This window comes from Ideonella oryzae (assembly GCF_024055665.1).
Taxonomy (GTDB): Bacteria; Pseudomonadota; Gammaproteobacteria; order Burkholderiales; family Burkholderiaceae_C; genus Ideonella; species Ideonella oryzae.
The window spans coordinates 168126-382922 of the sequence record NZ_JAMXMC010000005.1 but is presented as its reverse complement, the minus strand read 5'-3'; the positions used below and the strand labels follow the sequence as shown (position 1 = coordinate 382922).

227 protein-coding genes, 1 tRNA gene, 1 pseudogene and 2 riboswitches (1 of these 231 cut by a window edge) are annotated in these 214797 nt (G+C 69.0%); of the genes and pseudogenes, 131 read left to right on the top strand and 98 right to left on the bottom strand.

The window, feature by feature from the left end; translation table 11 throughout:
- The 36 genes from M0L44_RS10755 to M0L44_RS10580 all read left to right on the top strand — a co-directional run.
- On the top strand, positions 1-355 hold a 355-nt coding region (locus M0L44_RS10755), incomplete at its 5' end, for an EF-Tu C-terminal domain-related protein (RefSeq protein WP_494337296.1).
- Between the two features lie 65 nt (positions 356-420).
- Positions 421-732, top strand: a complete 312-nt coding sequence (rpsJ, locus tag M0L44_RS10750; RefSeq protein WP_019561663.1) for a 30S ribosomal protein S10 — start codon at positions 421-423, stop codon at positions 730-732.
- Positions 733-962: 230 nt separating this feature from the next.
- The gene (gene rplC, locus M0L44_RS10745) at positions 963-1634 is read left to right on the top strand and encodes a 50S ribosomal protein L3 (protein WP_252769700.1); all 672 of its coding nucleotides are present in this window, start codon (positions 963-965) and stop codon (positions 1632-1634) included.
- On the top strand, positions 1634-2254 hold the full coding sequence (gene rplD / locus M0L44_RS10740; protein ID WP_022982231.1) for a 50S ribosomal protein L4: 621 nt from the start codon (positions 1634-1636) through the stop codon (positions 2252-2254). Before rplC ends, rplD begins: the two co-directional genes overlap by 1 nt.
- Entirely contained in the window at positions 2251-2562 is a 312-nt protein-coding gene (gene rplW, locus M0L44_RS10735; RefSeq protein ID WP_022982230.1) for a 50S ribosomal protein L23, read from the top strand. The genes rplD and rplW overlap by 4 nt, the downstream gene beginning before the upstream one ends.
- A 3-nt stretch (positions 2563-2565) precedes the next feature.
- A complete protein-coding gene (gene rplB, locus M0L44_RS10730) occupies positions 2566-3390 on the top strand; it encodes a 50S ribosomal protein L2 (RefSeq protein ID WP_252769699.1) in 825 nt (274 codons plus the stop codon).
- A 10-nt stretch (positions 3391-3400) separates the two neighbouring features.
- A complete protein-coding gene (gene rpsS / locus M0L44_RS10725) occupies positions 3401-3676 on the top strand; it encodes a 30S ribosomal protein S19 (protein ID WP_022982228.1) in 276 nt (91 codons plus the stop codon).
- 11 nt (positions 3677-3687) lie between these two features.
- Positions 3688-4017, top strand: coding sequence for a 50S ribosomal protein L22 (rplV, locus tag M0L44_RS10720; RefSeq protein ID WP_026096979.1), 330 nt, complete (start codon positions 3688-3690; stop codon positions 4015-4017).
- Between the two features lie 15 nt (positions 4018-4032).
- Complete coding sequence (gene rpsC, locus M0L44_RS10715; RefSeq protein ID WP_252769698.1) at positions 4033-4866, top strand: 30S ribosomal protein S3; 834 nt, start codon at positions 4033-4035, stop codon at positions 4864-4866.
- Between the two features lie 2 nt (positions 4867-4868).
- Positions 4869-5285 carry a 50S ribosomal protein L16 gene (rplP, locus tag M0L44_RS10710; RefSeq protein WP_022982225.1) on the top strand — a complete coding sequence of 139 codons (417 nt, stop codon included), beginning with the start codon at positions 4869-4871 and terminating at the stop codon, positions 5283-5285.
- 11 nt (positions 5286-5296) lie between these two features.
- Positions 5297-5494, top strand: coding sequence for a 50S ribosomal protein L29 (gene rpmC, locus M0L44_RS10705; protein WP_022982224.1), 198 nt, complete (start codon positions 5297-5299; stop codon positions 5492-5494).
- Complete coding sequence (gene rpsQ / locus M0L44_RS10700; RefSeq protein ID WP_022982223.1) at positions 5491-5763, top strand: 30S ribosomal protein S17; 273 nt, start codon at positions 5491-5493, stop codon at positions 5761-5763. The genes rpmC and rpsQ overlap by 4 nt, the downstream gene beginning before the upstream one ends.
- A gap of 324 nt (positions 5764-6087) precedes the next feature.
- On the top strand, positions 6088-6456 hold the full coding sequence (gene rplN, locus M0L44_RS10695) for a 50S ribosomal protein L14 (RefSeq protein ID WP_022982222.1): 369 nt from the start codon (positions 6088-6090) through the stop codon (positions 6454-6456).
- Positions 6457-6484: 28 nt separating this feature from the next.
- A complete protein-coding gene (gene rplX, locus M0L44_RS10690) occupies positions 6485-6802 on the top strand; it encodes a 50S ribosomal protein L24 (protein ID WP_252769697.1) in 318 nt (105 codons plus the stop codon).
- A gap of 42 nt (positions 6803-6844) precedes the next feature.
- On the top strand, positions 6845-7384 hold the full coding sequence (gene rplE, locus M0L44_RS10685) for a 50S ribosomal protein L5 (protein ID WP_252769718.1): 540 nt from the start codon (positions 6845-6847) through the stop codon (positions 7382-7384).
- 8 nt (positions 7385-7392) lie between these two features.
- Positions 7393-7698 carry a 30S ribosomal protein S14 gene (gene rpsN, locus M0L44_RS10680; RefSeq protein WP_022982219.1) on the top strand — a complete coding sequence of 102 codons (306 nt, stop codon included), beginning with the start codon at positions 7393-7395 and terminating at the stop codon, positions 7696-7698.
- A 24-nt stretch (positions 7699-7722) separates the two neighbouring features.
- Complete coding sequence (rpsH, locus tag M0L44_RS10675; protein WP_252769696.1) at positions 7723-8118, top strand: 30S ribosomal protein S8; 396 nt, start codon at positions 7723-7725, stop codon at positions 8116-8118.
- 17 nt (positions 8119-8135) lie between these two features.
- Positions 8136-8669, top strand: coding sequence for a 50S ribosomal protein L6 (gene rplF, locus M0L44_RS10670; protein WP_252769695.1), 534 nt, complete (start codon positions 8136-8138; stop codon positions 8667-8669).
- Positions 8670-8680: 11 nt separating this feature from the next.
- Entirely contained in the window at positions 8681-9040 is a 360-nt protein-coding gene (gene rplR / locus M0L44_RS10665) for a 50S ribosomal protein L18 (RefSeq protein ID WP_022982216.1), read from the top strand.
- Between the two features lie 18 nt (positions 9041-9058).
- Entirely contained in the window at positions 9059-9577 is a 519-nt protein-coding gene (gene rpsE, locus M0L44_RS10660; protein ID WP_252769694.1) for a 30S ribosomal protein S5, read from the top strand.
- Between the two features lie 19 nt (positions 9578-9596).
- A complete protein-coding gene (gene rpmD, locus M0L44_RS10655; RefSeq protein WP_022982214.1) occupies positions 9597-9782 on the top strand; it encodes a 50S ribosomal protein L30 in 186 nt (61 codons plus the stop codon).
- 28 nt (positions 9783-9810) lie between these two features.
- Entirely contained in the window at positions 9811-10242 is a 432-nt protein-coding gene (gene rplO / locus M0L44_RS10650; protein WP_252769693.1) for a 50S ribosomal protein L15, read from the top strand.
- Positions 10243-10269: 27 nt separating this feature from the next.
- On the top strand, positions 10270-11580 hold the full coding sequence (secY, locus tag M0L44_RS10645) for a preprotein translocase subunit SecY (protein ID WP_252769692.1): 1311 nt from the start codon (positions 10270-10272) through the stop codon (positions 11578-11580).
- A 28-nt stretch (positions 11581-11608) separates the two neighbouring features.
- Complete coding sequence (gene infA, locus M0L44_RS10640; RefSeq protein ID WP_252769691.1) at positions 11609-11827, top strand: translation initiation factor IF-1; 219 nt, start codon at positions 11609-11611, stop codon at positions 11825-11827.
- 27 nt (positions 11828-11854) lie between these two features.
- Positions 11855-11968 (top strand): 50S ribosomal protein L36, encoded by a 114-nt coding sequence (gene rpmJ, locus M0L44_RS10635; RefSeq protein WP_026096976.1) that lies wholly within the window; start codon positions 11855-11857, stop codon positions 11966-11968.
- A 26-nt stretch (positions 11969-11994) separates the two neighbouring features.
- Positions 11995-12360, top strand: a complete 366-nt coding sequence (gene rpsM / locus M0L44_RS10630; protein ID WP_252769690.1) for a 30S ribosomal protein S13 — start codon at positions 11995-11997, stop codon at positions 12358-12360.
- A gap of 36 nt (positions 12361-12396) precedes the next feature.
- A complete protein-coding gene (gene rpsK / locus M0L44_RS10625; protein WP_022982209.1) occupies positions 12397-12801 on the top strand; it encodes a 30S ribosomal protein S11 in 405 nt (134 codons plus the stop codon).
- Positions 12802-13044: 243 nt separating this feature from the next.
- Entirely contained in the window at positions 13045-13668 is a 624-nt protein-coding gene (rpsD, locus tag M0L44_RS10620) for a 30S ribosomal protein S4 (RefSeq protein WP_252769689.1), read from the top strand.
- 146 nt (positions 13669-13814) lie between these two features.
- Positions 13815-14807 carry a DNA-directed RNA polymerase subunit alpha gene (locus M0L44_RS10615; RefSeq protein ID WP_252769688.1) on the top strand — a complete coding sequence of 331 codons (993 nt, stop codon included), beginning with the start codon at positions 13815-13817 and terminating at the stop codon, positions 14805-14807.
- A gap of 112 nt (positions 14808-14919) precedes the next feature.
- A complete protein-coding gene (gene rplQ, locus M0L44_RS10610; protein WP_022982206.1) occupies positions 14920-15312 on the top strand; it encodes a 50S ribosomal protein L17 in 393 nt (130 codons plus the stop codon).
- A 194-nt stretch (positions 15313-15506) separates the two neighbouring features.
- Positions 15507-17327, top strand: a complete 1821-nt coding sequence (dsbD, locus tag M0L44_RS10605) for a protein-disulfide reductase DsbD (RefSeq protein WP_354004122.1) — start codon at positions 15507-15509, stop codon at positions 17325-17327.
- A 32-nt stretch (positions 17328-17359) separates the two neighbouring features.
- Positions 17360-17436 (top strand) — tRNA-Met (locus M0L44_RS10600).
- 175 nt (positions 17437-17611) lie between these two features.
- Positions 17612-17935: a preprotein translocase subunit YajC gene (gene yajC, locus M0L44_RS10595; protein WP_252769686.1), complete on the top strand. Its 324-nt coding sequence runs from the start codon at positions 17612-17614 to the stop codon at positions 17933-17935.
- Between the two features lie 90 nt (positions 17936-18025).
- A complete protein-coding gene (secD, locus tag M0L44_RS10590) occupies positions 18026-19918 on the top strand; it encodes a protein translocase subunit SecD (protein ID WP_252769685.1) in 1893 nt (630 codons plus the stop codon).
- Positions 19919-19966: 48 nt separating this feature from the next.
- Positions 19967-21007 (top strand): protein translocase subunit SecF, encoded by a 1041-nt coding sequence (gene secF / locus M0L44_RS10585; RefSeq protein WP_252769684.1) that lies wholly within the window; start codon positions 19967-19969, stop codon positions 21005-21007.
- 34 nt (positions 21008-21041) lie between these two features.
- Positions 21042-23675, top strand: a complete 2634-nt coding sequence (locus M0L44_RS10580; RefSeq protein WP_252769683.1) for a DUF1631 family protein — start codon at positions 21042-21044, stop codon at positions 23673-23675.
- Between the two features lie 74 nt (positions 23676-23749).
- On the opposite strand, the gene M0L44_RS10575 is transcribed toward M0L44_RS10580, so the two are convergent.
- From M0L44_RS10575 to M0L44_RS10565, 3 genes are all read right to left on the bottom strand, one after another.
- Positions 23750-24205, bottom strand: a complete 456-nt coding sequence (locus M0L44_RS10575; protein ID WP_252769682.1) for a Smg family protein — start codon at positions 24203-24205, stop codon at positions 23750-23752.
- A gap of 72 nt (positions 24206-24277) precedes the next feature.
- On the bottom strand, positions 24278-25426 hold the full coding sequence (gene dprA, locus M0L44_RS10570; protein WP_252769681.1) for a DNA-processing protein DprA: 1149 nt from the start codon (positions 25424-25426) through the stop codon (positions 24278-24280).
- A gap of 48 nt (positions 25427-25474) precedes the next feature.
- Positions 25475-26632, bottom strand: coding sequence for a LysM peptidoglycan-binding domain-containing protein (locus tag M0L44_RS10565; protein ID WP_252769680.1), 1158 nt, complete (start codon positions 26630-26632; stop codon positions 25475-25477).
- A gap of 271 nt (positions 26633-26903) precedes the next feature.
- Here M0L44_RS10565 and def point away from each other — a divergent pair, with 271 nt between their 5' ends.
- The 4 genes from def to M0L44_RS10545 all read left to right on the top strand — a co-directional run bounded on the left by def (position 26904) and on the right by M0L44_RS10545 (position 29907).
- Positions 26904-27419 carry a peptide deformylase gene (def, locus tag M0L44_RS10560; RefSeq protein ID WP_252769679.1) on the top strand — a complete coding sequence of 172 codons (516 nt, stop codon included), beginning with the start codon at positions 26904-26906 and terminating at the stop codon, positions 27417-27419.
- Between the two features lie 36 nt (positions 27420-27455).
- Positions 27456-28436: a methionyl-tRNA formyltransferase gene (fmt, locus tag M0L44_RS10555; protein WP_252769717.1), complete on the top strand. Its 981-nt coding sequence runs from the start codon at positions 27456-27458 to the stop codon at positions 28434-28436.
- 106 nt (positions 28437-28542) lie between these two features.
- Positions 28543-29403 (top strand): zinc metalloprotease HtpX, encoded by an 861-nt coding sequence (gene htpX, locus M0L44_RS10550; protein ID WP_252769678.1) that lies wholly within the window; start codon positions 28543-28545, stop codon positions 29401-29403.
- A 108-nt stretch (positions 29404-29511) separates the two neighbouring features.
- The gene (locus M0L44_RS10545) at positions 29512-29907 is read left to right on the top strand and encodes a hypothetical protein (RefSeq protein ID WP_252769677.1); all 396 of its coding nucleotides are present in this window, start codon (positions 29512-29514) and stop codon (positions 29905-29907) included.
- 57 nt (positions 29908-29964) lie between these two features.
- Here M0L44_RS10545 and M0L44_RS10540 read toward each other — a convergent pair whose 3' ends face one another.
- From M0L44_RS10540 to pedF, 3 genes are read right to left on the bottom strand one after another with little or no spacing between them, the layout of a single operon-like run.
- Entirely contained in the window at positions 29965-30354 is a 390-nt protein-coding gene (locus tag M0L44_RS10540; protein ID WP_252769676.1) for a c-type cytochrome, read from the bottom strand.
- A 35-nt stretch (positions 30355-30389) separates the two neighbouring features.
- Entirely contained in the window at positions 30390-31232 is an 843-nt protein-coding gene (locus M0L44_RS10535; RefSeq protein ID WP_252769675.1) for a transporter substrate-binding domain-containing protein, read from the bottom strand.
- A gap of 19 nt (positions 31233-31251) precedes the next feature.
- Entirely contained in the window at positions 31252-31704 is a 453-nt protein-coding gene (gene pedF, locus M0L44_RS10530; RefSeq protein ID WP_252769716.1) for a cytochrome c-550 PedF, read from the bottom strand.
- 371 nt (positions 31705-32075) lie between these two features.
- Between pedF and M0L44_RS10525 the strand changes: the two genes are divergently transcribed.
- The 14 genes from M0L44_RS10525 (at position 32076) to M0L44_RS10460 (ending at position 46268) form a co-directional block, all read left to right on the top strand.
- Positions 32076-34259 carry a sigma-54-dependent Fis family transcriptional regulator gene (locus M0L44_RS10525; protein WP_252769674.1) on the top strand — a complete coding sequence of 728 codons (2184 nt, stop codon included), beginning with the start codon at positions 32076-32078 and terminating at the stop codon, positions 34257-34259.
- Positions 34260-34556: 297 nt separating this feature from the next.
- Positions 34557-34631 (top strand): pyrroloquinoline quinone precursor peptide PqqA, encoded by a 75-nt coding sequence (pqqA, locus tag M0L44_RS22045; RefSeq protein WP_151123661.1) that lies wholly within the window; start codon positions 34557-34559, stop codon positions 34629-34631.
- A gap of 87 nt (positions 34632-34718) precedes the next feature.
- A complete protein-coding gene (gene pqqB / locus M0L44_RS10515; RefSeq protein ID WP_252769672.1) occupies positions 34719-35651 on the top strand; it encodes a pyrroloquinoline quinone biosynthesis protein PqqB in 933 nt (310 codons plus the stop codon).
- A gap of 5 nt (positions 35652-35656) precedes the next feature.
- Entirely contained in the window at positions 35657-36415 is a 759-nt protein-coding gene (gene pqqC / locus M0L44_RS10510; RefSeq protein WP_151123660.1) for a pyrroloquinoline-quinone synthase PqqC, read from the top strand.
- On the top strand, positions 36412-36684 hold the full coding sequence (pqqD, locus tag M0L44_RS10505; RefSeq protein ID WP_252769671.1) for a pyrroloquinoline quinone biosynthesis peptide chaperone PqqD: 273 nt from the start codon (positions 36412-36414) through the stop codon (positions 36682-36684). The genes pqqC and pqqD overlap by 4 nt, the downstream gene beginning before the upstream one ends.
- Before the next feature lie 25 nt (positions 36685-36709).
- A complete protein-coding gene (pqqE, locus tag M0L44_RS10500) occupies positions 36710-37924 on the top strand; it encodes a pyrroloquinoline quinone biosynthesis protein PqqE (protein WP_252769670.1) in 1215 nt (404 codons plus the stop codon).
- Entirely contained in the window at positions 37918-38634 is a 717-nt protein-coding gene (locus M0L44_RS10495) for an ATP-binding cassette domain-containing protein (protein ID WP_252769669.1), read from the top strand. Before pqqE ends, M0L44_RS10495 begins: the two co-directional genes overlap by 7 nt.
- A 47-nt stretch (positions 38635-38681) precedes the next feature.
- Positions 38682-39554: an ABC transporter permease gene (locus M0L44_RS10490; RefSeq protein ID WP_252769668.1), complete on the top strand. Its 873-nt coding sequence runs from the start codon at positions 38682-38684 to the stop codon at positions 39552-39554.
- A 17-nt stretch (positions 39555-39571) separates the two neighbouring features.
- A complete protein-coding gene (locus M0L44_RS10485) occupies positions 39572-41716 on the top strand; it encodes a 4Fe-4S binding protein (protein WP_252769667.1) in 2145 nt (714 codons plus the stop codon).
- A 20-nt stretch (positions 41717-41736) separates the two neighbouring features.
- Positions 41737-42735 (top strand): FAD:protein FMN transferase, encoded by a 999-nt coding sequence (locus tag M0L44_RS10480; RefSeq protein WP_252769666.1) that lies wholly within the window; start codon positions 41737-41739, stop codon positions 42733-42735.
- A 226-nt stretch (positions 42736-42961) separates the two neighbouring features.
- The gene (locus M0L44_RS10475; protein ID WP_252769665.1) at positions 42962-44710 is read left to right on the top strand and encodes a PQQ-dependent methanol/ethanol family dehydrogenase; all 1749 of its coding nucleotides are present in this window, start codon (positions 42962-42964) and stop codon (positions 44708-44710) included.
- Between the two features lie 95 nt (positions 44711-44805).
- On the top strand, positions 44806-45138 hold the full coding sequence (locus M0L44_RS10470) for a high-potential iron-sulfur protein (protein ID WP_252769664.1): 333 nt from the start codon (positions 44806-44808) through the stop codon (positions 45136-45138).
- Between the two features lie 48 nt (positions 45139-45186).
- Positions 45187-45933, top strand: a complete 747-nt coding sequence (locus M0L44_RS10465; RefSeq protein ID WP_252769663.1) for an AzlC family ABC transporter permease — start codon at positions 45187-45189, stop codon at positions 45931-45933.
- A complete protein-coding gene (locus M0L44_RS10460; protein ID WP_252769662.1) occupies positions 45933-46268 on the top strand; it encodes an AzlD domain-containing protein in 336 nt (111 codons plus the stop codon). The genes M0L44_RS10465 and M0L44_RS10460 overlap by 1 nt, the downstream gene beginning before the upstream one ends.
- Here M0L44_RS10460 and M0L44_RS10455 read toward each other — a convergent pair whose 3' ends face one another.
- The gene (locus M0L44_RS10455) at positions 46269-47228 is read right to left on the bottom strand and encodes a PfkB family carbohydrate kinase (protein WP_252769661.1); all 960 of its coding nucleotides are present in this window, start codon (positions 47226-47228) and stop codon (positions 46269-46271) included.
- Positions 47229-47343: 115 nt separating this feature from the next.
- Between M0L44_RS10455 and M0L44_RS10450 the strand changes: the two genes are divergently transcribed.
- The 7 genes from M0L44_RS10450 (at position 47344) to M0L44_RS10420 (ending at position 57113) form a co-directional block, all read left to right on the top strand.
- Complete coding sequence (locus M0L44_RS10450) at positions 47344-48537, top strand: phosphoglycerate kinase (RefSeq protein WP_252769660.1); 1194 nt, start codon at positions 47344-47346, stop codon at positions 48535-48537.
- Positions 48538-48623: 86 nt separating this feature from the next.
- Positions 48624-49757: a cellulase family glycosylhydrolase gene (locus tag M0L44_RS10445; protein WP_252769659.1), complete on the top strand. Its 1134-nt coding sequence runs from the start codon at positions 48624-48626 to the stop codon at positions 49755-49757.
- 190 nt (positions 49758-49947) lie between these two features.
- A complete protein-coding gene (locus M0L44_RS10440; RefSeq protein WP_252769658.1) occupies positions 49948-52266 on the top strand; it encodes an NADP-dependent malic enzyme in 2319 nt (772 codons plus the stop codon).
- A gap of 91 nt (positions 52267-52357) precedes the next feature.
- Positions 52358-53788: a pyruvate kinase gene (gene pyk / locus M0L44_RS10435; protein WP_252769657.1), complete on the top strand. Its 1431-nt coding sequence runs from the start codon at positions 52358-52360 to the stop codon at positions 53786-53788.
- Between the two features lie 143 nt (positions 53789-53931).
- A complete protein-coding gene (gene fba, locus M0L44_RS10430) occupies positions 53932-54996 on the top strand; it encodes a class II fructose-bisphosphate aldolase (RefSeq protein WP_252769656.1) in 1065 nt (354 codons plus the stop codon).
- A 105-nt stretch (positions 54997-55101) separates the two neighbouring features.
- On the top strand, positions 55102-55998 hold the full coding sequence (locus M0L44_RS10425; protein ID WP_252769655.1) for a phosphoribosylaminoimidazolesuccinocarboxamide synthase: 897 nt from the start codon (positions 55102-55104) through the stop codon (positions 55996-55998).
- An 11-nt stretch (positions 55999-56009) separates the two neighbouring features.
- Positions 56010-57113, top strand: a complete 1104-nt coding sequence (locus tag M0L44_RS10420) for a tetratricopeptide repeat protein (RefSeq protein ID WP_252769654.1) — start codon at positions 56010-56012, stop codon at positions 57111-57113.
- Between the two features lie 24 nt (positions 57114-57137).
- On the opposite strand, the gene M0L44_RS10415 is transcribed toward M0L44_RS10420, so the two are convergent.
- Positions 57138-58100, bottom strand: a complete 963-nt coding sequence (locus tag M0L44_RS10415; protein ID WP_252769653.1) for a tetratricopeptide repeat protein — start codon at positions 58098-58100, stop codon at positions 57138-57140.
- A gap of 155 nt (positions 58101-58255) precedes the next feature.
- Here M0L44_RS10415 and purE point away from each other — a divergent pair, with 155 nt between their 5' ends.
- From purE to M0L44_RS10395, 4 genes are read left to right on the top strand one after another with little or no spacing between them, the layout of a single operon-like run.
- Positions 58256-58720 carry a 5-(carboxyamino)imidazole ribonucleotide mutase gene (gene purE / locus M0L44_RS10410; RefSeq protein WP_151123659.1) on the top strand — a complete coding sequence of 155 codons (465 nt, stop codon included), beginning with the start codon at positions 58256-58258 and terminating at the stop codon, positions 58718-58720.
- Between the two features lie 4 nt (positions 58721-58724).
- Entirely contained in the window at positions 58725-59903 is a 1179-nt protein-coding gene (locus tag M0L44_RS10405; protein WP_252769652.1) for a 5-(carboxyamino)imidazole ribonucleotide synthase, read from the top strand.
- 3 nt (positions 59904-59906) lie between these two features.
- A complete protein-coding gene (locus tag M0L44_RS10400) occupies positions 59907-60899 on the top strand; it encodes an L-threonylcarbamoyladenylate synthase (RefSeq protein ID WP_252769651.1) in 993 nt (330 codons plus the stop codon).
- Positions 60900-60933: 34 nt separating this feature from the next.
- Positions 60934-61968 (top strand): SGNH/GDSL hydrolase family protein, encoded by a 1035-nt coding sequence (locus tag M0L44_RS10395; protein ID WP_252769650.1) that lies wholly within the window; start codon positions 60934-60936, stop codon positions 61966-61968.
- A gap of 27 nt (positions 61969-61995) precedes the next feature.
- On the opposite strand, the gene dacB is transcribed toward M0L44_RS10395, so the two are convergent.
- The gene (gene dacB, locus M0L44_RS10390; RefSeq protein ID WP_252769649.1) at positions 61996-63447 is read right to left on the bottom strand and encodes a D-alanyl-D-alanine carboxypeptidase/D-alanyl-D-alanine endopeptidase; all 1452 of its coding nucleotides are present in this window, start codon (positions 63445-63447) and stop codon (positions 61996-61998) included.
- A gap of 93 nt (positions 63448-63540) precedes the next feature.
- Between dacB and tsaB the strand changes: the two genes are divergently transcribed.
- The 4 genes from tsaB to M0L44_RS10370 all read left to right on the top strand — a co-directional run bounded on the left by tsaB (position 63541) and on the right by M0L44_RS10370 (position 66547).
- A complete protein-coding gene (tsaB, locus tag M0L44_RS10385) occupies positions 63541-64260 on the top strand; it encodes a tRNA (adenosine(37)-N6)-threonylcarbamoyltransferase complex dimerization subunit type 1 TsaB (RefSeq protein WP_252769648.1) in 720 nt (239 codons plus the stop codon).
- Between the two features lie 35 nt (positions 64261-64295).
- On the top strand, positions 64296-64763 hold the full coding sequence (rimI, locus tag M0L44_RS10380) for a ribosomal protein S18-alanine N-acetyltransferase (protein ID WP_252769647.1): 468 nt from the start codon (positions 64296-64298) through the stop codon (positions 64761-64763).
- On the top strand, positions 64750-65613 hold the full coding sequence (locus M0L44_RS10375) for a uracil-DNA glycosylase (protein ID WP_252769646.1): 864 nt from the start codon (positions 64750-64752) through the stop codon (positions 65611-65613). Before rimI ends, M0L44_RS10375 begins: the two co-directional genes overlap by 14 nt.
- 253 nt (positions 65614-65866) lie before the next feature.
- Entirely contained in the window at positions 65867-66547 is a 681-nt protein-coding gene (locus tag M0L44_RS10370) for a DUF2087 domain-containing protein (RefSeq protein WP_252769645.1), read from the top strand.
- Here M0L44_RS10370 and glmU read toward each other — a convergent pair.
- The 5 genes from glmU to M0L44_RS10345 all read right to left on the bottom strand — a co-directional run bounded on the left by glmU (position 66501) and on the right by M0L44_RS10345 (position 70848).
- Positions 66501-67895, bottom strand: a complete 1395-nt coding sequence (gene glmU, locus M0L44_RS10365) for a bifunctional UDP-N-acetylglucosamine diphosphorylase/glucosamine-1-phosphate N-acetyltransferase GlmU (protein ID WP_252769644.1) — start codon at positions 67893-67895, stop codon at positions 66501-66503. The two genes, M0L44_RS10370 and glmU, sit on opposite strands and share 47 nt — an antisense overlap.
- Before the next feature lie 93 nt (positions 67896-67988).
- Entirely contained in the window at positions 67989-68603 is a 615-nt protein-coding gene (locus M0L44_RS10360) for a DUF4136 domain-containing protein (RefSeq protein WP_252769643.1), read from the bottom strand.
- A 45-nt stretch (positions 68604-68648) separates the two neighbouring features.
- On the bottom strand, positions 68649-69599 hold the full coding sequence (gene ttcA / locus M0L44_RS10355; RefSeq protein ID WP_435526409.1) for a tRNA 2-thiocytidine(32) synthetase TtcA: 951 nt from the start codon (positions 69597-69599) through the stop codon (positions 68649-68651).
- 8 nt (positions 69600-69607) lie between these two features.
- Complete coding sequence (locus tag M0L44_RS10350; protein WP_252769641.1) at positions 69608-70006, bottom strand: dihydroneopterin aldolase; 399 nt, start codon at positions 70004-70006, stop codon at positions 69608-69610.
- Positions 70007-70008: 2 nt separating this feature from the next.
- A complete protein-coding gene (locus tag M0L44_RS10345) occupies positions 70009-70848 on the bottom strand; it encodes an SDR family oxidoreductase (RefSeq protein ID WP_252769640.1) in 840 nt (279 codons plus the stop codon).
- A 20-nt stretch (positions 70849-70868) separates the two neighbouring features.
- Here M0L44_RS10345 and M0L44_RS10340 point away from each other — a divergent pair, with 20 nt between their 5' ends.
- Both M0L44_RS10340 and M0L44_RS10335 read left to right on the top strand, forming a co-directional pair.
- Positions 70869-71984, top strand: a complete 1116-nt coding sequence (locus M0L44_RS10340) for a class I SAM-dependent methyltransferase (RefSeq protein WP_252769639.1) — start codon at positions 70869-70871, stop codon at positions 71982-71984.
- A gap of 12 nt (positions 71985-71996) precedes the next feature.
- Positions 71997-72188: a DUF2905 domain-containing protein gene (locus tag M0L44_RS10335; RefSeq protein WP_022982149.1), complete on the top strand. Its 192-nt coding sequence runs from the start codon at positions 71997-71999 to the stop codon at positions 72186-72188.
- Between the two features lie 53 nt (positions 72189-72241).
- Here the strand turns inward: M0L44_RS10335 and M0L44_RS10330 are convergent, their stop codons facing one another.
- The 6 genes from M0L44_RS10330 to M0L44_RS10305 form a co-directional block, all read right to left on the bottom strand.
- Positions 72242-74338, bottom strand: a complete 2097-nt coding sequence (locus M0L44_RS10330; RefSeq protein WP_252769638.1) for a S46 family peptidase — start codon at positions 74336-74338, stop codon at positions 72242-72244.
- A 161-nt stretch (positions 74339-74499) separates the two neighbouring features.
- Positions 74500-75720 carry a multifunctional CCA addition/repair protein gene (locus tag M0L44_RS10325; RefSeq protein ID WP_252769637.1) on the bottom strand — a complete coding sequence of 407 codons (1221 nt, stop codon included), beginning with the start codon at positions 75718-75720 and terminating at the stop codon, positions 74500-74502.
- 23 nt (positions 75721-75743) lie between these two features.
- Positions 75744-76691: a complex I NDUFA9 subunit family protein gene (locus M0L44_RS10320; RefSeq protein WP_252769715.1), complete on the bottom strand. Its 948-nt coding sequence runs from the start codon at positions 76689-76691 to the stop codon at positions 75744-75746.
- A 38-nt stretch (positions 76692-76729) separates the two neighbouring features.
- Entirely contained in the window at positions 76730-78757 is a 2028-nt protein-coding gene (locus M0L44_RS10315; RefSeq protein ID WP_252769636.1) for a lytic transglycosylase domain-containing protein, read from the bottom strand.
- Positions 78758-78848: 91 nt separating this feature from the next.
- The gene (locus tag M0L44_RS10310) at positions 78849-79535 is read right to left on the bottom strand and encodes a glutathione S-transferase family protein (RefSeq protein WP_252769635.1); all 687 of its coding nucleotides are present in this window, start codon (positions 79533-79535) and stop codon (positions 78849-78851) included.
- Positions 79536-79634: 99 nt separating this feature from the next.
- Positions 79635-80624, bottom strand: coding sequence for a LysR family transcriptional regulator (locus M0L44_RS10305; protein WP_252769634.1), 990 nt, complete (start codon positions 80622-80624; stop codon positions 79635-79637).
- 113 nt (positions 80625-80737) lie between these two features.
- On the opposite strand from M0L44_RS10305, the gene M0L44_RS10300 reads away from it, so the two are divergent.
- Entirely contained in the window at positions 80738-81079 is a 342-nt protein-coding gene (locus tag M0L44_RS10300) for a DUF2917 domain-containing protein (RefSeq protein WP_252769633.1), read from the top strand.
- Positions 81080-81174: 95 nt separating this feature from the next.
- Positions 81175-81783 carry a 5-formyltetrahydrofolate cyclo-ligase gene (locus tag M0L44_RS10295; protein WP_022980784.1) on the top strand — a complete coding sequence of 203 codons (609 nt, stop codon included), beginning with the start codon at positions 81175-81177 and terminating at the stop codon, positions 81781-81783.
- 125 nt (positions 81784-81908) lie between these two features.
- Here M0L44_RS10295 and M0L44_RS10290 read toward each other — a convergent pair whose 3' ends face one another.
- The 5 genes from M0L44_RS10290 to ppk2 all read right to left on the bottom strand — a co-directional run bounded on the left by M0L44_RS10290 (position 81909) and on the right by ppk2 (position 87297).
- Complete coding sequence (locus M0L44_RS10290; protein WP_252769632.1) at positions 81909-82523, bottom strand: OmpW/AlkL family protein; 615 nt, start codon at positions 82521-82523, stop codon at positions 81909-81911.
- Between the two features lie 214 nt (positions 82524-82737).
- The gene (gene metF / locus M0L44_RS10285; RefSeq protein ID WP_252769631.1) at positions 82738-83568 is read right to left on the bottom strand and encodes a methylenetetrahydrofolate reductase [NAD(P)H]; all 831 of its coding nucleotides are present in this window, start codon (positions 83566-83568) and stop codon (positions 82738-82740) included.
- A 17-nt stretch (positions 83569-83585) separates the two neighbouring features.
- Positions 83586-84344 (bottom strand): TlyA family RNA methyltransferase, encoded by a 759-nt coding sequence (locus M0L44_RS10280; protein WP_252769630.1) that lies wholly within the window; start codon positions 84342-84344, stop codon positions 83586-83588.
- Between the two features lie 41 nt (positions 84345-84385).
- The gene (gene ahcY / locus M0L44_RS10275) at positions 84386-85828 is read right to left on the bottom strand and encodes an adenosylhomocysteinase (RefSeq protein WP_252769629.1); all 1443 of its coding nucleotides are present in this window, start codon (positions 85826-85828) and stop codon (positions 84386-84388) included.
- Positions 85829-85930: 102 nt separating this feature from the next.
- A riboswitch (S-adenosyl-L-homocysteine riboswitch) is annotated at positions 85931-86012 on the bottom strand.
- Positions 86013-86124: 112 nt separating this feature from the next.
- Positions 86125-87297 (bottom strand): polyphosphate kinase 2, encoded by a 1173-nt coding sequence (ppk2, locus tag M0L44_RS10270; protein ID WP_252769628.1) that lies wholly within the window; start codon positions 87295-87297, stop codon positions 86125-86127.
- 140 nt (positions 87298-87437) lie between these two features.
- Between ppk2 and purT the strand changes: the two genes are divergently transcribed.
- Positions 87438-88661, top strand: a complete 1224-nt coding sequence (gene purT / locus M0L44_RS10265; RefSeq protein ID WP_252769627.1) for a formate-dependent phosphoribosylglycinamide formyltransferase — start codon at positions 87438-87440, stop codon at positions 88659-88661.
- Here purT and M0L44_RS10260 read toward each other — a convergent pair.
- Complete coding sequence (locus tag M0L44_RS10260) at positions 88642-89025, bottom strand: hypothetical protein (protein ID WP_252769626.1); 384 nt, start codon at positions 89023-89025, stop codon at positions 88642-88644. The two genes, purT and M0L44_RS10260, sit on opposite strands and share 20 nt — an antisense overlap.
- Positions 89026-89186: 161 nt before the next feature.
- Positions 89187-90374: a methionine adenosyltransferase gene (metK, locus tag M0L44_RS10255; RefSeq protein ID WP_252769625.1), complete on the bottom strand. Its 1188-nt coding sequence runs from the start codon at positions 90372-90374 to the stop codon at positions 89187-89189.
- 191 nt (positions 90375-90565) lie between these two features.
- Here metK and M0L44_RS10250 point away from each other — a divergent pair, with 191 nt between their 5' ends.
- Both M0L44_RS10250 and M0L44_RS10245 read left to right on the top strand, forming a co-directional pair.
- Positions 90566-91435, top strand: coding sequence for a lysophospholipid acyltransferase family protein (locus M0L44_RS10250; RefSeq protein WP_252769624.1), 870 nt, complete (start codon positions 90566-90568; stop codon positions 91433-91435).
- Positions 91432-92322, top strand: coding sequence for a lysophospholipid acyltransferase family protein (locus M0L44_RS10245; protein WP_151123978.1), 891 nt, complete (start codon positions 91432-91434; stop codon positions 92320-92322). Before M0L44_RS10250 ends, M0L44_RS10245 begins: the two co-directional genes overlap by 4 nt.
- Positions 92323-92351: 29 nt before the next feature.
- Here the strand turns inward: M0L44_RS10245 and M0L44_RS10240 are convergent, their stop codons facing one another.
- The 12 genes from M0L44_RS10240 to flgB form a co-directional block, all read right to left on the bottom strand.
- The gene (locus M0L44_RS10240) at positions 92352-93389 is read right to left on the bottom strand and encodes a hypothetical protein (protein ID WP_252769623.1); all 1038 of its coding nucleotides are present in this window, start codon (positions 93387-93389) and stop codon (positions 92352-92354) included.
- A gap of 27 nt (positions 93390-93416) precedes the next feature.
- Complete coding sequence (flgL, locus tag M0L44_RS10235; protein WP_252769622.1) at positions 93417-94328, bottom strand: flagellar hook-associated protein FlgL; 912 nt, start codon at positions 94326-94328, stop codon at positions 93417-93419.
- A 14-nt stretch (positions 94329-94342) separates the two neighbouring features.
- Positions 94343-95722 (bottom strand): flagellar hook-associated protein FlgK, encoded by a 1380-nt coding sequence (flgK, locus tag M0L44_RS10230; protein WP_252769621.1) that lies wholly within the window; start codon positions 95720-95722, stop codon positions 94343-94345.
- Between the two features lie 66 nt (positions 95723-95788).
- On the bottom strand, positions 95789-96160 hold the full coding sequence (locus M0L44_RS10225; RefSeq protein ID WP_252769620.1) for a flagellar biosynthesis protein FlgJ: 372 nt from the start codon (positions 96158-96160) through the stop codon (positions 95789-95791).
- A gap of 2 nt (positions 96161-96162) precedes the next feature.
- Positions 96163-97314, bottom strand: a complete 1152-nt coding sequence (locus tag M0L44_RS10220) for a flagellar basal body P-ring protein FlgI (RefSeq protein ID WP_252769619.1) — start codon at positions 97312-97314, stop codon at positions 96163-96165.
- A gap of 36 nt (positions 97315-97350) precedes the next feature.
- Positions 97351-98046: a flagellar basal body L-ring protein FlgH gene (flgH, locus tag M0L44_RS10215; RefSeq protein ID WP_435526408.1), complete on the bottom strand. Its 696-nt coding sequence runs from the start codon at positions 98044-98046 to the stop codon at positions 97351-97353.
- Positions 98046-98834, bottom strand: coding sequence for a flagellar basal-body rod protein FlgG (gene flgG / locus M0L44_RS10210; RefSeq protein ID WP_252769617.1), 789 nt, complete (start codon positions 98832-98834; stop codon positions 98046-98048). The genes flgH and flgG overlap by 1 nt, the downstream gene beginning before the upstream one ends.
- 33 nt (positions 98835-98867) lie before the next feature.
- Positions 98868-99596 carry a flagellar basal body rod protein FlgF gene (locus M0L44_RS10205; RefSeq protein ID WP_252769616.1) on the bottom strand — a complete coding sequence of 243 codons (729 nt, stop codon included), beginning with the start codon at positions 99594-99596 and terminating at the stop codon, positions 98868-98870.
- Between the two features lie 10 nt (positions 99597-99606).
- Entirely contained in the window at positions 99607-100794 is a 1188-nt protein-coding gene (locus M0L44_RS10200; protein ID WP_252769615.1) for a flagellar hook protein FlgE, read from the bottom strand.
- A 13-nt stretch (positions 100795-100807) separates the two neighbouring features.
- Positions 100808-101467: a flagellar hook capping FlgD N-terminal domain-containing protein gene (locus M0L44_RS10195; RefSeq protein WP_252769614.1), complete on the bottom strand. Its 660-nt coding sequence runs from the start codon at positions 101465-101467 to the stop codon at positions 100808-100810.
- Between the two features lie 2 nt (positions 101468-101469).
- Positions 101470-101880 carry a flagellar basal body rod protein FlgC gene (gene flgC / locus M0L44_RS10190; protein ID WP_252769613.1) on the bottom strand — a complete coding sequence of 137 codons (411 nt, stop codon included), beginning with the start codon at positions 101878-101880 and terminating at the stop codon, positions 101470-101472.
- A 3-nt stretch (positions 101881-101883) separates the two neighbouring features.
- Entirely contained in the window at positions 101884-102246 is a 363-nt protein-coding gene (gene flgB, locus M0L44_RS10185) for a flagellar basal body rod protein FlgB (RefSeq protein WP_252769612.1), read from the bottom strand.
- 31 nt (positions 102247-102277) lie between these two features.
- Here flgB and flgA point away from each other — a divergent pair, with 31 nt between their 5' ends.
- Positions 102278-102964 (top strand): flagellar basal body P-ring formation chaperone FlgA, encoded by a 687-nt coding sequence (gene flgA / locus M0L44_RS10180; protein WP_252769611.1) that lies wholly within the window; start codon positions 102278-102280, stop codon positions 102962-102964.
- Here flgA and M0L44_RS10175 read toward each other — a convergent pair.
- The 17 genes from M0L44_RS10175 to fliE all read right to left on the bottom strand — a co-directional run bounded on the left by M0L44_RS10175 (position 102961) and on the right by fliE (position 116360).
- On the bottom strand, positions 102961-103707 hold the full coding sequence (locus M0L44_RS10175) for a glucosaminidase domain-containing protein (protein ID WP_252769610.1): 747 nt from the start codon (positions 103705-103707) through the stop codon (positions 102961-102963). The two genes, flgA and M0L44_RS10175, sit on opposite strands and share 4 nt — an antisense overlap.
- Positions 103694-104113: a flagellar export chaperone FlgN gene (gene flgN / locus M0L44_RS10170; protein ID WP_252769609.1), complete on the bottom strand. Its 420-nt coding sequence runs from the start codon at positions 104111-104113 to the stop codon at positions 103694-103696. The genes M0L44_RS10175 and flgN overlap by 14 nt, the downstream gene beginning before the upstream one ends.
- Complete coding sequence (gene flgM, locus M0L44_RS10165) at positions 104110-104391, bottom strand: flagellar biosynthesis anti-sigma factor FlgM (protein ID WP_252769608.1); 282 nt, start codon at positions 104389-104391, stop codon at positions 104110-104112. The genes flgN and flgM overlap by 4 nt, the downstream gene beginning before the upstream one ends.
- A gap of 31 nt (positions 104392-104422) precedes the next feature.
- Positions 104423-105370, bottom strand: coding sequence for a flagellar motor protein MotB (locus M0L44_RS10160; protein WP_252769607.1), 948 nt, complete (start codon positions 105368-105370; stop codon positions 104423-104425).
- Positions 105363-106256, bottom strand: a complete 894-nt coding sequence (gene motA / locus M0L44_RS10155) for a flagellar motor stator protein MotA (protein ID WP_252769606.1) — start codon at positions 106254-106256, stop codon at positions 105363-105365. The genes M0L44_RS10160 and motA overlap by 8 nt, the downstream gene beginning before the upstream one ends.
- Positions 106257-106280: 24 nt before the next feature.
- The gene (locus tag M0L44_RS10150; protein WP_435526405.1) at positions 106281-107018 is read right to left on the bottom strand and encodes a FliA/WhiG family RNA polymerase sigma factor; all 738 of its coding nucleotides are present in this window, start codon (positions 107016-107018) and stop codon (positions 106281-106283) included.
- A 2-nt stretch (positions 107019-107020) separates the two neighbouring features.
- Entirely contained in the window at positions 107021-107485 is a 465-nt protein-coding gene (locus tag M0L44_RS10145) for a flagellar basal body-associated FliL family protein (RefSeq protein WP_252769605.1), read from the bottom strand.
- A gap of 33 nt (positions 107486-107518) precedes the next feature.
- Entirely contained in the window at positions 107519-108691 is a 1173-nt protein-coding gene (locus M0L44_RS10140; RefSeq protein WP_252769604.1) for a flagellar hook-length control protein FliK, read from the bottom strand.
- Entirely contained in the window at positions 108688-108999 is a 312-nt protein-coding gene (locus M0L44_RS10135; RefSeq protein ID WP_252769603.1) for a hypothetical protein, read from the bottom strand. Before M0L44_RS10135 ends, M0L44_RS10140 begins: the two co-directional genes overlap by 4 nt.
- 10 nt (positions 109000-109009) lie before the next feature.
- A complete protein-coding gene (gene fliS, locus M0L44_RS10130) occupies positions 109010-109396 on the bottom strand; it encodes a flagellar export chaperone FliS (RefSeq protein WP_252769602.1) in 387 nt (128 codons plus the stop codon).
- Between the two features lie 34 nt (positions 109397-109430).
- A complete protein-coding gene (gene fliD / locus M0L44_RS10125; protein WP_252769601.1) occupies positions 109431-110807 on the bottom strand; it encodes a flagellar filament capping protein FliD in 1377 nt (458 codons plus the stop codon).
- 88 nt (positions 110808-110895) lie between these two features.
- Positions 110896-111351 carry a flagellar FliJ family protein gene (locus M0L44_RS10120; RefSeq protein WP_252769600.1) on the bottom strand — a complete coding sequence of 152 codons (456 nt, stop codon included), beginning with the start codon at positions 111349-111351 and terminating at the stop codon, positions 110896-110898.
- Positions 111348-112658 carry a flagellar protein export ATPase FliI gene (gene fliI / locus M0L44_RS10115; RefSeq protein WP_252769599.1) on the bottom strand — a complete coding sequence of 437 codons (1311 nt, stop codon included), beginning with the start codon at positions 112656-112658 and terminating at the stop codon, positions 111348-111350. The genes M0L44_RS10120 and fliI overlap by 4 nt, the downstream gene beginning before the upstream one ends.
- Positions 112655-113356: a flagellar assembly protein FliH gene (gene fliH / locus M0L44_RS10110; protein WP_252769598.1), complete on the bottom strand. Its 702-nt coding sequence runs from the start codon at positions 113354-113356 to the stop codon at positions 112655-112657. The genes fliI and fliH overlap by 4 nt, the downstream gene beginning before the upstream one ends.
- Complete coding sequence (locus tag M0L44_RS10105) at positions 113356-114396, bottom strand: flagellar motor switch protein FliG (protein WP_435526404.1); 1041 nt, start codon at positions 114394-114396, stop codon at positions 113356-113358. The genes fliH and M0L44_RS10105 overlap by 1 nt, the downstream gene beginning before the upstream one ends.
- Positions 114380-116077, bottom strand: coding sequence for a flagellar basal-body MS-ring/collar protein FliF (gene fliF, locus M0L44_RS10100; protein ID WP_252769597.1), 1698 nt, complete (start codon positions 116075-116077; stop codon positions 114380-114382). Before fliF ends, M0L44_RS10105 begins: the two co-directional genes overlap by 17 nt.
- Positions 116078-116090: 13 nt before the next feature.
- Positions 116091-116360 (bottom strand): flagellar hook-basal body complex protein FliE, encoded by a 270-nt coding sequence (fliE, locus tag M0L44_RS10095; protein ID WP_252769596.1) that lies wholly within the window; start codon positions 116358-116360, stop codon positions 116091-116093.
- Positions 116361-116967: 607 nt separating this feature from the next.
- A riboswitch (cyclic di-GMP riboswitch) is annotated at positions 116968-117059 on the bottom strand.
- Positions 117060-117369: 310 nt separating this feature from the next.
- On the opposite strand from fliE, the gene M0L44_RS10090 reads away from it, so the two are divergent.
- The 7 genes from M0L44_RS10090 to M0L44_RS10060 are packed head-to-tail and all read left to right on the top strand — an operon-like array spanning position 117370 to position 123698.
- Positions 117370-118236, top strand: a complete 867-nt coding sequence (locus M0L44_RS10090; RefSeq protein WP_252769595.1) for a FliM/FliN family flagellar motor switch protein — start codon at positions 117370-117372, stop codon at positions 118234-118236.
- Positions 118237-118244: 8 nt separating this feature from the next.
- Positions 118245-118616, top strand: coding sequence for a FliM/FliN family flagellar motor switch protein (locus M0L44_RS10085; protein WP_252769594.1), 372 nt, complete (start codon positions 118245-118247; stop codon positions 118614-118616).
- Positions 118613-119383, top strand: coding sequence for a flagellar type III secretion system pore protein FliP (gene fliP / locus M0L44_RS10080; protein WP_252769593.1), 771 nt, complete (start codon positions 118613-118615; stop codon positions 119381-119383). Before M0L44_RS10085 ends, fliP begins: the two co-directional genes overlap by 4 nt.
- Positions 119384-119405: 22 nt before the next feature.
- Positions 119406-119678, top strand: a complete 273-nt coding sequence (fliQ, locus tag M0L44_RS10075) for a flagellar biosynthesis protein FliQ (protein ID WP_290429048.1) — start codon at positions 119406-119408, stop codon at positions 119676-119678.
- A 12-nt stretch (positions 119679-119690) separates the two neighbouring features.
- Entirely contained in the window at positions 119691-120488 is a 798-nt protein-coding gene (fliR, locus tag M0L44_RS10070; RefSeq protein ID WP_252769592.1) for a flagellar biosynthetic protein FliR, read from the top strand.
- Positions 120478-121611: a flagellar type III secretion system protein FlhB gene (flhB, locus tag M0L44_RS10065; RefSeq protein WP_252769591.1), complete on the top strand. Its 1134-nt coding sequence runs from the start codon at positions 120478-120480 to the stop codon at positions 121609-121611. The genes fliR and flhB overlap by 11 nt, the downstream gene beginning before the upstream one ends.
- Positions 121608-123698 carry a flagellar biosynthesis protein FlhA gene (locus tag M0L44_RS10060; protein ID WP_252769590.1) on the top strand — a complete coding sequence of 697 codons (2091 nt, stop codon included), beginning with the start codon at positions 121608-121610 and terminating at the stop codon, positions 123696-123698. The genes flhB and M0L44_RS10060 overlap by 4 nt, the downstream gene beginning before the upstream one ends.
- Here the strand turns inward: M0L44_RS10060 and M0L44_RS10055 are convergent.
- The 4 genes from M0L44_RS10055 to M0L44_RS10040 all read right to left on the bottom strand — a co-directional run bounded on the left by M0L44_RS10055 (position 123687) and on the right by M0L44_RS10040 (position 127713).
- A complete protein-coding gene (locus M0L44_RS10055) occupies positions 123687-124751 on the bottom strand; it encodes a flagellar hook-length control protein FliK (protein WP_252769589.1) in 1065 nt (354 codons plus the stop codon). The two genes, M0L44_RS10060 and M0L44_RS10055, sit on opposite strands and share 12 nt — an antisense overlap.
- Positions 124752-124779: 28 nt before the next feature.
- On the bottom strand, positions 124780-125655 hold the full coding sequence (locus tag M0L44_RS10050; RefSeq protein WP_252769588.1) for a flagellin N-terminal helical domain-containing protein: 876 nt from the start codon (positions 125653-125655) through the stop codon (positions 124780-124782).
- A 153-nt stretch (positions 125656-125808) separates the two neighbouring features.
- Positions 125809-126666 (bottom strand): flagellin N-terminal helical domain-containing protein, encoded by an 858-nt coding sequence (locus tag M0L44_RS10045; RefSeq protein ID WP_252769587.1) that lies wholly within the window; start codon positions 126664-126666, stop codon positions 125809-125811.
- Positions 126667-126807: 141 nt separating this feature from the next.
- Positions 126808-127713, bottom strand: coding sequence for a flagellin N-terminal helical domain-containing protein (locus M0L44_RS10040; protein WP_252769586.1), 906 nt, complete (start codon positions 127711-127713; stop codon positions 126808-126810).
- Positions 127714-127827: 114 nt separating this feature from the next.
- Here M0L44_RS10040 and dapF point away from each other — a divergent pair, with 114 nt between their 5' ends.
- The 4 genes and pseudogenes from dapF to M0L44_RS10020 form a co-directional block, all read left to right on the top strand.
- On the top strand, positions 127828-128697 hold the full coding sequence (dapF, locus tag M0L44_RS10035; protein WP_252769585.1) for a diaminopimelate epimerase: 870 nt from the start codon (positions 127828-127830) through the stop codon (positions 128695-128697).
- Complete coding sequence (locus M0L44_RS10030) at positions 128694-129389, top strand: DUF484 family protein (RefSeq protein ID WP_252769584.1); 696 nt, start codon at positions 128694-128696, stop codon at positions 129387-129389. The genes dapF and M0L44_RS10030 overlap by 4 nt, the downstream gene beginning before the upstream one ends.
- Positions 129390-129396: 7 nt before the next feature.
- Positions 129397-130419 carry a tyrosine recombinase XerC gene (locus M0L44_RS10025; protein ID WP_252769711.1) on the top strand — a complete coding sequence of 341 codons (1023 nt, stop codon included), beginning with the start codon at positions 129397-129399 and terminating at the stop codon, positions 130417-130419.
- A gap of 105 nt (positions 130420-130524) precedes the next feature.
- Positions 130525-131220 (top strand): annotated as a pseudogene (locus M0L44_RS10020) (aliphatic sulfonate ABC transporter substrate-binding protein); the annotation flags it as partial.
- A 16-nt stretch (positions 131221-131236) separates the two neighbouring features.
- On the opposite strand, the gene M0L44_RS10015 reads toward M0L44_RS10020, so the two are convergent.
- On the bottom strand, positions 131237-132532 hold the full coding sequence (locus M0L44_RS10015; RefSeq protein ID WP_252769583.1) for an acetyl-CoA hydrolase/transferase family protein: 1296 nt from the start codon (positions 132530-132532) through the stop codon (positions 131237-131239).
- A gap of 56 nt (positions 132533-132588) precedes the next feature.
- Positions 132589-133158: a hypothetical protein gene (locus M0L44_RS10010; protein ID WP_252769582.1), complete on the bottom strand. Its 570-nt coding sequence runs from the start codon at positions 133156-133158 to the stop codon at positions 132589-132591.
- A gap of 204 nt (positions 133159-133362) precedes the next feature.
- Here M0L44_RS10010 and M0L44_RS10005 point away from each other — a divergent pair, with 204 nt between their 5' ends.
- The 5 genes from M0L44_RS10005 to cfa all read left to right on the top strand — a co-directional run bounded on the left by M0L44_RS10005 (position 133363) and on the right by cfa (position 138094).
- Entirely contained in the window at positions 133363-133707 is a 345-nt protein-coding gene (locus tag M0L44_RS10005; RefSeq protein ID WP_252769581.1) for a GntR family transcriptional regulator, read from the top strand.
- A complete protein-coding gene (locus tag M0L44_RS10000) occupies positions 133707-134588 on the top strand; it encodes an ABC transporter ATP-binding protein (RefSeq protein ID WP_252769580.1) in 882 nt (293 codons plus the stop codon). The genes M0L44_RS10005 and M0L44_RS10000 overlap by 1 nt, the downstream gene beginning before the upstream one ends.
- A 15-nt stretch (positions 134589-134603) precedes the next feature.
- The gene (locus M0L44_RS09995) at positions 134604-135482 is read left to right on the top strand and encodes a hypothetical protein (RefSeq protein WP_252769579.1); all 879 of its coding nucleotides are present in this window, start codon (positions 134604-134606) and stop codon (positions 135480-135482) included.
- A 40-nt stretch (positions 135483-135522) separates the two neighbouring features.
- Positions 135523-136716 carry a class I SAM-dependent rRNA methyltransferase gene (locus M0L44_RS09990; RefSeq protein WP_252769578.1) on the top strand — a complete coding sequence of 398 codons (1194 nt, stop codon included), beginning with the start codon at positions 135523-135525 and terminating at the stop codon, positions 136714-136716.
- Between the two features lie 196 nt (positions 136717-136912).
- Positions 136913-138094: a cyclopropane fatty acyl phospholipid synthase gene (gene cfa, locus M0L44_RS09985; RefSeq protein WP_252769577.1), complete on the top strand. Its 1182-nt coding sequence runs from the start codon at positions 136913-136915 to the stop codon at positions 138092-138094.
- Here cfa and M0L44_RS09980 read toward each other — a convergent pair.
- Entirely contained in the window at positions 138076-138588 is a 513-nt protein-coding gene (locus M0L44_RS09980) for an Lrp/AsnC family transcriptional regulator (protein ID WP_252769576.1), read from the bottom strand. The two genes, cfa and M0L44_RS09980, sit on opposite strands and share 19 nt — an antisense overlap.
- Before the next feature lie 149 nt (positions 138589-138737).
- On the opposite strand from M0L44_RS09980, the gene glmS reads away from it, so the two are divergent.
- On the top strand, positions 138738-140579 hold the full coding sequence (gene glmS / locus M0L44_RS09975) for a glutamine--fructose-6-phosphate transaminase (isomerizing) (protein WP_252769575.1): 1842 nt from the start codon (positions 138738-138740) through the stop codon (positions 140577-140579).
- 3 nt (positions 140580-140582) lie between these two features.
- Here the strand turns inward: glmS and M0L44_RS09970 are convergent, their stop codons facing one another.
- From M0L44_RS09970 to M0L44_RS09950, 5 genes are all read right to left on the bottom strand, one after another.
- Complete coding sequence (locus M0L44_RS09970) at positions 140583-141299, bottom strand: M48 family metallopeptidase (protein WP_252769574.1); 717 nt, start codon at positions 141297-141299, stop codon at positions 140583-140585.
- Positions 141299-144427: a type I restriction endonuclease subunit R gene (locus M0L44_RS09965; RefSeq protein WP_252769573.1), complete on the bottom strand. Its 3129-nt coding sequence runs from the start codon at positions 144425-144427 to the stop codon at positions 141299-141301. The genes M0L44_RS09970 and M0L44_RS09965 overlap by 1 nt, the downstream gene beginning before the upstream one ends.
- Positions 144428-144487: 60 nt before the next feature.
- Positions 144488-145651, bottom strand: coding sequence for a Fic family protein (locus M0L44_RS09960; protein WP_252769572.1), 1164 nt, complete (start codon positions 145649-145651; stop codon positions 144488-144490).
- 187 nt (positions 145652-145838) lie between these two features.
- The gene (locus tag M0L44_RS09955) at positions 145839-146813 is read right to left on the bottom strand and encodes a restriction endonuclease subunit S (protein WP_252769571.1); all 975 of its coding nucleotides are present in this window, start codon (positions 146811-146813) and stop codon (positions 145839-145841) included.
- A 275-nt stretch (positions 146814-147088) separates the two neighbouring features.
- A complete protein-coding gene (locus tag M0L44_RS09950) occupies positions 147089-149512 on the bottom strand; it encodes a type I restriction-modification system subunit M (protein WP_252769570.1) in 2424 nt (807 codons plus the stop codon).
- A 142-nt stretch (positions 149513-149654) separates the two neighbouring features.
- On the opposite strand from M0L44_RS09950, the gene M0L44_RS09945 reads away from it, so the two are divergent.
- A complete protein-coding gene (locus M0L44_RS09945; RefSeq protein ID WP_252769569.1) occupies positions 149655-150350 on the top strand; it encodes a hypothetical protein in 696 nt (231 codons plus the stop codon).
- 29 nt (positions 150351-150379) lie between these two features.
- Here M0L44_RS09945 and M0L44_RS09940 read toward each other — a convergent pair whose 3' ends face one another.
- The gene (locus M0L44_RS09940; RefSeq protein ID WP_252769568.1) at positions 150380-151171 is read right to left on the bottom strand and encodes an SLATT domain-containing protein; all 792 of its coding nucleotides are present in this window, start codon (positions 151169-151171) and stop codon (positions 150380-150382) included.
- A 154-nt stretch (positions 151172-151325) separates the two neighbouring features.
- On the opposite strand from M0L44_RS09940, the gene M0L44_RS09935 reads away from it, so the two are divergent.
- On the top strand, positions 151326-152834 hold the full coding sequence (locus tag M0L44_RS09935) for an aldehyde dehydrogenase family protein (RefSeq protein ID WP_252769567.1): 1509 nt from the start codon (positions 151326-151328) through the stop codon (positions 152832-152834).
- A gap of 55 nt (positions 152835-152889) precedes the next feature.
- On the opposite strand, the gene M0L44_RS09930 is transcribed toward M0L44_RS09935, so the two are convergent.
- Positions 152890-154044 carry a helix-turn-helix domain-containing protein gene (locus M0L44_RS09930; protein ID WP_252769566.1) on the bottom strand — a complete coding sequence of 385 codons (1155 nt, stop codon included), beginning with the start codon at positions 154042-154044 and terminating at the stop codon, positions 152890-152892.
- 295 nt (positions 154045-154339) lie between these two features.
- On the opposite strand from M0L44_RS09930, the gene M0L44_RS09925 reads away from it, so the two are divergent.
- The 4 genes from M0L44_RS09925 to M0L44_RS09910 all read left to right on the top strand — a co-directional run bounded on the left by M0L44_RS09925 (position 154340) and on the right by M0L44_RS09910 (position 158263).
- The gene (locus M0L44_RS09925) at positions 154340-155191 is read left to right on the top strand and encodes a transporter (protein ID WP_252769710.1); all 852 of its coding nucleotides are present in this window, start codon (positions 154340-154342) and stop codon (positions 155189-155191) included.
- Positions 155192-155278: 87 nt separating this feature from the next.
- Complete coding sequence (locus M0L44_RS09920; RefSeq protein ID WP_252769565.1) at positions 155279-156952, top strand: PQQ-dependent dehydrogenase, methanol/ethanol family; 1674 nt, start codon at positions 155279-155281, stop codon at positions 156950-156952.
- 2 nt (positions 156953-156954) lie between these two features.
- Positions 156955-157329: a c-type cytochrome gene (locus tag M0L44_RS09915; protein ID WP_252769564.1), complete on the top strand. Its 375-nt coding sequence runs from the start codon at positions 156955-156957 to the stop codon at positions 157327-157329.
- Positions 157313-158263 carry a substrate-binding periplasmic protein gene (locus M0L44_RS09910; protein ID WP_252769563.1) on the top strand — a complete coding sequence of 317 codons (951 nt, stop codon included), beginning with the start codon at positions 157313-157315 and terminating at the stop codon, positions 158261-158263. The genes M0L44_RS09915 and M0L44_RS09910 overlap by 17 nt, the downstream gene beginning before the upstream one ends.
- A 148-nt stretch (positions 158264-158411) precedes the next feature.
- Here M0L44_RS09910 and M0L44_RS09905 read toward each other — a convergent pair whose 3' ends face one another.
- The 5 genes from M0L44_RS09905 to M0L44_RS09885 form a co-directional block, all read right to left on the bottom strand.
- Positions 158412-159374 carry an IS5 family transposase gene (locus tag M0L44_RS09905; RefSeq protein WP_252769562.1) on the bottom strand — a complete coding sequence of 321 codons (963 nt, stop codon included), beginning with the start codon at positions 159372-159374 and terminating at the stop codon, positions 158412-158414.
- Between the two features lie 297 nt (positions 159375-159671).
- Positions 159672-161741: an aminotransferase class V-fold PLP-dependent enzyme gene (locus tag M0L44_RS09900; protein WP_252769561.1), complete on the bottom strand. Its 2070-nt coding sequence runs from the start codon at positions 161739-161741 to the stop codon at positions 159672-159674.
- Positions 161742-161894: 153 nt separating this feature from the next.
- On the bottom strand, positions 161895-162185 hold the full coding sequence (gene merP / locus M0L44_RS09895) for a mercury resistance system periplasmic binding protein MerP (protein WP_252769560.1): 291 nt from the start codon (positions 162183-162185) through the stop codon (positions 161895-161897).
- A gap of 9 nt (positions 162186-162194) precedes the next feature.
- A complete protein-coding gene (locus tag M0L44_RS09890) occupies positions 162195-162572 on the bottom strand; it encodes a mercuric transporter MerT family protein (RefSeq protein WP_252769559.1) in 378 nt (125 codons plus the stop codon).
- Between the two features lie 17 nt (positions 162573-162589).
- Positions 162590-163702 carry a transglutaminase-like domain-containing protein gene (locus M0L44_RS09885; RefSeq protein WP_252769558.1) on the bottom strand — a complete coding sequence of 371 codons (1113 nt, stop codon included), beginning with the start codon at positions 163700-163702 and terminating at the stop codon, positions 162590-162592.
- Positions 163703-163749: 47 nt separating this feature from the next.
- Here M0L44_RS09885 and M0L44_RS09880 point away from each other — a divergent pair, with 47 nt between their 5' ends.
- The 4 genes from M0L44_RS09880 to M0L44_RS09865 all read left to right on the top strand — a co-directional run bounded on the left by M0L44_RS09880 (position 163750) and on the right by M0L44_RS09865 (position 167001).
- Complete coding sequence (locus tag M0L44_RS09880) at positions 163750-164352, top strand: TlpA family protein disulfide reductase (RefSeq protein ID WP_252769557.1); 603 nt, start codon at positions 163750-163752, stop codon at positions 164350-164352.
- Between the two features lie 59 nt (positions 164353-164411).
- Positions 164412-164966 (top strand): cyclin-dependent kinase inhibitor 3 family protein, encoded by a 555-nt coding sequence (locus tag M0L44_RS09875; RefSeq protein WP_252769556.1) that lies wholly within the window; start codon positions 164412-164414, stop codon positions 164964-164966.
- Between the two features lie 8 nt (positions 164967-164974).
- Positions 164975-165670, top strand: coding sequence for a hypothetical protein (locus M0L44_RS09870; RefSeq protein WP_252769555.1), 696 nt, complete (start codon positions 164975-164977; stop codon positions 165668-165670).
- A 149-nt stretch (positions 165671-165819) separates the two neighbouring features.
- Positions 165820-167001: a M48 family metallopeptidase gene (locus M0L44_RS09865; protein WP_252769554.1), complete on the top strand. Its 1182-nt coding sequence runs from the start codon at positions 165820-165822 to the stop codon at positions 166999-167001.
- 4 nt (positions 167002-167005) lie between these two features.
- Here the strand turns inward: M0L44_RS09865 and M0L44_RS09860 are convergent, their stop codons facing one another.
- Entirely contained in the window at positions 167006-168169 is a 1164-nt protein-coding gene (locus tag M0L44_RS09860) for a YbdK family carboxylate-amine ligase (protein ID WP_252769553.1), read from the bottom strand.
- Between the two features lie 34 nt (positions 168170-168203).
- Positions 168204-169016, bottom strand: coding sequence for a gamma-glutamyl-gamma-aminobutyrate hydrolase family protein (locus M0L44_RS09855; protein WP_252769552.1), 813 nt, complete (start codon positions 169014-169016; stop codon positions 168204-168206).
- A gap of 169 nt (positions 169017-169185) precedes the next feature.
- Here M0L44_RS09855 and M0L44_RS09850 point away from each other — a divergent pair, with 169 nt between their 5' ends.
- A complete protein-coding gene (locus M0L44_RS09850) occupies positions 169186-169824 on the top strand; it encodes a glutathione S-transferase family protein (protein ID WP_252769551.1) in 639 nt (212 codons plus the stop codon).
- Between the two features lie 4 nt (positions 169825-169828).
- Here M0L44_RS09850 and M0L44_RS09845 read toward each other — a convergent pair whose 3' ends face one another.
- Entirely contained in the window at positions 169829-170212 is a 384-nt protein-coding gene (locus M0L44_RS09845; protein ID WP_252769550.1) for a thioredoxin family protein, read from the bottom strand.
- A gap of 14 nt (positions 170213-170226) precedes the next feature.
- Positions 170227-170670 (bottom strand): hypothetical protein, encoded by a 444-nt coding sequence (locus M0L44_RS09840; RefSeq protein WP_252769549.1) that lies wholly within the window; start codon positions 170668-170670, stop codon positions 170227-170229.
- Positions 170671-170909: 239 nt separating this feature from the next.
- Between M0L44_RS09840 and M0L44_RS09835 the strand changes: the two genes are divergently transcribed.
- Complete coding sequence (locus M0L44_RS09835; RefSeq protein ID WP_252769548.1) at positions 170910-171473, top strand: flavodoxin; 564 nt, start codon at positions 170910-170912, stop codon at positions 171471-171473.
- A 390-nt stretch (positions 171474-171863) separates the two neighbouring features.
- Here M0L44_RS09835 and M0L44_RS09830 read toward each other — a convergent pair whose 3' ends face one another.
- Together M0L44_RS09830 and M0L44_RS09825 are read right to left on the bottom strand one after the other, a co-directional pair.
- The gene (locus M0L44_RS09830) at positions 171864-173060 is read right to left on the bottom strand and encodes a pyridoxal phosphate-dependent aminotransferase (RefSeq protein ID WP_252769547.1); all 1197 of its coding nucleotides are present in this window, start codon (positions 173058-173060) and stop codon (positions 171864-171866) included.
- Positions 173061-173137: 77 nt separating this feature from the next.
- Positions 173138-174010 (bottom strand): LysR family transcriptional regulator, encoded by an 873-nt coding sequence (locus tag M0L44_RS09825; RefSeq protein ID WP_252769546.1) that lies wholly within the window; start codon positions 174008-174010, stop codon positions 173138-173140.
- Positions 174011-174153: 143 nt separating this feature from the next.
- Between M0L44_RS09825 and M0L44_RS09820 the strand changes: the two genes are divergently transcribed.
- The 7 genes from M0L44_RS09820 (at position 174154) to M0L44_RS09790 (ending at position 181715) form a co-directional block, all read left to right on the top strand.
- A complete protein-coding gene (locus M0L44_RS09820) occupies positions 174154-174717 on the top strand; it encodes a PCC domain-containing protein (protein WP_252769545.1) in 564 nt (187 codons plus the stop codon).
- Positions 174710-175135, top strand: coding sequence for a PPC domain-containing DNA-binding protein (locus M0L44_RS09815; RefSeq protein WP_252769544.1), 426 nt, complete (start codon positions 174710-174712; stop codon positions 175133-175135). The genes M0L44_RS09820 and M0L44_RS09815 overlap by 8 nt, the downstream gene beginning before the upstream one ends.
- 12 nt (positions 175136-175147) lie before the next feature.
- The gene (locus M0L44_RS09810; RefSeq protein ID WP_252769543.1) at positions 175148-175948 is read left to right on the top strand and encodes an SDR family NAD(P)-dependent oxidoreductase; all 801 of its coding nucleotides are present in this window, start codon (positions 175148-175150) and stop codon (positions 175946-175948) included.
- A 20-nt stretch (positions 175949-175968) separates the two neighbouring features.
- The gene (locus tag M0L44_RS09805) at positions 175969-177138 is read left to right on the top strand and encodes an acetyl-CoA acetyltransferase (RefSeq protein ID WP_252769542.1); all 1170 of its coding nucleotides are present in this window, start codon (positions 175969-175971) and stop codon (positions 177136-177138) included.
- Positions 177135-178724: an acyl-CoA synthetase gene (locus M0L44_RS09800; RefSeq protein WP_252769541.1), complete on the top strand. Its 1590-nt coding sequence runs from the start codon at positions 177135-177137 to the stop codon at positions 178722-178724. The genes M0L44_RS09805 and M0L44_RS09800 overlap by 4 nt, the downstream gene beginning before the upstream one ends.
- Positions 178725-178794: 70 nt before the next feature.
- The gene (locus M0L44_RS09795; RefSeq protein ID WP_252769540.1) at positions 178795-179820 is read left to right on the top strand and encodes a TRAP transporter substrate-binding protein; all 1026 of its coding nucleotides are present in this window, start codon (positions 178795-178797) and stop codon (positions 179818-179820) included.
- Positions 179817-181715 carry a TRAP transporter large permease gene (locus M0L44_RS09790; RefSeq protein ID WP_252769539.1) on the top strand — a complete coding sequence of 633 codons (1899 nt, stop codon included), beginning with the start codon at positions 179817-179819 and terminating at the stop codon, positions 181713-181715. The genes M0L44_RS09795 and M0L44_RS09790 overlap by 4 nt, the downstream gene beginning before the upstream one ends.
- Before the next feature lie 19 nt (positions 181716-181734).
- On the opposite strand, the gene M0L44_RS09785 is transcribed toward M0L44_RS09790, so the two are convergent.
- From M0L44_RS09785 to M0L44_RS09750, 8 genes are read right to left on the bottom strand one after another with little or no spacing between them, the layout of a single operon-like run.
- The gene (locus M0L44_RS09785; protein ID WP_252769538.1) at positions 181735-182181 is read right to left on the bottom strand and encodes a nuclear transport factor 2 family protein; all 447 of its coding nucleotides are present in this window, start codon (positions 182179-182181) and stop codon (positions 181735-181737) included.
- A 4-nt stretch (positions 182182-182185) separates the two neighbouring features.
- Entirely contained in the window at positions 182186-182977 is a 792-nt protein-coding gene (locus M0L44_RS09780) for an SDR family NAD(P)-dependent oxidoreductase (RefSeq protein ID WP_252769537.1), read from the bottom strand.
- Between the two features lie 4 nt (positions 182978-182981).
- On the bottom strand, positions 182982-183584 hold the full coding sequence (locus M0L44_RS09775; protein ID WP_252769536.1) for a DUF3833 domain-containing protein: 603 nt from the start codon (positions 183582-183584) through the stop codon (positions 182982-182984).
- A complete protein-coding gene (locus M0L44_RS09770) occupies positions 183581-184912 on the bottom strand; it encodes an MFS transporter (RefSeq protein ID WP_252769535.1) in 1332 nt (443 codons plus the stop codon). The genes M0L44_RS09775 and M0L44_RS09770 overlap by 4 nt, the downstream gene beginning before the upstream one ends.
- A gap of 25 nt (positions 184913-184937) precedes the next feature.
- Positions 184938-185567, bottom strand: coding sequence for a chalcone isomerase family protein (locus tag M0L44_RS09765; RefSeq protein ID WP_435526403.1), 630 nt, complete (start codon positions 185565-185567; stop codon positions 184938-184940).
- Positions 185564-186823 (bottom strand): SAM-dependent methyltransferase, encoded by a 1260-nt coding sequence (locus M0L44_RS09760; RefSeq protein ID WP_252769533.1) that lies wholly within the window; start codon positions 186821-186823, stop codon positions 185564-185566. The genes M0L44_RS09765 and M0L44_RS09760 overlap by 4 nt, the downstream gene beginning before the upstream one ends.
- Positions 186820-187602 (bottom strand): DUF1365 domain-containing protein, encoded by a 783-nt coding sequence (locus M0L44_RS09755; RefSeq protein ID WP_252769532.1) that lies wholly within the window; start codon positions 187600-187602, stop codon positions 186820-186822. Before M0L44_RS09755 ends, M0L44_RS09760 begins: the two co-directional genes overlap by 4 nt.
- On the bottom strand, positions 187599-188933 hold the full coding sequence (locus M0L44_RS09750) for an NAD(P)/FAD-dependent oxidoreductase (protein WP_252769531.1): 1335 nt from the start codon (positions 188931-188933) through the stop codon (positions 187599-187601). The genes M0L44_RS09755 and M0L44_RS09750 overlap by 4 nt, the downstream gene beginning before the upstream one ends.
- 128 nt (positions 188934-189061) lie before the next feature.
- Here M0L44_RS09750 and M0L44_RS09745 point away from each other — a divergent pair, with 128 nt between their 5' ends.
- Together M0L44_RS09745 and M0L44_RS09740 are read left to right on the top strand one after the other, a co-directional pair.
- Complete coding sequence (locus tag M0L44_RS09745) at positions 189062-189697, top strand: TetR/AcrR family transcriptional regulator (RefSeq protein WP_252769530.1); 636 nt, start codon at positions 189062-189064, stop codon at positions 189695-189697.
- Positions 189698-189719: 22 nt separating this feature from the next.
- Positions 189720-190613, top strand: a complete 894-nt coding sequence (locus M0L44_RS09740; RefSeq protein WP_252769529.1) for a pirin family protein — start codon at positions 189720-189722, stop codon at positions 190611-190613.
- Positions 190614-190633: 20 nt separating this feature from the next.
- Here M0L44_RS09740 and M0L44_RS09735 read toward each other — a convergent pair whose 3' ends face one another.
- Both M0L44_RS09735 and M0L44_RS09730 read right to left on the bottom strand, forming a co-directional pair.
- Positions 190634-192004 (bottom strand): 3-oxoacyl-ACP reductase, encoded by a 1371-nt coding sequence (locus M0L44_RS09735; protein ID WP_252769528.1) that lies wholly within the window; start codon positions 192002-192004, stop codon positions 190634-190636.
- Complete coding sequence (locus M0L44_RS09730; RefSeq protein WP_252769527.1) at positions 191980-192942, bottom strand: DMT family transporter; 963 nt, start codon at positions 192940-192942, stop codon at positions 191980-191982. The genes M0L44_RS09735 and M0L44_RS09730 overlap by 25 nt, the downstream gene beginning before the upstream one ends.
- Positions 192943-193078: 136 nt before the next feature.
- Here M0L44_RS09730 and M0L44_RS09725 point away from each other — a divergent pair, with 136 nt between their 5' ends.
- The 6 genes from M0L44_RS09725 to cyoE all read left to right on the top strand — a co-directional run bounded on the left by M0L44_RS09725 (position 193079) and on the right by cyoE (position 199362).
- Positions 193079-193972: a LysR family transcriptional regulator gene (locus tag M0L44_RS09725; RefSeq protein WP_252769526.1), complete on the top strand. Its 894-nt coding sequence runs from the start codon at positions 193079-193081 to the stop codon at positions 193970-193972.
- Between the two features lie 530 nt (positions 193973-194502).
- Entirely contained in the window at positions 194503-195441 is a 939-nt protein-coding gene (gene cyoA, locus M0L44_RS09720; protein ID WP_252769525.1) for a ubiquinol oxidase subunit II, read from the top strand.
- 4 nt (positions 195442-195445) lie between these two features.
- Positions 195446-197500 carry a cytochrome o ubiquinol oxidase subunit I gene (cyoB, locus tag M0L44_RS09715; RefSeq protein ID WP_252769524.1) on the top strand — a complete coding sequence of 685 codons (2055 nt, stop codon included), beginning with the start codon at positions 195446-195448 and terminating at the stop codon, positions 197498-197500.
- Positions 197501-197516: 16 nt separating this feature from the next.
- On the top strand, positions 197517-198131 hold the full coding sequence (gene cyoC / locus M0L44_RS09710; RefSeq protein WP_022980212.1) for a cytochrome o ubiquinol oxidase subunit III: 615 nt from the start codon (positions 197517-197519) through the stop codon (positions 198129-198131).
- Positions 198131-198463 (top strand): cytochrome o ubiquinol oxidase subunit IV, encoded by a 333-nt coding sequence (gene cyoD / locus M0L44_RS09705; RefSeq protein ID WP_252769523.1) that lies wholly within the window; start codon positions 198131-198133, stop codon positions 198461-198463. Before cyoC ends, cyoD begins: the two co-directional genes overlap by 1 nt.
- An 11-nt stretch (positions 198464-198474) precedes the next feature.
- Complete coding sequence (gene cyoE / locus M0L44_RS09700) at positions 198475-199362, top strand: heme o synthase (protein ID WP_252769522.1); 888 nt, start codon at positions 198475-198477, stop codon at positions 199360-199362.
- An 84-nt stretch (positions 199363-199446) separates the two neighbouring features.
- Here the strand turns inward: cyoE and M0L44_RS09695 are convergent, their stop codons facing one another.
- The gene (locus tag M0L44_RS09695) at positions 199447-200391 is read right to left on the bottom strand and encodes a YVTN family beta-propeller repeat protein (protein WP_252769521.1); all 945 of its coding nucleotides are present in this window, start codon (positions 200389-200391) and stop codon (positions 199447-199449) included.
- A gap of 162 nt (positions 200392-200553) precedes the next feature.
- On the opposite strand from M0L44_RS09695, the gene M0L44_RS09690 reads away from it, so the two are divergent.
- Positions 200554-201288, top strand: coding sequence for a glutathione S-transferase N-terminal domain-containing protein (locus M0L44_RS09690; RefSeq protein ID WP_252769520.1), 735 nt, complete (start codon positions 200554-200556; stop codon positions 201286-201288).
- Positions 201289-201308: 20 nt separating this feature from the next.
- Here M0L44_RS09690 and M0L44_RS09685 read toward each other — a convergent pair whose 3' ends face one another.
- A complete protein-coding gene (locus M0L44_RS09685; RefSeq protein ID WP_252769519.1) occupies positions 201309-201533 on the bottom strand; it encodes a hypothetical protein in 225 nt (74 codons plus the stop codon).
- Between the two features lie 117 nt (positions 201534-201650).
- On the opposite strand from M0L44_RS09685, the gene M0L44_RS09680 reads away from it, so the two are divergent.
- Complete coding sequence (locus M0L44_RS09680) at positions 201651-202517, top strand: creatininase family protein (protein WP_252769518.1); 867 nt, start codon at positions 201651-201653, stop codon at positions 202515-202517.
- Positions 202518-202551: 34 nt separating this feature from the next.
- Complete coding sequence (locus M0L44_RS09675; RefSeq protein WP_435526402.1) at positions 202552-203829, top strand: hypothetical protein; 1278 nt, start codon at positions 202552-202554, stop codon at positions 203827-203829.
- Between the two features lie 80 nt (positions 203830-203909).
- On the opposite strand, the gene M0L44_RS09670 is transcribed toward M0L44_RS09675, so the two are convergent.
- Complete coding sequence (locus tag M0L44_RS09670) at positions 203910-205268, bottom strand: MFS transporter (protein ID WP_252769517.1); 1359 nt, start codon at positions 205266-205268, stop codon at positions 203910-203912.
- Positions 205269-205439: 171 nt separating this feature from the next.
- Between M0L44_RS09670 and M0L44_RS09665 the strand changes: the two genes are divergently transcribed.
- The 5 genes from M0L44_RS09665 (at position 205440) to M0L44_RS09645 (ending at position 210268) form a co-directional block, all read left to right on the top strand.
- Positions 205440-207599, top strand: a complete 2160-nt coding sequence (locus tag M0L44_RS09665; RefSeq protein ID WP_252769516.1) for a sensor histidine kinase — start codon at positions 205440-205442, stop codon at positions 207597-207599.
- Between the two features lie 16 nt (positions 207600-207615).
- Positions 207616-208227: a response regulator transcription factor gene (locus M0L44_RS09660; RefSeq protein ID WP_252769515.1), complete on the top strand. Its 612-nt coding sequence runs from the start codon at positions 207616-207618 to the stop codon at positions 208225-208227.
- A gap of 88 nt (positions 208228-208315) precedes the next feature.
- On the top strand, positions 208316-209287 hold the full coding sequence (locus M0L44_RS09655) for a DnaJ C-terminal domain-containing protein (RefSeq protein WP_252769514.1): 972 nt from the start codon (positions 208316-208318) through the stop codon (positions 209285-209287).
- Entirely contained in the window at positions 209284-209598 is a 315-nt protein-coding gene (locus M0L44_RS09650) for a MerR family transcriptional regulator (protein WP_252769513.1), read from the top strand. Before M0L44_RS09655 ends, M0L44_RS09650 begins: the two co-directional genes overlap by 4 nt.
- A 64-nt stretch (positions 209599-209662) precedes the next feature.
- On the top strand, positions 209663-210268 hold the full coding sequence (locus M0L44_RS09645; RefSeq protein WP_252769512.1) for an ATP-dependent Clp protease proteolytic subunit: 606 nt from the start codon (positions 209663-209665) through the stop codon (positions 210266-210268).
- 12 nt (positions 210269-210280) lie between these two features.
- Here M0L44_RS09645 and M0L44_RS09640 read toward each other — a convergent pair whose 3' ends face one another.
- Positions 210281-211174 carry a LysR substrate-binding domain-containing protein gene (locus tag M0L44_RS09640; protein WP_252769511.1) on the bottom strand — a complete coding sequence of 298 codons (894 nt, stop codon included), beginning with the start codon at positions 211172-211174 and terminating at the stop codon, positions 210281-210283.
- A 73-nt stretch (positions 211175-211247) separates the two neighbouring features.
- Here M0L44_RS09640 and M0L44_RS09635 point away from each other — a divergent pair, with 73 nt between their 5' ends.
- Positions 211248-212153, top strand: a complete 906-nt coding sequence (locus tag M0L44_RS09635; RefSeq protein WP_252769510.1) for a DMT family transporter — start codon at positions 211248-211250, stop codon at positions 212151-212153.
- Between the two features lie 19 nt (positions 212154-212172).
- Here the strand turns inward: M0L44_RS09635 and M0L44_RS09630 are convergent, their stop codons facing one another.
- Positions 212173-212901 carry a class I SAM-dependent methyltransferase gene (locus M0L44_RS09630; RefSeq protein WP_252769509.1) on the bottom strand — a complete coding sequence of 243 codons (729 nt, stop codon included), beginning with the start codon at positions 212899-212901 and terminating at the stop codon, positions 212173-212175.
- Between the two features lie 152 nt (positions 212902-213053).
- On the opposite strand from M0L44_RS09630, the gene M0L44_RS09625 reads away from it, so the two are divergent.
- Positions 213054-213608, top strand: a complete 555-nt coding sequence (locus M0L44_RS09625) for a flavodoxin family protein (RefSeq protein ID WP_252769508.1) — start codon at positions 213054-213056, stop codon at positions 213606-213608.
- Positions 213609-213633: 25 nt separating this feature from the next.
- On the opposite strand, the gene M0L44_RS09620 is transcribed toward M0L44_RS09625, so the two are convergent.
- Both M0L44_RS09620 and M0L44_RS09615 read right to left on the bottom strand, forming a co-directional pair.
- Positions 213634-214071 carry a hypothetical protein gene (locus M0L44_RS09620; RefSeq protein ID WP_252769507.1) on the bottom strand — a complete coding sequence of 146 codons (438 nt, stop codon included), beginning with the start codon at positions 214069-214071 and terminating at the stop codon, positions 213634-213636.
- 136 nt (positions 214072-214207) lie between these two features.
- A protein-coding gene (locus tag M0L44_RS09615) for a hypothetical protein (RefSeq protein WP_252769506.1) crosses the window boundary here: on the bottom strand, positions 214208-214797 show its final stretch. The gene runs 616 nt beyond the window's last position; the window shows 590 of its 1206 coding nt (coding positions 617-1206); its start codon lies off the right edge, out of view; its stop codon occupies positions 214208-214210.

Genomic DNA, 214797 nt, shown 5'->3' with positions numbered 1-214797 from the left:
CCTGCTGCGCGGCACCAAGCGTGAAGACGTCGAGCGCGGCCAAGTGCTGGCCAAGCCCGGCTCGATCACCCCGCACACGCACTTCACCGCCGAGGTGTACGTGCTGAGCAAGGACGAAGGCGGCCGCCACACCCCGTTCTTCAACAACTACCGTCCGCAGTTCTACTTCCGTACCACGGACGTGACCGGCGCGGTGGAGCTGCCGAAGGACAAGGAAATGGTGATGCCGGGCGACAACGTGTCGATCACCGTCAAGCTGATCGCCCCGATCGCCATGGAAGAAGGCCTGCGCTTCGCCATCCGTGAAGGTGGCCGTACCGTCGGCGCCGGCGTCGTCGCCAAGATCATCGAGTAATTGCATGACCGGCCGGTCCTGGTGCTCCACCAGGCCGGCTTCATCGCTCTTTACAAGGAACCGTCATGCAAAAGCAAAAGATCCGCATCCGTCTGAAGGCCTTCGATTACAAGCTGATCGACCAATCGGCCCTGGAAATCGTTGACACCGCCAAGCGCACTGGCGCCATCGTCAAGGGCCCGGTGCCCCTGCCGACCCGCATGCAGCGTTTCGACATCCTGCGTTCGCCGCACGTCAACAAGACCAGCCGCGACCAGTTCGAGATCCGCACGCACCAGCGCCTGATGGACATCGTCGATCCGACCGACAAGACCGTCGATGCCCTGATGAAGCTGGACCTGCCGGCTGGCGTGGACGTCGAGATCAAGCTGCAGTAATCCGCTGTCGCACGGGTAGGGTAGTTGCGGCATTCGCCACAACTGCTATACTCGCAAGCTTTTGGACGATTGGCCGCCTTCGGGCGGCCTTTCGTCCACTGTCCGTTTCGGGTGGTGGCATTTCGGTGCAGCTGCCTGAGGCGGAGTACGTCGACCCGGCCAATCGCTGTCGGGTCTGTGAAAAACCCAGCCCTTCGAGCCATTGAGGTCAGAAGGGGCGGAGAAAAACCATGAGTCTGAGCAACCGTCTCGGTTTGCTGGGCCGCAAGGTGGGCATGATGCGCGTGTTCACGGACGATGGCGACGCCATCCCCGTGACCGTGCTCGACGTGTCCAACAACCGCGTCACCCAGGTCAAAACCGTTGAGACCGACGGCTACAGCGCCCTCCAAGTGGCGTTCGGCGCGCGCAAGGCATCGCGCGTGACCAAGCCGGAAGCCGGCCACCTTGCCAAGGCAGGTGTGGAAGCCGGTGAAATCCTGAAGGAATTCCGCGTCGAAGCCACCGTGGCCGCCGAATACAAGGCCGGCACCACCGTGCCCGTGACGCTGTTCGCTGCCGGCGAGAAGGTCGACGTGCAGGGCACTTCGATCGGTAAGGGCTATGCCGGCACCATCAAGCGCCACAACTTCGGCTCGCAGCGCGCGTCGCACGGTAACAGCCGTTCGCACAACGTGCCGGGCTCGATCTCGATGGCGCAGGATCCGGGTCGCGTGTTCCCGGGCAAGAAGATGACCGGTCACATGGGCGACGAGACCGTGACGACCCAAAACCTGGACATCGTCCGTGTGGACGAAGCCCGCCAGCTGCTGCTGGTCCGTGGCGCGGTGCCGGGCGCCAAGAACGGTTTCGTGACCGTGCGTCCGGCCGTCAAGGCCAAGGTCAAGAAGGGAGCCAACTGATGCAACTCGAGCTCCTGAACGAACAAGGTCAGGCCACCTCGAAGGTGGACGCTCCTGACACCGTGTTTGCCCGCGACTACAACGAAGCGCTGGTGCACCAGATCGTGGTGGCCTATCAGGCCAACGCCCGCTCCGGCACCCGCAAGCAGCTGACCCGTCGCGAGGTCCACCACTCGACCAAGAAGCCTTTCCGTCAGAAGGGCACCGGCAACGCGCGTGCTGGTATGACCTCGTCGCCGCTGTGGCGCGGGGGCGGTCGCATCTTCCCGAACACCCCTGACGAGAACTTCTCGCAGAAGGTCAACAAGAAGATGTACCGCGCTGGCATCGCCACCATCCTGTCCCAGCTGGCCCGCGATGGCCGTCTGGCCGTGGTGGATTCGCTGACCGTGGAAGCGCCCAAGACCAAGCTGCTGGCCTCGAAGTTCAAGGCCATGGGTCTGGATTCCGTGATGGTCATCACCGATCAGCTGGACGACAACCTGGCGCTGGCTTCGCGCAACCTGCACAACGTGCTGGTGGTCGAGCCCCGCTACGCCGATCCGCTGTCGCTGGTCTTCTACAAGAAGGTGCTGGTGACCAAGGCTGCGGTGGAACAGCTCAAGGAGATGTTCGAATGAGCGCCAAGTTCAATGAGGGCCGTCTGGCCCAGGTGCTGGTCGCCCCGGTGATCTCCGAGAAGGCCACCCAGGTTGCCGAAAAGCACAACCAGGTCCTGTTCAAGGTCCTGCGCGATGCCACCAAGCCCGAGATCAAGGCCGCCGTCGAGCTGCTGTTCAAGGTCGAGGTCGAGTCGGTGTCCGTCGTCAACGTGAAGGGCAAGGTCAAGCGCTTCGGCAAGAACATGGGCCGTCGGGACCATGTGAAGAAGGCGTATGTCGCGCTGAAGGCCGGCCAGGAGCTCAACTTCTCCGGGGAGGCCGCGTAAATCATGGCAGTCGTCAAAGTCAAGCCGACCTCGCCCGGCCGCCGTGCGGTCGTCAAGGTCGTTCACAAGCACCTGCACAAGGGCGCTCCGGAAGCTTCGCTGCTGGAACCGCAGAAGCAGAATGCTGGCCGCAACAACAACGGCCACATCACGATGCGCCACAAGGGCGGTGGTCACAAGCACCACTACCGCGTGGTGGACTTCAAGCGCCACAAGGACGGTATTCCCGCCAAGGTGGAGCGCATTGAGTACGACCCGAACCGCACGGCCCACATCGCTCTGGTGTGCTATGCCGACGGCGAGCGTCGCTACATCATCGCTCCGCGTGGTCTGGAGGTCGGTGCCACCATCCTGAGCGGCTCGGAAGCGCCGATCAAGGCTGGCAACACCCTGCCGATCCGCAACATCCCCGTGGGTTCGACCATCCACTGCGTGGAGCTGCTGCCGGGCAAGGGTGCTCAGATTGCCCGCTCGGCCGGTACCTCCGTGACGCTGATGGCCCGCGAAGGTGCGTACGCTCAGGTGCGTCTGCGCTCGGGTGAAGTGCGCAAGATCCACATCGATTGCCGCGCCACCATCGGTGAAGTGAGCAACGAAGAGCACAACCTGCGTCAGTACGGCAAGGCCGGTGCGATCCGCTGGAAGGGCATCCGCCCGACCGTCCGCGGTACCGCCATGAACCCGGTGGACCACCCGCACGGTGGCGGCGAAGGCCGTACGGGCGAAGGCCAGGCTCCGGTGTCGCCGTGGAACACGCTGACCAAGGGTTACCGCACTCGCAACAACAAGCGCACGCAGACTTTCATCGTCTCGCGTCGCAAGAAGTAAGGGCTGGACCATGGCACGTTCACTCAAGAAGGGTCCGTTCGTGGACCATCACCTTCAAGCCAAGGCCGAGAAGGCCGTGGCCACGAAGGACAAGAAGCCGATCAAGACTTGGTCTCGTCGTTCGACGATCCTGCCCGACTTCATCGGCCTGACCATTGCCGTGCACAACGGCAAGCAGCACGTCCCCGTGTATGTGACTGACCAGATGGTCGGCCACAAGCTGGGCGAGTTCGCGCTGACCCGCACGTTCAAGGGTCACCCCGCGGACAAGAAGGCCAAGAAGTAAGGAGCACTGACATGGAAACGAAAGCAATCGTCCGTGGTGTGCGCCTGTCGGTGGACAAGGGTCGCCTGGTGGCGGACCTGATCCGTGGCAAGAAGGTGGACCAGGCCCTGAACATCCTGGCCTACACCCAAAAGAAGGCTGCGGGCATCGTCAAGAAGGCGCTGGAAAGCGCCATCGCCAACGCCGAGCACAACGACGGCGCGGACATCGACGAACTGAAGGTCACCTCGATCTACGTGGAGCAGGGCACGACCCTGAAGCGGTTCACCGCGCGCGCCAAGGGCCGCGGCAACCGCATCAGCAAGCCGACCTGCCACATCTACGTGACCGTGGGCAACTGAGGCTAAAGGAAGACCATGGGACAGAAAATCCATCCGACCGGCTTCCGCCTGCCCGTCACGCGTGCGTGGGCGTCTCGCTGGTACGCGAACAACCGCAACTTCGCCGGCATGCTGGCCGAAGACCTGGAGGTGCGCGAGTACCTCAAGGCTCGGCTGAAGAACGCCGCCGTGTCGCGCATCCTGATCGAGCGTCCTGCCAAGAACGCCCGAATCACGATCTACTCCGCCCGTCCGGGTGTGGTGATCGGCAAGAAGGGTGAGGACATCGAAAACCTGAAGGCCGAACTGACCAAGCGTCTGGGCGTGCCGGTGGCCGTGAACATCGAGGAAGTGCGCAAGCCCGAAATCGATGCGCAGCTGATCGCCGACTCGATCACCCAGCAGCTGGAAAAGCGCATCATGTTCCGCCGCGCTATGAAGCGCGCGATGCAGAACGCGATGCGTCTGGGCGCCCAGGGCATCAAGATCATGTCCGGCGGCCGTCTGAACGGCATCGAAATCGCCCGTACCGAGTGGTACCGCGAAGGTCGCGTGCCCCTGCACACCCTGAAGGCTGACATCGACTATGGCTTCTCCGAAGCCAAGACGACCTACGGCGTGATCGGCGTGAAGGTGTGGGTGTACCGCGGTGACCGCCTGGCCAACGGCGAGGCTCCCGTGATCAAGAGCGAAGGCCCCGAAGAGGATCGCCGTCCGCGTCGCAACGCCCGTCCGGGCGCTCCGACCGGTCGTGGTCGTCCGGGTGACCGTGCCCCGCGTGCTGACAAGCCCGCCGAGGCCGGTGCCGCGCCCGCCGCCGTCAAGCGTGTCCGCAAGGCCGCTCCGGCTGCCGAGGGCAAAGGAGAATAAGCATGCTGCAACCATCCCGTCGCAAGTTCCGCAAGGAACAGAAGGGCCGCAACACGGGTGTCGCCACCCGTGGTGCGCTGGTGTCCTTCGGTGAGTACGGCCTGAAGGCAACCGAGCGTGGTCGTCTGACCGCGCGTCAGATCGAAGCGGCTCGTCGTGCGATCTCCCGCCACATCAAGCGTGGTGGCCGCATCTTCATCCGCATCTTCCCGGACAAGCCGATCTCCCAGAAGCCTGCCGAAGTCCGTATGGGTAACGGTAAGGGCAATCCGGAGTACTACGTGGCTGAGATCCAGCCCGGCAAGGTGCTCTACGAGATCAACGGTGTGCCGGAAGAGCTGGCCCGTGAAGCGTTCACGCTGGCCGCTGCGAAGCTGCCGCTGCGTTGCACCTTCGTGGCCCGCCAGATCGGCGCCTGAGAGGAGCATTCATGAAAGCATCTGAACTGCGCGCCAAGGATGTCGCTGCACTCGAGAAGGAAGTCTCCGACCTCCTGAAGGCGCACTTCAACCTGCGCATGCAAAAGGGCACTCAGCAGCTGGGTAACACCTCGCTGCTGGGCAAGACCCGTCGCGACATTGCGCGTGCCAAGACCATCCTGGCCGAGAAGAAGGGAGCCGCTAAGTGAGCGAGACCCAAGCCACCAAGAACACGCGCACCCTGATCGGCCGCGTGGTGAGCGACAAGCGCTCCAAGTCGGTGACCGTGCTGGTCGAGAGCCGCGTCAAGCACCCGCTGTACGGCAAGATCGTCGGCCAATCCCGCAAGTACCACGCCCACGATGAGAAGGGCGAGTACCACATGGGTGACACCGTCGAAATCGCCGAGTCGCGTCCCATCTCGAAGACCAAGAACTGGGTGGTGACCCGCCTGGTCGAGAAGGCCCGTCTGGTCTGATCGAACGTCCAGGGCGTCCGCGCCCTGGGCCCGCAACCGGAAGGTGTGTGCAAGCGCCTTCCGGTTTTTTCGTTTCTCGGCGGTCGACGTGTTGACAACGTCAGACTGGCTGTGGATAATCGTCAGCTTCGCCGGAATAGGTGTGGCTGTAAGTCGGGTTGCTTGTTGAGAGCGATCAGGCAGACCCAGTCAAGGCCGTTTCGGTTTCAGCCCAAGCGGCAGCTGTTGCGCAATCTGTGCGGTGGCTGCAAGACGGGCCCAATACTGACCGCTCGCGCATCGCCAAGGGGGTGAGGCGGGGCGGGAGCAAGTTGGGGAATACACATGATTCAAATGCAATCGCGGCTTGACGTCGCGGACAACACTGGCGCCAAGTCCGTCATGTGCATCAAGGTGCTGGGCGGCTCCAAGCGTCGCTACGCCGGCATTGGAGACATCATCAAGGTCAGCATCAAGGATGCTGCCCCGCGCGGTCGCGTGAAGAAGGGTGAGGTCTACAGCGCCGTGGTCGTGCGTACCGCCAAGGGCGTGCGTCGCCAGGACGGCTCGCTGATCAAGTTCGACGGCAACGCCGCCGTGCTGCTGAACGCCAAGCTCGAACCGATCGGAACCCGCATCTTTGGCCCGGTGACCCGTGAACTGCGCTCTGAGCGCTTCATGAAGATCGTGTCGCTGGCGCCGGAAGTTCTTTGATCGGCCTGGTGCAGAAAGAGGAAACGCGATGAACAAGATTCGCAAGGGCGACCATGTGGTCGTGCTGACCGGCCGTGACAAGGGCAAGCGTGGCACCGTGCTGGAGCGTGTGGATGCCGACCATGTGATGGTCGAAGGTATCAACGTTGCCAAGAAGCACGTCAAGCCGAACCCGATGAAGGGCACGACCGGCGGTGTGGTGGACAAGACCATGCCGATTCACCAGTCGAACGTTGCCATCTGGAATGCGGCTGCCGGCAAGGCGGACCGTGTGGGCATCAAGACCGCTGCCGATGGCAAGCGCGTCCGGGTGTTCAAGTCCACCGGTGATGAGATCAAGGCTTAAGGCGGGGTACCCAGCATGAGTCAACAGCAACAAGCTGCAGTCATCGCCCGACTGCAAGCCTTCTACAAAGAGAAGGTGGTCCCCGACATGATGGCCAAGTTCGGCTACAAGTCGGTGATGGAAGTGCCGCGCCTGACCAAGATCACCCTGAACATGGGCGTGAGCGAGGCCGTGGCTGACAAGAAGGTCATGGACCACGCCGTGGGCGACCTGACCAAGATCGCCGGCCAGAAGCCTGTCGTCACCAAGTCCCGCAAGGCCATCGCCGGCTTCAAGATCCGCGACGGTGTGCCCATCGGCTGCATGGTGACCCTGCGCGGCGCCCGCATGTACGAATTCCTGGACCGTTTCGTGTCGATCGCGCTGCCCCGCGTGCGCGACTTCCGCGGTATCTCGGGTCGTGCCTTCGATGGTCGTGGCAACTACAACATCGGCGTCAAGGAACAGATCATCTTCCCGGAAATCGAGTACGACAAGATCGACGCGATCCGCGGCATGAACATCTCGTTCACGACCAGCGCCAAGTCCGACGAAGAGTGCAAGGCCCTGCTGGCTGCCTTCCGCTTCCCGTTCAAGAACTGAGGTGACACGTGGCTAAACTTTCCCTCAAGCAACGCGAAGAAAAGCGCGAGAAGCTGGTGGCCAAGTACGCGAAGAAGTACGCCGAGCTGAAGGCCATCATCGACAACGCGAACAAGTCGGATGAAGAGCGCTATGTGGCCCGTCTCGAGCTGCAGAAGCTGCCGCGCAACGCCAACCCGACCCGTCTGCGCAACCGTTGCGCCCTGACCGGTCGTCCCCGCGGCACTTTCCGCACCTTCGGCCTGGCCCGTAACAAGATCCGCGAACTCGCCTTCAAGGGCGACATTCCTGGCGTGATCAAGGCCAGCTGGTAATCGAGGCGAATTGGAGAATACGCTATGAGCATGAGTGATCCCATCGCCGACATGCTGACCCGCATCCGCAACGCGCAGGCCGTCGACAAGGTCTCCGTGGTGATGCCGGCGTCGAAGCTGAAGGTGGCCATCGCCCAGGTGCTGAAGGACGAAGGCTACATCGACGGTTTCGCCCTGAAGGGCGAGGCTGGCAAGAACGAGCTGGAAATCGGTCTGAAGTACTACGCGGGTCGTCCCGTCATCGAACGCATTGAGCGCGTGAGCCGTCCTGGCCTGCGCATCTACCGCGGCCGTGACGCCATTCCCCAGGTCATGAACGGCCTGGGTGTGGCCATCGTCACCACCCCCAAGGGTGTGATGACCGATCGCAAAGCGCGCGCTGCCGGTGTCGGTGGCGAAGTGCTGTGCTACGTGGCCTAACGGAAGGAGTCGAGCAAATGTCCCGCGTTGGAAAGATGCCGATCGCCGTCCCGCAAGGCGTGGATGTGAAGATCGCCGCTGACCAGATCACCGTCAAGGGCGCCAACGGCACCCTGGTGCGCCAGGCGCACCCGCTGGTCTCGGTCAAGCAAGAAGGCGCCGCACTGCAAGTGGTTCCGGTCAACGAAACGACCGAAGCCAACGCCATGAGCGGTACCGTCCGTGCGCTGCTGGCCAACATGGTCAGCGGTGTGAGCAAGGGCTTCGAGAAGAAGCTGACCCTGGTGGGCGTGGGTTTCCGTGCCCAGGCCCAGGGCCAGAAGCTGAATCTGCAGATCGGCTTCTCTCACCCGGTCGTCAAGGAAATGCCGACTGGCATCTCCGTGGCCACGCCGACCCCGACTGAAATCATCATCAAGGGCGCAGACAGCCAGGTGGTGGGGCAGCTGGCGGCCGAAGTTCGCGCGTTCCGGCCGCCGGAGCCCTACAAGGGCAAGGGCATCCGCTACGTCGACGAGCGCGTGGTCATCAAAGAGACCAAGAAGAAGTAAGGAGCGACACCATGCTGAACAAGAAAGAACAGCGTCTGCGTCGTGCGCGCCAAACCCGCGCACGCATTGCCAAGCAGGGCGTCGCTCGCCTGACGGTTTACCGTTCGAACACCCACATCTACGCGTCGGTCATCTCCGAGGACGGCGCCAAGGTCGTGGCTTCGGCGTCGACCGTGGAAAAGGAACTGCGCGAGCAGCTGTCGGGCAACGGTGGCAACGCTGCCGCCGCCGCCCTGGTCGGCAAGCGCATCGCCGAGAAGGCCAAGGCCGCTGGCGTCGAGAAGGTGGCCTTCGACCGTGCGGGCTTTGCCTACCACGGCCGCATCAAGGCACTGGCCGACGCGGCGCGCGAAGCCGGTCTGCAGTTCTGATCGCGAAGGAATACAGAAATGGCAAAGTTCACTCCCCGCGCTCAGGCCGAAGGCAATGACGACGGCCTGAAGGAAAAGATGATCGCGGTCAACCGCGTGACGAAGGTGGTCAAGGGTGGTCGTACCCTCAGCTTCGCTGCGCTGACCGTGGTGGGCGACGGCGACGGCCGCGTCGGCATGGGCAAGGGCAAGGCCAAGGAAGTGCCGGTTTCGGTGCAGAAGGCCATGGAGTCGGCCCGCCGCAACATGGTCAAGGTCAGCCTGAAGAACGGCACCATCCACCACCGTGTGGAAGGTGAACATGGCGCCGCCCGCGTGCTGATGATGCCCGCGCCTGCCGGTACCGGCATCATCGCCGGCGGCCCGATGCGCGCTGTCTTTGAAGTGCTGGGCATCACCGACATCGTGGCCAAGAGCCACGGCACGTCGAATGCCTACAACATGGTGCGTGCCACGCTGGATGCGCTGAAGAACCTCACCACCCCGGCTGAAGTCGCTTCCAAGCGCGGCAAGTCGGTGGAAGAGATCTTCAACTGATCGGCCCAGGAGAATCGCAATGACGGAAGCCAAGAAGACCCTCAAGGTCAAGCTGGTCAAGAGCCCGATCGGCTGCAAGCAGTCTCACCGCGAGACCGTGCGTGGCCTGGGCCTGCGTCGCATGAACAGCGAGCGCGTCCTGGAGGACACGCCCGCCGTGCGTGGCATGATCAACAAGATTGCCTACCTGGTCCAGGTGCTGTAAGGCGCCCACCGGTACAAGGAAAAGCAACATGGAACTCAATACCATCAAGCCGGCCGACGGCTCCAAGCACGCCAAGCGTCGCGTGGGTCGCGGCATTGGTTCTGGCCTGGGCAAGACCGCCGGTCGTGGCCACAAGGGTCAGAAGTCCCGCGCTGGCGGCTACCACAAGGTCGGCTTTGAGGGCGGTCAGATGCCCATGCATCGTCGTCTGCCCAAGCGCGGCTTCAAGTCTGCTCTGCTGAAGTACAACGCCGAGATCACTCTGAGTGAGTTGCAGGCGCTGGATCTGGCGGAAGTGGACGTGCTGGCCCTGAAGCAAGTTGGCCTGGTGGCCCAGATCGTGAAGAACGTGAAGGTCATCAAGTCTGGCGAGCTGTCCAAGAAGGTGGTCCTGAAGGGTGTCGGCGCCACTGCCGGTGCCAAGGCCGTCATCGAGGCTGCTGGCGGCCAGGTCGCCTGAGTCTGATCGTCAGAGGATCCCACGCCTGTGGCAACCGCACCCAATCAGCTGGCCAAGACTGGTAAGTTCGGCGACCTGCGTCGCCGGCTGATCTTCTTGCTGCTGGCTCTGGTCGTCTACCGGATCGGGGCGCACATTCCTGTGCCCGGCATCAATCCGCAGCAGCTGCAGTCCCTGTTCCAGGGGCAGCAGGGCGGCATCCTGAACCTGTTCAACATGTTCTCGGGTGGCGCGCTGTCGCGGTTCACGGTGTTCGCGCTGGGCATCATGCCCTACATCTCGGCCTCGATCATCATGCAGCTCATGAGCTACGTGGTGCCGAGTCTGGAGGCGCTGAAGAAGGAAGGCGAGTCCGGTCGTCGCAAGATCACGCAGTACACCCGCTACGGCACCTTGGTGTTGGGTCTCTTCCAGTCGCTGGGCATCGCCCTGGCTCTGGAGGGGTCGCAAGGTCTGGTGCTGGATCCGGGCTTCGGCTTCCGTGTGACCACGGTGGTCAGCCTGGTGGCCGGCACGATGTTCCTGATGTGGTTGGGTGAGCAGATCACCGAGCGCGGTCTGGGCAACGGCATCTCGATTCTGATCTTCGGCGGCATTGCGGCAGGTTTGCCCAACGCCATCGGCGGTCTGTTCGAGCTGGTTCGTACCGGTGCGATGAGTGTCATCGCCTGCCTGTTCATCATCGCGATCGTCATCTTGGTGACCTTTGCCGTGGTGTTCGTCGAGCGGGGGCAGCGCAAGATCCTGGTGAACTACGCCAAGCGTCAGGTGGGCAACAAGGTGTACGGCGGTCAATCGTCGCACTTGCCGCTCAAGCTGAACATGTCGGGCGTGATCCCGCCGATCTTTGCGTCGTCGATCATCCTGCTGCCGGCAACGGTGGTGGGCTGGTTTGCCACCGGTGACAACATGCGCTGGTTGAAGGACATCTCGGGGGCGTTGTCTCCGGGGCAGCCGATCTATGTGCTGTTGTATGCGGCCATGATCGTGTTCTTCAGCTTCTTCTACACGGCGTTGGTGTTCAACAGCCGCGAGACGGCGGACAACCTGAAGAAGAGCGGTGCGTTCATCCCCGGGATCCGTCCTGGTGATCAGACGGCCAAGCACATCGACAGGATCCTCTCGCGTCTCACTTTCGCTGGTGCGATCTACATCACGCTGGTATGCCTGCTGCCTGAGTTCCTGGTCCTGAAGTACAACGTGCCGTTCTACTTTGGTGGCACGTCCCTGTTGATCATCGTGGTGGTGACGATGGATTTCTGGGCCCAGGTGCAGTCTTATGTGATGAGTCAGCAGTACGAGTCGCTGTTGAAGAAGGCGAATTTCAAGGCAAGCTGAACAGGCTACGGTTCAGCGTGGGTTGAACATGGCGAAAGACGACGTCATCCAGATGCGGGGTGAAGTTCTGGAGAACCTGCCCAACGCCACCTTCCGGGTCAAACTGGAAAACGGGCATGTGGTTCTGGGACACATCTCCGGCAAGATGCGCATGCACTACATCCGCATCCTGCCTGGTGACAAGGTGACGGTCGAGTTGACGCCCTACGATTTGAGTCGCGCTCGCATCGTCTTCCGGGCGAAGTGAGTGTTAGAGAAGGTCAAGGAGAAGATCATGAAAGTCGCAGCATCTGTGAAGAAGATGTGCCGCAATTGCAAGATCATCCGCCGCCACGGCGTGGTGCGCGTGATCTGCACCGACCCCCGCCACAAGCAGCGGCAAGGTTGAGCTGAGAGCGAATCCAAGGAAGCACCATGGCACGTATTGCTGGTATCAACATTCCGCCGCAAAAGCACGCGGAAATCGGTCTGACCTACATCTACGGCATCGGCCGTACGACGGCGCAGAAGATCTGCGAAGCGGTTGGCATTCCCTTTTCGAAGAAGGTCAAGGACCTGACCGACAGCGACCTGGAAAAGATCCGGGATGAAGTCGGCAGGCTGACCATCGAAGGCGACCTGCGTCGCGAACAGTCCATGAACATCAAGCGTTTGATGGATCTGGGCTGCTATCGCGGCTTTCGTCATCGCCGTGGTCTGCCGATGCGCGGCCAGCGTACCCGCACCAATGCCCGCACCCGCAAGGGTCCGCGCAAGGGTGCCGCCGCGCTGAAGAAGTGAGCCCGGCTCGAACCGAACATCTGAAGAGATAAAGACATGGCCAAGTCCCCTGCCAACAGCGCCGCGCGGCGTGTGAGCAAGAAGGTCCGCAAGAACGTGGCGGACGGCATTGCCCACGTGCACGCGTCGTTCAACAACACCATCATCACCATCACCGATCGTCAGGGCGGCGCGCTGTCCTGGGCGTCCTCGGGTGGTCAAGGTTTCAAGGGTTCCCGCAAGTCGACCCCTTTCGCGGCCCAGGTGGCTGCCGAAATGGCCGGCCGCGCTGCGCAAGAGCAGGGCATCAAGAACCTGGACGTCCGCATCAAGGGCCCGGGCCCTGGCCGTGAGTCGTCGGTGCGTGCCCTGGCCTCGCTGGGCATCCGGATCAATTCGATTTCGGACATCACCCCGATCCCGCACAACGGCTGCCGCCCTCAAAAGCGCCGTCGCATCTAACTTGCAGTGAGGGCGTTGCCCTCGCTATAATTTAGAGTTACCTGAAACGCCGGCTGCGGAGCGATCCGCCGTCGGCTGTTTCAACTCTCCAGCCCGATGTTGCATGTGCACCAGCTGCCCGTGCCCGTCGGGCGCCACCGTCTGAGCGCATCCAACAATACCCGCCAGACTTGCGTGGTCCGCCGTGCAACTGCCAGTGCAGTTCCCGGTCGGGTCGCGTCAGATTAGACAAAGGACACTGCAGTGGCACGTTATCTTGGCCCCAAGGCGAAACTGTCTCGCCGCGAAGGCACCGACCTGTTCCTGAAGAGCGCTCGCCGCGCCATCAGCGACAAGGCAAAGTTCGAATCGAAGCCTGGCCAGCACGGTCGCACTTCGGGTTCGCGCACCTCCGACTTCGGTCTGCAGCTGCGTGAGAAGCAGAAGGTCAAGCGCATGTACGGGGTGCTGGAGCGCCAGTTCCGCCGTTATTTCGCTGAAGCCGATCGCCGTCGGGGCAACACCGGCGCCAACCTGCTGGCCCTGCTGGAAAGCCGCCTGGACAACGTTGTCTACCGCATGGGTTTCGGTTCGACCCGTGCCGAGGCGCGCCAGCTGGTCTCGCACAAGGCCCTGACCGTGAATGGCGTGGTGGTGAACATCGCTTCGTACCAGGTGAAGGTCGGCGACGTGATCGCCATCCGCGAAAAGGCCAAGAAGCAGCTGCGCGTGGCTGACGCTCTGAAGCTGGCCGATTCCATCGGCCTGCCGGCCTGGGTGCAGGTCGACCTCTCCAAGATGGAGGGTGTGTTCAAGAAGGTGCCGGACCGCGATGAGTTCGGTGCCGAAATCAACGAATCGCTGATCGTCGAGTTGTACTCGCGTTGATGACGATTCGGGCCTGCGCTCGCTCGTGCGCCAGGTCGAACCCCGCTGCGGCATGCCGGTTCCGCGGCGGGCTTTTGTGCTTCCGGCGTGGTCCGTCAGCCTTATCGGTGTAACGAGCCGAGGGTATTGAGAGGAACAGGACTTACATGCAAACCAATCTGCTGAAACCCAAAGCCATCGTTGCGGAGCCCCTGGGTGGCAACCGCGCCAAGGTCACGCTGGAGCCCTTCGAGCGGGGCTATGGCCATACGCTGGGCAACGCGCTGCGTCGCGTGCTGCTGTCGTCGATGGTGGGTTACGCACCGACCGAGGTCACCATTGCCGGCGTGCTGCACGAGTACTCCACCGTCGACGGCGTGGCCGAGGACGTGGTGCACATCATGCTGAACCTCAAGGGCGTGGTGTTCCGTCTGCACAACCGTGACGAGGTCACGCTGGTGCTGCGCAAGGAAGGCGAAGGCCCCGTCAAGGCTGCCGACATCCAGACTCCGCACGACGTCGAGATCGTCAACCCCGACCATGTGATCGCCCACCTGGCCCATGGCGGCAAGCTGGACATGCAGATCAAGGTCGAGAAGGGCCGTGGCTACGTGCCGGGCAACCTGCGCCGCTACGCCGATGAGCCGACCAAGTCGATTGGCCGGATCGTGCTGGACGCATCCTTCTCGCCGGTCAAGCGCGTGAGCTACGCGGTCGAGAACGCCCGTGTGGAGCAGCGCACCGACCTGGACAAGCTGGTCATGGAGATCGAAACCAACGGCGCCATCTCGCCCGAGGAAGCGATCCGTGCTTCGGCCAAGATTCTCGTGGAGCAACTGGCGGTGTTCGCGCAGCTGGACGGCGATGTGCTGACCGGTCTGGGCGAGGCTGGCAGCGCCAAGAGCTCGGCTGTGTTCGACCCGATCCTGCTGCGTCCGGTGGACGAGCTGGAGCTGACGGTGCGTTCGGCCAACTGCCTGAAGGCCGAGAACATCTACTACATTGGCGACCTGATCCAGCGCACCGAGACCGAGTTGCTGAAGACCCCGAACCTGGGTCGCAAGTCGCTCAATGAGATCAAGGAAGTGCTGGCCTCCCGTGGCCTGACCCTGGGCGCCCGTCTTGAGAACTGGCCGCCCCAAGGTCTGGACAAGCGCTGATTGATTGCTTTGGGGACCGGCGGATGCCGGCCCCGTTTGCCGCCCACCCGGGCACTGTGCACACCCCGGTACCTGATCCGGCCGGGGTTCCATAAAGAGAAAGGAAAGCACCATGCGTCACCGTAACGGTCTCCGCAAGCTCAACCGCACGAGCGAACATCGCGCCGCCATGCTGCGCAACATGTCCGTGTCGCTGCTGCAGCACGAAGCCATCAAGACCACCCTGCCCAAGGCCAAGGAACTGCGTCGCGTCGTCGAGCCGCTGATCACCCTGGCCAAGGTCGACACCGTCGCCAACCGCCGCCTGGCCTTCGCCCGCCTGCGTGACCGCGACATCGTCACCAAGCTGTTCAATGACCTGGGCAAGCGCTTCAGCACCCGTCCGGGCGGCTACACCCGCATCCTGAAGATGGGCTTCCGCGTCGGTGACAATGCGCCGATGGCTTTCGTCGAACTGGTGGATCGCCCCGAGGAGGCTGCGGCCGCCGGGGAAGCCGCCGAATAAGGTTGGTCTCGCCGCCCACCGTGGCGCGTCACCTCCCGACAGAAGAAGGGTCAGCCAAGCGCTGACCCTTTTTTCTTGGGGGGTGCGATCCCTGTCAGGAACCCAGGTGCCTCGGCGCCGTCTCAGTGCCCATCATGCTGCAGTCTTTCCTTGCTTGTTTCCGTTCTGGCCCGCTGTGCTGGGGCCTGGCTCTGTTGGCGATCCTGGGTGTTCAGGGGGGCGCCCATGCGGCCGGGGATGACTTCCTCGACCCGGAGCAGGCCTTTGTGCTGGCGGCACCGACCGCACAGGACAAGGCGGTCGGCCTGAGCTTCCAGATCACGTCGGGCTATTACCTTTACCGCGAACATTTCAAGTTCGAAGCAGACGGTGCCACGCTGGGCGAGGCCGCGCTTCCCGCCGGTCAGGTCAAGTTCGACACGACGTTTCAGAAGAACGTCGAAACCTACCATGGGCCGCTGGCATTCCGGCTTCCGGTGCAGCAGGCCCCGGGGCCCTTCACGCTGCGCGTGACCTACCAGGGCTGTGCGGAGGCCGGCCTGTGCTACCCGCCGATCACCAAGGTCTTCCGTGTCTCGCTCAAGGGTTTCGGCGGCGACGACACCGTGCAGGAGTCGGTCGACGGGGCGCTTGCAGCATCGCCTGCGGTCTCTCCCGCCGAAGCCGTCACGCCCTCGCCGATGGCCTCGGCGGTGGAGGCGGGGACGGCGGCGACGCAGGGGGGCGCCAATCGCATCGAGGCCCTGCTCAAGGGCGGGCACTGGTGGGCGATCATTGGCGGATTCTGGGTGATGGGCCTGCTGCTCGCCTTCACGCCGTGCGTGCTGCCCATGCTGCCCATCCTGTCCTCGATCATCGCGGGCAGCGGCGAGGCGACCAGCCGGCGTCGTGGCTTTCTCCTGGCGCTCGCCTATTCCTTGGGCATGGCCTTGCTCTACACGGCCATGGGCGTGGCGGCTGGCTTGGCCGGCGAGGGGTTGGCGGCTGCCTTGCAGACGCCTTGGGTGCTGCTCAGTTTCGCCGGTCTGCTGCTGGTCCTGGCCCTGGCCATGTTCGATGTCTATGAACTGCGCTTGCCGCATGCCCTGAGCAACCATCTCGATGGCATGTCCCGTCGGTTGCCCGGCGGACAGTTCCTGGGCGTGTTCGTGATGGGGGGACTCTCCGCCCTGATCGTCAGCCCCTGCGTCACCGCCCCGCTGGCCGGGACCTTGGTTTTCCTGAGTCAGAGCCGCGATGTGGTGCTGGCGGGTACTGCGCTGTTCGCCATGGCCATGGGGATGAGCATGCCGCTGCTGCTGCTGGGCGCCTCGGCAGGTCATTGGTTGCCACGTTCCGGCGCCTGGATGCACGCCGTCAAGCGCTTCTTCGGCCTGGTGCTGGTGGGGGTGGCCCTGTGGGTCGCGCAGCCCGCGTTGCCATCATCCCTGGCCCTGGCGCTGTGGGCGGGCCTCTTGCTGGTGGTGGGTTTCATGCTGCGCCCCTTCGATGCCCACCCCCACAGCGGCACGCCCCGGGTGTGGCTGCAGCGGGCGGGCGGCGTTGCCGCGCTGGCCTATGGGGTGATGCAACTCGCTGGGGCGGCCTCCGGGGGCTCCGACGCCCTGCAGCCGCTGCGCCATTGGAGCGGTGCGGTGGCCTCGCCCGTGGTGGCCGCACCTGCTCTGGACTTCCGCCGTGTGGCCTCGGTGGAAGAGTTGGACCAGATCCTGCGGACGACAACCCGTCCGGTGATGCTGGACTTCTACGCGGACTGGTGCGTGGCTTGCAAAGAGATGGAGCGCTTTACCTTCAGTGATGGCGGGGTGCAGGCGCGACTGGGCAAGGCCCTGCTGCTCAAGGCGGATGTCACGGCCAATTCCACCCAGGACAAGGCCTTGTTGCAGCGCTTTCAGCTCTTCGGTCCGCCCGGGACGATCTTCTTCGATGCGCAGGGCAAGGAGAGCGGTGTGCGGGCCGTCGGCTTTGAGCCGGCCGAGGAATTTATAAAAACTTTGGAAAAGGCTGGACTCTGATTTGAAAGTCGTGCCATAATTGCAGCTTCAGTCGCGGGGTGGAGCAGTCTGGTAGCTCGTTGGGCTCATAACCCAAAGGTCGCAGGTTCAAATCCTGCCCCCGCAACCAAGCTTCTGAAAAAAGCCCTCGGTGCGCAAGCCCCGAGGGCTTTTTGCTTGGGGCGCCGTCCACGGTGCTCTGGCGGGCGCCCTACAATGCTCCGTTCACGTGTCCGGCCTGGACACCCTATTTGCGCGGTGGGTCGAACAAGCCCGGCCGCGCCTCATGCAGAAGGAATCGAGACGTGTTCATCTCCAACGCCTACGCCGCCGATGTGGCCGCTCCCGCCGGGGGCCTGGCCGGGTTGGCCCAGTACCTGCCGCTGGTGATCATGCTGGTGGCGCTGTACTTCATCATGATCCGCCCGCAGATCAAGCAGCAGAAAGAGCACAAGGCCATGGTCGACAACCTGACCAAGGGTGACGAAGTGGTGGTGGCCAATGGCCTCATGGGCCGCATTTCCAAGGTGGGCGAGAGCGTGGTCCATGTGGAGCTGGCCCAAGGGGTGGAAGTCCAGGTGCAGCGCCAGTCGGTGAGCCGCGTGCTGCCCAAGGGCACGCTGAAGTAAGAAGTAGGACAAGGTCCCCAAGGGGGCCTTCCGGGACGGGGCGGTGGCGCCCCGTTGTCACATGGCGCGGGCCGGTCCCGCGAACTGCCCATGAATCGTTATCCCTGGTGGAAGTACGCCGTGCTGGCCCTGGCGCTGGTCGTCGGCTTGATCTACACCCTGCCCAACTTCTTTGGCGAGGCGCCTGCAGTGCAGGTGTCCAGTGCCAAGGCCACCATCAAGGTGGACTCCGCGCTCGAGTCCCGTGTGGCGCAGGTGCTGGGCGACGCCCAGCTCTCGGCCGACTACATCCAGCTCGAAGGCAACTCGGTCAAGGCCCGGTTCGGGACCACCGATGCCCAGCTCAAGGCCAAGGACGCGCTGAGCAAGGCGCTCAACACCGATCCGGCCGATCCCACCTTCATCGTCGCGCTCAACCTGGTGTCGCGTTCGCCGCAGTGGCTCACGTCCCTGCACGCGCTGCCCATGTACCTGGGCCTGGACCTGCGCGGTGGCGTGCACTTCCTGATGCAGGTCGACATGAAGGCCGCACTGGAGAAGAAGGCCGAGTCGATGACCGGCGACGTGCGCACCGCGCTGCGCGACAAGAACATCCGCCACAGCGGCATCAGCCGCAGCGGCAATGCCATCGTCGTCAACTTTCGCGACGAGCCCACGCGCCAGCAGGCGCTGGCCTTGCTGAACGACACCCAGCCGGACATGCAGTGGACGCCCTCCGCGGGTGCCAATGGCGACCTGGTGCTGACCGGTGAGCTCAAGCCCCAGTCAGCCATCAAGATCCAGCAGGCGGCGCTCAAGCAGAACATCACCACGCTGCACAACCGGGTCAATGAGCTGGGTGTGGCCGAGCCGGTGATCCAGCAGCAGGGGCTGGACCGCGTGGTGGTGCAGTTGCCTGGCGTGCAGGACACGGCCAAGGCCAAGGACATCATCGGCCGCACCGCCACGCTGGAACTGCGCATGGTGGACGACGGCGCCGAGGCCGCCGCGGCCGCCACTGGCAGCGGCCCGGTGCCCTTCGGTGACGAACTCTATGTGGAGCGGGGCGGTGGCCCCCTGGTGGTCAAGCGCCAGGTGGTGCTGACCGGCGAGAACCTGGCCGACGCCCAGCCGGGCTTCGACGACCACCAGCAGCCGGCGGTGCACCTGACGGTGGACGCCAAGGGCGCGCGCATCATGCGCGACATCTCGCGCGACAACATCGGCAAGCGCATGGCCATCCTGCTCTTCGAGAAGGGCAAGGGCGAGGTCGTGACGGCGCCGGTGATCCGCGGCGAGCTGGGTACGCGCTTCCAGATCTCCGGCCGCATGAGCACGCAGGAGGCCAATGACACGGCCCTGCTGCTGCGTGCCGGTTCGCTGGCCGCGCCGATGGAGATCATCGAAGAGCGCACCATCGGCCCGAGCCTGGGGGCGGACAACATCGCCAAGGGTTTTCACAGCCTGGCCTGGGGTTTCGCCGCCATCGCGGTGTTCATGTGCATCTACTACGCCATGTTTGGCGTGTTCTCCACGCTGGCCCTGGCCTTCAACCTGCTGATGCTGGTGGCGGTGCTGTCGATGCTGCAGGCCACGCTGACGCTGCCGGGCATTGCCGCCATCGCCCTGGCGCTGGGCATGGCCATTGACGCCAACGTGCTGATCAACGAGCGGGTGCGCGAGGAGTTGCGTGGCGGGGCATCGCCGCAGGCAGCCATCCACGCCGGCTACGAGCGGGCCTGGGCCACCATCCTGGACTCGAACATCACCACCCTGATCGCGGGCTTGGCGTTGCTGGCCTTCGGCTCCGGGCCGGTGCGGGGCTTTGCCGTGGTGCACTGCCTGGGCATCCTGACCTCGATGTTCTCGGCCGTGATGTTCTCGCGTGGCCTGGTGAACCTCTGGTACGGCCGGCAGAAGAAGCTCAAGGCGGTGTCCATTGGTCAGGTCTGGCGGCCCGACGGTGGGGCTGCGGCCCAGCCGCCGTCCAACGACGTCCGCTGATTTCGCGCCCCGTCTTCCGAGACGCCAAAGACTCTCAAGAGGCTTTCCATGGAATTCTTCCGTATCCGGCGCGACATCCCGTTCATGCGGTATGCGCTGGTGTTCAACCTCATCTCGGCGCTGACCTTCGCGGCCGCGGTGTTCTTCCTGGTCACCCGCGGCTTGCACCTGTCCAACGAGTTCACCGGTGGCACGGTGCTCGAGGTGTCCTACGCCCAATCGGCCGACCTGGCGCGGGTGCGCGCCGTGGTCGAGAAGATGGGCTTCGGCGACGTGCAGGTGCAGAACTTCGGCACCTCGCGCGATGTGATGATCCGCCTGCCCGTCAGCAAGGACGCGAAGCCCCAGGAGCTGGCCGCGCGGGTCTTCACCCAGCTGTGCTCTGCAGAGAACGGTTCGGTGACCGAGCAGCAATACACGACGCCGCAGGGAGAGCAGGGCAGTCGGCGGGCTTGCCAGGCCGCTGCGGCCGAGCCGCTGACGCTGTCGCGCACCGAGTTCGTCGGCCCCTCGGTGGGTGAGGAGCTGGTGTGGGACGGCGGCAAGGCCCTGATCTTCGTGGTGCTGGGCATCATGGGCTATCTGGCGATCCGCTTCGAGAAGAAGTTCGCCGTCGCGGCCATCATCGCCAACCTGCACGACGTGGTCATCATCCTGGGCTTCTTCGCCTTCTTCCAGTGGGAGTTCTCGCTCTCCGTGCTGGCGGCGGTGCTGGCGGTGCTGGGCTACTCGGTCAACGAGTCGGTCGTGATCTTCGACCGGATCCGGGAGGCCTTCCGCAAATTCCGCAAGATGAACACCCATGAGGTGATCGACCACGCCATCACCAGCACCATCAGCCGGACCATCATCACCCACGGCTCGACGCAGATGATGGTGTTGTCCATGCTGCTGTTCGGCGGCCCGACCCTGCACTACTTTGCGGTGGCGCTGACCATCGGCATCCTGTTCGGCATCTACTCGTCGGTTTTCGTGGCGGCGGCCATCGCCATGTGGCTGGGCGTGAGCCGCGATGATCTGGTCAAGGGCGGCGGAACCGGGACGAAGGATTCCGACCCGGGTGACCCCAACGCTGGGGCTGTGGTGTAGAGTCAACGGATCACTGCCCACCTCGCACGCATCGATGCCTGCCGCTGCCGCTGGTCTGCCCACGCTGGACGAAGCCCGCCGCCACTACGTTGACCTGGTCCTGAAAGACCTGCAGCCTCTGCTCGACGCCGCCGTCCGGCTCGCACAGAAGCTCAACGAAGAGCTGGCTGAGCGCGCCATCGCGCAGCAGCGGGCCGACATGCTGCAGTCGCTGGTTCGCCATGGGCGGCAGTGGCTGCCGGAGGTCGCCAAGCAGGTCCGTGAGCAGCTGGCGGCACCGGGGACCGGGCACGCCCTGACGACGCTCAGCGCAGGCCTGAGCACCGGGGGCGGCTTGTCCCTCGTGGACGACGAAACGGTCACACGCAACATCCTGGTGTCGCGCCTGACCCTGGCGTTGCTGGACAAGACCACCTGGGAGTTCGCCGACCTGCGGGCCCGCCTGGGGCAGCTCAGTGGCCAGCCGGATCTGGAAGACGACGATCTTTTCCGTCCCCAGATCATTGCCCGCTGCATGGTGCGGGCCTGGCTCAATGCCGGGATGGATCTGGAGAGCTGGCGTGCGCTGGAGCCGGCCCTGCACAAGGCTGGAGCGGAGCTGCTGGAGGGCGTGTTCCATGAGACCAACGCCTGGTTGGTCGAACAGGGCGTGTTGCCCCAGGTGGATCTGCGCCCCTTCATCCGGCGGACGGAGGGGACCACCACCAGTTCCGTGCCGCTGGACGGGGCCGAGAACCACCGGGCCGGGGTGAGCACAGCGTCACCAGCGGGGCAGTGGGCGGCCTCCGCGCCGTCGTCTTCAGCTGGCGGTGGGCACGGGGCCATGCCTGCGCCGCTCGGGGCCAACATCGCTCGTGTCATGCCCGAGAGCCTTCGGGGCCACGGTGCGGCCGGTGCCGGTCAGGTGCCGGCCCGCGGCCGGGGGCCGGGTCTGACCCTGCGGCCTGGCGTCGACTTTCGCACCGATGCGCCGGCGGGCGACGCGGGCGCCACCGCCGGCGGGCCGGTGGCTGGCCATGCCCCGGGGGGCGGGACGGGTGGCGTAGCACCCGCTTATGACGCCGGCCGCGGTGCACCTCCCGCCACGGGCACGGGCGGGCCGGTGACCGCTCAAGGCGCGGACACGGGCGTCAGCGGCCGGGGCAACCTGGGTGAAGAGACCCGTCTGATGACCCGACAGTCCGATGGCGCGTTGCCGCGTGCGGATGTCGTTCTGCAGCGTTTTGGGGACATCCTGGATCAGCATGTGCCCGGGTTCCGCCAGCAGGGGGGGGCACGCGTGCCTTCTCAGCAGCTGTCCCAGGCCATGGGGCAGGTGCAGCAACGGGTGGCCGCCGAGGTGGCGGCCCAGGCCGCAGGCACCGAAGAGGTCGTCTCGCCTGCGCGCTTGATTGCGGAACTGCGGGAGCGTCAGCAGACCCTCAAGCAGGCGGCCGCCACGCCGGAAGAGCGGGCCACGGTCGAGCTGGTGGCCTTGCTGTTCCAGGCCATCCTGACCGATGAGCGCGTGCCGGCCGCACTGCGGGTCTACTTTGCCCGCCTGCAGATGCCGGTGCTGCGGGTGGCCCTGGCCGAGCCCGACTTCTTCTCCGGGGCTGATCACCCCGCACGCCGGCTGATCGACCGCATGGGCGCCTGCGTGATGGGTTTCGAGGGCAATGCCGACCTGATCGGCACGCCACTGGAAGCCGAGATCCGACGCGTGGTGCAGGTGGTCGAGGCCTTTCCGGACACCGGGCGACGGGTGTTCCAGGCGGTGCTCAACGAGTTCGAGAAGTTCCTGGAGAAGTACTTCCGGGAGCACAACGAAGCGACCAAGGCGGGCGTGTCCCTGGCCCAGCAGATCGAGCAGCGCGAGACGCTGGCGATCCAGTACACCATCGAACTGCGCAAGATGCTGGCCGATGTGCCGGTGCAGGAGGGGGTGCGTGACTTCCTCTTCCACATTTGGGCTGACGTGCTGGCCACCACGGCCGTGCGTCACGGCGCCAAGAGTGGCGAGGTCAAGGCCGTGCGCGAGGCTGCGACCGACCTCATGTGGATGGCCACGGCCAAGACCACCCGCGAAGAGCGCGCCGACGTGATCCGCAAACTGCCCCGTCTGCTGGGCGTGGTGCGTCAGGGCATGGGTGCCGCTGGGCTGGATGCCAAGCGTCAGGAAGATGCCATCAAGGCGCTCAATGCGGCCCTGACAGCTGCCTTCAGTGCGCGCAGCATCAGCATGTCCAACGAGCAGCTTGAGCAGCTCAAGCAGCGTCTGGCGACCATCGAGGAGATGATGCCCGACGATGACTTCGAACTGGACGACAGCTGGGTGCTCGACGAGGCCAACCATCAGCACGAGGGCTTGGAGATCGTGGCCGAGGGGGGCTCGATGCCAGGGCCTTCCATGCTGGCCGCGGCGATGGAGCTCCAGGTCGGCTCGGCCTTCACCCTGGACTTCCGGGGGCGGCATGAGACGGTGCGCCTGGCCTGGCAGGGCATGCACAAGCAGCTCTCCCTCTTCGTGAACCCGCAGGGCCGATGCGTGCTGTTCCAGAAGGCGCGTCTGGCGGCCTTCCTGCAGGCCGGGTTGCTGGTGTCGGTGGAGGACGAACCCCTGACCATGGCCGCCACCCGGGACGCCCTGCGCAAGATCAGTGCGGACCCCGGTCGTCTGGTCCACTGAGTCTGTGGATCGACCTTCCAAGCAAAACGGCTGCCGAGGCAGCCGTTTCGCATTTCTGCAGATGCAGATGCCGATCAGTGGATCAACCGCTCTTCCGGCGCGACGAAGAGTTCGTCGAGGATCAGCGCGTCGGGTTCTTCACCCAGGCTCCAGAACACCATCAGCACGATGATCTTCAGATCGTCCAGATCCAATGGGCCGGTGCCGATGGCCGTGGCCCGGTCGATCACCATTTCACGCAGCGGCGGCGTCAGAACACCTGCCGACTCGAGAAAGCTGATGAACCCGACGGAATCCTCGCCCAGCAGCGACAACTCGCGCGGCTGGTAGATCCGCATGCTGTCCTGCGCAGGCAACCGGATCTGGGCCATTTCCGTGGTGGCGGTCAACCCATCCAGCCAGCTCAGGGCTTCCTGGATCTCATCGGTTTCAAACCCCACTGCCGACAGCTTGCGCGTCAACTGCTCGTGATCCGGGCAGGCGTCGGGCCGCCAGTAGTTCTCGTACAGGTAGACCAGCACATCAAACATGGGCTGACTATAACCGAGCACCGGATGGCCGCCAGCGCGAGATGGGCTCTTCCGGCGCTGGTGTTTGGGGGGTCAACCGCGGCCGCGGCGTTGCAGCAGGCCGCCCGGCATGCGCGCCACCCGCCCCTCCAGTTCCAGGGTCAGCAGGCGGGCCAGCAGCTGGTCCACCGGCCATCCCGAGCGGGCAGCCAGGGTGTCCAGGGTGATGGGGTCGTGTCCCATGGCTTGCAGCAGGGGGTCTTCCTGCGCGTCTGAAGGTGGCGCCTGTGTGTCATCGTGGACGGCCGTTGGCACCACGGGGGCGGGCGAGGCGGGAGGTGGCAGAGCCGTGCCGCCATGAAGCGCCCGGAGGGCATCGATCACTTCCTGCGGCTCCTCGACCAGGGCGGCGCCCTCTCGGATCAGCTGATGGCAGCCCCGCGACTGGGGCGAGAGCACCGAGCCCGGGATGGCCCACACCTCCCGTCCGCATTCGCCCGCCAGACGCGCGGTGATCAGCGAGCCGGATTTCGGGGCGGCCTCGACGACCAGGGTGCCCAAGCTCATGCCTGCGATGATGCGGTTGCGGCTGGGGAAGTGCTCCGGTCGGGGCGGCGCGCCCAGCGGGAATTCACTCAGCAACAGGCCCTGGTCCTGGATGCGATGGGCCAGCGAGCGGTGGCGCGCCGGATAGACCCGGTCCAGCCCGGTGCCCACCACTGCCACGGTGCCGCCACCGCCGTCGAGGGCACCCTCGTGGGCTGCGCCGTCGATGCCCAGCGCCAGTCCGGACACCACCGTGACGCCGGTCTGCGCCAGGGCCCGAGCGAAATCATGGGCCAGGTCGAGTCCCTGGGGCGAGGCGTGGCGGCTGCCCACGATGGCGGCGCAGGGGGTGCGCAGCCAATGCAGCTGACCCTGGCCGTACAACAGCACCGGTGGATCGGCGGCGTTGAGCAGCAGGTCGGGGTAATCGGGATGTCCCAAGGGCAGGAGGTGCCGCAGGGCGGGGGCTTCCTCCAGCCAGCGCAGTGTGCGCTCGGCCAGTGCCAGGCGGTCTTCCGGAGGCGCGCCCAGGGCCTGGGCAGCGGCAGGACCGGCCACCTCCGTCCAGCGCCGCGCATCGGCGCGCAGCACCGCGGCAGGCGAGCCGAAGGCGGCCAGCAACCGGCGCTGGGCTTCGCGCCCCAGGCCCGGGGTCTGGGTCAGGAGCAGCCAATCCAGGCGTTCATCCGCGGCCATCGGGGCTGAAGGGCTGCGCGCCTGCCGAAGCACGGACAGCCGGTTCCGTCAGGGCTGGCTGAAGCGATCCCCGAGCTTGACGGGATCCTGCACGTTGAGGATCAGGGCGTAGGACACCCGCTCGAAGACGCGGAACACGAACAGCAACCCATTGCGCTCATCGGGCAGCTGCAGCATGGCGTGGTCCGGATCGGTGCTGTCCTGGTGCAGGCTGCCTGCCGACCACAGGGCCAGCACGTGGCCCCGCTCGACGCCGTCGCGCAGGCCGCGGTTGAGCGCGACGATCTGGTTTTGACCGGCGCTCAGGTGGTCGCCGTAGAGCGAGATGATCCGACCGGCCAGCGGGCTGGTGGGCGCGTGCGGGGCGAACGGGCTGTAATCCTTGGGGGGCAGGGGGGCGATGCGGTCGCCCACACCGGCCTCTTCCCGCAGCTGGGTGACCAGGAAAGTGGAGGGGACGATGGCGCCCCCTTCCGGTGTCTGGCTCTCGTCGGCGGCACGGACCAGTTCGGCTGCGCCCACATGGCGCGCTTCGAAGCCCAGGATCTCGCCCGTGTCCGGATCGGTCAGCGGCTTGGGTTCACGGAAGATCTGCCAGAGACGGGCGCCGGAGACGTCGCCGCGCACATAGGCCCGGTCACCGCGGCCCAGCATCACCCGGCCCTCCTGGGTGGCGACGATGCGCGGGGCCGTTTCGAGCTCATTGGTCTCGAAGACCACCGCATCGGTCAGGAAGGGGCCGATCAGGCTCATCGGCACAGAGGAGATGGCGTCGCTGGCCAGCGCCTCGGCCCGCACCTGGGGCGACAGCTTGCCGTCCTCGGCCGAAGACACCGGCCGGGCCAGGGTCAGCCGGGCGCGGCCATTGGATTTGTCCAGGTAGAGCACCTGACCGGGATAGATCAGGTGAGGGTTGCGGATCTCCTGCATGTTCATGCCCCACAGCTCGGGCCAGCGCCAAGGCTTGCGCAGGTAGAGCTTGGAGATATCCCACAGGGTGTCGCCCTTCTTGACGGTGTAGGTGTCGGGGGCGCTGGGTGCCAGCTCGGACAGCGGAACACCGGCCTGAGCCACTTCCTGGGCGGTGGCGCGCTGCCCCGGCGTGATGGGGTAGTTGGCACCCCAGGCCGGGACGGCCGTCAGGCTGCCAAGGCCCAGGGCCAGCAGGGAAGCGGAAACGGCGGTGCGAGCAAGCGTGCGGCTCATGTATGGACACTCCCGGGCGATGAGCCGGAAATCGGTGACGGTGCAACAATCCTGTTGTCGAGCCTGCGTGCCTCAAATGCACGGCAAGACCAGACACAGCTCGGGGCAATCATGAGAAAGTCTGGCAAATTCTGCCCCTAAACCCTTGATGTCGCAATGAAATCGGTACGACGAAACTCACGCCCCTTGGCTGGGTTTGAAACCGGACGTTGCACAGATTCCACAGTGCCGGGTCGCTTCGGCCCCTCCATTTCCGTCTTTCCCTGCTTCCATGGCTCAGCTTTCCATCCTTCGCTATCCCGATCCCCGACTGCACACCGTGGCCGCTCCGGTGAAGGAGGTGGACGACCGTCTGCGTCAGCTGGTCGATGACATGCTGGAGACGATGTACGAGGCCGAAGGCGTCGGCCTGGCTGCGACCCAGGTGGATGTGCACCAGCGGGTCATCGTGATGGACACCTCCGAAGAGCGCGACGAGCCCCGGGTGCTGATCAACCCCGAGCTGGTCACCGTCAGCGAGGAGATGATGGTGGGCGACGAGGGGTGCCTGTCCGTGCCGACGATCTATGACGCTGTCCAGCGCCACGCCAAGGTGACGGTGCGGGCTCTGGATCGCAATGGCCAGACCTATGAGATGGCGGTCGAGGGTCTGGCAGCCGTCTGCGTGCAGCACGAGATGGACCATCTGATGGGCAAGGTCTTCGTCGAATACCTCAGCCCGCTCAAGCGGGAGCGCATCAAGGCCAAGATGCTCAAGCGCAGCCGCGAAGAACAGAAGCATCGCTGAGGGGCCGCCATGCTTGAACCCTCTCCGGGCACCGCACTGCGCGTGGCCTTTGCCGGCACGCCGGAATTTGCCGCGGTGGCCCTGCAGGCCCTGCACGACGCCGGGTACGTGGTGCCTCTGGTGCTGACCCAGCCGGACCGGCCGGCCGGGCGCGGCATGAAGCTCTCGCCCTCGCCCGTCAAGCAACTGGGCCTGAACATGGGTGCCCAGATCGCCCAGCCCCGCAGCCTGAGGCTCGACGGCCGCTATCCGGAAGATGCCCAGGCGGCTCGCCTGGCGCTGGAGGCTGCCGCCATCGACGTGATGGTGGTGGCGGCCTACGGCCTGATCCTGCCTGCCTGGGTGCTGCAGTGGCCGCGCCTGGGCTGCCTGAACATCCATGCCTCGCTGCTGCCCCGCTGGCGTGGGGCAGCGCCGATCCACCGGGCCATCGAGGCAGGGGACGCCACCACCGGCATCACCGTGATGCAGATGGACGAGGGCCTGGACACCGGCGACATGCTGCTGGCGATGGAAGAGATCATCCGCCCCGAGGACACCACGGCCACGCTGCACGACCGCTTGGCCGCATTGGGCGGGCGCCTGATCGTCCAGGCCCTTCACCTGGCCCAGGCCCAGCAGTTGGTGGCCGTGCCGCAGCCAACCGAGGGCGTCTGCTACGCCCACAAGATCGACAAGGCCGAGAGCGCCATCGACTGGCAGCTGCCGGCGGCGGTGATCGAGCGCCGCGTGCGGGCCTTCGACCCCTTCCCGGGGGCCAGCTTCGTCTGCGAAGGCGAGGTGGTGAAGCTCTGGCAGGCGCGCTGCCGGCCCGAGGTGCAGGGTGTGCCGGGCACCGTGGTGTCGGTCACGCCGGAGCGCTTCACCGTGGCCTGTGGGCAGGGCGGGCTGGAGATCAGCCAGATCCAGCGGCCCGGCGGCAAGCGGCTGCCGGCGTCGGCCTTGTTGCAGGCCCGTCCGCAACTGCTGGGGGCTTCGCTGGTCGAGCCGGCGCCGCCGGTCTCGCAGCGCCACTGAGTCCGCTGCACTGCGGGCCGGACGGGGCGGGCGGGTTGAACTTCGACCTTCCGTCCGCATCTCAGCAGAACATTCACTGCCGTTCGCCTGAAAAGGACCCACCACAATGTTCAACCTGATGAAGACGGCCGTCCTGATGGCCGCCATCACCGCGCTGTTCATGGTCATCGGCCGCCTGCTGGGTGGCCAGCAGGGCATGGTGCTGGCCCTGCTGCTGGCGCTGGGCATGAACTTCTTCAGCTACTGGTTCTCGGACAAGATGGTCCTGCGCATGTACAACGCGCAGGAGGTCGATGCCCAGACCGCGCCCCAGTTCTACCGTCTGGTGCAGGAGTTGGCGGCCAACGCCGGCCTGCCGATGCCGCGGGTCTACCTGATCAACGAAGACGCGCCCAATGCCTTTGCCACCGGCCGCAACCCGCAGCACGCGGCGGTGGCGGCCACCACCGGCATCCTGCGGGTGCTGACCGAGCGCGAGCTGCGCGGCGTGATGGCCCACGAGCTGGCGCACGTACAGCACCGCGACATCCTCATCTCCACCATCAGCGCGACGATGGCCGGTGCCATCGGCATGCTGGCCAACTTCGCGATGATCTTCGGGGGGCGGGACGAGGAGGGACGGCCCGTCAACCCCATCGTTTCGATCCTGGTCATGATCCTGGCGCCGATCGCGGCCAGCCTGATCCAGATGGCCATCAGCCGGGCCCGCGAGTTCGAGGCTGACCGCGGCGGCGCCGAGATCTCGGGCGACCCGATGGCGCTGGCCAGCGCGCTGCAGAAGATCCATCGCTACGCGCAGGGCATCCCGCTGCAGACCGCGGAAGCCCATCCCGAGACGGCCCAGATGATGATCATGAACCCGCTGTCCGGGCGGGGCCTGAGCGGCCTGTTCTCGACCCACCCCTCCACCGAGGAGCGGGTGGAGCGCCTGATGGCGCTGGCCCAGGCGCAGGGCCGGCGGGCCTGAGGGCGGCGGGGCGTTCTGCGGCCCCGGCGGGGCTCAAGTTCACGGCCGGGCGGGCCGATAAGAGCAGGGAACGGGCGACCGTTCCCTGTTGGCTTTCAAGGTCCCGCAATGCGTTCCGTCCTCTCTGCCCTTGCCGTGCTCGTCCTGCTGTCCGGTTGTGACCAGCTGGGCATCGACACGCCCAAGGTGCAGTCCGAGAAGCGCGAGGCCGAGGGCAAGGCCATTGGCGGCGCCTGCCGCAATGGCGGGCGTGCCATCGAGGATTGCTACCTGCTCAACCGCAAGGCCGACAAGGCCGCCGTCTACGCCGGCTGGCGCGAGATGGACGAGTACATGCGGGAGAACAAGCTCGACGCCGTCACACCGCAGCTCAAGCCGGAAGACCTCGCGAAGCCCAAGCCCAAACCCGATTCGGGCGGCGAGGGCGGTGACGGGAGCCAAAGCACTGCGGATGGCGGCGACGCCACCACCCCGGACAAGGCGGGCGCCCGCGCCTCGCACTGAGGGCCCGGGCGGACCGGCAGGGCCTGGGTCCCGCGGGCGGGCGGCCCTGCCCGATGTTCACTGCTTGGGTGGCATCGACAGAATCCACTGCACCAGTCGACGCGCGTCGGCTTCGGTCACGGCCACCGCATTGGGCGGCATGGCCAGACCGCTCACGCGGCCCTTCCAGTGGCTGGCGTAGGGGTTGGAACCCGTCATCACCGTGTGGGTCAGCGCATCCAGCGCGTCCGGGTTGCCGCGGTACTTGTCGGCCACGTCCTGCCAGTCCGGTCCCACCGGGGCCATGCCGTTGGGGCCTTTGGAGCCCGGCTCGATGTGGTGGCAGGTGAAGCAGCCGCTCTTGCTGGCCAGGGCCTTCATCACGGCGTCGTTGTCATTGGCGGCCAGGGCCGGCTGGGCCAGGGCCACCGGCAGGGCGGCTGCCAGCAGAAGCAGGGATCGGGTCATCGTGTGTCTCCTCGGGGTTGGGGTTCGGTGCGGGCTCAGGCGGCCTGCCACGTCACATGTTGCTTCGCAAAGATCTGGCGCAGGCGGCCATCCTGGGTCATCTGGGCCAGCGCGGCGCTCAGGGCACCGGCCAGGTCCTCGGCATCGCGCTTGACGGCCAGGCCCACGGCCCAGCCATCGCGCGGGGCCTGGGGCATGGGCAGGGGGGTGATCGCAAAACGTGGGTCGTCCTGCAGCACGCTCTGCAGCTCGGAGGCCAGGCCGGCCGCGGCCACCACTTCGCCCTGGCTCAGGGCCCGGGCCGCCTCGGTGCCATCCTTCCATTGGGTGCGCAGGGTGTCTCGCAGCATGCCGTCGTTGGCGCCGATCAACAACCAGCCCGCCAGGGTCTGACCCGGCACGGCCACCGGCTGGCCGACCAGCGGGGTGAGGGTGTCGAGCCGGGGCAGTTCGGACAGCCGCCGCGCAATGGCAACTTTCTCGCGGCAATAGGGGCCGAAGATCAGCGTCTGCGGGTTGGCATCCATCAGCGGCGCGTCCACCGGCACATGCAGCAGCACATCCGCCGGGCCGTAGCCCAGGTAATGCCCCTTCCAAACCATGTTGCGCAGGTCGTCGTTCATGTTTTCATCGGCGGTGAACGGCAGCAGCGCCAGTTTCACCCCGAGCGCGTCGGCCAGGGCTTGACCCACGTCGACGTCGATGCCCTTGCCGTTCTGGTGGAACGGTGGCATGTCGTTGTAGATGCCGACCTTCAGGGTGCCGCGTTCGCGCACCTGGGCCAGCGTGGTGGCCGCGGCAGGCCACATTGGCGCCGTCAGGGCGACGGCGGCCAGGCCGCGCAGCAGGGCGCGGCGGCCAGGGTTCGTGGTGTGCATGACTGGACCTCCGGCCCGCTCAGGGCATGGGCTTTTCGCGGCGGGTTTCGAGGTAGGACTTGATGGTCCACAGGGCCTCTTGACTCAGCACGCCTTCGAACGGCGGCATGTAGACCGCGCCGTTGCGGGTGCGCCCATGGCGGACGGTGGTGATGAAGTACTCGTCCATCTCGGTCTTGCAGGCCTTGCGCTGGTCGGCGTCGGGCATGCCCACGCAGTCGTTGTCCAGGCGGCGCAGGTCGGGGGCGATGCCGCCGGAGATGGCCTCCAGGCCGTGGCAGCGGGCGCAGTTCTGGTTGAAGCCCGAGGTGCCGATCTTGATGGCCAGCTCGTTGCCGCTGAACGGATTCTCGGTGCGCCAGCCCTCGCCCAGGTTGGGCAGGCCAGTGGTGTCGATGGGTTGGGGCGTCACGTCGCCATGGGCCCAGGCGGCCAGGCCGGCAGCGCCCAGGCTGCACAGCAGCGCGCCCATGCGTGCCCAGCGTGCCAAGGGATGGAGTCGGTTGCGGGAAACGGTCGAGGTCATGTGGCTTGTCTCCTGTTGTCGATGTCGGGGTACCGTGCCCTGAGCGAAGGCAAACCATGTGCCATGGCCAAATGCTTCACGCAGGAACAGTTGTTGCACCGATTCCCACCGACCCAGGCATCTGCTTCAATACCTCTGCCACTGAGCGTGGCGCAGGCATGGGCGGTGCGGTCAAGCACCTGTCGGACAGGTCTCTGAAAGCCATCAGAACCTGTTGCAGGAATGAACAGTTCCGCGCTCCTGGAGGACAGATCCTCTCAGGGTTGACCCGGGACAAGACGGAGACAAGCCCGCGTGCGGGCGGCAGGAGAACACACATGACCATGTCGACGGGCAATGCCCCGGCCGGAGACCGGACGGGCGCTTTCGCGGGGGGCTGGACGGCCCCGGTGGCCATGCCGCAGGACCTGGCCCAGGCCCACCTGGAGCGCATCGAGCAGTCCCATCTGCGCTGTGCGGCCCTGGGGCTGTCCCGGGTGGAGCGGCCCGACTACGAGCCCATGCTGCGCGGTGACCTGAACCTGGCCCAGGAGCGCAACCTGCGCCTGTTCAGCCGTGCCGCCCCGGTGATGGAACTGCTGCTCGAGCAGATCGTCAACACCGACAGCATGATCGTGCTGACCGATGCGCAAGGCACCATCCTGCACACGGTGGGCGACGACAGCTTCATGGCCCGGGCCAACAAGGTGGCCCTGTCTCCGGGCGTGAACTGGGCCGAGCAGTCCAAGGGCACGAACGCGGTGGGCACGGCGCTGGTGGAGGAGCGGCCCACGCTGGTCCATGCCGCCGAGCACTTCATGCACATCAACAGCTTCCTGACCTGCTCGGCCGCACCCATCTTCGACCCGCGGGGCAACATCCTGGGCGTGCTGGACGTCAGCGGGGATCAGCGCACCTACCACCAGCACACCATGGGTCTGGTGCGCATGTCGGCCCGCATGATCGAGAACCACTGGCTGACCGATGACAGCGGAGACCGGGTGCGGCTGCATTTCCACATCCGGCCCGAGTTCATCGGCACCCTGCTCGAGGGCATTCTGGTGGTGGGGGCCGATGGCCGCATCCAGGGGGCCAACCGGGCCGCGCTGGATCTGCTGGACATGAGCAGCGCCTCGGTGCGCCTGCACACCCTGGACAGCCTCTTCAACATCAACCTGGGCGTGCTGGTGGACCACCTGCGGGCCCCGCTGGCGCAGCCCATGCGCCTGCAGCTGCCCAACGGCCGCCTGCTGCATGCCAGCCCCCGCGTCACCGGCGCGCTGCAGCGCCTGACGGGCCTGGCCGAGCCCTTGCCCATGGCGGTCCCGCCCCAGGCGATGGAGTCGTCGGTCGAGCGCCAGGCCGTTGCCGCCGGGCTCGACGAACGGGCCCGAATGGAGGCCGGCGCCAACGAGGCCCGGCTCTCCGGCCTGCACTACCTGGCCACCGGCGACGCGCAGATCGAATCGGTGGTGCGCAAGGTGCAGCGCATCCTCAACCGGGACATCCCGCTGATGATCCTGGGCGAGACCGGCACCGGCAAGGAGTTGCTGGCGCGCGCCGTCCACCAGGACTCGCACCGTGCCAAGCAGCCCTTCGTGGCGGTCAACTGCGCCTCCATTCCCGAGACACTGATCGAGGCTGAGCTGTTCGGCTACGAAGAGGGGGCCTTCACCGGCGCGCGCCGCAAGGGGGCCACGGGCCGCATCCTGCAGGCCAACGGCGGCACCCTGTTCCTCGATGAAATCGGTGACATGCCGCTGGGCCTGCAGGCCCACCTGCTGCGCGTGCTGCAGGAGCGCTGCGTCACGCCGCTGGGCAGCCAGAAGTCCATCCCGGTGGACATCTCGGTGGTCAGCGCCACCCACCGCGACCTGCGCGGCATGATCGAGCAGGGCAAGTTCCGCGAGGATCTCTACTACCGCCTCAACGGCCTGGTGGTCCGCCTGCCGGCCCTGCGTGACCGCAGCGACCTTGCGGTGGTGGCCCGGCGCATTCTGAGCACGCTGGGCGTGGGCGGCGACCTGCAGATCAGCCCGGCGGTGATGGCGCTCTTCCTGCGCTACCAATGGCCCGGCAATGTGCGCCAGCTGGCCACGGTGCTGCGCACGGCCGCGGTGATGGCGGCCGGCGAGCCGCAGATCACCGAACAGCACCTGTCGGACGATTTCCTCGACGACGTGCGGCGGCAGACGCCGCCGGCCAGTTCGGCGCAGGAGCCATCCTGGCTGGTGCCGGCGCCGCCGCCCGCGTCGGCCTATGCCGGCTCCGGCATCTCGGAGCCGGTCCCGGCCTGGGGGGCTGCTGCGGCGCCTGCGGCGCGCATGCCGCAGCCCGCTGCGGCACAGACGGCGGCCGAGGCGCCGACCCCTGCGGGGCCGCGCACCCTGGGTGAGGCCGAGATCGACCTGATCCGCGCCGCGGTCGAGGCTGCGCAGGGCAACATCTCCCTGGCCTCCAAGCAGCTGGGCATCAGCCGCAACACCATCTACCGCAAGCTGCGCTGGGCCCAGAAGCCCTGAGCAATCTGCCGGCACGGGACAACCCTGTGCCAGCAACGCCGGCCTGTCACCCGGCTGTCCCACCCTGGTACAGCCTGGACAGATACCCCGCCGGGAGGCGGGGGCCGGCATCTTGTCCGGCATGCAGGCAAACCCGGGGCGTCCAGACGTCCTGGTGGACGAAGCGGGCTGTGGGCTCGGGATGAACCCCTAAGCCCGCCGCAATCTCGGCAAGGGGGCATGGGCTTTGCAAAAGGGAAGGTGTCCGGCGCGGGATGGGCCCGCACCGGAACAAGACCGACCCTGATGGAGACAACCATGACCTGGACCACCCCCGCCTATCAAGACCTGCGTTTCGGCTTCGAGATCACGATGTACATCGCCGCGCGCTGAGCGCAGGCCTGTTCCCGGGGGCGGCTGCCAGGGTCTGCTGACGGCCACTGCAGCCCCCCACCTTCCGAATCTCTCCGGTGTCTTCCCATGAAAATCCTTGTGCTCGGCTCCGGCGCGGGTGGCGGCTTCCCGCAGTGGAACTGCAACTGCGCCCTGTGTGCCGGCCAGCGGCAGGGCCAGATCAGCGCCCAGGCCCGCACCCAGAGCTCCATCGCCGTCTCGCCTGACGGCGAGCGCTGGGTGTTGCTCAACGCTTCCCCGGACATCGGCACCCAGATCCGCCAGCATCCTCAGCTGCACCCGCGCCACGGGCTGCGCCACACCCCCATCGAGGCGGTGGTGCTGATGGATGCGCAGATCGACCACGTCACCGGCCTGCTGGGCCTGCGCGAAGGCCCGCGCATCAACCTCTACGCCACGCCCTGCGTGTTCGAGGACCTGACCACCGGCCTGCCCCTGCTCAATGTGCTGGAGCATTACTGCGGCACCCGCTGGCACATGGTGCCCGTGGGCGCCGAGCAGCAGAGCGCCGAATTCGAGATCCCCGGCTTCGAGGACCTGTCCTTCACCGCCGTGGCCATTCCCGGCAAGGCACCGCCGTATTCGCCGCACCGCCGCGAGCAGGTGGTGGGCGACAACATCGCCCTGCTGATCGAGGATCGGCGCGATGGCCAGACCCTGTTCTATTCCCCCGGCCTGGCCGAGGTGGGCGAGCTGGAGCTGGGCTGGATGCGCCGGGCCGATTGCCTGATGGTGGACGGCACCTTCTGGCGCGAGGACGAGATGCAGGCCGCCGGCCTGAGCAGCAAGCCCGCCGCCGAAATGGGGCACCTGCCGCAGACCGGCCGACCCGGGTGCCCCGGCATGCTGGAAGTGCTGCAGACCACCCTGGCGCGCCGCAAGGTGCTCATCCACATCAACAACAGCAACCCCATCCTGGACGAAGGCAGCGCGCAGCGCGCCCTGCTGACCGCCAGCGGTGTCGAGGTGGCCTACGACGGCATGGAGATCACGCTGTGAACGCCCTGGTTTTTGACAGCGCCCCCCCCGCATTCGACGAACGCGCCCCCTGGGCCTGGACCGAGTTCGAAGCCCGGCTGCGCGCGCGTGAATCGCGCTACCACATCCACCACCCCTTCAACGGCCGGCTCAACCGCGGCGAGCTGGCGCCCTTCCAGGTGCGCGGCTGGGTGGCCAACCGCTTCTACTACCAGGTCCGCATCCCGCAGAAGGACGCGGCCGTGCTGGCCCACTGCCCGGACCGCGAGGAACGTCGCCGCTGGCTCGAGCGCATCCTGGACCACGACGGCCGGGGCGACTACGAGGGCAGCAACGCCGGCGGCATCGAGGCCTGGAGCCGCCTGGGCGAGGCCACCGGCCTGGCCCGCGAGGACCTCTGGAGCCACCGGCATGTGCAGCCCGGCGTGCGCTTCGCGGTCGATGCCTATGTCAACTTCGCCGCCCAGTCGCCCTGGGAAGAGGCGGCCATCTCCTCGCTGACCGAGATGTTCGCGCCCCGCATCCACGCCGACCGCCTGGCCGGCTGGCCCTCGCTGTATCCCTGGATCCAGCCCGAAGGCCTGGGCTACTTCCGCAGCCGAATCCCGCTGGCCACGCGCGACGTGGAGCACGGCCTGGAAGTGGCGCGCCGCTGGTGCAGCACCCGCGCGCGCCAGGAGCGGGCCCTGGAGATTCTGGACTTCAAGCTCGATGTGCTGTGGTGCATGCTCGACGCGATCGAGCGCGCCTACCCCGACGACCTGCCCGAGGAGCGCCGCCCATGAACCCCGCCCTGCCGCTGTCGGTCTCGCCCCGCATCGCACCGCTGTTCCGTCTGCAGTACGAGGCGGCCCAGGAAGCCTGGGTGCTGCTCTACCCCGAGGGCATGGTGCGGCTCAACACGCCGGCGGCCGAGATCCTGCGCCGCTGCGACGGCCAGCGCGACGTGGCGGCCATCATCGCCGACCTGGAGCAGTGCTTCCAGCAGAGCGGGCTGTCGGACGACGTGCAGGCCTTTCTGGGCCAGGCCGGCGAGCGCGGCTGGCTGGTCTGAACGCAGCCTGCTGCAGGACACCGAGATGGCACCCTTCCCACCCGCTGCCCAGGCCTCGGTCAAGCCGCCGTTCTGGCTGCTGGCCGAGCTGACCTACCGCTGCCCGCTGCACTGCGCCTTTTGCTCCAATCCGGTGGACTACGCCCGCCACGACCAGGAGCTCGACACCGCCACCTGGAAGCGCGTGCTGGCCGAGGCCCGTGCCATGGGCGCGGTGCAGCTGGGCTTCTCCGGCGGCGAGCCCCTGCTGCGCGAGGACCTGGAAGAGCTGGTGGCCCACGCCCACGGCCTGGGCTTCTACACCAACCTCATCACCTCCGGCATCGGCCTGACCGAGGCCCGTGCCCGCGCCCTGAAGGAGGCGGGGCTGGACCACATCCAGCTGTCCTTCCAGGACTCCACCCGCGAGCTCAACGACTTCATCAGCTCCACCCGCACTTTCGAGCTCAAGAACAAGGTGGCCGGCATCATCAAGTCGCTGGGCTACCCCATGGTGCTCAACTGCGTGATGCACCGCTTCAACCTGCCGCATGTGGGCCGCATCATCGAGATGGCCGAGCGCATGGGTGCGGACTACCTGGAGCTGGCCAACACCCAGTACTACGGCTGGGCCTGGCTCAACCGCGAGGCCCTGATGCCCACGCGAGACGAACTGCGCGACGCCGAAGCCATGGTCATGGCCTACCGCGAACGCGGGGTCTCGCGCATGAAGGTGCTGTGGGTGTCGCCCGACTACGCCGATGCCAAGCCCAAGCCCTGCATGGCCGGCTGGGGGGCGGTCTTCCTGGTGGTGGCGCCCGATGGCGTGGCGCTGCCCTGCCACAGCGCGCGCATGCTGCCGGGCCTGGACTTTCCCAACCTGCGTGACACCCCGGTGCGCGAGGCCTGGGTCGAGAGTGCGGCCTTCAACGCCTACCGCGGCCAGGGCTGGATGGACCCCACCTGTGCCGGCTGTGACGATCGCCACACCGACCTGGGCGGCTGCCGCTGCCAGGCCTTCCTGGTGACGGGCAACGCCGCGGCCACCGACCCGGTTTGCCCCAAGAGCCCGGCGCGTGGCCTGATCGACGCGGTGCTGGACGGGGCCCGCCACCGTGCCGAGCCGGCCAGTGCACCGCTGCGCTTCGTGCCCGGCGCGGCCAAGGCGGGCGGGCTGGTCTTCCGGGGCGATGCGGCGTCGCTGGCGCTCAGTGCCGACGGCCTGTCGGACCTGGCCTCCGCGCCGGCGGCCGCATGCTGAGCGTGCGCGGCCTGACCCAGCGCTATGGCGCGCTGGTGGCGCTGGATGACCTGAACCTGGACATCGCGCCGGGCAGCTTCACCGCGCTGCTGGGCCCCAACGGCGCTGGCAAGAGCACGCTGTTCCAGGTGCTCAGCGGCCTGTACGCGGCCGACGAGGGCGAGGTGACGGTGGCCGGCTGCTCCCTGGCCCGCCAGCCCTGTGCGGCCCTGGCCCGGCTGGGCGTGGTGTTCCAGCAGCCGTCCTTGGACCTGGACCTGACCGTGCGACGCAACCTGCGTTTTCACGCACGCCTGCAGGGGCTGCTGGCGGCCGACGCCGAGGCGGGTATTGCCGCGCTGGCCCAGCGCTTTCGCCTGACCGAGCAGCTGGATCTGCCGGCGCGAACCCTTTCTGGCGGCCAGCGCCGCAAGGTGGAGCTGGCGCGCGCCCTGCTGCACGGGCCCGCCCTGCTGCTGATGGACGAGGCCACCGTGGGCCTGGACCCACGCTCGCGCCAGGAGCTGCTGGCCGATCTGCAGGCCGGCGTGCGCGAGCAGGGCCTGACCGTGCTGTGGGCCACCCACCTGGTGGACGAGGCGGCCCAGGCCGACCGCGTGCTGGTGCTGCACCACGGCCACCTGCTGGCCGATGGCCCACCCGAGGTGGTCACCCAGCGGCTGGGCGGCCAGACCCTGGAAGCGGCCTTCCTCCGGGCCACTCAGCACTGAGTCGGCGCCGAACCTTCCCGTTGTTGCCCCCGTCCGCGGTTCCCCCCATGCGCTCACCCCATCCCGCCACCGTGCTCACGCCACCGCTGCGCCGCCGCGCGCCGCTGGCCCATGCCGCCGGCGCCATCGGGGCCATCGTCGGCCGGGAGTTGCAGCGCTTCGTGCAGCAGCGTGGCCGCCTGGTCTCGGCCCTGGTGCGGCCGCTGCTGTGGCTGGCGGTGTTTGCCGCGGGCTTCCGCCACGACCTGGGCGCCCAGCCCACCGCGCCCTATGGCGACGCCGTGCCCTACGACACCTATGTGCTGCCGGGCCTGATGGGCATGGTGATGCTCTTCAACGGCATGCAGTCCTCGCTGGCGCTGGTCTACGACCGCGAGATGGGCCTGATGCGCCTGCTGCTGACCGCGCCGCTGCCGCGCCCGCTGCTGCTGGGCGCGCGGCTGCTGGCCGCCGCGGTGCTGAGCCTGGTGCAGGTGGCGGCCTTTCTGGCGGTGGCGGCCGCCATGGGCACCACGCTGCCCTGGCATCCGCTGGCGGCCCTGGGCGGCCTGGTGGCGCTGCTGGTCAGTGCGCTGATGCTGGCCGCGCTGGGCCTGCTGTTGTCGGTCACGGTGCGCCAGCTGGAGAACTTCGCTGGCGCGATGAACTTCGTGATCTTCCCGCTGTACTTCCTGTCCACCGCGCTGTATCCGCTGTGGAAGCTGCAGTCCTCCGGCGCGCAGTGGGTGAGCCGGGTGGCCGAGCTCAACCCCTTCACCCACGCGGTCGAATGGATGCGCTTTGCCTTCCACGGCCAGTCGGCCGGGGCGTCGCCGTGGATCGTGCTGGGCACGCTGGTCGTCTGTTTCGCGCTGGCCTGCTGGGCCTACGACCCGCAGCGCGGTTTGGGGCGGGCCGGTGGCCGGGGGCTGGCGGGATGAGGGGAGAGCGGGTGATCGTGAGCCTGCTGCGCCGCCTGGGCGCCATCGCCCGCCACTGGGTGGCGGCCTGGGTGTCGGTGTGGCTGCTGCTGGCCAGCCTGCCGGGCTGGGCTGGCCAACTGGACGCCGCCGCGCTGCAGGCCCGTCTGCCGGCCCCGCTGGTGCTGGGCGAGCGCGATGCGCAGCTGCCGGTCTGGCCGGTGTTCCGGCCGGAGACCACCTCCCGCTCCCTGGCCGGCTATGTCTTCGAGTCGGTAGATTTCGCGGCGCTGCCGGGCTTCTCCGGCACGCCGGTGGACCTGCTGATCGTGCTGGACCCGCAGGGCCGCCTGGTCGATGTGCAGGTGGTGTCGCAGCATGAGCCGGTCTTCGTCGATGGCCTGGGGCCGGCACCGCTGCTGCACTTTGTCGAACAGTACAAGGGCCTGTCGTTGCGCCAGTCGGTGCGCATCGGTGGGCCGGGGCCGCGCGGCGTGCAGGCCACCAGCGCCAACGTCACCTTCGATGGCGTGGCCAAGGCCACCGCCTCGGTGCGCATCGTCAACCAGAGCGTGCTGTCGGCCGCCTTGCAGGTGGCCCGGGCCAAGATGGGCTGGGCCGGCGGGGCCGATCCGGCCAGCCTGGCCCGGGTGCGCGAGGACCGTTGGCAGCCGATGGATGCCGTCGCCCTGCAGCGCGCGGGCCTGCTCCGCGTGCTGACGGTGGGGGCGGCCGAGGGCGAGAAGGCCTTTGCCGGCAGCGGCGTGGAGCAATCGGTGCCGCCGGGCGCGCCGCCGCTGGCGGAAGTGGCGGTGGCCTGGCTGAGCGCGCCGCTGGTGGGCCGCAACCTGCTCAGCGAGGCCGGCTGGGACCACCTGAAGGGCCGGCTCGACCCGGGCGACCATGCCTTGCTGGTGGTGCCGCTGTCGGGCTACAGCTTCGTGGGCGACGACTTCACCCGCGGCGCCGTGCCCGACCGCCTGAATCTGCACCAGGGCGAGCTCTCGATCGAGCTGCGCGACCTGGACCTGGACGAGCCGCTGAAGCTGCCGCCCGGCTGGAACACGCGCGATGCCAAGGTGATGCGTGTCATCGGCGCGGCCGGCCTGGACCCGGGCCAGCCGCTGGACTTCGGTCTGCGGGTGGTGCGCGTCAAGGGTTCGGGCTTTGTCGAGAAGATCGCCCGCGACTTCACGCTGCGCTACAGCCTGCCCGAGGACCAGCTGATCCGCCCCGAGCCGCCGCAGGCGCCGTGGGTGGCGGCCTGGAAGAGCCGCTGGGTGGACCTGGCTGTGCTGGCGGTGGCGCTGGCCCTGCTCGGCGGCGCGCTGCTGCGGCCCTCGGTGTGGGTGAGCCGGCCACACTGGCTGCCGCGCGCGCGGGTGGGCTTCCTGCTCTTCACGCTGGGCTTCATCGGCTGGTGGGCGCAGGGGCAGCTCTCCATCGTCAACCTCACCGCCTTCATCCAGGCCCTGCGCGAAGGGCGCGGCCTGGGCTTCTTCCTGCTCGACCCGATGACGGTGGCGCTGTGGGCCGTGGTGGCGGTGAGCCTGGTGCTGTGGGGCCGTGGCACCTTCTGCGGCTGGCTGTGCCCCTTCGGCGCCTTCCAGGAGCTGGTGGCGATGCTGGGGCAACGCCTGGGCCTGAAGCCCCGGCGCCTGCGCATGGCCTGGGACCGGCGCCTCAAGCGCCTGAAGTACATCGTGCTGGCGGGGATCGTCGGCGTGGCCGCCGTGGCGCCGGTGCATGGGGCCTGGGTGGACCGGGTGGTGGAGTTCGAGCCCTTCAAGACGGCCATCACCCTGGGCTTCCAGCGCGCCTGGCCGGCGGTGGCCTGGGCGGTGGCGCTGCTGGCCCTGTCGCTCTTTCTCTACAAGGGCTTCTGCCGCTACCTGTGCCCGCTGGGCGCGGGCCTGGCCCTGCTGGGCCAGCTGCGCCGCTGGGACTGGATCGCCCGGCGCATGGAGTGCGGCACACCTTGCCAGACCTGCCGTCACCGCTGCCACTACCAGGCCATCGCGCCCGAGGGCACGGTGGACTACGCCGAGTGCTTCCAGTGCCTGGACTGCGTGGCCATCCACGACGACCCGGCCCGCTGCGCCCCGCTGATCGCCCAGGCGCGCCAGCGGGTGATCCCGATCCGCGCGTTGCCGGCCCAGCGGCCCGGCCGCGCCCCGGCCTGAAACCCCCCGCGAGGCTTGCCATGCGCCGACAACAGTTCCTTCGCTGCGCCCTGGCGACGCTGCTGGCCCCAGGGGCCGTGCCGGCCGCCCGCGCCGCGGCGTCCACCGAGCCCCTGCACTGGGACACCCGTTCGCTGGTGGGCTTCGGCACCACGCTGAGCTTGCAGGCCGCCCACACGGACCCCGCCCGCCTGCGCGAGGCGCTGGACGCCGCGGTGGCCCTGCTGCAGCGCCTGCACGAGCAGATGAACCTGTTCGACCCGGACAGTGCGCTCTCGCGCCTGAACCGCGACGGCCGGCTGGCCCGCCCGCCGGCCGAGCTGCTGGGTCTGCTGCGCCGCGCTCAGGAGATTTCGGCGCGCAGCGGTGGCAGTTTCGACGTCACGGTGCAGCCGCTGTGGGCCCTGTACGACCGCTGCCGCCAGGCCGGGCGACTGCCCACCACCGCCGAGCGTGAGACCGTCCGGGCCCAGGTGGGCTGGCGGGGGCTGCAGTTGGGCGAGGACGAGATCCGCCTGGCGCGGCCGGGCATGGGGGTCACGCTCAACGGCATCGCGCAGGGCCATGCGGCCGACCTGACGGCGCGGCTGCTCCAGCGCCACGGTGTGGTCCACGCCCTGGTCGATGCCGGTGAATGGGCAGCCCAGGGGCGCAACGCCAAGGGCCAACCCTGGACGCTGGCGGTGGCCGACCCGCGCCAGGCCGACGCCTGGGTGGACCGGGTGGGGCTGCAGGGCGCCTGCCTGGCCACCTCGGCGGACAACCCGAGCTGCTTCACGCCGGACTTCCGACACCACCACATCCTGGATCCGCGCACCGGCGATTCGCCGCCGGCCTTGGCCGAGGTCAGCGTGCTGGCGCGCGAGGGCGCGCTGGCCGATGCGCTGACCAAGGTCGTCTTCATGGCCGGGCCGCAAGGCGCCGCGACGGTGGCGCGGGACTGGGGGGTGGGGGTGATGACCATCGACAAAGCCGGTCGCCGCTGGTCCAGTGCGGGTTGGCCCGGGCTCGCGGCCTGAGCCGGCTGTCCCGCTGCGACGCGTCGACCTGGGACACCCTGTGTTCGAGCTTGTAGCAACCCAGGATCTGACGAACGGGGAAACCCGTGGAGTTACAGGCCCTTGCAGTCCCGCAAGGGCCCCGGAATCCGGCCCCGGCCATGGCACGGACATTGCGCTGTTTGACAGCGCTCAATCGCACCGCCAGTCCGGTCCACCGGACGGCGTCCACCCACGAGGAGACAACATGCGACCGACCCTCTTGAACTTGATGATGGCCATCGGCCTGGCTGCCGCCGCCACTTCCCACGCCGCTGGCGTGACCGATCAAATGATCGACACCGAGTCTTCGGCCTCGGGCAACGTGCTGAGCTGGGGCGGTACGCCGCAAGGCCAGCGCTTCTCGCCGCTCAACAAGATCAACACCGCCAACGTCAGCAAGCTCACCCCCGCGTGGGCTTTCTCCTTCGGTGGTGAAAAGCAGCGCGGCCAGGAATCCCAGCCGGTGATCTACAACGGCCGGATGTTCATCACCGGTTCGTACTCGCGCCTCTATGCGCTGGACGCGGCCACCGGCAAGAAGCTGTGGAAGTACGAGCACCGCCTGCCCGAAGGCATCATGCCCTGCTGCGACGTGGTCAACCGCGGCGCTGCGCTGTATGACGACCTGGTGATCTTCGCCACGCTGGACGCCCAGTTGGTGGCCCTGAAGCAGGACACCGGTGAGCTGGCCTGGAAGACCAAGATCGACGACTACGCGGCCGGCTACTCGGCCACCGCCGCCCCCATCATCGCCAACGGCCTGCTGCTGACCGGCGTGTCCGGCGGTGAGTTCGGCGTGGTCGGCCGCGTCGAAGCGCGTGACCCCAAGACCGGCAAGCTGGTCTGGACCCGCCCGACCGTCGAAGGCCACATGGGCTACATGTGGGACAAGGACGGCACCAAGAAGGAAAACGGCGTCTCCGGCACGACCAACCAGACCTGGCCGGGCGACCTGTGGAAGACCGGCGGCGCGGCCACCTGGCTGGGCGGCACCTACGACCCCAAGACCGGTCTGGCCTACTTCGGCACCGGCAACCCGGCCCCCTGGAACAGCCACCTGCGCAAGGGTGACAACCTGTTCTCCTGCTCCACCGTCGCCATCGACGTGAAGACCGGCAAGATCGTCTGGCACTACCAGGGCACGCCCAACGACAGCTGGGACTTCGACGGCGCCAACGAGTTCATCACCTTCGACCAGGATGGCAAGCGCCTGGGCGCCAAGGCCGACCGCAACGGCTTCTTCTACGTGCTCGATGCCACCACCGGCAAGCTGCAGAACGCCTTCCCCTTCGTCAAGAAGATCACCTGGGCTTCGGGCGTGGACCTGAAGACCGGTCGCCCGAACTTCGTGCCGGAAAACCGCCCGGGCGATCCGACGGGCAGCGCGGACGGCAAGAAGGGCAGCGAGGTGTTTGCGGCGCCGGGCTTCCTGGGTGGCAAGAACCAGATGCCGATGGCCTACAGCCCGCAGACCCACCTGTTCTACGTGCCGTCCAACGAGTGGGGCATGGAGATCTGGAACGAGCCGGTGGCCTACAAGAAGGGCGCGGCCTACCTGGGCGCGGGCTTCACCATCAAGCCGCTCAACGAGGACTACATCGGCGCGCTGCGCGCGGTGGACCCCAAGACCGGCAAGATCGTCTGGGAAGTCAAGGACAACGCCCCGCTGTGGGGTGGTGTGCTGACCACCGGGGGCAACCTGGTGTTCTGGGGCACGCCTGAGGGCTACCTGAAGGCCGCCGACGCCAAGACCGGCAAGGTGGTCTGGCAGTTCCAGACCGGTTCCGGCGTGGTGGCGCCTCCGGTCACCTGGCAGCAGAACGGCGAGCAGTACGTGGCCGTGGCCTCGGGCTGGGGTGGTGCCGTGCCGCTGTGGGGTGGCGAGGTGGCCAAGCGGGTCAACTTCCTGGAGCAGGGCGGCACCATGTGGGTGTTCAAGCTGCCCAAGAACTGACCTCTGTCCTGATCCTGACCCTTTGATGACCGGGGAGGGGACCGTGCGTCCCCTCCCCCCGCCGGATGGCCAGCCATCCGGCAGGAGCATGCAGCATGAACTCTTCCTTCTTCTCCCGTCGCGTCTTCATGATCCAGGCCCTGGGTGTGGCCGGTGCCGGCGCGGCCCTGTCCGAATCGGCCCTGGCCGCCCTGCCGGTCAAGCACCTCGAGGAAACCGACGAAACCGCGGTGGCCCTGGGCTACAAGCACGACACGACCAAGGTCGACAGCGCCAAGTTCCCCAAGCACCAGCCCTCGCAGCGTTGCGCGGACTGCGGCTTCTTCCAGGGCGCTGCCGGTGACGAATGGGCCGGCTGTGCCATGTTCGGCCGCAAACAGATCCACGCCAACGGCTGGTGCAACGCCTGGGTCAAGAAGCCCGCCTGATCCTCCCGCCGGTGACCGGGGCCAAGAGCCCTCGGCCACAATGGCGGCATGCATGACGACACCTCCGGGACCCTGCCACTGTGGCGGGATCCCGCGTTTGCCCGGGGCTTCCGGGAACTGGGCAGTGCCTCGCTGGGCATTGGCGCCTGGGGCCTGGTGACAGGCGTGGCCATGGTCAAGAGCGGCCTGGGTGTGCCGCTGTCGCTGGCCATGACCTTGCTGGTCTTTGCCGGCAGTGCCCAACTGGCGGCCCTGCCGCTGATCGTGCAGGGCGCGCCGATGTGGCTGGTCTGGGCCACCGCGGCCTGCGTCAATCTGCGCTTCGTGATCTTCAGTGCCGGCTGGCGGCCGTACTTCGGCCACCGGCCCTTCTGGCAGAAGGTGGCCCATGCCTACCTGGCGGGTGACCTGAACTACGTCCTGTTCATCAAGGCTTACCCCGATCCGGTGCCCCAAGCGGGCCAGTGGCCCTTCTTCTGGGGCGGTGCGGCCGTGAACTGGCTGGCCTGGCAGGGCTTCTCGGTGCTGGGCATCCTGTTGGCCAACCACATTCCCACCGAATGGGGTCTGGGTTTTGCCGGTACGCTGGCGCTGATGGGGCTGACCGGCACCCTGCTGGTGGACCGTGCCACCTGGGTGGCTGGTGCCGTGGCGGCCTGCGCGGCCCTGGCGGCTTATGCCTTGCCGCTCAAGCTCAACATCGTGGTGGCCATTGCCGCGGCGGTGGCTGTCGGCCTGGTGATGGACCACCTGGCCCCGGCCGGTCGCCTGCTGGCCCAGCGCAAGGACCTGTGATGAGCCCGCTGGAGACCTGGCTGACCCTGATCGGCATGACGGTGATCACCATCGTGACCCGCGGCTTCTTCTCGCTGCCGCGGCGCGACATCCCCATGCCCGGCTGGCTGCGCGATGCGCTGCGCTATGCGCCCCTGGCGGCGCTGATGGCCGTGGTGGCGCCCGAGGTGCTGATGGACCATGGCCAATTGCTCCACAGCTGGCAGGCACCGCGGCTGTGGGGCGCGCTGGCGGCCGCCGGCTGGTTCGCCTGGCGGCGCGACATCCTGGGCACCATCGTCTGCGGCACGGCCGTCATGCTGGTGCTGCACCTGGGCTTGGGCTGGGGCGGCTGATCAGCCCCCGGCGGCGTCGAGCTCGGCCCGGGTGGGCGGCTGGCAGCCGGCGCGGCTGCAGTTGAGGGCGGCGGCACGCAAGGCCCGCCGCAGGGTCTGTTCCACCTGGGGGCGGGTCGCCCCAACCGGGTCGGCCAGCCAGTCGGCGAGGCAGGTGCCCCAGAAGGTGTCCCCCGCGCCCACCGTGTCGACCACCTGCACGGCACAGGCCGGCAGGGCGGCACGGTCTCCCGCCACGGTCAGCCAGGCGCCCTGGGCGCCGAAGGTGAGGGCGCCCCGGCGGTGGCTGGGCCGCTGCAGGCGCGGCCACAGGGCCTCGGCCTCGTCCAGCCGGGGGGGCCGGGGGAGGTCCATCAGCACAGCCAGGTCCTCGTCGCTGGCCTTGACCCAATGCGCACGTGCCAGGGCCGCCCAGACGGCCGCGCGGTAGTCCGCCAGGTCGCCGGCCAGCTGCGGGCGCAGGTTGATGTCCAGGCTGATCGTCCAGCCGCGCTGGGCCAGTGCGTCCATCACCGCCAACGTGGCCGCGTGCTGCGGCGGCACCAGCATCAGCGAGCCGGTGTGCAGCACGCCGGGCGGGTGGTCCGCCAGCGCGGCCAGTACCGACGCGGGCGACCAGTCCCGGTCGGCAATGCCCTCGCGGTAGAAGCCGTAGCGGGTGGCTTCGCCTTCGAAGCTCACCACCGCCAGCGCGGTGGGCAGAGCGCTGACTGGGGAGCCAGGGAGGATGCCATCAGCCAGCGCCTGACGCCGCAGGGTCTGGCCGAAGGCGTCGGTGGAGAAGGGCGTCAGCCATCGCACGGCCCGGCCCTGGCGGGCGGCCGCGCGGGCCAGGTTGAAGGGGCTGCCGCCCATGCGGGGGCGCAGGCGGCCGTCGGGCTCGGCAAAGCAGTCCATCAGGCCCTCGCCCAGCACATGCAGGACGGGAGCGGACGGGGCGGCGGCAGGAGGGTGGGGCATGGTGAGCAGGGGGATCCAGCCTCAATATACGAGGCGGTGTTTGGCCTTCCTGGCCAGCGCAGCCAAAATAGCGGTTTCACCCAGGTTACCAACCCACGTCTTCCTCGATACCACCATGAACGTCATCCGTTTCGCCGATCTCGTCGCCCAAGGTCAAGTGGCGGGCCAGCGCGTGTTCATCCGCGCCGACCTGAACGTCCCGCTGGACGACGCAGGCCGCATCACCGAGGACACCCGCATCCGCGCCTCGGTGCCCTGCATCGAGCTGGCCCTGCAGGCCGGCGCTGCGGTGATGGTCACCTCCCACCTGGGTCGCCCGACCGAGGGCGCGTTCAAGCCCGAGGACTCGCTGGCCCCGGTGGCCGCGCGCCTGTCCGAGCTGCTGGGCCGCGAGGTGAAGCTGGTCGCGAACTGGGTCGACGGTGTGGACGTGGCCCCCGGCCAGGTCGTGCTGCTGGAGAACTGCCGCGTCAACGTCGGCGAGAAGAAGAACACCCCCGAGCTGGCGCAGAAGATGGCCGCCCTGTGCGACATCTACGTCAACGACGCCTTCGGCACCGCGCACCGCGCCGAGGGCACGACCTACGGCATCGCCGAGTACGCCAAGGTCGCCTGCGCCGGCCCGCTGCTGGCGGCCGAGATCGACGCCATCACCCAGGCCCTGGCCAACCCCAAGCGGCCTCTCATCGCCATCGTCGCGGGCTCCAAGGTCAGCACCAAGCTGACCATCCTGCAGAGCCTGTCGAGCAAGGTCGACGGCCTGATCGTCGGCGGTGGCATCGCCAACACCTTCCTGCTGGCCGCGGGCCTGAAGATCGGCAAGAGCCTGGCCGAGCCGGACCTGGTGGGCGAGGCCACCGCGGTGATCGAGGCCATGAAGGCCCGCGGCGCCGAGGTGCCCATCCCCGTGGACGTGGTTTGCGCCAAGACCTTCGCCGCCGATGCGCCGGCCACCGTCAAGGCGGCCAGCGAGGTGGCCGACGACGACCTGATTCTGGACATCGGCCCGAAGACGGCGGCCATCCTGGCCGACAAGCTCCAGGCCGCGGGCACCATCGTCTGGAACGGCCCGGTGGGCGTGTTCGAGTTCGACGCCTTCGCCCACGGCACCGAGACCATCGCCCGGGCCATCGCGGCCAGTGACGCCTTCAGCATCGCCGGCGGTGGCGACACCCTGGCGGCCATCGCCAAGTACGGCATCGAGCAGGACGTGGGCTACATCTCCACCGGCGGCGGCGCCTTCCTGGAGGTGCTGGAGGGCAAGACCCTGCCGGCCTTCGAGATCCTGGCCAAGCGCGCGGCCGGTTGACCCTGTGTCCCCCGGGGGCGGCGCATGTCTGCTCCCATGGGTGGAGTAACCTGCCGGCATTCTTCACGGAAACAGGATGGGTTGACATGCTGCCTGCCTTGAACCTCGGGAATCTGGGCCGGCGTCTGATCCAGAGGCTGCTGCCTCTCGTGCTGTTCGCGGCGGCCGGGGTCACCCTGGCCGCCGAGGCCCAACCCCCGGGGGCAGTGAGCGTTGCCGACGGCAAGCAGCTCTTGCGCGATTGCCGACCCTGGGTGCCGACGGGCCTGTCGTTCTACGGGCGCTTGATCCCTTCCCGCTGGGACAGCGATCCCGACACCCTGCAGGCCCGCGATTCCTTTGGGCAGGCCAACATGGATCTGGTGCGGCAGTTCGGGGGGGATGCAGTGCGCTATCAGATCGGCATGCCGTTCCTTGATCCCAAGTCGCACCAATACCGCCCCGACTACCTGGACGAAGTGGCGGCAGCGGTGCAGTTGGCGCGTCGCGATGGTTTCGTCGTGTTCCTGTCGATGCAATGGCAGGGGCGCACTCGCGTGCGAGCCGTTGAGACCATGCCTGGCGCATCCGCCCTGAGGGCCTGGCAGGCCATCGCGCCGCGCTTCAGCCGGGACCAGGGCGTGGTTTTCGAGCTGTTCAACGAACCAGCCAGCGTGACCCGGCCCGACCCGCAGACCTGGGAGCTCTGGCGGGCCGGGCACCAGGCGATCATCGACGCCCTGCGCTCGCAGGGGGTGCCGAATGTCCTGCTCGTGGAGGGCATCAACGGTGGTCGGCTGCTGGATGGGGCGCCGGATCTGAAGGATCCCCTGGGGCAGCTGATCTACGGTGTGCACCCGTACATGCGTCCCGATCTCAGCAATGCGGCGGGCTGGAACCGCTACTTCGGTGATTTCGCGCGTCGCCATGTCGTGGTCGCCACGGAATGGAGCCACTTCGACCGCATGTGCGGCAATGCCTCCCCAGGAGCGGTGCAGCAGCTGCTGGATTACCTGTCTCGATCGGGCATCGGCATGCTGGCCTACGGTGCCGAATCGCCGGACAGCCGTCTGGTGTCCCGTGATGCCCAAGGACGGATCGACCTGACCACCTTCGAGGGGCGGGCCTGCGAGGCGCCCAATGCCGGTCCCGGGCAGGACCTGAAGTCGATGTTCACGCGTCTGGGGCAGGCCTACCGCAGCGCACCGGTGGCCGCGGCCTGCCATCGCCCGTCCCCCTGAAACCGGGAACGGGGCCTGGCGGGGCCCGGGACGGCCCGCCATGAGTGCATGGCATTATGCAGATAATGCATGAGGCGCCAGGATTGCGCCGGAAACCGCTTCCATGGGAATAGATTGTGCGTCCGCTGTCGCGGGTGCCTTCGGCCATCGGGGTCGGCGGCATCCGCGCACCTTTTTGACGCCATCGTTCATGACCAAGCCTTCTCTTTCGCCTGCCGAACAAGCCCTGCGCGACGCTGCGCTGGAATACCACCGCAGCCCCACGCGCGGCAAGATCGCCGTCACGCCGACCAAGCCCCTGGCCAACCAGCGTGACCTGAGCCTGGCGTATTCCCCCGGTGTGGCCTATGCCTGCCTGGCGATCGAAGAGGACCCCTCGCTGGCGGCCGACTACACCTCGCGCGCCAACCTGGTGGGCGTGGTGACCAACGGCACCGCGGTGCTGGGCCTGGGCAACATCGGCCCGCTGGCCGGCAAGCCGGTGATGGAAGGCAAGGGCTGCCTGTTCAAGAAGTTCGCCGGTGTCGACGTGTTCGACATCGAGTTGGCCGAGCACGACCCCGACAAGCTGGTCGAGATCATCGCGGCGATGGAGCCCACGCTGGGTGGCATCAACCTCGAGGACATCAAGGCGCCCGAGTGCTTCTACATCGAGAAGAAGCTGCGCGAGCGCCTCTCGATCCCCGTCTTCCACGACGACCAGCACGGCACGGCCATCATCTCCAGCGCCGCCCTGCTCAACGGCCTGGAACTGGTGGGCAAGAAGATCGGCGAGGTCAAGCTGGCAGTCTCCGGCGCCGGTGCCGCCGCCATCGCCTGCCTGGACCTGATGGTCAGCCTGGGCGTGAAGACCGAGAACATCTTCGTCTGCGACTCCAAGGGCCTGATCCAGAGCGAGCGGGCCGACGCGCTGGCCGGCAAGCTCGATGCATCCAAGCAGCGCTTCTGTCAGAAGACCGCTGGCCGCACCCTGGCCGATGCGGCCAAGGATGCCGACGTCTTCCTGGGCTGCTCCACCGCTGGCGTGCTGACGGGCGAGATGGTCGCCACCATGGCGCGCGACCCGATCATCCTGGCGCTGGCCAACCCCGAGCCCGAGATCCGCCCGGAGATCGCCAAGGCCGCGCGTCCGGATTGCATCATCGCCACCGGCCGCTCGGACTATCCGAACCAGGTCAACAACGTCCTGTGCTTCCCGTACATCTTCCGCGGCGCGCTGGACTGCGGCGCCACCAAGATCACCGAGGCCATGAAGGTGGCCTGCGTGCACGAGATCGCCGCGTTGGCCAAGGCGGAGACCTCCGATGAGGTCGCGGCCGCCTATGCTGGCAAGGACCTTCGCTTTGGCCCGGACTACCTGATCCCCACGCCCTTCGACGCCCGCCTGATCCTGCGCATCGCGCCGGCAGTGGCGCGTGCGGCGGCCGAATCCGGCGTGGCCACCCGGCCCATCGCCGACCTGGACGCCTACCGTGTCAGCCTGAGCCAGTACGTCTACCAGACCGGCATGTTCATGCGCCCGGTCTTCGTGGCCGCCAAGGCCGCGCCGGCCCGGGTGGTCTACGCCGAGGGCGAGGACGAGCGCGTGCTGCGCGCGGTGCAGGAGGTCATCTACGAAGGCCTGGCCAAGCCCATCCTGATCGGCCGCCCGGCGGTCATCGCCATGCGCATCGAGCGCGCCGGCCTGCGCATGAAGGCCGGTGTGGACTTCGAGCTGGTCAACCCCGAGGACGATCCGCGCTTCCGCGAGTGCTGGGAGGCCTACCACCGCCTGCAGGCCCGCGACGGTGTCTCGCCCGATGCGGCCAAGGCGGCGGTTCGCCGCTCCAACACCCTGATCGCCAGCCTGCTGGTCAAGCTGGGGTACGCCGACGCCATGCTGTGCGGGTTGGTGGGCCGCTTCGACGCCCACTTCGACCACATCAGCGCGGTGATCGGCGCGCGCGCCGGCGTCTCGACGATGGCGACGATGAACGCGCTGATCATGGACCAGCAGACCCTGTTCATCACCGACACCTTCGTCAACGAGCTGCCCTCGGCCGAGGAGCTGGCCAGCATCGCCCTGATGGCCGCCGAAGAGGTGCAGCGCTTCGGCCTGCCGCCCAAGGTGGCCTTCCTGAGCCATTCGATGTTCGGCAGCTCCAACCGACCCAGCGCCAAGCGCATGCGTGCCGCGCGCGACCTGTTCGTCGCCCGCGCGCCGCAGATTGAGTGCGATGGCGAGATGCAGGGTGATGCGGCCCTGTCCGAGAGCGTGCGTGATGTGCGTCTGCCGGACTCGACGCTCCATGGCGCGGCCAACGTGCTGGTGATGCCCAACCTGGACGCCGCCAACATCCTGTTCAACGTGCTGAAGGTGTCTTCCGGCCACAACGTCACCGTGGGTCCCATCCTGCTGGGCGCGGCTGCGCCGGCCCACATCCTGACCCCGCAGGCCTCGATGCGCCGGGTGGTCAACATGACGGCCCTGGCCTCGGCCGACGTGGCCGCGGCGCGCGCCACGGCCTGAGGCTGCGCGCGGGGCGCGGGCTGCGGATAATCCGTGGACACGGCGCGGGCATGGGTGCCCGCTGCCGACACACCACAGGAGACTGCCGCCCATGCCCCGTGCCACCAAGATCGTCGCCACCCTCGGCCCCGCTTCCAGTGACCCGGTGGTCCTGGAGCGGCTCATCGCGGCCGGGGTGGACGTGGTCCGGCTGAACTTCAGCCACGGCAGCGCCCAGGACCACATCGACCGGGCCGCACTGGTGCGCGAGATCGCCACCCGCCTGGGCAAGCCGGTGGCCCTGATGGCCGACCTGCAAGGCCCCAAGATCCGTGTGGGCAAGTTCGCCCAGGGCAAGGTGATGCTGGAGCCCGGCGCGCCTTTCGTGCTGGATGCCGCGCGCGGCGAGCCCGGCGACGTGAACGGCGTGGGCCTGGACTACAAGGAGCTGCCGCGCGATGTGCGCCCCGGCGACGTGCTGCTGCTCAACGATGGCCTGATCGTGCTGACCGTGGAGCGGGTGCAGGACGAGCAGGTGCACACCGTGGTCGCCATCGGCGGTGAGCTGTCCAACAACAAAGGCATCAACAAGCAGGGCGGTGGACTCACGGCGCCGGCACTGACCGCCAAAGACATGGAGGACATCAAGACCGCGATGTCCTTCCAGTGCGATTACCTGGCCGTGAGCTTTCCCAAGAACGCCACCGACATGGAGATGGCGCGTCAGCTGGCCAATGTGGCTGGCGAGCCCTGGCGCCACAAGCCGGCCATGATCGCCAAGATCGAGCGCAGCGAGGCCATCCCCCAGCTGGAGGCCATTCTCAAGGCCAGCGACGGCATCATGGTGGCCCGCGGTGACCTGGCCGTCGAGGTGGGCAATGCCGCGGTGCCGGGCCTGCAGAAGAAGATGATCCGCATGGCCCGCGAGATGGACAAGGTCGCCATCACCGCCACGCAGATGATGGAGTCCATGATCCAGAACCCGGTGCCCACCCGGGCCGAGGTCTCGGACGTGGCCAATGCGGTGCTGGACGGCACCGACGCGGTGATGCTCAGCGCCGAGACCGCCGCCGGCCGCTACCCGGTGGAGACGGTGCAGCACATGGCCGCCATCGCCGAGGAGGCCGAGCGCACCGAGGACACCCGGCTGGACGCCCAGTTCAGCGATCGCATCTACGGCCGCATCGACCAGGCCATCGCGATGGGGGCGCTGTTCACCGCCTATCACCTGGGCTGCAAGGCCATCATCGCGCTGACCGAATCGGGCTCGACCCCGCTGTGGATGAGCCGGCACAACATCCACGTGCCCATCTACGGCCTGACCAGCCAGCCCGTGGCCCGCGGCCGCATGGCCCTGTACCGCAATGTGCGGGCGCTGCTGGTGCCCCGTTACACCGAGCGCGAGCAGGCCCTGGCCGAGGCCGAGAACCTGCTGGTGGCCAGCGGCGTGCTCAGGCCCGGGGACACCTATGCCATCACCTGCGGCGAGCCCATGGGCACACCAGGCGGCACCAACATGCTCAAGGTCTGCCGGGTGGGCTGAGGCGGACGGGGGTTCCGCTGGCCGGGATGCCCGCCGCTAGAATTCCGGGGAATTGCCCCGGTTACAGCGCGGTTTCATCCCGTCGCACCGGCCGGCCCCGCCGTCTTGTACCTTTCCTTTTTTCCTCTTCACCGGAGTCGACCATGCCTCTCGTTTCCATGCGCCAGTTGCTGGACCATGCCGCCGAACACGGCTATGGCATTCCTGCCTTCAACGTCAACAACCTGGAGCAGGTGCAGGCCGTGATGTCGGCGGCCGACGAGGTCGGCGCCCCGGTGATCCTGCAGGCCAGCGCGGGGGCCCGCAAGTACGCGGGTGAGCCCTTCATCAAGCACCTGATCCTGGCCGCCAGCGAGATGTACCCCCACATTCCCCTGGTGATGCACCAGGACCATGGCACCAGCCCCAAGGTCTGCGAAGGCGCCATCGGCCTGGGCTTCGGCTCGGTGATGATGGACGGCTCGCTGATGGAAGACGGCAAGACCCCGTCGTCCTTCGACTACAACGTCGACGTCACCCGCAAGGTGGTGGACATGGCCCACAAGGTCGGCGTCACCGTCGAGGGCGAACTGGGCTGCCTGGGCAACCTGGAAACCGGTGATGCCGGCGAGGAAGACGGCATCGGCGCGGTGGGTAAGCTGGACCACAGCCAGATGCTGACCGACCCGGAAGAGGCCGCCACCTTCGTCAAGGCCACGCAGCTGGACGCCCTGGCCATTGCCATCGGCACCAGCCACGGCGCCTACAAGTTCTCGCGCAAGCCCACGGGGGACATTCTGGCCATCTCGCGCGTGAAGGAAATCCACGCCCGCATCCCCAACACCCACCTGGTGATGCACGGCTCCTCGTCGGTGCCGCAGGAGTTGTTGGCCATCATCAACCAGTACGGCGGCAAGATGAAGGAAACCTACGGCGTGCCGGTCGAGGAGATCCAGGAAGCCATCAAGTACGGCGTGCGCAAGATCAACATCGACACCGACATCCGTCTGGCGATGACCGGTGCGGTGCGCAAGTTCCTGGCCGAGAACCCCGACAAGTTTGACGCCCGCGAGTGGCTCAAGCCCGCCCGCGAGGCGGCCAAGCAGGTCTGCAAGCAGCGCTACCTGGAGTTTGGCTGCGAAGGCCAGGGCAGCAAGATCCAGGGCGTGGCGCTGGACGCCATGGCCACCCGCTATGCCAGCGGTGCGCTGGCCCAGCAGGTGCTCTGAGCCCCTTCTTTTGTTGAATGGTGCGCGGCCGGGTCCTTCGGGATCCGGCCGCTTTGCTTGAGGCCCGGCCTAAAATGACCCGTTTTCTCCACTCCTGACCCTGCCATGGCCACCGCGTTGCTCCAGAGCTCCCTGCACTCCCTCCCGTTGCTGGCCCGTGGCAAGGTCCGCGACAACTACGCCGTCGGCGACGATCGGATTCTGATGATCGCCTCGGACCGCCTGTCGGCCTTCGACGTGGTGATGGGCGAGCCCATCCCTGGCAAGGGCGAGTTGCTGACCCGGATGGCGCTGTTCTGGTTCGACCGCCTGGGCCATGTGGTGCCCAACCACCTGACCGGCGAGGCACCCGAATCGGTGGTGGCCCCGGACGAGGTGGCGCAGGTGCAGGGTCGGGCCATGCTGGTCAAGCGCCTGAAGCCGCTGCCGGTCGAGGCCGTGGTGCGCGGCTACCTGGCCGGCTCCGGCTGGAAGGAGTACCAGCAGAGCCAGTCGGTCTGCGGCGTGGCACTGCCTGGCGGATTGAAGAACGCCTCCAAGCTGCCCGAGCCCATCTTCACCCCGGCCACCAAGGCCGAGATGGGCGAGCATGACGAGAACATCTCCTTCGAGCGCATGGCCGAGATCGTCGGCCGCGAGCTGTCGGAGAAGGTCCGCGACGTGGCCATCCGCCTGTACAAGGAGGCGGCGGCCTATGCGCTGACCAAGGGCATCATCATTGCCGACACCAAGTTCGAGTTTGGTCTGGATGCCGACGGCACGCTGACGCTGATGGACGAGGTGCTCACGCCCGACTCCTCGCGCTACTGGCCGGTCGAGGGCTACCAGGAAGGCACCAACCCGCCCAGCTACGACAAGCAGTTCGTGCGCGACTGGCTGGAGCAAGCCACCGTGGATGGCCAGCCCTGGGGCAAGAAGGCCCCGGCCCCGGCGCTGCCGGTCGAAGTGATCGAGCGCACCGCGTCCAAGTACCGCGAAGCGCTGGATCGACTGACCCGCTGAGGCCGGCAGGCATGGCGTCGCGACTGGTCGAGCGGCTGGACGCCGCCATCGCCACGGCGGAAGACCCGCTGCAGCGCGAGTGCCTGAAGGCCGAGCGGGCCGGGGCCCTGGCCCGGCATGGCCTGCTCGATGACGCCCGCTTTGCCCTGGCTGGCCTGCGCAGCCAGGCCCAGCGTCGCCGCAGCCCTCGGCTGACGGCCTGGGTGAGCCTGGTGGACGGGCAGATCGACCATTTCGTGTCGATCACCCCCAAGGCCATGGACAAGTTCCGCCAGGCCCACGCGCTGGCGGTCGAGGCTGGCGAGGTGGACCTGCAAGCCCTGGCCCTGGGCTGGATGGCCACGCTGAATTTCAACGCGTCCCGCCTCCCGGCCATGGCCAGCCAACTGCGCGAGGCCCTGCAACTGGCCTCGCCGCAGAACCACGCGGCCAAGGCTCGCCTGGGCCTGGTGCTGGCCGATGCCCACCGCTTCGCCGGCGACGACAGCCGCTCGCAGCTCTGGTACCAGTTTGCCCGCGAACATGCCATTGCCGAGGGAGACACCTCGATGATGAGCGCGCTGTTGCACAACATCGCAGCGATGCGGGCGGGCCGCATCGGCCTGGAAGACGCCTTCGGCCAGGGAGACATCGAGGCCGCCCACCGCGCCCTGCTCGAAGCGGAATCCACGGCCAACTATGACTGGGGCGCTGGCGCTGCGGCGCTGCAGACCATGGTGCCGCTGCAGGCCCGGGCCCAGTTGCTGGTGGTGCTGGGGCGCTGGGACGAGGCGGTGGCCCTGTTCGACAGCCACCTGGCACGGGCCAAGGTGGAAGGGCTGGCCCATCGCGAGGCCCGCTTCGTGGCGGAGCGCGCCTGGTGCCATCTGCGGCGTGATCGGCCGCGCGAGGCGCTCAAGGACGCCCGCCAGGCGGCCAAGTGCATCGAGGCTCAGTTCGATCCGGATGATTGCGCCGCCGCCCACGCCCGCCTGGCCCGCGTCTGGCAGGGACTTTCGCGCGAGGACGAAGCCCAGCGCCACCAGACCCTGGCCGACCAGGCCCTGGCCGCGTACCGGGCCGAGCAGCAGCGCTGGCGCGAGGCCCTGGCCCAGGCCCTGCAGGGCCTGGCCTGACGGAGCCCTCCGCCGGGCGCAGGCTCAGAACAGCGCCATGCTGAGCTTGCGGCGGTACTGGTCCAGCACCGGGTCGCTGGGCGCCACGGCCGACTTGCCGGCGATCTCCAGCGTGCTGCCCGGCGTGGCCTCGGCCGCCTTGGGGGCCGGCTTGGTCATCAGCTCCAGGATGGCCACGTAGGTCTTGCGCGCGGCCTCGTCCTGCCAGGCCTTGTCGCGCATGATGATCTCCAGCAGTTCGTCCATCGCGTCCGTCAGCTGGCCGGCCACGAACAGGTGCTGGGCCCGCTGGAAGCGGGCGGCGAAGTCGCGCTTGTTGGCGGCAATCGCCGCGTCCAGCGCCGCCAGGTCGGGCGCTTGCTGCACTGCCTCGGCGGCCTCGATCCAGCGCTGCACCGCGGCAAAGCGGCCGTCCGTCATCGCCTGGACGGCCGCTGGTTCGAAGGCCGCGCGGGCCTGGGCCACCCGGGCCGGCTCGGTGCGGGCCAGACCCAGCAGCACTTTCAGATAGTCCAGGCGGGCCACGTCGTTGGACGGGTCGATGGCCACCGCTTCCTGCAGCTTGGCCAGCACCGTCTCGATGTCGTGCTCGCCGCTGGCCAGCAGGGCCTCGGCCTCCTCCACCTCGGCTTCGGCGTCCAGGGCCTCTTCGCTGGGCACGTGCTTGTCCAGGAATTCGCGCACCTGGGCCTCGGGCAGCGCGCCGACGAAACCGTCCACCGGCTGGCCACCGGAGAACATCACGCAGAAGGGGATGGAGCGCACACCGAAGGCCTGGCTCAGCTGGCCGGCGATCTCAGGCTGCTCGTCGCTGTTGAGCTTGGCCAGCACGAAGCGGCCACCGTAGGCCACTTCCAGCTTCTCCAGCAGGGGGCCCAGGGCCTTGCAGGGACCGCACCAGGGGGCCCAGATGTCCAGCAGCACCGGCTGCTGGCGGGAGGCCTCGATCAGCTCGGTCTGGAAGTTCTCGATGGTGATGTCAATCATGGTCTCGGGTTCCTGGGGCCGGTCTGTGGCAGCCTGCGAGAGATAGGGTCGAACACGGGAGAAACAAGGCCAGCCTAAAATCGCGGGTTTGGTGATCGGAGCATCCAGCCTTGAACAGTGCCTCGTCCGTTGCAGCGCCCGTCGTGGGCATCGTCATGGGTTCTTCCAGCGACTGGGAGACCATGAAGGCCGCGGCGCAGATTCTCGCCGAGTTCGGTGTGCCGCACGAGGCCCGTGTGGTCTCGGCCCACCGCATGCCCGATGACATGTTCACCTACGCCGAACAGGCCGCTCCGCGCGGGCTGCAGGCCATCATCGCTGGCGCTGGCGGAGCCGCCCATCTGCCTGGCATGCTGGCCGCCAAGACGGTGGTGCCGGTGCTGGGCGTGCCGGTGGCCAGTCGCCACCTGCAGGGGGTCGATTCCCTGCACTCCATCGTCCAGATGCCCAAGGGCATCCCGGTGGCCACCTTCGCCATCGGCACCGCCGGTGCCGCCAACGCGGCCCTGTTCGCCGTGGCCATGCTGGCCAACCGCGACCCGGCGCTGCGTGCGCAGCTGGAAGCCTTCCGGGCCCGCCAGACCGAGGCGGCACGGGCCATGACCCAGGACCTGGGCTGACGCCATGACCCACCCGATCCGACCCCTGCAGCCCGGGGCCACGCTGGGCGTGATGGGCGGCGGCCAGCTGGGCCGCATGTTCGTGCACGCGGCCCAGGCCATGGGCTACCGCACCGCGGTGCTGGACCCGGATCCGGCCAGTCCGGCCGGCCTGGTGTCCCACCTGCACATCCCGGCCGACTACCTGGATCCGGCCGGCCTGAAGCAACTGGCCGAGGCGGCCGACGCCATCACCACCGAATTCGAGAACGTGCCGGCCCAGGCCCTGCGCACCCTGGCCGAGCGTCGCCCGGTGGCGCCGGCCGGCGATGCCGTGGCCATCTGCCAGGACCGCGCGGCCGAGAAAGCCCATTTCGGCGCCTCCGGTGTGCCCTGTGCCCCCTACGCGGTCATCGAGACCGCCGAGCAACTGGCCGCGGTGTCGCCCGACCTGCTGCCCGGCATCCTGAAGACCGCCCGCATGGGCTACGACGGCAAGGGCCAGGTGCGGGTGGCCAACGCCGCCGAGCTGGCTGCCGCCTGGGCCGAGCTGAAGCAGGTGCCCTGCGTGCTGGAAAAGCGCCTGGCCCTGCAGCGCGAGCTCAGTGTCATCGTCGCCCGCGGGGCCGATGGCCAGCTCGTCCATTTCCCGGTGCAGCAGAACCTGCACCGCGACGGGATCCTGGCCGTGACCCAGGTGCCCGCGCCCCAGGTGAACGCCGCCCTGGCCGCTCAGGCCATCGAACGTGCCGGCCTGATCGCCGCCGAGATGGGCTATGTGGGCGTGCTGTGCGTCGAGTTTTTCGTCGTGGACGACGGGCAGGGCGGCTCGGCCCTGGTGGCCAACGAGATGGCGCCCCGGCCGCACAACTCCGGCCACTACACCATCGACGCCTGTGACCTGTCGCAGTTCGGGCTGCAGGTGCGCTGCATGGCCGGCCTGCCGCTGGTGATGCCGCGCCTGCATTCGCCCACCGTGATGCTCAACCTGCTGGGCGACCTGTGGTTTAGCGAGGGCCAGGAGCGCACGCCGCCCTGGGACCGGGTGCTGGCCCTGCCGGGCGTGCACCTGCACCTCTACGGCAAGACCAGCTCGCGGCCCGGCCGCAAGATGGGTCACCTGACTGTCACCGCGGCCACGCCGGAGGCGGCCACCGCCACGGCCCTGCAGGTCTGCGCGCTGCTGGGCCTGCCGGCCTTCTGAACCATGCCGGTGCTGGACGGTCGCGACCCCGCCGCGCTGCAACGCGCGGCCCAGGCCCTGGCGGCCGGCGAACTGGTGGGCCTGCCCACCGAGACCGTCTATGGCCTGGCGGCCCGGGCCGATGACGATGCTGCCGTGGGGGCGATCTACACCGCCAAGGGCCGGCCGGCCGGCCATCCGCTGATCGTCCACGTGACCGACGAAACCGCGGCCATGGCTTTTGCCGCCGCCTGGCCCGAGCCGGCCCGTCGCCTGGCCGCCGCTTTCTGGCCCGGGCCGGTGACGGTCATCGTGCCGCGCCGCCCGGGGGTGGCCACGCTGTCGGCGGGCGGGCAGGACAGCATCGGCCTGCGCTGCCCCTCGCATCCGGTGGCCCAGGCCCTGCTGCGCGAGGCCGCCGCCCTGGGGGTGCCCGGGGTGTCCGCGCCCAGTGCCAACCGCTTCGGTCGGGTCAGTCCCACCTCGGCCGCCCATGTGCAGGGCGAGTTCGGACCGGACCTGCTGGTGCTCGATGGTGGCGACTGCGAAGTGGGCATCGAGTCCACCATCGTCGACTGCTCGCGGGGGCATCCCGTGCTGCTGCGGCCTGGCCGCCTCACCCGGGCCGAGCTGGAAGCCGTGCTGGGTGAGCCGCTGCGCGAACGCGACGCGGCGGCGCCGCGGGCCTCGGGCACGCTGACCTCGCACTACGCCCCGCGCGCCCGCGTGCGCCTGATGGACGGCGAGAGCCTGCGCCAGGCGCTGTCCGTGCTGCCGGCGCCCGTGGCCGGCCAGCCCCCGACCGTGGCGGTATATTCCCGCAGCGTCCAACCCAGGGCTTCGGTCTGGCCGCTGCGCCCGATGCCGGCCGATGCCGCAGCTGCCGCCCACGAATTGTTCGCGGCCCTGCGGGAACTGGATGCCACCGGCGCGGTACTGATCTGGATCGAGACCCCACCGGCCGACCCGGCCTGGGACGGGGTGCGCGATCGACTGCAACGGGCGGCGGCGGATTGAGCCGCCCGCCCTTCGACTCACCATTGGAGCCAAGATGAAATTCGCATTGCCCGCCCGCCTGTTGCGTGCCCTTGCTGCCGTCGGGTGTTCGGTTGGGCTGCTGGCCTCCTGCGGCGGCGGCACCTCGCACTACGACAAGTTCGTGCCCAGCCGCCTGATCGTGTTCGGCGACGAGTACAGCGCGCTGGTGGACCCCAACAACTCCGGCAACGGTGACCACTACGCGATGAACGCGCTGAACAGCTTGGACACCACCAACGCCACGGTGCTGTGCAGCGACAGCAGCCGCTACAACTGGGTGCAGAGGCTGGCGAGTTACTACGGCCTGACCTTCAAGGAGTGCAACCCGAACAACCTGGCCAGCAGCCGGCTCAATGCGCTGATGCAGGCCCGGTACGGGGCTACCGAACGGGCCGTGGAGGCCCAGTTCAGCGACTTCCAGGGCGACATCGGCCACGATGCCCTGGGCAGCAACGACCTGGTCACGGTGTGGGTCGGCATGAACGATGTCATCGAGATCTACAAGGACAGCGTCACCTACAGCTCCACCGCCGACAAGACCAGCGAAGCCACTGCCCGCGGCGAGAAGCTGGGGCGGCTGATCAACACCATCACCGACACCGGGGCCCGCGTGCTGGTGGCGCAGGTCTTCGAAATGGGCGCCACGCCCTGGGCCAAGCAGCAAGGCTCGTCCGAGGCCAAACTGATGACCAGCCTGTCCGACGCCTTCAACCAGGGCCTGCGCACCACCCTGCTGAACGATGGCAGCAAGATCGGCCTGCTGACCTTCAACGACTCGGTGGCCAACCTGGTGCAGTACGGCAACTACGAGACCACCGAGGCCGCCTGTGACGATGCCCACGTGGCGGACATCGACAACGCCACGGCCGACAGCGATGGTTACCTGGGCGGGGCGGCCAGCCTGTCCACCTGCACCACGGCCACCGTGCCCAATGACAACGCGGCCAAGAAGGATCTGTGGGTCGACGGCATTCACCTGAACGCCTACATTGCCCACTCCACCCTGGGCAGCCTGGCGATCACCCGCGCCACCAGCAACCCGTTCTGACCGTTCGGGAACGCCGGGGTGCCCTGTTCAGGGCCCCGGTGCGTCGTCCATGACCCACTGGGTCAGGGCCTCCAGCGCGGGCCGTGCGCGCCCGGCCTGTTCGTCGTTGACCAGGGCCACCAGCACATAGCGGCGGCCGCTGCGCGAGAGCACATAGCCGGCCTGGGCGGCCGCGTCGCGCAGTGAGCCCGTCTTCAGATGGGCCCGGCCACCGGTGGCGGTCGAGCGCTTGAGCGTGCCATCCACCCCGCTCACCGGCAGCGAACTCATCAGCTCCGACATCACCGGGCTGCGCCAGGCCTGCAGCAGGAGCGTGGCCAGTTGCTGGGCGCTAATGCGGGTCTCGCGCGACAGGCCGGAGCCCTTGTCCACCACCACCTGCGTGGCGGCTTCGGGGCCCAGGCGCTGGGCCAGCCAGCTGCGCAGCGCGGTGCGTGCGTCATCGGGCGTGGCCGGTCGGCTGGGGTCGGGGCGGTCCAGCATGCCCAAGGTCAGGAAGAGCTGCTCGGCCATCAGGTTGTTGCTGAACTTGTTGATGTTACGCACCACCTCGGCCAAGGGCGGCGAGTTCTCCTGCCAGGTCGGCACGGCCTGTGGGGGCACGGTGCCTTCCTTCACCTGGCCGTCTAGGCGCCCACCCATCTCCTGCCAGAGCTGGGCGATCAGCAGGGCGTTGTAACGGGCCGGGTCGGCATAGGCCACCGGCCAGTCCTTCTCGCCGCAGTCGGCCCCCAAGCTGCCCGACAGGCGGATGTGGGCGGGGTCGCTCCAGTCGGGCTGCAGGCCGGCGCGCCAGTCGCCGCAGGGGCGTTTGCTCAGGGGCACCGTCTCGGGCAGGTTCACGCCGGCCAGCCGGGGCTCCGCACTGACCCGTGCGACGCCCTGCTCCAGCATCGGGCTGAAGTGCAGGGTCAGGGTCTTGTAGTTCAGCAGCAGGGCATCCGGCTGCACGTTGTAGGGTTTGCTGGGCTCACCGTCGAAATCGGCCGGCGTGTCGGGCGGCAGCTGCCAGGCGCTGCGGTCCAGCACGATGTCGCCCCGGATGCCGCGCACCCCCCGCTGTTGCAGGTGGTGCAGCAGCAGCCACACCCGCTCCAGCACCAGGCCGGGGTCGCCGCTGCCGCGCAGCAGCACCGAGCCGTCCAGCACGCCGTCATGCACGGGACCGGTCAGATAGACCGGTGTCTGCCAGGTCCAGGCCGGCCCCAGCTGGTCCAGCGCGGCGTAGGTGGTGAGCAGCTTGAAGACCGAGGCCGGGTTGCGCGGGATGTCCGCCCCCAGGCTCCAGAGCGGACGGTCGCTGCCCACCTCCTGCACCACCGCCGACAGGGCTTCGGCCGGAACCTGGGCCCGTCGCAGGGCGGCTTGCACCCCCGGGGGCAGGGTGGGCGCGGCCTGGGCCAGGGGCGCCAGCAGAGGCAGATAGAGCAGGGACAGCCGCAGGATGACGCGGCGCGGGGGGCAGGGCGTTCCTCGCATCGGGGGATCATCGCACGGCTACACTGGCGGCATGCTCCCCCTCGTTCCTTTGCTGCACGGGTCGGCCATCCCGGTCCGGTTCCCGTTCCACCCATGAAGCTGCTGGTGCTGGACACCGCCACCGAGCAGATGGCCGTGGCGGTGGGCAAGGGCGAGGATGCCTGGACGCATGGCAGTGCGGGAGGCGCGCTGGCTTCGGCTGCGCTGGTGCCCACCGTGCTGGCGCTGCTGGCCGAAGGGGGGCTGGCGCTGGCGGATCTGGATGCCATCGCCTTTGGCCAGGGTCCCGGGGCCTTCACCGGGCTGCGCACGGCTGTTTCGGTGGCTCAGGGGCTGGCCTTCGGGGCCGGCAAGCCGGTGCTGGCGCTGGACAGCCTGCTGATCGTGGCCGAAGACGCCCGCGCCCAGGGCGCTTTGGATGACGCCGCCGATGCGCTGCTGTGGGTGGCGATGGATGCCCGCATGGACGAGGTCTATGCCGCGGCCTATCGCCGCGGCGCGGCCGGCTGGGAGGCTGTGGTCGCGCCCCATCTGAGCGACCTGGACACCTTGCAGGCCCGCTGGGGTGCCGCGCCACTGCAGCTGGCAGGCAATGCCCCGGCCGCCTTTGGCGAGCGGCTGCCACTGCCCAGCGGCAGCCGCGTGTGGGGCACGCAGCTCGACCGGGCCGGCGCCGCCCTGCGCTTGGCGCGTGAGGCCTGGGCCCAGGGCCGCGGCCTGCCGCCCGAGCAGGCGCTGCCGGTCTACCTGCGCGACAAGGTGGCCCTGACCACCGCCGAGCGCGAGGCGCTCAAGCAGGGGGCCGGGCGGTGACGAGCGGCGCCGGGACCGCGCCGCGCCTGGCGCCGATGACCGTGTCCGATCTGGACGAGGTCGTCGCGATCGAGCATCAGGCCTATGCCTTTCCCTGGACGCGCGGCAACTTCATCGACTCGCTGGCGGTGGGCCACCCGGCCTGGCTGCTGCGCGGGCCGGCCGACGGGGCGCTCTGGGGCTATTACGTCGCCATGGGCGGGGTCGAGGAGATGCATCTGCTCAACATCACGGTGGCACCGGCCCAGCAGGGCCAGGGCCATGCCCGCCGCATGCTGGACCACCTGGGCCGCCTGGCCCACGCCACCGGGGCGTTGCAGCTCTGGCTGGAGGTGCGCGAGAGCAATGCGCGGGCGCGTCAGCTGTACGAGCGCAACAGCTTTGTCGCCGTTGGGCGCCGCAAGGCCTACTACCCGGCCGTCCAGGGCCGTGAAGACGCGGTGGTGATGTGTCGTCCGGTGAAGACCAAGGATGGCGGGGAGGCCGGACATGCCGTGGACTGAACGCCAGCAGGCCCTGCTCCAGGGCCTGGGCCTGCGTCTCTGGAGCCCCCCGCCGGAGATGGCGGTCGCGCCCGTGCCATCGGAGCCGGCGGCGCTTGTCCAGGCGCCGGCCGTTGCCCCCGAGTCCGCCCCTGCCCCCGCGCCAGCGCGCGCTCCCACACCGGCCATGCCGGCTGCTCCCGTGCGGACGGCGCCACCCGCGCCGTCCACGCCCTTGGCCACTGCGCCGGCACAACCGCTGGTCGCCTCGCCCTCCCAGGAAGGGGGCGTGGCCGCGATGGACTGGCCCGCGCTGCGCGAGGCCGTGGCGGGCTGCCAGGCCTGCGCCCTGTGCGAGAGCCGCAAGAACACCGTCTTCGGCGTGGGCCACACCTCCGCCGAGTGGATGATCGTCGGCGAGGCGCCGGGCGAGCAGGAGGACAAGCAGGGCGAGCCCTTCGTCGGCGCGGCCGGTCAGCTGCTCGACGCCATGTTGCAGGCCATCGGCCTGACCCGGTCCGAGGCCGACGCGGCCCACCAGGTCTTCATCGCCAACACCCTCAAGTGCCGGCCGCCGCGCAACCGCAACCCGCAGCCCGAGGAACTGGCGCAGTGCGCGCCCTTCCTGCAGCGCCAGATCGCCCTGGTGCGGCCCAAGGTGCTGCTGGCCATGGGCCGCTTCGCCATCCAGCAGCTGCTGGGCCGGGACGAACCGATTGGCCGCCTGCGTGGTCAGGTGCACGACTACCACGGCACCCCGGTGATCGTGACCTATCACCCGGCCTACCTGTTGCGCCAGCCCACCGAGAAGGCCAAGGCCTGGGAGGACCTGTGCCTGGCGGTCTCGGTCTACCGGCAGCGGCAGGGCTGAGCCTCGGCCCGGCGGCACCTGCGACCGGGGATAGGCCGATTCGGCTAGACTGATGGCCGGTCGGCAGTTCACCCAGGCGTCGTCGCGCGGTCCTTCCGCGAGCTAAACCTGCCCTGATCCTGAGTCGCTCACGTGTGTCCGCCTCGGCCCTGTGGCCCGGCAGGCTGCGGTGGGAACCGGCAAGCCGACGACCCCCGGCCGCGCGTGCGTGCGCGTGGTCTGCCCGCCGTGGCCCGCACGAGGAGCCGCTTTCATGGCCCGTACCCCGACCCCGCTGGTCATCGCCGACCTGTCGTCCTTCGCGCGCCAACTCGCGCGCGTCCTGGCCGACAGCGCCACGCCGCCCAGCCATCTCCAGTTCCTGAACCAGATCGCCCGCGCCGCGGGCTACCGCAACCTGCAGGCCTTGCAGGCTGGCGCGCCACAGGGGGTGCCAGCGATCGCCGCGGATACTCCGCCTGCGGACCCCGCGCCGGTGGAAGTGGCCCCCGCGCCCCTGAGCGATGCCGCCCGGCGCGCGCTGCTGCAGTTCGACACCGCCGGCCGCCTGCAGCGCTGGCCGGCCAAGTACAGCGTGCAGCGCCTCATCCTGTGGCCGCTGTGGGCCCGCTTCGAGCCCCGGCGCAGCTACACCGAGGCCGAGGTCAACACGGTGCTGAAGGCCGCCAACACCTTCGGCGACCACGTGACGCTGCGGCGCGAGCTGGTGAACCACCGGCTGCTGGCGCGTGAATCCGACTGCTCGGCCTACTGGAAGCTGCCGGCCCGGCCCGACGACGAGGCCCGCGCCCTGATGGCGGCCTGGCGGGAACGCCAGCGGCAGCGCGACGGTGCCCGGGCCCTGGCGCCGGAACGTCAGGCCGCCCGGGCGGCCTTCACGCAGCGGCTCAGGGCTTCGGGGCCTTCTTCGGCCGGGTCCAGCCACCCAGGCTGACCTGACGGGCCCGGGCCACGGTGAGCTGGCCTGGCGGCGTGTCCTTGCTGATGGTGGAGCCGCCACCGATGGTGCCGCCTTCGCCCAGGGTGACCGGGGCGATCAGCACGCAGTTGCTGCCCACATGCACGTCGGCCTCGATCACCGTGCGGTGCTTGTTGGCGCCGTCGTAGTTGGCGGTGATGCTGCCGGCGCCGTAGTTGACCCGCTCGCCCACCGTCGCGTCGCCCAGGTAGGCCAGGTGGTTGGCCTTGGCGCCGTCGGCCAGCGTGCTGTTCTTGACCTCGACGAAGTTGCCGATGTGCACCTCGCGGCCCAGCACCGCGCCGGGACGCAGCCGGGCGAAGGGGCCGATCAGCGCGCCTTCGCCCACGCTGACGCCAGCCTGTTCGCCGTCGATGTGGGTGAAGGAGTGGATCACCGCGCCGGCGGCGATCGTGGCATTGCGGATCACGCAGTTCGCTCCCACCCGCACGCCATCGCCCAGGCTCACCGTGCCTTCGAAGAGGCAGTTGACGTCGATCTCCACATCCTGCCCGCAGGTCAGCGCACCGCGCTGGTCGAAGCGGGCCGGGTCGGCCAGGCGCACGCCGGCCTCCAGCAGGGCCTGGGCCTGGCGGCGCTGCAGGCGGCGCTCCAGGTCGGCCAGCTGGGCCGGGCTGTTCACGCCCAGCACCTCGGTCTCGTCGGCCGCGCTGGCCGCCACCACCGGCACGCCCTCGGCCACCGCCATCGCGACGATGTCGGTCAGGTAGTACTCCTGCTGGGCGTTGTCGTTCTTCAGGGCAGCCACCCAGCGCTGCAGCGCGGCGGTGGGCGCGGCCATCATGCCGGTGTAGACCTCGCGGATCGCACGCTGGGCTTCGTTGGCGTCCTTGTGCTCGACGATGGCCTGAACCTGCGTGCCGTCGGCACTGCGCACGATGCGGCCATAGCCCGTCGGGTCGTCCAGCGTCACCGTCAGCAGGGCCAGGCGCTCGCCGCCACAGGCCGCAGCCAGCGCCTGGGCGGTGGCCGGCTCGATCAGCGGCACATCGCCGTTGAGGATCAGGGTGGTGCCGGCGCTCACATCCAGCGACGGGCTGGCCTGCAGCACCGCGTGGCCGGTGCCCAGCTGGGGCTGCTGGCGCACGCAGCGCACCTCGGGGGCCGTGGCGCTCACATGGCGCTCGACTTGCCCGGCCTCGTGGCCGGTGATGACCAGGGTGCGTTGCGGCTGCAGGGCCGCGGCGCGCTGCAGCACATGCTGCAGCAGGCTTTGGCCGGCCAGGGTGTGCAGCACCTTGGGCCGGGCCGAGCGCATGCGGGTGCCCTTGCCCGCGGCCATGATGACGACGTTCAGCGCCATGAAGGAAATTCCTTGTCCGGGCCATCCGACGGGGATGGCGAAGCAGGAATTATCGGCGCTGGCGACCCCGCCGCCGGGCGGGGTCCGGCGGGTTCAGGGCAGGGTCACGTTCACCGCGTGCGGCTTGCCGTCCACCGCCGGGAATTCCTTCATCGCGGCCAGGAACATGGCCTCGAACAGGCTGCGTCCGCCGGTGGTGCTGCCATTGGTGCTGGCGCGCGACTCGTAAAGCGCGGCCCCGCTCTCGCGGTCGCGGATGAGCACCGCCACCTCGCGGGTGTATTCGGGCTGGTAGTAGCCCCAGCCCCAACCCGGGCCGGCCCAGGGCGTCATGCGCCAGCGCGGGCCCCAGGGGTGCATCCACAGCGGGTCGTCCCAGGGCGAGCGGTCGGCGCGGTCCCAGCGGGCGCCGATCTGCACCAGCACATCGGGCTTCTGGCCCTCGGCGGCGGCGGTGAAGCCGGCGTCTTCCAGGGCCGGGCGGGCCATGTCCTCGAGGTTCTGCTGGTCCTCGGCCTTGGCCTGCTGCGAGGGCAGGCGGTCGAAGGCGTAGGTGCCGACGTGGCGCTCGGCCGGCCAGCTGCCGAAGCTGCTGACCTCGACGTTCATGGTGTTGAAGGCGGCACAGCCGCCCAGGCCCAGCGTGGCCAGCAGGCCCAGCATCACCGCCGGGCGGCCGAGCCGGCGGCAGACATCCATCGCGCGCATCGTGTGTTGCTCCTGTTCATGGAACAGGACGATTGTGGCGCTGGCTCAGAGCTTGTCCAGCCGGATGGTCTGGACTGCGGGTTGGGCCGGCGTGCCGCAGTCGTCGTCCTCGTCGAAGGCCTTGTCGCCCTGCGGATCGGGCCGGCCCGTCGGTTGGAGGCTGGCGAAGGGGTAGAGGTTCCGGTCCATCATGTGCGAGAGCGTGATGTTGCCCATCGCGGTGAACATGTTGTCGATGCGGCCGGGGTACTGCTTGTCCCACTCGCGGATCATCTTCTTGGTCAGCACTCGCTGCAGGTTCTCCTGGTTGCCGCACAGGCTGCAGGGGATGATGGGGAATTCGCGGTGCGCGGCCCAGGTTTCCAGGTCGGTCTCGGCCACATAGGCCAGCGGGCGGATGACGACGAACTCGCCGTTGTCGCTCACCAGCTTGGGCGGCATGCCCTTCATGCGGCTGCCGAAGAACATGTTCATCAGCAGGGTGACGACCATGTCGTCGCGGTGGTGGCCCAGCGCGATCTTGTTGCAGCCCAGCTCCCGCGCCACCCGGTAGAGGATGCCCCGGCGCAGCCGCGAGCACAGGCTGCACATGGTCTGCCCTTCCGGGATGTGCTTCTTGACGATGGAGTAGGTGTCCTGCGTCTCGATGTGGAAGGGCACGCCCACGCCCTTCAGGTAGTTGGGCAGCACATCGGCCGGGAAGCCCGGCTGCTTCTGGTCCAGGTTGACCGCCACCAGCTCGAAGCGGATCGGGGCGCGCTTCTGCAGGTTCATCAGGATGTCCAGCATCGAGTAGCTGTCCTTGCCACCCGACAGGCAGACCATGACCTTGTCGCCTTCTTCGATCATGGCGAAGTCGGCGATGGCCTGGCCCACCTGGCGGTGCAGGCGCTTGCTGAGCTTGTTCATCTCGAAGGCGTGCTTCTTGGCCTTGCGGGCCTCCTCGGCGGCGGCCGCCTCGGCCTCGCTCAGTGCAGGGGCGGTGGTCTCGTTCACGGCGTTCATCAGGCGGGGTCCTTCAGGCCGAAGACTTCGCAGCCCACGGCATCGCAATCGGGGTAGACATCGGGCTTCTCGGTCGAGACCCGGGCGGCGCGCACCTTGGGGTGGGCCAGCATGCGGGCCAGCACGTCGTCGCACAGCGTTTCCTGCAGGTGGATGTGGCCCAGGGCCACCCGCTCGGCGATGGTGCGGCGCATGAAGTCGTAATCGACCACTTCTTCCAGCGCATCGCGCGTGGGGGTGGACTGGGCCAGCGGGATGTAGAGGTCCACGTTGATCAGCACCCGCTGCTCGCCGCGCTTCTCGAAATCGTGCACGCCGATGTTGATGCGCACCTCGTAGTTGCGCAGGAAAAGCCGGCGGCAGTCGCGCAGGCTGGGGTGGGACAGGGCGGAGTGCATGGTCATTCTTTCGGTGGGTGGGCGGCCGGGCCTGTGGGCGCCTGGCGAGCCAGGAACAGCACGTCGCGACCCTGGGCCGCCAGATGCTGGCCACCATCCACGATCAGCGTGGTGCCGGTGATGGCGGGGGATTCGATCAGGAAGCGGACTGCACGGGCGACGTCTTCCGGCGTGGAGGAGCGCTCCAGCGGCGTCATGCGGTGGGCCTGGGCGTATTCCTCGGCGGACATGGGGCCCGACAGCAGTGTCACGCCGGGTGCCACACCGGCCACCCGCACCCGCGGCGCCAGGGCCTGGGCCAGCAGCACGGTGGCCTCGCGCAGCGCGGCCTTGCTCAGGGTGTACGAGAAGTAGTCGGGGTTCGGGTTCCAGAGCTTCTGGTCCAGCAGGTTCACCACGCAGCCCTGGCCATCGCGCTTGGCCACATGGGCGGCCAGGGCCTGGGCCAGCCAGATCGGGGCGGCGGTGTTGGCCTGCCAGTGGCGCGCCAGGTGGGCGCCATCGCAGGTCTGGGCGCTGTCGTATTCGAACAGCGAGGCGTTGTTGACCACCGCGTCCAGCCGGCCGAAGTGGTCCAGCACCTGGGGCAGCAGGGCGCGGCAGGCGGCCTCGTCGGCCAGATCGGCGACCACCACGGCGGCGTGGGCGCCCAGCGCCCGCAGCTCGGTGGCGGTGGCCTCGGCCTCCTCGCGCGAATGCCGGCAATGCACCGCCACGTCATGGCCGTGGGCGGCCAGTTCCAGCGCGATCTGGCGGCCGATGCGCCGCGCCGCGCCGGTCACCAGGGCGACCGGACGGTGAGAAGAGGGGAACTGCGGCGGGGTGGACGGGGATGACGACATGCCAAACCTACAATCTCGCGATGCCAACAAGCGAACCCGACAGTGTATCGGCGGCCCTGACCGCGCGTCTGCGTGCGGTCATCGAAGCCGAAGGGGGCTGGCTGCCCTTCGACCGCTACATGGCCGAGGCCCTGTACGCCCCGGGCCTGGGCTATTACGCCAATGCCAGCCGCAAGTTCGGCTGGCTGCCCGAGAGCGGCAGTGATTTCGTCACCGCCCCCGAATTGTCGCCGCTGTTCGGCCGCGCGCTGGCACTGCAGGTGGCGCAGGCCCTGCAGGCCAGCGGCACGCGTGACATTTTCGAGTTCGGCGCCGGCTCCGGCGCGCTGGCCGAGCAGGTGCTGGACGCCCTGGCCGCCGCCGGCGTGGCGCTGGACCATTACAGCATCATGGACCTCTCGGGCACGCTGCGCGAGCGCCAGGCCCAGCGCCTGGCCCGCTTTGGCGACACGGTGCGCTGGCTGGACGCCTGGCCCGCCGAGCTGCACGGCGTGGTGCTGGGCAACGAGGTGCTGGACGCGATGCCGGTGCAACTGCTGGTGCGCAGCGACGATGGCACGCAGTGGCTGGAGCGTGGCGTGGTCTGGCACGAGGGCCGGCTGGTCTTTGCCGACCGGCCCACCGAACTCGCCATCCCCTTCGACGGCCCGGTGCTGCCCGGCACGGTCACGGAAATCCACCCCCAGGCCGAGGCCTTCGTGCGCAGCCTGGCGGGCCACCTGAAGGCCGGTGCAGCCTTCTTCATCGACTACGGTTTCCCGGAGGCCGAGTACTACCACCCGCAGCGCCACCAGGGCACGCTGATGTGCCACGCCGCCCACCGGGCCGACCCGGACCCGCTGGACCGCCCGGGCGAGAAGGACATCACCGCCCATGTGAACTTCACCGGCATCGCGCTGGCCGCGCAGGACGCCGGGCTGCAGGTGCTGGGCTACACCAGCCAGGCCCGCTTCCTCTTCAACTGCGGCCTGCTGGATCTGATGGCTGGCGCCGACCTGAAGACCAAGACCATGGCGCTCAAGCTGGTGGACGAGCACGAGATGGGCGAGCTGTTCAAGGTGATCGCCCTGGGTGCGCCGGGGCTGGACCTGGACCCCATCGGCTTCACCGAGGGTGACCGCACCCACCGCCTCTGAAGGAAGAACCCGATGCGCTGGATGCTGGTCTTCCTGATCGCCCTGCTGATCTTCAACCGCGCCGGCGAATGGCTGCAGAAGATCGGCCTGGGCCGCCTGCCGGGCGACATCCGCCTGCGCCTGTTCGGCCGTGAACTCTTCCTGCCGCTGGCCAGCAGCGTGGTGCTGGGGCTGATCGCCAGCGTGATCGGGCTGCTGATCTGAGGCCCTCGGCCTGAAGGCGGGGCAGGCGTTCCGCACGCCCGCCCCGGGCACCGTCAGTGGACGGCGCCAGCCTTCAGTTCGCTCACCAGCCGGTTGGCGTGGTAGACCTTGTCCAGGGTCTCCAGGATGGCGCCGGCATGCACGCTGACCGCACGGTTGTCGGCTTCGTCGTACCAGTAGGCGCCGCCCAGCGAACCCAGGTTGCCGTCGAAGATCAGGCCCACCAGCTCACCGCGGCGGTTGATCAGCGGGCTGCCCGAGTTGCCGCCGATGATGTCGTTGGTGCTGACCATGTTGAAGCGCTGCGCCGGGTTGAGGGCCTTCTGGGCGCTCAGCCAGCTCTGGGGCAGGGCGAACGGGTCTTCGCCGGTGGCACGGGCGAAGGTGCCGCCGATCTCGGTGAACGGAGCCACGGGCTGGCCGTTCTTCTTGAAGCCCTGGATCTCGCCGAAGCTCAGGCGCAGCGAGAAAGTGGCGTCCGGGTAGACCGAGGTGCCGGTGCGGGCAAAGCGCACGCGGGCGATTTGCTCGGCCGCGCGGGTCTCCACTGCCTTGACCTCGTTCTCGTGGCGGGCCCGCAGGGCGCGGGCTTCGGCATCGGTGGCCAGGGCCAGGCGGATGAAGGGGTCCTGGGAGGCGGCAATGGCTGCCGCGCCCCCGTCCCACAGGGCCTGGCGCACCTTGGGGTCCCCCAGCGTCGTGCCATCCACCAGCGCCGAGGCCAGCGTCTGCGGTGACTGGCGTCCCAGCACCTGGCGCACCAGCGGATCGTCCGCGCCCAGCCACTGGCGCATCTGGGCCAGCGACCAGGCCAGCTTCACCTTTTCGAAGGCGGGATCGACCGGCCGGGGCGCGAGCAGATGGCGCTGGGTGGCCAGCAGGGCGGCGTCGGCAAACTCCGGCAGGCGCTCGCCGCTGGGCTTGCTGCGTTCGGCCGCCGCACGCACCAGCGTGCGGGCCCAGCCGTAGTAGTCCGTCCAGTAGCCTTGGGCACCTTCGGTGTAGCTCAGGTGGGCTTGGATCTCGCGGTAGACCCGGGTGGCGCGGGCGATGTCGTCCCAGGCGCCCAGCGTGTCCTTCAGTTCCGGCCGACTGGCGGCGAACTGGCGCAGCGCAGCTTCCTCGCTGCGCTTGCGGGCCATCACCTCGGCGTCGCGCAGGGTTTCCAGCTGGCCGTATTGCACCTTGAAGCCGTTCTCGATCCAGCGCAGGGTCTTTTGCGCCAGACGGTTCTGCTCGGTGCCTTCGCTGCCGTACTGGTTCAGCAGGCCGCGTTGCTCGGCCTCGCGCAACAGGCGACCGGGCAGGTCCACGTCGCGCAGGGTTTCCAGCTGGGCCACGGTCAGCAGACGCTGGGTGCTGCCGGGGTTGCCGGCCGTGATCACCAGCTCGCCGGCCTCCGGGCCGTGCGGGTTGAGCGGGAAGAACTCGGGCGTGGCGGCGGGCCGGCCGTTCTCGTACACGCGCAGCAGGCCCATGTCCAGGTCGTAGCGGGGAAAGTCGAAGTTGTCCGGGTCGCCGCCGAAGGCACCGATGGACACCTCCGGCGCGAAGGCCAGTCGCACGTCCTGGTAGCGGTGGTAGCGGTAGAGGTGGCGGGCTCCGCCCTGGTAGAGCGTGACCACGTCACAGCGAACGGTGGCGTCCTGGCCGTTGACACAGGCCGACTCCAGGCGGGCGCGGGTGGCGTTGGCGGCCTCGGTGTAGGCCTGGCCGGTCTTGCCCGCCGTGGCCTGGGCAAAGGCCGCGCTCACGTCGGTGATCTGCTCCAGCCGGTTGAGCTCCATGCCGGGGCACTGGCGTTCCTCCTCGGGCCGTTGGGCGATGAAGCCACTCCGGCGCAGGTCCTGGCCAGGGCGGGAGAGGTCACCCAGGCAGCTGTCCACGCAGTGGTGGTTGGTCAGCACCAGGCCGCCGGCCGAGACGAAGGAGGTGGAGCAGCCGCTGGCCATGCGGGCCGCCGAGTGCATCACCTTGTTCACCCAGGCGTCGTCGGGGGTGAACCCGTATTTCTGGGCCAGGGTGGCCTTGGGCAGGTTGTCCAGGGTCCACATGCCTTCCATGGCGGAGGCGGTCAGGGAGGTGAATGCGCACAAGAGGGTGACGCCCAGCAGCGGGGTGATGCTGGGGCGGTGCCGGAACACGGGCATCGGGAGAGGTCCTTTGTGAGGCGGAAAACAACAGACCCCGCGCAGCAGGTGATGCCGACGGGGTCTGGCAGCAAGGCCTGGCGGATCGAGCGCCAGCAAACCCAGTGTCACATGGATGCACCGGAAAGTGCGGAGTTCCACACTTCCTGCGGAGAACCAGCTCAGATGGCCATGGCCACCGCGTTGGCGCGCGCCATGTGGATGGCATCGCCGATCTGCGGGCCCTTGGCGCCGCGGGCCTGGGCTTCGGCCGCCACCTGGGCGGTGTTCACGTCCAGCCCGGCCTGCAAGGCCTGGCGCAGCAACGGCGCGCTGGGGTAGTCGGCGTGTTCCAGGCCCAGGCGGCCGCGGGCATCGGCCTCGCAGGCCAGCAGGGCCAGCTCGAAGCGTTCCGGCCGGCGAAAGGCGTCGCAGCGTTCCAGCAGACGCAGCACCGCGGCGGCGCCGAAGGTGGCGGCCTGGTGGATGTGGGTGTGCTCGCGCGCGACCACCAGGGCCAGCTCGCTGCATTCGCTGGGCGGCTTCAGCCGGCTGCACAGTTCGCGGGTCAGGCGCTCGCTGCGCGCCTCATGGGCGATGTGGCGGGGCCACTCTTCGGGCGGGGTCGTGCCCTTGCCCAGGTCGTGGCACAGCGCGGCAAAGCGGGTGGCGAGCGGCGCCTGCAGGTGCGCGGCCTGGTCCAGCACCAGCAGCAGGTGGGCGCCGGTGTCCACCTCGGGGTGGAACTCGGCGCGCTGGGGCACGCCCCAGAGCCGGTCCACCTCGGGCAGCAGCCGGGCCAGGGCGCCGCAGTCGCGCAGCACCTCCAGCATGCGGCTGGGCCGCACCTCCATCAGGCCAGTGGCCAGCTCCTGCCAGACGCGCTCGGGCACCAGGGCATCCACCTCGCCGGCGTCGACCATCTGGCGCATCAGGGCCAGGGTCTCGGGCGCGACGGAGAAATCGGGGAAGCGGGCAGCGAAGCGGGCCAGGCGCAGGATGCGCACCGGGTCCTCGGCGAAGGCGGCGCTGACATGGCGCAGCACTTGGGCGGCCAGATCGCGCTGGCCGCCGCAGGGGTCGATCAGCGAGCCGTCCTCGGCGCGGGCGATGGCGTTGATGGTCAGGTCACGACGCTGCAGGTCCTGCTCCAGCGTCACGTCCGGCGCGGCGTGGAAGACGAAGCCGTGGTAACCCGGCGCGGTCTTGCGCTCGGTGCGGGCCAGGGCGTATTCCTCGTGCGTCTGCGGGTGCAGGAAGACCGGGAAGTCCTTGCCCACCGGGGTGTAGCCGGCGGCCAGCATGTCTTCGGGCGTGGCGCCCACCACCACCCAGTCGCGGTCGTTCACTGGCCGCTGGAGCAGGGCATCGCGCACCGCGCCGCCGACGACATAGGCTTTCATAAGGGTCCTGGTCCGATCAGCGTTCAGCGGTGGCGCGCACGCCAGCTGTCCAGCCGGGCACAGCGCTGCCCGGGCTGCAGATAGCCCGGCACCACGGCCAGCAGCGGGCTGGGGGCAATGCCCAGGTCCGCCAGGCCGGGGTGCTGGCCGGTGGCCACATTGGGCACGGTCATCGAGGCCAGGTTGTCCCGGCTCATCAGCGTCTTGCCCGGGGCGAATTCCATGGCCAGGGCCTGCAGCGTGGCCAGCGGGCCAGGCAGGGGCAGGATGGGGCGGGGGTGGCCGCTGGCCTCGCCAGCCAGCCGCACCAGCTCGGCCAGGGTCTTCACCTCGGGGCCGGCGCATTCGTAGACCTGGCCGATGGTGTCCGGCCGTTCCAGACAGGCGGCGATGGCCGCGGCCACGTCGTCCACCCACACCGGCTGGAAGCGGGCGTCCGCCCCGGCCAGGGGCAGGACGGGGAACAGGGCCTGCAGCTGGGCGAAGAGGTTGAGGAAGCGGTCGTTGGCACCGAAGATGACCGAGGGCCGCAGCAGCGTCAGGTCCAGCTCGGCCTCGCGCAGCGCGGCTTCGCCGCGGCCCTTGCTGCGCAGGTAGCGCGAGGGGCCGGCCGGGTCGGCGCCCAGCGCGCTGATATGGACGAGGCGGCGCACGCCTTGGCGCCGGCAGGCGGCGGCCAGTCGGCGCGGCAGGGCCACATGCACCTGTTCGAAGGCGGCTTCGCTGCCATGCAGGATGGCCACCAGGTTGACCACCGCGTCGCAGCCGGCCAGCAGGCGGTCGAGCTGGGCGTCGTCATGCACGTCGGCCTGCAGCACGTCCACCAGGGGCAGGGGCTGCACCACCTGGGCGTTGGCCAGCCGGCGGGTGGGCACGCGCAGGCGTGGCCCGGCCTCCCAGCGGTCCACCAGGGTTTCGCACAGGGCGCGGCCGACAAAGCCGCTGCCGCCAAGAATGAGCACCGATCGCAAGGTCATGTCAGGCCTGAAGCAAGCCAGGGGCCAGGAGGTCAGGGCAGGTCCGCGTCCAGGGCCGGAACCGGCGTGTTGCGCGGCCCGATGCTGGGACCCAGCCGGGCCTTCAGCGACGCGGGCTTTCCGCCCATCAGGCCGGCATAGTAGGTGGCGTTGGACAGCACCTTCTTGACGTAATCCCGGGTTTCGTTGAATGGGATGTTCTCCACCCACATCGCCGGTTCCAGCGCCGGGCCGTCGCGCCAGCGCCGCGGGCGGTTGGGCCCGGCGTTGTAGGCCGCCGCGGCCAGGGCCTGCGAGCCGTCCATGTCGTCCAGCACCAGCTTGAGGTAGGCGGTGCCCAGCTTGAGGTTGACCGAGCGGTCGGCCAGCATGGTGGGCTTGTAGTCGCCCATGCCGATCTTCTTGGCTGTCCACTTGGCGGTGGCAGGCATCACCTGCATCAGGCCGCTGGCGCCCACGCCGGAGCGGGCATCGGTGATGAAGCGCGATTCCTGCCGCACCAGACCGTAGGCGTAGGCCGCGTCCAGGCCGATCTCGCGCGCCCGGGGCAGCAACTCGTCGCTGTGCGGGGTGGGAAAGCGTTGCGCCAGGTCGAATTCGGCGCGGGTCTTCTCGCTGCTGTTGATGCAGCGGTCCCAGATCTCGCGTTCGCAGGCCAGCTGGGCGGCCGACAGCAGCTCGCGGTCACTCAGGCCGATGAGCGAGAAATTCCATTCGCGCACCGCTTCGGAGCGCATGCCGATGCCGAACAGGGTCAGCGCGCGCTGCAGGCCGGGGTGGCGGCGCATCGCGTCGCGCTCGGTAGGGCTCAGGGCCGCGGGGCGGGGCGGCAGGGGTTGGAGGCTGCCCAGGTCCTCGGCGGCCAGCTGGCCGTAGTAGCCCAGCTGTGGCGCCAGCGCCTGCAACAGGGCCTGGCCGTCCTGGCGCTGGGCCTCGCCGGCTGCCCCGGGCTTGGCCAGCGCCAGCAGGGCGCGGGCCCGCCAGTACTGCCACACCGCGTTGTTGCGCTCGTCCACGCCCATGGCGTCGATGCAGCGCAGCACGCCGTTCCAGCGCTCCTCGCCACTGCCCAGGCGCAGCCAGGCGCGGGCCTGCCAGGCCAGGGTGTCGTCGCTCCAGTCCGGGTCGCGGGCCTCGCGCTTCTTCAGGCGGCCCCAGGCCTTCTGGGTCCAGTCCAGGGCCTCGGGCATCAGGGCGAAGGCGGCCTGTCGGGCGGTGACGGCCCAGGCCCAGGCGGCGGCCTCCGCATCCAGGTGCTGGCTCCAGCGGTCTTCCAGTTGCTTGGCGGCCATGGCCGGATCACCGGCGGCCAGACGGGCCAGGGCCAAGGCGGTCAGGCCGTCCTCGCGCCGGTTGCCGCTGCCGGCCTTGCGGGCCAGGTAGCGGGCGGGGTTGTCGAAGATCTCGGCCAGCGGCTTGGCCACACCGTCGCCCAGCAGGCCGGCCACGGCGCGGGCCTGCTTCTGCCGGTTGGCCTCCACCGCCTGGCGCAGCTTGCGCCAGACATCGGTGTCGCTGAACTGGCGGGCGTCGAGCAGGGTCTGGGCCAGCAGCTGGCAGCCGTTGTCGGCTTCCTTCTGGGCCATCCAGGCCTTGCGGGCCGCGTCGGTGACGGGCTGGCCGGACTGCTGCGCCGCGACCAGGGCATAGCAGGTGACCTCGCGGTCGTCGTCCATGCGAAAGCGCGGGTATTCGCGCGCCACGCCGGCCCAGTCGCGGCGTCGACCGAGTTCCAGCAGCCAGTCGTTACGCAGCCGGTCTTCCACATAGCTGCCGGGCCAGCGGGCGTAGAAGGCCTCGACCTCGGGGGCGGAGACTTCGCTGAGCCGGCTGTTCAGATCCCAGTAGTCGATCCAGGGCGTCAGAGGATAGCGGGCGTCCTGTGCCGCGGTCTTCAGCGCGGAGAGCCGGTCCTTGTCGCGCTTCTGGAAGGCCTCCTTGGCCTGTCGGATCAGGGTGTCGTCCAGGTCCTGGGCCGAGGCGGCGGGCAGCAGGCCGGCCGCGCCGGCCAGCAGGCCCAGGGTGAGGGCGGCCAGGGGGCGGAACAGGAAGGAGCGCATCGTTCAAGCACTGTACCGCAGCCCCGCCGCGCACCCGAGGGACAACCCGGCCCCCATCGGGTGTTCTGGGGAGCGTCGGGCCGCCTGGTGTTCAGGCGGCCGGGGCCCGGCGGTAGGGCTCCTCGAAGCCCAGGAAATCCCGCTCCACCAAGGCCTGGGCCACCCAGGCCGCCACGCCCGGGCTGGCCCAGATGCGGTCCATGTAGGCCTGCACGGCCGGGCTGACCGGCAGGGCGTAGCTGCGCAGCCGGGCCACCACTGGGGCGTAGTAGGCGTCGACGATGCCGAAGTCGCCGAACAGGAAAGGCCCGCCGCTGGCGGCCAGGGCTTCGGTCCACATGGTTTGCAGGCGGGCCAGGTCGGCGGCCACAGCCGGCTGTTCGCGCAGCACCTGGGCGCCCACCTCGGGCAGGCTGGCCTCGATGTTCATCGGGCAGGCGTTGCGCAGGGCGCCAAAGCCGCTGTGCATCTCGGCGCACAGGCTGCGGGCGCGGGCCCGGGCGGCTGGGTCGGCGGGCCACAGCGGGTGCTGCGGGAAGCGCTCGGCCAGGGTCTCGGCAATGGCCAGCGAGTCCCAGACGATCAGATCGCCCTCCACCAGCAGCGGCACCTTGCCGGTGGGCGCCAGGGCGCCAACCACGGTCTTGAAGCGCGAGCCGGGGTCGAAGCTGTCGAAGCGGACCAGGGCCTCCTCGAAGGGCAGGCCGAAGTGGGTCATCAGCACCCAGGGGCGCATGGACCAGGACGAGTAGTTCTTGTTGCCGATGTAGAGCTGCATGAGGCGACCTCGGGATGGGATGGCCGCATGCTACGGGCCCGCCCACGCGGCCGGGGTGAATTCCCTGCATCGCCGCCATGCGCGGCCGTCATGGCTGGTTCAGTCGGCGTGGGCCAGGCTGTCGGGGTCGGCGTGGTCGCCAATGGCCTGGCGGGTGGCGGCCGCTTGGTCCAGCACCCAGCGGGTGAAGGCCTGCTGCTCGGGCCGCGGGGGCTGGCTGCCGCCCAAGGGCACCAGCCAGTAATCGTGCTGGCTCCAGAGCCGGCAGGCCGGGCCGAAGGGCTCCACCAGTTCCCCCCGCGCCAGCCCGTCATGCACCAGGGCCAGCCGTGCCAGGGCCACGCCCTGGCCGGCCAGGGCCGCCTGCATCTGCTGGTGGGTGTAGTTGGTGCTGAACCAGCGCTTGGGCTGCAGCCGGTCCAGGCCCTGGGCGGCCAGCCAGGCCGGCCAGGCCAGGGCGCTGGAGTGGGCACTGCCGTCGTCCATCTCCAGCAAGGTGTGCTGGGCCAGGTCGGCAGGCTGCTTCAGCGGGGGGGCATCGCCCCGGGCCACGGCCGCGGCCAGGCCCGCGCCGATGACGGGGCTGAGCACCTCGCCGAACAGCCGGATGGCCGAGGCCGGCGCCCGTTCCGGCCGGCACTGGCGCAATGCCAGGTCCAGCTCCGGGTCGTCCTCGTCCACCAACCGGTCGGAGGCCGAGATGCGGATGTCCACCGTGGGGTGGGCACGCTCGAACTCCACCAGTCGCGGCATCAGCCACAGCGAGGCGAAGGAGGGGAAGGTGGTCAGGCTCACCTGGTGGCGCGAGCGGGCCAGGCGGATCTGCCGGACGGTGACGTCCAGCCGGGTCAGCAGCGGGGCCACGGTGCGCAGCAGGGCCTGGCCAGCGGCGGTGAGTTCGACCTTGCGGGTGCCGCGGGTGAACAGTGGGGCGCCCAGTTCCTGTTCCAGGCCTTTGATCTGGCGGCTGATGGCGGGCTGCGTGAGGTGCATCTCCTCGGCCGCGGCACTGAAGCTCAGGCGCCGGGCCACCGCCTCGAAGCTGCGCAGGCAGTCCAGGGTCAGGGGGCGGTGGCTCAGATGATTCATGCGCGGATGGTATCAATCCAGGGCGTACTCGTCATTGGATCTTCGACGTCGACAAGCCGAAGATACGGGCTGTGGACAGGTTCTGGGAACTGCCACCTTTGAGGAGATTGATGATGAAGCTGCATTCCACGATGAGCCTTGATGGCGTCTGGCGCGGTCGGGCGGGGCAGGCAGGCGAACTGCTGGTGGCCACCGGCCGCGTGTGGCTGACCCGGGACGGCGATCTGGCCGACCATGTGTTGGCCGCGGGCGATCGCCTGCGCTTGGCGGCGGGCGACCGCATCACGCTGGAGCCCTGGGCGCCGGGGCGTGCGCCGGTGCTGGTCTGGCAGGTGCCCGCTCGCCTGCACGGGGTGCGGGCGGTGCTGCGTGCCGGAGCGCGGCTGCTGGCGGGCCAGCTCGAGCGCGCAGCCCGTCGGCTGCAGGCCTGGGCGGGGGATCTGTCGGCCGCCTGAGTGGCTTGCCCGGGCATGGCCCAGGGCCGGCGGTGTCAGCGCACACAGTGGGCGCACAATCGAGGCGTGTTGTTGACGGTGACCCGCCCCACGCCATGACCCTGCCGTTCAAGCTCAACCTCGAACCCTCGCGCGACAAGGCCGTGCTGCGCAAGCAGCTGCAGGCCGAGCGCATGGCCTTGCTGGATCGCCACCAGCGGGCCGCGCACCTCCAGGAGGTGCTGATGGTCTGGCTGATCAGCCGGCCCGAGAAGACGATCGGCGCCTACTGGCCGATCAAGGGCGAGTTCGATGCGCTGCCGGCGCTCTACCGCTGGAGCGAAGCGGCCGAGGCGGGTGAGGAACGCCGCATCGGCCTGCCGGTGATCAACCGCGAGACCAAGCAGCTGACCTTCCACGTCTGGTATCCAGGCTGTCCGATGGAAGAGGATGCCTACGGCATTCCCAAGCCCAAGGACACCGAGGCCTTTCACCCTGAACTGCTGCTGGTGCCCTGCGTGGGCTACGGCCCTGGCGGTGTGCGCCTGGGCTACGGCGGCGGCTTCTACGACCGCACCCTGGCGGCGCTGCAGCCCCGCCCGGTCACGGCCGGAGTGGGCTACACCCACGGCTACGTGCCCTGGCTGCAGGCCGAACCGCACGACATCCCGCTGGACGCCATCCTCACCGACGAGGGCGTGCACTGGCAGCGCGGCGAGGACTGACTGCAATCTGCGCCTGGCGGCATCGTCGCGCTGCAGTGCGCCGGCCATGAAAAAAGGGGCTGCCCTGCGGCAGCCCCTCAAAACATGGACCCTCGAAAGGAGCCCCGCGAGGGGCCCCGGCTTCATCAGAAGCGGTAGCCGACACCCACGCTGAACAGCAGCGGGTCGACGTTGAAGTCGCCGATCTTGGTGCCATCGACCTTGACGTCCACGCCGATCTTGACCTTCTTGACGTCCAGGTTCACCAGCCAGCCGTTGCCGACCGGGATGTCCACACCGGCCTGCACCGCCCAGCCGAAGCTGTTGTCGGAGATGCTGGGCTTCAGGGCCGCCACATCGGCGTTGGTCCAGTGGACTTGGGTGATGCTGGTGTAGTTGATACCGGCACCGACGTAGGGGCGGAAGCCCTGGAAGTTGGTGAAGTGGTACTGGGCGGTCAGGGTCGGGGGCAGGTGGCGGAAAGCGCCGATCTTGACGCCGTCCGACTTGATTTCCTGGTACTGCGGATAGGTCAGGATCAGCTCAGCCGCGATGTTCGGCGTGAAGAAGTAGCTGATGTCCAGTTCCGGGAAAGCCTTGTCGTTGGTCGACAGCTTCAGGTCCGGGGTGGTGGATCCACCGTTGTCCGATTGCAGATAGAGCGCACGACCACGCACCAGCCAGTTGCCAGAATCCTGGGCGGCGGCGAATTGGGGGGCCAGGGCGGCCACGGCGGCCAGGGCGATCAGTTGCTTGCGCATGTGGGGACTCCGTCTCTTCTCTTCAGGTTGCAAAGGGGTGACCATTTCGTTTGGTCTGGCGCTATTGCAACGTGAAGTAGCCGAAGTCAAGCTGAGTCGGCGCAAGCTGCCTGCATCCGCGGGTCGGACCTCGCGATGGACTTGATCCAAGTCAGATCGCTGAGGTGAGGGTGACGCCACCGCGCAACAGTCTGTTGGGTCACCCGCCCAACGCTCAGGACACCAGGCCCAGTTGCTGGCAGAGGGCCAGCGTCGGACCGCTCTGGTTCATCGTGTAGAAGTGCAGGCCCGGGGCGCCCCCGGCGCGCAGGCGCTCGCACAGCGCGCCCACCACCTCCAGACCAAAGGCCTTGATGCTGGCGCTGTCGTCGCCAAAGCTCTGCAGGCGCAGCCGAATCCAGCGGGGGATGTCCGCGCCACAGCTGTCGGCGAAGCGCAGGATGCCGCTGGCATTGGTGATCGGCATGATGCCCGGCACGATGGGCACGTTCACACCCAGCGCCCGCGCCTCTTCCACGAAGCGGAAGTAGGCGTCGGCGTTGAAGAAGAACTGGGTGATGGCCGAGCTGGCGCCGGCGGCCACCTTGGCCGCGAAGGCCTGCAGGTCAGCCTGCGGGCTGCGGGCCTGGGGATGCATCTCGGGGTAGGCGGCCACCTCCAGATGGAAGCGGTCGCCCGTTTCCGCGCGGATGAAGGCCACCAGCTCGCTGGCGTAGCGGAACTGGCCGAAGCCGCCGTAGCCGCTGGGCAGGTCGCCGCGCAGTGCGACGATGCGCTGCACGCCCATCTCGGCGAAGCGTTGCAGTTGGGCGCGGATGGCGTCCTCGCTGGCGCCGATGCAGCTGAAGTGCGGTGCGCCGGCATGGCCCTCGGCCAGGATGGCCTGCACGGTCTGCAGCGTGCCGTCCTGGGTGGAGCCGCCCGCGCCGTAGGTCACGGAGCAGAAGGTGGGCCGCAGCGCGTACAGCGCCTGGCGGGCCGCGGCCAGCTTGGTGACGCCTTCAGGGGTCTTGGGAGGGAAGAATTCCAGGCTGATGGGGGTCATGGGAATGCTCGCAGGGCTCAGGCCGGCTGTTGGGCCCAGACAAAGAACTCGGTGTTGCCGTTGCCGCCCTTGATCGGGCTTTCAAAGTACTTGCGCACCTTCAGGCCGTGGGCCTTGCAGGCCTGCCAGAGGCGGTTTTCCACTTCAATGAAGTGCTTGGGGTCGCGCACGATGCCGCCCTTGCCGATTTGCGCGGGCTGCAGCTCGAACTGTGGCTTGACCAGCAGCAGCAGGTCACCGCCCGGCGCCAGATACTCGACCATGGTCGGCAGCACGTGGGTGGAGGTGATGAAGGACAGGTCGGCGGTGACGAAGCTGAAGCTGTGCGGCGCCTGTTCGGCCGCAAAGACGCTCCCCTCCACATCGCGGGCGTTGATGCCTTCGTAGGCACGCACCCGCGGGTCGGTTCGCAGCTTGGCGCTGAGCTGGCCGTGCCCCACATCCACACCCACCACGCTGGCCGCCCCGGCCTGCAGCAGTGCGTCGGTGAAGCCGCCCGTGCTCTGGCCCAGGTCCAGGCAGTGGCGGCCGCTGACGTCGATGCCGCAGGCCTGCAGCGCGCCTTCGAGCTTCAGCCCGCCGCGCGAGACGAAGCGCAATTCGTCCTGGCGTGTGACTTCGACCTGGGCGTCCTCGGGCACGGCCTCACCCGCCTTGCTGGGCACCACCCAGCCCTTCGGGCCGAGCCAGCGCACCCCCTTGGTCTCAATCAGTCGCTGGGCCGCCGAGCGGGTCGGGGCCAGGCCCAGTTGAAGGATTCGTTGGTCGAGACGCATGGGGTGGGGTGGTGGGGTGGCAAGGAGGGTGCGGGGGCCGCTCAGTAGCGGTAGCTGTCCGGCTTGTACGGGCCTTCGACGGGGACGCCGATGTAGGCGGCCTGCTCGGGCGTCAGCGTGGTCAGCTGGGCGTTGAGCGTGGTCAGCTGCAGGCGGGCCACCTTCTCGTCGAGCTTCTTGGGCAGCACATAGACCTGGCCGGCGGCGTAGTCGTTCGGGCGGGTGAACAGCTCGATCTGCGCCAGGGTCTGGTTGGCGAAGCTGGAGCTCATCACATAGCTGGGGTGGCCGGTGGCGCAGCCCAGGTTCACCAGGCGGCCCTTGGCCAGCAGGATGATGCGGTGGCCGTCCGGGAAGATCACATGGTCCACCTGGGGCTTGATCTCTTCCCACTGGCACTGCTCTTCCAGCTTGGCGACCTGGATCTCGTTGTCGAAGTGGCCGATGTTGCAGACGATGGCGTTGTTCTTCATCGCCGCCATGTGCTCGAAGGTGATCACGTCGCGGTTGCCGGTGGTGGTCACGAAGATGTCGGCTTGGGGAGCCGCCCATTCCATCGTCACCACGCGGAAGCCTTCCATCGCGGCCTGCAGGGCGTTGATCGGGTCGACTTCGGTCACCCACACCTGGGCGCTCAGCGCGCGCAGGGCCTGGGCCGAGCCCTTGCCCACGTCACCGTAGCCGCAGACCACGGCGATCTTGCCGGCCACCATCACGTCGGTGGCGCGCTTGATGCCGTCCACCAGCGATTCCCGGCAGCCGTACAGGTTGTCGAACTTGCTCTTGGTGACCGAGTCGTTGACGTTGATGGCGCGGAACAGCAGCGTGCCCTTGGCGCTCATCTCGTTGAGGCGGTGCACGCCGGTGGTGGTCTCCTCGGTCACGCCGATGATCTCGGCCGACTTGCGGCTGTACCAGGTCGGGTCCACGGCCAGCTTGGCCTTGATCGCGGCGAAGAGGATGCGCTCTTCCTCGCTGGCAGGGTTGGCCAGCACGGACAGGTCCTTCTCGGCCTTCTGGCCCAGGTGCATCAGCAGCGTCGCGTCGCCGCCATCGTCCAGGATCATGTTGGGGCCTTCGCCCGTGGTGCCCTTGGCGCCGAACTCGAAGATGCGGTGGGTGTAGTCCCAGTAGTCCACCAGCGTCTCGCCCTTGTAGGCGAACACCGGGGTGCCGGCGGCCACCAGCGCGGCGGCGGCGTGGTCCTGGGTCGAGAAGATGTTGCAGGAGGCCCAGCGCACTTCGGCGCCCAGAGCCTGCAGCGTTTCCACCAGCACACCGGTCTGGATGGTCATGTGCAGCGAGCCGGTGATGCGCGCGCCCTTCAGGGGCTGGCTGGCGGCGTATTCCTGGCGGATGGCCATCAGCGCGGGCATCTCGTGCTCGGCAATGGTCAGTTCCTTGCGGCCCCAGTCGGCCAGCGAGAGATCGGCCACCACGTACTGTTCGGGGGCCAGGGCGGTCTTGGGCAGTGCAGCGTTCATCGGTTGCTCCATCGGTTCGACAAGCCCGCACGCGGGACCGAAGGAGGACCGGGAGGCGAACGGTTCAGACGTTCGCCCAGGGCTCACCGCGGCACCAGGAAGTGCGGGTGAGCGCCGTTGCAGAAGAAGGGGTTCCGAGCCTGGGGTCCGTCAGTCGACGGGCCTTGCAACGCTCCTCGGAAGCAGGCAGCCAGTGTAGCAGTGGGTCTGCCGCAGCGCGCAGCTTCCGGCCCGGCGCCAGATGTGACAAAGCGGGCACTTGGGCCCGCTTTGTCGTGTCAGGATGCGAGAGGCGCTCAGGCCTGGCTGTCCATCGTGGCCAGTTGGTCCTCGCTCAGACTGGGCACCAGCGAGGGGCGGCCCACGATCAGCGGGTCCACCGGGCCGATGGCCTCCAGGCTCTTCTTGCCGTAGGACAGGCGGTGCAGCACGTAGCGCATGGCGTTCAGGCGCGCGCGCTTCTTGCAGTCGGACTTGATCACCGTCCAGGGCGCATCGGAGGTGTCGCAGTGCAGGAACATGGCCTCCTTGGCGCGGGTGTAGTCGTCCCACTTGTCCAGGCTGGCCATGTCGATGGGGCTGAGCTTCCACTGCTTGAGCGGGTGCAGCTGGCGCTCCTTGAAGCGGCGGCGCTGCTCGCTGCGGCTGACCGAGAACCAGAACTTGAACAGGTGCACACCGTCGCGCACCAGCTGGCGCTCGAACTCCGGCGCCTGTCGCAGGAACTCCTGGTACTGGTTGTCGGAGCAGAAGCCCATCACCCGTTCGACGCCAGAACGATTGTACCAGCTGCGGTCGAACATCACGATCTCGCCGCGGGTGGGCAGGTGCTGGATGTAGCGCTGGAAGTACCACTGACCCTGTTCCACCTCGCTGGGCTTTTCCAGTGCCACCACGCGGGCACCGCGGGGGTTCAGGTGCTCCATGAAGCGCTTGATGGTGCCGCCCTTGCCAGCCGCGTCGCGGCCTTCGAAGATGATCACCACACGCTGGCGGGTCTCCTTGACCCAGGCCTGCAGCTTCAGCAGTTCCACCTGCAGGCGGTACTTCTGCTCTTCGTAGCTGCGGCGCGAGAGCAGGTTCTTGTAGGGATAGTGGCCTTCGCGCCAGCCGACGGCCAGCTCCAGGTCGGGGTCGATGCCGGTGGGGGCCGGCTTGCGGCGCGCGTTGATCTCGCGGCGCAGGGCCTTGAGGTCATCGGGCGAGGCGCCGTCCAGCAGGGCCCGCAGCGGGTCGGTCGACAGGCCGGTCTGCAGCAGCCCACCCACCACTTCAGCCTGCACCACCTGGGCGGCCTCGCGGGCCGCCTCCACCTCCAGCTTCTGCAGCGCGCGGGCGCTGGCCTTGGGCCGCACGCTGCCCACGGCCACGGCCACGGGGGCCGGGGTGCGGGTCTTGCGCTGGCGGGGAACGGAGGTTTCGATGGCGGCCGGGGTTTCGGGAGCGGGGGTGGGTTGTTGTCGTGCCATGGTGTTCTGGGTGGGGGCAATGGACTGATCATGAAACTTTGACCAGGGTGTGACTTGAGCGAAGTCAAGTCGAGGCCAAGGTTGCGGTCAGCGCGCTTGGTGACAATATCGGCCTTCTCCACCAATGCATGAGGTCTGCCATGGCTGTCCGCCCCCTGGGTACCCCGCTGTCCCCGTCTGCCACCCGCGTGATGCTGCTGGGCTCCGGCGAGCTCGGCAAGGAAGTGCTGATTGCGCTGCAGCGTCTGGGCGTGGAAACCATTGCGGTGGACCGGTACCACAATGCCCCCGGTCAGCAGGTGGCCCACCATGCCCGCACCATCGCGATGAGCGATCCCGAGCAACTGCGTCCGCTGATCGAGGCCGAGCGGCCTGACCTGGTGGTGCCCGAGATCGAGGCCATCGCCACCCCGGTGCTGGAGGCGCTGGAGGCCGAGGGCAAGATCCGCTGCATCCCCACCGCCCGCGCCGCACGCCTGACCATGGACCGCGAGGGCATCCGCCGCCTGGCCGCCGAAGAGCTGGACCTGCCCACCAGCCCCTACCGCTTCTGCGATTCGATGGCCGAGTTGCAGGCCGCCATCGACGGCAGCGATGGCCACCCTGCCATCGGCTACCCCTGCATCGTCAAGCCGGTGATGAGCAGCTCCGGCAAGGGGCAGAGCAAGATCGACTCGCCCGCCGACGTGCAGAAGGCCTGGGACTACGCCATGGCCGGCGGCCGCGTGGCCACCGGTCGCATCATCGTCGAGGGCTTCATCGACTTCGACTACGAGATCACCCAGCTGACCGTGCGCGCCGTGGGCGCCTCGGGCCAGGTCGAGACCCACTTCTGCGACCCGATCGGCCATGTGCAGGTCAGCGGCGACTACGTGGAGAGCTGGCAGCCGCATCCGATGAGCCCGCTGGCCCAGCAGAAGGCCCGCGACATCGCCCAGACCATCACCGCCAACCTGGGCGGCCAGGGCCTGTTCGGTGTCGAGCTCTTCGTCAAGGGCGACATGGTGTGGTTCAGCGAGGTCAGCCCCCGCCCGCACGACACCGGCATGGTGACGATGATCACCCAGTGGCAGAACGAGTTCGAGCTGCACGCCCGCGCGATCCTGGGCCTGCCGGTGGACACCTCGCTCAAGAGCCCCGGCGCCAGCGCGGTGATCTACGGCGGCGTCGACGCGCAAGGCATCGTCTTCGACGGCGTGGCCGAGGCCCTGCAAGTGCCCAACTCCGACATCCGCCTCTTCGGCAAGCCCGAAAGCTTCACCAAGCGCCGCATGGGCGTGGCCCTGGTGCACGACGCCGACATCGAGGTGGCCCGGACCCAGGCCAAGCTGGCGGCCAGCAAGGTCAAGCCGCGGGTGGCCTGAAGACGATACCCGGGGTGGCGGCACCGGCTTGCCGCACAGGCGCTGTGCCCTGCCACCCAGACGCCGTGGACAGGGAGCCCGGCTGGAGAACGATCTCGGGCAGTGTCACCTGGGGCAGCTGCGCCTGGCACCAGGCGATGAGGGCGTCCAGCAGGCGCTGGCGACCAGAGGGGCCACGCATCACCAAGGCCTGGCGCACATGGCCCGCCATCAGCCTCACGGTCCGTCCATTGGAGGTGGACTGGCAACGGTAGAGGCCTACATTGCGCAGTGTGGCGGCGGCGGCGAACAGGTCCCAGGCCTCTCGTGCCGAGCAGGGATCGGCCTCTGCGAGCCAGGCGGCGGGATCGGTGGACGGGCGCATGGGATGCCTCCAGGGTTGCGGCAGGGATGCCTGGAATTCGGTCATCCTGCCCCTGCTTGAAGGGCCCGCGGACGGCGCATGTGCTACCAGCTGTGTCCCTCGGGCATGAAAAAGGCCACCCGAAGGTGGCCTGCATGGGCAAGGTGGCCGGCAGCGGCTGCTTACAACCCGGCCGCGGCGCGCAGGGCGGCGGCCTTGTCGGTGCGCTCCCAGGTGAACTCGGGCTCCTCGCGGCCGAAGTGGCCATAGGCCGCGGTCTTGGCGAAGATCGGGCGCTGCAGGTCCAGCATCTGGATGATGCCCTTGGGCCGCAGGTCGAACTGCTCGTGGACCAGGGCGGCGATCTTCTCGTCGGAGATCAGGCCGGTGCCCTCGGTGTAGACCGTGATGTTGATCGGGCGGGCCACGCCGATGGCGTAGCTCACCTGGATCTGGCACTGGCGGGCCAGGCCGGCGGCCACGATGTTCTTGGCCACGTAGCGCGCGGCGTAGGCGGCCGAGCGGTCCACCTTGGTCGGGTCCTTGCCGGAGAAGGCGCCACCGCCATGCGGGCAGGCGCCGCCGTAGGTGTCGACGATGATCTTGCGGCCGGTCAGGCCACAATCGCCCTGCGGGCCACCGATGACGAAGCGGCCGGTCGGGTTGATCAGGAACTTGGTGTCCTGCAGCCATTCCTGCGGCAGCACCGGCTTGATGATTTCCTCGATGCAGGCCTCGTAGAAGCTGGCCTTCATCTTCGTGGCGGTCTCGGACTGGTCCGGGCTGTGCTGGGTGGACAGCACCACGGTGTCGATCGAGTGCGGCTTGCCGTCCACGTAGCGCATCGTGATCTGGCTCTTGGCGTCCGGGCGCAGGAAGGGCAGGCGGCCGTCTTTGCGTAACTGGGCCTGGCGCTCCACCACGCGGTGGGCGTAGTAGATCGGCGCGGGCATCAGCTCGGGCGTCTCGTCGCAGGCGTAGCCGAACATCAGGCCCTGGTCGCCGGCGCCGATGTTCAGGTAGTCGTCGCTGGCGCGGTCCACGCCCTGGGCGATGTCGGCGCTCTGCTTGTCGTAGGCCACCAGCACCGCGCAGCCCTTGTAGTCGATGCCGTACTCGGTGTTGTCGTAGCCGATGCGCTTGATGGTGTCGCGTGCGACCTGGATGTAGTCGACGTTGGTGCCCTCCTTGGCCGTGATCTCACCGGCCAGCACCACCAGACCCGTGTTGGTCAGCGTCTCGGCGGCCACGCGGGCGTAGGGATCCTGCGTCAGCAGGGCGTCCAGGATGGCATCGGAGATCTGGTCGGCGACCTTGTCGGGGTGGCCTTCCGAAACCGATTCGGAGGTGAAGAGATAATCGTTCGCCACTGTGGTTCTACTTTCGGTTGCGTATCAAGGGAGCGTCGTCCAACTCGGCAACCATGGGAGCGGCGAACGCTTTAGCGGCATTTGGTCAGACGATTCTGGAGAATCGGATCTGCAGACAACGGTGGAGAACCGTGCCAATCGCCCCGCAAGTTGTCCTGTTAACTCGGCGATGCCGGAATCTTAGCTGAAGCATGATGTTGTTGCTGCGTTGGGTGTCGCATTGGCCCCTCGGGTTGGTGCAGTTCTGTGGAGCGGTCCTGGGCTGGGTCGTCTGGGCGGCTTCGCCCAGCTATCGCCGCCGGCTGGCGGCCAATGCCCGCCAGGCCGGGCTCACCTCCGCCCAGGCCCGGGCCGCGGTGGCCCAGGCCGGCCGCATGTCGGCCGAGGTGCCCTGGCTGTGGTTCCGCACGGCCAACCGCCCGCTGGGCGAGCTGATCCAGTGGGACGGCGAGGCACTGGTGGAGCAGGCCATCCAGGCCGGCAAGGGCCTGCTGCTGCTCACGCCCCACCTGGGTGCCTTCGAGTTTGCGGCCCGTGGCTACGCCGAGCGTTTTGGCCATCGCCAGCCCATCACCGTGCTGTACCGCCCGGCTCGCCAGGCCATGCTGGCCGAGTGGCAGACCTATTCCCGCACCGCCCCGGGCATGCAGGCAGCGCCGGCCAACCTCTCCGGCGTGCGGCAGATGCTGCGGGCCCTGCGCAAGGGCGAAACGGTGGGCCTGCTGCCCGACCAGGTGCCGCCGGATGGGCAGGGCGTCTGGGTGCCGTATTTCGGCCGCACCGCCTACACCATGACGCTGGCGGCCCGCCTGGCCCAGCAGACCGGCTGCGCGGTGGTGCTGACCTGGTGCGAGCGCCTGCCGCGCGGGCAGGGCTTCGCCATTCATTACCGGGCGCTGCCCCAGCCCCTGCCCGACAGCGGCGAGGAGGCGTCGGCCGCCCTCGTCAACCAGGCCATGGAATGGGTCATCGGCCACTGCCCGGACCAGTACCTCTGGGGCTACAACCGCTACAAGAAGCCGCGCCGCGTCGAAGCGAGCGCCGGAGAAGCCAAAGCATGATCAAGCGTTGGGGATCGCAGGCCATCGTCTTCCTGATGTGGCTGCTGCACTGGCTGCCACTGCCGCTGCTGGCGGCCATCGGCGAGGGCGTGGGCGCGCTGCTGTGGCGCCTGGCCGGCTCGCGCCGCAAGGTGGTGCTCAAGAACCTGGCCCTGTGCTTTCCGGAGCTGGACGAGGCTGCGCGGCGGCGCCTGGCCCGCGAGCACTTCGGTGCCGTGGCCCGCGGCTTCCTGGAACACAGCTACCTCTGGTTCGCCTCGGAAGAGCGCCTCCTGCGCATGGTGCGCATCGAGGGTGACATCCACCTGGCCGAGCGCACCGGCCGGCCGGTCATGTGGCTGCTGCCGCACTTCGTCGGGCTGGACTACACCGCCCCGGCGCTGATGCTCAAGCAGAGCAAGCCGGCCATCACCATCTACCAGCGGCAGAGCAACGCCGTCTTCGACGAGGCCCTGCTCAAGGCCCGGGCCCGCTTCGGACAGGCCCGGCTGTTCGACCGCCAGGCCGGCATCCGGCCGGTGCTGCGGGCCATCCAGAAGGAAGGCGCCGGCTTCGTCAATTTGCCGGACATGGACTTCGGCACCAAGGACGCGGCCTTCGTGCCCTTCTTCGGCGTGCCGGCCGCCACCCTGCTGGCGCCGGCGCGCATGGCCCAGTCCATGCACATGCTGGTGCAGCCCATCGTCGTGACCATGCTGCCGCGCGGCCAGGGCTATGTGGTGCGCTTCTGCGAGGCGCCCGAGGGCTTCGACAACCCCGACCTGCCGCAGGCTGCGGCCGCCTTCAACCGCTGGCTGGAGGCCCGCATCCGCGAGCAGCCGGCCCAGTACTACTGGGTCCACCGCCGCTTCAAGACCCGGCCCGAGGGCGAGGCCAGGATCTACTGAGCGGGCGGCGCGCAGCGCCGTCCTCGGCCTCAGCGCGGGGCCAGCACCGCCTCGACGCGCTCGCGGCGCAGCGTGCCCAGGGCCGGCAACAGTGTGGCCCAGGCGCCGAAACCGGCGGCCTCGCCCAGCTGCCGGGCGGTCTGCTCGGCCTGTGCCAGGGCCTCGGGCGCCTCGGTGGTGGCGGCCGGGGGCAGCGCGTCCTCCCACTCTGCCAGGCGCTGGCGCAGCGTGTCCGACTGGCGCCGTACCCAGTCCTGGGCCCGCACGACGGCCTGCAGCGTTGCGCGCTGGTCGGCCGTGCTCTCCAGACCCCAGCTGCGGGCCTGCAGCACGTCGGGCTGGGCTTCCATGCGGGGCCGCGCAGGCTGGCCGGCCGGGAAGCGCTGGCCGCCGCCGCGCACCGTCAACCCGTCGCGCAGCGCGGGCCATTGGTCCTCGGCCACCGAGAACCAGACGGTGCCGTCCTCGTCCTGCCGGGCCTGCAGCCCGGCAGGGGCCAGGGCGTCGTCCAGGGCCCGCAGGGCCTCGGCGGGCGAGCGGCTGCCCCCCAGCAGCAAGGTCAGTGGCTGGCGCGTGCCCGGCACCGAAAAGCTCAGCGCCTCTCGCTCCGGGCTTTGCAGGCTGGTCTGGTCCAGGCCCTTGATCTGCACATTGCGGCGGGCGCCGCCATCGGCCGTCCATTCGCCCTGGCTGTCCAGCGTGCCGGCGGTGGCCTGGCGGCGCTGCTCCCACAGCGCGGCCACGGCGTCGCGCTGCTGGCGCAGCGAGGCGGGGGCGCCGGTGCCCAGGGCCAGCGTGCGGCTCAGCCCGGTCTTGAGCTCACCCAGGTTGCGGCCCAGCGCGCCCAGGTAGTCCAGGCTCTGCTGGGCGCCGCCCACCTGGCGCTGCCAGCCGGCGGCCCAGCGGGCCACACCGGGGCCGGGCAGGGGGGACTCTCCCGGCGCCGCGGCGGAGACCACGGTGGGCCGAACCGTCCCGGTCAGGGGCGTGGCGCTGCTGCGCTGCGTGGCGGTGCCCGCCGGGGCGGCGGTCCGGGCCAGCGAAGGGTCCAGCGAACGGATCTGCATGTCGCCCAGTGTGCCGTGCACCGCCGATCACAAGGCGTTGAAAAGCGACAGTGTGCTGACCTTGGCGTAGGCTTTCTGCGTGGCCTGCACCGCGGTGGTGTAGCCGTTGAGCAGCACGGCGGCCTGGTTGTAGTCGAGCTGGCCCAGCGTCAGCGCGGCCTGCTGGTTCGACAGGCTGACGTTGGCGTGGCCGGTGTCCAGGGTCTCCAGCATGTTCTGCGCGCCGCCCAGCTTGGAGATGCGGGCGGTCACCGAGCCCATGGTCGCATCCAGCTGCCCCAGGCCGGCGGCCAGCTGGGCCTGCACGGCGCTGTCGTTGACGTTCACGCCCGCCGTGCCCAGGGTGGCGATCATCTGGTCGAGCTGGTTGAGCAGCGGGGCAACCTCGGGCAGGGCCACGTTGGCGGCCTGGGTCACGCCGTTGCCCACCACCACCTGCTGCGTCTGGCCGTTGCCGGTGTAGCTGTAGCGCGCGCCCAGCGGCGCGGCGGCGTTGTAGCTCACGGTGGGGGTGGTGGACGCGGTGCCCGAGAACAGGTAGCGGCCCTCCTGGTCCTTGCTGTTGCTGGTGTCGAGCAGGCTGTCGCGCAGCGTGGTCAACGAGCTGGCCATCGCGGCCACGTCCTCGGCGGTGTTGCTGCCGTTGGGGGCCCACACCAGCAGGTCGCGCACTTCCTGCATGTCGGTGTTCATGCCGTCGAGCAGCGCCTCGTTGTTGCTCAGCCGGGTCTTGAGCGCGGCGATGTTGTCGCGGTACTGGGTGGTGGCGGCATCTTCGCGCGTCAGGCGCGACAGGCGCACGCTGGTCACCGGGTCGTCCGAGGGCTTCTGGATGCGCGCGCCGGTGGACATCTGCTCCATCGTCTGCTCCAGGTGGGCCTGGGCGCGCTGCAGCGCGGTGCTCATGGTGGTGTGGTACTGGGTGCTGGCAATGCGCATGGTCGTCTCCTGGCTCAGCCCACCATCTGCAGCATGGCGTCGAACAGTTCGTTGGCCACCGTGATGACCTTCATGTTGGCGTTGTACATCTGCTGGTACTGCATCAGGTTCACCGCTTCCTCGTCCTCGTTCACGCCGCTGGTGGACTTCCAGTTGGCATCGGCCTGGTCGCGCACGGTCTGCGCGGTGGTCATGGCGGTCTGGTTGGCCTGGCTGGCCATGCCGAGCTTGCCGACCAGCTGGGTGTAGACGTCGCCCAGCAGCACATTGCCCAGGCCGGTGATGCTGACCGGCTGCGACTTCAGCGCGATCAGGGCCTGCAACTGGTCGCTGTTGCCGGGCTCGGTGGCGCTGCCGGAGAAGCCCAGGTCGGCGGCCTTCAGGCTGTGGTCGATGGTCAGCAGCGACGAGGCGCTGGTGGTGTCGATGACGAACAGCGGCCGGCCTGCGCTGCCGTCCATCGCGTAGCCGGCGCTCAGCACGCCGTTGACGCCCGTGGCCAGGCCGCTGGCCATGTCCTGCAGCGACTGCACCATGGGCTTGAGCTGGGTCTGCTCCACCGTGTCCAGGCCGCCCAGCTGCCCGTCCAGGGGCGTGCTGCCGAGCGCAAAGGTCTCGCTGGCGAAGGTCAGTGACATCTGCTGGCTTCCATCGGCCAGCGTGGTGACCGCCAACGTGGAAGCTTGGTGGCCGACCACCAGGGGCTGACCGCCCTTGAGCGACACGTTGGCGCTGCCGTCGGGCTGGGTCACGACCTGCACGCCCACCAGCGAGGCCAGCTTGTCGATCTTCTGGTCGCGCTCGTCGACCAAGCCCGAGGCGTTGACGCCGGTGGCCTGTGCCTCGGCGATGCGCTGGTTCAGGTTGGCGATGTCGGCGGCGTAGGTGTTGGTCTGCGACACCAGGTCCTTGCGTTGCTGGGACAAGGCCTGCTGCTGGCTCGACAGCGTCTGGCGCAGGCTGTTGAAGCGCTGGGCCAGGGCGTCGGCGGCATTGATCACGCTGTCGCGCAGCGGGCTGGAGGTGGGCTCCACGCTGGCTGCGTTGAGCGCATTGAAGAACTTGTCGAGTCCGTCGGCGATGCTGGCCGTGTCGTCGCCCATCACCTGCTCCAGCTGGGTCAGGTAGGGCTGGGCCACGCTGGTCTGGCCCAGCGTCGAGTTGGACTGCCAGAGCTGCAGGTTCTTGTAGCTGTCGCTGAAGCGGAACAGCGAGGGCACGGCCACGCCGTCGCCTGCGGCCGTGCTGCCGCTGCGCGAAGGCTGCACCGAGCGCAGCATCACGCCCTGGCGGGTGTAGCCCTCGGTCATCACGTTGGCGATGTTCTGGCTGGTGGTGTTCAGCGCGGTCTGCGCCGCCACGGCACCGGAGAGGGCATTCGTCAGGAGGGTCATCGGTGGGGCGTCGGTGTCGTTTCTGGAAGGGCTCAACAGGGAAGGGCGACCGGCGGGGCCGGGCACTTAAGCCGGTTGGGCCGGGGGCGGTGCGGTGGGGGTGCCCGGCGCCTGCGGCAGCACCTGGCGCAACAGCAGGTCGGCAATCCCGAACGCGCCCTGCGTGGCCAGTTGGTCGGCCACCATCGTGTCGGCCAGATCCAGCATCTCCTGTCCCTGGCTGTGCCGGTTGCCATCCGGGTCGGACAGGGCCTGGCTGCTGCGGCGCATGTCGTGCAGCATCTGGGCGATGAAGTGGCTCTCGAACTGCTGGGCCGCCTTGCGGGCGGCCTGCTCGGTGGCGGCCTGGCTGTCCAGCGCAGGCCGGATGCTGCCCAGGCCCAGCGGATCGGCGGGGCCGGCGGCGGCCGCGGGGGTGCCGAGGGTGGGGTCCGTCATGGTCAGATCACCTCCAGCGTGCCGTCGATCGCGCCGGCCTGGTCCAGGGCCTGCAGGATGGACATGATGTCGTCGGGCGTGGCGCCGGTGGCGTTGACCGCGTCGATGATGGCCTGCAGGCTGGCACCCGGGGCCCACTTGAACATGCGGCCGCCGCCCTGCTCCACGCTGACCTGAGAACGTGGCACCACCTGGGTCTGGCCCTGGCTGAAGGGGCCGGGCTGGCTGACCTGGGGGTTCTCGGAGATCACCACCTTGAGCGAGCCGTGCGACACCGCGGCTGGCCGCACCCGCACGCCTTCGGTGATGACGACGGTGCCGGTGCGGGAGTTGAAGATCACGCGCGGCGTGGAGGTGCCGGCGTCCACGCGCATCGCTTCCAGCGCGGCGACGAAGGCCACGCGCTGGGTCGGGTCGGCCGGGGCCTGCACCTCGACGCTGGTGGCGTCGCGCGCCGTGGCCACCGGTCCGAAGCGGCGGTTGACGGCCTCGACGATGTTGGTTGCGGTCTGGAAGTGAGGCCGGCGCAGGCTCAGCCGCACGGTGGGGGCCTGGTCGAAGTCGGTCTCGATCTCGCGCTCGATGCTGGCGCCATTGGGCACCCGGCCCGAGGTGGGGGTGTTGATCGTCACGCTGGAGCCGCTGGCGCCCTGGGCCGAGACACCGCCCACCACCACATTGCCCTGGGCCAGCGCATAGACCTCGCCATTGGCCGCCCGCATCGGGGTGAGCAGCAGCATGCCGCCACGCAGGCTCTTGGCGTCGCCCAGCGAGGCCACGGTGATGTCGATGGTCTGGCCCTTGCGGTAGCCCGGCGGGAAGCTGGCGCTGACCATCACGGTGGCCACGTTCTTGGACTTGGCGTCCACGTTGTCTGGCAGCTTGACGCCGAACTGCTTGAGCATGTTGTTGACCGACTGGCCGGCGTACTTCACCTGCGTGCTGTCGCCGCTGCCGTTCAGGCCCACCACCAGGCCATAGCCCAGCAGCTGGTTCTCGCGTTGGCCCTCGATGCTGACCAGGTTGCGCAGCGGCTGGGCGGCCGGCAGCGTGTCGCCCGCCGGGGGGGCGGCCGGCCGGGGCACGGCCTGGGCGGCGGGCAGGGTGCCGCCCAGGGCGGCCAGCAGGGTCAGGAGGCGAAGGGCGGTGGACATCGTGGGGCCTGTGGTGCGCATGCGGGGCGGGGGGGGTCAGAACGGCATCCAGGGGCTGGCGAAGAAGCGGGTCAGCCAGCCGGCGTTGTTGGCCTCGGCGAGGGCGCCGCTGCCGGCGTAGGCGATGCGGGCATTGGCCAGGCGCTGCGACGAGACGCGGTTGTCCGGCGTCACATCGGCGGCGCGCACATAGCCGGCCAGGCGGATCATCTCCTCGCCCTGGTTCAGGTACAGGCTCTTCTCGCCCTGCACCCGCAGCAGGCCGTTGGGCAGCACCTCGTGCACGACCACGGTGATGGCGCCCTGCAGCGTGTTCTGCTGGGTGCTGGCGGCGGTGCCGGAGAAGTCTGTCTTGTTGCTCAGGCCGATGTCGGTCTTGACCGACTTGCCAGCGATCACCGCGGGCGACACCGACACATCGCTGTTCTTGCCGAAGCTGGTGTCGGCCTTCTTGCTGGCCTGGGTGGTTTCGCTCAGCATCACGGTCAGCACGTCGCCCGGGTGGAAGCTGCGCACGTCCGAGGTCAGCGACCAGCCGTTGTCCGGCACGTACACGCCGCCTGCGCTGCCGTGGCGCGGCTTTTCCTGCACCAGGGGCAGGGGATCGGGGGCGGTCAGTTCGGGCGGGCGCGGTGGCTCGACCACGGCGCAGCCGCCCAGCAGCAGTGCTGCCAGGCCCAGCAGGCCGGCCCCGGAGGGGACGGACGGGAAGGACAGGAAGGCGCGCGGCATCATCGTGCGGCCTGCGCCAGGTTCTGCAGCATGTTGTCGGCGGCCGAGAGCACCTTGGTGTTCATCTCGTAGGTGCGCTGGGCCGCGATCATGTCCACCATCTCTTCGACCACCTGCACGTTGGAGCCTTCCAGCGCGCCCTGCTTGAGCTTGCCCAGCGCGTCGCTGCCGGGGTTGCCGGTGGTGGGCGTGCCGCTGGCCACGGTCTCCTGGAACAGGTTCTCGCCGCGGGCCAGCAGGCCGGCCGGGTTGATGAAGCCGGCCAGCTGGATCTGGCCCAGCTCGGTGGGGGCGGTGGCGCCGGCCACCGTGGCGGTCACCAGGCCGCTTTCGGAGATGCTGACACCGGTGGCATTGGCCGGGATGGTGATCTCCGGCTGGATGGCCAGGCCCTGCGCGTTGACCAGCTTGCCGTCGGAGTTGACCTGCAGCTGGCCGGCGCGGGTGTAGGCGGTGTCGCCGTTGGGCAGGGCCACCTGCAGGAAGCCGTTGCCGACGATGGCCACGTCCAGGCTCTGGCCGGTGGTCTGCAGGTTGCCGGTGGTGAAGACCTTCTGCGTGCCGACCACGCGGGTGCCGGTGCCCAGCTGCACACCGGTGGGCGCCTGGGTGCCGTCAGCCTGCTGCGCGCCGGGCTGGGATTCGACCTGGTAGAACAGGTCCTCGAACATCACGCGGTCGCGCTTGAAGCCGACGGTGTTCACGTTGGCCAGGTTGTTGGCGATGGTCTGCAGCTTGGCATCCTGGGCCTGGACACCGGTCTTGCTGATCCAGAGGGCGGGGTTCATGGGGGGCTCCGTTCGGAAGAGGGGGAAGGCGGTTTACTCGCCGCGGATCAGGCGGTTGCCGGTCTGGGTCATCGTGTCGGCGGCCTGGTAGAGCTTCATCTGCATCTCGAAGTCGCGGTTGATCGTCATCGTGGCGACCATCTCCTCGACCGCACCAACGTTGCTGCCCTCCAGGAAGCCGCTGCGCACGCGCACGCTGTCGTCGGCGTCCAGTGGCTGGCCGCTTCGGGTGACAACCAGTCCGGCCGCGTTCTTCGTCAGGTCCTTGCCATCGGCCTGGACCAGCTTGAGCTGGTCGACCGTCTGCATGTCGGTCTCGCCGGCCGGCTGCACGGAGATGCTGCCGTCGCTGCCGATCTCCAGGCGGGTGTAGGGCGGCAGCACGATGGGGCCACCCTGGCCCAGCACCGGCCGGCCGTTGACGGTGACAGCGCCATCGGCATCGACCTGCAGCGTGCCGGCACGGGTGTAGGCCTCGCCGGTGCCGTCTTCCACGGCCAGGTAGCCCGGGCCCTGCAGGGCCACGTCCAGCTCGCGGCCGGTGGATTTCACCGTGCCCTCGCGGGTGGAGACCGCATTGGCCTTGAGCTCGCTGAGGTGGCGCGTGTCGTAGCCGTAGCCGTTCACGGCCTGGCTGGCCGCCAGCTCCAGGTCGGCCCGGAAGCCCGGCGTGTCCAGGTTGGCCAGGTTGTTGGCGTGCACCTGCTGGGCATGCAGCGCGCGCTCCGCGCCGCTCATCACGGTGTAGATCAGGGCGTCCATGCGTCAGGCCTCAGACGGCTTGGAACAGGGCCTGCATCATCTCGTTCTCCGACGAGATGACCTTGGTGTTGGCCTGGTAGTTGCGCTGCGCCGCCATCAGGTTGACCAACTCGCCGGTCATGTCCACGTTCGACTGCTCCAGCGCGCCCACGGCCAGCGTGCCGGACATGCCGACCCCCGGCGCGTCGTACAGCGCGGTGCCCGAGGCTTGCGAAGCCACCCAGCTGGTGTCGCTGGTGGGGGTCAGGCCGTCCTCGTCCGGGAAGGTGGCCAGGGCCAGTTGGGCGATGGCCTGCTTCTGGCCGTTGCTGTACTGGGCGATCACCGAACCGTCCTCGGCGATGGTGGTGCCGGTCAGCGTGCCCGAGGCATAGCCATCGGCGCTGTTGACGCTGTTGGTGGCCTCGCCGGCGTAGAGCGTGGTGCCGGTGTAGTTCACGCCCACCGTCAGCGCACTGGCGCCTGCAGGGGTGCCCAGCGCCAGCGAGACCGCCGCCGTCGGGGAGGTCAGCACACCGTCGGTGCTGAACTGCAGCGTGGTGGTGGTGCCCAGGTCCGCACCGTCCATCGTGTAATGCACGTTCACCTGGTTGGCGCCCGACTTGACGAAGTACTGCGTCAGCGTGTGCTGCTTGCCCAGCGAATCGTAGGCCACCGAGACCATCGAGCTGTTGAAGCTCTGGGCGTCGGTCTTGTCGAAGGGGGTCACCGAGGGCGTGGTCCAGTCGGCCGACATGTTGGCCACGTAGTCCAGCTGGGTCGAGGCCTTGGCCGCGATCTGGCCACTGGGCACGCTGATGTCGCCCAGCGCACCGCGGGTGGCGCTGCCCGGGGTGAGGGCATAGCCCTGCACCTTGCGGCCAGCGCTGTCCACCAGCACGCCGGTCTTGTCCACCACGAAGTTGCCCACGCGGCTGTAGCTCATGCCGCCAGCGTTGTCCTTCAACGCGAAGAAGCCGCGACCCTGGATGGCCGCGTCCAGCGAACGGCCGGTGTTGAGCGTGCTGCCACCCACGCCGATGAACTGGGTCAGCGAACCGATCTCGGCGCCATTGGGGCTGCTGCCGGCCACCACCGCGCTGAAGTTGGCGCGGCTGGATTTGAAGCCGTAGGTGCCAGTGTTGGCGATGTTGTTGCTGATGGTGTCGAGTTGGGTGTTGACGGCGTTGATGCCGGACAGGGCGATTTCGAAGCTCATGGGGAGGACTCCTTCAGGACTTGCCGTTGAACTGGGTGATGTCGGCGGGCGAGACTTCGCCCAGGTGGCTGACGTTGAGCGTCATGCCGCCGGAGGACAGGCGGATGGTCTGGATCTGGCCGGTGACCGCGAAGGTCGGGGTCGCGCCGCTGGCGGTCTCCAGCTTCACGCTGTAGCTGCCCGCGGGCAGTCCCAGCGCTGTCGGGTCGAGAGTGAGGCTGTGCTCGCCTTTGGCCTGGCTGCCGAGCGTGACGCGGTGGGCCTGCTGGTCACTGCCAGTCAGCACCAGCGTCACCGAGGTCTCGGCGCTGTCCAGGCTGTAGGACGCCGGCACCGTCGTGCCGTCGAACTGCAGCTGGCTGGTGGCCACCGTCACGCTGTTGCCCACCTGGTTGCCCAGGGCCAGGGTCTGCAGGCTGTCGAGCAAGGTGTTGGTCGAGGCCGACTGGCTGGACAGCGTCTGCAGCGATTCCATCTGCGAGAGCTGGGTCAGCTGGTTGACGAAGTCGCTGGGGTCGTTGGGCTGCAGCGGATTCTGGTTCTGGATCTGCGCCACCAGCAGGGTGGTGAACAGGTCACTGCCGCTGCCGTTGGCGCTGACCAGCGCGTTGGACAGCGCGCTGGTGCCGGTGGTGGTGCCGGCGCTGCTGCCGTTGAGGGTGGCGGTGGTCATGGTCAGGCGTCTCCCAGGCGAAGCAGCGACTGCTGCATGGAACGGACCCGCCCCAGCACCTCGACATTGGTCTCGAAGGCGCGGGAGGCGGACATCATGTCGGTCATTTCAGCCACCGGGTTGACGTTCGGGTAGAACACCTTGCCCTCGGCGTTGGCCAACGGGTTGCCGGGCTCATAGGCTTCGCGCAGCGGCTCGGTGCTGCTCACCACGTCCAGCACCTGCACGCGGGCACCGGCACCGTTGTCGTGGCCCATCACGGCGGCGAAGACCGGCTTGCGGGCGTGGTAGGCGCCGTCCTCGGTGCCGGCGGCCGATTGCGCATTGGCCAGGTTGCTGGCGATGGTGTTGAGCCGGGTGGTCTGGGCCGTCATGGCCGAGCCGGCGATGGTCGCGATGTCACGGAATGGCATGGCTTACTGTCCTGCGATGGCCTTGGCCAGGCCCTTGAGCTTCATGTTCAGGAAGGTGAGGCTGGTCTGGAAATCAACCGCGTTCTGGGAGAATGCGGCTTGCTCCACCCCCAGCTCGACGGTGTTGCCGTCGGCCGAGGGTTGGTTGGGGACGCGGTAGTGCGCGTCGCCGTCGCTGTCGAGCACCAGGCCGGAGCCGTCCTCCGACGAGGCACCGGCCAGCGCGGCGGCAAAGTCGATGTCGCGTGACTGGTAGCCCGGCGTGCTCTCGTTGGCGATGTTCGCCGCCAGCAGCTGGGTGCGCTGGGCGCGCAGTTCCAGCGCCTGGGGATGGATCCCGAGCGCCTGGTGGAAGTCAATGCTCATGCGGTTCCTTTCGGGTCTTTCGTTCGGGGTGATGGGGTGCCTGCTCGGCAGCGGTGCGGTGGCCGCGCCGACGCTGACGGCCCGGCTGGAGGCGGCCGGCCGGCAGGCCGTGGCCGAGGAGGCCGCGCGCAGCGGCCTGCAGGGCGTGCAGGTCGAGGCCACGGTGGTGGCTTTGCCGCGCACGCCGATGGCCTGCGATGCGCCGCAGATCGAGACGGTCGAAGCGCGCAACCCGGCCCGGCTGCGGCTGGCGCTGGTCTGTCCCGGGGCCACCGGCGCGGCCGCGCGCCAGCTGGTGCAGCTGCGCGCCACGCTGTCGGCCGAGGTGGCGGTGCTGGTGGCCGATGCGCCGGCCAACCAGCCGCTGGGCGAGCAGGCGCTGGAGCTGGCGCGGCGCGACATCAGCACCGTGCCGGACGCCAGCTCCGACCTGTCCCAGCTGGCCACGCTGAGCCCACGCCGGCCGATGCACGCCGGTGAGCTGGTGCGCACGCGGATGCTGGCGGCCACGCTGCTGGTGCGGCGCGGTGACGCCGTGGCCATCCTGGTCCGCAGCGGCCCGGTCGAGGTGCGCAATGCCGGCGAGGCCTTGGAGGCCGGCCGCGAGGGCCAGGTCCTGCGGGTGCGCAACAGCGCGACCGGTCGGGTGATCCGGGCGCGGGTGCTCGGCGAGGGCATGGTGGAGCCGGTGCAGGTCGACACGCCGTCGGCTCCTTAGTTGCCGCCGCGCGACTGGATCTGGCGCGCCAGTCCGGTCAGCTTGGCGGCGTAGGCCGGGTCGGTGGCGTAGCCGCCGCGGGCCAGCGCCTGGGCATAGGCCTGGGCGTCGCCGCCGGTGTTCAGCGCGGCCTGGTAGCGCGGGCTGTGGCGCAGCAGCTGGGCCAGGTCCTGGAACGAGGCCGAGGCATCCGCGTAGGCCCGGAAGCGCGCGGTGGTGCCCACGGCCTGGCCGTTCTCCACCTCGGTGGTGGCGGCCTCGGCCACGGCGCCCTGCCAGCCGGCACCGGCCTTGATGCCGAAGAGGTTGTGGCTGTTCTCGCCGGCCGCGTTGCGCAGCGGCCGCTGGCCCCAGCCCGATTCCAGCGCCGCCTGGGCGCTCAAGATGGCCGGGTCCACGCCCAACTGGGCGCCGGCCTCGGCCGCCATCGGCGCGATCTGGTCCAGGAAGGCCTGACGGGCCGGTGCGTCCACGCTGGCGGTCGGGGCCGCGGCGTCGTCGGCCGGCGTGGGCGCCTGCGGGACCCAGCGGGCGCGGGCTTCGGCGCTCAGCGTGCTCGCGCTGCCTTCCACCGGACCACCGTCGCCGTGGGCAATGTAGTCCTGCACCTCTTGCGAGAGGCTGCGGTACAGGCCGCCGAAGCCGGCGCTGGATCTTGCCGTGCCAGCGCCCAGGCCGGCCGCCGGCGCCGTGGCCGGGGTGGGCGCCAGGGACGGGAACAGGGGGGCCTCAGGCAGGCGCATAGAGATCCCCTTGCGGTTGCAGCAGGCCTTGCATCAGCGTGTGCTGCTCGGCGAGCAGGGCGCAGTTGCGTTGGTTGGCGGCCTTGCAGTCGCGCACCAGGGCCTCCAGCCGCAGCCACCAGGACTGACCGGTGCGGCCCCAGCCCTGGCCCAGGCGCGGGAACACGGCCTCCATGCGGGCCTGCGGGCCGGCCAGGCGCTGGGCCAGGGCCACGCGGCGCTCACGGCGGCCCTCCATCACTTCGACGCAGGCGACGATGCGCTCGCCCAGCGTCTGCAGCGCGCCCGCGTCGTGGCGCAGCGCGCACTGGTACTGCTGCTCCAGCAGATCGCGCAGTTCGTGGACCTGGGTCAGGTCGGCGCGCAGGTCGCGCAACAGCTGTTCGGCGGCTTCGCGCGGCGTCATCCCCGACCTCCATGGAAACGCTCGATCAGGCCGGCCAGGCGCTGGGCGTCGAAGCGGATCTCACCGCGGGCCAGCGCATCACGCACCGCGGCCACGCGGGCGCTGTCGATCTCGGGCATCGCGGCCAGGGCCTCTTGGGCGGGGGCCAGCGTGCCGGCCTGCAGCGGCGTGGCCTCGGCCGCGGCGCCCGCGGCGGGCGCCGGTGCGGATGCGGCAGCCTCGGTGGCACCGACACCGATCGTCGGCGTCAGGGCGGTGGAGCGTTGGGTGATCTTCATGCGGGCCCCTCGGGTCGTTCGCGTCTGCATTTCAAGGCTCCTGGGTGGGAGCCAGGCTTTGATTGACCTGCTCGCGGGCACGCCGCAGCGTGCCGCTGTCGCCGCCATCGCCGCCATTGGCCGCGGGCGTGGCCGGCATGCCGAAGGCCGAGGCCAGGCGGCGGGCCTGCGGGCCGGTCAGCACGACCAGCTCGATGCGGCGGTTCGGTGCGGCGCGCGGGTGCTCCATGTCCAGCGGGGCCTTGTCGGCCATGCCGATGACCTGCAGCACGCTGTCCGGGTGCATGCCGCCGTTGAGCAGGGTCAGGCGCGCGGCCATCGCGCGCTGGTTCGACAGGTTCCAGTTCGAGAAGCCACCCACGTCCACGTTGAAGTAGGGCGTGGCGTCGGTGTGGCCCAGGATCAGCAGTTGGTTGCGGATGCGCGCGAAGATCGGACCCATCTGGCGCAGCAGGCCCGAGAAGCGCTTGTTGAGCACCGCGCTGCCGCGGGCGAACATGCCCTCGCCCTCGGTGTCGTGCAGCATCACGCGCAGGCCCTCGGCGGTCACGGTGGTCTCCAGGTGGCCGGCCAGGCCGGCCTCCTCGGCCATGTCCGACAGGCGCTGTGCCAGTGCCCGCAACTGCTCCGGGTTGTCCAACTGCTGGCGGGCCGGCGCGTCGCTGCCATCGGCGGTGGACTGGCCGCCCTGGCCGGGCACCGGCTCGCGCGAGATCAGGCTGCCGTTGGGGGAGCCGTCGAACTCGGGGACCCGGCCCTGGCTGCCTTCTTCCATGGGGTTGCCCATCACGGCCTGCATGGTCTTCTCGATCTCTTCCTTCTCGCGGGCGTTGAGCAGCCACAGCACGAGGAACAGGCACAGCAGGGCCAGGCAGAAGTCGGCGAAGGCCACCTTCCAGGCGCCGCCATGGCCATCGTCGTGTCCCCGGGCGGAGACCCGCTTGATGATGGTGGGTTCGTGGGACTCGGTCTTAGCCACGCGGGCCTCCCGCCGGTGCCGCGTCCGGGTTCTGCAGCTTGTCGATCCAGCCTTCCAGGCGGGCAAAGCTGGGCTTGAGGTTGAGCTGCACCAGACGGCGGCCGGCGTCGATGGCCAGCAGCGGCGGCTTGCCCGCGACATGGGTGACCAGCACCACCTTGACGGTCTCCAGCGCCTGCAGCTCTTCGCTGACGAGCTGCTTCATCATGTTGCTGATGGGGTCGAGCAGGCCGTAGCACATGAAGATGCCGATGAAGGTGCCCACCATCGCGGCGCCCACGCGTTCAGCGATCTCGCCGGTCCCGGCGCCCTGGGCCACCACGGACATGGTCATCACGATGCCCAGCACCGCGGCCAGGATGCCGAAGCCTGGCATGGCCTCGCCGATCTTGCCCAGGGACTTGGCGGGTTGCGTCATCTCTTCATGGATGGAGTCGATCTCCTGGTCCAGCACGCCTTCGAGTTCGTGGGCGTTGATCTTGCCCATGGCCATCAGCCGGAAGTTGTCGACGATGAAGTTGAGCAGCTTCTTCTCCGCGAGGATCAGCGGATAACGCTTGAACAACTCGCTTTCTTGCGGCGCTTCGACGTGCGCGTCCAGGGCCTTGAGGCCGCCGGCGGCGGTCTGCAGCAGCTCATACATCAGCAGCAGCAGCTGGCGCTGGAACTCCTCGTCGGGTTTCTTGCGCAGCGCGACCTTGCGCACCTGGTGCCACATCTCGGTGAGCACATGGCGCGGGTTGCCCAGCACGATGGCACCGACGCCGGCGCCGACGATGATCAGCAGCTCGGTGGGCTGCCAGATCACGTTCATCTCGCCGCCGTGGATCATGTAGCCGCCGAACACGCAGCCAATGATGAGCAGGATGCCGAGGAGGGATTGCATGGTGGACTCTCGTGGTGCGGGGGGTCAGGCGGCCAGGCGCAGCTTCATCTTCTGCAGCGCCCCCTTGTTGATCTGGCAGATGCGGGCTTCGGTGAGCGCCAGCACCGCGGCAATTTCCTTCAGGCTCAGCTCGTACTCGTAGTACAGCTGGATCACCTGCTGCTCGCGTTCATTGAGGCAGCCCAGGGCCTGCTCCAGGCTGCGGCGCAGCACCAGCCGGTCCTCGGGCGAACACTGGTCGGCCGGGCGCTGCGAGAGCTCGCCGACCATCTCGTCGAAGCTGTCCATCTGCTCGGCGTTCTCTGCCGCCAGCAGATCCTGGTAGGCCTGCGGTGAGAGCTTCAGCGCCTGCAGCACCTCGCCCTCGGTCGGCACGCGGCCGAGTCGACGGGTCAGCTCGCGCACGCCATCGCGCAGGCGGTGGCTGTCCTGGCGCACGCCGCGCGGTCGCCAGTCTTGACGCCGCAATTCGTCCAGGATCGCGCCGCGGATGCGCAGCGTGGCAAAGGCCGGGAAGCGTTCGTCGGGCGGCCCGTAGCGGCGCAGCGCCTCCAGCAACCCCATCAGGCCGATCTGTGCCATGTCCTCGCGGTCCAGCACGGCGCTGGCCTGGGCGTGCAGCTGGCGCACCACCCGCTTGACCAGCGGTGCGTGCTCGAGCAGCCGCTGCTGCTCGCTGCGGCGGTCGGCGGCCTCGGACGGCACCGACCCGGCGACCACCCCATAGGCCGCCATCTCGCTGTAGCCGGCGTGCAGGTCCATGCTCATTCCACGATGAGCTTGCCGATCATCGCCTCGGCGAAGGGCATCTCGTGGTGCTCGGCCTGGTAGGACGCCGCATAGGCCTGGTTCAACCGCTCGGCCAGTTGGTCCACGGTCATCGTGGTGGCCTGAGCCCGGGTCTGGTTGGACAGCGAGCGCACGGCCACGCTGCGCAGCAGCGGCAGGTGTTCCTTGGTGAGCTTCTCGGTCCTGGGCGGGGTCTTGAAGACCAGGTCGACGGCCAGGTAGTGGCTGCCGGTCTCGCCCTCGCCATTGCGCAGCATGACGATGACCTTGTCCAACGTGATGTACTTGTATTCGATCGGGTCGACGGCGGCTTCTGCGGTCTCGGCCGGGTGGTCCTGCGCGGCAGGCCGCTTGAACTTCCACCACGCGGCGGCACCGGCTCCGCCCACCAGCAGCAGTGCGAGTGCGCCGCCGATCAAGAGTTTCTGTAGCTTGCTCATGGCATGTGCGGAGGAGTGAGGGTGGAGTGGGACTCAGGCCAGGGCGAAGCGGGTGCTGTCGTCGGCATCGGTCTCGGCCAGGGCGCGCCCCGGCTGTTGTTCTTCGGAGGAGCGGCCCTGCTGCTGCCGGCCCCCGCCTTCACCCAGGCTGGCCCCTTCGCGCCGCTCGGCCACCTGGACGCTGATGTCACCGCCATGGCGCAGGCCCAGGTCCTGACGCAGGCCCTCGCTGACCTGCTGCAGCTGGCGCACCACTTCGCCGTGGCTGGCGGCGAGTTGGACCTGGAGCCCGCCCGCCTCGTGGCGGATCTGGATGTCGATGTGGCCCAGGCGCTCCGGGCTCAGGCGGATCGTGGCCTGTTCGCTGCGCTGGTCCACCTGCCAGGACAGGCGCTCGCCCAGGGCCTCGCGCAGGGCCTGCGGGCTGTGGGCGCGCAGCGGGTGGCCCGGCACGTCGGGGGCGGTCAGGCCGCTGGCGGCCGGGGCGGCATCGGCCTGCAGCAGCGGGGCAGGGGCGCTGCCCGGGGCCGGCGCGGGGACACTGGCCGTGGCGCTGTCGGCATCGGCGTCGGTGACCAGGGCCGGTGCGGATGCCGCGGCGGGCGTGGCCGGCGCGGGCGATCCCGCGGGCGGCGTGGTGCTGGCCGCGGTGTCCGTGAGCTGCTGCACAAGGGCCTGCGGGGTCTCGGTGCGGGCCACCGGCCGCGGGCTGTTGCCGGGCAGTGCGGGCGGCACGGCGCTGCCGCGGGACGAGGCCACCGTGACGGGCCCCGCGTTGCTGCCGGCGGCGCGGAGCGTGGCTGGATCCGCCAGCGCGGCGACCACTGCCGCAGGCAGTTGGGTCCAGTCCAGCCGCAAGGCGGGGCTGTCCTGGGCGGGCGCCTGGGCCGGGGCTTCGTCCGGGGCCGTGGCCGGGGACGAGGTCGCCGCGCAGGCATCCGGCCCTGCCGCGGCCTCGCCGGGCGAGGCCATGGGGGCGTTCAGCCAACGGGCGAAGTCCAGGCTTTCGGGGGATGTGGACGCGTCGGCCGGGGCCTTGGCACGGTCCTGGGCCTGCTGCAAGGCCTGCTGGAAGCCGGCCGCCGGGGCTTCGGGGGCGCCGGCCTCGGTTGGGGAAGCGGGGGGCGTGTCGGCCGGCAGGCCGAGTGTGGCCGCGTCGGGGGTGGCCCGGCTGCCAGATGGGGCGGCGGCGGATGCGACATTCATGGTTGGGTCTCCAGCGGGTCCTCGAGGTCGGCCATGGCATAGGCCAGCCAGCCTTCGCGGCGTTCAGCCAGGGTTTGCAGCCGCTCGTGCAGCGTGTTCATCGCGTCTTCGCAGGCCGCGCGGGCCCGGGCGTGGGTCTCGCACAGACGGTTCCACGGCGCGCGCTCGGCCTGGCTCCAGGGGCCACTGCGGGCGAGGGCGGGCAGTTCGCGCGCCAGCGCCGCATCGGCCTGGATCAAGACGCGCCAGTCCTGATGCGCGTGCGCCAGGGCCAGCCCGCGGGCCAGCTCGGCTTGCAGTTGTTGCAACCGGTCCTGCCTAGCCATGGCGGGCCTGCACTTCCTGCCAGCCCTGGCGCAGCGTGCCCAGCACCTGCGTCACTTCGTCGACCATGGCAGGCTCCAGCACGATGCCGGCGCGGCAGAGCCGGTCGGCGCAGAAGTCGTACAGCCGCCCCAGGTTGTCCACGACCTCCCCACCCTGGTCGGTGTCCAGCGCGCTGGACAGGCCGTTGAGGATGGCAATGCACTTGTCCAGGCTGCGGGCCTTGAGTTCGTAGCGCCGGGCTTCGATGTGGGCGCGTGCGCGGGCCAGCTCTTCGAGCAGGCCGTCCATCAGGATCAGCACCAGCTGAACCGGTGAGGCCTGGGCGGTCTGCGCGCCCAGGTTGACCGTCTGATAGCTCTGGTAGGCGTCTTGGTACAAGGTCGTCTCTCGGGGTGGGAGGTCGGGGAGGCGCTCAGCCCAGGCTGCTGAGCAGGCTGCTGTTGTCACTCATGCTCGACTGCAGCGTCTGCAGCTGGGTGAACTGGGTGAGGTAGCGCTGGTACATCAGGTTGTATTGGCCTTCCAGCTTGGTCTGGCGCGCGCTGATGTTGGTCTGCTGACGCTGAACGGCGTCCTGCCGGCTCTTGATCAGGCCGTTGGTGCTGTTGGTCCACTGCTTGATCAGCGTCGAGAAGCTGCCCATCACGCCCGTGGGCGCGGTGGTGCTGGCGCTGCCCAGGATGGCGTCCAGGCCGTCGGGGCTGCTGGCCAGCGTCTTCTGCAGCTGGGTCTGGTCCAGCGAGAGCTGGCCGTCGCGGCTGGCGTTGATGCCGTAGTCCATCAGGCGCAGGCCGCCCACCTGCTGACGCAGGATGTTGGACAGGCTGCTGCGCAGGCTGCGCACGCTGGAGTCGTTGGCGAAGGCGCCGGCCGAGGTGGTCGTGGTGCTGCCGCTGCTGCTGGTGCTGATGGCCGTCAGACCGTCCAGGGCCGTGTCCAGCGCGTTGTAGGCGTCGATGAACTTCTGGATGTTGCCGGCGGTGCCGCTCTGATCGCTGGCCACGCTCAGCGTCATCGGCGTGCTGCCGGTGGCCTGGGCCTGGGTCACCGTCAGGCTCACGCCGGCGATGGCGGTGAAGGTGTTGGAGGCCTGCTGCACCTTGACGCCGGTGCCCTGGGCCCCCAGCCACATCACGGCGTCCTGCGCCGCCGCGAGCTGCTTGCCGCCGGTGCTCAGCGCGGTCTTGAGCGTGCTGGCCGGCAGGCCGCTGGTGTCCAGCGTGATGGCGCTGCCCGCACCGGTCTTGCTGGCGCTGAGCACCAGGTTGGTCTGGCTGCCCGAGGTGACCACCATGGCGCTGACCAGACCGCCGTTGCCGGAGGCCTGGTTGATCGCGCGGGCGATCTCGGTCTGCGACAGCGTGCCGTCGCCATCCTGGTCGGCCCCGGCCAGGTTGACGTTGAAGTTGCTGCCATCGGCCAGCTGCACCACCAGCGGGCCGCCCAGCGCCACCGGCACGGCCGGCAGGTCTTCAAAGGCCACCTGGTTGGCCGTGGCGACCTGCTCGACGAACACACTGGTGTTGCCCGGCGTGGCCGTCGCCGACGCGGTGGCGGTGGCGTAGCCGCTGCTGCTCAGGCTGGCGGTGTAGCTGAGCACCGACTTCTTGGTGGTCAGGCTGCCCAGGGCGCTGTTGAAGGCGCTCAGGGCCGACTGCAGCTTGGTCAAGGCCGTCGACGTGCTCTGGGCCTGGGTCGACTGGCTGCTCAGCAGGGTCTGCGTGCCCGACACATAGGCCGAGGCCAGCTGCTGGGCCATGCTGGCGGGATCGATGGTGCTGGTTCCCATGGTGTGGATTCCTGGTTCGGTTGACGGGGGTGACACCGTCAATAGGCGACCGTGCGGGCGCGGAACTGAAGCGTCATGGCGGCGGGCCTCATCCCGCGGCCGCCCGGCCACGCCACCAGACCTGGGTGGCCAGCTCATCCTGCTGCTTCTGGGCCTGCTGGGCCTGGGCCTGGCCCACGCGCTGCTGTTGCCGGTCGTGCACCTGGTCCAGCGCCCGGTGGCGCAGGGTGGCGCCCACCAGGGCCTGCTGGGTCTGGGCCAGCTGGGTCTCGTGCCGGGCCAGGTCCTCGCGATGCCGTTCGGCCAGGTCCAGCACGGCCTCGCGGTAGTGGCCGGCGTTGAGCAGCAGCGAGGGCGACAGAGCCGGCGAGCGCGCTGTCGCTCCCGCGCTGCGGGCCAGCTGCTGCAGCCGCTCCAGGTTGCGGCGGTAGCGCTGCTCGGTGGCCCGCTGGTCGGCCAGCGCGGCTTCCAGCCGGGCGCGCTCGCGCTCGCGCAGGTCCACCAGGGTGCCCAGCTGCCTGAGCTGTCGTTCTTCGCGGGTCATGCCATCAGCTCCAGCAGTTGGCGTTCGACCTCGTCCATCGGGGCGGCTTCGGTCGTGCCTTGTTTCAGGAAGGCCTCCATGCGCGGGTACAGCTGCACTGCGCGGTCGGTCGCGGGGTCGGCGCCGGCCACATAGGCGCCCAGCGGCAGCAGCTCGCGCACCTGGGCGTGGCGGGCGGCCAGTTCCTTGAAGGCGCGGGCGGCCTCCAGCTGCGGCCTGGGGCTCACCAGGCCGGCGCAGCGGCTGATCGACTGGGCGATGTCGATGGCCGGGTAGTGGCCGCGTTCGGCCAGCTCCCGGGTCAGCACGATGTGGCCGTCCAGGATGGCGCGCGCGGTGTCCACCACCGGGTCCTGTTGGTCGTCGCCCTCGGCCAGCACGGTGTAGATCGCGCTCATGCTGCCCTCGGGGTGTTCGCCGTTGCCGGCGCTTTCCACCAGCTGCGGCAGCAGGCCGAAGACCGAGGGCGGGTAGCCGCGGGTGGCCGGCGGCTCGCCCAGGGCCAGCGCCACCTCGCGCCGCGCCATGGCGTAGCGGGTCAGCGAGTCGACCAGCAGCAGCACGTGCAGGCCCTGGTCGCGGTAATGGGCGGCGATGGCATGGCACAGCTCGGTGGCACGCAGGCGCATCAGGGGCGATTCGTCGGCCGGCGCGCAAACCACGACCGAGCGGGCCAGGCCGGCGGTGCCCAGTGACAGGTCGATGAACTCACGCACCTCGCGGCCGCGCTCGCCAATCAGGCCGACCACGACCACGTCGGCCACGGTCTGGCGGGTGATCAGGCCCAGCAGCACGCTCTTGCCGACGCCGGAGCCGGCCATCAGGCCCACGCGCTGGCCGCGGCCCAGCGTGAGCAGGCCGTTGATGGCGCGCACGCCCACGTCCAGGCGTTCACGCACCGGGGTCTTCTTCAGCGGGTTGACCTTGGGAGGGCGGGTCTGCAGAACCTGCTCGCCATCGAGCCGGCCCAGGCCATCGATCGGCTCGCCCAGGCCGTTGACGATGCGGCCCAGCCAGGATGGCCCGATGCGCAGCGTGCTGTTGTCTGTCGCCGGCAGCACCCGTGCGCCGGTGGCCAGGCCATCGGTCTGCTTGAGCGCCATCAGGTAGGAGACCTCGTTGCGGAAGCCCACCGCCTGCGCGTCGATCCAGCGGCCGTCGGCCGCTTCGATGCGGCAACGCTGGCCGGTGTGGAAAGGGCAGCCGGTGCTTTCCAGCAGCAGGCCGGAGGCCCCAACCAGGCGGCCGGTCAGTGTGGCGACGGGCACGGGGTCGAGGTCCACCCGGCGCAGCGCGGCGCCGATCATGCGGCGGCCTCCAGCGGGGCGTCATCGTCCGGGCCCAGCTGGGCCTGCACCTGCGCCATGCAGGCCCCCAGGCGCTGGCGGCAGCCGGCGTCGGCCTCGCGGCCGGCGGCCTGCACGCGGCATTCGCCCGCTTCCAGCGCCGGGTCGGCCCGCAGCTGCCAGCGCGCGGCCCGGGTGGGGTCCAGTTCGCGGATGCGCTCGAGTTCCTCCGGGTTCAGGAAGACCTCGACCTCGTCGTCGCGGGTGGGCGGCAGGGCGGTCAGGGTTTCTTCGACCAGACTGAGCAGTTGCACGGGCTGGAGCGTCAACTCGCAGCGGATGACCTGGCGCGCCACCTTGGCCACCAGGTCCACCACGTCCTGGCGCAGCGCCGCGTGTTCCTCGGCACGCTGCTGGCGCAGCGCCTGCATCAGCGCGTCCACCGGCGTGGCCAGCGCGGCCCAGCGGGCGCGGGCCTCGGCCCGGGCCTGGTCCAGCGCCTGCTGGCGACCCTGGGCCAACCCCTCCTGCAGCCCGTGGGCCTGGCCGTCGGCCCGGCCGCTGGCCAGGCCTTCCTGGTAGCCCTTGTCCAGGCCTTCCTGGAAGCCCTGGGTCAGCGCGGCCTGCACATCCCCCAGGCCCGGGGCCGAACCGGGCTGGGCCTGCGCGAGGACCTGGGCCAGCGGCGGGAAGCGGTAGGGGCGGGCGTGCTTGAGCATCACTCGACCACTGCTTCGGCAAAGAGCTGCACATCGACCTCGCCGGCCTCGGCCAGGGCCTTGACCTGGGCCATGATCTCTTCGCGGGCCTGCTTGACGCGGCTCATCGGCACCGGGCCGCTGCGGCGCATCATGTCCTCGAAGCCCTGCGCCTGGCGGCGCGGCATGGTCTGCAGCACGGCGTCGCGGATGGCGGGCTCGGCGCCCTTGAGCGCGATGGCCCACTGCTCCAGTGGCACGACCTCGATCAGGCGCTGCAGCGTGGCCTCGGTCTGGCGACTGAGGATGAAGAAGTCGTACATGCTGACCTCGATCTCGGCCACCACGGCGGGGTCGTGGGCGCGCAGCAGCTCCACCATGCGGGCGCGGTCGCCCGGCAGGCGGTTGAGGATCTCGGCGGCCTGGCGGATGCCTTCCACCGTGGCGCTCTGGCTGCCCATGGCCTCCAGGCAGCGGTCCACCAGTTCTTCCAGTTCGTGCAGCAGCTCGTGGTCGATCTCGCTCAGGCGGGCGACGTTGATCAGCACGCGGTCCCGGCTCTCGGCGGGCAGGGCCTCGATCACCTGACCGGCCAGGGCCGAGGGCAGGAAGCTCAGGAACACCGCTTGCATGCGCACATGCTCGCGGGCGATGCGTTCGGCCAGCCACTTGGGCGTGGCCCATTGCAGGCGCGCCATCTTGGGACGGATGGCGTCGCCGTAGATGTTGTTGAGCACGCTGTTGGCGATCTCCGAGCCCAGCGCCAGGTCCAGCGAGCGCTTGAGGTAGGAGCGCGAGGCGCCGTGAAGGCCGCTCTGCTGCCGGTAGTCGTCGAAGAAGCACTGCAGCGCGGTCTTCACCGAATCCACCTTGATGCCGCTCATGCGCGACATGACCTGGGTGAGCTCCAGCAGCTCCTCGCGGCTCAGGCAGCGCAGCACCGCGGCGGCAGGCTCCTCGCCGATGCTCAGCATCACGATGGCGGCTTGCTCGACCGGTGTCATGGTGCCGCCCATGGTCAGGGGCGCACCGGTGTCCTGGGGTTCATTCGGGCTGGGCATGCTTTTGCATCCATTGCTTGACGACTTCGGCCACGCGTTCCGGCTCCTTGCCGGCCAGCGTCTTCAGGTGATCGACCAGCACGTCCACCGGGGAGCCGGCGGGCGGCAGGTCGTAGTTCTCGAGCAGGGGCACCACGGGCATCTCGGCGCCGGGGGCCGCGCCGGGCAGCGCGGGCGCGGCCTCACCGACCCGGCCAGGCAGGGCGGCGGCGGGTCCGTGGGACGGGGACGCGTTGCGCTCCAGCTCGGTCAGCGGCGTCAGCCCCGGTGTGGTCGCGGGCAGCAGGCGCTGCTGGGCGGCGCGTGTCAGTGGGCGCAGCACCAGGAAGAACAGCAGCAGGCCGCCCACCGCCCAGCTGGCCCAGTTCACGCCGTCCAGCAGCGTGTCGCGTTCCTGCCACCAGGGCAGGGGGGTGGCCACGGCGGGGAAGGCCAGCGCCGAGACGGTGAGCTTGTCGCCGCGCTGGGCGTCGATGCCCAGGCCGCTGCGCAGGATCTTGTCGATGTTGGCCAGGTCGGCCGGGCTCCAGCCCGTCTTGCTGCCGCCCGGGGCCACGGCGGTGTTGAGCACCACGGCCACGTTCATGCGGGCCAGGCGGCCGCGGCTGCGCTGGATCTGGGTGATGCTGCGGTCGTAGGCGTACTGGCGGCTGGTGGCTTCCTTGCGGGCGGTGGCCGCATCCGACGCGGGCGCCGAGGCGGCCACGGCCACCGGCCGGTTGCTCAGCGAGCCGGGCACGCCCACGGCCAGGCTGTCGCGGTCGGTCTCCTGGCGCATGGCCTCGGTCGTCACCTTGGGGGTCTCGCCGTACTTCTCGTGGGTTTCGCTGACCTTGTCGTTGTCTACCTCGGCGGTGACGCTCAAGCGGTAGTTGCCCGCGCCCAGCACCGGGACCAGCAGGTCCTGCACATTGCGCCGCACCTCGTCCTGGTAGTGGCCGGCGGCCTCGCCCCCCTGGCCGGCCTCGAAGCCATCGCTCAGGTCCACATGGGCCGACAGCAGATTGCCGGCCTGGTCCACCACGCTCACGCGCTGCGGGTCCAGACTGGCCAGGCTGCCGGAGACCAGGCTGATGATGGCGGCGATCTGCTCGCGACCCAGCGTGCGGCCGGGCTTGAGGGCCAGTACCACCGAGGCCGAGCTCTTCTCGCCGTCGTTGACCACGAAGGAGGAGGACTTGGCGATCGACAGGTGCACCCGGGCCGAAGCCACCGGGTCCAGCGTCATGACGCTCTGCGAAAGCTCGCCTTCCAGGCCGCGGCGAAAGCGCATGTCCTGCACGAACTGGCTCACGCCCAGCGGGTCGTCCTTGTCCATCAGCTCCATGCCGGCGGGCAGCTTGGCGGTCACGCCCTTGGCCGCCAGCATCATGCGCACCTGGCCCAGCCTGTCCTGAGGCACCAGCACCTGGCCGGTCTCGGGGTGCAGGCGGTAGGGCACATGCTCGGCATCCAGCACCGCCACCATGTCGCCCACGGCCACGCGCTCGCGCTCGCCGAACACCGGCTTGTAGCTGGATTCGTCGCGCCACAGCAGCATCAGCACCACCGCGGTCACGCCGGCGGCCAGCAGCACCAGGGGCACGAGGTGGCGCAGCAGCGGTGCCAGGGCGGGCGAGCGCCCGGTCAGGCGGTTGCGCCACTGGCCCAGCAGCGGGGTGAGGCTTCGCAGCGTGTTCATGGCGTGCGCAGCCTCACAGCGGGAGCTTCATCAGCTCGTCCAGGCCGCCCATCACCTTGTTGCGCACCTGCATGAGCATGGAGAAGGACAGGCTGGCTTCCTGGCTGGAGAGCATGGCGCCGACCAGGTCATCGGAGCGGCCGCTTTCGACGGACTCGACCTTCTGGGCAGCGGTCTGCTCCTGGGCATCCACCGCGCGCACCACCCCCTGCATCTCGGCCAGGAAACCGCTGCCGGCCGGTCCCGCCGCCTGGCTGGCGTCCGACGCCGACAAGGTGTCCATCGGATTGCTCCGAATGGACGTCAGGTTTGACTGAATATCTGTCAGCTCGCGCTGCAGTGCAACCGACATGTCCATGTTCGTCAGAACTTCCTGAATATTGTTTGGGATGAATACTGAATCAGGTGACCCGCGGCCTGGGTTTGTTTGGCCCGAAGATTAAAGATATTCGAGCGAAGAGAATCCTTACCCTGATATTCAGTCAGGGATGACACGTGTAAGGATTTTCCCAAGCGAGGCGGGCGGGTCGCCCTGTTTTCGTTCTGAAAACTATCTTCGCTGTGGTAACGGCAAGTTCAAAGAAAAGTAAAGGCTGTCCTTGCCCTGTTTCTTCGAGTTATTCGGTCGAGGGGCGTCCGGCGCGGGCCATGGCCGGCGGGCCAGGGCGACCGTGCTGCGGCCGGGGCGGCGGCGATGGGGCGGGCGGGTGGGCGTCGGCAGCATGGAGGCGTCCTTCCGGGGAGGCGATGACAGGGCGGCAGCACCGCGCGAAGCGCCCAGGACGCAAGCGCCGTCACGGGCGTGACGGCGACGACAAACCGGTCCCTGCCAGGCGGCCTGGATGGACGTCCAAGTCTGTCAACGGGCGGAAAAACCCGGCGACAACCGGTTCGGCGGCCCCGCTATCGTGGCCCTGTGTCCAGGGCGACAGACCGGAAGCTTTGCGACCCCGACTTTCGTGCGGGTGTGCCAAGAATGGGTCCGATTCTGAAGGGTTTGTGAAGAAATGCAATCGGAATTGCTGCGGTGCAACAGCGGGCGCCGTGACCTGGTTCACAGAATCGGATGAACCTTTTATGACGCGGGGATGTGTGTTTTCGGGGCATGCCCGCTGGAAATCCGCGCAGCGGCCGCTGCCAGCGCGATGTCGGCGCTGCGACAGACCGATGCTGCAATGCAACGTGAAATACGGCAGAAAAACAGCTGTTGTGCAAGCGATTGCCCGCTGGGGTGCTTCATTAGGATTTGTTCAGGCCGAAATCACGCGGCCTCATCCTTTTTTGCACATTCCATGGTCAATGCATCTTCGACGGCGCGTGCCACTGCCGTGCAGGTGGTCGATCCCCGCTTTCTGGGGCGTCCGGTCCACCGCCTGGCCGACGTGGCCCGGCGTCTGCACGACGATCTCGAGCGCCACTGGATCCAGCCCTTCAACCGGCGCCACCATGCTGGCCTGTCGCTGCAGGCGCTGAGCTTCGGCCCGGTGCGGGCTTCGGCCGAGCGTTGGGCGGCCTACGCCGATGACGACGGGACCCTGCAGTTCACGCTCAGCCGCAGCGCGGCCCTGTGCGTGCTGGGCTACCGCTACGGCCTGGGCCGCGAGCAGCTGCCCGCCGCCTGCGACCCGGCCCAGGTCGGCGAAACCAGCACCGAGGAGCGGCTGGTGCGCCAGCTCGGCGCGCAGTGGCTGGCCGTGCTGCTGGCCCGCTGCCGGGAGGGGCTGGAGGGCAGCCCCTCGGTGGAGTCGCTGCAGCAGCCCAGCTGCCTGGGGGCCGGCCCGGCCCCGGTCAGCGGCTGGCAGCTGAGCTTCGCGCTGGAGGACCTCGAATCCGGCGTGCGCGGGCAGGGGGCCATGGTGCTCGACCTGGTCTGGATGGAGCGCCTGTTCCGCTGGCTCGAACCCCTGCGCCCGCGCCGTGGCCGCGAGCCGCGCGAATCGGCCCGGCCCTTTCCCCACCGCCTGGGCCTGACCCTGACCGCCCGCCTGCTGCAGCAGGAGATGCCGCTGGGCCGCCTGCTGGACTTGCAGGTCGGCGAGGTGCTGCCGGTGCGCCTGGGCGCCACCGATGTGCTGATCGACGACGCCCGGCTCTTCACCGCCACGGTGGCGGAGCGCCAGGGCAAGCTGTGCCTGACTTCCTTTCAAGACGCGGAGTGACCCACCCGATGAATGCCAACGACAAGCTGGAGATGGACCCGATGCTGGGCGATGGTCCCGACCTGATCGACGTGGACATGCCCGAGGTGGCGCAGGCCGCCGCGTCGCCGGCCAAGCCGCGCCGCGACCTGTCCCAGATGATGCGCCGCATTCCCATCACGCTGACCCTGGAGGTGGGCAGCGCGCGCGTCAGCCTGCAGGACCTGGCCGAGCTGAGCGAGGCCTCGGTGGTGGAGCTGGACGCGCTGGCCGGCGAGCCGCTGGTCATCAAGGCCAACGGCACGCCGGTGGGCCGGGCCGAGGTGGTGGTTTCCGGGGACAACTACGGCCTGAAGGTCGTCGAGTTCAGCGGCCTGGACCTGGACCGCCTGCAGGGATGAGCGCCCTGCGGCCATCGCCGGGCCTGCGGGCCTGGGTGCGTCCCCTGCTGATGCTGGCCCTGCTGGCCGGCGCGGCCGCGGCCCAGGCCGACGAGTTGAAGCTGCCCGACCTGGGCGGGGCCGGCCCGTCCGGCGGGCTGACCGTCAAGTCGCAGATCCTGGTCCTGATGACCCTGCTCGGGCTGCTGCCCGCGCTGGTGCTGATGATGACCAGCTTCACCCGCTTCGTGATCGTCCTGTCTCTGCTGCGCCAGGCCCTGGGCCTGCAGCAGGGCCTGCCCAACCGCATCGTCACCGGCGTGGCGCTGATCCTCACGATGCTGGTCATGCGGCCGGTGGGCGACCAGATCTGGAGCCAGGCCTTCAAGCCCTACGACCAAAATCAGATCAGCATGGAGGTGGCGCTCGAGCGCGCTGCGCAGCCGCTCTCGCGCTTCATGCTGGCCCAGACCAGCAAGGCTGCGCTGCAGCAGGTGGCAGGCCTGGCCGGCGACGCAAAGGTGGCCAAGCCTGAAGACCACGCCTTCACCGTCAAGCTGGCGGCCTTCGTGCTCAGCGAGCTCAAGACCGCCTTCCAGATCGGCTGCCTGCTGTTCATCCCCTTCCTGGTCATCGACCTGGTGGTGTCCTCGGTACTCATGGCGATGGGGATGATGATGCTCTCGCCGCTGGTCATCTCGCTGCCGCTCAAGCTGCTGCTGTTCGTGCTGGTGGACGGCTGGACGTTGACCGTCCAGACCCTGGTCAGCAGCGTGCACCCCGTCTGATGCCGACCGAGGAAGGCCGCCCATGCTGACCCCCGAGATCGCCGCCGACCTGGTGGCCGAATGTCTGAAGCTGGTGATGCTGCTGGTGACCGTGCTGGTGCTGCCCGGTCTGGTGGTGGGCTTGGTGGTCAGCCTGTTCCAGGCCGCCACCCAGATCAACGAGCAGACCCTGAGCTTTCTGCCGCGCCTGCTGGTCACCCTGCTGGTGGTGGGCCTGGCGGGGCGCTGGATGGTGGTCACGCTGATGGACTACTGCGTCAGCATCTTCCACCGCGCCGCCGCCCTGGTGGGCTGAGCCGGGCGCCCCATGGAACCCCTGCTGCTCCAGCTGCCCGCGCTGCTCACGGCCCTGTGGTGGCCGTTCTGCCGCAGCCTGGCGGTGCTGAGCATGGCGCCGGTGCTGGGCGAGGCGATGGTGCCGGTGACCGTGCGCATCCTGCTGTCACTGGTGCTGGGTGTGATCCTGATGCCGGTGGCCGCCCAGGGCGCCGTGCCGGTGGACCCTTTCTCGCTGCAGGGCCTGGCGGCCACGGTGGAGCAGGCGGTGATCGGCCTGGCCATCGGCCTGGCGCTGCAACTGGCCCTGGCCGCCTTCCAGGTGCTGGGCTACCTGGCCTCCTCGCAGATGGGGCTGGCCATGGCGGTGATGAACGACCCGCTCAACGGCAGCGCGTCGGACGCGGTGTCCAACCTGGTCTTCATCCTCTGCACCCTGGTGTTCTTCGCGGTGGACGGGCACCTGGTGGTGACGGGCGTGCTGGGCGCGAGCTTCAAGGCCTGGCCGGTGGGCGCGGGCTGGGGCAGCCTGTCGCTGCAGACCCTGGCCCTGCAGGTGGGCTGGGTCTTCTCGGCGGCCATGCTGCTGGCCCTGCCGCTGGTGTTCTCCACGCTGGTGGTGCAGATCGGCTTCGGCTTCCTGAACCGGGTGGCCCCGACGATGAACCTGTTCTCGCTGGGCTTCTCGGTCGTCACCCTGTTCGGCGTGCTGATGCTGTGGGCCCTGATCCCGGCCCTGCCCACGCACTACCTGCAGGCCACCCAGCACACGCTGGACCTGCTGCAGCAGGGGCTGATGCAGGCCAAGGAGGCCCCGCATGGCGGATGAGGCCGGCGACAAGACCGAACAGGCCTCGCAGCAGAAGCTGCGCAAGGTGCGCGAGCAGGGCCAGGTCGTGCGCTCGCGCGACGTGGCCACCGCCATCGGGCTGATGGTCGGCCTCAAGCTGACCCTGCTGCTGATGCCGCTGTGGCTGGCTGACTTCGAGGCCCTGTTCCGCCTCATCCTGTCGCCGATGGATGGGCCGGCGGGCCTGCTCAACCTGGGTTCGCTGGTCTTCCCGGCCGTGATGCTGCTGCTGGTCAAGATGGTGGCCCCGCTGGCGGTCATCCCGCTGGCCATCGTCGCGGGTTCGCTGTGGCCGGGCGGCTGGATCTTCAGTTTCGAGAACCTGCAGCCCAAGCTGGAGCGCTTCAATCCCTTGTCCAACCTGGGGCGGCTCTTCTCCGGCAAGCACCTCAGCGAGTTCGGCCTGTCGCTGTTCAAGGTCGGCGTGCTGCTGGCCGTGCTCTGGCACGTGGTGCGCTCCTCGGTGACCGAATCGTTGCACCTGCAGTCGCTCACGCTGGGGCAGGCCATCGCCACTGGCGCCGGCGTGATGATGGACGGCATTCTCTCGATGGCCCTGGTCTTCGTGCTGTTCGCCCTGGCCGACCTGCCGCTGCAGCGGCTGATGTTCATGCGCCAGCAGCGCATGAGCAAGCAGGAGCTCAAGGAAGAGCACAAGAACAACGAGGGTCGGCCTGAGGTGCGCCAGCGCATCCGCCAGCTGCAGATGGCGCTGGCCCGCCGGGGCGCGCGCAAGACGGTGCCCACGGCGGATGTGGTCATCGTCAACCCCGAGCATTACGCCGTCGCGCTGAAGTACGACGAGAAGCGTGCCCAGGCACCCTACGTGGTGGCCAAAGGCATCGACGAGATGGCCCTCTACATCCGCCAGCTGGCGCGTGAGCACCGCGTCGAGGTGCTGGAGATCCCGCCGCTGGCGCGCGCCATCTACCGCACCAGCCAGGTCCAGCAGCAGATCCCCGCCGCGCTCTACAAGGCGGTGGCCCTGGTGCTGCACCACGTGCTGGCGCTCCAGGCCTTCCACCAGGGGCGGCGCGGCGCCGCGCCCGTCCTGCCCACCGACATCCCGGTGCCGGCCCATCTTTCCGAGATCACGCCATGAACGCGCTGAGCCGATTCCTTGCCGAAGTCCGCCGCCAGAAGGTGGCCACGCCGCTGTTCCTGATGGCCGTGCTGGCCATGATCATCCTGCCGCTGCCCCCGGTGCTGCTGGATGTGTTGTTCACGTTCAACATCGTGCTGGCGATGGTGGTGGTGCTGGTCAGCGTGAGCGCCAAGCGGCCGCTGGACTTCTCCGTCTTCCCGACCATCATCCTGGCCACCACGCTGATGCGGCTGACGCTCAACGTGGCTTCCACCCGGGTGGTGCTGCTGCACGGCCACGAGGGCACGCAGGCGGCGGGCCATGTGATCGAGGCCTTCGGGAACGTGGTGATCGGCGGCAACTTCGTCGTCGGCCTGGTGGTCTTCGTCATCCTGATGATCATCAACTTCGTGGTGGTCACCAAGGGCGCGGAGCGCATCTCGGAGGTGTCGGCCCGCTTCACGCTGGATGCGCTGCCCGGCAAGCAGATGGCCATCGACGCGGACCTGAACGCCGGCCTCATCAACCAGGAAAAGGCCCAGGCCCGCCGCCGGGAGGTGGGCATGGAGGCCGACTTCTACGGTGCGATGGACGGCGCCTCCAAGTTCGTGCGGGGCGACGCCGTCGCCGGCATCCTGATCCTGCTGATCAACATGCTGGGCGGCGTGGCCATCGGCGCGCTGATGCACGACCTCAGCTTTGCCGATGCCTTCCGCCAGTACGCGCTGCTGACCATTGGCGACGGCCTGGTGGCCCAGATCCCGGCGCTGTTGCTGTCCTCGGCCGCGGCCATCATCGTCACCCGCATCAGCGATTCGGGCGACTTCGAGCAGCAGGTGGGCGAACAGTTGCTGGCCAACCCGGCCGTGTTGTTCAGCGCCGCCGGCATGATGGCGCTGCTGGCCAGCATCCCCGGCATGCCGCGCCTGACCTTCCTGGCCTTTGCCGCGCTGCTGGCCTTTGCCGGTTGGCGCATGCATCAGCGCGAACCCCGCCCGGTGGCCGAGCCCGACCAGGCCCTGCAGGGCGCCCTGGTGGTGGAGCGCCCGCCCGAGCTGGACTGGCGCAGCCTGCCGGTCGTCGAGCCGCTGACGCTGACGGTGGGTTACCGGCTGGTGAGCCTGATCGACCAGGCCCATGGCGCACCGCTGACGCAGCGGGTCAAGGGCCTGCGCCAGACGCTCAGCGAGCAGATGGGCCTGTTGCTGCCGGCCATCGGCGTGCGCGACGACCTGGGTCTCAAGCCCACCCAGTACAGCGTGCTGCTCAACGGCACGCCGCTGGCCGGTGGCGAGGTCCATCCGGACCGCCTGATGGCCATCCCCTCGCCGCAGACCTACGGCGAGCTGGACGGCCTGCCCGCCGTGGACCCCGCCTACCGCATGCCGGTGGTGTGGATCAGCCCGCAGGACAAGGCCCATGCGCTGGGCCTGGGCTACCAGGTGGTGGATGTGTCCAGCGTGATCGCCACCCACCTCTCGAAGCTGGTGCGCGAGCAGCTGCCCGAGCTGCTGCGCCACGACGACGTGGCCGCGCTGCTGGAGCGCCTGGGCACGCTGGCCCCCAAGCTGGCCGCGGCACTGGAGAAGGCCCTCAACCACAGCCAGCTGCTGAAGGTCTTCCGCGCGCTGTTGACCGAGGGCGTGTCGCTGCGCGACATCGTGCCGGTGGCCACCACCCTGCTGGAGAACGCCGAGGCCACCAAGGACCCGCTGATGCTGGCGGCCGAGGTGCGTTGCACGCTGCGCCGCCAGATCGTCAACGGCCTGTGCGGGCCGGCGGCCGAGCTCAAGGCCTTCAACCTCAGCGGCGAGTTGGAGAGCCTGCTGCTGGGGGCGCTCAACCAGGCCCGCCAGGGCAATCAGAAGGTGGCGCTGGACAACTTCCCGGTCGATCCTCAGCTGCTGTCGCAACTGCAGCTGAACATGCCCACGGTGCGTGAGCAGATGAAGCAGCAGGCGGCCGCGCCGGTGCTGCTGGTGATGCCGCAGATCCGGCCGCTGCTGGCGCGCTATGCCCGGCTGTTCGCGCCGGGCCTGAACGTGCTGTCCTACAACGAGGTGCCCGAGCAGCGCGAGGTCAGCATCGTCGGCTCACTGGGCTGAGGCTGGCGGGCCCGCGGCCGGCGTTTCGTCGGCCCAGAGTGCCAGGCACAGCTCGGTCGCCACGCGGAACAGCAGCGGCGGCAGCCGGGCGGGTTGCACGCGGCCGGCTGGCGGTGTCCACAGGGCCATGCCCGGTCGCAGCCGTTCCAGCTGACCGCCTTCCAGGCTCAGGCCCAGTCGGGTGATCGGGCCGGCCAGTCGCGGCAGCTGCTGCTGCAGCCGCGTCAGCGCCTCGGGTTCGGCGGCCGCCACGCGCAGATGCAGGCCTGGTTCTGCACCCGGCCCCGTGGCGCCCAGCTCGATCTGCAGCACCACCGGGCCCCAACCCGGCGGGCTGAGCATCAGCCGCAGGGCCAGCAGGTGCGTGCGGGGGGATGGCTGCGGTGGCGCGGCCGCCGGCTCCACCAGCAGCAGCCCCAGGCGCAGCGCGCCCAGCCGCAGCTCAAAGTGCAGCGGCTTCTGTCCGCCCGGCGGGGCGTCGGGGTCCGCGTCGTCTTCGTTTTCGCGGGCCAGCCAGGTCGCCAGCAGGCCCCAGGGCAGCGCGCCGTCGGCGGCGCGCTGGCGCCAGCGCTCGCGCCGCTCGCCGCCGCGCGAGCCTGTCAGCACCTGGTGGCGCCACTGGAAGGCCAGGCGCGTGGCTTCGCCACTCAGGGGGTGGATCAGTCGCAGGATCTCCGCGTCGGGGCGGAGGTCGGCCAGCGCCGCCGGCACAGGGGGGGCGGACCGGTCGATGGGGGCGTCCGCGTTCCCTGGTGCAGGAGGTGGGTCCGCGACGGGGGGCGGGGTGGCCTGCAGCTGCAGTGCCAGCTGAGGACGGGTGCTGACCACGGTCCAGCTCAGGGCGGTGCCCAGGGGCAGGTGGGCCAGCGGCGCATCCGTGGCGGGCAAGCGCCAGACGTGGCCCCCGGCGCCTTGCAGCAGGGCCACGCCGTCCTGCAGCCCGACCAGGCGCAGCAGCACCAGATCGCCAGCACGCCAGGCCGGGGGGGGCCAGCCGCCGGCGCCCAGCACGGGGCGCGGCAGGCTGACGGGGGCAACGCGCTCCAGCGCCATCGGGGCCGCCCGGCTGCGTACGGTGGGTTTACTGCATCAGCGACAGGACCATCTGGGACATGGAGCTCGATTGCTTGAGCATCGAGGTGCCGGCCTGCAGCAGCATCTGCTTGGCGGTCATGTTGGAGGTTTCGGTGGCGTAGTCGACGTCCATGATGCGGCCCTTGGCGGCGGCGGTGTTGGTGCTCATGTTGCCGAGGTTGTTGTAGACGTGGTCCAGGCGGTTGGAAGCCGCGCCCAGGGCCGAGCGCACCGTGCCCACTTCCTTCAGCGCCGTCTCCACCAGGGTGATGGTGGCCGAGGCGCCGATTTCGGTGCCGCTCGTCCAGCCCGAGGCCTTGTAGTTGTTGGTGCTCACCGCCTTGAGGGCGGCGTCCAGCGTGCCGCCGGTCTTCAGGCTGGCCGAGACGTCCACCTTCATGGTCTCACTGGCGCTGGCGCCGATCTGGAAGGTCACGCCGGTGGTGGCGGCCAGCGAACCCGAGGCGGCATCCAGCAGCTTGGAGCCGCCAAAGGAGGTGTTGGCGGTGATGTTGTACAGCTCCTGGCCCAGCGCATCGTACTCGGCCTGCATGGCGGTCTTGTCGTCGGTCGACGAGGTGCCGTTGGCGCCTTCGGTGGCCAGGTCCTTCATGCGCTGCAGGATGTCGGTCACCTCGCTGAAGGCGCCTTCGGCGGTCTGCATCATCGAGATGCCGTTCTGGGTGTTCTTCTGGGCGACGGCCATGCCACGGGTCTGGGAATTCAGACGGGTGGCGATCTGCAGGCCGGCGGCGTCGTCCATGGCGGAGTTGACGCGGTAGCCGGTGCCCAGGCGGGTCATGGAGGCGGTCAGGGCCTTCTGGCTGTTGGCCAGGGCGGTCTGGGTGGACAGTGCTGCGGCGTTGGTGTTCAGGCTGAGCATGGCAAAGACTCCTGGTGGGGTGGTGGGGCCTCGTCGTGACGCCCTCTCATTCACTAGGCGACCGGCTGCCGCCGGGGCTTAAGTGACGGGCATGAAAAAGGCCACCCGAGGGTGGCCTGGCGGCGTGGCGCGCGGGCGCGCGATGTCGCGGGTTTACTGCATCAGCGACAGGACCATCTGCGACATGGAGCTCGATTGCTTGAGCATCGAGGTGCCGGCTTGCAGCAGCATCTGCTTGGCGGTCATGTTGGAGGTCTCGGTGGCGTAGTCGACGTCCATGATGCGGCCCTTGGCGGCGGCGGTGTTGGTGCTCATGTTGCCGAGGTTGTTGTAGACGTGGTCGAGGCGGTTGGAGGCGGCGCCCAGGGCCGAGCGCACCGTGCCCACATCCTTCAGCGCCGTTTCCAGCTTGGTGATGGTGGCATTGGCCGTGGCGGTCAGCTCGGTACCGGTCGAACCGGCCGCCGCGTAATTGGCCGTGGCGGCCAGCAGGTCGGTGCCCAGCGTGGTCATCGAGGTCGAGGCGTCGACCGACATCGTCTCCGAGGCGCTGGCGCCGATCTGGAAGGTCACCGCGCCGCTGCCCAACGTGCCACCGGCCAGCAGCTTGGAGCCGCCGAAGGTGGTGTTGTTCATGATGTTGTAGAGCTCTTGGCCCAGCGCGTCGTATTCGGACTGCATGGCCGTCTTGTCGTCGGAGGACGAGGTGCCGTTGGCCGCTTCGGTGGCCAGGTCCTTCATGCGCTGCAGCATGTCGGTCACTTCGCTGAAGGCGCCTTCAGCGGTCTGCATCATCGAGATGCCGTTCTGGGTGTTCTTCTGGGCGACGGCCATGCCACGGGTCTGGGAGTTCAGGCGGGTGGCGATCTGCAGGCCGGCGGCGTCGTCCATGGCGGAGTTGACGCGGTAGCCGGTGCCCAGGCGGGTCATGGAGGCGGTCAGGGCCTTCTGGCTGTTGGCCAGGGCGGTCTGGGTGGACAGTGCTGCGGCGTTGGTGTTCAGGCTGAGCATGGCAAAACTCCTGGTGGGGTGGATGGGGCCTCATCACGACGCCCTCAGCTGTACTAAGCGACCGGCGGGCGAGCTGGCTTAAACGGCGGACCAAAGAAAAGGCCACCCGAAGGTGGCCTGTGCAGGGAGGGGCGCGCAGGCTTATTGCATCAGCGAGAGGACCATCTGCGACATGGAGCTCGATTGCTTGAGCATCGAGGTGCCGGCCTGCAGGAGCATTTGCTTGGCGGTCATGTTGGAAGTCTCGGTGGCGTAGTCCACGTCCATGATGCGACCCTTGGCGGCGGCGGTGTTGGTGCTCATGTTGCCGAGGTTGTTGTAGACGTGGTCCAGGCGGTTGGAGGCCGCGCCCAGCGCCGAGCGCACCGTGCCCACATCCTTGAGCGCGTTTTCCAGCAGCGTGATGGTGCCGGCCGAGCCGATCTCCGCGCCGGTCGTGGCGGCGGTGGCCGTGGTCTTGTAGGTGGCGCTGGCCAAGCCCAGGGTGCCGCCGTCGTTCGTCAGCCCGGAGACGGCGGCCGACACGTCGGTGGTCATCGTTTCGCTGGCGCTGGCGCCAATCTGGAACGTGATGCCACCGGTCTTGCCCAGCGTGCTGGTGCCGCCGGTCACGGCCGCGGCGTTGGTGCCGGTCGCGAACAGCTTCTGGCCGCCGAAGGACGTGTTGTCCATGATGTTCTTCAGCTCGCGGCCCAGCGCGTCGTATTCCGACTGCATGGCGGTCTTGTCGTCGGTCGACGAGGTGCCGTTGGCGCCTTCGGTGGCCAGGTCCTTCATGCGCTGCAGGATGTCGGTCACCTCGCTGAAAGCACCTTCGGCGGTCTGCATCAGGGAGATGCCGTTCTGGGTGTTCTTCTGGGCGACGGCCATGCCACGGGTCTGGGAATTCAGACGGGTGGCGATCTGCAGGCCGGCGGCGTCGTCCATGGCGGAGTTGACGCGGTAGCCGGTGCCCAGGCGGGTCATGGAGGCGGTCAGGGCCTTCTGGCTGTTGGCCAGGGCGGTCTGGGTGGACAGTGCTGCGGCGTTGGTGTTCAGGCTGAGCATCGGGGGACTCCTGCGGGGTTGCGGGGTCGTCGTTATGACGCCCTCTTCCCCGCAAAGGCGACCGTGCCTGGCGTGAACTTAAATCCGTCGGGCTGACAACGGATAATCCGCACCATGCGTTTGCACTTCACCAAGATGCACGGCGCCGGCAACGACTTCGTCGTGCTGGATGCCACCCGCGCGCCGCTGGCGCTCAGCCGGGAACAGCTGCAGTTCCTGGGCGACCGGCGCTTCGGCGTGGGCGCCGATCAGATCCTGGTCGTCGAGGCCGCGCAGGCCCCGGGTGTGGATTTCCGCTACCGCATCTTCAACGGTGCCACCGGCGACGAGGTGGAGCAGTGTGGCAACGGCTCGCGCTGCTTCGTGCGCTATGTGCACGACCACGGGCTGAGCGACAAGACCGCCATCCGCGTGGAGACGGTCAACAACCTGCTGACGCTGAGCCTGCAGCCCGACGGCCGGGTGACAGTGGACATGAACCAGCCCCGCTTCGCTCCGGCCGATCTGCCCTTTGACCCCACCGGGCTGGTGCCGCGCGAGGTGAACGGCATGCCGCTGTGGCCGCTGGACCTGGGCGGCGGTGCGCAGGCCGGTGTCATGGTTGAAGTGGCGCTGGTGTCCATGGGCAACCCGCACGCCGTGCTGCGGGTGGACGACGTGACCACCGCGCCGGTGGCCGACTGGGGCCCCAAGATCGAGGCCCACCCGCGTTTCCCGCGCAAGGTCAACGCCGGCTTCCTGCAGGTGCGTTCGCGCACCGAGGTGGCCCTGCGCGTGTTCGAACGCGACGCGGGCGAAACCCTGGCCTGTGGCACCGGCGCCTGTGCGGCGGTGGTGGCCGGCATCCGCCTGGGCTGGCTGGATGCCACGGTGGATGTCCACACCCGCGGCGGCGTACTCACCATCGAATGGGCCGGGGAAGGCCATTCGGTCCGCATGACCGGTCCCGCGGTGACCGTCTTTGAAGGAGAGATCGAGCTGTGACGAGCAACGAGAACGGGGTGCAAGGCATCACCGAACAGGACATCGCCAACTACCTGGCCAACAACCCCGGCTTCTTCGAGCGCCAGGCCGAACTGCTGGCCACCATCCAGCTCACCAGCCCGCACGGCCAGCGCGCCGTCTCGCTGCAGGAGCGGCAGATGGAGATGCTGCGCGAGCGCATCAAGGGCCTGGAGCGCAAGATCATGGAGATGATCCGCGCGGGCCAGGAGAACGTGATGATCGCCGAGCGCATGCACCGCTGGACCTGCGCCGTGATGCTGGCGCGCAGCGCGGTGATGCTGGGCGAGGTGCTGGTGGCCGAGCTCAAGCACGAGTTCCTGATCCCGCAGGCGGCCGTGCGGGTCTGGGGCGTGGCCCCGGCCTATGCCCACCTGCCCTGGGCCCAGGGCGCCAGCGAGGACGTCAAGACCTTTGCCGCCAGCCTGTCCCAGCCCTACTGCGGCCTGAACGCCCAGTTCGAGGCCGCCCAGTGGCTGGGCGACGCCACGCCGGCGCAATCGCTGGCCATGATCCCGCTGCGCCTGGGCAAGTCGGCCGGCGAGTGCTTCGGCCTGCTGGTGCTGGGCTCGCCCGACGCGCTGCGCTACCAGAACGACATGGGCACCGAATTCCTGCAACAGGTGGGCGACATCGCCAGCGCGGCGATGGGCCGCCTGCTGCTGGCCGAGTGACACCGTGATGAGCGCCCCCGGGCCGGCCGAGCCATCGGCGGATGCGCCGGATGCGCCGGACGCCGGGCGGCCTCTTCCGGACCCGGTGCTGCGCTACCTGGAGCACCTGCGGGTGGAGCGCCGCGTGGCCGAGCGCACGCTGGTGCTCTACACCGATGCGCTGGGCCGCCTGGTGCGCGGTGCAGCCCGCCTGGCGGTGCCGCTGGAGCGGCTGCAGCCCCACCATGTGCGCATGCTGCTGGCCCAGTTGCATGGTGCCGGCCAGTCGTCGCACCATGCGCCCGGCCTGTCGCCGCGCAGCCTGGCACTGCAGCTCTCGGCCTGGCGCGGCCTGTACCGCTGGTGGGGCCGGCGCGGTGGCGTGGCGCTCAACCCGGTGGATGGCATCCGCCCGCCCAAGGCGCCCAAACCGCTGCCCAAGGCCCTGCCGGTGGACCAGGCCGTGGCCCTGGCCAGCCAGGTGCCCGAGGCCAGCGACCCGGCCCTGGCGGCGCGCGACCACGCCATCGTCGAGCTGCTGTACGGCAGTGGCCTGCGGGTGGGCGAGCTGGTCTCGCTCGACGCCCGGCCTGGCCCCGAGGCCGCCGGCTGGGTGGACGCCGACGACGCCACCGTGCACGTGCTGGGCAAGGGTCGCAAGCGCCGCAGCGTGCCGGTGGGTTCGCACGCGTTGAAGGCCCTGGCCGCGTGGGACGCACTGCGTGGTGGTGTGGCCGCCCCGAGCGAGCCGGCGCTCTTCGTCAGCCAGCGCGGCACCCGGCTGTCGGACAGCCAGGTGCGCAGCCGGCTGCGCCAGCTGGCCCTGGCCGCGGGCCTGCCCACCTCGGTGCACCCGCACATGCTGCGCCACAGCTTTGCTTCGCACCTGCTGCAGTCCAGTGGCGACCTGCGCGCGGTGCAGGAGCTGCTGGGCCACGCCAGCATCAGCACCACCCAGATCTACACCCAGCTGGACTTCCAGCATCTGGCCAAGGTCTACGACGCGGCCCACCCGCGGGCCAAGCGCAAGGACCCAAGCGGCAGCAGATAAGCAAGCCGGATCGAATTCGTTCCGGCCGCGCGGCGGCTTTCCTATCCTGCGGTGCATCGACGCACCACACAGGCAAGGAGAGCAAGGCATGCACCGCACCCCCCGCCGCCGGTCTTCGCCCAGGCCGCCGGCAAGGACGTCTGGTACGTGGGCCTGGAGCCGCCCAAGCCCACCAGTTCGGCCCTGCTGATGCCGGCCGATTCACCGCTGCGCACGCTGGCCGACCTGAAGGGCCGGCGCATCGCCTTCCAGAAGGGCTCCAGTGCGCACTACCTGGTGCTGCGGGCGGTGGAAAAGGCTGGTCTGGCCTGGTCGGACATCACACCGGTTTACCTGGCGCCGGCCGATGCCCGGGCCGCCTTCGAGCGTGGCTCGGTCGATGCCTGGGGCATCTGGGACCCGTATTACGCGGTGGCCGAGATCGACGGCCGGGCCCGGGTGCTGTCCACCGGTGTGGGACTCTCGAGCAACAACAGCTTCTACCTGGCCTCGCGCGAGCTGACCCGGCGCCCGGCACAGGTCCAGGCGCTGCTGGCCGCGCTCAGCGAGGCCGATGCCTGGACCCAGGATCACCTGAAGGAGACGGCCCAGTTCCTGTCGGCCGCCACCGGGGTGTCCCTGGCCGGCACGGTGCGCTTTCTGGATCGGCGGCGCCACGGCGCGGTGCGCCCGCTGGGCCCGGCCGATGTGGCCGACCAGCAGCGCGTGGCCGACACCTTCAGCCGCCAGGGGCTGATTCCCCGGCCGGTGGATGTGGCGCAGGCGGTGTGGTCGGCCGGGCGCACCGTGGCCGGCCGCTGAGCCCGTCACCCGGTCTTCAGACCAGGTGCATGGCCTGGGCCTGGGCCTGCAGTTCCTCGCGGAAGGCCGGGTGGGCGATGGCGATCAGGGCGGCCACCCGCTCGTGCGAGGGGCGTCCGCGCAACTGGGCCACGCCATGTTCGGTCACCACGTAGTTCACGTCGTTCTTGCCGGTGCTCACATGCGTGCCCGGGCTCAGCGTGGGGACGATGCGCGAGACCGTGTCGCCCTTGGCGGTGGAGGGCAGCACCATGATGGCCTTGCCGCCGCGTGAGCGGTTGGCCGCCCGCACGAAGTCGCTCTGGCCGCCGGTGCCGGAGTAGGGCAGGGTGCCCAGGCTTTCCGAGCCGCACTGGCCGAGCAGGTCCACCTGCAGCGTCGCGTTGAGCGACACCAGGCGGTCGTTCTGACCGGCGATGTACGGGTCGTTGGTGAAATCGGCCGGGTGCAGTTCGAAGTCGGGGCAGCGGTCCAGGAAGCGGTAGAGCTTCTCGGAGCCCAGCGCGAAGGTGGCCACCATCTTGCCGGGCATGAAGTTCTTGCGCCGGTTGGTCACCGCGCCGCTCTCGATCAGGCTCAGCAGGCCATCGCCGATCATCTCGCTGTGCACGCCCAGGTCGCGCTTGCCCTGCAGCTGGGCCACCACCGCATCCGGGATGCCGCCGATGCCGATCTGCAGCGTGTCGCCATCCTCGATCAGCGGCGCCACATGGCAGGCGATGGCCTGCTGCACCGGCCCGATCTCGGCCGCCGGCAGCGTGGGCAGCGGGCGGTCGTCTTCCACCCAGGCACTCACCTGGGACACATGCACGCGCGCCGGGCCGGCCGTGCGCGGCACGTTGGGGTTCACCTCCAGCACCACGGTGCGGGCCCGCGCCAGGGCGGCCAGCGTGTAGTCGGCCGACACGCCCAGGTGGAAGTAGCCTTCGGCATCCATCGGCGAGGCCAGGGCGAACACCACGTCGGCCGGCACCTCGCCACGAGCGAAGAGCTGGGGTGCCTCCGACAGGTGGGTGTGGATCAGCGGCAGCCAGCCGGCCTGCGCGCCCGGGCGAGACGGGCCACCCAGGAACATGGACACCGGCTGCACGTGCCCGGCCGTCTGCGGGTCGAAGTAGTCGAAGCGGCGCAGCGGCAGCATCTGCACCACCCGCACACCCTGGAAGCGCTGGCGCCGGGCTGACAGGCCCTCCAGCAAGGCCGGCGGCTCGCCGCAGCCGATGGGCACCACGATCCAGTCGCCATCGCGCACCAGGGCGATGGCGTCCTCCACAGTGGCCCGCAGCCGGGCCTGAGCTTCATGCCATGACATGCACCGATGGTACGGGGAATGTCTTACGCATATCTACGTAAGGGTTGTGGGCGAGCTCAGCCCTTGGCCGCGGCCTTGCGGCTGTGGACCAGGCTGATCGTGCTGCCCGGCTGCCCGTCGGTGGCCTTGACGCCGATGATCATGCTGCTCTCGGTCTTGCTGTCGGTGATGGTCATCGACATGCCCTGGGCGTCCGACTGGTCCATCACCATCTTGCCCTCGGTGCTGCCCTTGAGCTGGGCGCGGTACCAGTCGCTCACCTTCTTGGCGTCGTCAGGGCTGTTCAGCTCCACCTGCAGCATCTCGTTGCCGCCATTGACGAAGCGGCTGCTCTGGTTGGCCACCGGCGTGGCACCGGGGTAGAAGGGAATGCCCAGGTCCTTCTCGCTGATGCTGGCGTTGCCCATCTCCATGTTGAAGGACTGGCCCTTTTCGTCGGTGCCCGCCACCTTCACGCCACCGCCCTGGATGTCCACCTTGGCGTTGCTGCCGTCCTTGTTGATGGTGGCTTCGATCATTTTCTCGGCCGCCTTCTCGCTGGCGGCTTCCTGCACCTTGCCGCAGCCGGCCAGGGCCAGCGGGATCAGCAGGGTGGGCAGGGCGAAGCGGGTGATGTTCAGGCTCATGGTTCCTCCACGGTGTGTTCTGCGGGGCGCATGCTGCCAGCGCCGCGCCGGGCCCGCCATCCCGCACCTGGGTGACATGCCCGGGGCGTGGCTGCAGTTCATCGGCCCGCCCTGCAGTCTGTCGCATCGGGCTCGCCCTGGCTGGGCCCAAGTCCTACAGTGTGTTACGTCACCAGCACACGTCACCAGCCTTCAGGAGAGCCCATGCACTGGGATGACCGCCAACCGATCTACCGCCAGCTGGCCGACCAGCTGGCCGGCCGCCTGCTCGACGGCGAGCCGCGCGAAGGCGAGGCCATGCCCTCGGTGCGCGCGCTCGCCGGCAGCTATCTGCTCAACCCGCTGACCGTGGGGCGGGCGCTGCAGGCCTTGAGTGATGACGGGCTGCTGGAGAATCGCCGCGGCCTCGGTTTGTACGTGCGGACCGGGGCACGCGATCACCTGCGCATGCTGGAGCGGCAACGCTTTCTTGAGCAGGAGTGGCCCCAGCTGCGCCTGCGCCTGCGCCGGCTGGGCCTGCGTCCGGAAGAACTTGATTGGGAGGCATGATGAGTGGCGAACCCCTGATCCGGGCCCGTGGCCTGGGCCTGCAGTACGGCCGCAAGCGCGTGCTCGACGGGCTGGACTTCGAGATCCCGGCCGGCCGCATCGTCGGCCTGCTGGGCCACAACGGCGCCGGCAAGACCAGCCTGATGCGGGCCCTGGTGGGCCTGACCGGCCACGAGGGCGAGCTCAGCGTGCTGGGGCTGTCGCCGCAGCGCCAGCGCACTGCGCTGCTGCAGTCGCTGTGCTACATCCCGGACGTGGCCATCCTGCCGCGCTGGGCCCGCGCTTCGGAGCTCATCACGCTGATGGCCGGCCTGCACCCGCGCTTCTCGGCCGAGCGGGCCCGGCAGCTGCTCAAGCGCACCAGCGTCGGCCTGAACGACAAGGTCAAGACGCTCTCGCGCGGCATGGTGGTGCAGCTTCATCTGGCGCTGGTGGCAGCCATCGACGCGCGGCTGATGGTGCTGGACGAGCCCACGCTGGGCCTGGATGTGCTTTCGCGCAAGGCCTTCTACGAGATGCTGATCGACGAGTGGTGCGACGGCGAGCGCAGCGTGCTGATCTCCACCCACCAGGTGGAGGAGGTGGAGTCGCTGCTGTCGGACGTGCTGATGCTCAGCGAAGGCAAGCTGGTGCTCAACATCCCGCTGGCCGAGGTGGACGAGCGCTTCGTGGCCTACAGCCATGACCCGGCGGTCGCCGATGCGATGGCCGCAGCCCACCCCATCCTGCGCTACCGCCAGCAGGGCCAGTCGGCCGCACTGTTCGACGGGACGCCGCCGCCCGAGGTGCAGGCCCTGGGCCAGCGCATGCGGCCCAGCCTGGTGGACCTCTTCGTCGCGCTCACCCGCGCGCCCGAACTCAACCCCACCATCCCGCGCTGAACCGGAGAACAGACCATGCAGACCTTTCAGACCTTGCTGCTGCGTGAATGGATGCAGCACGGCCGCCGCTGGTGGCTGATCGCCCTGATCCCGCTGGCCATCAGCCTGCTGGCCCTGCAGTTCGGCCAGGTGCAGGTCGGCGAAGAGGATCACGCCGTGGCCACCCTGCTGCTCACTGCCGGCGTCTATGCCGCGGTGATGGCTGGCGTGGGCTGGCTGGTGGCCTACATCCAGTCCGGCGGCATGGCCCGGCGCGACTGGCAGGACCGCAGCATCGAGTTCTGGCGCTCGCTGCCGGTGCCCGACAGCGCCGCCGTGGGGGCCACCGTGCTGATGCACCTGGTGCTGCTGCCGCTGCTGGTGATGGCCCTGGCGGTGCCCAGCGGCCTGCTGGTGGCGCTGATGGTGGTGGCGCGCGGCTTTGGCTGGAGCACCCTGGCCGGCGTGCCCTGGCACGAGGTGGCGGCCGTCGTCGGCGCTGGCGCGCTGCGCCTGCTGCTGGGCTCGCTGCTGGCCAGCTTCTGGGTGGCGCCGGTGGCCCTGCTGACCATGGCCGCGGCGGCCTGGCTCAAGCGCTGGGGCGTGCCGATGCTGTGGATCGCCTGGGGCCTGGGCGGCCTCATCCTGGCCAAGGGCTACGGCCACCCCGAGGTGCTGGAGGCGCTGCAGACCTTCAGCGAGCGCGTGGGCAATGCCCTGCTGCCGCTGCGCCACCGGCAGGACGTGCTGTCCTCCCTGGCCAGCCCGCAGCCGGACCTGCTGCCGCTGCCCGGCCTGCTGGGTCAGGATGCCCTGCAGCGCCTGCAGGAACTGGCCAGCGGCTGGGGCGGTGTGGCGCTGCTGCTCTCCGCGCTGGGCTTCGCCCTGCTGGTCTGGCGCCGCCAGCGCGGCTGAACGCCTTCCCGGCAGGGTCGCGCAGGCGACAATTGCGCCCATGAAAGTGATCCGCCTGCGCGAAGGAAAAGAACGCTCCCTGCAGCGCCGCCACCCCTGGGTGTTTGCCGGCAGCGTGGACAAGGGCAAGGCCGACTTGGGCGAGACGGTGCGGGTGGAGAGCCACGATGGCCGCTTCCTGGCCTGGGCCGCCTTCAGCCCCAACTCGCAGATCCGCGTGCGGGCCTGGAGCTTCGACGAAACCGAGCGCATCGACGCGGCCTTCTTCCGGCGCCGCATCGCCGCGGCGGTGGCCATGCGCCAGCGTCTGGCCATCCAGAGCAATGGCGTGCGCCTGGTCCACGGCGAGGCCGACGGCCTGCCCGGCCTGATCGTGGACCGCTACGAGGACATCCTCTCGGTCCAGTTCCTCTCGGCCGGTGTCGAACGCTGGAAAGCCGTGATTGCCGATGCGCTGCTGGCCGAAACCGCCGCGCTGGGCTGCACACGGCTGTATGAGCGCGGCGATGCCAGCGTGCGCCAGGTCGAAGGGCTGCCGCCCGCCAAGGGCTGGTTGCGCGGCGGCGGTGACACCACCATCACGCTGCGCGAGCATGGCATCCAGCTGACGGTGGACGTGGAGGAGGGCCACAAGACTGGCTACTACCTGGACCAGCGCGAGAACCGCGCGCTGTTCGCCCGGCTGGTCGCCCAGTTCGGCTGCAAGAGCGTGCTCAACTGCTTCAGCTACACCGGGGGCTTCAGCGTCTCGGCCCTGGCCGGGGGCGCCACCGAGGTGGTGAGCGTCGATTCCTCCGCCCCCGCGCTGGCGCGTGCCCACGCCCATGTCAGCCTCAATGGCTTCGACCCGGCCTGCCACACCACGCTGGATGCCGACGTGAACGCCACCCTGCGCCAGATGCTCCAGGACGGCCGCCAGTTCGACGCCATCGTGCTGGACCCGCCCAAGTTCGCCCCCAGCGCGGCCCATGCCGACCGGGCCAGCCGCGCCTACAAGGACATCAACCGCCTGGGCCTGAAGCTGCTCAAGCCCGGTGGCCTGCTGCTGACCTTCAGCTGCTCGGGCGGCATCAGCGCCGACCTGTTCCACAAGATCGTGGCCGGCGCCGGCCTGGACGCCCAGGTGGACGGCTACCTGCTGCAGCGCCTGGAGGCCGCGCCAGACCACCCGACCACGCTGTGCTTCCCGGAGGGTGAGTACCTCAAGGGCCTGGTGATCATGAAGCAGGGCTGAACGCGGCGGTGGCGTTCACGGGCCCCGGCATTCAGAAAATGCTGACAGGTCCGGCACTTCCATAGCCACGGGCTATGCAGGGGCGCAAAACTTTGCATTGGCACAAAGCCACGGAATGGCGCACATTGCCCCTACGCTGCGATGCGGCAGGGGCACCGCATCTGCACCCCCCCTCTCACCTTGACAGGGCTTGTGCATGAACGAGGTCATTTCGGAGGCGGCGTCCGACGGCGGGCGTCAGGGTGGCCGTTCTTCGGCCGAAGATGCGCTGGGCCAATGGCTGGCCCTGGCCGATGTTCGGCTCAACGGGGACCGCCCCTGGGACATCCGGCTGCTGCAGCCGGGCGTGGCCGAGCGGGTGCTGGCCGGCGGCTCGCTGGCGCTGGGAGAGGCCTACATGGACGGCGCCTGGAGCTGTGAACGCCTGGACGAGCTGTTCACCCGCCTGATCCGGGCCCGCCTGGGCGAGGGCATGCACGGCCTGTCCATGGCCTGGCATGTGCTGCGCGCCAAGCTGCTGAACCTGCAGAGCCAGCGCCGGGCCTGGCAGGTGGGACGCGAGCACTACGACCTGGGCAACGACTTCTACGCGGCCATGCTGGACGCCCGCATGACCTACACCTGCGCCTACTGGCAAGGTGGCGATGGGCAGCCCCCGGCCACCACGCTGGACCAGGCCCAGGAAGCCAAGCTGGACCTGGTGTGCCGCAAGCTGGGCCTGCAGCCGGGCATGCGGGTGCTGGACATCGGCTGCGGCTGGGGCAGCTTCATGGGCTTTGCCGCCGAGCGCTATGGCGTGCGCTGCGTGGGCATCACCATCTCCGAGCAGCAGGCCGACCTGGGCCGCCAGCGCCTGGCCCATCTGCCGGTGGAGTTCCGCCTGCAGGACTACCGCGAGCAGGATGAGCGCTTCGATCGCGTCGTCAGCCTGGGCATGTTTGAGCACGTGGGCCACAAGAACTACCCCGACTACATGGCCGTGGCCCGGCGCTGCCTGGCCGATGACGGCCTGTTCCTGCTGCACACCATCGGCCGCAATGACACGGCCGACGGCACCGACCCGTGGATCGACCGCTACGTCTTTCCGAATGGCGAGCTGCCCAGCATCGCCCGCATCGGCAAGGCGGCGGAGCCGCACTTCGTGGTGGAGGACCTGCACAACTTCGGCGCCGACTACGACCGCACGCTGATGGCCTGGCACCGCAACTTCGAAGCCGCTTGGCCGCGTTTCGGCGCCGAACTGGGCGAGCGCTTCTACCGGCGCTGGCGCTATTACCTGTTGTGCTGTGCCGGCGCCTTCCGCGCCCGCGACATCCAGCTCTGGCAGTGGGTGCTCTCGCCCCGCGGCGTGGCCGGGGGCTACCGCCGCGTGTCCTGATCGGCGCGGGCGTCGGCCAGCACCGCCACCGGCACCCGTGGGTCGAACTTGGCCCGCTTGAGCGCGAAGAAGCTCTTCACGTTGCGCACGTTCGCGTCCTGCGTGAACAGGCGCTGGGTCAGGGCCTGGAAGCCCGGCATGTCCGGCGCCCAGACCACCAGCAGGAAGTCCGGCCCCGGCGACACCCTCCAGCACTGCTGCACCAGTGGTTCGTCCACCGCGCGGGCTTCGAAGGCATCCAGGTGCTCGGCTCCCTGGCGGTCCAGCACCACCTCGCACAGCACCTGCAGGCCCTGGCCGGCCAGCGGCCCGCCCAGCAGGGCGGTGAAGCGCTCGATCACCCCGGCCTCCCGCAGGCGCCGCACCCGGCGCAGCGCGGTGGCGGGCGACACATGCGCCGCCTGCGCCAACGCATGGTTGGTCAGGCTGGCATCGGCCTGCAGCAGGTCCAGCAGGCGCCAGTCGGTGGCATCCAGTGGGATGGAATATTCCATATTCGATAAGTCAGTGAAAGAAAATTCAATACATGGCTGATTGAGAAATTTTCCTTCATTTGGTGCTGAAACAAGAAAGCATCTTTGTGTTCGCCAGGCCTAGGATGCCACCCATCGGCCTGCGGGCCGCCCTTCCAAGCGAGCTTTTCATGTGTGGCATCGTCGGCGCCGTCAGCACGGCCAATGTGGTTCCCGTCCTGGTCCAGGGCCTGCAACGGCTGGAGTACCGGGGCTATGACTCCTGCGGCGTGGCCGTCATCCAGGACGGCGCGCTGCGCCGCAGCCGCTCCACCGCCCGCGTGGCCGAGCTGCGCGAGCACATCGAACAGGACGATGTGCAGGGCCTGATCGGCATTGCCCACACGCGCTGGGCCACCCACGGTGCGCCGGCCGTGGCCAACGCCCACCCCCACTTCTCGGGCGACAAGATCGCCCTGGTGCACAACGGCATCATCGAGAACTACGAAGAGCTGCGCACCGAGCTGAAGGCCAAGGGCTACGTCTTCGAGAGCCAGACCGACACCGAGGTCATCGCCCACCTGGTGCACCACCTGTACGACGGCGACTTGTTCGAGGCCGTGCAGCAGACCACGCGGCGCCTCAAGGGCGCCTACGCCATCGCCGTGTTCTGCCGCGACGAGCCGCAGCGCGTGGTGGGCGCGCGTGAAGGTTCGCCGCTCATCCTGGGCCTGGGCGGGGCTGCGGCGGGCGGCGCCAACTACCTGGCTTCGGACGCCATGGCCCTGGCCGGCGTCACCGACCAGATCGTCTACCTGGAAGACGGCGATGTGGTGGACGTGCAGCTGGGCAAGCACTGGATCGTGGCGCGCGACGCCAGCGGCGAGTTCCGCCCGGTGGAGCGCGCGGTGCGCACCGTGCACGCCCACAGCGGCGCGGCCGAGCTGGGCCCGTACCGCCACTACATGCAGAAGGAGATCTTCGAGCAGCCGCGCGCCATCGCCGACACGCTCGAAGGCGTGGAGAGCATCACCCCCGAGCTGTTCGGCGACGGGGCCTACCGCATCTTCAAGGACGTGGATCGCGTGCTCATCCTGGCCTGCGGCACCAGCTACTACTCCGGCTCGGCGGCCAAGTACTGGCTGGAGAGCATCGCCAAGATCCCCACCAGCGTGGAGATTGCCAGCGAGTACCGCTACCGCGACAGCGTGCCCGACCCGAAGACCCTGGTCGTCACCATCAGCCAGAGCGGCGAGACGGCCGACACCCTGGCCGCCCTCAAGCACGCGCGCAGCCTGGGCATGACGCACACGCTGACCATCTGCAACGTGGCCACCAGCGCCATGGTGCGCGAATGCGAGCTGGCCTACATCACCCGCGCCGGCGTGGAAGTGGGCGTGGCCAGCACCAAGGCCTTCACCACCCAGCTGGCTGGCCTGTTCCTGCTGACCCTGGCCCTGGCCCAGGTGCGTGGCCTGCTGAGCGAGGCCGAGGAGGCCGCCCACCTCAAAGCCATGCGCCACCTGCCTTCCGCGCTGCAGGCGGTGCTGGCGCTGGAGCCCCAGGTGGTGGCCTGGGCCGAGGCCTTTGCCCGCAAGGAGAACGCCCTGTTCCTGGGCCGCGGCCTGCACTACCCCATCGCGCTGGAAGGGGCCCTGAAGCTCAAGGAAATCAGCTACATCCACGCCGAGGCCTACCCGGCCGGGGAACTGAAGCACGGCCCCCTGGCCCTGGTGACCGCCGAGATGCCGGTGGTGACCGTGGCCCCGCACGACGCCCTGCTGGAGAAGCTCAAGAGCAACATGCAGGAAGTGCGCGCCCGCGGCGGCCAGCTCTATGTCTTTGCTGACGCCGACAGCCGCATCGAGAGCAGCGAAGGCGTGCACGTCATCCGCCTGCCCGAGCATTACGGCGCGCTCAGCCCCATCCTGCACGTGGTGCCGCTGCAGCTGCTGGCGTACCACACCGCCTGCGCACGCGGGACGGATGTGGACAAGCCGCGGAATTTGGCCAAGAGTGTGACGGTGGAGTGAGGCTCAGTAGTCCCACGCCTCATGCCGCACTGGCAGCCTGTTGAGCTGCTGTCTCAGCTGCTGCCAGTGCGGCAGGTACAGGTCCATCAAGGCGACAAAGTGTGCGTTGTGGGTGGGCTCCAGCAGGTGCACCAGTTCATGCACCACGATGTACTCCAGGCACTCGGCCGGCTTCTTGGCCAGGTCCGTGTTGAGCCGGATGTGGCCTGAAGCTGGCGTGCAACTGCCCCATTTCGTCTTCATGTGCTGCACGAAGACGCGCTGGGCTTTCACCCGCAGCAGCGGCTCCCACCGGGCCAGCAGCGCGGGCACGGCATCCCGCACCTGCTGGCGATACCAGGCGTTCAGCACTTCTTCGCAGCGGGCCCGGTCGGCGCCGGGGCGCACCTGCAGGTGCAGCTTGCGGGGGCTCAGGCTCACAGCGGGCGCGGCATCGGCGTGGCTGATCTCCAGCAGGTAGCGCTTGCCCCACAGGTAGTGGCTTTCCTTGTTCAGGAACTCGCGCGGCGTTTCGCGTTCCTGGGTCTGCAGCTTGCGCTGCTGTGAGCGGATCCACGCCAGCTTGGAGATGACGAACAGGCGGATGGTGTCCAGCGGCATGTGCTGCGGCGCGGCCACGCGCACCTTGCCCGTGGGCGGCAGCACGCTCAGGTGCACATGCTTGATCGCCTTGCGGCTCACCTCGACCTGCAGTTCGCCCAGGTCCAGCACGTCCCGCATCAATATTCCTGCTGAGCCACGACGATGGGGAACAGCCGGTTCACTTCCTGGATGTCCTTGAGCACGTCGTACATGGCCTGTTTGACCGCTTGCTCCTTGGCCACCGTGCCGCGCCAGCCGTCCGGCCGCCTGGCCTTGATGCTGGCGTCCAGCTGCAGGGCCGTGTCCAGTGCCTGGTCAGCAGGCAGCAGCGGCCCGGTGGGCTCTTGGGCCTGGTCCACATGCAGCTGGCCCTTCAGGTTGTTGTACAGCGCCAGCTGACCAGCCGTCTTCAGCTGTGCGGGCGTGTCGTCGGCCTTGCCACCGCTCACCTTCCGGGCCACCTCGGCAATGCGAGCCAGGTAGTCCTCGTAGGCGATGGCCTTCTCCTTGCGCAGGCGGATGATCTCGTCCAGCAGCGCCGACATCTTGGCGAAGTAGGCCGGGTCTGTCAGCTGCTCCCGCAGGATCTTGCTGCGGACGTTGTTCTCGATCGTCTCGGCAATGGCCGTCTGGTTGCCCTTCATTTCACCCAGTTGCTCGGCGATCGCATCGGCAATGCCGGTCTTGACGATCAGGTCCAGCAGCCCCACGCCGTCGAAGGGCGAGATCTTCCGCGGGGCCTGGGCCTCGATGTAGGTGTCGATGAGGTGGCGCATGTCCGCCTCGTAGGGCTTCAGGTCCAGCGTCTCGCCAGCGGCCTGGCGGATGGTCTCGCGCAGGCTCAGGTAGTGCTTCTGCAGGGCCTTCAGCTGCTCGATTTGCTCTGGCGTGTAGCCGGCCGCTTCCAGCTCGTCGGCCAGGTTGGCATAGGCCCGCACCAGGGCCACCACGGCCTTGTACAGCGCCACGCGGTGCGGCTCACGCGCCTTCAGGTCATCGGCCACCTCGGTGTTGCCGCAGAAGTAGTGGATGTGCTCCAGGTCACCCTTGGGCGGTGCCACCGGCTCGCACAGCAGGGCCAGGGCCTCCACGGCATCGTCCAGGCGGGTGCGGCCGGCCTCCAGCCGGTCCTTGATCAGCACCTCGGGCGCTGTGTCGCCGGCGCTGTGGTCCAGCTCGGCGGTGTAGACGGCAATCGCCTTCTCCACCTTCTTGAACAGGTCCTTGTAGTCGACGATGTAGCCGAAGTCCTTGTCCTCGCCATCGAGCCGGTTGGTGCGGCAGATGGCCTGGAACAGGCCGTGGTCCTGCATGGACTTGTCGATGTAGAGGTAGGTGCAGGGCGGCGCATCAAAGCCCGTCAGCAGCTTGTCCACCACGATCAGCAGCTTCATCTGCGAGGGGGCCTTGATGAAGCGCTCCCTCACCTGCTGCTCGTAGGTTTCCGTGCGGGTCTTACCGGGCTCGGCCGCCACGTCCTTCAGCAGCTCGGTGTAGGTGGCGTAGATGAACTGCTTGTCGCTCTCGGTGTTGGCGCCGGTCTCTTCCTTGCTGACATCCGCCGCCTGCGGGTTGTAGGACGTGACCACCGCGCAGCGGCCCGCAAAGCCGGTGTCCCGGGCATTGAACAACTCGAAGTACTTGCAGGCCTCGTAGATGCTGGAGGCCACCAGGATGGCATTGCCCCGCCCATCACCCAGCCGGGGCTTGGTGGCGAAGTCCAGCATGATGTCCGCCACGATCCGGCCCATGCGTGCCTTGGAGCTGAGCACCTTCTGCATCGTGCCCCAGTGCGCCTTCAACTCGCTGCGCTGCCAGTCGTTGAGCCCCCGCGTCTTGGCCTCGAACCAGCGGTCCACCGGTTCCGCGCCCACCAGCTTCTGGTCCACATCGCGCGCTTCGTAGACCAGGTCCAGCACCACGCCGTCTTCCACCGCCTCGGCAAACTTGTAGGTGTGGATGTAGCCGCCGAACACCTCCAGGCTGGTCTGTGCATCGCTCTTGAGCAGCGGCGTGCCGGTGAAGCCGATGAACACCGCGTTGGGCATCATGGCCTTCATCAGCCGGTGCAGCTTGCCACCCTGGGTGCGGTGGCACTCGTCCACGAAGACGATGACCTCGCCCTGGGTGGGGCAGGGCTGAGCCGCCAGGTCGCGCAGGAAGGCTTCGAAGTCCTCCTCCCCCGCCGCCGCACCGCGCCGGCCGAACTTGTGCACCAGCGAACACAGCAAGCGCGGGTTGGGCTGCGCCAGCTGGGCCATCAGATCTCGCCCGCTCTGGCTGCGGTGGATGGTCTCGCCCGCATCCTTGAACACCCGCTCGATCTGCCGGTCCAGCTCATCCCGGTCGGTGATGATGGCCACGCGCGCCGCCGGCCGGTTCTCCAGAATCCAGCGGGCCAGCAGCACCATCAGAATGCTCTTGCCCGCGCCCTGGGTGTGCCAGATGATGCCGCCGCGCCTCTGCTGCACGTGGGCCTGCGCCGCCTTGACGCCAAAGTACTGGTGCACCCGCGGCAGCTTCTTGATGCCGGCGTCGAACAGCACGAAGTCGTGGATGAGTTCCAGCAGCCGGGCCGGGCTGCACAGCTTGGCCAGGTACTTGTCGAGCTTGTAGCCTGTGTTGTCGGCCTCGTCTTCCTTCCAGGTCAGGAAGTACTTTTCCTGGGTCTCGATGCTGCCGTAGCGCAGGCCTTCCGAATCATTGCCCGCCATCACCAGCTGCATGGTGCTGAAGAACCAGGCGTTGAACTCGGGCTGCTGGTTGGACAGGCACTGGCGAATGCCCTCGCCCAGGCCCACGCGGCTGTTCTTCAGCTCCAGCACGCCCACGGCCAGGCCGTTGAGGTACAGCACCAAGTCAGGCCGGCGCTCGTGCCCGCCCTGCAGCGTCACTTCCTCGGCGATGGCGAAATCGTTGTCAGCCGGCCGCTCCCAGTTCACCAGGTGCACCGTCTCGTTCAGCTCACCCGCGGCCACCTTCACCGACACGCCATAGCGCAGCAGCTGGTACACCGCCTGGTTGGCCGCGTAGAGCGTGCGCCCGTGCAGCAAGGCCTCCGAGCGCAGCCTGTGCAGCGCGGCGCTGATGTGCGCGGGGCTGTAGCCCTGGCGCGCCAGGTGGGCCGTCAGCAGCCCCTCCTCGATGCAGTGGTTGCCTGCCCGGGCCGACCAGTTGCCCAGAAGACGGTAGCCCAGCTTCTGCGTGAACAGCGCGATCACGCGCTCTTGGGTGGCGCGTTCGGGCTTGCTGATGGGATCACTCATCCGGCCCTCCCTGGGCGGTCATTCCGTTTTATTGGCCATTATCTGAATTTGGATCATTGCCTATTTCTGTGGCACTGCCACCAGGGCCGGCGGCACAAAGCCCTGGTCGGTCAGGGCCTTCACCACGCCGCGCAACAGCATGTTGTGCGTGAAGCCCAGGGTGTACTGCCGGGCCCCGGGGCGAACGGGCTGCAGCATGCCGCTCTCGACCAGCTTGCGGATCTGGTAGGTGCGCTGGCTGGCGTTCAGGCCGGGCAGGGCTGTTTCCAGGTCGCCCGCCTTCACGGTGCCCGCGCGCAGGGTGGCCTGCAGCACGGCCTCTTCCTGGTGGGTGATGAGTTGGCGCTCGCGGGCGTGGGCCACCGCTGGCAGCAGCACCGTGTTCTGCAGGTGGGTGTAATCGGCCAGGCGGCTGACCTTGGCCAACTCGTCGTGGATGCCGCCCAGCACATAGGTGCACCACTGCTCCAGGTGTTCCGCCTGGCCGGAATCAGCCTGGCTCAACATGCCGTAGTAGCGATGGCGGTCCGCACAGAACACCGCAGCCGGGTTCAACAACCGGCCCGCCGCACTCACCTGGAAGCCGTACTTGATCAGCATGGCGTAGGTCAGCAGTCGCACCACGCGGCCGTTGCCATTGCTGAAAGGATGCACCCAGGCAAACCGGTGGTGGGCCAGGGCCACCTTCATCAGGTCGTACTTGGGCGGATCAGGCTGGTTGATGAAGGCGACCAACTCGGCCATGTAGCCCGGCACCTGCACCGGGTCCGGCGGCAGATGCTGTGCCTGGGCAATGCGCACGGGGCCGCTGCGGTAGCGGCCAGGCGTGCGGTCGCCCTCGCGCTCCAGGCCTTGCACCGTGGTGGCATGCAGGCCGCGCAGCAGATGTTCGCTCAGCGGCACACCCGGCTCGATCGCGTCTTCCACCTGCCGCATCGCGGCTTCGATGTTGTCGATCTCTCGCAGCGCGTCGCTGCCCGACGGCGCGGGCGTCACCCGGGCTTCCACATAGTCGGCCAGCGTCGTGTGGTTGCCCTCAATGCGGGCCGAGGCCAGGCTCTCCAGCAGGTGAAACACCTCCTTGAGCTGGAGGAAGACGGGGGCCGGCGTGGTGCCCCGGATCTCCAGCCGACGCAGGTGCTCCAGATCGGTCAGCACGTCCAGCAGGGGCGAGTCGAACCGGGGGTTCAGCAACTGCAGATCGTGGTGCAGAAACTGGGGCATGGTGATCCAGGATCTTGAAAGGTCCGAGGATCATATCTTCAAAAATTCAGAAAAACTCTTTTTTGAACAACAGGTTGGCGATATATCTGGACGCTCATTAAGTTGAATCTAGCCGTCTCGCAACTGGACGGCACCTGGAGCGCAAGTGCACTTTGTGCACCGGCGGCCAGGGTCGACGAACCTGCGCTCAGGAGGCCACCGGCAGCCGGATGCGGCCGGTCAGCAGGGCCTGGGCCATGGCCTGCTTGAGGGCGCGGGCTTTGGTGAGGCGGGCTTCAAGGGCGGTGATCTCGGCGTCCATGTCGGAGAGGACTTGGGCGATGGCCTTTTGTTCCTCGAACTCGACTGGAGCCCGCACGAGGAACTCCGCCAACTGGCGTTTACCGATTTCAAGAAAGGTACTTCCAGAGCACAGGGCCAACAGGGCCTGCTTCTGAGTGCCAATGAGGTAGTAAAGAAACTCGCCGCTGGTTCCAGCGTAGGGTACGAGGTTCTTGAACCCCTGGTTCGTCGTAAGCGGCACCGAGGCTATTGCGCATTCGCCGATAGTGGCTCTGGATGTCATCACCACCGTGCCCGCGGGGAGAAGTTCGGCAGAGCTCGCTTTCTGGCCCTTCTCGCTCAGAGTACGGGTGGTTTGGGAGATGTACTTGCCGCCTGCCAGTGCCGTGATATCCGTTGGCGTGCACCACGGAATGTCGCCATCCCAGAATTCGGACTGACGTGTACTGGGAGTGCCTCCGCTGCGGATTTCAGCAAGCACGGCGAGGTTGCACTCCGTCCACTTACCGGTGAACCCCGGCAACCGCCGCTTGCCGGTGAGCAGTTCCTGCATGGCGCCTTGCTTGATCTGGCGCTTCTTGGTCAGCAGTTGCTCCAGCGAGTCGATCAAGTTGTTCGCATCCGAGAGAACTTCAGCTATCGCTCGTTGCTCTTCTTCCACGTTGGGAGCGAGTACAGGAAAGGCTTCGAGGATAGCGCGGTCGATCTTCACCATTGAGCCGCTTGAGCCTCGAGCGGTCTTCGCGAAGTAGGAGCGTCCTTTCGGCGCCAGCAGCTGTTCAAGCAACAGGTGCTTATGGATCGTTGACCCCACGCGTACTCGCATCAGCAAGTCCGGGTACGACGCAGGTGCCGGATCGCCGTTGTAGATGCCGGCCAAGCCCACGCGCTCTGGAGTGTTTGATCTACTGACGAGTAGATCGCCGGTGGCGAGGCGGCTAGCGGTAACACGTGGATCTCCTGTAGGAGCGGGCTTTGCTCCCCGCGGGTCATATCCAGAGCTTCCAACAGAAGCAAGGGAGAGGATCCACTCGCCAGTGAAGTGCGTTGGACACACAGGGCTGAAGCCGTTTCGGATCGGCTCAGCCAGGTGATCGCGCAATTCGGATGTACGCCATCCGTCGGGAATGGCACAAGGTGGCACAGACGCCCTACTCATGCGAACCCCATCTTCTCCAGATGCCCCGCCACCCGCGCCTCCAGGTCCGTCACCTGCTGCGCCAGCTCCGGCATCGTCTGCCCATAACGCTCGGCCAGTTCCTTGACCCGCCCGGTCAGCGCCTGGCTCACGCGGTCCAGTTCGCCATGCACGGCCGCACCCAGCGCGGCCATCCACTTGTGGTCCACCACCAGGGTCTTCACCTCATTGGGCGTCAGCGTGGCGTAGCGGGCCAGGGCCTTGGCGTCGAGCTCGGCGTCCAGCGTCTTCATGCGCTTCTTCAGGCCGCTGGCCTGTTCGGACAGGTCCAGCCACTGCTTCAACACCGCCAGTTCGTCGGCCGCATCCGGGTCAGGCCCGATCTCCTTGATGCGCGACTTCACTTCCTTGTCGTTGATTTTGTCGAAGCCGTCGAACGCGGCGTCCGGGCCGCTGTGCTCTTCTTCCAGTTCGGTCTGCTTGGCCAGGGCGCCTTCCAGTTCGGCACCCAGCCGGTCCAGCTCGGCCCGCTCGGCGGCAAAATGGTGCTCCACCAGCAGGGCCTTGGGCACCAGGTCGCAGGCCCAGCCCTTGTCCACCGTCTTGCCCGGCGTGCCATCCTTGTTCTTCCTGGTTTCCAGCACGCGGTGGGGCCGGGCCACCCAGCCGTCTTCGTCCAGCAGGTAGGCATCGTCCTGCATCGTCTCGGCCCAGTAGTCCATCAGGTGCTGGTAGACGGCGTAGGGGTCGATCAGCTTCTGCGCCGAGGGCTGCTGTTCGTAATGGGCCAGCAGGCCTTCGGCCAGTTCGACGATGAGCGCCTTGGGCTGGAAGCCCGGTGACAGGGCCTTGAGCCGCTGGGCCACTGGCGTGCGCCAGGCTTCGAAGTGGCCGGCCATCGCCTGGGTGAAGGCCTGGAACTCGGGGTGCTGATGGATGGTGGCCTTGAGCGCCGCGGGCGGCACCGTCAGGTCCTGGTAGCCCGGCCGGCGGGGCTGGAACAGGGCGGCCCGCAGTTGCGGGCACACGGCCCAGTAGCGGGCCAGGGCCTGCACGTCGGCCTCGGGGATGCCGCCGTTCAGGTGGGCGTCGATGTCCTGGGGGTCTTCCGGCGTGCTGCTGTCGATGTAGCGCGGCAGGTTGAGGTTGAAGTCGTTCTGCTCGATCTCGTCAAAGCCCACCATGCGGGCAAAGCGCGGGTCGCTGTCGTCCAGTGTGTGGAAGGCGTCGACGATGCGGTGGATATCGCGCTCGCGCAGGCGGTTCTTGGGCCCGTCCTTCATGAAGCCCTGGGCGGCGTCGATCATGAAGATGCCCTTGCGGGACGCCGCACCGGCCTTGTCGATGACCAGGATGCAGGCCGGGATGCCGGTGCCGTAGAACAGGTTGGCCGGCAGGCCGATGATGGCCTGGATGAGGCCGCGCCGCACCAGGTTCCTGCGGATCTCGGCCTCGGCATTGCCGCGGAACAGCACGCCGTGCGGCAGGATGCAGGCGGCCCGTCCGGTGCTTTTGAGCGAGCGGATGATGTGCAGCAGGTAGGCGTAGTCACCCTGCTTGGCCGGCGGCACGCCAAAGCCGTCGAAGCGGCCGTAGGCGTCGGCCTCGGGCTGCAGGCCGTTGCTCCAGCGCTTGTCGGAGAACGGCGGGTTGGCCACCACGTAGTCGAAGGTCTTGAGCTGGTCGCCCACTCGGAACTTCGGGTCGGCCAGGGTGTTGCCCTGTTCGATCGCCGCCGTCGGGTTGTGGTGCAGGATCATGTTCATCCGCGCCAGGCCGCTGGTGACTTCTTCCTTTTCCTGACCGTAGAGGGTGACGGGCGTGGGCGCAGCCTCGGCCACCTTCAGCAGCAGCGAGCCCGAGCCACAGGTCGGGTCGTACACGGTGGTGTGGGGTGTGGTGGCGGCCTGGGCGATGCCCAGCACCTGGGCCATCACGCGGCTGACTTCGGCCGGGGTGTAGAACTGGCCCTTGCTCTTGCCACTCTCGGTGGCGAAGTGCCGCATCAGGTACTCGTAGGCGTCGCCCAGGATGTCGTCGCCATCGGCGCGGTGGCGGCTGAAGTCCAGGTCCTTCGATTCGAAGATGCCGATCAGGTTGGTGAGCTTGTCGACTTTCTCCTTGCCGGCGCCCAGCAGGGCGTCGTCGTTGAAGTCGGCCTTGATGCGCAGGCGGTTGGCCTCTTCCAGCGGGCGGATGATCCGCTTGTTGATCTGGTCGCCGATGTCGCTCTTGCCCTTGAGCGCCACCATGTCGGCAAAGCTGGCGCCCGGCGGAATGGTGATCTCCGCGAAAGGCTTGTCCTGGTATTTGTCGCTGATGTACTTGATGAACAGCAGCACCAGCACATAGTCCTTGTACTGGCTGGCATCCATGCCGCCGCGCAGTTCGTCGCAGGAGGCCCAGAGCTTGGAATAGAGGTCGGACTTCTTGATGGCCATCGGGGGCTCTGAGGGCGAAAAAACGGTGATTTTCGCCTTGATGGGCAGACCACCCGCAAGCAGGTGTTCTTTCGCCTGCGCGGCCCTGGGGCGTTGGCGCGGAGGGTGCGATCATGGGCGGGAACAGAAGATGGAGCGGGCCATGAACGCACAGCAGCGGGAATCAAGGACATTTCTCCGGGCCCACGCCTTCCTGCTGTGCGTGGTCCTTGTCGGATTCGCGCGCAGCTTCTACCTGCGCGGGCTGTTCTTCGACAGCCCACTGCATCTGCGTCTGGCGGTCCATGGGGTCGCACTGACGCTGTGGTTCGTGCTGACGGTGGCCCAGGCCTGGTTCGCCGCAAGCGGCCGGAGAAGCCTTCACGCCAGGACGGCATGGACCGCGGTTCTGGTGGTTCCTGCCGTTCTGATCACCGGCGCCTGGGTGAACACCGCCCTGGCCTGGCAGATCCAGTCGGCGCAGGACCCGGAGAACATGTTCATCTGGGCCAACTACATGAGCCTGCTTTCGTTTGCGGCGCTTGTGGTCATGGCGGTGGTGAGGCGGCGGCGGCTGCCTGAGCACCGGCGACTGGTGCTGTTCGCGTCCATTGCGATCATCGGTCCCGCGTTCGCCCGCTTCGCGTTCTGGCCGGTCATCGGGGCGGGGCTGACGATGGCGCCGGCCTTTGCTGGCGCTGGCATGTTGCTGCTCACCCTGGCTGCGGCCGCTTACGACTGGGCCACGCAGCGCCGCGTGCATGCGACGACGCTGGCCGGATTCGCCGCCATTCTTCTGCCGCTGCTGACGGGAACGGCCTTGGCGGTTTCCGGACTTGGCTTCGGGCTGATTCACTGAATCGGATTGACCTGGCCCCCGCTCCGGCTTCAGCTGGGCTTGTTGTTTCCACCGGCCGAACCTGCCTCCATCATCTGACGGTACTTCTCCAGGGCTGCCAGAAGTCCTTCTCCCCATCGGTCCGTTTCAGAGAGCGTGGTGGCGTGCAGATCGGCTGCGTACGCCAGGACGATGTCGAAGCCCTTCGCCAGGTCTTCCTTGGCGGTCGATGATTCGGTCAGGTGCCGACACCATCGGATGCGCGAGGCGGTGATGAGCTTCTCCAGGTTCAGCTGGGTGCTGACAAACCTGATGTGGCCATCGGTGCCGCCGAAGAGCGAGTTGGCGGCGAGAAAGCTCGCAGCGACCGCCAGGAAGGTGTAGCCGTACTGGCCAAGGTGCTTGAATTCGGGTGCGTCGGTGGACCCGAGCAAGGGCAGAAGCAGGCCGACCGATCCGCAGATCCAGGCCCCGAACCGGGTGACACCTGAGACCCACGCCCGGGTCCCGCGTCGGCGGTAGTAGTACGAGACCTCCGCTTCAGCCAGTTGATCCACCGCGGTGAAGAGAACGGACAGCGAGGCGCCGGCATGGGCCTCCGTCCAGTCCAGATCGCGCACCGCTTGCATGAAGGCGTGAAGCCGTCGCGGGTCTTCCGGGCGCAAGCGGCGCAAGAAGCTCTGGAAGCCGTTCATGGCGCGTTTCCTTGGGTGGGCGGATGACTCGCGCAGCCTATCGTTGCGGCCAGGGCCCTGCAAGGTGGATGTGGTCACGGCCATGCCTGCCCGCATCGACCGCTCGATGGGCTGACTGCCGGCGGGCTTGTCTTGGGCATAGGGCATGGGGTGTCTGGACGGTCCGGAGCGATTCATGGCAGTGTTCTGGGACGGCACAAAAACACCTGGGGTTTGCACTCAACTACGCGAGCCCGACCGACTTCTCTAAGGTGACGGAACCACCTGACACAAGGTGATCCATGCCAAAGAGGAGCAACCGATGGAACTTTCCGACATTCGTCATCTGGTCACCGAGCAGACGCTGGCCTTTCTCAGCCTGCCGGAGCACCGGCTGCTGATCGACAACGAATGGGTGGCTGCGCGCAGCGGCGAGACCTTCGAGACCATCAACCCCGCGACCGAGAAGATCGTGGGCAAGATTGCATTCGCAGATGCCTTCGACGTCGATGCCGCAGTGCAGGCCGCTCGACGCGCGCTGGATGATGGCCCTTGGAGCCGCATGCGTCCTGCAGAGCGACAGCGTCTGATGCTGAAGCTCGCCGACCTGATCGAAGCGAACGCCCAAACGCTTGCTGAACTCGAGTCGATCGACTGCGGGAAGTCGGTCGGTCTGGCCCGCGCCGTTGACATGGCATTGGTGATCGAGTTCTTCCGCTACATGGCGGGATGGGCGACCAAGATCGAGGGCACGGTCACGGAGACCTCGGTGCCATTCGCCCCCGGCCAGCAGTTCATGACCTACATCCGCCGGGAGCCTGTGGGTGTCGTGGCCGCGGTGGTGCCATGGAATTTCCCGTTGCTGGTGGCTGCATGGAAGTTGGGCCCGGCCCTGGCTGCTGGTTGCACTGTGGTGCTGAAGCCGGCCGAGCAGACGCCCTTGACAGCGCTGTTCCTGGGCCGTCTTGTCGTCGAAGCAGGCTTTCCGCCAGGTGTGGTGAACATCGTCACTGGCGATGGTCCTCGCACCGGCGCTCCACTGGTCCAGCACACCGGCATCAACAAGGTGAGCTTCACCGGTTCGACGGAGGTGGGCAAGCGCATCGGTCATGCGTCGGTCGACAACATGACCCGGTTCACCCTCGAACTTGGCGGCAAGTCCCCGGTGATCGTGCTGGACGACTGTGATCCCACGGCTGCAGCACAAGGCGCCGCGAACGCCATCTTCTTCAACCAGGGCCAGGTGTGCTGCGCAGGCTCACGCCTGTATGTGCACAAGAAGCAGTTCGACAATGTCGTCGCTGAAGTCGCACGCATCGCGGATGGGATGCGCCTGGGATCTGGCCTGGATGCGCAGGCGCAGGTCAATCCTCTCGTGTCGAAGGAACAGATGCGGCGTGTCTCGGATTACATCCAGACCGGCCTGAATCAGGGGGCCAAGCGCATCGCCGGCGGGCAGGCGCTGCCGGACAAGGGGTTCTACGTTCGCCCCACCGTGCTGGTGGACACAGCGAATGATCACCGGGTCGTTCGCGAAGAGATCTTCGGTCCCGTGCTCGTGGCCATGCCTTACGACGATCTCGACGAGGTGGCAGCGCGCGCCAATGACACCCCCTATGGTCTGGGCGCCAGCATCTGGTCCAACGACCTCTCGCGAGTGCACAAGCTCATCCCGAAGATCAAGGCGGGCACGGTCTGGGTGAACAGCCACAGCATGCTGGACGCCACCATGCCTTTCGGGGGCTACAAGCAATCGGGCATCGGTCGGGACATGGGGCGATCGGCTCTGGACGCGTACCTCGAAACCAAGTCCGTCTGGATCGCCCTGTAATCGGCGGCTGGGCAAGAGGACGTCCGGCAACCTCTGTCTGCACCCCGGGCCACGACTACTGGTCGCGGCCCTGGTTGCGCAGGTACCGATACAGAAGGCCGCGTGAAACGCCCAGCAATCTCGCCGCCTTCGACACGTTCCCGTGGCACTGGTCAAGGGCCTCTTCGATGGCGAATTTGTTGCTGTCCTTGAGCGATGTCGGAGTGGCAATGCGGTCGCAGCCTGACGCAGGCGGCGTGGTGCCGATCAACGCGGGTTCTGGCGAGGCCTCGCGACCGTCGTAATCGACGGCCATCCAGACCGTCAACCCCGTAGGAAGGGTGCGGGGCATGGCGCTCCCCTTGTGCGCGAGCGTCATCAGCGCATCGACATTGAGGCCGAAGACCTCCTCGGACGACGCTTGTCTCGTCGGTACGCGTCCGAAATTCAGCAGCGTCGCGCCGGCGCTGTTGAACCACAGCACCCGACCGGTACTGCCGTTCACGGCACACAGGCCCTCCAAGGGGGTGCGAATCAGGCTCGGGCTGGCTTGGAAGCGCAGCAGCACGTTCGACCTGGCTGAATCCGCCAGAAGGCGATTTTCGATGGACGTCGCGTAGACCAACGCCATCCCCGCGGCGTCGAACTTGAACGGCTCGCCGACGCAAGACAAATCGAGCACCGCGACCACGCTTCCGCTCGCATCGCGGATGGGAGCAGCCGCGCAATGCAGCGATGCCATGCAGCGGAAGAAGTGCTCGGCGCCCCGAACCACGGCGACCTCGCCCGTGCTCGCAGCCAACCCCGGCGCCCCGGTGCCGACTGCCAGCTCACCGATGGGCACGCCGATGCGCGCGACAGTGTGCATGAGGCCCGAACGGCTCGGCTCACGGGACGAGGCATGCACGACCACGCCTTCGCCGTTGGTCAACATGGCGACCGCGCCACTGCCGGCGATGGCCACCTCCAGCTCCGCCAGCGGATCGCGGGCCGCTTCCAGCAAGCGCCGATTCTTCGTCAGCACGGTGGCTGTGCGTGTCTTGCTGATCGGCTCGAATTCGATCCGTTCGTCAGGCTTGCGGCGCGAGCCCATGCAGCGGGACCATGACTGGATCACCGGCTCGGGCACCAGGCCCGACGGGCGCTGACCTTCCTCGAAGAACTGCTCGCGTGCCAATGCTGCGCGATCAGCATTCGTCGCAAAGAAGAGCTGTGATGGTCCTTTGGTCATGGGCGATGGAATCCACAAGGCGCAGCCGTTGGCTTGCCAGGATGATCGCAGTCGCCTTTCCTGGCGATCCTGGGACAAACCCCTTCGGAATCTGTGCTGGGGCGGAACAGTTCGGCCCGTTCCAAGACGGCGTTGCGGCGGAGAAATCTGTACCGCCCCGGCACAGTTTTCGTCAGGGAAAGTCCTCGTGTTTTTCGCTTCTCGTCGGTCCCGTAACTTTCGCTCCGCAAAACGCAGGCTTTGCAAGCAAAACAACTAGGAGACGACAGTGAAGACACCTCTTGTTCTGAGCACGATGGCTGCGGCGGCGGCTCTGATCCTCGTTCCGACGGTGGCCAAGGCGGTCGACGTTGACGCTGGCGATTACACCGCCCTGCCCGCGGGCACGAACCTTGGCCTCGCCTATTACCAGCACGCCACCCGCGATCGCCTGTACTCGCAGGGCAATCGCTTGCCCATCAATCCTGGCCTTGATTCCGATGTCGGCATCCTGCGCGGTGTGCATTTCATGGAGCTCGGTGGCTACGTCATCGATCCTCAGTTCCTGCTGCCGCTGGGTCGGCTGAAGGGCCAGGACGACACGTCTTCGCTCGGCTCAGCCAGCGGCGTCGGTGACCTCATCCTGGCATCGACCTTGTGGTTCAACAAGGCGGGCGAGAAGGAGAACATCGGGATCACGCCGTTCCTCTATCTCCCGACCGGCAAGTACGACAAGAACAGCGCGCTGAATCTGGGCGAGAACCGCTGGAAGTTCGCGTTCCAGGGGGGGTGGATCAAGCCGCTCAGCGACAGCGTCACCATGGACCTGGTGGCGGACGTGACCTTCTATGGCAAGAACAAGGACTTTGGTCCCACCAGCCTGACGATGAAGCAGAAACCGATGATGCAGTTCCAGGCGATGTGGCGCTATCACCTGTCGGCGGCTTCCGATCTGCGCTTCGGACTTTCGCAGTTGACGGGCGGCGAGACGCAGGTGGATGGCGTGAACCAAGACGACAGGACGTCGTCGTCGAAGTTCTGGCTGGGGGGCAGCACCTTCGTCGGCGCCAAGACCCAGCTGCTGGCGACCTATGGCCGAGACATCAGCGTGCGCAATGGCTTCAAGGAAGACAACCGCATCAACCTGCGCCTGCTGCAGATCTTCTGAGTAGCCGGGACCGCAGCAGCGGACACCCCTACTCCGGGATGCCCTCGCCGGCATCCCGCTCCAACGACACGATGAGGAAACCGACTCATGAACAGCATAAGAATCCTGGTCACCGCCGTCTTGGCGTTGACGCTCGGTTGGTCGACGGCGTTGCAAGCGCAGACCCTGGACGATCTCAAGGCTGATGCGCGCACCCCGGGTGATGTTCTGACCTATGGCATGGGCTACAGCAACCAGCGTTACAGCCCGCTGAAGGACATCAACAGGGGCAATGCAGGAAAGCTCCAGCCCGTCTGGGCGTACAGCCTGAACAATCCCCAAGGCCAGGAGTCCCAGCCGCTGATCTATCAGGGGGTCATGTACATCACGACCTCCAAAGACACGATCGCTCTTGACCCGATCACCGGCAAGCAGCTCTGGAAGCAGGATGTCGACTTGCCGCAGGACGTCTTCAAGTACGCCTGCTGCGGCATCATCAACCGCGGCGCTGCCATCTACGACGGCAAGCTGTTTCGCACCACGCTGGACGCCAACGTCGTGGCGCTGGACGCGAAGTCCGGCAAGCAGCTCTGGAAGGTCAAGGCCGCCGACTACAAGGACGGTCATGCCATGACCGGTGCCCCGCTGGTCGCCAACGGGGTGGTGATCACGGGCATCGCTGGTGGCGAGTACGGCACGCGTGGCTTCATTGACGGCTGGGATCCAGCGACCGGCAAGCACCTGTGGAAGTTCTGGACCACGGCCGCACCGGGCGAGAAGGGTGGCGACACCTGGCCTGGCGACACGGCGATGCACGGCGGTGCCCCCACTTGGCTGACTGGTGCCTATGACCCCGACCTCGACCTCGTTTACTGGGGCACCGGCAACGGCGGCCCGTGGAACGCCGAGGCGCGCAAGGGCGACAACCTCTACATCTGTTCCGTGCTCGCGCTGCGGCCAAAGACCGGTGAGTTGGTCTGGCACTATCAGTTCAGCCCGAACGACCTGTATGACTACGACGCGACGGAAGTTGGCATGCTGTTGGACATGAAGGTCGATGGCAAGGCGCGCAAGGTTTTGGCGCAGGCGAACCGCAACGGCTTCTTCTATGTGCTGGACCGCACCAACGGGCAACTGCTCGCGGCCAATCCGTATGTGAAGGTCAACTGGGCGGATCGCATCGACATGAAGACCGGGCGTCCCGTTGAGAGCGAGGTGACCAAGCGGATCCGTGCTGGCGGCACGGAAACCGTGTGGCCCTCCGTCCTGGGGGGCAAGAACTGGTCACCCATGTCGTGGAACCCCGAAACCGGACTGGCCTACGCCAATACGCTGAACATCTCATGGCAGTACACCTTTGCCAAGCCGGAATACAAGCGCGGTGAGTGGTATCTGGGCATGGACTTCAAGGGCGTCGACTTCCCGAAGGACCAGCCGAACGGCTATCTGTCCGCCATCGATCCGCTGACCGGCAAGACAAAGTGGAAACTCGCATGGCCGGGTCAACCGAGCATGGCGGGGACGCTGTCCACCGCAGGCGAATTGGTCTTCACCGGAGCCGCCACGGGCGAGTTCATTGCGGTCGATGCGGTCAAGGGCACCAAGCTGTACGAGTTCAATACCGGCAGTGGCATCGTCGGTCTGCCCATCACCTGGGAGGCCAACGGCAAGCAGTACGTCACCGTCCTGTCGGGCGCAGGCGGTGTCTGGGGCATCCTGGGTGACGAGCGCATGGCCGCCACGCCTGCGGGAGGAATGGTGTGGACCTTCGCAGTCAAGTGAAGATGCTGAGCACGAGTGGCCGGCGCCTGGGGACGTGGGTGCTGGTGTCGGTCACGCTGGGCCTTGGCCTGGGGTGGCAGGGATCGCAGGCCGCGGACACCCCGCCACATCAGCCGCTTCCGTTCACCCTGGAGCAGGTGCAGGCCGGACATGCGCAGTTCGACCGGACGTGCGCGCAGTGCCACGGTCGGAACATGGTGAACGCGGGCACCACGGTCTTCGACTTGCGCAAGTTCCCGGTCGACGAACGGGATCGTTTCTTCAACAGCGTGACCAACGGCAAGGGCAACATGCCCTCGTTCAAGGATGGACTGACCAATGAGCAGATTTCATCGCTCTGGTCTTACGTAGCGACCCGCGGTGGCAAAGAACTTTGACGGGAAATGGGCCCTTCTGGCTGGCCTCGTGTTCGTGTCCGGTTCCTTCGGGGTCGCAGGCGCTGCCGAGCCACTGAAGGTCTGTGCCGCTGAGCAGAACGCGCCGCTGAGCTATCAGGGGCTTGGCGGTCAGATTCGCGGGCTCGACGTGCGCATCGCACAAGCCGCCGCCGCGTTGATGGAACGCGATCTGGTGGTGGTGCCCTTCGACTCAAGCTACGAGAACGAGTCGACATTGGGCCAGGAGGTCAACGCCCTCCTGTCCGCGGGCATCTGTGATGCGGTCAGCGGATTTCCTCTGCTGAGGTCCGACCTCGGGCCGCCCGGCCGCGTGAAGGCGCGCACACCGGACTATCCCGGCGCACCACGGCGGCGTGACAGGCCGTTCATTGCGCTGCGGGAGATCGCCGCAACGCAGGCCTATCAGGGCGTGGCCCTGGGGGCTGCAATGCGAAGTCCTGGGGTGCCATGGGCGTCCTTGTCAACGCTCCGAAGCGAACATCCCGACTGGAAGATCGGGGTCGTCAGCGGAACGCTGGCTGGCACGGTATCCATGCTGTGGCGTCATGGCGCTCTTCAACACCAATTGGTTTCGCTCAACCAGCAGCAGAGCGCGCTGGAGCTGTTGAGTGAAGGGACGGTGGATGTGGCGATGGTGCCGCTCGCCCAATTCGACGGATGGCGTTTGAGCCATCCGAAGTCGCCGCTGGTTCTTGCGGGCTGGCGCCGTTCTCTCGGCGTGAACCTGGGCTTTGCGACCCTGGCGACGAACGAGGCGGTGCGTCTGGCGATCAACTCGACGATCGCCCAGGCCTTGACCCATGGCGACTTGAAGCAATGGGCCAGAGAGGAGGGTGTGACCTGGCAGGCGCCGGAGGCGCCGGACGTGTCGGGTCTGCCCAGCTTGGCGCAGCTTGCCGCCGACGAGCCTTAGGGAAGGTCTGCACAACTCGCAACCCGGCGTGGTGGTGCGCCGAGACGATGGGAATGTGATGCTGCAGCTGGCAGATTCGCCTTGGTTTCCATGCCCGCAGGTCCGAACAGGCCTGCGAACCAGGCAATTTGCCGTGCTGCGGACGCACTCATGCCACCGCTCCGATGAGTTTGCGCCGCGCCATCCACAGATTGGCCAGCGCAAACAGCGTGTGCAATTGCGCCGTGTTCTTGGCCAGCCCGCGGTAGCGCACCTTGATGTGCCCGAACTGGCGCTTGATCACTCGGAACGGGTGTTCGACACGTGCCCGGATGCCTGCTTTGACCTTCTCAAGCTGCTCGGTAAGGGCCTCGATCGGTTTGGTCGGGTCCAGCGTGCGACGCTTGCCCGGGCGCATGGCAATGTTCCAGCTCACACCGGCCCTGGCGTCCGGCCTCTTGTCGGCGCCTCGATAGCCGGCGTCGGCGTAGACCTCGCGGTCGCTCGGGCGTACCAGGCTGTTGGCCTCGGTCACGTCATTGACCGCGCCGCTGGTGCCTCGCACGGTGTGGACCAGGCCCGATTCGAGGTCCACCCCGATGTGGCACTTCATGCCGAAGTACCACTGCTGGCCCTTCCTGCTTTGCTTCATTTCCGGGTCGCGCTCGCCGCTGCTGTTCTTGGTCGAACTCGGCGCAGCGATCAGCGTGGCATCCACCACCGAGCCACCCTTGAGCATCATGCCCTTGGCGCTCAGCAGGTCGTTGACGGTCTGCAGGATCTGCGCGGCCAGCTTGTGCTTCTCCAACACATGCCGAAACCGCAGGATCGTGCTCTCGTCGGGCAGCCGCTCGTCCCAGCCTTCGAGCCCCGCAAACTCGCGGAACACCGGCATGTCGTGCAGCGCTTCTTCCATCGCCGGGTCGCTCAGCGCGAACCATTGCTGCATGAAGTGGATGCGCAGCATGGTCTCCGGCGAGAACGGCGGGCGACCCCGCTTGCCCTCCGGCAAAAACGGCGACACCAAGGCCACCAGATCGGCCCAGGGCACCACCTTCTCCATTTCGTCCAGGAACTCCCGGCGCCGCGTTCGCTTGGTCGTCTGTCCCAAACCCAGGCTGTGCTGCTTCATGGCCCGTATCGTCTCAGCGCTTCACGTTGGCGCCAAGCACCACGGGTTGCGAGTTGTGCAGACCTTCCTTAGCGGAACCAATCTGACCGCTCCCCGGCCGTACCAGTGCTTCGGGTCCTTGCCTGCAGCTCCGACGGCAAAGGGATGGGGGTGGACAGCTGCGCGTCAGGCCGGAGGGCGTCCTGGTCGACCGAGTGGCCCCTGGGCGCCGCGGCCATGCACACCGGGGCCATCAGAACAGTGGCAAGCGGGCGAAGGGGGGGGCGAGGCTTCATCGCATTCCGGTCATGGGTGGAATCAACGTTCTGCTGCCCACTCCGCCGACGTCAGCAGCGCCACCCCTCCCGCCAGGCTCCAGACCCGGCCATGGCCCAGGCGGCGCAGCAGCCGTGCGGCCTGGGCGCTGCGCTGGCCGCTGCGGCAGATGAACAACAGAGGCTGGTGGATCATCTCCCCGTCCACCCGGCTGACCGCTCCCTCCGGCAGCACGTTGAGCAACTGGCTCAGCGGCAGAGCCTGGCGCGGCAGGCTCAGACTCGCCAGGCGGTCGTCGTCCCAGCCTTGTTCGTGGGCTTCGCGCACGTCCACCAGTGTCAGCCCGGGGTGCTGTTGGGCCAGGTCGGGCAGATCGGCGGCGTGCTGCACCAGGCCCTGCACCGGTGCGGCGGCGGGCGGGCGGGTGGGGTGGGCCATGTGGCCGGCCGGGTCCCGGTGTGGCAGGCACAGCGTCTCGGGTGTCAGCCAGGCGGCCAGGGAGGCATCCACGCCGGTGTCGAGTGCGGTGTCCGTCAGCCGATCTCCCACAAAAGCGAAGGGCAGGCGCCCCAGGGCGTCGCGCAGCACATAGCCCCGGCACTCTGGCAGGCGCAGCAGCTGGCGCGGGCCCAGGGCGATGGCGTCCTCGCCCAGCGGCCAGCCCTGGACATCCACCTCTTCGTGCGGACGCAGGGCCGGCGGCAGGGCCGCGCGCAGGGCCTGGGCGGCCGCCCCCGCCACGGGCTCGGGCCGGCGGCTGGTGTGCAGCATGGCGCTCAGGCGCAGCCCCTGGCTGCGCAGCTGCCGGGCCAGGCGCTCGGCCAGGGCCGGCAGGGGGTCGATGACCACCGCGCGCTGGCTGGCGGCGTCGCTCAGCAGGTAGCAGCAGGCCCCCTCGGCACTGAAGCGGGTGATGCCGTCCTGTCGGCGGACGGGCGGGTGCTGGCTGCCATGCAGGCCGTGGGCGCGCAGGGCCTCGCCGCAGGCGCGGATGCGTTCGCAGGCCGCGTCGATGAAGGCATCGTCGGCCAGCGGCCCGAAAGACAGGCGGATGGCCGAGCCGGTCTGCCAGGCGGGCAGGCCCATGGCCTCCAGCACGAAGCTGGGGGCGGCCTGGGCGGCGCTGCAGGCCGAGCCGCCGCTGACGCGCACGCCCGCGGCGTCGAACAGATCCAGCAGCAGGCGCGAGGCCACGCCGGGGACCGAGAAGTTCAGCGTGGTGGGCAGGCTGAGCGCGGCCGGGGCGTTGAAGACCAGGCCGGGAAAGGCCTCGCTCAGCGCCTCCGCCAGGCGCGCACGGTGCTGGGCCAGCGCTGCAGGGGAGGCGAAGGTGTGGCCGTCTTCCAGCGCGGCCAGCACCGCGCCCAGGGCGGCCACGCCGGCCATGTTCTCGGTGCCCGAGCGCAGACCGCCTTCCTGCCCGCCGCCGGCCATCAGCGGGGTGAAGGGGGCGCCTTCGCGCACATAGAGCAGGCCGATGCCCTTGGGCGCGTAGAGCTTGTGGCCGGAGAACGGCGCGTAGTCGATGGGCCGCTTGGCCAGGCGCAGGTCCAGCTTGCCCAGGCCCTGCACGCCGTCCACCAGCCACAGGGCCGGGCTGTCGGCCAGCGCGGCTTCGATGCCGTCCAGATCGCTGATGACGCCGCTTTCGTTGTTGGCAGCCATGGTGCAGACCAGGCCGGCGCGGCCCGCATGCCGGCGCAGCCAGTCCAGCTCGTGGCGCCCCTGCGGGTCCACCGGGATGGGGGCGACCACCAGGCCCAGGTCCAGCAGCCGGTTCCAGTGGTGCAGCGCGGCCGGCACCGCCTTGTGTTCGGTGGCGCCGTAGAGCAGGCAGTCCACATCGTCCCGGCCACGCAGGCTCACCAGCGCCGAGAGCACGGCTGTCTGGATGCCTTCGGTGGCGCCGCTGGTGAACAGCAGCTGTCCGGTCGGGGCGCCCAGCACGCGACGGGCGCGGGCGCGGGTGTCGTCCAGCAGGGCATGGGCGCGCAGGCCGGTGGCGTGGGTGCTGCTGGGGTTGCCGAACTGCTCGCTCATGCAGGCCCGCGCTGCGGCCTGGGCGGCGGGCAGCACCGGGGTGGTGGCGTTGGCGTCGAGGTAGATCTCCATGGGCTGGAGATTCTGGTCAGACCCGCCCGGGAGAAATTGCTGTTCTGGACCTGAGAATGCGTCGCATGGAGAAGAAATATCTCCGATATAGACGGCTCAGGGTAGAAAATTCCAAACAATCCGATATTCAGGGAATCCTGAATCTGGATGGGCTCACTGCTCGTCGGCCTTGAACGACGGGTAGCCCACGCCCTCGGTGGCGTGCATCAGCGCCGCCACATCGGTCTGGGTGTCGTCGTAGCTGACCTTGGCGGTGCGCTTGTTGTAGCTCACCACGGCCTTGCTGACGCCCGGCACCTTCATCAGCGCCACGCGGATGGTGATGGGGCAGGTGGCGCAGTCCATGGTGGGCACGTTGAGCGTGACCTGTCGCTGGGCGGCCCAGCCGGGGGTAGCCAGGGCCAGCGCGGCCAGGGCGCCGGTCAGGGTGAGCAGGGGCTTCATGCGGGGCTTTCAGTAGAACCAGGGCGCCACCAGCGGCAGCAGCAGGGGCACGGCGGTGAGCAGGGCCACCACCCAGAACCAGCGGCGCAGGCCGCGGCGGGTCTGGCCGCAGGCCGGGTCGTCCACTGCGCAGCTCTCGTCCTGGGCAGGGCGGCGGTAGATCTGCCAGGCGGCCAGGCCCAGGGCGAGCAGGGCGCCGCCCAGCAGCCAGGGCGACCAGGGCTCCAGCACCCGCAGCTGACCGATCCAGGCGCCGGAGACGCCCAGCAGGGCCAGGGCCAGCGGGGCCACGCAGCAGCCCGAGGCCAGCAGTGCCGCCAGCCCGGCGGCCAGCAGCGCCCCCAGGCCGCGGGCCGGGGGCGTGGCAGGAAGGCCCTGGCTCACCATCGCGGCGCGCCGCCCGTTCAGGCGGTGATCTCCTTGGCGGTGATCTGGTAGACGAAGGTGTCCGGGGCGTAGGGGTCGCGGGCGCCTTCGGCCGTCTCGGCCTGCGGGTACATGAAGAAGGCCAGCTTGCCCTTCTTGGCGCCGGGCAGGGTGAGGTCGGCGGCGCTGCTGTAGCCCATCCAGTTGCCTTCCCAGCTGCCGAACAGGGCGCGGCGCACCGGGGTGACGATGGGGTGGGCCGGGTCCTTGATCCACTCGGGGGTTTCCTGGCGCATCACCTTGGTGACGTCGGCCGGGTCCATGGCCACCCAGCCGTGGCCCTTCAGGTAGACCTCGGAGCGGCAGTGCTGCGCGCCCTTCAGGCTGGCGGGGTTGCCGCCCAGTTCACGGTAGCCGAAGGCGCTGGGCACCAGGCGGATGCCGTAGATGTCGCGCGCGGGGATGCCGACCGCGCGGCACAGGCCCACGAACAGGGCGTTGATGTCAGCGCACTTGCCCGAGAGGTTGCCGCTTTCCAGCATGGCGCGGATGTCGCCCACGCCGCAGCCGCGCACCTTGGGGTCGCGGTAGGAGCTGACGATCACCCAGTCGTAGATGCGCTGGACCTTCTCGCGGTCGGTGCGGGTGCCGGCCACGATCTGCTGGGCCACCTTGCGCACGATGCCGTCCACCGGAATCAGGTCGCTGGGCTGCACCCAGCGGTGCAGCTCGGCCGGCTCCACGGCTTCGGTGGCTTTGGCCTGCCAGTCCACGCCGCGGTTCTGCGTCTGCACCCGGGTCACCAGGGTGATGCTGGGCTGGGCCACGGCGGCGTCATAGCTGGCGGTCAGGATCTTGGCGCCGGTGTCGCCGTCGGTGCTCATCTGCACCTTGCCGGCGTTGTCGGTCCAGTGCACGTCCAGCGTGCGCTGCCAGCCGTTGTCCAGCGAGGGCACGGGCAGCCACACGGTCGACGGACCCTTGGCATCCTTGAGCGTCACGGTGGTGGTCACGTCAAAGGTGCGCCAGCCCTGGGGCCGGGGATCGAAGTGACGCTCGGCCTCCTCGGCGCGCAGGGCGGGCACGCCCGCGAGCAGCATGGACGCAGAGGCCGATTGGAGGAGGCTGCGCCTCGACAGGCGGGTGGGCATGGGCAAGAGATCCTGTGAGATGGCGTGAAAGAGGCAAAATTTTAGCGATGAAGGCTTCTCCCTCCCGTGAACCCTGTGCTCCGCTGGACCGGGATGCGCCCGACCGCGGCCGGCGCCAGGGCCTGGTGGCTGTCTCGGCGTCCATGGCGCTGACCGCGCTGGGGGCGGTGGGGGCCGCCACGCCCCGGCCGGCGCAGGCAACCACCATGTTGCGCAAGGACTGGTCCCGCCAGCGGCGCACTCCGGCGGTGGACTTGCCACTGCTGGGCGGGGGCCGCTGGACCCTGGTCAGCGCCCGCGGCGAGGCGGTGCTGCTGCACTTCTGGGCCACCTGGTGCGAGCCCTGCCGTGAAGAGCTGCCGCAGCTGGCCGCCATGGCCCGGCGCGCGCGCGCCCGCGGCCTGCAGCTGATGACGGTGGACTACCGCGAGCCGGCCAGCACCGTGCGCAGCTTCCTGGCCCCCCTGGGCCTGGACCTGCCAGTGGCGCTAGACGACGAGGGCGCGGTGGCCAAGGCCTTCGAGGCCCGGGTGTTCCCTTGCACGGTGGGCATCGACCGCACCGGCTGGGCCCGCTTCCAGCTGATGGGGGCGGTGGACTGGGCCGGGGCCGAGGGGCAGGCGGTGGTGGACGAACTGCTGCGCGCCTGAGCCAGACTGCGCCGCTGGGCCAATGCGCAGGCCGCGCTGACGCGGTGGCACGATGGGGCATGACCGTCGTGCGCACCAGCCACAGCCACCCGCTGCAGATCGCCGAAGTGCAGGCCGGGCCGTCCTGGGGCCGCATCGGCATCACCTTCTGCCCCGGCAAGCACGACCATGCCGCGGCCACCGGCGCCTGGGCCCGCGACCTGGGCGTGGACCTGGACGCCATCGCCGCCTGGGGCGCGCAGCTGGTGCTGACCCTGGTGGAGCCCGAGGAACTCACGGCCCTGCGCGTGCCGCGCCTGGGGCTGGAGGTGCAGCGGCGCGGCCTGCGCTGGCTGCATCTGCCCATCGCGGACTTCGGGGTGCCGGCCGAGCCCTTCGAGCGGGCCTGGGTGGCGCAGGGGGCCGAGATCCGGGCCCTGCTGCGCGCTGGGGGCGATGTGCTGGTGCACTGCAAGGGCGGCCTGGGCCGCGCCGGCATGGTGGCCGCGCGACTGCTGGTGGAACTGGGCTGGGCGCCGGACGAGGCCATCCGCGCGGTGCGCCGGGTGCGCCGCGGCGCCATCGAGACCCCGGGTCAGCTGGCCCTGGTGCGCCGCACCCTGCCTCAGCCCTGAGGCCTGCCATGACCCTGCACGACGAGGACCGTGCGCTGCTGGACACCGCGGCGATGCAGCGGGTGGGCGGCGCCTTGGGCAGCCACCCGGCGGGACTTTATGAAGATGCCCGGGGCCGGCGCTGGTACGTCAAGACTGTGGAGTCTCCCGACCACGCGCGCAACGAGTGGCTGGCTGCCCAGCTCTACGCCCTGGCCGGCGCGCCCACCCTGCATTACCACCGCTGCCGCGCGCCGGACCAGGTGGCCACCGCCTGGCAGCCGCTGCAGCGCAGCCGCCTGTCCCAGTTCAGCGAGGCCGAGCGCGTCCAGGCCCGCCACTGGCTGGGCGTGCATGCCTGGCTGGCCAACTGGGACGCTGCCGGCTTCGAGGGCGACAACCAGGGTGTGGCCGCCGACGGCACGGTGCTGACGCTGGACGTGGGCGGCGCACTCCGCTACCGGGCCCAGGGCGACCCCAAGGGCGCGGCCTTCGGCACCCGCGTGGAGGAGCTGGACCGGCTGCGCCAGGAGCCCGACAACCCGCATGCCCGCCGTCTTTTCGGGCCCATGGATGCCGCGGCGCTGCGCGCCGCCATCATGGTGGTGACGGCGCTGCCCGCAGCCATGGTGCGGGCCTGTGTGCTGCGCCACGGTGGCTCGCCCGGGCTGGCCCAGCGTCTGCTGGACCGCCAGGCCGACATGGCCCGGCGCATCGCCGGCTGAGGCCACGCATCGTCAGCCTGGAGGAGCCGGCCCCCACGTTCGAGGGTGGGTGGCCCCGTCAAGGTCGGATGGGCCGATGGCAACATCCGCCGCGCCCGGTCACCGGGTGTTTCAAACAGTCAAATTTCCAAACTGGCGAGGGAGTGGTCATGCAGGATTGGACGGACCCCAAGGAGCGGTCCCTGGGCGCGGTGGCGCTGGTCATCGGGATGCTGGTGTGGCTCGGCCTGGTGCTGGGCACGTTCGGGATCGCCCTGGCGGTGCTGGCGGTGGGCTATCTCATCTACCTGTTCGCGCAGTCGGCGTTGATCGCCCACATCCGTGGCCATGGCGTGGCGCTGTCCGAGAACCAGATGCCGGACCTGTGGGCCGATGTGCAGGCCTGTTGCGAGACCCTGCGCATGCCCCGTTGCCCCGAGGTCTATGTCCTCAACGGCAACGGCGTGCTCAACGCCTTCACCACCCAGTTCCTGGGGCGTCCGTTCGTGGTGCTGTTTTCCGACGTGGTGGACGCCATGAAGGGCCATTCCGATGGCGTGCGCTTCTACCTGGGGCATGAGCTGGGCCACCTGAAGAAGCGCCACCTCACTGGCCACTTCCTGCGCTGGCCCGCGCTGTGGCTGCCCCTGCTGGGGGCGGCCTATTCACGGGCCACGGAGCGCACCTGCGACCGCCATGGCGCGGCCTGCTGCGCCACCACCGAGGGTGCCGCGCGGGCCCTGGTCGCCCTGGCGGCCGGACGTGAACGTTGGGCCGGTCTGAACCTGACGGCCTTTGCCGAACAGGCGCGCCGCACCCGCGGCTTCTGGGCCTCCTTCCATGGTCTGGTGGCCGCCTACCCTTGGACGACCTTCCGCGTGCTGAAGGTGCAGGATGCCTCGGCCCGCATGCCCGCGCGCAACCCGCTGGCCTATCTGCTGGCGCTGTGCGTGCCCCATGCCGGGCGGGCCGGGGCCGGCTTCGGCTTCCTGATGCTGGTGTACTTCCTGGGCGTGGCCGCGGCGGTGGGGCTGCCGGCCTACAAGGACTACCAGGCCCGGCAGGTCCTGAACGTGGCCTATGCGGAGTCCGAGGTGGCCCGCCAGGCCCTGACCGCTTACTTCGACGCGCACCACGAGGTGCCGGAATCGCTGGAAGCCGCAGGCGCGCCCACGCAGACCCGGCATGGCGCCGGTCTGGAGCTGGACACCGACCAGATGGTGCTGACCGTCAGCACGCCCGAGGGCGCCCTGGTGTTCACGCCCCGGCTGGACGCCCAGCGCCGTCTGTTCTGGAAGTGCTCGGCGGCCGAGGGCACGCTGGTGGCCCGCGTGCCGCCGGCCTGCCGCTGATCCCTCAGGCCGGGGCCAGCTGCGCGCACAGCGCGGCGGAGTAGGCCGCCAGCGTGTCGGCCGCGGGCGCCGTGCCATCGGGCAGTGCGCCGTCGGGGCTGAGGTGGCGCCACAGGGCGCGCATGCGGGCATGGTCCTCCTGCGTGCCCTCACCGGCCCGCCAGGCGGCGGCCAGGCGGTCCAGGGCCTGTCGGTCCATGGGGGTGGGCAGTTGCCGCGCCATCTGATCGGACAGGGCCAGGGCCCAGGCGCGGGCGTTCACCCAGTCGCCAAGCACCGGGTCGAACAGCCGGGCCTGCAGCCCGTCGCGGCAGGCCAGGAAGCGGCTGACCTTGGCTTCGGTGACATGGCAGCGCGGCTGCGGCAGCGCCAGCTGCCCGTTGAGCGCCAGGCCGGCCAGCGCGCGGGTCCAGGCGGCCAGGTCCACCGCCCGGTCCACGTTCAGCGGCGTGTCAAACACCCGCACCTCCACCGTGCCGAACTCGGGCTTGGGCCGCACGTCCCAGTAGATGTCCTTGAGCGACTCGGCGATGCCGGTGTCGCACAGCTCCCGCACCAGAGCGCAGAAGTGGGCCCAGTCCCGCAGCGGGGGCAGCGGCCCGCCGTGCGGGTAGATGAGCGGCTCCAGCGGGCGGCAGGCGGCAAAGCCCGAGTCGCCGTGCTGCAGAAAGGGCGAGGCCGCGGACAGGGCGATGAGCAGCGGTGTGTGGGCCTGCAGCACATTGGCCACCCGCACCGCGCTCTCGGCGTCGGGCATGCCCACGTGCACGTGCATGCCGTAGGTGGAGAAGCGCTTGGGCAGGAAGCCGAAGCGCTGGTCCAGCACCTGCGCCCGGTTGGTGGGCGACAGCACCCGCTCGTTCCAGAACTGGGCCACGTGCGTGCCCCCGCCGCGCAGGGCCAGCCCCAGTGTCCCGGCCGCGGCCTGGGCCTGGGTCACCAGGGCGTGCACCTCCTGGCGCAGCGATTCGGCCGCCTGGTGCACCGAGGCATTGAGCTCGATGGTGGCCTGCGTGGCCTCCAGCGCGAAGTGCCGGCCGGTCGGGCTGGCCTGCAGCGCCTCCCACAGGGCCGAGCCCGAGGGGGAGAGCTGGCCGGTGGTGGCCGAGACCAGCTGCAGTTCCAGCTCCAGACCGAGGCTGAGGGTTTCGGAAGCGGCAAAGCGCATGGCGGTCTCCTTCTTGTTCTCGGGGGCCACAGGCTCAGCCGCTGCGCCGGCCCTGGCGCTGGGCGCAGGCCTGCAGGAAGTCGCGCAGCAGCGGTTGGTCGTCGAAGGGGCTGTCGCCACCCCGGGTGGGAAATTCGGGGTGCCACTGCACCCCGGCGATGTAGCTGCCCTCGTGGCAGCTGATGGCTTCGATGGTCTGGTCTTCCAGGCTGCGCGCGCCCACCTCGAAGCCCGGCGCCAGGCGCTGGATGGCCTGGTGGTGGATGCTGTTGACCCAGGTGCGGCGCAGACCGGGGTACACCCGAGCCAGCCAGGAGCCGGGTTCGATGTCCACCGGGTGGTGGTTGCGTTCGTAGATGCCCGGGGCGAAGTGGGTCACCGTCGGCCCGTGCTGGGTGGTCAGGTCCTGGAACAGGCTGCCGCCGAAGGCCACGTTGAGGATCTGCAGCCCGCGGCAGATGCCGAAGACCGGCTTGCGTGCCGCCACGAAGGCATGGATCAGCGCCACCTCGTACTGGTCGCGCACCGCGTCGCCGGCCCACTCGGGCCGCAGGGGCTTCTCGCCATAGCTCTGCGGCGCCACGTCGGCCCCGCCCTGCAGCACCAGCCCATCGAGCGCCGCCGCGTAGGCCTCCAGCTGCAGGGCCTTGCGCGACTGCAGGCTGCCCGAGGCCACCGCCGGCACCATCACCGGCACCGCGTCCTGGGTCATCAGCCACAGGGCCACCGACTGTTCCAGGTAGTGCAGCGTCTTGGTCCACACGCCACCCAGGTCCAGCACCGGGCTGTCGGGGTGGTAGATGCGGGCGGAGACACCGATCAGCAGAGGGGCCGGGGGCTGGGCCATGGGGATTCGACAAAAGGCAGTTCGGGCCTGTCATTGTTCGGCGCTGCCCCGGCGCGCCGTGTAGGACGGGCGCCCGCCGCCGCGTCCGCCAAGATGCCTTTCTCCAGCACCGCGCTCGGGCTTGCGCGGCCCCCGCGCGCTGCGGCGGCCCGCTGCCTACCATCGCCCGATGCTGACCTTCTTCATGACGCCGGGCTCCTGCTCCACCGGCATCCACATCCTGCTGGAGGCGCTGGAGCTGCCCTTCCAGGTGACGGTGCTGAACCTGCCGGCGGGCGACCACCGCCAGCCGGCCTACCTGGCGCTCAACCCCAAGGGCAGCATTCCCGCGTTGCAACTGGACGACGGCCGCGTGCTGACCGAGTTCGGCGCCATCGCCCACTGGCTGGCCCGGCGTGTGCCGCGGGCCCAGCTGCTGCCCGACGATGCGGCGGCCGCGGCCGCACTGATCGGCCGGCTGGATTACGCGGTGGGCACCGTGCACGGCCAGGGCTGGACCCGTGTCTTCACGCCAGAGGCCTACCTGCCGGCCGGCCTGGAGGAGGCCGAATCGCGGCGCTGGACCGAGGCCATCCAGGCCCGAGGCCGAGAGATTGTGCAGGCCGGCTTTGCCGTGCTGGAGCAGGCGCTGGCGGCCGAGAGCCTGGAACGCCGGCTGAACCTGGCCGATGCCGCGCTGTTCTACGTCTTCTTCTGGGCCGAGCACACTGGCCTGCCGCTGCCGCCGCACTGCGCGGCCCACCTGGCCTGGATGCGCCGCATGCCGGTGGTGCAGCAGGTGCTGGCCGAGGAGGGCTATCGGCGCTGAGCGTTCAGTGGTCGATGGCGTCGAGGTCGCCCTCGGCTGCGGCGATCTCGGCGCGCAGCTCATCCATGTCGATCAGCCGGGCCTGCTCCAGCACCTGCTGCAGCTGGGCCTCCGACAAGACGCCGCTCTGGCGGAAGACCAGGATCTGCTCGCGGATGACCATCAGCGTGGGCACCGAGCGGATCTCGAAGGCCTCGGCCAGATCGGCCTGCGCATCGCTGTCGATCTTGCCGAAGAGCATGTCCGGGTGCCGCTGCGCGGCCGCCTCGAACACCGGCGCGAACTGGCGACAGGGCGCGCACCAGGTGGCCCAGAAGTCCAGCACCACGAGGGGATGGGCCTGCAGCGTGGCTGAGAAGTTGTCCTCGTTGAGGTCCAGCACAGACATGGCGGGCTCCCGGCTCAGGCCCGATGGCCCGCGCCACCGACGATCAGGTTGAACACCTCGCGCACCAGGGCCAGCTCCACCGGCGGGTAGCCGCGCAGCGCCGAGATGGGCTTGAACACGCCGCCGGCGGCCTCCAGGGCCGCGGCCGGGGGCTCGAAGGCGGTGCAGCGCAGCAGGTGCACGCGGATCTCGCCTTCGGCGGTCTGCAGGCCCTGGTCGTAGTCAGGGGCCCAGACCAGCTCGCTGTCGGGCAGGGCCAGCGCCTGGGCCATGGCCTGGCGGACGGCTTCGCCGTTGCGTGGCAGGCTCACGGGCCCCAGCGCGGCGCCCTCGGGCAAGGCGCTGGGCCAGAGCAGGCAGCGTTCGGGCCAGCAGGCGAAGTTCAGCGCGGCGCTGTAGCTGTCGAAGTGGCAGAGGATGGCCCGAAAGGGCGCGGGCGCGGTGGCGTCGGTGGGCATGGCCCCTCCTGTGGTGACGCTGCATCCTAGGCGGCGCGGCGCGGCGCTGCGGCTGGCCCGGCACTTGCCCGAGAGAATCGCACAGGTTCATCGCACGTCCGGTGGGTCATCGGGTGGGTCAGCGGATGAGCCTGCACGCTTCTTGCGGTGTTTGCACAGCCTGTCCTGGGATGTCGCATTGCCGACATTCCGGCCGCGCCTTTGTCCCATGCAGCACCTTTCATGCAGGAGCCCGCCCCATGCAGCAGATCGGCATCTTCTTCGGCACCGAGACGGGCACCACCCGTCTGGTGGCCAAGAAAATCCAGGCCCGACTGGGCGAGGCCATCGCCGCCAAGCCGCTCAACGTCAACCGCATCGAGCCGGCGCAGCTGCTGGCCCATGACGCGCTGATTCTGGGCACGCCCAGCTATGGCGTGGGCCAGATCCCCGGCCACAGCGCGGGCTGCCTGGAATCGAACTGGGAGGAGTTCCTGGCCAAGATGCCGGCCGATGTGAGCCTGCGCGGCAAGCGCATCGCGCTGTTCGGCCTGGGCGCGCAGGAGCGCTATGCCGAGCGATTCGCCAGCTCGCTGCGCCGGCTGCACGACGTGCTGCAGGGCTGGGGCGCCGAGATCATCGGTGGCTGGCCCACCGAGGGCTACACCTTCGAGCAATCGGCCGCGTTGGTGGAGGGCCGCTTCGTCGGCCTGGTGATCGACCAGCGCACCCAGGGCATGTTGACGGACGCTCGGCTCGACGCCTGGGTGGACCAGGTGCGGCCGCTGCTGCTGGAACGCCTGCAGCAGCCCCAGGCCGCCTGAGCGCCATGCCCGGCCGGCCGCAGGGGCCCCAGGCGGGGCCGGATGCCGACGACTACCTGCGCCTGTTCGACCGCTGGGATGCGGCGGCGGGGGCCGGGCAGCCCCGCTGGCGGGACTTCGGCGATGTCTACCAGGCGGCCGAGGACGAGCGCTACCGCCTGCTGTTTGAGCAGGTTTGCCATCTGCTGGTCCAGTCCTCGGCCTTCAACCAGGCCATGCCGCAGGAATTCCGCGTCACGGCCCGCCAGTGGCTGGCGGGCGACGCCGCCACCCTGGCCCACATGGGCGAGGTGCAGAACCGGCACTTCATGCTCAGCGATCTGCACGACTATGCGCACCTGAGCCGGGCCACCGGCGCCGGCTGGCGCCGAACGCGGGTTCGCGCGAAGGTCAGCCCGGCCGGTGCCGGGCCACGAAGCTGGCCAGCCGGTCCACGCCGGCCAGCAGCTTCTGCGGGTCGCTCACCGCATGGCACCAGCGCAGCCAGCCATCGCCCTCGGGGCCGAAGGCCGCGCCCGGGGCCAGGCCCAGGCCCACCTCGGCCACCAGGCGCTTGGCCAGGTCCAGCGAATCGGCAAAGCCGTCCAGGCGGAAGAAGGCGTACATCGCGCCACCGGCCTCGGGCACCTCCACGCCGGGCAGGGCGCGCAGCGCCTCGCTCAGCACGCGCCGGGTGCTCTGCAGCTCGGTGCGCAGGCGGGCCACGTCGGGCTCGCCCTGCGCCAGCGCGGCCACGGCGGCGCGCTGCACTGGCTCGAAGACGCAGGAGAAGTTGTATTCGATCAGCTTGGCCAGGTCGTCGGCCAGCACCTCGGGCACCACCATCCAGCCGGCGCGCCAGCCGGTCATGCGCCAGGCCTTGGAGAAGCTGTTGACCGAGACGATGCGGTCACCCGCTTCGTAGCGGCGCAGGAAGGACGGGGCCGAAGCCCGGGCCGGGTCGTAGACCAGGCGCTCGTACACATCGTCGCTCAGCACCCAGATGCCGTGCCGCCGGCAATGGGCCAGCAGGGCGTCCACCTGGGCCTCCTCGATGGTCCAGCCGGTGGGGTTGCTCGGCGAGTTGACGATCAGCAGCCGGGTCTCGGGCGTCAGCGCGGCCAGCAGGCGGTCCAGGTCCAGGTGCCAGCGGCCTTCGGTGGACGACAGCGGCACCCGCACCACCTCGGCGCCCAGCACCCGCGGCATCTCGCAGATGTTGGGCCACAGCGGCGTGACGGCCACCACCCGGTCGCCGGGCGAGAGCAGCAGCTGCATCGTCACCATCAGGCCGGTGTCGCCCGAGGCCACGACGCCGACGCGGGCGGCGTCCATCGGTTGGCCATGCAGGCGCCCCAGGTAGGCCGCGATGGCCTCGCGCAGATAGGGCCGGCCCAGGTTCTGGCTGTAGAAGGTCTCGCCCGCGTCCAGCGACTGCACCGCCGCCGCGCGGATGTAGTCGGCGGTGGGCTGGTCCGACTCGCCGAACCAGAAGGGCAGCACGTCGGACCGGCCCATGGCGCTGTTGGCCACCTCGCGGATGAGCGAGCCGGCCAGCTGGTGGACGGCAGGACGGGCCTGGACGGGAAGGCGGGGGGCAGCGGACATGGACGGGGCCTGCAGGAGATGGCGATGGCCCATTCTTGCAGGCCGGGCGCCGGGCGGCAGGGCGATGGCCGCGGCCCTCAGTGGGGCAGGTAGGCCATGAAGGCCTGCAGCAGCGGTGAACGGTCGTCTCGCCGCCAGAAGGCGCAGGTCTCGACGAAGGTCTTCTCGCCCAACATTGGGCGGTACACCACCCCTTCGCGCCGCAGGGCCATCACGCTGGCGGGCACCAGGGCCACGCCGATGCCACCGGCCACCAGGCTGACGATGGTGTGCATCTGCCGGGCCGGGAACAGGCGTGGGCTGAAGCCGTGGCGCATGCAGGTGGCGACGATGGCGTCGAACATCAGCGGGCCGTAATAGCGCTCGAAGCCCAGGAAGTGCTCCTCGGCCAGCTCGGTGATGTCGATGCTCTTGCGTGAGGCCAGGCGGTGGTGGGCGGGCAGGGCCACCACCAGCGGTTCGCGCAACACCGTCTGCCGCGCCAGCGCCTCGGGCTGTTCGGGGGTGAGGAAGCCGAAGCCCAGGTCCAGGCGGCCTTGCTGCAGGTCCTCCAGGATGCGGTCGGTCGTGCCTTCCTGCAGCGCCACCTTCACCCGCGGGTAATCCTCGGTGAAGCGGCGCAGCGAGGGCGGGAGGAAGGCATAGGCCGCCAGGCTGATGAAGCCCACGGTCAGTGCGCCGACCTGGCCCTCAGCGGTATCGCGGGCCCGACGCTTCAGGGCCTCGGAGGAGGCCAGCGCGGCCCGGGCGTCCTGCAGCATCTCTTCCCCCACGCGGGTCAGCGCAATGCGGCGCGAGGTGCGCTCGAACAGCGTCACGCCCAGCTCGCCCTCCAGCTCCTTGATGGCCAGGCTCACCGGGGGTTGGGACAGGTGCAGGCGCTCGGCCGCACGGCCGAAGTGCAGCTCTTCGGCCACGGCCACGAAACAGCGCAGGTGACGCAGGTCCATTCATTTGCTCCGCAAATCGATCCTTCCGTAATCTAAATTTCCGCAAATCGCTGTCCATTCGTAGAGTTCCTAAAACGCCCGGTTCCGGTGGTGACCCCACCCACCCCAAGGCGACGTTGCCAAGAGCACACAGGAGACACGACATGCCAGAGCGATTCGCGGCGCTACCCCGGCCGCGCACCCTCGTTCACCCCGGCCCGTTCCGGGCCTCCCGCATCGATGCGATGCATGCCCCCCACGGCCGCCATTTCCGGCTGTCGGTGGGCTCGGGACCATCCCTGTACGAGGCCTTGGTCGAGGGACTGGCCGCCCATCAGGTCACCAGCGCGTCGATGACCCTGATCGGTGGCCGCTTCGATCTGCTGACCTTCTGTTTTGCCGGTGAGGACCGCTCGGGCCAGGCCCTGGTGCGCTACAGCGCGCCGATGGTCACCGAGTCCGCCCAGTTCGTCTTCGGCAACGCCACCCTGGGCAAGACGGCCGCAGGCCGGCCCATCGTCCACTGCCATGCGGTGTTCCGCGGCGGGGATGGCCGCATGCTGGGTGGCCATCTGCTGACCGAGCGCTGCCGCGTCGGCACGGCACCGATGACGGTGCTGGCCACCTCGCTGGAGGGCTTCGAGCTGCGGGTGGACGTGGATGCCGAGACCCGCACGCCGCTGCTGCACCCGCTGTCCGCCACCGTGTCGGAGGTGGCCCATGTCTGAGTGCCGCCTGGTCGAAGCCGGTCAGATGGGCCGTGTGGCCTACGGCCGCATCTCCCCCAACGAGGACCTGGTGCAGAGCGTCGAGAAGCTGTGTCTGGCCCAGGGCTTTCGCAACGCCTTCGTGCGCGGCGCGCTGGGCAGCCTGGTTGACGCCTGCATGGAGCAGCACGACGGCAGTGCCCTGGTGGTGCGGGGCCCGGCGGTGGAAATCGTCAGCCTGGCCGGCGAGGTGCGGGCCCAGACCGACGGCAGCCTGCGCGCGGCGCTCACGGGTGTCGTGTCGGACACCCAGGGCCAGGTCTACGGCGGGCCCTTCGTGGCCGGCGCCAACCCCATTTGCGTCACTTTCGAGGTCACTCTCGAAGAGTGGCTTCCTGCCGAGGGCGCCGTGACCGCCCCACCCCTTGAGAACACATGAACGGAGACATCCATGCCTGTTGACAACACACATCCGCCGGTTGCCGTCGTGACCGGTGCGGCCCGCGGGATCGGCCTGGCCATCGCGCAGTGGTTCCTGGCCCACGGCCACCGCGTGGCCCTGCTGGACCGCGACGCCGCCACCCTGGACACCGCCGTGACCACCCTGGGCCATGGCGACGCGGTGCTGGCCCTGCATTGCGACGTGTCAGACCCCGCCCAGGTGGAGTCCGCCGCCCAGGCGGTGCAGGCCCGCTTCGGCCGGGTGGACGCGCTGGTCAACAACGCCGGCGTGGCCATCTTCAAGCCGGTGCAGCAGACCAGCTTTGCCGAGTGGCGCGAGGTGATGGGCACCAACCTGGATGGCGCCTTTCTCTGCAGCCAGGCCTTTGGCGCGCTGATGTCCAAGGAGCAGGGCGGGGCCATCGTCAACATCGCCTCCATCTCGGCGCTGCGGGCCAGCACCCTGCGCGTGGCCTACGGCACCAGCAAGGCGGCCCTGGTGCACCTGACCAAGCAGCTGGCGGTGGAGTTCGGCAACGCCGGTATCCGCGTCAACACCGTCTGCCCCGGGCCGGTGGAGACCGAGATGGCCAAGCTGGTTCATAGCGTGGCCATCCGCTCGGACTACTACGACGCGATCCCGCTGGGCCGCTACGGCACGGTGGAGGAGATCGCCGAGGCGGTGGGCTTTCTCTGCAGTGCGCAGGCCGCCTTTGTCAACGGCCAGTTCCTGGCGGTGGATGGTGGCTTCGATGCTGCCGGCGTGGGCCTGCCCACGCTGCGCCGCACCCAGGCCCAGGCCGCCTGCTGACGTCATTCGGGGAGACACCCATGCGCAATGCTTCCTACATCGTCGGCTGGGGCCACACGCCCTTCGGCAAACTCGATCAGGCCGACAGCGAACAGCTGATCCGTGAAGCCGCCAGCGCCGCGCTGGAAACCGCCGGCCTGGCCCCGGCCGACATCGACGGCATCTTCGTCGGCCACTTCAATGGCGGCTTCCTGCCGCAGGACTTCAGTGCGGCCCTGGTGGCCATGGCCATCCCGGCGCTGCGGCATGTGCCCGCGGTGCGGTTGGAGAACGCCTGCGCCACCGGTTCGGCCGCCATCTGGGCCGCGCTGGATGCCGTGCAGTCCGGCCGCGTGAAGCGTGCGCTGGTGGTGGGCTTCGAGCGCATGAACACATTGCCCACCGCCCAGGTGGGCGACGTGCTGCTCAAGTGCTCCTATGTGAAAGAGGAAGCCAGCACGCCCGCGGGCTTTGCGGGCATCTTCGGTCAGATCGCCCAGGCCTACTTCGAGCGCTATGGCGACCAGAGCGATGCGCTGGCCACCATCTCGGCGAAGAACCACGCCCATGGCATGCGCAATCCGTATGCCCACATGCGGCGCGACCTCGGCTTCGACTTCTGCCGCCAGCCGTCCGAGAAGAACCCTTTCGTGGCCGGTCCGCTCAAGCGCTCGGACTGCTCGCTGGTGTCCGACGGCGCGGCCGCGCTGGTGATCTCGGCGGAGCCGCTGGGCGGTGCGTCGGTGGCGCCGGTCCGGTGGCGCGCCCGCGCCCAGGTCAACGAGTACCTGCCGCTCTCGCGCCGCGACCCCACCCGCTTCGAGGGGGCGGCACTCGCCTGGCAGCAGGGCCTGGTCCAGGCCGGCCTGGGGTTGGACGATCTGGACTTCGTCGAGACGCACGACTGCTTCACCATGGCCGAACTGCTGCAGTACGAGGCCATGGGCCTGGCACCGCAGGGGCAGGGGGCCCGCGTGGCCCTGGACGGCGTGACCGCCCGCGACGGCCGCCTGCCGGTCAACCTCTCCGGCGGGCTCAAGTCCCGCGGCCACCCCATCGGGGCCACCGGGGTGTCCCAGCACGTGATGGCGGCCATGCAGCTCAGCGGCCGCGCCGGCGACATGCAGAAGGCCGACGCCCGCATCGGGGCCGTCTTCAACATGGGCGGCGCCGCGGTGACCAACTACCTCAGCGTGCTGGAGGCGGTATGAGTCAGGCCCAGGTGATGAACCTCGCCACGCTGCTGTCGCAGACCGCGGCGCAGTTTCCGGATCGGCCTGGCCTGATCCAGGGCGCCGTCTGGTGGAGCTGGCGCGAGATCAACGCCCGCGTGGATGCGATGGTGGCGGCACTGCGCGCGCTGGGCGTGCAGCAGGGCGACAAGCTGCTGGTCCAGTCGCGCAACAACCGGGCGCTGTTCGAGAGCTGCTGGGTGGCCTTCCGCCTCGGGGCCGTCTGGGTGCCCACCAACTTCCGGCTGACGCCGGCCGAGGTGGCCTACCTGGGCAGTTCCAGCGAGGCCACGGTGATGCTGGCCGAGGACTGCTTCCCCGGCCATGTGGACGCGGTGCGCGCGGCCTCTTCCGGCCTGCGCCATGTGGTCACCATCGGCCAGCCGCGCGCCGGTGAACTGTCCTACGAGGATCTGGTGCGCACCCACCTGGGCGCGCCCACGGCGCCGGCCACCGTCACGGCCGATCAGCCGCTCTGGTACTTCTACACCTCGGGCACCACCGGTCGGCCCAAGGCGGCCATGCTCACGCACGGCCAGATGGCTTTCATCGTGACCAACCACCTGGCCGACCTGGTGCCGGGCCTGACCGAAGAGGACACCACCATCACCGTGGCCCCGCTGTCGCACGGTGCCGGCATCCATGCCCTGCTGAACGTGGCGCGCGGTGGCGCCAATGTGCTCTTGCCCAGCGAGAAGCTGGATCCCGCGGTGTTCTGGCGCCTGGTGGAGCAGCACCGGGTCACCCACCTCTTCACCGTGCCCACCATCGTCAAGATGCTGGTGGAGGACCCGGCCGTGGACCAGGTGGACCACAGCGCGCTGCGTTACGTCATCTATGCCGGCGCGCCGATGTACCGCGCTGACCAGCGTCTGGCGCTGCAGAAGCTCGGCCCGGTGCTGGTGCAGTACTACGGCCTGGGCGAGGTGACCGGCTGCATCACGGTGCTGCCGCCCGCCATGCATGCGGTCGATGACGCAGACGCCCATGCCCATGTCGGCTCCTGCGGCCGCCCGCGTACCGGCATGGAGGTGGCCATCCTCGATGCCGCGGGCCAGCCGGTGCCGGCGGGCACGGTGGGCGAGATCTGCTGCCGCGGGCCGGGCGTGTTCGCCGGCTATTTCAACAACCCTGAGGCCACCGCCAAGGCCCTGCGGGGAGGCTGGTTCCACACCGGCGACCTGGGCCGTCTGGACGCGCGCGGCCTGCTCTACATCACCGGTCGCGAGTCGGACATGTACATCTCCGGTGGCTCCAATGTGTACCCGCGCGAGGTCGAGGAGGTGCTGCTCACCCACCCGGGCGTGGCCGAGGTGGCGGTGCTGGGCGTGCCCGACCCCAAGTGGGGCGAGATCGGCGTGGCTGTGGTGGTGCGCCGCGCAGAAGCCCTGGACGCCGAGGCTCTGCTGGCCCACCTGGAGGGCCGCTGCGCCAAGTACCGCTGGCCCCGCCAATTCTTTTTCTGGGAGGCCTTGCCCCGCTCCGGCTACGGCAAGGTCACGAAGAACGACATCCGCAGGCAGCTCGTTGCACGCGGAGAGATCGAGGATCCCGCCATGACCTGATGACCCCCAGGGACAGGCCACACACACGGACCTTCAGAGTCCGGCCCTTCCAACAACTCGGAGACAAACCATGACCCTCACCCGTCGCCAGGTGCTGCAAACCGCAGCCGCCGCCTCTGCCGCATCCGCCCTGACCGTGGGCCCCTGGACCGTGGCCCGCGCCGCCAAGGCAGAGTTCAGCTACAAGTACGCCAACAACCTGCCGGTCACCCACCCGATGAACATCCGCGCCAAGGAAATGGCCGCGGCCATCCTGGAGGAGACCAAGGGCCGGGTGGAGATCCAGATCTTCCCGTCCAGCCAGCTCGGCAGCGACACCGACATGCTCAGTCAGCTGCGCTCGGGTGGCGTGGAGTTCTTCACCCTGTCCGGCCTGATCCTGTCCACCCTGGTGCCGGCGGCCGCCATCACCGGCGTGGGTTTCGCCTTCCCTGACTACGACGCCGTGTGGAAGGCGCTGGACGGTGAGCTGGGCGCCTATGTGCGCGGCCAGATCAACAAGGCCAACCTGGTGGTCATGGACCGCATCTGGGACAACGGTTTCCGTCAGATCACATCGTCGACCAAGCCGATGAACACCGCGGCCGACCTCAACAACTTCAAGATCCGCGTGCCGGTCTCGCCGATGTGGACCTCGATGTTCAAGGGCCTGGGCGCGGCGCCCACCTCGATCAACTTCGCCGAGGTCTACTCGGCGCTGCAGACCAAGGTGGTCGATGGTCAGGAGAACCCGCTGGCCATCATCGACACCGCCAAGCTCTACGAGGTGCAGAAGTACTGCGCGATGACCAACCACATGTGGGACGGCTTCTGGTTCCTGGGCAACCGGCGGGCCTGGGAGAAGCTGCCGCCCGACCTGCGCGCGGTGGTGGCCAAGCACATCAATGCCGCCGGCATGAAGCAGCGCGCCGACGTGGCGAGCATGAACGCCTCGCTGATGAAGTCCCTGGGTGAGCGCGGGCTGAGCTTCAGCCAGGCGCAGACGGCCACCTTCCGCGAGAGCCTGAAGAAGGCCGGCTTCTATGCCGAGTGGAAGGCCAAATTCGGTGCCGACGCCTGGGCCATCCTGGAGCGTTCGGTCGGGAGCCTGACATGAGCTGGGCGGCGCATTCGGTTCCGGTGGCCCACGGGGTTGCCTCCGAGGCGCCGCCCGCCCATGCCGGCGCGCAAGCCCTGCTCAGGGCCTGCGAGCGTGGCCTGGGCAGGTTGGTCGACGGCGCGGCGGGCCTGCTGGTGCTGGCGGACATCGGGGTGCTGCTGGCGGGCGTGATCGCCCGTTTCGTGCTGCACCAGCCGCTGGTCTGGTCGGACGAGCTGGCCTCCATGCTGTTCATCTGGCTGGCCATGCTGGGCGCGGTGATCGCCCTGCGACGCGGCGAGCACATGCGCATGACCGCGCTGCTCTCCCGCGCAGCGCCCCACCGACGGCCGCTGTTCGAGGCCCTGGCCCTGTGCGCGGCCCTGGCCTTCCTGGCCATGGTCATCGGCCCGGCCTGGGAATATGCCTCCGAGGAACAGTACATCACCACCCCGGCGCTGGAGGTCTCCAACCTCTGGCGCGCGGCCGCGCTGCCCACCGGCATCGCGCTGATGATGGTGTTCGCGGCCCTGCGCCTGCTGCGCGAAAGCCCCTGGCGGGCGGCGGCCAGTGCCGTTGCCGTGGTCGGCGTGGTGGTGGGCGCATTCTGGCTGGGCGGCAGCCTGTTCGAGGACCTGGGGCGCTGGAACCTGCTGATCTTCTTCGTCGGGGTCGGCGCGGGCTGCGTGTTCGCGGGCATTCCCATCGCTTTCGCCTTTGGCCTGGCCACCTTCGGCTACCTGGCCCTTGGCACGACCACGGCACTGCCGGTCATTGTCGGCCGCATGGACGAGGGCATGTCGCACCTCATCCTGCTGGCGGTTCCGCTCTTCGTGTTTCTGGGCCTGCTGATCGAGATGACCGGCATGGCCAAGGCCATGGTGGGCTTCCTGGCCGGGCTGCTGGGCCATGTGCGCGGCGGCCTGTCCTATGTGCTGATCGGCGCGATGTACCTGGTCTCGGGCATCTCGGGCTCCAAGGCGGCGGACATGGCGGCGGTGGCACCGGCGCTGTTTCCCGAGATGAAGGAGCGCGGGGCCAAGGAGGGCGAGCTCGTGGCCCTGCTGGCTGCCACGGGGGCGCAGACCGAGACCGTGCCGCCCAGCCTGGTGCTGATCACCATCGGCTCGGTCACGGGGGTGTCGATCGCCGCCCTGTTCACCGGGGGCCTGCTGCCCGCCCTGGTGCTGGGGCTGGTGCTGTGCGCCGTGGTCTGGCGGCGCTATCGCCACGAAGACCTGAGTGGCGTGAAGAAGACGCCCTGGACCGAGGTGGCCCGCCTGGGGGCCATCGCCCTGCCGGCGCTGGCGCTGCCCTTCGTCATCCGCGCTGCGGTGGTGGAGGGTGTGGCCACCGCCACCGAAGTCTCGACCCTCGGCATCGCCTATGCGGTGTTGGCCGGCCTGCTGGTCTACCGGCAGTTCGACTGGCGGCGCATCGGTCCCATGCTCGTGGCCACGGCCTCGCTGTCCGGTGCCATCCTGCTGATCATCGGCACGGCCACCGCCATGGCCTGGGGCCTGACCCAGTCGGGCTTTTCCGGCGCGCTGGCCCAGGCCATGGGCTCACTGCCCGGCGGGGCCCCGATGTTCATGGCCGTGTCCGTCGTGATCTTCGTCATCCTGGGCTCGGTGCTGGAAGGCATTCCCGCGGTGGTGCTGTTCGGCCCGCTGTTGTTCCCCATCGCCCGTGCGCTGGGCATCCATGAGGTGCACTATGCGATGGTGGTGGTGCTGTCCATGGGCCTGGGCCTGTTCGCGCCGCCGCTGGGGGTGGGCTACTACGCCGCCTGTGCCATCGGCCGGGTGCACCCTGACGAGGGCATCCGCCCGATGCTGGGCTATGCGTTGGCGCTGCTGGTCGGCACCATCGTCGTGGCGGCGCTGCCCTGGCTGTCCATCGGCTTTCTCTGAGGGCGGGGGCGCCCCGCCTTCAGGCGGGCGTGCCCAGCCGCCGCTGCAGCGCCCGCATCAGCACGCCCAGCAGCGGCAGCTTGGCGTACAGCTCCTCGGCGGCGTCCCAGTAGTCGCGGTGCACCGAGACCCGGCCGTCCGGGGTGTAGAGCAGGTGGCTGGCACCGCGGATGGTCCAGCGCTCGGGCTGGCCGCGGCGGGCGAAGTGGAAGTCCCAGGTCAGGAAGGCGTCGTTGCCTTCCGTCACCGCCACCCGCACCTCGAAGCGTGGGGCGGCCAGGGCCTGGAACATGTGGGCGAAGATGCGGCCGATGGCGGCCTGGCCGCGCACCTCGTTGAAGGGATCCTTGAACAGGGCCTCGTCGTCGTAGAGCGCCAGCAGGTCTGGCACGGTGTCGGGCCGCAGGGCCTCGTAGGCGGCTACCAGGCGGGCGGTGCGGGGATCGGTGATGGGACGCGGGGGCATCGGTTCAGACTCCGGTGGCCCGACGCACCAGGGCGAAGTACCAGGCGTCGGGCAGGCCGCGCAGCAGCCGCACCCAGCGGGTGAAGCGGCGCGGGAAGTTCATCTCGAAGCGGCCCTGGGCCCAGCCCTGCAGCATGGCCTCGGCAGCCTGTTCGGGCGTGATCAGCGCCGGCATGCGAAAGGCGTTCTGCGCGGTCAGCGGCGTCTCGACGAAACCCGGGTTGACGATGGACACGCCCAGGCCGCGCGGGCGCAGGTCCAGGTACAGGCTCTCGGCCAGGTTGTTCAGCGCCGCCTTGGTGGGCCCGTAGGCCAGTGACATGGGCAGGCCGCGGTAGCCGGCCACGCTGCCCACCAGGCTGAGGTGGCCGCGGCCGGCCGACAGCAGCAGGGGCAGCACCGCATCCAGCAGGTGCAGGGCGCCCTGGTAGTTCACCGCCAGGTGGCGCTGCATCTCGGCCAGGTCGAAGGCGGTGGCGCTCTGGGCCTTGTAGTGGCCGGCGCAGAACAGCACCAGGGCCGGCGCACCGCCAGCGGCCTCGGCCACCCGCGCGGCGGCCTGTTGCACGGCGTCGGCATCGGTCACGTCCAGCGGCAGGGCCAGGCTGCCCGGATGGGCCCGGGCGAAGTCCTGCAGCGCGGCGGCCTGCCGGGCCGAGACGATGACCCGCGCGCCGCGCCGGTGCAGGGCCTCGGCCAGTGCGCGGCCGATGCCCGAGGAGGCGCCCACCAGCCAGACCCAGCGTCCGGCCCAGTCGGTGATGCGGGGGTTCAGGTCCCGTCCCAGCCAGCCCATGGTGTCAGTCCTTGTGGTCGCTGGCCTGGCTTGCAGCCTGCGCCGGTTTGGTGAAGGCCAGGGTCACGTCGCCCAGGTGGAGGCCGAATTTGCTCATGGCCGAGCGGTTGAGCACGGTGGTCTCGTCCATGCGGTACATCCAATCGTCGAACTCGACGTTCCAGACCCGGCCGTCCACCGGCAGGGCCAGGGTGTAGGTCCAGTGGAAGGCGTTGCCGGCGCTCTCGCCGCGGGCCTCGCCCACCACGTCGTCGGCCCGGCCCACATAGCGCCCGTCGCCCAGGTGGCGCAGGTGCCAGACGCGGCGCTGGGTCGTGCCGTCGCTGTAGCGGAAGTGCTCGTCCAGCGTGCCTTCCTCGCCCTGCCACTGGCCGGTCATCTGCACCGTGAAACGCTTGACGACGCGGCCCGAGCGGTCGGTGAACAGGCCCTGCGCGGTCAGCGGGCCGTTGAGGTACTCGCGCAGGTCCAGCACGGGCTTTTCCTGGGCGTAGTCCTGCACGCTGGGCCCGGCGCAGCCGCTCAGGCCGCTCAGGCTGGCCAGCCCGGCGCTGGCCGCCAGGGTCAGCAGCGCGCGGCGCGGGGCTCGGGGAAGGGGGCGTTTCATGCGGTGTCTCTCCAGGTGGGGTGGCGCTGCTCGGCCCGCCACAGCAGGGCCAGGGCGGCCAGCTTGAGCAGCAGGGGCAGGCCGCCGTAGGCCCAGGCCAGAGCCTGCAGGCCGTTGGCGTCGTGCGCCGCGGGGACGCCAGGCGCGCCAGGTTGGTAGCCGGCGGCGGCCAGCAGCGGCAGCGCCAGGCCGGCGGCCAGGGCCAGGTTGAGCTTGGTGGCACAGGCCCACCAGCCCAGGTAGCGGCCCTCGCCCTGCTGGCCGGCGCCGGCCTGGTGGATCACGCCGGTCAGCAGGGCGCCGGGCAGGGCCAGGTCGGCCCCCAGGGCCAGGCCGCTGGCCAGGCAGATGACGGCGAAGAAGGGGCCGTCGCCCGCGCCCAGGGCCGGGGTGCAGGCAAAGGCCACCATGCTGGCGGCCATGCCGGCGCGCCAGGTGGGCGACAGGCCCCAGCGCCGCACCGCCCGCACCCACAGCGGCAGGCCCAGCGCGGCGGCGCCGAAGTAGATCAGCAGCAGCAGGGGCTGCAACCCGGCGGCCTGCAGGCGGTCGGCCACGAAGAAGGGCAGCAGCGTGGCCGGGATGGCGCTGGCCACGCCGTTGAGCATGAAGACCGCCAGCAGGCGGCGGAAAGCGGCGTCGCGCCAGGGTGAGGCGGCGGTCGTGCGCGACGGGGCTTGCAGCGTTCCGTGCTCGGCCGGCACGGTCGGCAGCGCGGCCGCGCCGGGGCGGCGCACCAGCCAGCCCAGGCCGAGCAGGCCGGCGCCCAGGGCCACGGCCAGCACGGCGCTGGTCCCGTCCAGGCCCAGCCAGGCGGGCAGGGCGCTGGCCAGCACCACGCCCAGCAGGGTGGCGCCTTCGCGCCAGGCGCTGACCTGGGCCCGCCAGGCCGGCGCGCCGCCCCAGCGCGTGCCCCAGGCCTGGTGCAGGATGGCCACGCCGCTGTAGGCCAGGGTGCAGGCCAGCAGCGTCAGGCCCAGCCAGGCCAGGGTGCCGGAGGCCGGCCCGCGCGGCGGGTGCCACAGCGCGGCAAACGCCAGCGCCAGGGCCAGGGCGCCGCCCGCCGCGGCCTGCCAGGCCGGGCGCAGGCCGCGCTGGAACAGGTGGTCGGCCCAGCGGCCCAGGGCCGGGTCCACCACCGCGTCCAGGCCGCGGGTGGCCAGCAGCACCATGCCCAGGGCGGCCAGCGGGGTGCCGGCCTTGGTGGCGTAGTGGTGCGGCAGCGTCACGTAGAGCGGCAGCGAAACGAAGGCCAGCGGCAGGGCCAGCGCGCCATAGGCCAGCCCGGTGCGCCAGGGCAGGGCGGCGGGGGCGTGCGGCGTGCTCATGGTGCAGGCAGAGCCGGAGTCGGGTTCAGCGCGCCAGGCCCAGCAGGGCGTCGCGCAGCGCGGGGGCGGAGGTCTGCGGCGCCAGCCAGATGCCGAAGAACAGCCGGGCGTATTCGGCGTCGCGGGTCTGGGCGGTGGGCTGGCCGTTGTGGAAGAAGCGCACCTCGCCGCGGCCATCGGTCAGGCCCAGCAGCCGGTCCTGCGCGGCCACGTCCGGGAAGGCCTGCTTCATCAGGGCCAGCCACTGGTCAGCCTGGGCCGCGCTGAAGGGGCCCACGCGGCGCATCTCGGCGATGGAGCGTTCGGCGATGGCCTCGCCCTCGAGCTTGCGGTCGTAGGCCAGCTCCAGGCCGAAGGGCTGCTGCGCGTAGCGCTCGGGCTGGAAGCCGGGGGCCACCCACAGCCGCGCCTCGTAGACCCGCAGGCCGAAGAAGCGCAGCACGCCGCTGCCCAGCAGGCGGGCGGTGGGCAGCAGGGGCCGGAGTTCGGCCGGGGGCATCGGCGTCGGTGCCGGGGCGGCGGTCTGGGCGAGGGCGGTCATGGGGGGGCTCAAGGTGACGGGCAGGGTGGCCAGCATGCCGGCCATATGGGCCATATGGGCCATATGGGCCAGGCTCTGACGCCGGGTGCAGTGCGGGGATGGTGCGGCCGTCATGGCAGGGGCTTGCGCAGCGTGAACTGGATGACGTCGGTGTTGCCGGTGTCGAAGGCCGCCTCGCAGTAGGCCAGGTAGAAGGCCCAGATGCGCTGGAAGCGGGCGTCGAAGCCCAGGCGCTGTACCGTGTCGATCTCGCGCAGGAAGGCCTCGCGCCAGCGGCGCAGGGTCTCGGCGTAGTCGGGCCCGAAGGCCAGGCGCTGCTCGACGATGAAGCCGGCGCGGCGGGCCTCGGCCTCGAAGGCCGAGGGGCTGGGCAGCAGGCCGCCGGGGAAGATGTACTGCTGGATGAAGTCGGTCGAGCGCACATAGCGCTCGAACAGGTCGTCGCGGATGGTGATGGTCTGGATGCAGGCGTGGCCGCCGGGCTTGAGGCAGGCGCGCAGGGTCTCGAAGTAGCCGCGCCAGTATTCGCGGCCCACCGCCTCGAACATCTCGATGGAGACGATGGCGTCGAAGGGCGCGTCCGCGTGGCGCTCGGCCAGGTCGCGGTAGTCCTGGTAGCGCAGCTCCACCTGGCGGCCCAGGCCCAGGGCCTGCATGCGCGCCTGGCCCCATTGCAGCTGCTCGCGCGAGAGGGTCACGCCGGTGACGTGGGCGCCGAACTCGCCGGCGGCGATTTCCGCCAGCCCGCCCCAGCCGCAGCCGATCTCCAGCACCCGCGCGCCGGGCGTCACCCGGGCCTCGCGCAGGGCACGGCGCACCTTGGCCTGCTGGGCCGCCTTGAGGTCCACGCCGCGCGGGTCGCGGCCCTCGAACCAGGCTGCGCTGTAGCTCATGGTCGGGTCCAGCCACAGGCGGTAGAAGCTGTTGCCCAGGTCGTAGTGGGCGTGGATGTTCTTGGCGCTGCCGCTGCGGGTGTTGCGCCGCAGCAGGTGGCGCAGCCGGTAGGCCAGCGCGCCCCACCAGCGGCCGTAGATGAGGCCCTCGATGTGCTCGCGGTTGCGGATGCACAGGCGTAGCAGGGCGGCCAGGTCGGGGCTGTCCCAGTCGCCGTCGATGTAGCTTTCGGCCAGGCCGATGTCGCCGGCCTTCAGGGTGCGTTCGAAGACGGCCCAGTTGTGCAGCACCATGCTGCCGCCGGGTTGGCTGCTGGCGCCGCTGCCGGGCAGACGCTGCACCTGGCCATCGGGCAGCTGCAGGTCCAGCCGGCCCTGGGGCAGGCGCGCCAGCAGGTTCAGCACACGGCGGGCGGCGGCGGGCGTGGCGCCGGGCACGGCCGCGGAGCGGGGGGAGGTCGCGGTGGTCGTGTTCATCGGGTGACGAAGTGCTCGGGGGCGGCGGGTTTGCCGAAGAAGGGCACGCGCTTGCGCCAGAGCTGCAGCGCCTGCCAGTGGATGCGGGCAATGACGCCCAGGGTCATCAGCGGGGTGCCGAAGCAGGCCCGGCGCACGCTGGCCGGGCACAGGGCCTCGAGCCGGCCGCCCACGCTGGTCTGCAGCAGCGGGCCCTGGGCGTCGTCCAGGTCCACCCGCACCAGGGTGTGGGGCGGGTGCTGTGCATCGCCCGCGTGGCGCTCGAAGCGGAAGCGGTAGGCCCCTTCGACCCGGCAGAAGGGCGAGACGTGGAAGACCTTGCGGGCATGCTGCTCGCGGCCCCAGGCCAGGTCCGGGCCGGCCAGCAGGTAGGCGTGGCGCTCGCCGAAGGTGTTGTTGACCTCGGCCAGCACGGCGGCCAGCGAGCCGTCGGCCCGGTGCGCGTACCAGAAGCTCACCGGCTTGAAGACATAGCCCAGCACCCGCGGGAAGGTGTGCAGCCAGACCTCGCCGTCGGCGTCGCTGATGCCCTCGCGCGCCAACAGGTCCTCGAACCAGGCCAGCGCGTCGGGGCCGCCCTCGCCGTGGTCGCAGTCATGGAAGCTCAGCCAGCCCCAGCGGTTGCGCCGCAGCGCGGCGTGCGGCGTGGCGCGCAGGCTGCGCAGCGGCAGCAGCAGGAAGTAGCTGGGGTAGCGGAAGGCGTGCTCCACCGGCCGCAGCCGGCGGTGCCAGACGCTGCCGAAGCCGATCAGCGGCTGCGCGGCGGCGGCGGTGTTCATGCGGCCCCCTGGGCGGTGTCGGCCGTGTCGGGCCAGCCGGCCAGCGCGCGGCGCAGGCCGTCGGCGGCGTCGGTGCCGGCGCGCAGGCCGTCCTCGTGGAAGCCGTAGCCGCACCAGGCGCCGCAGAACCAGGTGCGGCGCCGCCCCTGCAGGGCCGGCACGCGGCGCTGGGCCTCGATGGCGGCCAGGTCGAACACCGGGTGGCTGTATGAGATGCGCTGGTGCACCTGGCGTTCGTCGATCGGGCGGGCCGGGTTGAGCGAGACGATGACCGGGCGCTCCCAGGGCAGGGGCTGCAGGCGGTTGATCAGGTAGTGCAGGCAGACCTGGGTCTGTTCCTGCTGCGCGCTGGCGGCGCGCTCGTAGTTCCAGGCCGCCCAGGCGGCGGGGCGAGTGGGCAGCACGCCGGTGTCGGTGTGCAGCACGGCCTCGTTGGGCTGGTAGCGGATGGCGCCCAGCACCGCGCGCTCGTCGGCGCTGGCGTCCTCGCCCAGCAGGGCCAGGGCCTGGTCGCTGTGACAGGCCAGCACCACCGCGTCGAAGTGCTCGCTGCCGTGCGGGGTCTGCAGCACCACGCCCTGGTCCAGGCGCTTGAGGCCCAGCACCGGCGTGTTCAGACGGGCGTCGGGCAACTGGGCCACCAGCCGGCGCACGTACTGGCGCGAGCCACCACGCACCGTGTACCACTGCGGCCGGTCGGTGACCTGGATCAGGCCGTGGTTGTGGCAGAAGCGGATCAGCGTGGCCACCGGGAAGCGCAGCATCTGGTCGGTGGGGCAGGACCAGATGCAGCCGATCATCGGCAGCAGGTAGTCCTCGCGGAAGGCCGGGCCGAAGCCCTGCGCGTCCAGGAAGTCACCGATCGAGGTGGCCAGTTCGGTCTCGACCTGGCGCCGGGCCAGGTCGGTGGCCAGGCGGTTGAAGCGCAGGATCTCGGCCAGCATGTGCCAGAAGCGCGGCCGCAGCAGGTTGCCGCGCTGGGCGAACACGCTGGACAGCGAGCTGCCGCTCCATTCCAGGCCAGGCCGGCCGTCGGGCCGCGGCACCTGCACCGAGAAGGACATGTCCGAGGCCGCCACCTCCACCCCCAGCTCGGCGAAGAGCTGGGTCAGCAGCGGGTAGGTGCGCTGGTTGTAGACCAGGAAGCCGGTGTCCACGCCCTGGTGGACGCCGTCGAGCGCCAGGTCCACCGTGTGGGCGTGGCCACCGAAGTGGCGGCCGGCCTCGAACAGGGTGACCTGCAGCGGCGGCTGGCCGGCCTGCGGACGGCTCAGTCGCCAGGCGGCACCCAGGCCGGCAATGCCGGAACCGATGACAGCGACACGGTGCATGTGAAAGACTCCCTGGGTTGAACTCATCAGATCAATGTTTGAACTGATGAGTTCAAAATATAACCGTTTGGTATCAATTTTGCACTATCGGGTATTGCGGATGCCCTGCCGGGTCTAGAATCCGACCCATGGGAGCCCGTCCGTCGATCCGAGAGCAGATGCAGCGTGTGCGCGAAGAGGCCATCGTGGCCGCCGTGAACCGCCTGCTGGCCACCAAGGGCTATGACGCGATGACGGTGGACGAGGTGGCCGCCGAGGCCGGCCTGGCCAAGGCCAGTCTCTACAAGCTCTTCCCTTCCAAGGAAGACCTGGCCGGCGCGGCCATGGTGGGCGTGCTGGACCGGGCCCTGGCCTTCGTCGATGGCCTGCGGGCCCAGGCCGCCGAGGCGGCGCAGGCCGGCCAGCCGCTGAGGGCGCTGGACCAGCTCAAGGCCGTGACCCGCTGGGCCATGCAGACCCAGCTGGAAGGCGAGATGCCCACGCTGCCGGCGCAGAACTCCCACCTCAGCGCCGCGCTCCAGTCCAACGACGAGTACATGGACCGGCTGATCGCGCTGAGCAACCGGCTGAGCATCTGGATCACCGAGGCCCAGACCGGCGGCCAGCTCAACCCGGCCTTGCCGGGCGAGCTGGTGCTCTATACCCTGTTTGCCCGGGCCTGCGATCCGGTGGTGGCCATGCTCAAGGAGTCCGGCCAGTACACCCATGCGCAGATCCTCGACTGGGTCACGTCGACGACCTTCGACGGCATGGCCCTGCGCTGACCTGAACGCCCAAAGGACCGCCATGAGCCCCGCCCAGCGCCTGCCCGCCCGCAAGACCATTCTCGGGGTGGACACGCCCATCCTGCGGGCCCTGCCGCACCGCGAGCGCCGCATGGTGGGCGCCTGGTGTTTTCTGGACCACCTGGGCCCCACCCAGTTCGCGCCTGGCGACGGCATGCATGTGGGCGCCCACCCCCACATCGGCCTGCAGACCTTCACCTGGATGATCGAGGGCGAGGTGCTGCACCGCGATTCGCTGGGCAACGAGCAGGTCATCCGCCCCGGCCAGGTCAACCTGATGACGGCCGGCCACGGCATCTCCCACACGGAGGATTCCGCCGCCGAGGGCGCGCGCATGCACGCGGCCCAGCTGTGGATCGCCCTGCCCGACGCCGAGCGCGAGCGCGCACCGGCCTTCCAGAACCACCCGGTGCTGCCGGTGCGCCCGCTGGGCGACTGGCAGGTGACGGTGCTGGCCGGCAGCGCGCTGGGCGCCACCTCGCCGGCCCAGGTCTTCACGCCGCTGGTGGGGCTGGAACTGCTGGCCCCGGCCGCGGGCGAGGTGCGGCTGCCGCTGGACCCGGGCTTCGAGCACGCGGCCATGGTGCTGGAGGGCGAGGCCTGGGTGGACGGCGAGCGGCTGGATGCCGACGAACTGCTTTACCTGCCCCCCGGCGCCGACGGTGTGAACCTGCGCAGCAGCGGGCCGCTGCGCCTGCTGTGGCTGGGCGGCCAGCCCTGGGCCGACACGCCCATCCTGCTGTGGTGGAACTTCGTCGGCCGCGACCAGGCCGGGCTGGAGGCCGCGCTGGCCGACTGGAACGGCGACAGCGGTCGCTTCGGCACGGTGCGCCCGGGCAGCCCGGCCCCGCGCCTGCTGGCGCCCGCGCTGGCGGGCGTGCACCTGAAGACCTGAAGGGTCGATGTGGGGGCCGGTCAGGCCCCCAGCAGGGCCTGACCGCAGACCCGCAGCCCCTGGCCGTTGACGCCCGCCGCGCCCGGCTGGGCCAGGAAGGCGATGGCCTCGGCCACGTCCTGCGGCTGGCCACCCTGCGACAGCGCGTTCATGCGCCGGCCCGCCTCGCGGATCCCCCACGGGATGCGCGCCGTCATTTCCGTCTCGATGAAGCCCGGGGCCACCGCATTGACCGTCATGCCCGGCGCGGGCGCTTGGCGGGTCCGCGTCGCCACATAGCCCAGCAGCGCGGCCTTGCTGGCCGCGTAGTTCGTCTGGCCGCCGTTGCCGGCGATGCCGCTGATGGAGGACAGGCAGACCTCCCGCGCGCCCGGCCGCCACAGGCCGGCGGCGTCCAGCGCCGCGTCCAGGCCCAGCACCGCGCGCAGGTTGACGGCCAGCACCGCGCCCCACTCGGCCTCGCTCATGCGGGCCAGCGTGCGGTCGCGGGTGATGCCGGCGTTGTGCACCACCACGTCCACCCCGCCCGTGGCCTGCAGCGCCGTCACCAGGCGGGCGCCGGCATCGGCCGCGGTGATGTCCAGCGCCAGGGCCTGGCCGCCCAGGCGCCGGGCCAGCGCCTCCAGGGGCTCGCCGGCCGCCGGCACGTCCACGCACAGCACCCGCGCACCTTCGGCGGCCAGGCGCTCGGCGGTGGCGGCACCCAGGCCGCGGGCCGCGCCGGTCACCACCGCGGTGCGCCCGCCCAGACCGTGGCCGGCGGGGATGGGCGCTGCCGCCAGCCGCAGCGTGCGGCCCGAGACATAGGCGCTGCGCGGGCCGCCGAAGAAGGCCAGCGGCGCCGCCAGGCCGGCCTCGGCCCCGGGGTCCAGCCACAGCAGGTTGGCGGTGGCACCGCGCCGGCCCACCTCCTTGGCCAGGCTGCGCATGAAACCCTCGCACGCCTGGGCCGCGGCGGCGGCCTCGGGTTCGGCCAGCGTGTCGGGCGCGCGGGCCAGCAGCAGCAGGCGGCCACCCGGCCGCAGCCGGCCCAGGCCGGGGGCGAAGAAGCGGCGCAGTCCGTCCAGCGCGGCCACCGTGGCCAGGCCGGTAGCGTCGAAGACCGCCACATCCAGCGGGCTGCTGGGGCCACCGGGGTCATTGGGGCCACTGGACCTGGCGGCGTCCAGCAGGTCCACGCCCAGGGACCGCAGCGCGGTCTCGGCCGCCTGCAAGGTGGGCGTCACGCCGGTGCCGCCCAGCGCACTCTGCCGGCCCGCCAGGGCCTCGGCGCGCAGCGGGCCGGTCTCGCGGGGCAGGGCCTTGGGGCTGGGCAGGCCCAGGGCGCGGATCACGGGGCCGCTCCAGCGGCCGGCGGCAAGGGTGATCAGGCGGTCGTTCGGGGCGGGCATGGGCAGGGCGGGTTGGATGGGCGCCGCCATTGTGGGGGCTGTGGCAGGCTGTGCAGGCCCAGACCCAGCGCGACCAGGGCGGTGCCCAGCAGCTCCTCGGCCTGGGGGGAGTGGCCCTGCAGTGCCTTCACCACCATCACCGACACCGGCACCACGTTCAGGAACAGCGTGCCCACCGCCGGACCCAGGCGCCGCACCCCGGTGTTGAAAGCCAGCATGGCTGCCACTGTGGGCACCAGGGCCAGGTACAGCAGGGAGGGTGAGAGGCTGCCCAGCACGGCCAGCGTGGGCAGGGTGGACAGGCCCAGGGCCGTGAGTCCCAGGGCGATGGCCAGCATCCATGGCAGGGCAGCCAGCGCGGTCAGGGCGGTGTATTCCAGCGGGCTGAGCTGGGTGAAGGCGGCGGTGCCCCGGGTGTAGACCACCCAGCCCAGCGTGGCGGCGAAGGTGATGGCATCACCCCAGAGGGCATGCGGGCCGGCGCTGCCCGGGGGCGCCGGGCTCCAGAGACCGGCCACGGTGGTTACGCCGGCCAGGGCCAGTGCGGCCCCCAGCAGGGCGCGGCCCGTGGGACGCAACCCGTCCAGCCACCAGCGCAGGCCCAGCGTGGTGAAGGGCATGGTGGCCATGATGACCGAGCTGTGCGAGGGCTGCGACAGGCGCAGGCCATAGAAGCACAGGGTGCTGAACAGGCCGTAGCCCCCCAGCCCCAGCAGCGTCAGCTTCAAACCGTGGCGGCGCAGCGCGCCCCAGGGCACCGCGTCCTGGCGCAGCAGCAGCATGGCCCACGGCAGGCAGGCCAGGCCGTAGCGGACGACGGTGAGCCAGACCGGATCCAGCTGGGTGACCATGGGCTTGGACACCAGGAACATGCTGCCCCAGGAGGCTGTGGCCAGCAGCAGCGCGGCCACGGCCCAGGGGGCCGAAATGGGGTTCATGGCGACTCCTCGCATGGGAATGAACAGGGCGCCAGTCTGGGTGGCGGCCGAGGCATGGGTCCATTCGTTTCGGCGGAGCGGGGTCTTCGGAAAATCAAGATACGCGCCTGGCGCCGCCCGCGGAGAATCGCCGCCCATGGAGATCTACCAGCTCAAGACCTTCGTGGCGGTGGCGACCGAGGGCAACCTGACCCGCGCGGCTGAGCGGGTCTTCACCAGCGCCCCGGCCGTGAGCGCCCAGCTCAAGGCCCTGGAGGAAGAGTTGGGGGTCCGCCTGTTCGATCGCACCCCACGCGGCATGTCGCTCACCCTGGCAGGTCAGCGTTTGCTGACAGAGGCGCAGCGCACCCTGGCCGCTGCGCAGGCCATGCAGGTGGCGGCCGCGCAGATCCGTGGGCAGGTGCGTGGGGTGGTGCGCATGGGCACGGTCAGCGACCCGGTGGCGCTGCGCCTGGGCGAGGTGTTCGTTCGCCTGGCCGAGGCGCATCCCCAGGTGGCGTTGCAGCTGCGTCAGGGCATCTCGATGCAGGCGATCCAGGCGGTGCGCCGGGGCGAACTGGACTGCGCCTGGGTCCTCAGCGAGCACGAACAGCTGGAAGGCCTGGATCTCCTTCGCTTACAACCTTGTCAGGTTGTTGCAGCGTTGCCACAGCGGATGGCGGATTCAGGCATGCCTGACAGCCTGACTGCCCTGGTGGGACTGCCCTGGGTGGCCACGCCACCCGAGTGCGGCCTGCGGGTGCAACTCGAGCGCCTGTTCGCCGCCGCGGGGGCCAGCGTGCCTGGCGGGGTGATGGCCGACACCGAGGGGGCGTTGCGCAGCATGGTGGTCAGCGGGCTGGGCGTGGGGCTGATGCGCCGCGACCAGGCCCAGGCGGCCGAGCGCGAGGGCCATGTCCGCATCTACCCCGGCTGGGAGGGGCAGACCTGGCTGTGCTGGGTCAGCTCGCCCGAGGCGCTGTCCATCCCGGCGGTGGCGGCCGTGCGAGACACCGTGGCCGAGCTGTGGGGCGCCGACGCGCGGCCTTGAAGACCGCCGCTCAGAGACGCTCTGGCCCGCCCCGGACTGGGGCTCGGCGGGGGCCTTGCATAGGTCCAAATATGACCTAGCGCAAGTCGGCAAAACTTTGCAACTTATTCCGACACGTTAGCCCCGTCAATGGAGCTAACCAGCGCAGCGCCTACAATCTAGGTCAAGTACCAGTATTGCGGCACATCAATCATCGCCCCCTGGCCTCGTGCGCCAGATCAATAGGGTGGACGGTATGCCGCAGGGCCAGCCACATGAACCGGAAGCATCAACCGCGCCAGTCGCTCTGGCGCCTGGGTGACGTCTGCGCCGTGCGCGCAGGCGCGGCTGCGTTCGGCCCGGTGGCAGCGTGGCCGCCTGGTGCCGAGTCCCCGGCCGGTCCGCCGTCTGGGGTGGAGGCATCCGCCTCACCGGGCTGATGCCGGGCTGGCGCCTGGTGCGCCGGTCCTGCCTCCCGAACGCCGGCTGCTCCCGGCACCGATCGTCCTGCCGCCCTGCGGTTCCCGAATCTTCCTCAACCATCCAGTCGTATGACGATTAACTCAAGACCCACCCGCTGGTTGGGCGCTGGCACAGCCCTGCTGGCCACGCTCCTGTCGGGCTGCAAGGGCGGCATCCTCGACCCGAAAGGGCCGATCGGTGCCGACGAGAAGTCACTGATCCTGACCGCCACCTTCCTGATGTTGCTGGTGGTCGTGCCGGTCATCCTGATGACCCTGGTGTTCGCCTGGAAGTACCGGGCCAGCAACAGCGCGGCCGTCTACACCCCCAAGTGGGCCCACTCCACGAAAATTGAAGTGGTGGTCTGGACGATTCCCGTCGTCATCGTGATCGGCCTGGCCATCCTGGCCTGGGAAACCACCCACAAGCTGGACCCGTACCGCCCGCTGGATTCGGCCAAGACGCCGATCAAGGTGGACGTGGTGGCCCTGAACTGGAAGTGGCTGTTCATCTACCCGGACCTGGGCATCGCCACGGTCAACCAGCTGGCCTTCCCCAAGGACACGCCGGTCAACTTCCGCATCACCTCCGATGTGGCGATGAACTCCTTCTTCATCCCGCAGCTGGGCGGCCAGATCTACGCCATGGCCGGCATGGAGACCAAGCTGCACCTGCTGGCCAACGAGGCCGGCAGCTATGACGGCATGTCCGCCAACTACAGCGGCGCCGGCTTCTCGGGCATGAAGTTCAAGGCCATCGCCACCGAGACCCCCGAGGACTTCCAGGCCTGGGTGGCCAAGGTCAAGACCCAGGCCACCCCGCTGGATGCCCAGGCCTACCTGGCGCTGGCCCAGCCGAGCGAGAACAACCTGCCGGCTTACTTCACCGCCGCGGAGCCGCGTCTGTTCGACGCCGTGATGCACAAGTACATGGCAGGCCGCCAGTCGCTGGCCGCCACTGACGACGACCTGAAGCTGGCCGCGCTGAGCAAGGCGCTGTGCGAGCCTGTGGCCGCCACCAAGGAGTAACGCGATGTCGACGTTTTTGGGCAAGCTGAGCCTGGACGCCGTCCCCCTGCACGAGCCCATCATCATGGGCACGCTGGCCGGGGCCGGTCTGATGGGGCTGGTGATCGTCGCCCTGATCACCAAGTACGGCAAGTGGGGCTACCTGTGGAACGAGTGGCTCACCTCGGTGGACCACAAGAAGATCGGCGTGATGTACATCATCGTCGCCATGGTGATGCTGCTGCGCGGCTTCGCCGACGCCGCGATGATGCGGGGCCAGCTGGCCATGGCCACCGGGGGCAACCTCGGCATCTTCCCGCCGGAACACTACGACCAGATCTTCACCGCCCACGGCGTGATCATGATCATCTTCATGGCCATGCCGTTCATGACGGGCCTGATGAACATCGTGGTGCCGCTGCAGATCGGCGCGCGTGACGTGGCCTTCCCGTTCCTGAACTCGCTGTCGTTCTGGCTGCTGGTGGCGGGCGCGGCGCTGGTGAACCTGTCGCTGGGCGTGGGCAACTTCGCCCGCACTGGCTGGGTGGCCTACCCGCCGCTGGCCGAGCTGGGCTTCAGCCCGGACGTGGGCGTGGACTACTACACCTGGGCCCTGCAGATCTCCGGCATCGGCACCACGCTGACCGCGGTCAACTTCCTGGTGACCGTGTGGAAGATGCGAGCCCCCGGCATGAAGCTCATGCAGATGCCGATCTTCACCTGGACCTGCACCTGGGCCAACGTGCTGATCGTCGCCTCGTTCCCGATCCTGACCGGCGCCCTGGCCATGCTGAGCCTGGACCGCTACCTGGGCTTCCACTTCTTCACCGCGGATGCCGGCGGCAACGCGATGATGTACCTGAACCTGTTCTGGGCCTGGGGTCACCCTGAGGTGTACATCCTGGTCCTGCCGGCGTTCGGCATCTTCTCGGAAGTGGTCTCCACCTTCACCGGCAAGCGCCTGTTCGGCCACACCTCGATGATCATCGCCTCCGGCGTGATCTCGGTGCTGGGCTTCATGGTCTGGCTGCACCACTTCTTCACGATGGGCTCCGGCGCCGACGTGAATGCCTTCTTCGGCATCGCCACGATGGTCATCTCGGTGCCCACCGGCGTGAAGCTGTTCAACTGGCTGTTCACCATCTACCGCGGCCGTCTGCGCTTCGAACCCCCGATCTTCTGGATCCTGGGTGCGATGGTGACCTTCTCGATCGGTGGCATGACCGGCGTGCTGATGGCCGTGCCGGGTGCGGACTTCGTGCTGCACAACAGCCTGTTCCTGATCGCCCACTTCCACAACACCATCATCGGTGGCGCGGTGTTCGGCTACCTGGCCGGTTTCGCCTTCTGGTTCCCCAAGGTGTTCGGCTTCAAGCTGAACCCCACCCTGGGCAAGGCCGCGTTCTGGTGCTGGCAGGTCGGCTTCTTCATCGCCTTCATGCCGCTGTATGCCCTGGGCTTCATGGGCATGACCCGTCGCCTGAACCACACCGACAACCCGTTGTGGACCCCGTACCTGTACGTGGCCGCCGTCGGTGCCGCGCTGATCGCCCTGGGCATCGCCTTCCAGCTGCTGCAGCTGGCCGTCAGCCTGATGCAGCGCAAGCAGGCCCAGGCCCTGGACCTGTCCGGCGACCCCTGGAACGGTCACACCCTGGAGTGGTCCATTTCCTCGCCGCCTCCGGCCTACAACTTCGCCGTGATCCCCACGGTGCATGACGTGGACGCCTGGACCGACATGAAGGAAAAGGGCGTGGCCTACCAGCAACCGGCCAAGTACGCGCCGATCCACATGCCCAAGAACACCCCCTGGGGCGTGGTCATCGGCCTGTTCACGCTGGCCATGGGCTTCGCGCTGATCTGGCACATCTGGTGGCTGGCCATCGTGGGCTTGCTGTGCATCGTGGCCGGCGTCCTGGGCCGTGCCTACGACCCGGACAAGGACTTCTACATCCAGCCCGACGAGATCCTGGCCACCGAGAACGCCCACCTGGCCAAGGTGCGCGCGGCCCAGGCTGGTGTGCAACCCCAGGCCGACGGCCAGGCCCTGCCCGGCAGCGCCGGCGTGGCCACGGCCTGAGAGCGAGTGAACCGACATGAGCACCTACGTTGCTGAGCACGCGCACGGCGCGCACGACGAGCACGAGCACCACGACACCGGTTCCCAGACGGTGCTGGGCTTCTGGCTCTACCTGATGACCGACTGCATCCTGTTCGCGACGGCGTTCGCGGGCTATGCAGTGCTGTACCGGAACGTGGCCACCGGCCCCATGGGCCGCGAGATCTTCGACCTGCCCTATGTGATGGTGGAAACGGCGGCCCTGCTGCTGAGCTCCATCACCTACGGCTTCGCGATGATCGCCGGGCACAAGAAGAACAAGTCGGGCGTGCTGGCCTGGCTGGCCCTGACCTTCGTCTTCGGCGCGGTCTTCATCGGGATGGAAGTCAACGAGTTCCACCACATGATCGAAGAGGGCCACGGCCCGCAGGTCAGCGCCTTCCTGTCGGCCTTCTTCGGCCTGGTGGGTCTGCACGGGCTGCACGTGACCTCCGGCCTGATCTGGATGGCGATCCTGATGATCGAGACCGTCAAGTCCGGCCTGAGCGACCGCCTGATGACCCGCCTGAGCTGCCTGAGCCTGTTCTGGCACTTCCTGGACATCGTCTGGATCTGCGTCTTCACCGTCGTCTACCTGAAGGGAGTGCTGTGATGAGCGCCGCTTCGCATGAACACGCCGCCGAGGACCATGGCAGCGTCAAGAGCTACCTGGTCGGCTTCGCGCTGTCCGTGATCCTGACGGCCATCCCGTTCTGGATCGTGATGAGCGGCCACTTCACCGCCTCGGCGGCCACGGCCGGCATCCTGATCTTCGCGGTGGTGCAGATCCTGGTGCACCTGAAGTACTTCCTGCACCTGAACTTCACGACCGAATCCGGCAAGGTCAACACCTTCTCCTTCGCCTTCACGGCGATGGTGATCGTGCTGCTGGTGGGTCTGTCGATCTGGATCATCACCACCGCCGACGCGCTGATGCTGCGCTGAGCGAGGCCGACTTGAAGCTCAGCCGTTACTTCCAGGTCACCAAGCCCGGCATCACCGGCGGCAACCTGATCGCCACCTTCGGCGGCTTCCTGCTCGCCAGCCAGGGCCACGCCCTGGACTGGGGGCTGATGCTGGCCACCGCGATCGGTCTGTCGCTGGTGGTGGCCTCGGGCTGCGCGATCAACAACTGCATCGACCGCGACATCGACAGCCGCATGGCCCGCACCCAGAAACGGGTGCTGGTCACCGGCGCGATGAGCGTGCGGGCGGCCTTCGCGCACGGCCTGGTGCTGGGACTGGCGGGCTTCGCCACCCTGGCCATCTGGACCAATGCGCTGGCCACGGCCTGCGCGGCCTTCGGCTACTTCATCTACGTGGGCGTCTACAGCCTGTGGATGAAGCGCCGCTCGGTCTACGGCACGGTGGTGGGCAGCCTCTCCGGCGCGGTGCCGCCGGTGGCAGGCTACTGCGCCGCCAGCGGTCGCTTCGACACCGGTGCGCTGATCCTGCTGCTGATGTTCTGCCTGTGGCAGATGCCGCACTCCTACGCCATCGCGATCTTCCGCTTCAAGGACTACGAAGCGGCGCAGATCCCGGTGCTGCCGGTGGTGCGCGGCATCTCCGAGGCCAAGCGCCAGATCGTGCTCTACATCCTGGCCTTTGCCGCGGCGACCGTGCTGCTGGTGGTGGGCGGCTACGCCGGCTACGGCTACCTGGCGGTGGCGGTGGCCACCAGCCTGTGGTGGCTGAAGATGGCGCTGGCCGGCTACCAGCCGGCGGTGGACGACCGCCGCTGGGCACGACAGGTCTTCCTGTTCTCGACCGTCACCATCTCCGCCCTGAGCGTGATGATGGCGATCGATGGCCAGGTGCCGGCCCACGTCGGCTGGGTGCTGTGATGCCAGGCTGAACCGCGGTTCGGCCATGAAAAGGGGCGGTCCTCGGACCGCCCTTTGTTTTTGGGGACTGCGCTGGTGGTGGCTTCAGCGGATGGCCACGCCCCAGGGCAGCTTGCCCACCGGGATGTCCTTGATCTTCTCGTTCTTCGTCAGGTCGATCACCGACACGGCGCCGGAGCGGCCGCAGGCGACGTAGAGCTTCTGGCCGTCGGGGGTGAGCGCCATGTTCCAGGGCCGCTGGCCCACCGGGATGGTGGCCTGCACCGCCAGGGTCTGGGTGTTGATCACCATGACGTTGTGGTCGCCGCCGTTGGAGACGAAGACCCGCTGGCCGTCCGGGTGCACCACGATGCCGTTGCTGCGCAGGCCGACTTTCACCTGGCCGACGATCTTCCAGCTGGCGGTGTCGATCTTGTAGACCTCGCTGGCCGTTTCGGCCGCCACCCAGGCGAACTTCCCATCGGGCGAGAAGCCCATGCCGCGGGGCCGCGCGCCCACCGGGATCTGTGCCACCTCGCTGCGGCTGGCAAAGTCGATCACGTCCACCGCCTCGCCTTCCTCGGCGCTGACGATCACGGTCTTGCCATCGGGCGAGAACACCGCGTGCTCGGGGTTGCGGCCCTTGACCTTCACCTCGAACACCTTCTGCCGGGTGCTCGTGTCGATGAACATCACCTCGTTGCCTTCCTCCACCGCCGCGGCCACCCAGCGGCCATCGGCCGAGATGCCGGCGCCCTCGGGCGAGGTGCCCAGCGGGATGCTGCCCACCAGCTTGCCGGCCACCAGGTCGACCACGTTCAGCGCCCCGGCGGGCTGGTCGGTCACGAAGGCGGTGCGCGCATCGGGTGTGACCACCGTGCCGCGGGGCTTCTTGCCGGCCGGGATCTCGGCGACCACCGTGTCGGTCTGGGTGTCGATCACGCTGAGCGTGCCCGAACCCTCGTTGGGCACATAGGCGTGGGGTGCGGCCTGCGCCGCCGCGCACAACGCAGTCGCCAGCGCGGCGGTCAGGAGATTCAATCGGAGCATGGCCATTCCTTGTGCAGCCGAGGGGCTGCCGCTTGCGTCACAGTGTAGAAATCCGAGGCTCCGCCTGGTACGGGGCGGAACCCTGGGCGCAGGCCCATCAGGGGGATTCGCCCCGTACCAGAATGGAGCAACTCCGTGCTTGCACGTTCAGAAAGCCTGTCCATGACGAACGCTTCCTCACCGCCCTATGCGCTGCATTACTGGCCCACGCCCAATGGCCACAAGATCACGATGATGCTGGAGGAACTGGGGCAGCCCTACGAGATTCACCCGGTCAACATCAGTGCCGGTGACCAGTTCAAGCCCGAGTTCCTGGCCCTGTCGCCCAACAACCGCATGCCGGCCCTGGTGGACCCGGCCCCGGCCGATGGCGGTGAGGCGCTGAGCCTGTTCGAGTCCGGCGCCATCCTGCTGTACCTGGCGGAGAAGCACGGCGCCTTCCTGCCCACGGACCTGCGCGGCCGCAAGGCCGTGCTGGAGTGGCTGTTCTGGCAGGTGGGCGGCCTGGGCCCGATGGCCGGGCAGAACCACCACTTCGGCACCTATGCGCCGGAGAAGATTCCCTACGCCATCGAGCGCTACGTCAAGGAGACCAACCGGCTCTACGGCGTGCTGGACCGCCGTCTGGCCTGGGTGCCCTTCGTCGCCGGCGAGGCCTACACCATCGCCGACATGGCGATCTACCCCTGGATCGTGCCCTGGGAGCGGCAGCAGCAACGCCTGGCCGACTTTCCGAACCTGTCGCGCTGGTTTGCCGCCGTCGCGGCCCGGCCGGCCACGGCCCGGGCCTACGCGGTGGCGCAGAGCGAGCCCTTCAGCGGCCGCTCCGCCGTGACCGAGGCCGGCAAGAAGCTGCTCTTCGGGCAGACCGCCGCGTCGGTGGCACCCCGGCCCTGAGGCCGGGACCGGCCCCTGTTTCAGCGGTGGCCGGGCTCCATCACGGCGGCCAGCGCCTTCTCCAGTTCCGTGCCGATCGCCTCGAGCGCCCCCTGAGGGGCCGGCGCCTGGGGGGATGCCGGGGTCTGTGGTGCCCCTGCCGCTTGGGCGGCCGGCTCGGTCGCCGCCATCGCCTCGTCGATGTGGCGCTGGCGCAATTCGGCCTCCAGGATGTGCTGTTCGATCAAACGGTCCACTGGGCTCATGATGCCTCCGCAAGAACGGGTTTGCAGGCCCACACCGGTGTGCAAGCTGCGCACCAGGTGTGGCGTGGGGGCCGCGGCGGAGTCAGGAACCCCCCGGCGGCGGCGACAATTCCCACCATGCGTTGGTTCACTTTTCCGCGGCGTCGGTTCCTGCGTGGCCTGTCTGTCACCTTGCTCTGGGGGGCGGGGTTTTCCCAGGTGCTGGCGGCCTCTCCCCCAACCGGGCCCGCGGCGTCGGTGGACCTGGCGGACCTGACCACCACCGAGCTCCAGGCGCGTCAGCAGGCTGGCGTGGACACGGTGCTGGTGCCCATCGGGGCCACCGAGCAGAGCGGCCCGCACATGGCGCTGGGCAAGCACAACGTGCGGGTCCACTTCCTGGCCGGCGAGATCGCCCGGACCTGGGGCCGTGCCGTGGTGGCGCCGGTGCTGGCCTATGTGCCCGAGGGCACGGTCACGCCGCCCCAGGGCCACATGCGCTTCACCGGCACCATCTCCATTCCCACCCCGGTCTTCGAAGGCGTGCTGGAAGGCACGGCCCGCAGCTTCCACCAGCATGGCTTTCGCCATGTCGTCTTCCTGGGCGACCACGGGGGCTACCAGCACAGCCTGGAGACCGTGGCGAATCGCCTGAACAAGGAATGGAAGGGTGGTGCGGATGGGCCAGCCGTGATCGCCCTGACCGGGTACTACCGTGCCGCCGAGGACTTCGACGGCATGCTCAAGGCCCAGGGCTTCTCCACCGCCGAGATCGGCCTGCACGCCGGCCTGGCCGACACCGCGCTGATGATGGCGGTCGATCCTTCGCTGGTGCGTGTCGACCGTCTGCGCACCGCCGGCGTTGACCATGGGGCGGATGGCGTGCGGGGCCAGCCGGCGCGCGCCACTTCTGCGCTGGGTCAGCCCGGCATCCGCCACATCATCGACACTTCGGTGGCGGCGCTGCGCGCGCAGCTGCCGTCTCCTTCCACCCCTTCCCATTGACCGGTTGGTCGGTTTCCATTCCCAGGACCTTCTCTTGATCTCCTCGACCGTCTCCACACGCCGCCGCCTGGGCTGGGCGGGCGCACTGATCGGTGCCACCGCTGCCGTGGCCGCCCTGTACGCCCATGCGGCCGCACCTGCTGCGGTGCCCACACCTGCGCCGACGCCCGCCACCGTGCCCGGCATGCCACGGGTGGTGAATCCGGCCAACCTCTACAGCGAAACCGCTTCGGGTCATCTCAGCCCGGCCCTGCAGGGCGATCTGCAGCGGGTCTATGTGCCCAACCTGCGCGGCAACAGCGTGTCGGTCATCGACCCGGCCACGCTCAAGGTGGTCGACACCTTCAAGGTGGGCCGCGGGCCGCAGCACATCGTGCCGTCGTGGGATCTGCGCACCCTCTGGGTGGCCAACAATGCCGAGCGCCGCACCGACGGCAGCCTGACCCCCATCGACCCGCGCACCGGCAAGCCGGGAGAGTCGATCGAGGTGGACGATCCCTACAACCTGTACTTCACGCCCGACGGCAAGTCCGCCATCGTCGTGGCCGAGGCCCGGCACCGCCTGGACTTCCGCGACCCCAAGACGCTGGCGATGCAGTACAGCATCGACGTGCCGCAGTGCGGCGGCATCAACCACGCCGATTTCTCCATCGACGGGCGCGAGGCCCTGTTCACCTGCGAGTTCCAGGGCAGCGTGGCCCGGATCGACCTGGTCAACCGCCAGGTGCTGGGCTACCTGAAGCTGAAGATGCCTTCGACCCGTTTCAAGGCGGCCGGTCCGGTGGACGGTGGCCCGCCGGGCAGCGAGGTCTGCTCGGCCCAGAAGGGCATGCCGCAGGACATCCGCATCTCGCCCAATGGCAAGCGCTACTACGTGGCCGACATGGAGGCCGATGGCGTGCACGTGATCGATGCCGCCACCTTCACCGAGGTTGGCTTCATCGCCACCGGTGTGGCCGCCCACGGTCTGTACCCCAGCCGCGACGGCAGCAAGCTCTACGTGGCCAACCGCGGTTCGCACAAGATCCACGGCAAGCCCAAGGGTGCTGGCAGCGTCACCGTCGTCGATTTCGCCAGCGAGAAGATCGTGGCCCAGTGGCCCATTCCCGGTGGTGGCAGCCCCGACATGGGCAATGTGAGCGCCGATGGCCAGTGGCTGTGGCTGTCAGGCCGCTTCGACGACGTGGTCTACCGCATCAACACCAGCACCGGTGTGGTGGACAAGGTCAAGGTCGGTCAGGAACCGCATGGCCTGACCGTCTGGCCGCAGCCGGGCCGCTATTCGCTGGGCCACACCGGCAACCTGCGCTGAGCGGCACTTCGCTGAAACGACCATGAAAAAGGCCCGACACCTCACGGTGCCGGGCCTTTGTTTTCAGGCGCCGGGAAGGATCAGGCCGTCTGTTCGGCGTCGATGGCCGAGGTCTTCTTGGTGTCGCGCATCAAGAGGTTGACCAGCAGGGTGCAGCCGATCACCGCGGTGGCGTACCAGTAGAAGCCCGATTCGTGGCCGCCCTGCTTGAACCACAGGGCGATGTACTCGGCCGTGCCGCCGAACACCGAGACCGCGAAGGCGTAGGGCACGCCCACGCCCGTGGCGCGGATGGCTGCGGGGAACAGCTCGGCCTTCACCACCGCGTTGATCGAGGTGTAGCCCGAGACGATCAGCCAGGCGCAGGCGATCAGCGCGAAGGCCTCCCAGGGACCTTGGGCGTGCTGGATGGCGGTCAGCAGCGGTACCGTCAGCAGGGTGCCCAGCAGGGCGAAGCCCACCAGCAGCGGGCGCCGGCCGATCTTGTCCGACAGCATGCCGTACAGCGGCTGCAGCAGCAGCGCGAAGACCAGGCTGGCGGCCGAGACGGCGGTGGTCTGGGTGTCCGTCAGGCCCACCGACAGCTTCAGGAACTTCTGCATGTAGGTGGTGTAGACGTAGAAGGCCAGCGTGCCGCCCATGGTCAGGCCGACCACGATGGCGCATTCGCGCGGGTACTGCATCAGCTGGCGCAGGCCGCCCATCTTCTGGCCGCCCGAGCGGGCCTTGGCCTTCTCGAAGGACGCCGTTTCCGGCAGGTCGCGCCGCATCCACAGCGCGGTCAGGGCCAGGCCGGCGCCGACGAAGAAGGGGATGCGCCAGCCCCAGGCCTTGAGCTCCTCGGGCGTGAGCAGCAGGTGCTGCAGCACCAGCAGCAGCACCAGGGCGGTGAGCTGGCCGCCGATCAGCGTGACGTACTGGAAGCTGGCGTAGAAGCCGCGGTGCTTGGAGGTGGCCATCTCCGACAGGTAGGTGGCGCTGGAGCCGTACTCGCCGCCCAGGCTCAGGCCCTGCAGCAGGCGGGCCAGCAGCAGCAGCACCGGAGCCAGGGCGCCCACGCTGGCGTAGGTGGGCGAGCAGGCGATCAGCAGCGAGCCGCCGCACATCAGCAGCACCGAGGCCATCAGCGCGGTGCGGCGGCCCAGGTGGTCGCCGATGTAGCCGAACAGCAGGCCGCCGATGGGACGGATGAAGAAGCCCAGCGCGAAGATGCCCGCGGTGGACAGCATCTGGGCCGTCGGGTCCTCCTTCGGGAAGAAGGACGAGGCGAAGTACAGCGCGAAGGCCGAATAGGCGTAGAAGTCGTACCACTCGACCAGGTTGCCGATGGAGCCGACGATGATGGCCTTCAGGCGCTTGAGCGAGATGGCCTCGTCGGCGGCCGGGGTGGTGGACGGCGCCGGCACGGCGCCGGCGCTCAGGGTGGTGGCGGGGGGCATGGGTTTGTCTCCTCGGTGCATCAAACGCACGTCCGCCCCTGCGGCCGTGCCTGGGTTCGAGTGTGTCGAGTCGGTGGCGTCGGGGCATCCGCAAGCGCGCCCGGGGGACTCTGCGTAGATTTACGGAGGAGGGCGCCTGCCGCCGCCCATCTGCCAAGATGCGGGGTGTCCATGTCCGCCACCGCGTTCCCGGCCGTTCCAACCGCACCGCTCCGCCAGCGCCGCTGGGGGCGCTGGGTCCTGCTGCTGGTGTTGGCGTCGGTGCCGGTGTGGCTGGCCGGCTGGTGGGCCGAGCGGCACGAGACAGACCAGCGTCTGGCCGCTCTGCATTCGGCGCAGGAGTTGCACGCCCTGGGCCTGCGCGGGGTCATCGGCAAGTACAGCTACCTGCCGGCCGTGGTGGGGCGCCAGCCGGCCGTGCGGGCCCTGCTGGCGGCGCCGGGCGATGCCGTCCTGCGCGAACGGGTGAACGAGGATCTGGCCGAGATCGGCCGCCGGGCCGACGCCCTGGCCGTCTATGTGATGGACCCGGCCGGCAATGCGCTGGCGGCCAGCAACGCGGGGACGCCGGAGAGCTTCGTCGGCCGCAACTACGCCCGCCGGCCCTACTTCACCCGCGCACTGCAGGGCGGCACCGGCCTGTTCTACGGGGTGGGCCTGACCACCGGCCACCCCGGCCTGTTCGTGGCCGAGGCCATCCGCGCGCACGGGGCTGTGCTGGGTGTCGTGATCGTCAAGCTGTCGCTGGACAAGGTGGCCGCCACCTGGGCCCGTGCGCACGACCCGGTGCTGCTGCTGGACGAGCATGGTGTGGCCTTCCTGGCCACCTATGCCGACTGGCGCTACCACACCACCCGGGCGCTGACGCCGGCCGACGAGGCCGCCCTGCGCGACACCGAGGCCTACGGCCATGGCACGGTGCTGAGCCCCATGCCCTGGCGGACCCAGCCGGCCAAGGCCGAGGGGGCCTTCGTCTTGCGCACCCGCGTCGATGGGCGGTCCCGCAGCTTCCTGGCCCTGGCGCAGCCCCTGCCCGACTATGGGTGGACGCTGGCCGTGATGACCGACCGCGACGAGATCCTGCAGGTGCGCGACCAGGCCTGGGCGATGGCGGCCCTGGCCATGGCGCTGCTGGTGATGGGCGGGCTGTACTGGCGCCTGCGCGAGCGCCGCTATGCCGAGCAGCGCAGTGCCCGGCGCGAGCTGGAGCAGCGCGTGGCCGACCGCACCCGCGAGCTGCAGGAGGCCCAGGCCTTCCGCCATGCGATGGAGGAATCGCTGCTGGTGGGCATGCGGGCACGCGACCTGGACGGCACCATCATCTACGTCAACCGGGCCCTGTGCCAGATGACCGGCTACGAACCCGAGGAACTGCTGGGCCAGCGCCCGCCGTACCCCTATTGGCACCCGGACGATCTGGAGAAGCACTGGAGCGACAGCAACGCCTCGCTGGCCGGCCAGGCCGAGCGCAGTGGCTTCGAGTCCCGCGTGCGGCACAAGGCCGGGCACGACGTGGTCACCATGGTTTACACCGCGCCGCTGATCGATGCCGACGGCGTGCAGCGCGGCTGGATGAGCTCGGTGGTGGACATCACCGAGCAGAAGCGGGCCGAGGAGCGCCAGCGGGCCCAGGAGGCCCAGCTGCAGCGGGCGGGTCGCCTGGCCAGTCTGGGCGAGATGGCCTCCACCCTGGCCCACGAGCTCAACCAGCCGCTGATGGCCCTGTCCAACTTCGCCGCCGCTGCGCAGGCGCTGTCCCAGGGCGGGCCGCCCGACCTGCTGGTGCAGAGTCTGCAGGACGTGCGGGCCCAGGCCCAGCGGGCCTCGGAGATTGTGCGCCGCATCCGCGGCATGGTGCGCCAGGGCAGCGGCCTGGCCGAGCGCTTCGGCGCGGATGAACTGGTGGACACCGTGCTCGGCTGGCTCAAGCCCGAGATCACCGCCCGGCGCGTGCGCATCGGCCGGGCCCTGCCGGCCGGCCTGCCGCCGGTGCTGGCCGACCGCGTGCTGGCCGAGCAACTGCTGCTCAACCTGGTACTCAACGCCCTGCAGGCGCTGGAGGGGCAACCGCCCGAGCGGCGACGCATCGAGCTCAGCGCCCGGGCCGATGGCGCCCGGATGCTGTTCAGCGTGGCCGATCATGGCCCCGGCGTGGCGCCGGCCCATGCAGAGCAGCTCTTTGCCCCCTTCTTCACCACCAAGGCCGAGGGGTTGGGGCTGGGCCTCAAAATCTGCCGCACCATCGCCGAGGCCCATGGCGGTGCGCTGAACTGGCACCCGCGCGAGGGCGGTGGCGCCGTGTTCGAATTCAGCCTGCCCCTGGCCCCCTGATGCTCAGATCCCTGTCATGACCGCCGCGCCGAAAGTCCAGCTGCCCGTCTATGTCGTCGACGACGACGAGGCCGTGCGCCGCTCGCTGGTGATGCTGCTGTTTCCGCAGGGCCTGGCGGTGCAGGGCTTCGAGAGTGGCGAGGACTTCCTGGCTGCGGTGGACCCGCAGCAGCCGGGCTGCGTCATCCTGGACCTGCGTCTGGGCGGCCTGAGTGGCCTGCAGGTCTTCGAGGCCCTGCGGGCGGCCCGCAGCCCGCAGGTGGTGCTGTTCCTGTCCGGCCATGGCGACATTCCCACCGCGCTGGCGGCCGTCAAGCAGGGCGCCTTCGACTGGGTCGTCAAGCCCGACACCGGCGCGCTGCTGGCCAAGCTGCCACCGGCCCTGGCCGAGGCGGCCGAGCGCGCCCAGGCCCGTGGCCTGTGGGCCGGGCTGACCCCGCGCGAGCGCGAGGTGGCGCGCTGGGTGGCGCTGGGCTGGTCCAACAAGGCCATCGCCCGCGCCCTGGTGCCCGAATGCAGCCCGCGCTCGGTCGAGACGCACCGGGCCAACCTGTTCGCCAAGCTGGGCATCGGCAACGACAACGAACTGGGTCGCTGGATCGCCCGTTTCGAGGCCGTGCTGCCCTGACGGGTGGCGCGCGGGGCCGGCTTGTGCCAAGCTGGCCCTTGAAGCGACGGCCGCTGGCCGCCATCTCTGCGGGAAGAGGACACACAGCGTGGAATTCAAGGATTACTACCAGATGCTGGGTGTGGCGCGTGACGCCAGCCCGGAGGCCATCAAGAAGGCCTACCGGCAACTGGCCCGCAAGTACCACCCCGACGTGAGCAAGGAGCCCGACGCGGCTTCCCGCATGAGCGACGTCAACGAGGCCTATGCGGTGCTGTCCGACCCGGAGCGCAAGGCGGCCTACGACAAGGTCGGCCAGGGCCACGAGGGCGGCGAACACTTCACACCACCGCCGGGCTGGGACAGCGGCTACGAGTTTTCCGGCAGCGGCTTCGAGCAGATGGACCCGGGCGAGTTCAGCGACTTCTTCTCGCAGCTCTTCGGCCGCGCCGGGGCCGCGCGCCACCAGGCCCGCCGGCCTGCAGGCAGCGGCCGGGGCGAGGACCGCCATGCCCGCATCGCGCTGGACCTGGAGGACGCCTTCACCGGGGGCCTGCGCCACCTGACCTTGCAGCACCCCGAGGTGGATGCCCAGGGCCGGGTGCAGATGCGCGAACGCGTGCTGGAGGTGCAGATCCCGCGCGGCGTGCGGCCGGGCCAGTTCATCCGCCTGGCCGGGCAGGGCGGGCCGGGTCAGCCACCGGGCGACCTGCTGCTGGAGGTGGGCTTCCGGCCCCATCCGCAGTTCCAGGTGGAGAACGGCGTGCTGGTGGGCCGGCTGCCGGTGGCGCCCTGGGAGGCGGCGCTGGGCGCCGTCGTGCCGGTGGCCCTGCCCGATGGCCACACGCTCAAGGTGCGGGTGCCGGCCGGCGCCCAGGCCGGGCGGCGCCTGACGGTGCGGGGGCGCGGTCTGCCCTCCGCCACACCGGGCGACCTGGAGCTGGTGGTGCAGGTGGTGCTGCCCAGCGGGCTGGAACCGCGGGCCAGGGCGCTCTACGAGCAGATGGCGCGGGAGCTGACGGACTTTGATGCGCGCAAGGTGGCCACGGCCGAGGCCGAGCGCGGGGAGACACCGACATGAGCCGACACATCACCACCTTCGAGGCTTGGCTGAGCCTGGACGAGTTCTGCCGGGTGGGGGCGCTCTCGCCCGACTGGGTGCGCTCGCGCCTGAGCAATGGCCTGCTGCAGGCGGTGGCCGGCGAGGCCGCCGAATGTTTCGACGCGGCCATGCTGCAGCGGGCCTGCCGCATGGCCGCGCTGGAGCGCGACTTCGACGCCGTGCCCGAGCTGGCCGCCCTGGTGGCCGACCTGGAAACCGAGATCTCCCGGTTGCGCGCTCGGCTGCAGCATCTGGGCTGGGAGGACGCGTCCGAGACCGACGCACAATGAGCCCACAATGCCGACCATCGGCGCGCCGCTGGCCCGCCGCCCCCGCACCCCACAGGAGATGACCATGACCCGCCTGGCCGACGCCAAGGACACGCCCGCCACCCCCGAGGACAGCACCCGCCTGGAGGACCAGTTCACCAGCAAGTCGCGCACCGTGATGGTGTTCGGCGAGATCAACGAGAAGCTGGCCCAGCTGACCTGCCGTCGCCTGCTGGCCCTGGCCACGGAGTCCGACAAGCCGATCACCGTGCTGATCTGCTCGCCCGGCGGCCATGTGGAGGCCGGTGACGCCATTCACGACATGATCCGCTTCGTCAATGCGCCGGTGTACGCCGTGGGCACCGGCTGGGTGGGCAGCGCTGCGGCGCACATCTACCTGGCCGCGCCGAAAGAGCGCCGCCTGTGCCTGCCCAACACCCGCTTCCTGATCCACCAGCCCGCGGGTGGCGCCGGCGGCCAGGCCACCGACATCGCCATCCAGGCCGAGCAGATCATCCGCACCCGCGCCCGCATCGCCAAGGTGATCGCCGAGCAGACCGGCCAGCCGCTGGACAAGGTGGCGCAGGACATCGAGCGCGATTTCTGGATGAACGCCGAGGAGGCGACCGGCTACGGCATCGTGTCGCGCGTGATCCAGACCCAGGCCGAGCTGACCCAGCTGCAGGGCTGAGTCGTCCGCCGTTCAGGCGGGCAGCGCGGCCGGTGCCCAGAGCTGGCGCTGCAGCAGCTCCAGCAGATGGGCGGCGCTGGCCAGCGGCTCGGCCCCACGCCAGCGGGCCACCAGTGCGGTGGCCGGCAGCGGCGGCAGGCCCTGGCGCACCGCCACCAGGCCCGGCTGGGCCATGCCCCGCAGCAGCGGGGTGACCGCCAGCCCGGCCGCCACCGCGTGGCGGATGCCGGTGGCGCTGTGGCCGGTGAAGCGCAGCGCCGGCTCGATGCCGGCCTGGGCCAGCGCGGCCAGGCCCGCCACCCGGAACACGCAACCCTCCTGGAACACCGCCAGCGGCAGCGGCCGCTGGTGGGCCGCCTCGCTGCCCTCGCCGCTGAACCAGACCAGGGCCTCTTGGCGCAACACCCATTCACCCTGACCGGCCGGCGGCTGCGGCGCCCCGGCGCCCACCCGCTTGACGATGGCCAGGTCCAGCTCACCGGCCTCCAGCGCCTGACCCAGGCGCACCGACAGGTCGCTGCGCAGGCTCAGCGTGACGCGCGGGCAGGCCTGGGCAAAAGCCTGCAGCACGGCCGGGAAGGCGTCTTCCATCAGCTCCTCGGGCAGGCCCACCCGCAGGTGGCCGGACACACCGGGGGCGGTGAACAGACTGCAGGCCTCGTCGTGCAGGCGCAGCAGACGGCGGGCGTAGTCCAGCAGCGCGCGGCCTTCCTCGGTCGGCCCGTTGAGCCGGCCCTGGGCCCGGTCCAGCAGGGGCTGGCCCACCTGTTCCTCCAGGCGCTTGACCTGCAGGCTGACAGCCGACTGGCTGCGGCCCAGGCGCTCGGCCGCGGTCGAGAAGCTGCCGCTGTCGGCAATGGCCACCAGGGTGCGCAGCAGGTCCAGGTCCAGGTGTCGCGGGTTCATCATTCGAATCATCAATGATGAGTCGATAAATATCAACTTTGAAAATGTTGGACCTGCCTCTAAGGTGTCGTCCATGGACACCACCCTCGCCCCTTCCTTGAGTCGGCCCGGGCCTTCGCCCTGGGCCCTGGCGGCCGCCGGCACGCTGTTCAGCTTTCTGTGGGCCTCGGCCTTCATCGCCGGCAAGATCGGCTTCACGGCCTGCGGGCCGCTGACCCTGCTGTCGCTGCGTTTCACCTTGGTGGGCGGGGGGCTGGCCATCATGCTGGCGCTGCAGCGGCGTGGCCTGCGGGTCTCGGGCCGGGCGGTGCTGGCCGGGCTGCTCAGCAACGCGGTCTACCTGGGCCTGGCCTACAGCGGCATGACGCATGTGCCGGCGGCACTGACCGCCATCATCGTCTGCACCACGCCGCTGCTGGTGGTGGCCCTGGGCGCCTGGCTGGGGCGCGAGCGCCTGGGCGCGCGGGCCGGCTGGGGCCTGGCGCTGGCTTTCGGCGCGGTGCTGCTGATCATGGGCCAGCGCCTGCACCTGGACGGGCTGGCGCCCTGGGCGGTGGGCCTGATCGCCGCGGGCACACTGGCCCTGGCGCTGGGCACGCGCTTGAACCAGGGCGTGGCCGGGCGGGAAGACCCCTGGCAGGTGGCCTGTGCCCAGCTGCTGGCCAGCGGCTTGGTGCTGCTGCCGCTGGCCTGGGCCACCGAGGGCCTGCAGGTGCACTGGGGTGCGGCCTTCTGGGGCAGTCTGCTCTACCAGGCCGGGCCGGTGTCGCTGGGCACCACGCTGATCCTGCTGTGGCTGGTGCGCCAGGGCGGGGCCAGCCGGGCCAGCAGCTTCCACCTGCTCAGCCCCTTCTTCAGCATCGCGCTGGCGGTGGGGCTGCTGGGCGAGCGGCTCTATCCGCTGGACGTGCTGGGCCTGCTGCCCCTGGTGGCGGGCATGGCCCTGGTGCTGCGCCGGCCCGCACCCGCGCGGCGATGACCTTGAGACCGATCGGTCTTCAGTCCCGCCGCTGCAGCAGGCGTACGTGCATGGGCCGCAGGAAGTTCGCACCGTCCGGCCCCAGATGGGGTTGGAAGGCGGCGCGCACCTCGGCCACCCGGTTCGCGTCCAGGTAGTGGCGGGCGAAGCTGGGCCGCATCATGCGGGCTTCGAAGGTCTCGAAGCTGTCGAAGTGGGCGGGCGTGTCGAAGCGCAGTTCGGCCACCTGGGCCCAGGTGCCGGTGGTCAGGGCCTCGTCCAGCGCGTGCTGGGCGGCGGTGCGCACGGGCCCCTCGTCGTTGAAGAGCCGCACGATGCGGTTGAGCGGGCCGGCATAGACCGGCTCCGACACATAGAGGTGGCCGCCCGGCTTGAGCACCCGGGCCACCTCGGCCAGTGCCGTGCCCATGTCGTGCACCGGCACGTGGTGCAGGGACTTGAGCATCAGCGCCAGGTCGAAGCATTCGTCGGGCAACGGAATGGCCTGGGCGCCCGCGCTGAGGAACTGCAGGCCGGCCACGGGGGCTGCGGCCAGGTTCTTGTCATGCTGCAGGCGGTCCACCTCCAGGCCGGTGACCTGGCTGCCGGGGTGGCGGGCCAGCAGGTCGCGCGCCAGCCGGGCTGCGCCGCAGCCCAGTTCGACGATCTTCCGACCCGCCAGCGGCACCAGGGTGGACAGCACCTCGAGTTCATCGGTGACCAGCAGGTCGGAGCGGATCGGCGGCAGGGCAGTGGGAGAGGCGGTCATCGTGGGGGCGGGGCGAGTTCAGGGAATTTGAATGCGTGCTTCAACGCGCGACCCGCACCGCACCGGCCGGGCCTGCCTAGACTGTTCCACAGATTCCCCCCTTCCGGGTGCGCTGCCGCAGGCGTTCGCATCCATCCCCACCAGGAGTTTTCATGAGCAAGATCGTCATCGTCTTCCACAGCGGCTACGGCCACACCAAGAAGGTTGCCGAGGCCGTGGCCGCCGGCAGCGGCGCCGAGCTGCTGGCCATTGACGCCGAGGGCAACCTGCCCGAAGGCGGCTGGGACACGCTGGCCGCCGCCGACGCCATCGTCTTCGGCGCACCCACCTACATGGGCAGCCCGAGCTGGCAGTTCAAGAAGTTCGCCGACGCATCCTCCAAGGCCTGGTTCACCCAGGCGTGGAAGGACAAGGTCTTCGGCGGTTTCACCAACAGCGCCAGTTTCAACGGCGACAAGCAGGTCTCGCTGATCGCGCTGCAGACCCTGGCCTCGCAGCATGGCGGCATCTGGGTCAGCCTGGGCCTGCTGCCGGCCAACAGCAAGGCCGCCACCCGCGCCGACGTGAACAACCTGGGTGGTTCGGTCGGCCTGCTGGTGCAGTCGCCGTCGGACGCCAGCGTGGAAGAAATTCCCTCGGGTGACCTGGCCACCGCCAAGCTCTACGGCGAGCGCATCGCCGCCGTGACCGCCAAGCTGCGCGGCTGATCCTGACGCGGCGGCTGTCGCGCCTTCAGGGTGCGGCGGCTGCTGACGCCGTGCCGCTGGCCGGGAGGCCGGCCGGCGCGGCACCATTGGCGGCGCCCGGCACCGGAGCCACCGGCCCGTCGGTGGTGAAGCCGACCACGAAGTGCCGGGTTTCGCCAAAGCAGGAGCCCGGCAGGCCGACCTTCTCCTCGTACTGCAGGTCCACCCGCTGTCCCATGGCCTTGCGCAGGCCCTGGGCCACCTGCTCGTCGTGCACCGTGAAGAGGAACTTCTCGGACACCGTGCCGGGCAGGGTGACCATGGCCAGTTCGCCCTCCCAGGTCTTGCAGATCCAGCCCTTGTGCGAGAACTTCTGCAGGTAGCCGGCGCGATCCCCGGTGGAATAGCTCCAGTGCCAGAAGAAGACGAGGGACAGCACCGTCAGAGCGACCAGGACGAGCGGGACAAGCAGGAGTTTCTTCATCGCGGGAGGGCGCCCACCAGGGCATGAACGCCGCGGTGCTGCGGCGCTGTTCATGTTGGCACAGCCGTGCGGCTCGGCCAATGACAGAACAGCCGGCACGGGGCCGGCTGTGGTGTGGGTGCTGCGGGCAGGTGACTCAGTTGCCCGGCAGGATGCCCGAGGTCGAGCGGAACAGCCCCTCCGAGCAGGCGCTGCACCAGGGCGGCTGGTCGCCCGTGGCCTTGCTGGGGTCGAAGCGGTTGTAGAACACCACCGGGCCGTTGTCGGTGATGTAGACCTCCGGGTCCATGCGCACGCGCAGGCTGCTGTCGTCGCTGACCTTCCACAAGGCGGCGTTCTTGGGGTTCACCGTGCTCAGCCAGATCGAGGACGGGAAGCCGATGGCGGTGTCGGTCAGGGCCAGCGACACGTAGGACTTGCCGTTGTAGATGAACGGCTCGGGCGAGGCCACCGTGGTGCCCGTCGGCATGGCAATGGTGTTGAACAGCGTCCAGGTCGACACGCCGTCGCCGTCCTTGTCCATCATGCGGTAGAAGCGCAGCTGGTTCTCGTTGACCGTCGTCATCAGCACCAGCTTGCCGCTGAACTCGGGTGCGGACCACATCCAGGGCACGGTGCGCAGGTCCTTGTCACCGTCGTCGGTGGTGATCTGGGTCAGCTTGCCGCTGTCCATCTTCAGCATGAAGACCTGCTTCACGCCGTTCACCTCCTGCGAGTAGACCAGTG

What these genes read in the sequence shown, in the direction of transcription:
- M0L44_RS09805 (WP_252769542.1), top strand. Translation starts at nt 175,969, where the DNA reads ATGCGCAATGCTTCCTACATCGTCGGCTGGGGCCACACGCCCTTCGGC.
- M0L44_RS10345 (WP_252769640.1), bottom strand. Translation starts at nt 70,848, where the DNA reads ATGTCGTCATCCCCGTCCACCCCGCCGCAGTTCCCCTCTTCTCACCGT.
- M0L44_RS09855 (WP_252769552.1), bottom strand. Translation starts at nt 169,016, where the DNA reads ATGGCCCAGCCCCCGGCCCCTCTGCTGATCGGTGTCTCCGCCCGCATC.
- M0L44_RS09790 (WP_252769539.1), top strand. Translation starts at nt 179,817, where the DNA reads ATGAGCTGGGCGGCGCATTCGGTTCCGGTGGCCCACGGGGTTGCCTCC.
- pqqE (WP_252769670.1), top strand. Translation starts at nt 36,710, where the DNA reads ATGGCACCCTTCCCACCCGCTGCCCAGGCCTCGGTCAAGCCGCCGTTC.
- purE (WP_151123659.1), top strand. Translation starts at nt 58,256, where the DNA reads ATGGGTTCTTCCAGCGACTGGGAGACCATGAAGGCCGCGGCGCAGATT.
- M0L44_RS09685 (WP_252769519.1), bottom strand. Translation starts at nt 201,533, where the DNA reads ATGAGCCCAGTGGACCGTTTGATCGAACAGCACATCCTGGAGGCCGAA.
- M0L44_RS10150 (WP_435526405.1), bottom strand. Translation starts at nt 107,018, where the DNA reads ATGGACCTGCACGCCGGCTACAGCGAGATGGCGGCCTATGGGGTGGTC.
- M0L44_RS09620 (WP_252769507.1), bottom strand. Translation starts at nt 214,071, where the DNA reads ATGAAGAAACTCCTGCTTGTCCCGCTCGTCCTGGTCGCTCTGACGGTG.
- M0L44_RS09660 (WP_252769515.1), top strand. Translation starts at nt 207,616, where the DNA reads ATGACCGCCGCGCCGAAAGTCCAGCTGCCCGTCTATGTCGTCGACGAC.
- rplF (WP_252769695.1), top strand. Translation starts at nt 8,136, where the DNA reads ATGTCCCGCGTTGGAAAGATGCCGATCGCCGTCCCGCAAGGCGTGGAT.
- M0L44_RS09830 (WP_252769547.1), bottom strand. Translation starts at nt 173,060, where the DNA reads ATGTCCGCTGCCCCCCGCCTTCCCGTCCAGGCCCGTCCTGCCGTCCAC.
- M0L44_RS10370 (WP_252769645.1), top strand. Translation starts at nt 65,867, where the DNA reads ATGGCCCGTACCCCGACCCCGCTGGTCATCGCCGACCTGTCGTCCTTC.
- M0L44_RS10005 (WP_252769581.1), top strand. Translation starts at nt 133,363, where the DNA reads ATGCACTGGGATGACCGCCAACCGATCTACCGCCAGCTGGCCGACCAG.
- M0L44_RS09885 (WP_252769558.1), bottom strand. Translation starts at nt 163,702, where the DNA reads ATGCCCACCCGCCTGTCGAGGCGCAGCCTCCTCCAATCGGCCTCTGCG.
- pqqB (WP_252769672.1), top strand. Translation starts at nt 34,719, where the DNA reads ATGAAAATCCTTGTGCTCGGCTCCGGCGCGGGTGGCGGCTTCCCGCAG.
- cyoD (WP_252769523.1), top strand. Translation starts at nt 198,131, where the DNA reads ATGAGCGCCGCTTCGCATGAACACGCCGCCGAGGACCATGGCAGCGTC.
- fliE (WP_252769596.1), bottom strand. Translation starts at nt 116,360, where the DNA reads ATGGACACCTTGTCGGCGTCGGACGCCAGCCAGGCGGCGGGACCGGCC.
- rplV (WP_026096979.1), top strand. Translation starts at nt 3,688, where the DNA reads ATGGAAACGAAAGCAATCGTCCGTGGTGTGCGCCTGTCGGTGGACAAG.
- M0L44_RS10040 (WP_252769586.1), bottom strand. Translation starts at nt 127,713, where the DNA reads ATGCTCAGCCTGAACACCAACGCCGCAGCACTGTCCACCCAGACCGCC.
- glmS (WP_252769575.1), top strand. Translation starts at nt 138,738, where the DNA reads ATGTGTGGCATCGTCGGCGCCGTCAGCACGGCCAATGTGGTTCCCGTC.
- M0L44_RS10425 (WP_252769655.1), top strand. Translation starts at nt 55,102, where the DNA reads ATGGCCACCGCGTTGCTCCAGAGCTCCCTGCACTCCCTCCCGTTGCTG.
- M0L44_RS10420 (WP_252769654.1), top strand. Translation starts at nt 56,010, where the DNA reads ATGGCGTCGCGACTGGTCGAGCGGCTGGACGCCGCCATCGCCACGGCG.
- M0L44_RS10305 (WP_252769634.1), bottom strand. Translation starts at nt 80,624, where the DNA reads ATGAATCATCTGAGCCACCGCCCCCTGACCCTGGACTGCCTGCGCAGC.
- M0L44_RS10375 (WP_252769646.1), top strand. Translation starts at nt 64,750, where the DNA reads ATGCCGTGGACTGAACGCCAGCAGGCCCTGCTCCAGGGCCTGGGCCTG.
- M0L44_RS10000 (WP_252769580.1), top strand. Translation starts at nt 133,707, where the DNA reads ATGAGTGGCGAACCCCTGATCCGGGCCCGTGGCCTGGGCCTGCAGTAC.
- M0L44_RS09795 (WP_252769540.1), top strand. Translation starts at nt 178,795, where the DNA reads ATGACCCTCACCCGTCGCCAGGTGCTGCAAACCGCAGCCGCCGCCTCT.
- M0L44_RS09625 (WP_252769508.1), top strand. Translation starts at nt 213,054, where the DNA reads ATGAGCAAGATCGTCATCGTCTTCCACAGCGGCTACGGCCACACCAAG.
- M0L44_RS10315 (WP_252769636.1), bottom strand. Translation starts at nt 78,757, where the DNA reads ATGCGCTCCTTCCTGTTCCGCCCCCTGGCCGCCCTCACCCTGGGCCTG.
- rplP (WP_022982225.1), top strand. Translation starts at nt 4,869, where the DNA reads ATGCTGCAACCATCCCGTCGCAAGTTCCGCAAGGAACAGAAGGGCCGC.
- M0L44_RS10300 (WP_252769633.1), top strand. Translation starts at nt 80,738, where the DNA reads ATGAAGCTGCATTCCACGATGAGCCTTGATGGCGTCTGGCGCGGTCGG.
- M0L44_RS10395 (WP_252769650.1), top strand. Translation starts at nt 60,934, where the DNA reads ATGAAATTCGCATTGCCCGCCCGCCTGTTGCGTGCCCTTGCTGCCGTC.
- M0L44_RS10580 (WP_252769683.1), top strand. Translation starts at nt 21,042, where the DNA reads ATGCCTGCCGCTGCCGCTGGTCTGCCCACGCTGGACGAAGCCCGCCGC.
- glmU (WP_252769644.1), bottom strand. Translation starts at nt 67,895, where the DNA reads ATGGCGCTGAACGTCGTCATCATGGCCGCGGGCAAGGGCACCCGCATG.
- infA (WP_252769691.1), top strand. Translation starts at nt 11,609, where the DNA reads ATGGCGAAAGACGACGTCATCCAGATGCGGGGTGAAGTTCTGGAGAAC.
- pqqD (WP_252769671.1), top strand. Translation starts at nt 36,412, where the DNA reads ATGAACCCCGCCCTGCCGCTGTCGGTCTCGCCCCGCATCGCACCGCTG.
- M0L44_RS10105 (WP_435526404.1), bottom strand. Translation starts at nt 114,396, where the DNA reads ATGCCCAGCCCGAATGAACCCCAGGACACCGGTGCGCCCCTGACCATG.
- M0L44_RS10195 (WP_252769614.1), bottom strand. Translation starts at nt 101,467, where the DNA reads ATGACCACCGCCACCCTCAACGGCAGCAGCGCCGGCACCACCACCGGC.
- M0L44_RS09815 (WP_252769544.1), top strand. Translation starts at nt 174,710, where the DNA reads ATGTCTGAGTGCCGCCTGGTCGAAGCCGGTCAGATGGGCCGTGTGGCC.
- rpmD (WP_022982214.1), top strand. Translation starts at nt 9,597, where the DNA reads ATGACGGAAGCCAAGAAGACCCTCAAGGTCAAGCTGGTCAAGAGCCCG.
- flgA (WP_252769611.1), top strand. Translation starts at nt 102,278, where the DNA reads ATGGGGTGCCTGCTCGGCAGCGGTGCGGTGGCCGCGCCGACGCTGACG.
- rpsC (WP_252769698.1), top strand. Translation starts at nt 4,033, where the DNA reads ATGGGACAGAAAATCCATCCGACCGGCTTCCGCCTGCCCGTCACGCGT.
- tsaB (WP_252769648.1), top strand. Translation starts at nt 63,541, where the DNA reads ATGAAGCTGCTGGTGCTGGACACCGCCACCGAGCAGATGGCCGTGGCG.
- M0L44_RS10290 (WP_252769632.1), bottom strand. Translation starts at nt 82,523, where the DNA reads ATGCGCAAGCAACTGATCGCCCTGGCCGCCGTGGCCGCCCTGGCCCCC.
- rplX (WP_252769697.1), top strand. Translation starts at nt 6,485, where the DNA reads ATGAACAAGATTCGCAAGGGCGACCATGTGGTCGTGCTGACCGGCCGT.
- M0L44_RS09690 (WP_252769520.1), top strand. Translation starts at nt 200,554, where the DNA reads ATGACGAACGCTTCCTCACCGCCCTATGCGCTGCATTACTGGCCCACG.
- fliP (WP_252769593.1), top strand. Translation starts at nt 118,613, where the DNA reads ATGAGCGCCCTGCGGCCATCGCCGGGCCTGCGGGCCTGGGTGCGTCCC.
- M0L44_RS10470 (WP_252769664.1), top strand. Translation starts at nt 44,806, where the DNA reads ATGAACTCTTCCTTCTTCTCCCGTCGCGTCTTCATGATCCAGGCCCTG.
- M0L44_RS09970 (WP_252769574.1), bottom strand. Translation starts at nt 141,299, where the DNA reads ATGCGGGACGTGCTGGACCTGGGCGAACTGCAGGTCGAGGTGAGCCGC.
- M0L44_RS09925 (WP_252769710.1), top strand. Translation starts at nt 154,340, where the DNA reads ATGGCTGCGGCGGCGGCTCTGATCCTCGTTCCGACGGTGGCCAAGGCG.
- M0L44_RS10350 (WP_252769641.1), bottom strand. Translation starts at nt 70,006, where the DNA reads ATGCACTCCGCCCTGTCCCACCCCAGCCTGCGCGACTGCCGCCGGCTT.
- M0L44_RS10450 (WP_252769660.1), top strand. Translation starts at nt 47,344, where the DNA reads ATGAACGTCATCCGTTTCGCCGATCTCGTCGCCCAAGGTCAAGTGGCG.
- flgL (WP_252769622.1), bottom strand. Translation starts at nt 94,328, where the DNA reads ATGCGCATTGCCAGCACCCAGTACCACACCACCATGAGCACCGCGCTG.
- M0L44_RS10615 (WP_252769688.1), top strand. Translation starts at nt 13,815, where the DNA reads ATGCAAACCAATCTGCTGAAACCCAAAGCCATCGTTGCGGAGCCCCTG.
- M0L44_RS10055 (WP_252769589.1), bottom strand. Translation starts at nt 124,751, where the DNA reads ATGGCGCTGGAGCGCGTTGCCCCCGTCAGCCTGCCGCGCCCCGTGCTG.
- M0L44_RS10455 (WP_252769661.1), bottom strand. Translation starts at nt 47,228, where the DNA reads ATGCCCCACCCTCCTGCCGCCGCCCCGTCCGCTCCCGTCCTGCATGTG.
- pyk (WP_252769657.1), top strand. Translation starts at nt 52,358, where the DNA reads ATGCCCCGTGCCACCAAGATCGTCGCCACCCTCGGCCCCGCTTCCAGT.
- M0L44_RS09785 (WP_252769538.1), bottom strand. Translation starts at nt 182,181, where the DNA reads ATGCCCCCGCGTCCCATCACCGATCCCCGCACCGCCCGCCTGGTAGCC.
- M0L44_RS10025 (WP_252769711.1), top strand. Translation starts at nt 129,397, where the DNA reads ATGAGCGCCCCCGGGCCGGCCGAGCCATCGGCGGATGCGCCGGATGCG.
- M0L44_RS09940 (WP_252769568.1), bottom strand. Translation starts at nt 151,171, where the DNA reads ATGCCCTATGCCCAAGACAAGCCCGCCGGCAGTCAGCCCATCGAGCGG.
- M0L44_RS10545 (WP_252769677.1), top strand. Translation starts at nt 29,512, where the DNA reads ATGCGTTCCGTCCTCTCTGCCCTTGCCGTGCTCGTCCTGCTGTCCGGT.
- secD (WP_252769685.1), top strand. Translation starts at nt 18,026, where the DNA reads ATGAATCGTTATCCCTGGTGGAAGTACGCCGTGCTGGCCCTGGCGCTG.
- flgG (WP_252769617.1), bottom strand. Translation starts at nt 98,834, where the DNA reads ATGAACCCCGCCCTCTGGATCAGCAAGACCGGTGTCCAGGCCCAGGAT.
- rpsH (WP_252769696.1), top strand. Translation starts at nt 7,723, where the DNA reads ATGAGCATGAGTGATCCCATCGCCGACATGCTGACCCGCATCCGCAAC.
- M0L44_RS10535 (WP_252769675.1), bottom strand. Translation starts at nt 31,232, where the DNA reads ATGCACACCACGAACCCTGGCCGCCGCGCCCTGCTGCGCGGCCTGGCC.
- rpmJ (WP_026096976.1), top strand. Translation starts at nt 11,855, where the DNA reads ATGAAAGTCGCAGCATCTGTGAAGAAGATGTGCCGCAATTGCAAGATC.
- rplO (WP_252769693.1), top strand. Translation starts at nt 9,811, where the DNA reads ATGGAACTCAATACCATCAAGCCGGCCGACGGCTCCAAGCACGCCAAG.
- fliD (WP_252769601.1), bottom strand. Translation starts at nt 110,807, where the DNA reads ATGGGAACCAGCACCATCGATCCCGCCAGCATGGCCCAGCAGCTGGCC.
- cyoC (WP_022980212.1), top strand. Translation starts at nt 197,517, where the DNA reads ATGAGCACCTACGTTGCTGAGCACGCGCACGGCGCGCACGACGAGCAC.
- fliF (WP_252769597.1), bottom strand. Translation starts at nt 116,077, where the DNA reads ATGAACACGCTGCGAAGCCTCACCCCGCTGCTGGGCCAGTGGCGCAAC.
- M0L44_RS10340 (WP_252769639.1), top strand. Translation starts at nt 70,869, where the DNA reads ATGCCAACAAGCGAACCCGACAGTGTATCGGCGGCCCTGACCGCGCGT.
- M0L44_RS10415 (WP_252769653.1), bottom strand. Translation starts at nt 58,100, where the DNA reads ATGATTGACATCACCATCGAGAACTTCCAGACCGAGCTGATCGAGGCC.
- fliI (WP_252769599.1), bottom strand. Translation starts at nt 112,658, where the DNA reads ATGATCGGCGCCGCGCTGCGCCGGGTGGACCTCGACCCCGTGCCCGTC.
- def (WP_252769679.1), top strand. Translation starts at nt 26,904, where the DNA reads ATGGCTCAGCTTTCCATCCTTCGCTATCCCGATCCCCGACTGCACACC.
- M0L44_RS10295 (WP_022980784.1), top strand. Translation starts at nt 81,175, where the DNA reads ATGACCCTGCCGTTCAAGCTCAACCTCGAACCCTCGCGCGACAAGGCC.
- M0L44_RS09770 (WP_252769535.1), bottom strand. Translation starts at nt 184,912, where the DNA reads ATGAGCACGCCGCACGCCCCCGCCGCCCTGCCCTGGCGCACCGGGCTG.
- M0L44_RS10045 (WP_252769587.1), bottom strand. Translation starts at nt 126,666, where the DNA reads ATGCTCAGCCTGAACACCAACGCCGCAGCACTGTCCACCCAGACCGCC.
- M0L44_RS10525 (WP_252769674.1), top strand. Translation starts at nt 32,076, where the DNA reads ATGACCATGTCGACGGGCAATGCCCCGGCCGGAGACCGGACGGGCGCT.
- rplC (WP_252769700.1), top strand. Translation starts at nt 963, where the DNA reads ATGAGTCTGAGCAACCGTCTCGGTTTGCTGGGCCGCAAGGTGGGCATG.
- ppk2 (WP_252769628.1), bottom strand. Translation starts at nt 87,297, where the DNA reads ATGGCACGACAACAACCCACCCCCGCTCCCGAAACCCCGGCCGCCATC.
- M0L44_RS09990 (WP_252769578.1), top strand. Translation starts at nt 135,523, where the DNA reads ATGAAAGTGATCCGCCTGCGCGAAGGAAAAGAACGCTCCCTGCAGCGC.
- M0L44_RS09870 (WP_252769555.1), top strand. Translation starts at nt 164,975, where the DNA reads ATGACCCTGCACGACGAGGACCGTGCGCTGCTGGACACCGCGGCGATG.
- M0L44_RS09890 (WP_252769559.1), bottom strand. Translation starts at nt 162,572, where the DNA reads ATGGTGAGCCAGGGCCTTCCTGCCACGCCCCCGGCCCGCGGCCTGGGG.
- secF (WP_252769684.1), top strand. Translation starts at nt 19,967, where the DNA reads ATGGAATTCTTCCGTATCCGGCGCGACATCCCGTTCATGCGGTATGCG.
- M0L44_RS10060 (WP_252769590.1), top strand. Translation starts at nt 121,608, where the DNA reads ATGAACGCGCTGAGCCGATTCCTTGCCGAAGTCCGCCGCCAGAAGGTG.
- flgB (WP_252769612.1), bottom strand. Translation starts at nt 102,246, where the DNA reads ATGAGCATTGACTTCCACCAGGCGCTCGGGATCCATCCCCAGGCGCTG.
- M0L44_RS10245 (WP_151123978.1), top strand. Translation starts at nt 91,432, where the DNA reads ATGATCAAGCGTTGGGGATCGCAGGCCATCGTCTTCCTGATGTGGCTG.
- M0L44_RS09775 (WP_252769536.1), bottom strand. Translation starts at nt 183,584, where the DNA reads ATGAAACGCCCCCTTCCCCGAGCCCCGCGCCGCGCGCTGCTGACCCTG.
- rpsM (WP_252769690.1), top strand. Translation starts at nt 11,995, where the DNA reads ATGGCACGTATTGCTGGTATCAACATTCCGCCGCAAAAGCACGCGGAA.
- M0L44_RS10205 (WP_252769616.1), bottom strand. Translation starts at nt 99,596, where the DNA reads ATGGACGCCCTGATCTACACCGTGATGAGCGGCGCGGAGCGCGCGCTG.
- M0L44_RS09965 (WP_252769573.1), bottom strand. Translation starts at nt 144,427, where the DNA reads ATGAGTGATCCCATCAGCAAGCCCGAACGCGCCACCCAAGAGCGCGTG.
- M0L44_RS09630 (WP_252769509.1), bottom strand. Translation starts at nt 212,901, where the DNA reads ATGACCGCCTCTCCCACTGCCCTGCCGCCGATCCGCTCCGACCTGCTG.
- rplQ (WP_022982206.1), top strand. Translation starts at nt 14,920, where the DNA reads ATGCGTCACCGTAACGGTCTCCGCAAGCTCAACCGCACGAGCGAACAT.
- M0L44_RS10480 (WP_252769666.1), top strand. Translation starts at nt 41,737, where the DNA reads ATGCGCCGACAACAGTTCCTTCGCTGCGCCCTGGCGACGCTGCTGGCC.
- M0L44_RS09995 (WP_252769579.1), top strand. Translation starts at nt 134,604, where the DNA reads ATGCAGACCTTTCAGACCTTGCTGCTGCGTGAATGGATGCAGCACGGC.
- M0L44_RS10090 (WP_252769595.1), top strand. Translation starts at nt 117,370, where the DNA reads ATGGTCAATGCATCTTCGACGGCGCGTGCCACTGCCGTGCAGGTGGTC.
- M0L44_RS10445 (WP_252769659.1), top strand. Translation starts at nt 48,624, where the DNA reads ATGCTGCCTGCCTTGAACCTCGGGAATCTGGGCCGGCGTCTGATCCAG.
- M0L44_RS09865 (WP_252769554.1), top strand. Translation starts at nt 165,820, where the DNA reads ATGCAGGATTGGACGGACCCCAAGGAGCGGTCCCTGGGCGCGGTGGCG.
- flgN (WP_252769609.1), bottom strand. Translation starts at nt 104,113, where the DNA reads ATGACGCCGCGCGAAGCCGCCGAACAGCTGTTGCGCGACCTGCGCGCC.
- M0L44_RS09780 (WP_252769537.1), bottom strand. Translation starts at nt 182,977, where the DNA reads ATGGGCTGGCTGGGACGGGACCTGAACCCCCGCATCACCGACTGGGCC.
- M0L44_RS09680 (WP_252769518.1), top strand. Translation starts at nt 201,651, where the DNA reads ATGCGTTGGTTCACTTTTCCGCGGCGTCGGTTCCTGCGTGGCCTGTCT.
- M0L44_RS09750 (WP_252769531.1), bottom strand. Translation starts at nt 188,933, where the DNA reads ATGCACCGTGTCGCTGTCATCGGTTCCGGCATTGCCGGCCTGGGTGCC.
- cfa (WP_252769577.1), top strand. Translation starts at nt 136,913, where the DNA reads ATGAACGAGGTCATTTCGGAGGCGGCGTCCGACGGCGGGCGTCAGGGT.
- M0L44_RS09845 (WP_252769550.1), bottom strand. Translation starts at nt 170,212, where the DNA reads ATGTCTGTGCTGGACCTCAACGAGGACAACTTCTCAGCCACGCTGCAG.
- flgH (WP_435526408.1), bottom strand. Translation starts at nt 98,046, where the DNA reads ATGCCGCGCGCCTTCCTGTCCTTCCCGTCCGTCCCCTCCGGGGCCGGC.
- M0L44_RS10575 (WP_252769682.1), bottom strand. Translation starts at nt 24,205, where the DNA reads ATGTTTGATGTGCTGGTCTACCTGTACGAGAACTACTGGCGGCCCGAC.
- M0L44_RS09650 (WP_252769513.1), top strand. Translation starts at nt 209,284, where the DNA reads ATGAGCCGACACATCACCACCTTCGAGGCTTGGCTGAGCCTGGACGAG.
- M0L44_RS09740 (WP_252769529.1), top strand. Translation starts at nt 189,720, where the DNA reads ATGAGCCCCGCCCAGCGCCTGCCCGCCCGCAAGACCATTCTCGGGGTG.
- M0L44_RS10330 (WP_252769638.1), bottom strand. Translation starts at nt 74,338, where the DNA reads ATGCCCGTGTTCCGGCACCGCCCCAGCATCACCCCGCTGCTGGGCGTC.
- flgM (WP_252769608.1), bottom strand. Translation starts at nt 104,391, where the DNA reads ATGAAGATCACCCAACGCTCCACCGCCCTGACGCCGACGATCGGTGTC.
- M0L44_RS09640 (WP_252769511.1), bottom strand. Translation starts at nt 211,174, where the DNA reads ATGAACCCGCGACACCTGGACCTGGACCTGCTGCGCACCCTGGTGGCC.
- M0L44_RS09755 (WP_252769532.1), bottom strand. Translation starts at nt 187,602, where the DNA reads ATGAACACCGCCGCCGCCGCGCAGCCGCTGATCGGCTTCGGCAGCGTC.
- rpsS (WP_022982228.1), top strand. Translation starts at nt 3,401, where the DNA reads ATGGCACGTTCACTCAAGAAGGGTCCGTTCGTGGACCATCACCTTCAA.
- M0L44_RS09725 (WP_252769526.1), top strand. Translation starts at nt 193,079, where the DNA reads ATGGAGATCTACCAGCTCAAGACCTTCGTGGCGGTGGCGACCGAGGGC.
- purT (WP_252769627.1), top strand. Translation starts at nt 87,438, where the DNA reads ATGGCTGTCCGCCCCCTGGGTACCCCGCTGTCCCCGTCTGCCACCCGC.
- rplW (WP_022982230.1), top strand. Translation starts at nt 2,251, where the DNA reads ATGAGCGCCAAGTTCAATGAGGGCCGTCTGGCCCAGGTGCTGGTCGCC.
- M0L44_RS10050 (WP_252769588.1), bottom strand. Translation starts at nt 125,655, where the DNA reads ATGCTCAGCCTGAACACCAACGCCGCAGCACTGTCCACCCAGACCGCC.
- M0L44_RS09835 (WP_252769548.1), top strand. Translation starts at nt 170,910, where the DNA reads ATGCAGCAGATCGGCATCTTCTTCGGCACCGAGACGGGCACCACCCGT.
- rpsK (WP_022982209.1), top strand. Translation starts at nt 12,397, where the DNA reads ATGGCCAAGTCCCCTGCCAACAGCGCCGCGCGGCGTGTGAGCAAGAAG.
- htpX (WP_252769678.1), top strand. Translation starts at nt 28,543, where the DNA reads ATGTTCAACCTGATGAAGACGGCCGTCCTGATGGCCGCCATCACCGCG.
- M0L44_RS09880 (WP_252769557.1), top strand. Translation starts at nt 163,750, where the DNA reads ATGAAGGCTTCTCCCTCCCGTGAACCCTGTGCTCCGCTGGACCGGGAT.
- rpsE (WP_252769694.1), top strand. Translation starts at nt 9,059, where the DNA reads ATGGCAAAGTTCACTCCCCGCGCTCAGGCCGAAGGCAATGACGACGGC.
- fliR (WP_252769592.1), top strand. Translation starts at nt 119,691, where the DNA reads ATGGAACCCCTGCTGCTCCAGCTGCCCGCGCTGCTCACGGCCCTGTGG.
- M0L44_RS10310 (WP_252769635.1), bottom strand. Translation starts at nt 79,535, where the DNA reads ATGCAGCTCTACATCGGCAACAAGAACTACTCGTCCTGGTCCATGCGC.
- fliH (WP_252769598.1), bottom strand. Translation starts at nt 113,356, where the DNA reads ATGCTCAAGCACGCCCGCCCCTACCGCTTCCCGCCGCTGGCCCAGGTC.
- M0L44_RS10490 (WP_252769668.1), top strand. Translation starts at nt 38,682, where the DNA reads ATGCGCTCACCCCATCCCGCCACCGTGCTCACGCCACCGCTGCGCCGC.
- cyoA (WP_252769525.1), top strand. Translation starts at nt 194,503, where the DNA reads ATGACGATTAACTCAAGACCCACCCGCTGGTTGGGCGCTGGCACAGCC.
- M0L44_RS09960 (WP_252769572.1), bottom strand. Translation starts at nt 145,651, where the DNA reads ATGCCCCAGTTTCTGCACCACGATCTGCAGTTGCTGAACCCCCGGTTC.
- M0L44_RS10250 (WP_252769624.1), top strand. Translation starts at nt 90,566, where the DNA reads ATGATGTTGTTGCTGCGTTGGGTGTCGCATTGGCCCCTCGGGTTGGTG.
- M0L44_RS09820 (WP_252769545.1), top strand. Translation starts at nt 174,154, where the DNA reads ATGCCAGAGCGATTCGCGGCGCTACCCCGGCCGCGCACCCTCGTTCAC.
- pedF (WP_252769716.1), bottom strand. Translation starts at nt 31,704, where the DNA reads ATGGGCGCGCTGCTGTGCAGCCTGGGCGCTGCCGGCCTGGCCGCCTGG.
- M0L44_RS10325 (WP_252769637.1), bottom strand. Translation starts at nt 75,720, where the DNA reads ATGAAAGCCTATGTCGTCGGCGGCGCGGTGCGCGATGCCCTGCTCCAG.
- M0L44_RS09950 (WP_252769570.1), bottom strand. Translation starts at nt 149,512, where the DNA reads ATGGCCATCAAGAAGTCCGACCTCTATTCCAAGCTCTGGGCCTCCTGC.
- flgK (WP_252769621.1), bottom strand. Translation starts at nt 95,722, where the DNA reads ATGACCCTCCTGACGAATGCCCTCTCCGGTGCCGTGGCGGCGCAGACC.
- M0L44_RS10495 (WP_252769669.1), top strand. Translation starts at nt 37,918, where the DNA reads ATGCTGAGCGTGCGCGGCCTGACCCAGCGCTATGGCGCGCTGGTGGCG.
- M0L44_RS09765 (WP_435526403.1), bottom strand. Translation starts at nt 185,567, where the DNA reads ATGACGGCCGCACCATCCCCGCACTGCACCCGGCGTCAGAGCCTGGCC.
- M0L44_RS09850 (WP_252769551.1), top strand. Translation starts at nt 169,186, where the DNA reads ATGCTGACCTTCTTCATGACGCCGGGCTCCTGCTCCACCGGCATCCAC.
- M0L44_RS10220 (WP_252769619.1), bottom strand. Translation starts at nt 97,314, where the DNA reads ATGTCCACCGCCCTTCGCCTCCTGACCCTGCTGGCCGCCCTGGGCGGC.
- M0L44_RS10475 (WP_252769665.1), top strand. Translation starts at nt 42,962, where the DNA reads ATGCGACCGACCCTCTTGAACTTGATGATGGCCATCGGCCTGGCTGCC.
- M0L44_RS09860 (WP_252769553.1), bottom strand. Translation starts at nt 168,169, where the DNA reads ATGCGCTTTGCCGCTTCCGAAACCCTCAGCCTCGGTCTGGAGCTGGAA.
- M0L44_RS10225 (WP_252769620.1), bottom strand. Translation starts at nt 96,160, where the DNA reads ATGACGGACCCCACCCTCGGCACCCCCGCGGCCGCCGCCGGCCCCGCC.
- M0L44_RS10460 (WP_252769662.1), top strand. Translation starts at nt 45,933, where the DNA reads ATGAGCCCGCTGGAGACCTGGCTGACCCTGATCGGCATGACGGTGATC.
- M0L44_RS09760 (WP_252769533.1), bottom strand. Translation starts at nt 186,823, where the DNA reads ATGAACACGACCACCGCGACCTCCCCCCGCTCCGCGGCCGTGCCCGGC.
- flhB (WP_252769591.1), top strand. Translation starts at nt 120,478, where the DNA reads ATGGCGGATGAGGCCGGCGACAAGACCGAACAGGCCTCGCAGCAGAAG.
- M0L44_RS10400 (WP_252769651.1), top strand. Translation starts at nt 59,907, where the DNA reads ATGCCGGTGCTGGACGGTCGCGACCCCGCCGCGCTGCAACGCGCGGCC.
- M0L44_RS09645 (WP_252769512.1), top strand. Translation starts at nt 209,663, where the DNA reads ATGACCCGCCTGGCCGACGCCAAGGACACGCCCGCCACCCCCGAGGAC.
- dprA (WP_252769681.1), bottom strand. Translation starts at nt 25,426, where the DNA reads ATGGCCGCGGATGAACGCCTGGATTGGCTGCTCCTGACCCAGACCCCG.
- M0L44_RS09670 (WP_252769517.1), bottom strand. Translation starts at nt 205,268, where the DNA reads ATGCCCCCCGCCACCACCCTGAGCGCCGGCGCCGTGCCGGCGCCGTCC.
- M0L44_RS09665 (WP_252769516.1), top strand. Translation starts at nt 205,440, where the DNA reads ATGTCCGCCACCGCGTTCCCGGCCGTTCCAACCGCACCGCTCCGCCAG.
- M0L44_RS09840 (WP_252769549.1), bottom strand. Translation starts at nt 170,670, where the DNA reads ATGCCCACCGACGCCACCGCGCCCGCGCCCTTTCGGGCCATCCTCTGC.
- M0L44_RS10465 (WP_252769663.1), top strand. Translation starts at nt 45,187, where the DNA reads ATGCATGACGACACCTCCGGGACCCTGCCACTGTGGCGGGATCCCGCG.
- M0L44_RS09945 (WP_252769569.1), top strand. Translation starts at nt 149,655, where the DNA reads ATGAACGCACAGCAGCGGGAATCAAGGACATTTCTCCGGGCCCACGCC.
- dapF (WP_252769585.1), top strand. Translation starts at nt 127,828, where the DNA reads ATGCGTTTGCACTTCACCAAGATGCACGGCGCCGGCAACGACTTCGTC.
- rplN (WP_022982222.1), top strand. Translation starts at nt 6,088, where the DNA reads ATGATTCAAATGCAATCGCGGCTTGACGTCGCGGACAACACTGGCGCC.
- M0L44_RS10120 (WP_252769600.1), bottom strand. Translation starts at nt 111,351, where the DNA reads ATGACCCGCGAAGAACGACAGCTCAGGCAGCTGGGCACCCTGGTGGAC.
- rpsJ (WP_019561663.1), top strand. Translation starts at nt 421, where the DNA reads ATGCAAAAGCAAAAGATCCGCATCCGTCTGAAGGCCTTCGATTACAAG.
- M0L44_RS10405 (WP_252769652.1), top strand. Translation starts at nt 58,725, where the DNA reads ATGACCCACCCGATCCGACCCCTGCAGCCCGGGGCCACGCTGGGCGTG.
- fliQ (WP_290429048.1), top strand. Translation starts at nt 119,406, where the DNA reads ATGCTGACCCCCGAGATCGCCGCCGACCTGGTGGCCGAATGTCTGAAG.
- M0L44_RS09745 (WP_252769530.1), top strand. Translation starts at nt 189,062, where the DNA reads ATGGGAGCCCGTCCGTCGATCCGAGAGCAGATGCAGCGTGTGCGCGAA.
- M0L44_RS10145 (WP_252769605.1), bottom strand. Translation starts at nt 107,485, where the DNA reads ATGAGCAAGCTACAGAAACTCTTGATCGGCGGCGCACTCGCACTGCTG.
- merP (WP_252769560.1), bottom strand. Translation starts at nt 162,185, where the DNA reads ATGAAGCCCCTGCTCACCCTGACCGGCGCCCTGGCCGCGCTGGCCCTG.
- rplR (WP_022982216.1), top strand. Translation starts at nt 8,681, where the DNA reads ATGCTGAACAAGAAAGAACAGCGTCTGCGTCGTGCGCGCCAAACCCGC.
- rplB (WP_252769699.1), top strand. Translation starts at nt 2,566, where the DNA reads ATGGCAGTCGTCAAAGTCAAGCCGACCTCGCCCGGCCGCCGTGCGGTC.
- M0L44_RS10280 (WP_252769630.1), bottom strand. Translation starts at nt 84,344, where the DNA reads ATGCGTCTCGACCAACGAATCCTTCAACTGGGCCTGGCCCCGACCCGC.
- M0L44_RS10540 (WP_252769676.1), bottom strand. Translation starts at nt 30,354, where the DNA reads ATGACCCGATCCCTGCTTCTGCTGGCAGCCGCCCTGCCGGTGGCCCTG.
- M0L44_RS10240 (WP_252769623.1), bottom strand. Translation starts at nt 93,389, where the DNA reads ATGCAGATCCGTTCGCTGGACCCTTCGCTGGCCCGGACCGCCGCCCCG.
- flgC (WP_252769613.1), bottom strand. Translation starts at nt 101,880, where the DNA reads ATGCCATTCCGTGACATCGCGACCATCGCCGGCTCGGCCATGACGGCC.
- ahcY (WP_252769629.1), bottom strand. Translation starts at nt 85,828, where the DNA reads ATGAACGCTGCACTGCCCAAGACCGCCCTGGCCCCCGAACAGTACGTG.
- cyoB (WP_252769524.1), top strand. Translation starts at nt 195,446, where the DNA reads ATGTCGACGTTTTTGGGCAAGCTGAGCCTGGACGCCGTCCCCCTGCAC.
- M0L44_RS10360 (WP_252769643.1), bottom strand. Translation starts at nt 68,603, where the DNA reads ATGCGCGCGATGGATGTCTGCCGCCGGCTCGGCCGCCCGGCGGTGATG.
- M0L44_RS10335 (WP_022982149.1), top strand. Translation starts at nt 71,997, where the DNA reads ATGCGCTGGATGCTGGTCTTCCTGATCGCCCTGCTGATCTTCAACCGC.
- M0L44_RS10260 (WP_252769626.1), bottom strand. Translation starts at nt 89,025, where the DNA reads ATGCGCCCGTCCACCGATCCCGCCGCCTGGCTCGCAGAGGCCGATCCC.
- M0L44_RS09915 (WP_252769564.1), top strand. Translation starts at nt 156,955, where the DNA reads ATGCTGAGCACGAGTGGCCGGCGCCTGGGGACGTGGGTGCTGGTGTCG.
- metF (WP_252769631.1), bottom strand. Translation starts at nt 83,568, where the DNA reads ATGACCCCCATCAGCCTGGAATTCTTCCCTCCCAAGACCCCTGAAGGC.
- M0L44_RS10010 (WP_252769582.1), bottom strand. Translation starts at nt 133,158, where the DNA reads ATGAGCCTGAACATCACCCGCTTCGCCCTGCCCACCCTGCTGATCCCG.
- rplD (WP_022982231.1), top strand. Translation starts at nt 1,634, where the DNA reads ATGCAACTCGAGCTCCTGAACGAACAAGGTCAGGCCACCTCGAAGGTG.
- M0L44_RS09810 (WP_252769543.1), top strand. Translation starts at nt 175,148, where the DNA reads ATGCCTGTTGACAACACACATCCGCCGGTTGCCGTCGTGACCGGTGCG.
- M0L44_RS10015 (WP_252769583.1), bottom strand. Translation starts at nt 132,532, where the DNA reads ATGTCATGGCATGAAGCTCAGGCCCGGCTGCGGGCCACTGTGGAGGAC.
- M0L44_RS10440 (WP_252769658.1), top strand. Translation starts at nt 49,948, where the DNA reads ATGACCAAGCCTTCTCTTTCGCCTGCCGAACAAGCCCTGCGCGACGCT.
- M0L44_RS09875 (WP_252769556.1), top strand. Translation starts at nt 164,412, where the DNA reads ATGACCGTCGTGCGCACCAGCCACAGCCACCCGCTGCAGATCGCCGAA.
- M0L44_RS09900 (WP_252769561.1), bottom strand. Translation starts at nt 161,741, where the DNA reads ATGGAGATCTACCTCGACGCCAACGCCACCACCCCGGTGCTGCCCGCC.
- fba (WP_252769656.1), top strand. Translation starts at nt 53,932, where the DNA reads ATGCCTCTCGTTTCCATGCGCCAGTTGCTGGACCATGCCGCCGAACAC.
- M0L44_RS10140 (WP_252769604.1), bottom strand. Translation starts at nt 108,691, where the DNA reads ATGAATGTCGCATCCGCCGCCGCCCCATCTGGCAGCCGGGCCACCCCC.
- M0L44_RS10565 (WP_252769680.1), bottom strand. Translation starts at nt 26,632, where the DNA reads ATGAGCCGCACGCTTGCTCGCACCGCCGTTTCCGCTTCCCTGCTGGCC.
- M0L44_RS10175 (WP_252769610.1), bottom strand. Translation starts at nt 103,707, where the DNA reads ATGCGCCTGCCTGAGGCCCCCCTGTTCCCGTCCCTGGCGCCCACCCCG.
- M0L44_RS09635 (WP_252769510.1), top strand. Translation starts at nt 211,248, where the DNA reads ATGGACACCACCCTCGCCCCTTCCTTGAGTCGGCCCGGGCCTTCGCCC.
- M0L44_RS09980 (WP_252769576.1), bottom strand. Translation starts at nt 138,588, where the DNA reads ATGGAATATTCCATCCCACTGGATGCCACCGACTGGCGCCTGCTGGAC.
- M0L44_RS10200 (WP_252769615.1), bottom strand. Translation starts at nt 100,794, where the DNA reads ATGAGCTTCGAAATCGCCCTGTCCGGCATCAACGCCGTCAACACCCAA.
- dacB (WP_252769649.1), bottom strand. Translation starts at nt 63,447, where the DNA reads ATGCGAGGAACGCCCTGCCCCCCGCGCCGCGTCATCCTGCGGCTGTCC.
- motA (WP_252769606.1), bottom strand. Translation starts at nt 106,256, where the DNA reads ATGCAATCCCTCCTCGGCATCCTGCTCATCATTGGCTGCGTGTTCGGC.
- M0L44_RS09825 (WP_252769546.1), bottom strand. Translation starts at nt 174,010, where the DNA reads ATGGACCTGCGTCACCTGCGCTGTTTCGTGGCCGTGGCCGAAGAGCTG.
- M0L44_RS09930 (WP_252769566.1), bottom strand. Translation starts at nt 154,044, where the DNA reads ATGACCAAAGGACCATCACAGCTCTTCTTTGCGACGAATGCTGATCGC.
- M0L44_RS09905 (WP_252769562.1), bottom strand. Translation starts at nt 159,374, where the DNA reads ATGAAGCAGCACAGCCTGGGTTTGGGACAGACGACCAAGCGAACGCGG.
- M0L44_RS09800 (WP_252769541.1), top strand. Translation starts at nt 177,135, where the DNA reads ATGAGTCAGGCCCAGGTGATGAACCTCGCCACGCTGCTGTCGCAGACC.
- M0L44_RS09935 (WP_252769567.1), top strand. Translation starts at nt 151,326, where the DNA reads ATGGAACTTTCCGACATTCGTCATCTGGTCACCGAGCAGACGCTGGCC.
- M0L44_RS09920 (WP_252769565.1), top strand. Translation starts at nt 155,279, where the DNA reads ATGAACAGCATAAGAATCCTGGTCACCGCCGTCTTGGCGTTGACGCTC.
- M0L44_RS10085 (WP_252769594.1), top strand. Translation starts at nt 118,245, where the DNA reads ATGAATGCCAACGACAAGCTGGAGATGGACCCGATGCTGGGCGATGGT.
- rimI (WP_252769647.1), top strand. Translation starts at nt 64,296, where the DNA reads ATGACCGTGTCCGATCTGGACGAGGTCGTCGCGATCGAGCATCAGGCC.
- M0L44_RS09695 (WP_252769521.1), bottom strand. Translation starts at nt 200,391, where the DNA reads ATGCTCCGATTGAATCTCCTGACCGCCGCGCTGGCGACTGCGTTGTGC.
- M0L44_RS09735 (WP_252769528.1), bottom strand. Translation starts at nt 192,004, where the DNA reads ATGCCCGCCCCGAACGACCGCCTGATCACCCTTGCCGCCGGCCGCTGG.
- rpmC (WP_022982224.1), top strand. Translation starts at nt 5,297, where the DNA reads ATGAAAGCATCTGAACTGCGCGCCAAGGATGTCGCTGCACTCGAGAAG.
- M0L44_RS09730 (WP_252769527.1), bottom strand. Translation starts at nt 192,942, where the DNA reads ATGAACCCCATTTCGGCCCCCTGGGCCGTGGCCGCGCTGCTGCTGGCC.